Here is a 230686-nt window from a genome sequence, read left to right on the forward strand (position 1 = left end):
TATTATTGGAGCAGGAATGATTATCCCGATTGGCGCACAGAACTCTTACGTGCTGAGCCAAGCAATCAAAAAGAATTTTCATTTTACCGCAGCAACCATTTGTATATTGTGTGATTTCCTATTGATGTCGCTTGGTGTATTTGGTGGCGGCGCGTTAGTCAACAGTAACGAGTATTTATATTACGGTATTACGTGGGGCGGTATCTTATTTTTATCAGTTTATGGGGCCTTATTCTTTCGAGATTTTATCCGTTCAGCCACAGGAAAAATGACGGACCTAGCCAAGCCTAGCACCAGAAGGCTTGTCATTTTTACAACGCTAGCTGTTACTTTGTTGAATCCTCACGTTTATCTGGATACGGTGGTGATAATTGGCAGTATTAGTAGTCAGTACAGTGATGATCAAAAGCTATTATTTCTCTTGGGTACGGCACTGGCTTCATTGACTTGGTTTTATGCACTGTCATCGGCAGCGGCAAAAATGTCACCCTGGTTGAGCAAGCCGAACGTGCAACGTGGTATCAACTTATTTGTCGCGTTAATTATGTGGTCGATAGCAATATCGCTACTCGTGCAGGTCATATAAATGAGTGCAGCGCGCATACGTATCAATGTATAGACATGGATAAAAAAGCCCCATTTAGGGGCTTTCATCTTTCCAATGTAAGCAGATTTTATTTATAACGATGCGCGAATAATGCGCTTGCTACGTTCCAGCGTAACCGCTTGCCTTTCACCCATTGCTGTTTGATTGTGGCGCTCTAATTGTGCGACTAGCGCGTCAACGACTTCTTCATTTAAGTTATAGTCAGCAAATCGTGTTTTCATGCCAACGGCGTGGAAAAAAGATTCAGTTTTCTCAATGGCTTGATCAATTTTTTTGTCTATATCGCCCTCTGTAATTCCCCAAATTCGTGCTGCGTATTGCACTAATTTATCTTGTTTTTCTTTACGCATTTCAGACATCATTCTTGGCAAAATAATCGCGAGGGTTTGTGCATGGTCTAATCCATAGAGCGCCGTGATTTCATGACCAATACCATGAGTTGACCAATCTTGCGGAACGCCTGCGCCAATTAAACCATTTAACGCCATTGTTGCGCTCCACATGACATTAGCACGCACTTCATCGTCATTAGCACTAAATACCTTAGGGCCTTCCTCAATAAGTGTCAGTAATAGCCCTTCCGCGAAACGGTCTTGTACTTTGGCGTTAACACTATAGGTTAGGTATTGTTCCATAATGTGTACGAAGGCATCGACAATACCATTGGTCAGCTGTCTGTCTGGTAATGACTTCATGACGTCAGGGTCAAGCACTGCGAACAACGGGTGGACGTATGGAGAACCAAATGCAAATTTGTCTTTTGTTGATAATTTAGAAACCACCGCGAAGCTATTTGATTCGCTGCCAGTTGCAGGCAGTGTAAGTACCACACCAAGAGGAATGGCAGCATTAACCGGTGCATTCTTGGCTAGAATATCCCATGGTTCGCCGTCAAATTTAGCGGCCGCAGCAATAAACTTACATCCGTCGACAACTGAGCCTCCGCCGACTGCAAGTATGAAGTCGACGTTTTCCTCTTTCACTAACTCAACCGCTTTCATTGTGGTTTCATAGCTTGGGTTGGGCTCAATACCAGAGAATTCAACAATCGCGTGGTCTTTAAGTGCGGTCAGTACTTGTTGGTAGACACCGTTTGACTTAATGCTGCCGCCACCATATGCAAGTAACACTTTGTGTTGCTTATCGATAGACTTAGCAAGTTTCGCTATTTGGCCTTGGCCAAAATGAATAGCGGTTTGATTTTGATAAGAAAAATTCATAGGGAGTAGGTCCTTAACCCGAGATGTGTGCACTGATTACTATATGTGTTTATTCTAGGCAAAGATCAACGGTATGATGTAAATCAATACAAGAAAGTCTCAAACCCAATACGATAAAAATAACAAGGAGTTGTGAGATGAATGAGAAGCAAACAATCCGTGCCCTTAAAATATGTATTGGCATAGGTTTATGTCTATTGTTGCTTGGGCACTATTTGATTAGCTATGCAAACTTACCCGAAACGCTTGGCGTCAAGGGGATGGTGATCAGCGCTGCTTGTATTGCGTTGGGTCTCATATTTAGTTTACCCACAAAGATGTACTTAACGTTTTTGCTAATGACACGTGAAAACAGGCTAGACGCTGAACAAAGACGTGTAAATAGCAAAAATGAACAATAAGGACCTCTGTTTTATGATTTGCGCTTATACTTGTATATGCAAAGTAAAGAGGACGTTGTTGCCGTTGAAATACGTATTTTGTGTTCTTGCAATCTTTATAGCTTTCCCTGCTGCCAGTGAGCGGCTCAATGTTGGTGTGTTCGACGAACATGCTATGTACCTCAAAACCTCCAAGCCCTATCAAGTAGGTTGGCAAGTATTGAACCGTGCAGCAAATAAGGCTGGTTTGGAGATAGTGCCTGTTGAAGAAGCGTGGGCGAGGAGTATTCAAGAACTCAAAAAGGGGAACTTAGACGGTGTCTTTGGTGCAATGCGTTCAGCTGAACGTGAGCAGTGGGCAGAGTTCTCGTTACCCCTTTCCAATGATGCGGTACATGTATTTACTCATAAATCAAACTCCGTCAACAACTTAAGGGAAATAGATTTAAAAGCAGCAACTGTCGGCGTTTCTAAAGATTCGGTTCAACACAAAATGGCAATAGAGTTAGGCTTTAATAATGTGTATGCGATTATTGACCGAAATGCACTCTACAAAATGCTGGTTGCTAATCGTATCGACTATCTCATTTTCTCAGATACTTTTACCCATATTTATTGTCATAAATATAGCGAGGATGCCAATCATCACTGCTTGAAGCCGCTAGAGCCAGCGTTAGCCTCTAATTCTATGCATTTGATGTATAACGCTAACAGCAACACTCGACATGAGGCTTTTGCTCGATTAGATGAGGTGTTAGTGGAGATGAAAAAATCGGGTGAAATCAAAGCTATTTTTAAGCAAATTTACCAAGATAATTCGCATTACAATGTGTGGGCGGCGTTTTTTGACAACTAAGCGTTAGCAAACCACTCGATTCCTTCCATGTTCTTTTGCCTGATACAGGTGCTCATCTGCAGTTTTGATGACATTGTCAAAATTTACTGTGTCATCCACCTGTGCGCAGCCCATACTGACGGTGATTCTTATGTGAGTATTCCCTTTTTCAAATGGCGCTGCTTCGATACCTGCTCTGACTTTTTCTGCAACCATCATGCCTTTGGTAATGTCTACATCACGAAAAATTAGTAAGAACTCCTCGCCGCCTATTCGTGCAACAAGGTCAGACTCTCTTAATACACGGCGGATGGTTGTCGCGACGTGCTTTAACACTAAATCACCAATATCATGGCCATAATTATCATTAACCCGTTTGAAGTGGTCGATATCAAGGATAGCGATAGATAAAGGGAAATGACGTGAAGGGTTACTGATCACGTCCTCGATAAATACTGAATCGACGAATCGCCTATTTGGTAGACCTGTCAATGCGTCAGTATTGGCCTGCTTTTGTTTTTCTATATTGACGTTGGTGAGTTCAGAATGACTTTTAAAACGGAAATACTCGGCTATCAAACACAAGATGACGTTAACAATATATGATGCAAAATAGCGCGATATTTCTTCAATTCGGTAAACCGCAATCGTGAGTTCCGGCGAAAACACTAAAAAGGTAATGCCAGCGAACAAAATGAGGTTAAGTACTAAACCGCGCCAATAACCAAAGAAAATAAAAAGAGTGATTGGGAATGGATAAGTCCAGTAGAGACCTGTATTTTGGTGGCCTCCGGTATACACAATGGCGAGCACCAGAGGGATAATAGAGAGACCCGTCAGGGTGGTGGTTAGCTCGAGCCTTTTGTGGAATCGCAATACAAACAAGTTGATCAAAAATAGCGCAGCAGCACTGAACAAGGTTGTTTTTAATAGGGTAGCTTCGGCGGGGGTTTTGAACCCAAATATTAAGAGAAAAACAGTGCCAATGTACGTGAAAAAGCTAAGGACTAACTTTTTGCGTTTAACGTCGATGTTTTCACTGGAATCGTAATTGGCAAAACGATACCACCAATCTTTTTTCATAGCCTTCCTTTTGCTCTCAAATACAGCGAAAAGGCACTGTTTGAGTACTATAGAGCATAGTCTAGGAATTTACAGATTAGCAAATTTTATATCATTGAATTACCGAAGGTTTCTTAATACCTGATGTCCACTATTGCATACGAATTCATCTTCAGAACCAGTAGCACATTAAATTTTAGGTACAAAATCTGCTCAGTAAACTTGGCAGTCTAGCAGAATGAACCATACTGATATTGGTTGAGCGAAAAATGTGCAGTTTGTCATTGTAATTGCACCAGTTTGTCGCGTAACTGAGGACTTCGCTTAATAAAAGTTTAAAAATTGACCGCTAGTCTATGAATAAACTAGCCAAAGGGAAAAGCTTATGTTGACCAAAAAATACTTTAAAACCAAAAATGAAGCGGAAGTAACATTTGAATTTAGTCGTGACGACGTTGACAGCGTTGAACTATTGGGTGAGTTTACTGACTGGCAACCGGTAGAAATGAAATTCAATAAAAAGTCGAACGTCTTTCGTGCCAAGCTTCGCCTTCCCGTGGGCGAGAGCTTCCATTTCCGTTATTTACTGAATGGTGAAGAATGGGAAAATGACTACAACGCTGACCAATACATGCCAAATGTATATGGCTCAGATAACAGCGTAGTACATACTTACAACTAATAGATGCTATGTAGGGCGTAAAACTATTGTTTTATGCCCTTACACGCCTCTAGCTTATCTCTAAACACTTGTTCATCTTCTGGGTTAGTCAGAGACTTTAATATAGCCTGGTTACACTTTTTCTCCTCATCAGAGAGAAGCGTGCTGCTGCCATATGATATCGTTGCAACCATCGGTTGAAAATTCACTGCGGCATCACAGTACATCTCTTTATATTTTTGATGGTGCCAATATCGGCTTGATTGATTTGAAAGTGCTGAACAAATTTGTGTGAATAAGGATTTCGCTTGTACTGTACACTCAGAGTACTCTGGCGTATTACGATCATGGTTAAAGCAAACCGTATGATCGAGTACGCGCCATTGACTGTGACTAAATGGTATATCGATATCGTGATACTGAATAACCAAAGACGTTTCAGTTAGCGCAAGTCGTTGCTGGCTTTCATCTTGAATACTCTCGCCCAGAGCAGCAAGGTACGCAGTAAGAGCGATGGCCGAAGCTGACATTAATAATCCTTATCCTTTGAAGTAGTCACGTTACAGACACGAATATATCCTACTAAACGCCTGTTTTTCAAACCTAAAGTAATAAAAGTGGATGAATTATTTTTGATTACGGAAGCGATAAGCCATAATTGTAGCCAACGCGATAAGTAGGCTCAGTGGCATGCTTCCTCCGTCATCATCGTGGTCATGAATGTAAACTTCATCGTATTCATTGCTTTCTAACGGGAGTGCATAAAGGCGATCAGTATCATTGCTGCTGTAGGTTGCTACAATACCCGAAAAGCCTACCTCGTAGAGATCTATCAAGACATCATAAGTATCAGGCACATAACCCGTTTCTAGATTACTTAATACTTCCCATGCGTCTTCTGGACTGTCACTGAAAATAATAAAGTCTTCTGTCACGTGAAATAGCTCCCATGGACCACCATTTTGTGACAAGTAAATTTCACCATAAACAAGAGCCTCTGCTTGGGGATCTGCTGAGAGAATGTCGGCATCAAAGGTAACACTGAATGTTTGATAGTAGCCGTCGCCATCAAAATCGTCGAACAGCTGAGCGAACCCCTCGTAAATTGAAAAATCATAAAAAAACTGTTTTGCACTAACTTGCGCTTTGAGCTTACTTGCTTTGGCAGCTTTAATAGCTTTTGAGGCTTGTCGCTCATCACGCGTTTCTTTTGTCGAGTCAATTATCGGTTGATTCAGCACCGAGGAGACAATAGCTTCTTTAGAAGTAACTGCTTTCGTTGGATTAAACTCTAATACACGTTTACTTTTCGTGGTTTCAGCGTTGGCTTTGCTACCAAAAAAGATGGCGAATGCAAAAATCCATGCACACAAAATTATTTTCAGCATGATACGTGTATTGATAATTCGTGAAGCTTTTTTGTTTTTTGTCATCATGGTGACTCCTTTGACAGTTTCCACCATTAAAACGTTTGTAAACTGAATAGATCCTTAACCTGTTGTTAAGCTAAAGTTCACTTTTGAATACTTATCCTACGCTTATGTTAGATAAGACTTTTCATCTGACATCACATTCTTTTACACTAGCGTTAATTCTAAAGTGACTGTGAAGTAATTATGAATAAAGCCATATTGGCCATCATTTTGGGTGTATTGTTGATGCCGGTGACACATCAAGTGTCGGCGTTGCCTTATTACTCGGCTGATAATCATAAGTTTAAACCGTCTAGTAAAAATACGATAAGCGCGCGTCAAGCCGCGAGTATTGTTCAGTCGGCTTATGGTGGAAAAGTACTTAAAGTGCAGTCATCGGGAAAAGGCTACCGTGTAAAGTTGTTAAAGCAGGATGGCCGTATCATTTCCGTTTTTGTCGACGGAAAGTCTGGTCGCATCAAAGGATAAACATATGCGATTACTTCTCGTTGAAGATGATGAACAACTACAAGAAAACCTAAAGCTTGCTCTAGAAAACCAAGGCTACAGTGTTGATACTGCGCCAGATGGCGAAGAGGGCTTGTATCTGGGTTCAGAACACCCGTACGATGCAGCGATTATCGATATCGGTTTGCCCAAAATGGACGGACTCACGCTAATTGGCAAACTAAGAGAAGACAACAAGGCGTTTCCTATCATTGTGTTGACTGCTCGAGATCGCTGGCAAGATAAAGTTGCAGGTTTAGATGCAGGTGCAGACGACTATTTGACTAAGCCTTTTCAAACAGAAGAACTTGTGGCGAGGTTAAACGCTTTGATCAGACGTTCTGCCGGTCAAGCCAGCCCTATACTATCCTCAGGTGTGTTGACCGTTAATACGTCAAGTCACCAGGTATCGGTGGACAATAAAGAGGTAAGCTTGAGTAGCTATGAGTATCGGTTGCTTGTTTATTTGTTGCTTCACCAGGGTAAGGTTATTTCAAAAACAGAACTCACAGAGCATCTCTATGACCAAGACTTTGATTTAGATTCTAATGTTATTGAGGTATTTATCCGTCGATTACGTAAAAAGTTAGATCCAGACAGCCAGCATCAATTTATTGAGACATTGCGCGGGCAGGGCTACAAATTACGTGCTCAGAATTAGTTCTCTTAAAAAACGACTCACGATAAGCGGTATTTTGTTGCTGGTTATCATCATGCCTGCCATCGGTTTTACGCTTAATAGTGCGTTTGAAACTCATTTACTTGCTGCTATAGAGAAAGAGCTAAGCGCAAAGAGTTTCGGTATTCTAGCTGAATCAGATTACATTGATGGCCAGTTCAGCATCAGCTCTGATGTTATGGACAGTGAATTTAATGTGATAGATTCATCTGTTTATGCGTTCGTAGTTCGCGCCAACCCTCCACGGGATATATTATGGCAATCACGATCGGCACTTAATCTTAACCTGCCTGAGCACCTCCCTTTGCCAGAGCAAGGTGAGAGGATGTTTATTCAATTGACAGCTGAGCAACGTTTTTTTGTGAGTAGCTTTGCCGTTAGCTATAGCTCCGTAGACAGTGAACTGCCTGTAATCCTTTATATTATTGAATCACAAGAGGAATTCTTAAAAGCTTTGCATGCTTTTCAACAGCAAATGTTACTGTGGTTGCTTGTTATCATTGCTGCGTTTGCGAGTTTGCTATGGGCATGGCTAGGCTGGACTTTGAAGCCGTTGAGCCGCCTATCAAATGAAATAAAAGCAGTTGAGCTGGGTGAAAGCGAGCAAATAAACAAAACATATCCAGATGAGCTGGTCCTTGTAACCCATCAATTGAATCACCTACTAAAGACAGAGCAACAGCAGCGTTCTCGATATCGAAACGCACTTTCAGATCTTGCGCATAGCCTGAAAACTCCGCTAGCTGGTATCAAGTCGACGCAGGATATAAGTGATGAAATTATTGCAGAGGTCGATAAAATTAATGACATAGTTGAGCACCAGCTTAAACGCGCGCAAAGCGCTGGCCAAACCTCTTGGCGCCTTTCTGTGTCTGTTCTTTCCGTACTCACTAAACTAGAGAGTGCTTTGTTAAAAATATACAGAGATAAAGCGCTGACATTAACAATCTCCTGTGACAAGACAATCAAGTTTAGAGGTGATGAAGCGGATCTAATGGAGCTACTGGGCAATTTGTTAGACAACGCCTGCAAAGCAGCTAATTCAGTCATTAACGTAAATGTCAAAACGGGTGACAGTGGTTTAACTATTAGTGTTGCAGATGATGGTAAAGGTATTAGCTCAGAAGAAGCAGATAGCATCATGCAACGAGGCGTCCGCGCAGATACGTATGAACAAGGCCATGGCATAGGGTTAGCTATTGTTCGTGATTTAGTGAGTAGCTATGAAGGAAGTATCTCAGTAGGAAATGATGAAATACTTGGAGGCGCTCAATTTTCATTGAAATTTCCAGCCAATCGTTAAATTTATCTTTTTGATTATATCTGTTCAGGATTAATTCAGTTTACAGACGATACACTGCAATCAAGACTCTAAAAAGGAGCTACAAGATGAGAGTGTCATTGTCTTCCCTACTAATACCAGTAGCATTGGTATTAAGCTTTCCAGCCTCTGCAGAGGTGAGGTCTGTTACCAAAATAAATCAAAGCCAAGAACAACAGGTTTCTTATTCTGATGCCGAGCTTGCGCAAATGCTCGCGCCTATTGCACTGTATCCTGATAGCTTGCTTACTCACGTGCTTATTGCATCCAGTTACCCGTTAGAGGTTGTTGAGGCCTATCGTTGGCGTAAAGATTATGAACATCTCGATGGCGATCAAATCGTAGAGTTGGCGGAAGACCAAGATTGGGATCTCAGCGTAAAAGCGCTACTACCATTTGAGCGTTTGATGAAGCAAATGAATGAGGATTTAGGCTGGATGCGCAACCTTGGCGATGCTTTTCTTGCTCAGGAAGAGGAAGTACTCGCCACAATACAGTCGTTGCGCAGACAAGCAGACGTGGCAGGGAGTCTCGACAATATGGATAACGCGATTGTAGAGCGAGATGAAGAAAAGATTGTGATCGTAAACGTCGAGCCAGATGTGGTTTATGTCCCATATTATGACTCAAGGGTGGTTTATGGACGTTGGAACTGGCCATATTTCCCGCCGGTACATTGGCACCATCATCATGGCTATCATTACCACAGCCCGATATATTGGCACTCAGGTGTTTATATCGCGAGCAGTTTCTATTTCAGTGCGTTTCATTGGAATCATGGTTATGTAGTTGTTAATCACCACCATCATCATTACAAGCACAGGTATCCGCGTCGTCACCATATTATCAAAAGTGGCTATGCAAAACGGTGGCATCACAAGCCTTATCACAGAAAAAATGTTGCTTATCGTTCTCATTATGCAAAAGACAAATATAAAAAATCGGTGAATCATGGTGTTCGATATAGCCACCAAAAAAACAAGGCAAAGTTGGTCAGGTCAAATGACGTGGTTCGCCATCAAAAAACGAAAACTAAGTTAGCGAATACAACACATTCAGCGAAACACAATAATAAGTCGCGCCCAGTGAAGTCGTCATTCTCAAAAACGCAGACCAGTAAATCGACGGTAATAAAAAACAAAGGAAAATATAATGCGACATATAGTGGTGATAGCAAAGAGCGGGTATACGTAGCAAACAACCGTGGTCATAATGTTATTAATAATAGGTCGTCAAAAAATAAGAACTATTCGGGAAATTCGCTGTCGAAACAATACAATGCAGCGACAACAAACCGTAGTTCGAATTACAAAAGTCAGCCGAGTTATCAGACTAAATCAAGCAACGTGAGTCGTTCTAACTCAACGGCAAAGCGCTATAAAGCAAGTAGCAATAATAAGTCTTATCGCGCATCTTCCTCGCGAAGTGTGAATGCGAAGAGTACGACGAAACGTAGAAATTAATTTTCATTTTCCTGCAAGGCAAAGGACTGCCACCATTTTGATAGCTGCTTTGTGTAACAAGTCGCTATCAAAATGACCCCAAACATAGCGATAAATGCTGAACTCAATGGCGTTATTGCACCAGATAGCAAACCTACCAAAATAAAAAATGAAAACAAAATAGCGACTTCTTTCATGTCTTATCTCCGAGCCAATTTAGCTAAATTCACAGTAGAGCAGTACAGAGAGAAAGTCTGAAAGATGTTGTTTTTATTCGGTTAAACTTTGTAATAATAAAGATTCGTGCAAATTACAGTGAACGATGTGCTAGGCTAAAAATAAACAAACACTAAGCACATACTTTTTATGTTTGAACCCAGCGAAATCGTTTTACAGCCTGCTAAGCGTCTTGAAGAAGTCGATCTTAAACAAGAGTGTGAAGGGAAGAAGGCGTACGAAAAAGCGCTTCAGATATTGCAGAATAAAATGCAGCAGGTGCAACAAGCATATTTTCATCAAGGCATGCGTGCCATTCTTGTTTTTGAGGGGTGGGATGCCGCGGGTAAGGGGGGAGCTATTCGTCGTTTAACTGAGAAGCTTGACCCTAGAGGGTGCAGAGTATATCCCATTGCCGCCCCTAAAGACGAAGAGCAAGGACGCCATTATCTTTATCGTTTTCAAACTAAACTTCCAGAGCCAGGCTGTATAGCGATTTTTGACCGTTCTTATTATGGGCGCGTACTCGTGGAGCGAGTAGAAGGGTTTGCAACTACAGAGGAGTGGCAACGTGCTTATCAAGAGATTAACGAGTTTGAACGCATGTTAACAGATGATGGCGTGAAGATTATCAAACTGTTTTTGCATATAGATAAAAATGAACAGCGTAAGCGATTTAAAGAACGCCTAAATAACCCCTCTAAACGATGGAAACTAACGGAAGAAGACTTGCGTAATCGTGCCAAGTGGAAAGATTATCACCAAGCCATTAACGATATGCTGCAATATACGGCGACTAATCATGCTGATTGGCATGTTATAGCCGGCAATCACAAATGGCATGCACGACTTGCTGTGTTGGAGACAGTTATTGCTGGGCTTGAACATGGCGTAGATATTTCCCCTCCGGCTATTGATAAAAGCTTTGTGAAAGAAGCTGAAGCTATGCTCAAAGCTTAATCTGGTTAGTGCTAACTTTTCTTAGCCGTTTTGTTTTTCTTCAGTCTTCATATACCCAGCTCTTGCTAGGTTATGTAACAAAGGTAGTGCAATGATTGATTAAATGTTAATCGCTTTTTAACAAGCGATAACAGAATTGCATTTTGTGTTAATGCACTATGAGACAAGTTTTTACTCATGGACTACAACACAATGAAATCAAAAATGATTCCGCTCACTAGTGCCTTTTGCGTGCTAGCTCTATTAAGTGCGTGTGACGACAATAATGACAGCACGCCGACATATATTGAAAAACTATCTTTTGATTTAGCGCAACCAGATGCTCTGTGGCAGTCTGGCTTTGCCGACTATCCTGTAGGCGGTGAAACTGAATGGGAACTCGAAGCATCTGCAAATGCCCCCTTCACATTGGCTGACGGTACCACATCGGCAGGCTATAAACTGCATTCTCATAACCGCAGTGACGATACACAAATGTATGTAACTCGAAAGTTTGGTAGCCTAATGCCAAACACTCATTACAACGTAAAGCTTAGTGCATCGTTTGCCAGTAATGTAAACGGGGAATGTGTAGGTATAGGGGGGGCTCCGCATGCGGTTACCGTAAAAGCTGGCTTATCGATAATAGAGCCATCTCGTTACGTTGATGAATTGGTACATTATCGTTTGAACATTGACACGGGCAATCAAACCAATGGCGGACTGGATATGCAGTCGCTATCAAATATCGCAAATAACACCCTTGCAGATTGTGATCCTGGCAGTGACATTTTTGCCGAGCAAAGCGTTAACAATGATGGCGCTCTATTTGAAGTCACTACCGACGATTCAGGTGAACTTTGGGTGACATTGCTCACTGATTCTGGATTTGAAGGGCCAACCACGCTGTACTTTACAGGGGTTGATATTGAGTTCACACCATCAGAGAAAAATCCAAATAACTTTACTCAATTGGTTGACTTCACGGTTGAACAGCCGAGTGTATCTGCAGTGTTTTTTGATTATCCTGTTGGACGTGAAGGTGAATGGGAACTAACAGCAGAACCTCAGTCAGAGGTAACGTTGATTAGCGGCGAGAGCCAGTCAGGCTATCTGCTTCACTCATATAATCGCAGTGACGATACAGGGATGATGCTTACGTTGCCCGTTAAAGGACTACTGCCAAATAGTACCTATAAGGCGACGTTTAATGCAACAGTAGCAACCAATGTTAACCCTTTCTGTAGTGGTATTGGTGGAGCACCGCATGCGGTTTCTGTAAAAGCAGGCGTTGCGAACACATATCCTCATTTAATTATCGATGACATTGGCCATTATCGTGTCAACTTAGACATAGGTAATAACATGAGTGAAGGGGAAAACGCTGTTCGTCTGGGCGATATTGGTTTAGATGCGTTGGACGACTGTGATCCCTCATCAACGGTTTATGGTTTGAAAACGTTTAATGATATTGAGAAAACGTTAACGTTAAACACAGATGACAATTCTGGTATTTATTTCTATGTGTTTACCGATTCCGGTTTTGAAGGGCCGACAACTATGCTATTTACTGAAGCTAGTTTAACGGTAACAAAGCAATAGCCAATAGGACTATTGCGTAATGTTTTTAAGCGCCTGCCTAAGTGAATTTATGACGTGTGTAGGCGTATTTTTGTTTGCGGCTAAATACACATCTACCTGTTGATCGGGAAGTCTATATACTTCATTGAGCTGATTAGCATCGTAGCCTTGAACCGTTGCCATTACTTTAAGTAATTCAAGGTCAGCAAGCATAACGTCAATCTTTCCTGCATAAAGCCAATCTAACACTGAGCTGATATCACTGGTTAACTGATAATGTTGCCCTTCGATAAAGCCATGTTTGTCCAACATCTGATGTGCGTAATCATTCCGCATTAAGCCAATTTTGTAACCTTTTAGTTGATCTATTGTGTTAGCGACAACAGAGGTGCCTTTTATGTTGATGATACAGATGTTGAAAGTCATTAATTTACCTACCCAGGTAAATTTATCTTCACGCTCTTCGGTGCGTACCATAGGGTAAATAAGCAAATTGTTTTCTTGCTGCGCCATCTGAAAAGCACGAGCCCAAGGGTAAACCTGAAACTTTGCTTCCAAAGATGCTGCTTGAAAAGCTTGTTTTACAATACGTGTTGTTTGGCCATCAATGTCATTACCGTTCATAAATTGCAGTGGTGGTGCAATTTCAGTAACAACGGTATAAGGGGCACTAACATCATTGTCTGCCGCGACTGAAACGTGAATGGCGCATGCCAAACAGCAAATAACTTTTGCTAGGTATTGAATTGCACTATTCATCCGTTAAGTACTGCCTGTAATCACTAATACCGAAATATCGTATCGATTTTTTTTGTTTAACCTTTTTGGCAATTAATGTATCGCCACAATAAATACGCACTATTTGTTTGTCACCATTACTATCGGTGTCATAGCTATGTTGGTCATTGAGTCTGAGGTTGTCGAACTCTGAACGCATGATTAACTTCATTTACTACTCTAGAGTTTATTGATTTCTTGGCTAACCTGAAAACCTTCATCGGTAACAATCTTCTCTAAGACCTGAATACGCTCTTCAAGGGTTGCTACTTTGTTGCGTAACTCAGTATTTTCTTCAGAGTTTTGTTGATTGAATTTCATTGTACGTTCTTTGAATTTTAGGTGTTTTTGATACATATCGTATATAACGCCAAATCCAACCGAGATGAGCACGATCATTACAACCATGGTAGTACCAGACATCATTTACATCCTGTTAGTCGCTAATGCAGGATAAAAGTATAAACAGCTAGGTGGGAAATTCATAGGCAGCAACCTCAGCGATTTAGCTGAGGTTACCACGCTATGTGATGCATTTATTTAGCAATAGATGCTAGCTCTAGGCTAACTTGCGCAACGCCTTGTTGTTGAATCTTGCGAGAAAGCTCGGCTTTTTTGCTTTGAAGAAGAGATATACCCTCTACTACCATGTCATACGCTTTCCACTGACCTGATTTCTTGTGGATACGCATTTTGAACTGTAGCTCTATTTCTGGTGCATTCTTGTCAACTATGCGAGTTGATATAGCGACGACTTTCTTTCCATTTGTTGGCTTTTCTTGTTCATAAATGACTTTCTGATCAGTGTATTTTGTTAATGCATTAGCGTATGTGCGAATCAGATAGTGACGCATTGATTTAACGAAATTTTTGCGCTCTTCCGCCGTTGTCTTTTTGATGTGTTTACCTAGGATCTTGTACGCAGCGTATTGATAGTCAACATGAGGCATAAGCTCTTCTTCAACAATAGTACGCATTAGTTCTGGGAATTTGGCTAGTTCCTGCTGATTTGCCGCAATGCGAGTAAACAGACCTTTGCCTGTATTTTCTAGCACTTTATATGGAGATACGGTTTCCGCCTGCGCGCTGCTCAGTTGAAAAAGTATGGCAGACATGAACAGTATTTTTCTAAACATTTATATTCACCCTAAATAGCAATCCGACCAGTCGGTCTGTTAATTTTTAGATACGATTTTTCACATGAGAATTGAAGAGTTACATGCGAAAAAGAAGTTTTAGTTGCTTAAGCCTTTTTTAATGACTGGATATATAAGCACAGTTCAGCCATTACTGTTTGAAATAAGGTCTTATTTTGCGTTGTCTTACTTAAGCTCGTAGAGCCATGAAACGCTGATACTATGAAGTAAGAGACCTGTGAGTAATCGATATCATTTCGCAGCTGATCGCTCATTCGTCGCAAATTTTCAGCAATCAGCGTATTCAGCTTCTGCTGCATGGCTAGTATTCGCAGGCGGAAACCTTCATCAACACTCGCCATTTCTTGGCTAAGATTATTGAGTGGGCAGCCACAAACGACATCTTCGCAACTCATGTCGTGAGCCATATCGTGGAAAAAATCACAAAGTCCAGCTATTGGGTCTTCTTGTGTGACAGCGGGTTCCCACATTTCTATGAACATAGGTGTAAATATTTCTTCAAATACCGCATAGCCTAATTCATTTTTGTTGGCAAAATGATGATAAAGCGCACCTTTAGAAATGTTGCACTTTGCTAAGATAGTAGACAAACTTGTCGCTTGAAACCCATGTTTTCGGATTTCTTCGCTACTAACCTCTAGTATAAGTTGTCTGGTTTGTTCTGCGTCTCTCATCATCACTTACTTCATTAATTCGTGAATATATTAACCGACCGGTCGGTCTGTGTAAATGTCCAATACGTATAAGCTAGTCAAATTACGACTAACTTGACGGCAAGATAACAGATAAAGGTATTTAATTAAATGTTGGGTTAAGCGCCTTAATGGCTTGCTCTGGTTGATCAGAAAATACGCCATGAACCCCTAAGTGAAATACAAAATGCTGAACCCAACTTTCATAGTTTCCAAACAGTTCCGGGGTGTTTTCAGTACGGAAAGTATATGGATGAATAACAAGCTTATGTGTTAATGCATCACGTAAAAATGCTGTTGCATTGCCCTTAGAGTCTGCAAGCATTGGAAACCAGGGGCCAATCCCGTCCGCGTACGCCGCTATTTCATTTATCCCATTCGCACCAAACATCCAGTCATAGCTGTAGTTTTGCCAGCTTCCATTAACAAATTCTTTTGTTTCCCTCCAACTTGTTTCGGCAACAAGTTGCACCAAATTAAGCTCAATATCTAACTGCGGTTGTAATTTATACTTAATTCTTTTTAACTCATTTGGGTCAAAGCTTTGCACAAAAACGTGATCACCTTTGCGGCTGTAGCCGAACGCTTTCAGCATGGTTAGTACATGGAGTGAGATATCCTTGTTATGCTTTTTATGGAACCAAGGTGATTTAATTTCAGGATATATACCTACATTCCGTCCGGTGGTTCTGTTCAGTGATTGAATAAGCGCAAGTTCTTGTTCTAGCGTATGAAAATGAAAACTAATGTTTTGTACGTTAAAACGTTCTGGGTATTTCAATGTGTTGTCTAGCTTGCGTTCAGTGATCGTTAACGCTTTAAGCTCTTGGAAGGTGAAGTCGATGACATAGAATTTACCATCTGTCCTTTTCCTTGAAGGATAGACATCTTGCACATTGGTCATGTGACCTAGTACAAGATCGTGAAAAACAATTAATACATTATCTTTTGTCATTACGACATCTTGTTCAATGTAGTCTGCCCCCATGCCATAGGCTAACGCTTTACTTGCCAGCGTATGTTCCGGCAAATGCCCACTAGCGCCTCTATGCGCTATAACGATGGGGGAGTTGTTCAGGTTTGTAGGAGAATTCGTTGCTGATACTGGGCTACTGAAAAAGGGAAGAAGAATTAGACAAAGAGTGGAGACTAACTTAAACATCACAAATAATATCACTGACAGGTACTTAAGGTAGCTTATCTTAGTTTTGTGACATTTCTATATTTGGTATGAAATTTTTGTTGCCCGTCTATCACGTTTACTGCGCCCATCTAGGCGTGATTGGTTAATCGTATTCTCTTTACGTCTATCATTGCCGTCGCGTCGTTCAATACCGTCCCAAGAGCCGTTGCTAGGAGCAAGCGCTTTAATTGCTTTTGACGTGCTTGTTGCACTGGCGCTAGCGCTAGGCGTGCGATCCTTAACGGTACTTGAAGTACTATCCACCTTATATCTATTGTTGAGAACAGCAGTAATTAACATGTATCCATTTCATATGTTATTGCTAATACCTTTCATATCGACATAAAAAAGATAAACTTTAGTCAAATCTTGCTCGCTATTTCATCAATCGCAGCAGCGTAAGCTTGAACAAGTTGTTGGTACTTGTCTCTTGCATTGGCAAGTTCTTGGTCATTATCAATAAAAAAAGGTTCGGTTATCACACAGGGGGCCGATGTGTAACGGAGCAAAAAGCCGCCTCTGTCCTCAGCACTTTTCGGTTTTTTCCCGCGATCGTTGTTGTTTAGGGCACTTTGAACATGCGATTGCAGTATCTCTGCCATCAACTCACCATTGGACGACCGGTGGTAGTAAAGCATTTCACAACCTGAAGCTTGTGTATTAAAGGCATTACAGTGAAGGCTGACAATAAAGTCTGGGTTTAACTCATTGATGTCATCGGGCAGTTGTCGGTATGTGCGTCGGTATACGCGTTGGATACTTGCTCCTGAAACCTCTTGCTCTATGTCTTTTGCTAACTGCTCGTTGAAATCAAATTCGCTGAGCCCCTGTGCAGCATTTATTGCACCGGGGTTATCTTTTTTATGACCAATAACTAGTGCACAACGTTTCATACTTCGTCCTTTAAGAATGATGGGGATGAAAATAAGCATAGAACAGCTTTGCAACACCTGCTTACTTGGTATCTATACAACCTTGTACATGTGCTGTCACACGCACTTAGCTATCGCATTAATTTAGGTGTTAACACAATGTTACTCGTTTTTGTTTCCATGTGATGTCATACTGAATTAATTGAAAAATATGAAGTTGTCTTAGGCACTCTAAGAAAAATAACACGGAGCAAATATGCAATACCCTCTCTTTTCATTTAAGTCCGCGTTGGGCTTATTCGCCCTAGTGTTTATTGCTGGCTGTAGCCAAGAAGCAAAAAAAGCTGCGCCAATGCCAGCTCCTCAAGTGTCTGTATTTAATATAGGCATGACTGAAGTTGGCGGTGCTAGAGACTTTGTAGCAAGAACTGAAGCGTCTAAATCAGCAACGATTAAAGCGCGTGTTGAAGGAGAGTTGATTGCTCGCCATTTTAGAGAGGGTAGTATCGTTGAAGCCGATACCTTGCTGTTTGAAATTGATCCTGCCAGTTACATTGCGTCACTCAATCAAGCTAAAGCTGAGTTAGAAAGTAAGGAATCAGCGGCTGAGCGTGCGAAACGCAACTTAAAACGTGGACAAGAAGTCGCTGGAGATGGCTTTATTTCGCAGTCTGATTTGGACAAGTTGATCGCGGAAGATTTACAAGCAAAAGCAGCGGTTAGTTCTGCAGAAGCAGCTCTAGAGCAAGCGGAGCTCAACTTAAGCTATACCAAAATCTCAGCCCCTTTTACCGGTCGAATTGGTAAAGCGGATTATGATGTGGGTAATGTTGTTGGACCAACGTCAGGACAATTAGCGTTATTGCAAGCGACTGACCCGGTTTATGCCATATTCCAAGTCGATGAAAGTTCGTTGGTTTCATTCCGCCAGGCACAGGCGCAAAACAAAGGCTTTGCCGTTAATGATTTCGACATCAGCTTACGCCTTCCTAACAATACCAAGTACAGTGAAAAAGGTAAGTTAGTCTACTCCGACACGCAAATCGAAGCGGGCATGGGAACGGTGGAAATGCGTACCGAATTCCCGAATAAGGAAGGGATTATCCTACCTGGCCTCTTTGTTACTTTGCTTATTGAAAGCTCGGAAAAAGAAGCGAGAGCAATGGTACCACAAGCAGCTGTTCAATCAAATCAACAAGGTAAGTTTGTACTCTTGGTTGATAACGAAAATAAAGTGCGTCAACGGATGATTACATTAGGGCGTCGAATTGACGCTATGTGGGTCGTCGAAAGCGGTCTGGAACAGGATGAACGTGTCATTATTGAAGGGGTTCAAAAAGTAAGAGCGGGTGGTGAAGTAAAGCCGCTTGAAAAAACGGTAGACCCCATTACTGGTACCGTTAGCGACTTGGTGAAATAGAGGCTTTGTATGATAAGTAAAACCTTTATTGAGCGCCCTAAATTTGCTTTCGTCATTTCGATAGTCATTACTATTGCTGGCTTGATCGCAATGAGCGTATTGCCAGTCAATATGTACCCACAAATTACACCTCCGCAAGTAGAAATTAGCGCGACATACCCTGGTGCAAGTGCACAAGTCGTTGAAGAGGCAGTAATAAGGCCGATAGAAGAGCAGGTCAACGGTGTCGAAGACATGATGTATATCGAGTCAACGGCATCTAACAACGGCACTGCGACAATAACTGTTTACTTTGAAGTGGGAACAGACGGGGATATCGCACAAGTCAACGTGCAAAACCGTGTAGCACTTGCCGAAAATATGTTACCTGAAGAAGTTAACCGTCAGGGCGTAAGTGTTAAGAAAAAGTCATCCAACATGTTGATGGCGATCAACTTGTATGGTGAAAACGATAATATTGACCAGCTGTTTCTCAGCAACTATGCCACAAACTATCTTACGGAACCGTTAGCCCGTGTACCTGGGGTTGCAGCAGCAACCGTGATGGGCGAAATGAGCTACAGTATGCGTGCCTGGTTAAAGCCAGATCGCATGGCGTCTCTAGGTGTCACGGTTGCCGAAATACAGCAGTCGCTTAAAGAGCAAAACCTGATTGTTGCTGCGGGTAAATTTGGTGCAAGCCCGGCATTACCTAATCAACAATTCGAATACTCTATTCAAGCGAAAGGTCGTTTGAAAACAGTAGAAGAATTTCAGCAAACGATTATTCGGGCGAATGAAAATGGCAGCTATGTAAGGCTTGCTGATGTGGCTCGTATTGAACTTGGCTCTCAAGATTATGGTATAAACGCCAAGCTTAACGGTCAGCCAACCGCCTTTCTGGTTATCTATCAGCTGCCTGATGCCAATGCAACAGAGGTTGCAATTGGGGTCAAAGAAACAATGAAAGTATTGGCTGAGCGTTTTCCTGACGGACTCGCATATGCCATACCTTATGACACGACAGAGTTTATTCTGCGTTCGATTGAAGAAGTACAAGTAACACTTTATCAAGCCGTTGGTTTGGTAATCTTGGTCGTGTTTTTGTTCTTACAAAACTGGCGAGCGACGATTATTCCATCGATTGCTATTCCGGTATCACTTATTGGTACCTTCGCGTTTATGCAGGTTATGGGGTACTCGATTAACACTATTACCTTATTTGGCTTGGTACTGGCTATCGGTATTGTTGTGGATGATGCAATTGTTGTTATTGAAAATGTCGAACGTCTCATTAAAGAAGAAAAGCTGCCAATTAAAGAAGCGGTGACTAAAGCTATGGAACAGGTCTCAGGACCTGTTATTGCAACAACGCTAGTACTGTTGGCTGTATTTGTGCCCGTAGCCTTTATGCCAGGCATAACTGGTGAGCTCTATAAACAGTTCTCGGTCACTATTTCGTTTGCTGTACTTATTTCCTCTGTCAATGCGCTTACGTTGAGTCCTGCACTTTGTACCGTGCTGCTTAGTGAGAAAAATATGAAGCCGGTTAGTTGGCTGATGCCATTTGAGCGCGGTATCAAAAAACTAACGGGCAGCTACACCAACGCAGTGTCTTATTTATTAAAACGCGCATTACGTATTGGTATTATGGTAGGTACTGTGTTTGTGGCGACGGGCTGGTTAACTACGCAAGTACCGACTGCATTTGTGCCAGCAGAAGACCAAGGCTTTGTTTTCTTAGATGTGCAATTGCCTGACGCGGCCTCAGCAAACCGGACGCAAGCCGTTATTGACCGTATTACTCCGCTAATTAAAAATGACCCGGCTGTAAGCGATATTATTACTGTATCGGGTTTCTCGTTAATGGGCGGTGCGGGTTCAAATAATGGCTTTGGTATTATCATGCTTCATGATTGGGAAGAACGTAACTCTCCAGAGCTTGGATTGAAGCAAGTAATTCCAAGACTAATGGGGCAACTTTGGACAATGCCAGATGCCCAAATTATGATTTTCAACGCGCCACCCATTCCTGGGCTGGGTAACGCTGCTGGCTTCGAGTTTAAGTTGCAAGACAGTGAAGGTAAAGATCCTATCGAGCTGGCTCAAGTCATGAATGGTTTGATATTTGAAGCTAATGCGCGGCCCGAGCTTACCCGTGTGTTTAGTACATATCGCGCCACTGTGCCTCAATACCAATTAGTTGTTGATCGCAATAAAGCCAAAGCACAGGGGGTGGCGCTATCTGATATTTTCACAACTTTGCAAGCACAACTTGGTTCTCTATATATCAATGACTTCAGTCAATTTGGACGCACTTATCGGGTAACGATTCAGGCGGAAAGTGAATATCGTGCCAAACCTGAAGACCTTCACTTTTACTACGTTCGTAACGCCGATGGTGACATGGTGCCGTTAACCACGTTGGCGCGATTAGATCCCATTTTGGGACCGACAACAATTAATCACTTCAACTTATATCGCAGCGCCAGCATAACCGGACAGGGCGCACCTGGATATTCTTCGGGTGAAGCAATTGCGGTAATGGAAGAACTTGCTGCAAACTTACCACAAGGTTATGTATTTGAATGGGCTGGCCAATCTAAACAAGAGATTGAAGCAGGTAATTTAGCCCCAGTTTTGTTTGGTCTCGCCTTGCTGTTTGTTTATTTGTTCTTGGTTGCGCAATATGAAAGTTGGACAATTCCATTTTCTGTAATTGCTGCGGTACCCTTAGCGATATTTGGCGCGATGATAACGCTCTATATGGTTGGGATGCCCAACAACATTTATGCGCAAGTCGGCTTGGTTCTCTTGATAGGTTTATCAACCAAAACAGCAATATTGATTGTTGAGTTTGCAATGGAGCTCCATGCGCAAGGCAAGAGCGTATTTGAAGCTGCTGTGGAGGCCGCACAACTGCGTTTTAGAGCGGTATTAATGACGGCACTTTCGTTTGTGTTAGGGGTTCTGCCTTTAGTATTCGCATCAGGCGCAGGGGCAGGAAGTCGTGTATCTTTGGGTCTAACGGTCCTAGCCGGTATGATGGCAGCGACAATACTCGGTACACTGCTTGTACCATATTTCTACAGTATTATTCAGCAATTACGTAATAAGCTGAAGTCAGCATCATAAATAGGACAGCAAAATGAAAAAAGGGGCGTTAGCCCCTTTTTTATTGGATTTACTCTTAGATAAATCAGTGAGTTAATATCCCCAGGGTGCTTTTGGAGATTCAATAGGTTTGGTTAAGTCAAAGTCAACACGAAACTCAAAACCTTGACGCACTAAACGGTAGCTGAACGTGTCCGGATAGATGAACATTTGCCAAGTATTATCCACAGACTGCGGTATCCCTTGCTTAACAAATAATTCTTTAGAGTACTGGTCTGCTGGGAACGACTGCACACTGTCCCATCCTGCATCGGCAGTATGCCCGCCGTACATGGTTTGTGTGTCGTGACTGCCGTCTTCATGCCTGTGGTCATGTTTTAGTGATAGCCCAGAGCCAGTCTTGGTAATAATCCACGTACGAGAGGCGTTTTTACCTACATGAAAAGGCACTTGTAATTCGTTTTCTGTGCACTTTCTCACATGCATTATTAATGATTTATTTTTGAAATATTCACTATGACTGGTGTCTTTTACTACCTTGCCTGCAAACGATTTATCGCAGTGCTTTGCAATCGCACTGAAAAAATTGTCATGGGTAGGAATAGAGACTAAAGGAGCTGGTTGAACAGTATTGGCAAACGATGCTGTTGATGCGACACACAGTGCCAATGCTACTAACGTTTTTTTCATAAGTTTTCCAGGTATCTCTCTGCCACCTCGGCAGGAGTTTGTCATGTTTTACCTGAAAATAAATACGTATTCAATAAGCACAATAGTGTCGATCGCGCTAAAATAGTGGGTTCTCAACTACAAACCGTCTCACAATTAATGACAGCTAACCCAGAGTCTCAATTGCGCCAGTCACTCAGATTAGCGTGGCCTATCTCATTACAGAATCTACTCGTGACGTTGCTAAGCATGATCGATGTCGTAATGGTTGGGCATTTAGGTGATGCAGCAGTTGCATCAGTTGGGTTAGGGAATCGAATTCAGTTCGTTGTACTTGTTATTGCGACTGGTTTATCGTGGGGCGTTGGCGTCTTGGCTGCACAATATTACGGTGCAGGTAGAACGATCAAAATTAGACAAACGATGCAAATGGCAAGTGTCTTTGCTATTTGTTCACTGACCCCTATTGCAGTAGCCAGCTTTTTCCTTGCTGATAATGTCGTTAGTTGGGCGTCGAATGACCCAGAACTTATTTCATTGGCAGAAACGTATCTATGGATAACCATGCCAAGCCTCGTTTTCGTGGGCATCATACTTATTATTGAGAACGCGTTACGTAGCATTGGCCAGGTTAAATTGCCCATGGTCTTTAGCGTTATTGCCATTGCAATCAATATTGTATTGAACTATTGGCTAATCAATGGTGGCTTTGGGGTACCAGCACTCGGTGTAGAGGGGGCTGCATGGGCAACCCTTATATCCAGAGTTATCCATCTGGCTATCTTGGTGCTTTTCTTAATTTCGGCAAAACACATGTTAGCGCCAAAGTCAGGGGACTTGGCCGAACTGCGCAAGAAAAAAGATTGGTGGAAATTATTTCACTTGGTGTGGCCAATGATGATCAGTTTCGGTATCTGGTCAGTTGGAACGTTTGTTTATCAATTGATTTACGGTCAGTTAGGCACTCAATCACTTGCTGTCATGAGTTTATTGTCACCTGTAGAGGGTATGTTTCTGTCTTTATTTTTTGGACTTGCATCGGCGTGTTCAATCCAGGTCGGGCAAGCACTGGGGGCGGATGATTTTGATAAAGCATGGCGTGTTGCAAAAGCGTTTCTATTAATATGCCCTGCAGTGGCGCTAGTGACCGGCGGGCTGGTATTGTCGTTACAGTCGTTAATTTTAATGCCTTACCAAAATATGGCACCAGAAACCTTATTCATGGCTAAGCAAGTTTTTGTGCTGATCGCGTTGGGAGCATGGCTGAAAGTCACGAATATGACATTAGCTCTAGGCGTATTGCGTGCAGGTGGCGACAATAAATTCTGTATGGTGACAGATATCACAGGCATGTGGGTAGTGAGTATTCCATTGACCTTCGTTGCGGCAACTGTCTGGCAGTTACCGCTAATTTGGGTCGCTTTAGCTGCCTACTCTGAAGAGATTGCCAAAATTGTTTTATTTGGCTGGCGCACGTTCACTAAAAAGTGGATGCAAAATTTGGCTGGCGATGACGAAACGATTATCGAACCTAGTAAAAAAACCGCTCAATAATTGCTAGTCCCCAACAAAAAACAAGTAAAGTAAACGCGATAAAGACACCAGCTGAGCCAAGATCTTTGGCTCTTCCAATTAATTCGTCATGCTCGAGTGTGATTTTATCTGCTAGTGCTTCAATGGCTGAATTAATAATTTCAGCGAACAGCACAAACGCTAAAGTCATCAACAGCACCATCAGCTGGGTCATTGAATTGGCTAGAAAGAATGAAAATGGCGTCAATATCACACACATAACAAGTTCTTGTCTGAATGCAGCTTCATGCTCATATGCCGCTCTAAATCCTTTAAAAGAACAATATGCTGCTTTGATGATGCGTTTTATGCCTGTACCGTTAGGTTTTTCTGAATAGTCCGTTTGCGATGTCATAGTTTCGCGATTTCCTGTCGGATGAATAATAATGCTTGAATGAAAACCGAAAAGTTGAATTTAACACAGTTCAAACACTTATCGAAATTACCCAGTGAATTAAGGCTAGATTCTTGGTTGTATAAGATGGTGTAAAAAGCGAATAATTGGCTTAAATAACTAAATATAGATAGTGTGCACTAGACGCTTTAGAGCTGATTCTTGTTTAAGTTGTTGAAAAATATGCGATAATAATGTTGGCGCGTCATTTGTAATAACATCTGTGTAATAAAGTGAAAGCCAAAATAAAAAGGACTATCCAATGAAAAAGATTTTAGCAGGTGCAAGTATTCTATTAACGTCTTCCGTGTTTGCGCATGATTTTAATACAGACTCGTGCGATGTTGACCTAAATGGCCGCGTTAAGATGACAACTGAAGCATTAGAGTTTGGAGATGATCACAACAACAGTTATAAAATCGTTGGACGTGACACATTATTTGTGAACGGTGAGGAAGTGGCGCTTAATGGTGCGCAAGAAGACTTGGTTGGTGAATACGCAAGCAATGTTCGTGCATTAGTGCCAGAAGTTAAGACTATTGCAATTGAAGGGATTGGCTTAGCGAAAGAAGGTATCGACTTGGCGTTCACTGAATTGTTAGGTTCTGGCAATCAAATTAGTGAAGATTTAAATATTGAACTTGATAAGCTTAGCGAACATGTTAATACGTCATTTTCCATAGAAAATGGCATTGAGTTTAGTGAAGACGGCTTTGTTGGCGATACGTACTTCGGCGAAGATTTTGAAAATCGTTTAGAGGAATCTATCGAAAATGCCGTCCAAAAATCAATGGGCACGCTAATGATCGCAATGGGACGCGAAATGTTATTCTCAGGTGGCGACATGGAAGCATTTGAAGCTCGCATGGAAACGTTTGGAGAAGAAATCGAGCAGCAAATGGAAGCACGTGCTGAAAGTATTGAAGAGAGTGCACATCAACTATGTATGAAACTGGCAGATGTTGACGAAATGGAGAATCAATTACGCGACAACATTCCAGAAATGCCAAATGTAGACATAATTCGTGTGAAAGTATCTCCTAGCGATAAAATCTAGTGAATATGACTTAAAAAACGAGAAAGGCGCCTTTTGGCGCCTTTCTCGTTTTTTAGCCTTGGTATACAAAGTTCGCAACAAACCTGGACACGAGGTAAAATCATTTTCATCACTTGTTGACCGTTTTGAATACCTTGCACGCTGTCCAAAGAATCTATCGATACCGAAAAAGCATCAGCACTAAACCGTTTAATGCACGGGGCAAAAAAGTGCAACGATGTGAGCTTTGCCAAGTCGCGATGCAAAACTGTATTTGTCACTTCCGCAAACAAGCCAAAACGGACGCGGCATTTTTACTGTTAATGCATGATGCTGAAGTACTAAAACCCAGTAATACTGCAAGATTGATAGCTGATGTGGTGGCAGATACTCATTGTTTTTTGTGGTCACGTACAGAGATTAATTCACAGCTTTCAGCGTTATTAGCAGATAAAAAGTATTTTCCTGTGGTTGTATTTCCAGGAGTTTATGCTGGCGAAAACCAGACTGTTTATGAAAACTTCTTGCCTGATAATACTGTTGCAGATCTCACTCCGTTATTTATTTTACTGGACGGTAGTTGGAGAGAAGCAAAGAAGATGTTTAGAAAAAGCCCATATCTAAATGAATTGGCTATTCTAAGTTTCACGGGAGCTGGTATAGAGGCGGACTCTCAACAATACAATCGAAAAGCAGAAGTAGATAACCAGTTCGCGACAGCACAAGTAGCAGCGAGAAGTCTGGCTGCTATGAATGAAAGCAATGCCGCAAAGCATTTATCATTGTGGTTTGAAGTGTTCAATTATCAATATCAACAAAGTGTTTGCCAGGTAAATTTAGGTAGGGCAGACGCGTTAAACGATTACTTAAACCACGTACAAATAATACAGGATTAATAGCGCGTTATGATCTCTTCTGGACGTCTTACAATATCTCCGCTAACACCGAGTGACTGGCCATTTATTTTAGAACTGCTTAATACTGAAGATTTCATTGAGCAAATAGGTGACAAACAAGTATCTGATAAGGCGTCAGCCCTAAAATACATTGCTACTGGACCAGCAAAGTGCCAACAAGAAAATGGCTTTAGTCTGATGGCAATGAGGCTCGATGAAGGCACACCAGTTGGGTTATGTGGATTACTTAAACGCGATACTTTGCCGTTCCCTGATATTGGCTATGCGCTTTTGCCACAATATTACCGTAAAGGATACACCTTTGAAGCATGTGAAGCGGTATTGGCCCATTTCAAAGCACTCAGACCTGTTATGGCGATAACAAGTCATCAGAACACTGCGTCAATCAAGTTGCTTGAAAAACTTGGCTTTGCCGTAGCACCGTCTGAACTAAATAGCGATGACAGTGTGAGTAGCTTTATTCTGTATTAGTAAAATAGGCTTTAAGCACTAAGCAGCGATAATTGCAATGCCGTTAACTAGGTTGCAACGTGTTTTGATTGGTTTCTGCGAGCGCTTTTAAATAATCCCAGACAATGGATACACGTTTAAGTCGCTTAAGCTCAGGGTGTGTTACCAACCAAAAGCTCCTCGTGAGACAAATTGTATCGGGTAATACAGGCGTCAGTTCGGGGTCTGTTTCAGCAAGAAAGCAGGGCAGAATGCCAATGCCTAACCCTGATTTAATTGCTGCAAACTGGCTGTTGACACTTGTGCTTCTGAAACTTGGTACGATGTCAGTTCCAATTTCATCTAAGAAACTTAATTGTTCTGTAAATAGTAAGTTATCGACATAGGTTACCCAGGACATCGCGGATAAGTCACTGATCGAATTGGGCGGACAAGATTTTAGAAGAGATTTTGATCCATAAAGCTTCAGCGTGTAGTCAGTGAGTTTAGTGACGATCATTGATGTGCCTTTGGGCTTTTCAATAGCAATGGCAATATCTGCTTCGTTACGACTTATTTTCACATTGCGTCCAAAGTGCAAAAGATCAATATCTATCTGTGGATGCAGTGCTTTCAGTTCTTTCAGGTTTGGGGCGACAAAGTGATTACCGAATGCTTCGGTAACACCTATTCTTACCACACCCGAGTCGCCTTGATTTTGGTTGGCGATTTGCTCAAACGCCATAGCTGCATTTTGTTCAATTTTTCTGGCGGACTCTACAAGCTTGGTGCCGTCTTCTGTGAGAAAATGTCCAGAGGTTGTTCGTTCGAATAGTTGCGTCGATAAGCTTTCTTCTAATTGATGTAGGCGTCGTGAAACCGTTGAGGGGTCTAGGCTCAAGCGTTTAGCGGCTACAGATAACTTTTCTGTGCGCGAAACTTCTAAAAATATGCGTAAATCGTCCCAATTCATAGACTTATTGTAACGCTAATTACTATGTTTGTAAAAATGCAAAGTACATTGCATAAATGTGTATTGTATGTCTCTAGTATAAGGACTACCTTAGCGGCATTACGACAGGTATAACGCCCATTTAGAGGTAACATATGACGATCAAAGAAATTCCACTGATTATCGGTGGCGAGAAAGTGCAATCAACATCTGACCAATGGTTAGACGTACTTAATCCTGCAACACAAGAAGTTGTTGCTCGTGTGCCAATGGCCACACCGGAAGAAGTTCAAGCCGCGGTATCGTCTGCAAAAGAAGCTTTTAAGACATGGTCAAAAGTTTCGTTAACAAACCGTATGCGCATTATGTTGAAGTTCCAAGAATTGGTGCGTCAACACACAAGTGAAATTGCAGAACTAATTACCGAAGAGCACGGTAAGACACTACCAGATGCAGAGGGTGAAGTAGGGCGAGCGCTAGAAGCGGTTGAAAATGCTTGCTCAATTACACGCCTGCAATTAGGTGAAATGGCGAATAACGCTGCAACAGGTGTTGATACATACACGTTGAACAAACCATTAGGTGTTGGTGTGGGTATTACAGCGTTTAACTTCCCAGTAATGCTTCCTGCATTTATGTTCCCGCCAGCGGTTGCTTGTGGTAACACATTCGTATTAAAGCCGTCAGAGCAAGATCCATCCTCAACTATTCGTTTTGTTGAGTTAGCACTAGAAGCAGGTATTCCGCCGGGCGTTATTAATGTTGTTCATGGTGGGCCAGATGTCGTGAATGCATTGTGTGAACATGATGATGTAAAAGCGGTGTCTTTCATTGGTTCAACAAATGTGGGGACACATGTCTATAACCATGCAAGTAAACACGGCAAGCGTGCACAAGCCATGATGGGCGCAAAAAACCATATGGTTATCATGCCGGATGCCAACAAAGATCGCGCAATTAATGACTTATTAGGTAGTGCTTTTGGTGCTGCAGGTCAGCGTTGTATGGCCAACCCTGTTACTATTTTAGTGGGTGAAGCACGTAACTGGTTACCTGAAATTGCTGAACGCGCGAAGCAAATGAAAGTTGGCCCAGGTACACAACGTGATGCAGACCTAGGTCCGGTAGTTTCTCCGCAAGCCAAACAACGTATTATCCGTATTTTAGACTCGGGTGTGGAGCAAGGTGCAACGCTACTGGTTGATGGTCGCGATTGTGTCGTAGAGGGCTATGAAAAGGGCAACTTTGTTGGCCCAACTATGTTCTCTAACGTAACCACTGATATGGATATCTATACGCAAGAAATCTTTGGTCCTGCGCTATGTGTACTAGAAGCTGAGACGTTGGAAGAAGCAATTGAAATAATCAACGCTAATCCTAACGGTAACGGTACCTCTATTTTCACGTCAAGTGGATGGAATGCACGTAAGTTTGAAAATGATATTGATGTCGGCCAAGTAGGTATCAACGTACCAATTCCGGTGCCTGTTGCATACTTTAGTTTTACGGGCTCTCGTGCATCTAAGCTAGGAGATTTAGGTCCTAATGGTAAGCAAGTAGTTAGCTTCTGGACACAGACTAAATCTGTGACAGCACGTTGGTTTGAACCTGATCATCAAGATGGTTCAGAGGTTCATACGACGATTAGCTTGAAGTAATCATATTTTTGCGCAAAGGGCCGGAAGGCCCTTTTTTTATTGCCTTTAGTTTTTGATGTATTCCAAGGCGGTTTACTCTTATTGCCTTAGGGTGTCATAAAGCTATCGCGTTAAGAATAGAGGCGCTAAAAGTTGAAGGAATGAATTCAAGCTTTGTAGTGTTGTTAGCGGATCAAAATATATAAAGTAGTTAGATTAAAAAAGCCCCTGGCAAGGGGCTTTTTTAATCTAACTCTGTTTATTTAATTCGTTTAAAAGCTGCTCAGCATCTTCTCGACCCGAGAACTGGGTGTCACTCGCTAATGCTTTTTCTAGCTCTATTTTTGCTTCAATGTCACGGCCAAGTTTATGCAAAGTAAAGCCTAGGTGATAGGGAATACTCGGGTTTGATGAATTGAGTGCATATGCATTTCGTAATTTCTTTAATGCTTCGACATGTTCCCCCTGTAAAGAGAGTATCCAACCTTGAGTGTCCATGTAAGATGAGTTATTTGGCGATAAAGTGACAGCTTGCTCAACTAACTCCCGTGCTTTAGATAAATCAGAACTCAAATAAATATTTGCTAAGTTATTGAGTATGTTAGCGTAATTAGATGTTTGATTTTTATCAATTAATTCGTAGTGTTTACGTGCCTTTTCGGGCTGATTGGTATTTAAATAGTAGTCAGCAAGTAAATTGCGCATGTATACATTATTAGCGTTCTTTGTGAGTAGATCTTCCAAACGCTTTTCAAAGGCTTTAGGCTTTACCTGTTGATTAGCCAGCACGTAGAGGCGTGTTACCGCGTCGTTGAAGTTGTTATCTCTTTTGAGAGCAGTCCAATAGTGATTAAAAGCGTCATTAAGTTTTTGCTCTTTTTGTGCCAAATCTCCTTGAAGTAATGCGACATTTGCATTTTCAGGATACTTTTTATTTAGCGCAGATATTTGTGATTTGCTCTCTTTTATGGGGTTTAAGGCAAGAGAAAATTGTGCTTTAGTAAAATGATAAATAGCAATGTTTGGCTGTTTTATTATCGCTTGCTCAATACTTTTATAAGCACCTTCAAGGTCAAATGCTTTGTTTTGTAACAAGCTCAGTTGGTAAAATTCGCCACCGTTTTCAGCTAGCCCTTGCAGTACACCTAATGTCTGCTTAGCTTCTTTATACCGCTTTTGTTTGATAAAAATATTCGCTTTATAAATTAGATGCTTGGGTTCCAAAAACACTTGGTTTTCTAATTTATTTACTAGGTCTAACGCTTTTTGATAGTTGCCCGTTTGATATTCAAGCCCCATCAGTAACTCAATGGCACCCACATGAAATGCGTCTTTATCTAGCACCGCAGTGACTGTTTCTCTCGCTTTGTCTGCTTGCCTTGTGTCACGTTCCAATTTAGCTTTAAGCATCAAAAGCGGTTGCTGTGTACTTCCGTTTGAATGCAGTTTATTTACTATTGATAGTGCCTTGGTAAACTCTCGATTTTTAGCATATGCATTCGCTAAATTGAAACTACTGGTGTAATTGTCTGGCGTTATCGTTAGTACCCGATTAAATTCGTTCGCAGCCTCCAAATATTGACCACTGCGCAAAAGAATGACGCCTTTGAAGTTAATGAAACTTGTGTTGTTTGGGGCAAGTTTGAGCAAATCTTCGGCAATATTTCTTGCTTGGTTGTAGTCACCTTGTTCCATATAAATCAACCCTTTGTTTAGGGCGAAAGTAGCCGTTACTGGTTCAGGTTGGTGGCTATCCAATAACGCTAATGCCTCTTTATAGCGTTTACTTTTAGCCAAATAATTTGCCTGAGCGATGATAATCTGGCTGTTATTCGTAAACGTTTTGGATAAGTCGGCTAAGATGTTTTTCGCTTTATATGTTTTGTTTGTTTGCAGATAAACATTGAAAAGCTTTAATGATAAGCCAAGGTCACGTAGTACTATTTTTTCATTTCTTTCCAGTAACTGTTGAACTTTATCTGGCTGACCTTGCTGAAGATAAATCTCTGTCAACATATTCAGACCAGATAAGTCATTAGGGTTACTGTTGACATAAGTTACCAATTCTTTCTGGGCTAATTCTAGGTTTCCCTGCATAAAGGCTGCAGCACCAGCAACATAGGCTAGCGATGCGTTACTGTTCTTCTGAGCGTCTGTCAGCAATGAAAGTTTTGCACTGATGTCTTCAAGGATCTGTTGGGCTTCATCGAGTTGGTTATTCTGAGTCAGCAGTTGGCTTTTCAGTAATCTCGCATAAGGGTCGTTTGGCGTTCTCTCAATAATTGTATTGACGAGTTCTAGTGCTTTTTCATGCTTACGAAAATTTGTGTATTGGTGAGCCAACGCGCGCATGATGACAGGGTCATCAGGATCAAAATCATGTGCTTTTGTTAACGCTTCAAGTGCGTCTTTCTCCATACCCTGTGCAGTGTAAAAGTCCGCATAGAGATTCCAGACTTTGCTGTTTTGCGGTGTAAACTCGATCAGATTTTTTATGTAGTTCTCTGCGATTTTGAATTGTCGAATAGTGATGTAGTAGTTGGCCAATGAGCTCAGAACACTGGCGTCTTTCGGCGCTAAATTTTTAGCTCTAACTAAAGGCTCAAGTGCTTGCTCTGTTTTGTCCATTGCCATCAACGCATTGCTTTTGACAAGCAGTGTTTTTACTTCAACTTTTTCATTGAGGGCTCTATGTTTGAGTAAGTCAATGATGTCTTGGTAGCGACCAATTAGCATCATGGCGCGCACTTGCTCATAAATAAATTGGTTTGCGTCCGCCCCCATTAACAGCGCATCGTTAAATTCTTGAATACCGTCTCTATACAATCCTTTGGCAACTAGCACGTGACCCATCAATACTTTAGCGGGTAGGTTGTCTTCATCTTCTTGTAATGCGTTTTTAAGGTAGATATAAGCAGTATCAACATCGTTTGCTTGATATGCAGCTACGGCTTTCTCTAAGTTGTCAGAAGCGAGAGAGAGAGTGGAGATAAGGAGACAAAAAATAAATAAAAATGTTTTCATATAGACAAATCAAGTAGACGACTTACTTCTTCTTATAGTAGCAATTAATAGACATAAAAAAAGATGGCATAAGCCATCTTTTTCAGCGCTTTATTGCCTACTGTTGTTTTCTTGTTCGTACAAGTAAACCAAGGGCAACCGCCATAATAGCAAACGGAGTAGGCTCAGGAATTGTGGTTGTTGTTGGCGGTGTTACCGTAAATTGCACACCAGCTAGCTTGAAACCATCATTACCTTCCATGTTCGAATTACCACCGAACATACTGTTGTACGCACTCACTACCCATAGCGATGATGAGCTGTTTACGTTCACATCTGCATAGTAGCTTGATATGTTGCCACCGTTAAACATTTGGGAGTAACCGTAACCAGAAGCGCCGCTTTGCAAGTCTGCAAAGGTATCTCCTGTAAGGTCGTTACCGTAACTCGAATCTAATGCAATGAAAGTTACTTGGTTATCAGATGTGTTACCAAGTCGCCAACTGAATGCCGCTTGATCGAGCTGTACATCAACACCGTTGAAATCAAGCAAGAAAAAGTCGTAGTCACCGTAGCCATTCGTACCACACTGGTTGATTGAGTTGTCAGCAGAGTGATGATAACCACAGGCACCATTTGCTTCATCAACGTTCACCATAGACCAACCGTTTCCATTACGGTCTAAGTCAACAGCACGTTCAATGTATGCATCTCTGTTGTAGTTGTTGTTACTCATCCCGTTAGGTACTGAGCTTCCAGCTGTATCAGACCAGCCCGAAACATCAATTGTAATACCATTGCCTGCATCTATAGAGAATGTGTTGAAGTTTGAGCCAGGTTCCCCATTAGCATAAGTGTTTCCATTAACCTCAATAGTTTGAAATGAAGTTGACGTAACACTAGCAAGTGCACTTGAAGACGCTAAAACTAAACCCGCAGCAATCCATTTTTTTGGATTTAACATCATTTTGTACCTCAGTGATTTAGATGTACTTAACTTTATATATTATATCAACCGAAGCAAAATACGTGCCTTGGTTTTATGGTTTTGATTTTTAAGGATTTATTTTGTTTTTGAACGATTTTTTTTATGTCGTTGTAAAGTATCTCGACAAACAACGCTCATTTAGTGTAAACCTAACTTTGTACGGCTAGGTTGATGAGCGCTAGACGAAGCAGCTTAATCGCTACCACCAATTATAACACTCCGCCTAAAATCTCTCTTAGATAACAGAGTAACGTTGTCACTCTATTCATTGAATGTGGTGGAGCCGGGGGGAGTTGAACCCCCGTCCAAAAAACCTACATCCTCGGTCCTACATGCTTAGTCGATCTTTTATTTAACCAGTCAGCCGCCGAACGACAGGCTGCTTTCTGGTGAGTCTGATACTGTTTCGCGGTTCACCCTCAGACAGAGTTCCCTCGCTAGTCCATTTGATATGACCATCGCTTCTCACGCCAATGAACCAAGCGTCGAGAGGATGGCTAGCATTAAGCTGCTAGTGCGAACGTTTCGTCGTTTGCAACTATAGTTTTGCGGCTTTTTACCAGGCCAACCGCCCCTGGGCATGCACCTTGGGTTTCGCGAATCTTGTCGAATCCTAAATCGGCCCCAAAGTATTTGATGCACCTAAGTGCAATTAAGAGCATTTTACCTTGCTCTCTCACGTTAAACAACGTGATATTTTTTAGACAGTTACTTGCCCAAATTTTTGTTTTTCATGATACGCCCTTTATCAATGCTCCATTCACGGTCCTTGATATCAGCGCGTTTATCATGCGACTTTTTACCCTTACCTAGATAAAACTCGAGCTTTACCCAACATTGCTTCCAGTACATAGCGGTTGCTATTAATGAATAGCCATCACGTTCTACTGCACCAATCAGTCTATCTAGCTCTCGGCGGTTAAGGAGTAATTTTCGGTCTCGTGTTGGATCGCATACAACGTGTGAAGAGGCTGCATTGAGTGGCAAAATCTCGCTACCAACTAAATACGCTTCCCCGTCTTTTACCATGACAAAACAGTCAGAGATGTTGACTTTACCGGTGCGTATACTTTTCACTTCCCACCCTTGAAGACTCATACCACCTTCAAACTTATCGGTAAGATTGTAGTTGTGGCGTGCTTTTTTATTTAAGGCGATGGTGTTGCTGTTTGATTGTTTAGATTTCTTCTTTGCCATTGTATTTCCAACGTTAACGGCGCACATTATACGGAGAAATTAGCGGTTTTAAATCGTATAACAAAAATAATTTGATTTTTTATACCTTAGGGTGAGCTTTGTGATTGCTTTTGCTATCATTGCGCCGTCTTACTAGGAGGATAAATGCCGTCAATACATAGAAGTGCGTTGGTTATGCACAGTGTCGAACAAATGTACCGACTTATTAATGATGTTCTTGCGTATCCGCAATTCTTGCCTGACTGTACCGACAGCAAAATAATTTCTCATGACGAAGCGTCGATGACAGCCGCGTTAAAAGTATCTAAAGCAGGTATCAACAAATGGTTCACAACGAAGAATACATTAGTTGAAAATCAACAAGTCACACTAGACTTGGTTGATGGGCCGTTTTCAAAATTAAAAGGCGTATGGGAATTGACGGCATTATCTGACGAAGCCTGTAAAATTACCTTGAACCTAGACTATGAGTTTTCCAATAAAATGTTCGATTTAGCATTCGGCAAAGTGTTTAACCATATAGCGAACAATATGGTTCAAGCGTTTACTATGCGTGCGAAAAAGGTGTATGGCTAATGAGTGGACAAATTCATATTGAAGTTGTTTATGGCACGCCAAACAAACAAGAGTTGATTGCGTTACCCGTATTGCCGGGTACAACCGTCGAGCAGGCAATTATCGAGTCTGGCATCATGGCTTTATTTGAAGATATCGACTTGAAAGTAAACAAAGTAGGTATTTGGAACAGAGCGGTCAAGCTCTCTGAAGAAGTACAAGACCTAGATCGCATAGAAATCTATCGCCCGTTGATTGCTGACCCTAAAGAAGTGCGTAAGCGTCGCGCTGAAAAAGCGAAAGAAGAAGGTCGTGCTGACAAAGTTACCGGCGGCCGCGTAAACCCTCTGCGCGGTAATTAATTCCTCGTCCGTAACTCACTGCTATCGATCCACATCTTAAAAATCATCTACTAATAAAATAGCGAGTATAAATAAAGGTTATATTCGCTATTTAGTTTGTAAATTGAACAACTAACGTTTTGATATTTAACTACTAAATGCAAATGTATTATATCTTTTATAAGATATGTTAAGTCATATTGTATGATTAAAATTGCAGCAATTATTTTCTTAATCTAGGCTGATATCGCATCCATGATGAGATATCGCTATGAAGAAAATAACAATAATAATTTCAGGCGTTGCGTTTGTATGTGCAACTTTTGTTTTTTGGTCGAAGTTCTGGCTTCGAGATTCTATTCAGCCGCAAGGCAAAACAATGCTTGCAGAAGAGAGTTTGCATGAAGCAGACGTAGATACTGTAGTCATATCAAAATCCACAGACATTCAAGAAAAATCAATTGATCAGAAGCTGCTTGGACAAGTGGAAAGTCCAAACGCATTAATGTCATTCATCGAGCATACGAAGTACCCTCCGTTTTCACAGCCGATAACTCAACACGCACCACTTGAGAGTTTTCAGCCTAGCTTGGAATCAGTGCAATCTGAAACCCTTTTTTTACTAGAGAGCGATGATAGTGAAGTTAGGTTGGGGATTAGTACTCAAAGGTCGACTTATTTTGAGGAAGAGGTTATCTCAATAAACGCTTTGGCCCATCTAAATGACACACAGGAAATAGATGATGTCACAATTTGGCTAAGCAGTGTTGATGGTGATGAGCTCTATCGACTAGAACCATCGCATCAAGAGTCAAGTTGGCAGTTTGACATTGATACATCTCTAATAAATGCGAGTGATTGGCCGATTGAAGTAGAGGCTCGTCTATTAGTGATGGTAAATGGTGAAGCGTTGTATACGTTCCACCCATTCAGGTATCAGGCACCGGTTGCTGAACTCAATTCTGTCGGCACTGGCTCTGTCCAAGAGCAGTTCTTAAATATTTCCTTGGAGTTTGATGTAGAGCAAAAAGGTTATTTCTTCATTACAGGAAACCTCTATGAGCAACAAACGAACAAACCTTTAATTCACCTGACTGCTGAAGGTGAGATGTCATCGCTAAACAACAAACTATCGTTGAAAGCCCATATTGACGCGCTAAAAGTGTCTGGTCTTGAAGGACCTTACTATTTGGCAGATATCGACATAACACGAAGTGCTGCAATAGGAGAGTCTTTTGATCTGAAAGGGCGAGCACTAGAGTCACGCTATCACATTGACAGAGTCGATTTTTCGACATTTTCGAATATTCCACACCACGATCCGCACGACAAAGAGCGCATACGAGTAATGAAAGCAATTGCAAACATTAGCCAGTAAAAATTTTAGGAGCAGTAACGTAAGGACGCAAAACAATAACAAACCAAAAAGGAAAAGAAATGCCAAAATTATTACAACACATCGCCGTGATATTGTTAGGACTCATTAGCATGAATGCTTCTGCTAAATTAGCTGGGAAAAATGTCATTCTAGTCCACGGCTTTATTTCGACGGATATAAATCAAAACCGCTCTGATAGCCAGTTGCTAAATGGTGCGAAAAGCTACTGGCAAGACTATTGGCGCGGCAAAGTCAGTAACGTCAACAAGCATATTTTATATTGGCCTTCAGCTGAGCGTGTTGAAGGGAAAATTAAAGACAAAATTAGAAGTCAGTTGATCGCATTGGGGAACGACTGCATTAACGGTTGTATTTTTGTCACTCACTCTACTGGAGATTTAGTGACTCGCTACATGTTAAAAAACCTTGGTGCGTGGGGGCTCAGTAATAAAGTAAAAGTTGATGCCGTCATTGACTTTGCAGGTGCCGGTGGTGGTACAAAGCTGGCAGAAATTGCTGTCGCTATTTCTGAAGGTAGTGGCGCAGTGAATAGTGCTCAGCGCTGGGCTGTTCAGCAAGCACTTCAGTTTACACCGCAAAAAGGAAAAATGGGAGTAATGTATGACCTAGTACCTTCTAAATCTAGGTCTATTGCAACTGGTTATGTTGGTGTTCCTCGACTTCGCTATGTGGGAACAGGAACAGAGTTTGCAGGTGCTACTAAGCCATTTTTAACGGGCAAAAGTGATAGTGTTGTTGCGATGCATAGTGCTTGCGGGGCAGCGAACTTTGGTGACTACCAGTCATGTGTCGGCAATGTCGCAAATAATGGTGAGCTTAAATCGGTGCGCGGTGCAGGCTCTTTATGGGCAAATCACTACCCGATATTGATGGGTGAAAAAACAACCCATGGCGGTACGATAAATAATAACAAAGGTAGCGAGTTCACAACTGTTAACAATAATAAAAATTACGGTGGTTTGAATGTTAGCTTTGCAACTAAAACTGAAAGAAAGTGGTGGAGCGGTGGGCGCAACGTTCGGTGGGTTCGTTACAACAACCAATGGGGCTCTAATTATTCCATGTCTAACCTAGTTTACAATGAACTAAACTAGAAAAAGCTTGTTGAAAGATAAGGGCAATAAAAAAGCGACCACTGGTCGCTTTTTCTACAATTAGTTTTCGTAAGGCGTATTAAAGTTTTCCGATAATTCAAAATCACCTTCTGCGGACACCAACTTGTTGTCAGCAAAATTTAATATGAAGTCTTTTCGTGTATTGAACTCTTCGTTGCGTCCTGACTTGAATTGATAAACGTAATGCCAAGTGTCATTTTCAAACGAGTCAATTACGACAGGTGTACCCAAAACAAATTTAACTTGCTCTTTCGTCATGCCCACTTGCAGCTTGTCGATGTCTTTTTGCTCAAGGTAGTTACCTTGCGGAATATCTATACGATATACCCAACTTGAACAAGCGGTGGTGCTTAGCGCTAGTGCCAAAACAATGCTTCTCAACATTTTATAATTCTAATCCTACTACTTTTGACAGGGGATAATACCCAAGGCGTCCCTGACATACAAAACAATTTGTGAAAAATTGGAGAATATTTAGCTTGCTAATAATTCTTCGGCATTTTGCAAACTAGAGTCGGTAATTGTGTTTCCTGCCAATAGTCGTGCAATCTCTTGGACGCGAGAAGCCTCACTTAGTTCCGTTACGGTAGTTTCAGTTTGCTCGCCGTCCGTCAGTTTTGCGACGAAGAGCTGTTGATGCCCCTTACTGGCAACTTGTGGTAAATGTGTTACACAAATAACTTGTGTATTTACGCCTAGTTGTTTGAGTTTGTTACCTACCATGGTAGCGGTTGGTCCACTGATACCCACGTCGACTTCGTCGAAAATAAGTGTTGGTGTAATCACTTTATCAGACAAAATTACTTGCATAGCTAAACTGATTCTTGATAACTCACCACCTGATGCAACTTTATGCATCGCGTCTGGTGCTTGCCCAGGGTTAATACTGACATTAAAACAGACATCATCTATGCCTGATGCATTGAGTGAATCTGTAGACTGTTTCGATATAGATACTTCAAATACACCGTGCTCCATATTCAGTTCACGGATACTATCAGTGATTGCTTCACTCAATTTCTTAGCGGCGGTAGCTCGAGATGAAGAGAGTGTCTCTGCGGCGTCAAGGTAATGTTGCTTGGTGTGTGCGATGTCTAGGTGTAAACTTTCTAAACGGGTCTTGTCAGTCGAAATAGCCGCTAATTCCGCAGCAAGCTCTGCATGACATTCATGTAGTTTTTCGGGGGCCACTTGATGTTTTTTAGCTAGTTGAATGGCAGTAGAGTACCTCTCTTCAAGCAAGCTAAAAGTCTCTGGATCAAGTTCTAGCTTATCATGATAGTGACGCAAATCGTTGTTGGCTTCCTCAAGCTGGACGAGTGATTCATTAATGATGTCGGCTATATTTGACAGCTCTTGATCATAATCTGCTAACGAAGAGAGTGAATCATGACTCTTACGAAGTAAATCTAACGCATTGGCGTGTTCGTCTTGTGACATCCAGTGCAAGCTTTGCAGAGTGTCCGACAATATTTGTTGGCTATGAGAATAACGTTTGTAATCTGCCTCTAGCGTTTCAAATTCATCCGCTTGAATGGCAAACTCATCAAGTTCATTCACTTGGTATTCGATCAGTTGCTGGCGAGCTTCTCGTTCTTGTTGCGATTTAATTAGCGCTTCAAGCTCCGACTTTTGTTGGCGGTACTGTTTATAGTAAAACTTGACGGCATCTAGGTGTTCATGATGGCTGGCGAACTCGTCTAGCATCCGCAATTGCTCGCTTGCTTTGGTTATCAACTGGTGATCGTGCTGACCGTGAATGCTGATAAGTTGTTGGCCAATTTCTTTTAGTTGTGCAAGTGGTACCTGGCTGCCGTTAATATACGCTTTAGAGCGACCTTCAGCGGATACAACTCGGCGCAATATACACTCATTGCCATCATCTAAGTCGTTATTTTCAAGCCAGTGTTTTGCATTAGGTATAGTTGTTAAATCAAATGTCGCGGCTAAATCTGTTTTTTTTGCGCCTGTGCGCACTACATTTGTTGTTGCTCGCTGGCCGAGACATAAGCCTAGTGCATCTATCGCAATAGATTTACCAGCACCTGTTTCACCAGTAATTGTCGTCATGCCTGATTGCCAATCAATATCGAGTGACTTAACAATAGCGAAATTTTGAACGGTTAATTGAAGTAACATGTCGTTTAATGCGTAAATTACCTTTACTGGTAATTTATACAGTAAAAAATGTTTAGGCAAGTATTTTTATTGAGCAATTACTAATAGATTGAAATTAGTAAAGTTTATTACCCCAGCTCAATTTAGTTCGTAGCACATTAAAGTAATTGTGATCCAAAGGATGTATCAACCTCAACGTATACGGGCTTTTCTTGATGATTACTTGGTCGCCTGGCATTACCGCTAATATAACGTGCCCGTCACAGCTTACCTGAAGGTTCTCATAGTTTTCATTCGCCAAAACAAGTTTTATCTCACTATCACCATCGACGACAATTGGCCTACTGGTCAATGTATGTGGAAACATCGGTACGAGTGACAGCGCATTTAGCGTTGGCGTTAATATAGGGCCGCCGGCAGACATTGAGTAGGCTGTTGACCCCGTCGGTGTAGATACGATTAAACCGTCAGAGCGTTGGCTGAACATAAAAGAGTTATCAATATAGACTTCAAACTCAATCATGTTTGCGACTTTACCCGCGTGAAGTACTGCTTCATTGACCGCGGCATTAGAGCTTTTCAGTTTTCCATGTCGATAAACTTCTGCTTCTATAATGAAGCGCTGTTCGCTGCGAGATTCGCCCCGTAAAATAGCTTCTAGCGGAGGAATAACATCTTGTGGCGGTAGGTCAGTCAAGAAGCCTAGGTTGCCTCGGTTCACGCCAATTACACCAATATGATAGCCCGAAAGTACCCGAGCCGCGCCTAGCATGTAACCGTCTCCACCGACGACAATGGCTAACTCTGCCAATTCGCCGATATCAGTAAGGGACTGAATGTTGATATTGTCAAAAGCTAATGATTTGGCTACTGAGCGCTCAACAATCACTTCATAGCCTTCCTGCGTGAGGAATTCGTATAAAGTAGTAATGGTTGAACTGGCACCTTCGTGATTAGGTTTCCCAATTAAACCAATAGTTTGATACAAGCGACCCATTGCTGTTTTAACCTCTGATTGTTTACCAAGGGCAGTGTCTCTCTTTATTTTTCCGTTGTAAAGCCAGTGAAATAAGAAATCTTATGGTTTTTGTGCTTGAAACCTTAATTCTAATCCCCATAATTAGCTCAATTGCGAATTATCAGGAGATTTTCATGACAACAGAGTCAAACGAAAATAAGACGGCAGAAGAGATTGCCGCTGAAGAAATCATTGCTCAAGCTGAAGAGCAAGTTGAAGAGAAACTAGACGCTGCTGCTGAATCAATTAGCGAAGAACAGCAAAAAATTAATGAATTAGAGTTAGCGCTAGCAGCGGCACAAGCAACTGTTGCCGATCAAAAAGACTCTGTAATTCGTGCAAAAGCTGAAGTAGATAACGTTCGCCGCCGCAGTGCGCAAGACGTGGAAAAAGCGCGCAAGTTTGCGTTAGAAAAATTCGCGGGTGATTTGTTACCAGTCGTAGACAACTTAGAGCGCGCTATTGCTAGCTTTGATCGTGAAGACGAAGCACAAAAAGCAATGCTTGAAGGTGTTGAGTTGACATTGCAAAGCTTTCTTTCAACGCTAGAGAAATTCGAGGTTAAAGCGATTGACCCGCAAGACCAACCATTTAACCCTGAATTACATCAAGCAATGTCAATGCAGGAAGTTGAAGGTGTACCAGCAAATACCGTTATTGCAGTGATGCAAAAAGGTTACGAGTTGAATGGCCGCTTGATTCGCCCTGCAATGGTAATGGTATCTAAAGCATCAAGTGTAGATACGACTGCATAAGATAATGTTGATATTATTGAGTGAAAAGCCGAGCAGATGCTCGGCTTTTTTGTGCCTGCGTGTTTGCTTAACTAGCGTTGTACGTAGTTAGGGTATAAATCGTTTTGTCACTTTTTGTACAAAGTGCTCAATGCTTGCGAATTATCAGCAATAATTGTGCTGTGAGCCATGGATAACGCCGTGAATAGTAAATTTCATAAAATTGAAAAACTTTTTACATTTTTTTCGTTTTCGCCATTGAAATGTCATTTCCCACCCCCATAAATCAAGTCAACTAAGTAATAAACGAATGTTTACAAATTTCGGAGATCCTAGCGATGGGCAAAATTATCGGTATTGACCTAGGGACAACTAACTCATGTGTAGCTGTTCTTGATGGTGACAGTGTACGTGTTATTGAAAATGCAGAAGGTGATCGTACAACGCCTTCTATTATCGCTTACACAGAAGAAGGCGAGACGTTAGTTGGCCAACCAGCAAAACGTCAAGCGGTAACCAACCCTAAAAACACTTTATTCGCGATCAAGCGTTTGATTGGTCGTCGTTTCGAAGACAAAGAAGTACAACGTGACATCGACATCATGCCTTTCGGTATTAAGAAAGCAGACAATGGTGATGCATGGGTAGAAGCAAAAGGCGAAAAAATGGCGCCACCACAAGTTTCTGCCGAAGTGCTTAAGAAAATGAAGAAAACTGCAGAAGACTACTTAGGTGAGTCTGTAACTGAAGCAGTTATCACTGTGCCTGCATACTTCAACGATTCACAGCGTCAAGCAACCAAAGATGCTGGTCGTATCGCTGGGTTAGATGTTAAGCGTATTATCAACGAGCCTACAGCTGCTGCCCTTGCTTACGGTATGGATAAGCAAAAAGGTGAAAAAGTTGTAGCGGTATACGACCTTGGTGGTGGTACATTCGATATCTCAATCATTGAGATTGATGAAGTAGAAGGCGAGCACACGTTTGAAGTACTAGCGACAAATGGTGACACGCACTTAGGTGGTGAAGATTTCGATAACCGTCTAATCAACTACTTAGTAGATGAGTTCAAGAAAGACCAAGGTATCGATCTTAAAAACGACGCACTTGCTATGCAACGTGTTAAAGAAGCGGCAGAAAAAGCGAAATGTGAGCTTTCTTCAGCACAGCAAACAGATGTTAACTTACCATACGTAACAGCTGATGCGACTGGTCCTAAGCACATGAACATCAAAGTGACGCGTGCAAAGTTAGAATCATTAGTTGAAGACATGGTTAAAGCAACACTAGAGCCGTTAAAAACTGCTTTAGCTGATGCTGACTTATCAACGTCTGACGTGACTGACGTTATCTTGGTTGGTGGTCAAACACGTATGCCTCTAGTACAGAAAGTTGTTACTGATTTCTTCGGTAAAGAGCCACGTAAAGACGTTAACCCTGACGAAGCGGTAGCATCAGGTGCTGCGGTACAAGCAGGTGTACTTGCTGGTGACGTAACTGACGTTCTTCTTCTAGATGTTACTCCATTATCTCTAGGTATTGAGACAATGGGCGGCGTGATGACAAAAGTTATCGACAAGAACACAACGATACCTACTAAGCAATCGCAAACGTTCTCTACAGCTGAAGACAACCAAGCTGCGGTAACGGTTCATGTATTACAAGGTGAGCGTAAGCAAGCTGGCGCTAACAAATCATTAGGTCAGTTCAACCTAGAAGGTATAGACCCTGCACCACGTGGCATGCCACAAATCGAAGTAACTTTCGATATCGATGCGGATGGTATCTTGCACGTGTCTGCGAAAGACAAGAACACGGGTAAAGAGCAGAAGATCACAATCAAAGCGTCTTCTGGTTTATCAGATGATGAAGTAGAGCAAATGGTACGTGACGCAGAAGCGAATGCTGATGCTGATGCTAAGTTTGAAGAACTAGTGACTGCACGTAACCAAGCTGATGGCATCATCCACGCAACGAAAACTCAAGTAACAGAAGCGGGTGATGATTTACCAGCTGAAGACAAAGAGAAGATTGAAGCAGCAATCGCTGAGTTAGAAGAAGCGATTAAAGGCGATGACAAAGCAGCGATTGAAGCTAAGCAACAAGCATTAATGGAAGCATCTGCGAAATTAATGGAAATTGCTCAAGCGAAAGCGCAAGCGCAAGGTGGTGCGGCTCCTGAAGGTGCAGCTCCTGAAGCAGATGCAGCGCCAGCTGACGACGTAGTTGACGCGGAGTTTGAGGAAGTTAAGGACGACAAGTAAGTCGGACTTGCAAATTGTCGCAGTAAAGCATAATAGCTGCGTTGGAAACGGTTACATAGAAGTCTATGCTCCCTTTTCCCGCCTTGCGCTAATGTCTTACTGCATTAATTTGCTAAGCCCTTAGGCTTGATTTCAAAGTAGAGAAAGCGTCGTTTATCGGCGCTTTCTTATGTTAAAGAATCCAGAAAAATAAGTGTTGAGCGTTAATTTCTTTGGTGGCTTACAAGCCAGTAAACAAATTAATTTTCGAATCATTGAAGTAACTGTAAAGAATTAAAGCTATGTCAAAACGTGATTATTATGAGTTGTTAGGCGTTTCAAAAGATGCGTCAGAACGTGACATTAAAAAGGCTTATAAGCGCCTTGCGATGAAGTATCACCCAGATCGCACGCAAGGTGACAAAGAGAAAGAAGAAACCTTTAAGCAAATAAAAGAAGCTTATGAGGTATTAAACGACGACCAAAAACGTGCAGCTTACGACCAATATGGTCATGCAGCCTTTGAACAAGGTGGCATGGGCGGTGGCGGTTTCGGCGGCGGTGGTGCTGATTTTGGCGATATTTTCGGCGACGTATTCGGCGACATCTTTGGTGGCGGTCGTCGTGGTGGCGGTGGCTCTCGAGCTCGTCGTGGTAGCGACTTACGCTACAACCTTGAAATGTCGCTAGAAGAAGCGGTTAAAGGTAAATCAGTAGAAATCAAAGTACCTACTTACGTTAGTTGTGAGCCATGCGATGGTAGCGGCGCGAAAAAAGGTACGTCAGCTAAAACATGTCCTACATGTCATGGCCATGGCCAGGTTCAAATGCGTCAAGGTTTGTTTGCTGTGCAGCAAACCTGTCCGACATGTGGTGGACAAGGCAAAGTTATTTCGGACCCTTGTAATGCATGTCATGGTCAAGGTCGTGTTCAGAAAACAAAAACCCTAAATGCTAAGATCCCTGCAGGTGTTGATACGGGCGATCGTATTCGTTTGGCCGGCGAAGGTGAAGCAGGCGAGCATGGCGCACCAGCAGGTGATTTGTATGTTCAAGTGAACGTAAAAGAGCACCCAATTTTCGTGCGTGATGAAAATCACCTTTACTGTGAAGTGCCTATTAGCTTTGCAACGGCTGCATTAGGCGGCGATATCGAAGTACCGACGCTTGACGGTAAAGTAAAACTTAAGGTGCCGAAAGAGACGCAAACGGGCAAAATGTTCCGTCTTCGAGGCAAAGGCGTTAAGTCTGTGCGTAGCTCAGGTCCAGGTGACTTGATGTGTAAAGTTGTGGTTGAAACACCGGTTAACTTAACGGGCGATCAAGTTGAATTGCTTCGTCAGTTAGACTCTAAAATGGAAGCAAGCAGCAAGAAACACAGCCCGAAAGAAACAGGTTTCTTCGATGGTGTGAAAAAATTCTTTGACGACTTAAAAAGCTAAAACTTCTACCTAAATTTTTAAGTTTTTAATCACTATTTTTAAATCCCGCTTTTGGCGGGATTTTTGTTTTTACGATAAAAAACATTACAGTAGTAGTGGAGTGTTATATTTTTATTTTTAAAAGGAATGGTTAATTGATTCGAGCTACTTTGATTTTTGCTTCTGGACTCATAGTCGGTGGTGTAGGTGTATTTACGTGGTTAAAAAGTGATTATGCGCCTGTTGATTCGCTTGTCGTGATAAAGCCTATTGAATTAGCCCCTAATGCTTCTGTTGCTGATGACTCCAATGGTGGCACTGCAACGATAATCGTAGAGTCAAATGACAAGGAAAAAATTGCACAACTAGAAGAGGAAGTGTTTCAGTTAAAAATGGAAGTAGTTAAAGCTAAACAACATGCCAACGACGCTATAGCTGAAATGCGAACTGCACAAAATAATCGACTTAAGCAAACCGTTAAAGCCAAGGTGGCGGTTAATTATGATGACTTATTAGGAACAATTTCTGAGCCATTTGCAACAAAGGTTTACGAGTTAAATGGTGGTATGGCCGAAACCTTTATGGATTACTATGAGCAAGAGCAAAATAGTGATTGGGCCTATGATTTAGAATACAAAATCAAAGATGCCATAACCATGCATGAGCAAGGTATTAATGTCAGGCTTGAATCAGTCATCTGTAAAACGTCAATCTGTGAAGTGAGAGGTTTTCAAACTGATGTCTCTGTGTGGATGAAAATAGGTCGCGATATTATGTCAGAATCTTGGTGGCCATTTGTTAACAGTAATTCAACGAACCATTCTGACCCAGAATACGGTGATTATTTTTATGTATTATTGAGTACAGAATAATAATGGTCTTTGAACTAGAATTTACCTGAATAGTAGAAAGATAAGGTTTCAAATGTTTAAAAAGTGTTGTGCGACAGGTCTTGCATTGCTACTGAGCTTTTTTGTTTCTGCGGAAGAGGAAGCACCACCTCCACCTTTAGATCCCGCCTATGAAGGCATACATGGTATGGCATTAATGCAAAAAGGATCTACGGTCTTTGCCTCACATATGCCAATGTATACTAAGCCACACAATGTTCAACTATTGTATAAGCTGGCCGTAAAAGACGTGAATTTACTGCAAGTGGTACGCGATAATCCGTTAGTAACGTTTAAGCCAGAAACCTTTAATTTGCAGCGCCTGATGCGTGGTGAAGAATTAGCTGTCGTCGGTGATGTTTATATTGGTCATTTTGAGCGTCAAGGAATGGCGGTTTATCAAGGAGTCACCTTGACGTTTGATAAACAGCTCTTTTTGCGCGAAATTAATGAGCCGGAAGCATCTAGTCGAATTCAGGAATATTCATCTGTATCTTATAACAGTAAAAACGACCGGCTATACATACATCATATCCAGCAAAAACCAAGTTATGATCACATATTGCATATCGACTTAGATGCGAGTTGTCCAACCAAAATTGCGACGTCTTCTGCAGTACCTAGTCAAGATGAAATTCATCGTCGCTTTATCAATTGCGGTACGATGCGCCCTATGTATTATGAAACCCAAGACTTTGCAAAATAAGTATGCGATTAATACATGTGAGGGTTAACCTGCAGGTTAATCCTCATCGGTAAAGTTGGGTAATACGCCGCTACGACTATGTTCAAATACCAGTGAAGTCTCTACGGTTTGTACTTCATCGCGCGAGGTGATGGCGTCAAAAACAAATTTACGTAAGTGTTCACTATCTTTTACCGACATATGAATAAAGTAGTCATAGCTTCCACCCATATGGTAGAGACTGACTATTTCAGGTAAAAGCAGTAGATCGTCCCGTAATTGATTGACGATCTCTTCTGAGTAGGGCTGAAGGCGGATCGCTGCAATGGCTTCAATATTACCGCCAATGGTTTTGAAGTTGATGTCTACGTATGAGCTTTTTACGACTCCTGCTTGTTTTAATCGCTTTACACGTTCTAAACAGGTTGATGGGGCGATACTGATCTTAGCCGCTAACTCTTTATTCGTGATGTCAGCATCATTAAACAATATCGTTAATATCTTTAAGTCGATCGCGTCAAGTTTCTTCACGTTGTTGCCCAATGCGTATTTGTTATCTAACTTGTATAGGTGAGTGAAGGAAAGTAGCAGAATTCAAACTGTAATTAAATAGAATTTAGCACGACTTTCTGTAATTTTTCCGAATTAATATCCATTACACTAGAATTTAAAGAAAAAATAATAAAGATTATTTGGACGCATAATTTAATTTGACATATTATGTCTAAAATTTTTCATGGAGAAGGCAATGCCAGTCAAAGCCATACAAGACTTTCTAAAACTTGAAGCTGCAAGTGGGATTATTTTAATGTTTGCGGCGGTGATAGCCATAATACTGGCCAACTCACCGTTAAATCAGTACTACGAATTATTGCTCGATGTTCCTGTCGTGATTGCAGTTGGTACGTTTGAGATAGCAAAGCCATTATTACTATGGATAAATGATGGCTTAATGGCGTTGTTTTTCTTTCTGGTGGGGCTAGAGCTTAAGCGAGAATTTCTTGAGGGCGACTTATCACAGCCAGGCCAAATCGCCTTACCAGCGATAGCGGCTATCGGCGGAATGGCAATTCCTGCACTGATATACGCATGGGTGAATTTTGATGACCCAGCGGCCCTGAATGGCTGGGCAATTCCGGCAGCAACAGATATTGCATTCGCATTAGGTATTCTTGCCATTGTGGGTAGTAAAGTGCCACTGCAGCTTAAAATATTCCTAACCTCAGTGGCTATTTTTGATGACTTAGGTGCCATTATCGTTATCGCCTTGTTCTATACAAGTGAACTGTCTGTAACATCGTTAGTTGTTGCAGCAAGCGTTATATTCGGCTTATTCATCATGAGTAAGCGCGGTGTGAAAGATACAGCGCCCTACATTTTCTTAGGTATTATTTTATGGGTGTCGGTATTAAAGTCTGGTGTACATGCGACGTTAGCGGGTGTCGTACTTGCGTTATTTATTCCGATTGAGGGGCGTAAAGGTGAGCCATCGCCACTTAAATCTTTAGAGCACAACCTGCATTCGCTTGTAGCATTTATTATTTTGCCGATATTTGCGTTTGCTAATGCCGGGGTTAACCTTACAGGTGTTGGCATCAGCGACATTGTTGCGCCTGTTCCGTTGGGTATTATTTTGGGCCTAGTGGTGGGTAAACAATTAGGGATATTTGGCTTTTGTTTCCTTGCCATAAAAACGGGACTTGTAAAACTGCCTGAAAATGTAAACTGGACATTATTATATGGTGCAGCACTGCTTTGTGGTGTGGGCTTTACCATGAGTTTATTTATCGGCTCTTTGGCATTTGAGCAATCGGGTGACAATCTGATTTATCAGGACCGTTTGGGCATCATCGTTGGCTCAATTATTTCCGGAACACTAGGCTACTTAGTTATAAAAGCAGGGGTAAAGAAACTCAAACCAGAGTAACTTACAATTTATATATAAAAACGGCGGTGCAACAATCGCCGTTTTTCGTTAAAATCCCCGCCAGTTTTATTCGCGCTACTCTCAACATAAGTGGTATGCACAACATTCAAGATATCATCTCTATTTTTGATTCGACTTTTTATCAGGCTTATAACACGCGCTTGATAAAGGGGGATGATGAGCCTATTTATCTACCCGCTGACCAAACGTGTGATTTTCACCGTATCGTATTCGCACACGGCTTTTATGCCAGCGCATTACATGAAATTGCGCATTGGTGCATCGCTGGACCTGAACGTCGCCTGCTAGAAGATTTTGGTTATTGGTATGTGCCCGATGGACGAAATGATGAACAACAAAAGGCATTTGAGCAGGTAGAAGTTAAGCCGCAAGCGGTAGAGTGGGCGCTTTGCGCCGCGGCAAACAAACGTTTTAATATCTCGGCAGATAACTTAGATGGCGCAGAGCCAGATATCGAAGGTTTCAAAGCTAAGGTCTTTGAACAAGTAAAAAGCTATTTACATAATGGCTTTCCAGCGCGAGCACAAATGTTGATGGCATCGCTTGTTAAATTTTACGGCACATCCATGCCAAATAGCGTCGACGATTTTATAGAGGTAACTGGTTGATGAGCAAGTTTAAGCTTGGGTTAATTATCAATCCGATTGCGGGTATTGGTGGAAGTGTCGCATTAAAGGGGAGTGATGGCGAAGGTATTGCCGAAAAAGCCATAGCCTTGGGAGCGACTGCTAAATCGAATGAACGAGCAGCTAATGCGTTGTCAGTGCTATTGCCTTACCGTGATGACATAGACGTGTTTACGGTAAGTGGAGAAATGGGACAGCAATGTGCACAAAGCCTTGGGTTTTCCACACAAGTTGTCATGAAAGCTAGTAGCCCAACATCATTTGAAGATACAGAAAACGCAGTTAATGCCTTGCTTGCTGCTGAAGTTGATTTGATTTTATTTGCTGGCGGTGATGGTACTGCGAGAAACATCAGTAATCAGGTGGCTGATCGGGTGCCCGTACTGGGCATTCCGGCAGGATGTAAAATTCACTCTGGCGTTTATGCGGTAACACCTAAAGCCGCTGGTCGCATTGTCGAGATGATGGTGACTAATCAGATGGTCACGCTTGGTGAAGCAGACGTGATGGATATCGATGAGTCTCTGTTCAGAGAAGGTGTTGTCAAAGCGAAACGGTACGGCGAAATGCAAATTCCAATGGAGCTTCGCTACGTACAGGCAGTAAAGGCTGGTGGGAAAGAGTCTGATGAGCTGGTACTTCAAGATATAGCTGCCCATATTATTGATGAAATTGACGAAGAACTTGTCGTCATGGGATCAGGGTCAACTACCGCCTTTATTATGGAAGAAATGTCGCTAGAAAATACATTGTTAGGCGTGGATTTGGTGCAGCATCAAGGGCTTGTTGGCACTGATGTAACAGAACCGCAGCTTTGGAATGCAATAAGCGAACAGCCGGGAAATGTTAAACTTGTGATCACATTGATTGGTGGGCAGGGGCATATTTTTGGCCGCGGCAATCAGCAGCTTAGCCCAAGAATCATTCGCGCCATTGGAAAAGAAAATATCATGGTTGTTGCGACAAAAACGAAACTCGCAGCACTAAATAATAAGCCTTTAATTGCTGATACGGGCGACGAGGCACTGGATCAAGAGTTGTCGGGCTTCTTAACCGTGACAACCGGATATAAAGACCAAGTGCTTTATCCGGTGGCAAGCCCACAGTAGGAGAACATTTTGAAATTTGAAAACCTAACAGCCTTATATGAATATTTTGATAACTTAGTCATGGAAGACGCTGATGCTGATACATTATTTGCATCAAGCTACCTTCGCGGTTTTATCGCGCTAGCGGCTAGTGAAACAGGTACTGAGCAACAAGCATTATCGTCATCATTAGCTGAAAAAGTATCTGAACAAGTTCGTGACGCAAAAAGTGAACTGTCGCCACAAGACCAGTTAATTGTTCACAACTATTGGCAATCACTATTACCTGCCTTCACAGCATAGCCAAACCTCTATTAGCAAGATTCTTAGTTTGCAAATGCTCTACAGTTACTGCGATTGAGTTTTGTGCTTGCCTTTAATGATGTCTTTTAAGATGAAGCGGTTTGGCGCAAGGTTAAATCGCATTTTACTGTCTACTGGATAGGGTAAATTACACAGGTCAGCAACTAATATGTCGCTAACAAGCGGTGCTGAACATAGCCCTCGAGCGCCCAGTCCACTCATTACATACAAGTTATCGTAGTAGGGGGCTGGTTCATTGATTTTCCAGTTTTTGTCCTGTGCCAACTTACCAAAAATAGCGGGATACAGTTCTGTTTTGGGCATGGGGCCGGCGATAGGTAAATGATCAGGAGTCATGGCACGCAACCTCGCTTTGCTGTTTACAATGCGCTCCTTTGGAATGCTCGCTATCTCTGGTAATGTCTCAGCCAATACTTCTCGATTGTAATCATTATCAACATCACGAGTGTTGATATCACGATCTTGCTTGTCAAAGGTTGCACCTATGCAAAAATTACCGTTGTTGGCAGGCGTTAAATAGCCCTTGTGACATATAACAGTGGTTACAGCGTCACCGGTATCCGCGACTTCTGAAACTTGTCCTCGTACAGGGTATTGAGGCAGCTCATCGATGGGCGTCAATAGATCAGAATCCGCGCCAGCGCATACTACTACCGTGGAAGCATTTATCTTACCTTTGCTCGTGGTAAGCAACCAGTTGCCACTGTCTAGTTGGGTCAATTCGGTGACTTGAGTATTTGTTTTTACTTTAAAAATTCCTTGATCGCTTGCAGCTTGAACTAGTGCACTTACTAATTGTTTTGGGGCTATCCAGCCCGCTTTAGGAATAAACATCCCACCACTATGAAGAGAAGCACCAGAAAGTTTTGATGCTTTATCTGCATTTACAGAGTGAATGACATCTTTCGGCCAACAGGGGGATTGCTCAAATTTCTTCTGGCGCACTTGTAAGGACTCTTTGTAGGAAACCTCCAGCAATCCGCACCAGTCATGCGCGAATTGATATCCATCACTGAGCAAGGTGTCGTAAAATGCTCGCGAACGGTGAAGAGCGTCTACATAGAATTGACTGATCTCATCTTGAACAAGATGAATTAGCGGATACAAAGCGCCAATAGCGTTACTAGATGCCCCTTCTGCTATGGTTTCGTCTTTACACAGTAGGGTGACTTTAACTCCTTGTTTCGTCAGTTGGTAGCTTAAACATGCCGCCGCGATACCACCGCCAATGATGGTGACGTGCTGTACCTTCGGCTTTTGAGGGCGATTAAGGTAGCTTTTTCCTTTGTTTTTTGGTTGTTGAAATTTAGCGACAAGTGTCTGTTTCTTTTTACCAACCGTATTGCGTTTCGCTACTCTAAAACCAACATTTGTGAGATGTCGCCTGACAAAACCTGCAACAGTGAAAGTGGCTAAGCTAGCATCATCTGACGACAGTCGAGCAATTTGCTCAAACAAAGCCTCACTCCACATGTCTTGGTTATTTGCGGGGGAAAACCCATCTAAATACCATGCGTTTATTTTTTGTTTGTGCTTTAGGTTTAACTGCTTAAAACCTTCGGTAGCATCATCAAATATCAGAACAAGCTTTATTTTCCCGTCCAAACAACTCAGGGTGGTTTTTCCTTCTGGGACATCTGGGTATTGTGTCAATGCATCATCAATTAATGGCTGAAGATCATGCCACATCTGTAGGCTAGTTTTTATCTGCGCCTTGGATAAGGGGAATTTCTCCACCGAATAAAATGTGACGTCAGCAATATTCTCTGCACCATTTTCCTCTATCGCCTGACTTAATTTATGTGCTGTTAGAAAAAAGTTTAGTCCTGTGCCAAATCCTGTTTCGCCAATAATAACAGGGCATTCAGATGACAAAAGTCGAGAGTTGATGTTGTTGCCATTGATGAACACTTGTTCACTTTGTTGGCAGCCAGATTCCGTATCGAAGTAGATATCATCAAATTGCAAAGAATAGGGCGCACCATTGGCTTGGAAACTGATCTGAGTTTTATTTGTCACAGTAACAGGAAATGCAGTTGAATTTACTCTAGGTCTATTTTACCGTGAGTTCCGCTGCAAAGTCATTGGGTTATATTAATAGTGTGAAAAATTCAGTGTACAGATGTACGCTGGACAGACCAGTCTTTAAAGTAAAAGCCGCTATCATATGCCCGTTTTTTAAAACAGATATGGTTGGAATCAATGAAACGTGTCGTGATCACAGGGCTTGGTATTGTATCAAGCATAGGTAATAACGCCGAAGAAGTATTAGCATCGTTAAAAGAAGGTCGCTCAGGTATTTCTCGCTCTGAGAGCTTTGAAGAAGTAGGCTTGCGTAGCCAAGTTTGGGGTAAACCAGACATTGATGTTAAAGAGCATATTGACCGTAAAGCAATGCGTTTTATGGGCGAAGCTTCTGCGTACGCATATATTGCCATGGAACAAGCGATTGAAGACGCAAAGTTAACCGCTGAGCAAGTGTCAAATATTCGTACGGGTATTGTGGCTGGCTCTGGTGGTGCATCGTCTGCAAATATCGTTTCATCAGCAGACACATTGCGCAACAAAGGCGTGAAGCGTGTCGGCCCTTACGCAGTGCCTAAAACAATGTCGAGTACGGTATCAGCATGTTTAGCAACACCGTTTAAAATTTTAGGTGTGAACTACTCAATTAGTTCAGCTTGTGCAACAAGTGCACACTGTATTGGTCACGCCATGGAGCTTATCCAGTTAGGCAAGCAAGACGTGGTTTTTGCCGGTGGTGGTGAAGAAGTTGATTGGTCACTTGCGATGATGTTTGATGGCATGGGAGCTTTATCAACGAAGTACAACGACACGCCAGAAAAAGCGTCAAGAACTTATGATGCAGACCGCGACGGCTTCGTCATCTCTGGCGGTGGCGGTATGGTAGTTGTTGAAGAGCTAGAGCACGCATTAGCTCGTGGCGCTCATATCTACGCAGAAATCGTTGGTTACGGCGCTACTTCTGACGGTTTTGACATGGTTGCTCCAAGCGGTGAAGGCGCTATTCGTTGTATGCAAATGGCAATGAACGGTGTCGAAGGTGACATTGATTACCTAAATACTCACGGTACATCAACACCTGTTGGTGATGTGAAAGAGCTAGGTGCAATTCGTGAAGTATTCGCAAATAAGTCTCCAGCAATCAGTGCAACAAAAGCGATGACTGGCCATGCACTTGGTGCGGCTGGTGTGCATGAAGCTATCTATTCAATGCTAATGATGGAGCATGGTTTTGTTGCTCCTTCAGTAAATGTAGAGACAGTAGATGAGCAAGCTGAAGGCTTGGATATTGTTAAAGAAGCGCGCCCTGCAGACCTTAACTTAGTTATGTCAAATAGCTTTGGTTTTGGTGGAACGAACGCAACATTAGTCATGAAAAAATTTAACGACTAACTCTGTAACGACAACATTGCATGTTAAAGCCAGCATTATGCTGGCTTTTTTGTTTTTGGCGAGTCAGTTACAATACTTCATCTTTCGATGACTCTTTTTCACTGCTTCGATGAACATTTACTTTGATGAAAACATGCCTTTTGCTCGCGAATTCTTCCAAGAGCTAAATGGCAAGGCTAATACGCTTATCCCTTTTAATGGCCGACAGCTTGAAGCTAACGAACTTATTGATGCTGATGTGTTGTTAGTGCGCTCAATCACCAAAGTAACCAAAGCGCTTCTCAACAACTCACCCAATGTTCGTTTTGTAGGCACCGCTACGATTGGTGTCGATCACATAAACCGAGCAGACTTGTCTGATTTGGGGGTTTACTTCACATCGGCACCAGGTTGTAACGCAATCTCGGTAGCAGAATATGTGATAAGTAGTCTTGTTGTTCTTGCTGAGCGATATCAATTTGCGATCAAAGAAAAGTCGGTTGGTATTATAGGTGCAGGAAATACAGGTTCGAGGCTGAGTGAGAAATTGACAGCGCTGGGTATCGAACATGTGCTATGTGACCCTATCCTTGAAAAGGGGGACGATACCCGTGCTTTTGTTGATGTTGAAACTGCGTTAGCCTGCGATGTTATTTCTCTTCATGTGCCACTAACCATTGATGGAGAGTGTCCAACCTATCATTTACTCTCTGAGCAGCGCATAAAAGCGTTGAGGGAAGATCAAATTGTTATAAACGCTTGCCGCGGAGAAGTGGCAGACAATCATGCATTTTTAGCGCGGAAAAAAAGTGGTTCCGCGTTAAAACTCGTCTTGGATGTCTGGGAAAATGAACCCAATGTACTTCAAGAACTGATTCCGTTTACTGAAATAGCGTCGGCGCATATTGCAGGTTATAGCTTAGAAGGAAAAGCTCGTGGCACGGAAATGCTCTATTTGGCACTATGTCATCAGTTAGGTATTTCTGCTGAAAAACAGCTATCAGACTTCTTGCCGAAGCCCGCTATTTCTGAAGTGAAAATAAATAACGAAATTGACGATATTTTACTAAACCAACTCGTAAAAATGGTATACGATGTTCGACGTGACGATGCCATCTTTCGTCAACAATTGAATCAAATCGGCTTTGACCAAATTCGTAAAACGTACCCAGCTCGCAGGGAGTTTTCATCGTTGTCTATTGCCGGAGAAAGTCCGATGTTGGGTACGCTGTCTCGACTCGGTTTTAAGTAAGTGTGCGAAGAGAGGAAGAACAAAAACATGGCACAGAAATTTGACGTGTGTGTATTGGGCGCAACAGGTCTTGTAGGCAAAACAATCATTGAGTTACTGGAGCAACGTGACTTTCCAGTGAACAATCTCTACCCGTTAGCAAGTGCGCGCTCTGCTGGAGAGTTTATTGAATTTAACGGTAAAAGCGTAGAAGTGTTAGATGCTGACAACTTCGACTGGAGCCAAGCACAGATTGGTTTCTTCTCAGCTGGCGGCTCAATTTCTGCTAAATATGCACCAATGGCTGGTGATGCCGGTTGTGTAGTTATTGATAACACGTCTGAGTTTCGCTACGAGCCTGACGTACCATTAGTTGTGCCTGAAGTGAACCCTCATGCGCTAGCTGATTACCGCAATCGTAATATTATTGCGAACCCAAACTGTTCGACTATCCAAATGTTGGTTGCGTTGAAGCCTATTTACGATGCTGTTGGCATTGACCGTATCAACGTTTGTACATACCAATCGGTGTCTGGCGCAGGTAAAGAAGCGATGGATGAGTTGGCGAAGCAATGTGCGGATTTGCTCAGTGGTAAGCCTGTAGAGTCAAAAAGCTTTTCTCGTCAAATAGCATTTAATGTCATTCCTCAAATTGATGTGTTCCAAGATAACGGTTACACCAAAGAAGAAATGAAAATGGTATGGGAAACGCAAAAGATTTTTGGTGACGATACTATTCGCGTTAACCCGACTGCAGTTCGTGTTCCAGTATTCTTCGGTCATGCGGAAGCAATTCATATTGAAACAGGCGCGCCAATCTCGGCTGAAGCTGTTAAAGATTTGCTAAAAGATGCACCAGGTGTCGAGCTTTGTGAAAAAGATGAAGACTTTCCTACGCAAATTGGCGAAGCAAGTGGAATGGACGCGACCTTTGTTGGACGTATTCGTGAAGATATTAGCCATAATCAAGGCATTAACTTATGGGTTGTGGCAGACAATGTGCGCAAAGGCGCGGCAACAAACAGTATTCAAATTGCCGAATTGTTGATTAGTGAGTATTTATCGTAATCGCTATTTGATTCATTTTTAAAGAAATTTTAAAAGCGGCCGCTATATAGTTAGGCCGCTTTTTTGTGCCTGATAGATCTATTATTCAAACTAATAACTGCTCAATGTTTCCTTATAATTTAGGTGTATTTGATTGGTTTTTAATGGTATTTGTTTTACGGTTGGAATAAACTTTGCTTTGAAATTCTGTGGAACAGAAAGCCAATTTTTTGGCAGATAAAGATAATAACTAGGAAATCCTTAATGCTACGACTGTTTACCCTGTGTATTTGTCAGGTTCTAATAGCCAGTGTCATCATTGCTTGTACGCCTACTGTAACGGCGCAAGAAGCAGGTGTTCGCATTCGTGGTCCCAAAACAACAGACGTTTATCCATATGAACGTTATGGTCCTATTACAAACAACGATACGCTTTGGAAAATAGCATTAACGGTAAGACCTGCGCCGACGGTGACGGTTTACCAAGTCATGCAGGCGCTATATCAATTGAATCCGCAAGCGTTTGTTGACCAAAACCGTAACCATCTTGTTAATGGTCAGTACCTGAATATTCCTTCAATCAGTGAGATAAATGCTGTAGACCCATTTTTAGCGAAGCGCATGGCGCAACAGGATGACAGAAGCTGGCAGAGGAAGGTTGCTAAAAAAGACGAGAAAGTTGAGGTCAAACCTGAAGAGCTTTCGGTTAAGAAAAAAGATTTGGAGCTTGCCAAATCTGAAATTAATGAACAACTAAAAACACAAAATACCGAACAAACCAAGCGTTTGGAAACGATCCAAAACGACGTTTTAGATTCTATTGATGGTTTACAAGCTATCTTGCAAGAAAACGAATCGCTTAAGGGGCGTTTAACTAATTTCAATGAGCAACTTGACGTATTGCAAGGGGAAGTAGCCAAGGGGCAGGAAGTTAAGCAACAAATGGACAGTATGTTGCAACTTCAAAAAGAGCTGCTAGCTAAAGCGGAAGAGCGCGAGCGTCAATTATTATTGGAAAAACAACAAGCAGAGTTAGAAAAGCAAAACTGGATGTCTAGCCTGTGGTTTAAAGTGCTGATGGGCACATTACCGGCGTTATTGATTGCAAGTGCTATCGCATTCTTCGTTATACGCAAGAAAAAGCAGCAACAAGAGCCCACCACGGAAACGGTCGCTAAAGAAGCAGCGCCAGTAGATACGTTAGAAGAAACTGTAGCTGATGATACATCGAGTGAGCTAGATGGTACTCTCGACAACGAATTAGAGTTAGATGGAGAGCTGTCTTTAGATGATGAACTATCCATTGATCTTACCGAGTCGGAAGATGACTCTGAAGACTTGTTCGGTGACGATTTAGATGATTTGGATGACGAGCTACTGAATGAAGAATTTAGTGATGATGTCATTCATTTAGATGATGATTTAGATGAACTAGACGATCTTGAAGATATTTCTCTTGATGACGACTTAGATGCGCCAATTGAAGAAAGTGAACCATTGGAAGGTGGTGAGCTTGCACAAGACGACCTTAATGATCTGTTGTCTGGTGTAGATGATGACAAGGAAGATGAGCCTCTAGAGGGCGGTGAGCTCGATCAAGGTGACCTAGATAACTTGTTATCAGGCTTAGATGATAGTGATGAGAGTGAGCCATTAGATGGTGGCGAGCTAGGACAAGATGATTTAGATGCACTACTGTCAGGTGCAGCTGAAGGCGCCTCTGACGATGAGGGACCTGATGTTGATGACATTCTTGGTGAAATCGCGGATGAAAACGAAGCTGCAGAAGCAGACCCTCGAAATAAAGTAGATGCCATTGAAGATGGCGCCGATGTTACAGACCCTGACGATATCGACGCTTTGTTGAATAGCGTAAATGCAGAGCCAGAAGAAAGTGCTGCACAAGACATTCCAGATGGCGCCGATGTCACAGACCCTGACGATATCGATGCTTTGTTGAATAGCGTAAATGCAGAGCCAGAAGAAAGTGCTGCACAAGACATTCCAGATGGCGCCGATGTCACAGATCCTGACGATATCGACGCCCTGTTGAATAGTGTGAGCGCTGAGCCAGAGACGAGTGCTGCGCAAGACATCCCAGATGACGCCGATGTTACAGACCCTAACGATATCGATGCTCTATTAAATAGTGTAAATGCAGAGTCAGAAGAAAGTGCGGCACAAGATATTCCTGATGATGCTGATGTTACAGATCCTGATGATATTGATGCATTGTTAAACAGTGTAAACGCTGAACCCGAAACAACGGTTGCAGACGATATTCCTGATGGCGCAGACGTTACAGATCCCGATGATATCGACGCGTTATTAGACAGCATTGGGACAGAGCCTGAAGCAGCTGTTGCGGACAATATTCCTGACGGTGCAGATGTCACAGATCCCGACGACATTGATGCACTACTAGATAGTATAGGTACCGATCCAGCCGCAGAATTAGGACCAGAAGACAACCTGGCTGAAAACATCCCAGACGGTGCAGATGTTACAGACCCAGATGATATTGATGCTTTACTTGATAGTATCGGTGGCGGCGATACTACAGATATTGTTGCAGATGAATTGAATGAAACAGAAGAAGTGACAGATCCCGATGATATCGACGCGTTGATTGATAGCATGGGGGTTGAAGTTGCAGAAGAGCCATTAGCGGAGTCGTTGTCGACTAATATCGATGAATCGAATGAAACGGATTCAGAGCAAGCCGAACACCAGGCGCAGATTGACAGCTTTACTGAAGAATATGTGGCTCCTTTCTTGTCAGCTGATTTTAGTGACATTATTGAATCAGGCGAGAGTGAACAGGAGGACGACGCTGATAACTCCCCGCCAGCTATTGATGATGAAATAACGGCGAATGATGTTGATATTGACGATCTGATTGAGCAAGTTTCGAAAGAACAATCAGATGGTAGCGAGGACGATTTTGACTTAGGCAGTGATTTGCCAGAAGCGTCTAATGTTGATAGTACAGATAGCATTGATGAAGATAAAACAGTCGATATTGCGAGTACGGATGAGCAACCAGCCACTGACTTAGGTGATGTGTTGTTACCTGAAGATGAGGCTAATGATGTACCAGAGCCTTTGGCACAAGACTCCGTTATTGAAGAGTTGAGTGATGACCTAGATATCGACGCGCTGATTGCTGACAGCCAGCAAGAACAGAGTTCCACAGATGAAATTGACATTGGAGATGATTTACTCGGTGGATTTGACTTGGGTGAAGATGCTTCCGTTGAAGAAGACGTTGTTTCTGACATTGAGCAAGCGGTAAATAGTGAATTTGATGAATCGACCCTGTCAGAATTGTTAACTGAAGAAAAAGAAGCAACCACTCCAGTTGAACTGTCACCCGACTTTACCGACAGTAATGTGCTAGCTGATTTGCTCGCTGAAGAGCAATCAACCAAAGATGAAGTGTCGGAAGCCAGTGAAATTGATGATATTCAAGAGCTTGATAGCTTAGATTTTGATGAGCTTCTTGCCAACATTGAAGAAGAGTCTACGACAACCTCATCAGAGGGAGACTTTGATTTAACGGATGGTTTAGATATCGGAGATGATATCAGCGATATGCCGACAGAAGCGCCTGAGCCAAAACCTAAACCGGTTGAGAATGATGACTTTGTCTCAGTAGACTCTTTGCTTTCTGACAGCTTAGAACCCTCTGTAGATGAACCTTATAACAAAACTAATATTGATGTGGGCTTAGGTGAATTCCCTGAATTTACGGGCGGAGGCGGTGAGTTTGATTCCGACGAAGACGATAACGGAATTGCTGCTAAGTTAGATTTAGCAAAAGTTTACATCGAGATTGGTGATGCCGAGAATGCTGAAATAATCTTACAAGATGTGGTTGAGCTTGGAGATCCACAACAGCAATTTGAAGCCCAGCAATTGCTTGATAACCTATAAATAAAAAACGCCGCTTTAGCGGCGTTTTTTATATCTCTACAAACACTTGAACGTAGAATTCAATAGCAAAATCGACGATAATGCGCGCCGAATTTGTAGGAGAAAAGTATGCGTTACGCATTAGGTATTGAGTACGACGGCAAAAATTATTGTGGGTGGCAAAAGCAAAACCATTCACCAAGTGTCCAAGAGACATTGGAAAAAGCACTGTCTAAAATAGCCGATGAACCCATAGAGATTGTTTGTGCTGGTCGTACAGACACCGGTGTAAATGCAACTAATCAGGTTATTCATTTTAATACGACAAAGTGTAGAAAGGATGTGGCTTGGACGTTAGGCGTTAATACTAACCTTCCAAAAGATATTGCAGTGCGTTGGGTGAAAGAGGTCGGCGAAGATTTCCATGCCCGTTTTAGTGCGACATCTCGTCGATATCGATACATCATCAATAACTCGCCTTTTCGCCCTGCCATTCTCTCAAGTGGGGTTACTTTTTGTCATCATCCACTAAATGAAGAAGATATGCATGAAGCTGCGCAAGTATTAGTTGGCGAGAATGACTTTACATCATTTCGTACAGTACATTGTCAAGCTAACTCACCAATTAGAACGCTTCACCATTGCAATGTTACGCGAACAGGAAACTTTCTTGTCTTGGATGTAAAAGGCAATGCATTTTTACATCATATGATTCGCAATATAGCTGGCAGCTTGATACGAGTGGGGCGAGGGTTAGAAACAATTGAATGGATTGCCGAAGTCTTGGCTGCGAGGAATCGCTGTGTAGCCGGTATGACAGCACCAGCAGGTGGATTGTATTTTGTCGATGTAGACTACCCTGAAGAGTTCTGTATCCCTAAACCGCCTCTTGGCCCTCTTTTTTTACCGGACTAAGACCGCACACTTACGAACAACACAGACCAGTTTTTTGTAACATTCCAACCCTAAACTATGGTTTAATTCGCCGTTATATTTGATTTGAATACTAATTTACCGTAGGTTGATGCAAAACTAACCATCAGTCTGCGTCAATTTTTGCAATAGGCATTATTAATTTATGAGCTGGATAGAAAAAATTCTCCCTAAAGCTAAAAGCACCCAAAAAAGAAATATTCCAGAAGGTGTTTGGCTCAAGTGTGGTGCATGTAATGCGATGCTCTACAAAGTCGAAGTAGAGCGACAAAACTTCGTATGTCCAAAATGTGATCACCATATGCGTATATCTGCTCGCAAGCGCATAGAAAGCTTCCTTGATCAGTCAGAGCGCGTTGAGCTAGGTGAAGAGCTTGAGCCGCAAGATATTCTAAAGTTCAAAGATTCTAAGCGTTATAAAGACCGTATCTCAGCGGCGCAAAAAGCAACTGGTGAAAAAGATGCACTTGTTGTTATGCGTGGTGAACTTCATGGAATGCCAGTTGTTGCCGCTGCATTTGAATTCTCCTTCCTTGGCGGTTCTATGGCATCTGTAGTGGGCGCTCGCTTTGTTAAGGCGGTGGAATATTGTTTAGAGCATAACACACCGTTAATTTGTTTCTCTGCAAGTGGTGGTGCGCGTATGCAGGAAGCGTTGTTCTCGTTAATGCAAATGGCAAAAACAAGCGCTGCATTGGCAAAAATGAGTGAAAAAGGTTTACCTTACGTATCAGTGCTGACAGATCCTACTATGGGTGGCGTATCAGCAAGTTTGGCTATGCTTGGCGATATTAACGTTGCTGAACCCAAAGCGCTTATCGGCTTTGCTGGTCCTCGTGTTATCGAACAAACGGTACGTGAAAAGCTTCCTGAAGGCTTCCAGCGAAGCGAGTTCTTGCTCGAGAAAGGGGCAATCGATTTAATTGTTGACCGCCGTGAAATGCGAGATACACTAGCGCGCTTATTGTCTAAGTTTATGGGGCAGCCAAGTCTGGCACAGTAAATGACAACCGCTTTTGATAAAAGCCATTGTGACAATTGGTCGTTGTCACAATGGCTTTGTTATTTAGAGACCATTCACACCAAAGAAATTGATTTAGGACTTGCACGTATTTCGCAAGTATCCAATCGCCTAGGTATCAATCTTAAGAACAGTAAAGTTATTACTGTAGCTGGCACCAATGGGAAAGGCACTACTTGTGCTTTCCTGGAAAACTATTTGCGCCAAATTGGGCACTCTGTTGCTGTCTATTCATCTCCTCATATTGAAAAGTTTAATGAACGCTTGCGACTCGACGGTGTTGACGTCGAAGATGTGTCTTGGGTGGAGGCATTGCGCAAAATTGAGATAGTGCGAGAAGAAATTAGCCTGACCTATTACGAGTTCACTACACTCGCAGCATTGTTGATTTTGCAAAGAATTACGCCTGACTTTGTCATTTTGGAAGTGGGTTTAGGTGGCAGATTAGATGCAACCAATATTATCGATGCTGACTGCAGTGTGCTGACGACAGTCGATTTAGATCACCAAGCGTTTCTTGGAAATGACAGAGAAACTATAGGTTTCGAAAAAGCGGGAATATTTAGAGCCGGTAAGCCGGCTATTATTGGCGATGTTTGTCCGCCCAACTCTGTAATTCGCTTTGCGACAGAGATAAAAGCGAATTGCATTGTTCGCAATAAATCGTTCAGTGTTGAGCATGGCGATTCTGGCTGGTCATGGACTTGTGGCGACACAACATTAGACACATTACCGTGGCCTCATATTCCGTTGGATAATGTCGCGACGGCATTGGCATCACTTCTATCACTCAATGTGAACCTTGAACGAGAACTTACCCAAAAAGTTATCGAGAAAACAAAAGTTGCGGGCCGCACTGAGTTATTCAACGACAATTGTGAGGTTATGCTTGACGTAGGCCATAACCCCCAGGCTGCAAGATATTTAGCAGAAGTGGTTTCATCGAGACGGTATTCGGCGGTTCATGCCGTACTAGGCATGATGAAAGACAAAGACATTTCTAGCACGATTAATATTATGAAAGACGTTGTAGATAGCTGGTATTTTGCTACGCTTACGGGCGATCGTGCGGCAAAATCTCTAGATATCAGCGAATTAGCACAAGACATGTCAATCAGTGGGAATTGCTTTGACAATGTCGTTGAGGCTTATACAATGGCTCAAAAAAATGCGCGTTCTGACGAATTGGTGTTAGTGTTTGGTTCGTTTTTCACGGTAGCTGAAATTCGCCCTATGCTGCTTGAACGCACGTAATAACTTTACGAGGAAGTTAGCTTGTCTACGCCGTTTCAAAATAGATTAGTAGGTACCGTCATTGTTGCTGCGGCGGTGATCATCTTCTTACCCGATATTCTTGATGGTGAAAAAGAAACGTATCAAGCAGACTTTGAAGCCATTCCAGAAGCGCCAGCATTTCAAGGCGCACAAGAACACAAAGCATTTCCTGAAGAAAAGCTTAACGCCATTCCAACTGAGCAGTTAAGTGATGAAGAAGCACAAGATGACTTGTTAGCGATTGAACAAGCAACAGATGACTCGGCGGGTGAACCCAATACTTCCGACAACCAAACAACTCAGGTTGTAGCAGTGAAAAAGGAGCCCGTAATTGCTGAGACAGCAAGTAAAGTTGTTGAGACGACAAGCAAGCCTCCTAAGCCACTGCCGCCCGTGGCTAAAGAGCAGAATGCATGGGTTATTCATTTAGGTAGTTTTAAACATCAAAAAAACGTTGATGATCTAATGCGCAAGCTTAAAGCAGGCGGTTATACGGCATTCACTCAGCCAATTAAAACGCAGAAAGGGACGTTGACTAAGGTCATCGTTGGCCCAAGCCTGAATAAAGCAGAACTGCAAAAGAATATTCCGGAATTGAAGAAACTGACCAAAGTGCAAGGGCGCTTGGCTAAATTCAAAGTAACAAAATAATAAAAACGTTAGTAGAGCGGTCGCGCATCTGTTAGAATGCGCGCCACTAATTTCTTGAGATTGCTCATTTATGGTTTGGATCGATTATGCCATTCTGGTTGTTATTGGCATATCAACCTTGGTTAGTCTGATACGCGGATTTGTGAAAGAAGCAGTATCCCTCGTTATCTGGATCGGCGCGTTTTTTATCGCCAGTACCTTTTATCCAAACTTAGCAGCCCTCCTTACTAATATCTCTGATCATTTCCTTCGAAATGCGGCAGCCATTGCCATTCTCTTTATTGCAACATTAATTCTAGGTGCCTTAGTTAATTACCTGATTGGTCAATTAGTGCAAAAAACAGGGCTGTCTGGAACGGATCGCGTATTAGGGTTAGCGTTTGGCGGCTTACGAGGTGTACTTATTGTTAGCGCTCTGTTGTTCTTTATGGATGCTTTTTCTTCAGCGTCTTCTACAACGTGGTGGCAAGCATCTACACTTATTCCAGAGTTCAAGTTAGTGATTGAGTGGTTCTTTGAATATCTCAAACAAAGTTCAAGCTTTTTAACGTAAACACATTCTGCGGAGAATTGGTTCATGTGTGGTATTGTTGGCATTGTAGGTAATTCACCTGTCGCCCAAGCTTTATACGATGGTTTAACGGTGTTACAGCACCGAGGTCAAGACGCTGCTGGTATTGTTACCATCAACGACAATATGTTCAGGTTGCGTAAAGCAAACGGCTTGGTGAAGGATGTGTTTCACACTCGCCATATGCACCGTTTACAAGGCAATATTGGTATTGGACACATTCGTTACCCAACAGCGGGTACGTCTAGTAGCTCTGAAGCTCAGCCTTTCTACGCTAATTCGCCATTTGGCATTGCGCTAGCACACAATGGCAACCTAACGAACTTTGACGAACTAAAAGAGTGGTTATTCAATACCGCACGTCGCCATGTAAATACAACATCTGACTCTGAATTGTTGTTAAATATTTTGGGTCATGAACTGGCACAAACAGAACACCTTAATCTAACACCTGACGATGTATTTACTGCTGTTAGCAATGTACACAGCCGTATTCGAGGCGCGTACGCTACAGTAGCATTGATCATTGGCCACGGTATGGTAGCGTTTCGTGACCCGAACGGTATTCGTCCATTAGTATTTGGCAAGCGTGAAACCGAAACTGGTACTGAGTATATGGTTGCGTCAGAGTCAGTTGCACTAGATGCATGTGACTTCGAGTTTGTTCGTGATGTAGCGCCTGGTGAAGCAATTTACTTCACTGAAGATGGTAAACTATATAGCCAACAGTGTGCTGAAAATCCAAATTACAGTCCGTGTATTTTTGAGTTTGTATACTTTGCTCGCCCTGATTCAACGATCGACAAAATGTCTGTTTACGGTACTCGCGTTGAAATGGGCAAAAAGTTGGGTGAGAAGATTGCGCGTGAGTGGGAGGACCTCGATATAGATGTGGTTATTCCAATTCCAGAAACATCTTGCGATATCGCTCTGCAAATTGCTAATGAATTAGATTTACCTTATCGCCAAGGTTTTGTGAAAAATCGCTACATTGGCCGTACCTTTATCATGCCTGGTCAAGAAGAGCGTAAGAAGTCAGTTCGCCGCAAGCTAAATGCTATCAATGCTGAATTCGTTGGCAAAAACGTTTTGCTTGTTGATGATTCCGTAGTTCGTGGAACTACATCTGAGCAGATCATTGAAATGGCTCGTGCAGCAGGTGCCAAAAAGGTTTACTTTGCTTCTGCAGCACCGGAGATTCGTTTCCCAAATGTATACGGTATTGATATGCCGAGTGCGAATGAATTGATTGCACATGGCCGCGACGTTGAAGATATCTGTGAACTTATTGGTGCAGACCAACTAATTTTCCAATCGATTGACGACTTAACAGATGCAGTTCGCACTTATAATAGTGAAATTAAGCGTTTTGAAACGTCGGTGTTCGACGGAAAATATATTACAAATGATATCGATCAGAGCTACCTAGAAAAGCTAGATGCCGCTCGTAATAATGAAACGAAAGAACAAAGTGACAAAAACGCAGATTCAATTATCGACCTTCATAACGAAGGTGCGTAATTAAAGACACGTTAAGGACACAAAAAAGCACCCTAAAGGGTGCTTTTTTATTAATGAACCAGTCTAGAGCTATCTAGTCAGCTAATTAGGCTACGTACTCTGGTCCAAAACCCATGCTCCATAAAATAGCAGTGGCTGCCATAATACTGACGAGTAGCACCAAGCCACAGGTTACCACTGAACTTGAATAGATGAAGCCTTTTTCTTCAGGGATGTTCATCATGATAGGAACGCCTGAATAGAGTAAATATACCGAATACGCTATCGCAGCAAGTCCAGCACAAACAACAAACCAAAGCACTGGAAACAGGGCAGTTATGCCAACCATTAATAGTGGTGTCGAAGTATAAGCAGCCAGCTCTAACGACTGAGTAAAGTTTGGCGATGAATCAAATGTTTTTGCCATCCAGTGGATTAAATAGGCCAAGGCAAATACACCGCATATCATCGCACCATACATACCTACCGACATAAACATTGCGCTTTGCTCTGTTAAGCGTATTGGATCTCCTGCGCCAATGGACCAGCCGATATGGGCTGCCGCATAATAGCCGCAAATTGATGGTATTAATGCAATAGTTAAGATGTGCACCAAGCTGTACATTAAGCTCTCATGGCGCTTTTCGATGGTTTGCCACTCTTCTCGTGGGTGAGCGTATAGCCCCCAAATATGATTTAGTATCATAACTTTGTCCTCTCGCAGTCCCCGATTATATGTACGGTATTGTTATTTTTGTGTTCCGCACTTCTTTATCGTCGATTATGTATTTTTTTAATCCCGACTATTTATTTATGTAATATGGCTAAGCATTCGTCAAGAACTGATCGAAAAACAAGCAAAAAAGATGCGTCAAATCAAGAAAGTGATTAAAAAATAATCGTTACGCTATTTTGATGCGAACAATATTCATGACTTCAATGTCAATTCCTGCAACATTTTCAGTTGTTGGGTAATAGGTAATATTTACTCGGTTGCCTTTGAGTGATCTGTACAGCCTTTTACGTTTATATTTGAATGGTGTTGATATCCCCTCAAGCATAATTGTATTAACGTACCAGTCTTCTTGCTCACGTTGCACATGTGATTCAACCTTTATGTCGTTGGTATGCGTTAACTGGTTGTGAGAGTTAAGTAATTTATTGACGTCTGAATTCACGAAATGTTTGCGCTAGGTAAAGTTTCCGTTAGTTTAAAAATAAAATTGCTAGAATCCAATCTTTAGTCCTTTTAAAATACCGCCGTTTTCTCATATTGAAGTAACCGAGTAATACTATGAACTACGAGCAACTGTTGGCACCGATTAAGTCGTTCTTGCAAACGGATACCCCAGATGAATGGGTTGAAGTGGCAAAGCAACCAGAGAGCCTACAAGTTTTGCTTACCGATCACCTTATTTGTGAATTGAAAGCGGCGCAAACAGCGATGTGGCTCATCCGTAAATATGCGGTGGATAAAAAAAGTGGTGAAGAACTACTTAACTGGTTACAGCCCTACGAAAAATTTGTATATCGCAAAGAGGGAACCTTAGATTCCTTGGCAGAAAAGCTTAAGTTCTCAAAAGCGATCGTGCCCAAAAGCTCTTCGCCGATAGGGCAGGATCTCATTGATAAAATGGTCTTGCTAATTAAAGAGGAACTGCACCATTTTTATCAAGTGTTGGAAATTATGGAAGCGCGTAATATTCCCTACGATAATATAACGGCAGGGCGATATGCAAAGGGCATGATGACAAACGTGCGAACGCATGAACCGGCTATTTTGATTGATAAACTCATTTGTGGTGCTTACATAGAAGCTCGTTCATGTGAACGTTTTGCAAAACTTGCACCGCACTTGGATGATGAATTATGTAAATTCTACGTGTCTCTGCTTCGTTCTGAGGCTCGCCATTATCAAGATTACTTAACATTAGCGGAGCAAGTTGCGGGCGGAGATATTTCAGATCGGATTAAATTTTTTGGAGAAGTAGAAGCTGAGCTTATTGCCTCTCCTGATGATGATTTTAAGTTCCACTCAGGACTACCTGCTTAAAAATTATATGAATTAACAGGTTACAAATTTTGACCTTCCAGTGTTGGACTAACTTAGCTATTATCAGGAGCAATTAGAACAAGAACACAGGACGTCAAATGCGTACTTTATTCTCTGCACTTTGTGCCATAGCGGCACTAAGTGCTTGCCAACCAAGCGAATCCGCTAAACAAAATACCTCACAAGCTTCTCAAACAGAGGCGTCTCAACAAGTCATTGAGCAATCAACCATGACTGAAGCAGAAAAGCTTAATAAATGGTTCGATGAAAAGTACGAAGAAAACCTGCAAATGAGCCCATTGATGATGACGTTTTTGGGGCGCAAGGACAAATACGACGAATTCAACCTAATGTCGCGTGAAGAACAGAAGCAGCAACTAGCGTGGCAAGGTGCAGCAGTCGAAGAAATGAAACGTAGCTTTGATTACGACAAATTAGATCAGGAGGCTAAAACGTCATACGACCTTGCAATTTACCAGTATGAAGAAGCCAAGGAGAGCGATGCTTTTCCTTATAATGGCTATGTATTTACTCAAATGAGTGGAATGCAGGCTTTCTTGACGCAGTTTATGATTAATTTTCACAAGGTCGATGACTTGTCAGATATGGAAGCATATAACAAACGCATCGATGGGCTTTCAGTTGCACTTAATAACTTGTTAGTGCAAGCAAAGGAGAATGCAGATTACGGTGTTAGGCCTCCTAAGTTTGCGTATGAAGGTGTGATTGAACAAGCTAAAAATGTTGTTACTGGCCAGCCATTTACTGAATCAGAGACGGATGCGCCGCTTTGGGCTGATGCAAAAGCGAAAGTGGTTAAGCTAGTTGAAGATGGCAAGGTTAATCAAGAAAAAGCAGATGCTTTATTGGCAGAAACTAAGAGAGCACTCGAGACGTCATACCTTCCGTCTTACCAAGCGTTAATTGATTGGTTTGAACAAGATATTGTTAACACCGATGAAATAGCGACGGGTGTTGCGAAACATAAAAATGGTGTCGACTTTTACAACATGCGCTTGAAGCACTCGACAACAACTGGATTAACCGCTGAAGAAATCCATGAAATTGGCTTGAGTGAAGTTGATCGTATCACCAAAGAGATGGTCGCTATAAAAGAGAAAGTTGGATTTGAAGGCAGTTTGCAAGACTTCTTTACTTTTATCAAAACTGATGATCAGTTCTTCTATCCAAATACAGACGAGGGACGTCAGGGATATATCACGGATACAGAAGTCTTTTTAGATTTCATCAATAAAAAGCTACCTGATTACTTTGGCATTTTGCCCAAAGCTCCCCTAGTTGTTAAGCGAGTAGAACCTTTCCGTGAGCAGGACGGCGCGGCGCAACATTACTTCCCAGGTACGCCTGATGGTTCAAGGCCAGGTGTTTACTACGCGCACCTTTCTGATATGAGTTCAATGCCAAAGAATGAGATGGAAGGTATTGCCTACCATGAGGGAAATCCAGGCCATCACATGCAAATCTCTATTGCACAAGAGCTAACGTCTGTGCCTAAGTTTCGTACTCAAGCTAACTTTACTGCCTACAGTGAAGGGTGGGGCTTGTATTCAGAGCTGTTGGCAAAGGAAATGGGGGGTTATCAGGATGACTACTCTGACTTTGGCCGCTTAGTGAATGAAATTTGGCGTGCTGTACGATTAGTTGTTGATACAGGTATTCATGCCAAGGGATGGACGGAGGAACAAGCATTTGAATACTTCAAATCAAAAGCGCCAGTCGCAGAAGATGCCATTCGTTCTGAAGTGCGTCGATACATTGTATGGCCAGGCCAAGCAACCGCTTATAAAATAGGTATGTTAGAAATTTTGGATATGCGTGCAAAGGCAAAAGCAGCATTGGGTGATAAGTTCGATATTCGAGGCTTCCACGACACTGTGCTTGGTGGTGGTGCCATGCCATTGCCTCTATTGAAAAAGCGTGTTGAAGACTGGGTAGTTAGCGAAAAGAAAAAGGCAGTATAACCCATACATATTGTGCTAATAAAAAAGCCGCTATCGAAGCGGCTTTTTTTATATCATTGCAATTTTGCGCTAACGCTGAAATGGTTCACTCAGTAACTCAAAACCTTGTGGAGTAAACTTAAGCCAAGCGCCTTGCTCGTACCAGTCGCCTAGTACAACGCGAGTATATTCTTTATTGTTAGCTTTGAAGGTGTGAACGTTCGGACGATGTGTATGCCCATGAATCATCAACTGACACTGGTTGTTGACTAACGTTGTTTCAACTTCTTCCTGCGTAACATCCATAATGTCTTGTGACTTCATTGCCGTCGCGTCAGCACTTTGTTTGCGATAATTCTCGGCAATACGTTTACGAAGCGCGAGCGGTAAATTCTTCACGATAGCTTGCCACCACCAACTGCGAGATTTTTTTCGAAACGCTTGGTAACCTTCATCCCTTGTACACAACGTATCTCCATGCAAAATCACGAGTTCTTTATCGTACAACGTGATTTTTTCGACATCATCAAGCAACGTCATACCGCATTTTAGGGCATATCGCTTGCCCAACAGGAAATCTCGATTACCTTGTATAAAGAAAATTTCAGTGTTATTGCTCAGCGCCTTTAACGCCTCTGCAATTTTGAGCACAAAAGGGTTATCGTCATCATCACCTACCCAGTATTCAAACAAGTCACCTAAAATAAATAGCTTATCTGCTTCAGGGGCTTGGTGTTTGAGAAACGATAAAAAACAGGCCGTAATATCCGGCCTGTTTTCAGCAAGGTGCAAATCTGCAATAAAGTAACTGACGCTTGCAGATTCAGATAACGTCATCTTATGCCGCGTCTACTTCAGCCGACTCAACAATGATTTCGTCTTTAGGCACATCATCGTGGAAACCAAAACGACCAGTTTCTACTAAAGTCATTTTGTCAACGACGTCCATACCTTCAACAACTTCACCAAATACACAGTAACCCCAACCCTGTACAGATTCGTTTTTAAAATCTAAGAAGTCGTTATCGGTTAAGTTAATGAAAAACTGTGCAGATGCAGAATGAGGGTCTTGCGTGCGGGCCATTGCTAATGTACCACGTTTGTTTGCTAAGCCGTTATTTGCTTCGTTTTTAATAGGCTCACGCGTTACTTTTTCATCCATACCAGAAGCAAAGCCGCCGCCTTGTGCCATAAATCCTTTGATCACACGGTGGAAAATAGTACCGTTGTAAAAGCCTTCTTCCACGTATTGTTGGAAGTTTTTCGCGGTAATAGGCGCGTTGTCAAAATCTAATTTAATTTTGATATCACCTAGATTTGTTTTGAAAGTGATCATATTTTTCTTCCTACAGAAATAAAGTCGGCAAATTGTAACGCAAATAATCGCATTTTTCTCGCCTCAATGGCACTATTCAGATGAATCCACTATTTGGTTGCGTTACAATGCGCGCCAGGCCATTTTCAGAAAGATATTTGGCGAATTAGAAAACTTAACAGAAGGAAAATAAACGACAATGTTGCAGATATACAACACGCTAACACGCGCTAAAGAAACTTTTACCCCTATCGAAGACGGTAAAGTAGGTTTGTATGTTTGTGGTGTAACTGTTTATGACCTATGTCACATCGGCCATGCAAGAACCTATATTGGTTTTGATAATATTGTGCGCTACCTGAGGTTTTCAGGTTACGACGTTACTTATGTGCGCAATATTACTGATGTTGAAGACAAAATCATTAATCGTGCAAATGAAAACGGTGAAGAGCCAATGGCGTTGGTTGAGCGCAATATCGATGAAATGTATCGTGACTTCGATGCATTAAATCTTTTGCGTCCAGATATCGAGCCGCGCGTAACCACACATATGACCGAAATCATTGAGATGATTGAAACCTTGGTTGAGAAGCAGCACGCCTATGTAACGGGCAATGGCGATGTGTGGTTTGATGTGGCCAGTTACGAAAATTATGGCAAGCTGAGTGGTCAAAATTTAGAACAACTGCAAGCTGGATCTCGCGTTGAAATAGACGAAACGAAAAAGAGCCCGTTAGATTTTGCCTTATGGAAATCAGCTAAACCTGGAGAGCCTTACTGGGAGTCTCCATGGGGTAATGGTCGTCCAGGTTGGCATATAGAATGTTCTGCAATGAACAAAAAAGAACTTGGCCAGCATTTTGATATTCATGGTGGTGGTTCGGATTTATCGTTTCCGCATCATGAGAATGAAGTTGCGCAAAGCTGCTGTGCATCTGACACGCCTTATGTAAATTACTGGATTCACACAGGTATGGTTCAAGTTGACCAAGAGAAAATGTCTAAATCATTAGGTAATTTCTTTACTATTCGTGAAGTGCTAGAAAAGTATGATGCGGAAACAACGCGCTTTTTCTTAACGTCTGGTCAATATCGTAGTCAGTTAAATTACTCGACGGAAAACTTAGATCAAGCACGAGCCTCGGTTGAACGTATCTACACTGCTTTACGAGATGTAGAAGTAGGTGCAGAGTTTGCTCTTAATAAACAAAATGAATACGTCCAGCAATTTGTGAAGGCAATGGATGATGATTTCAATACGCCGGAAGCCATTGCAGTGTTGTTTGAACTAGCAAAACAATTGAATGTTGCTAAACAAAACAATGCAGACAATGTTCAAGAGTTAGCTGGCACGCTCAAATCATTAGGTGGTCTATTAGGTTTACTTCAACTAGACCCTGCTGCCTTTCTTCAAGGTGGCGGTGATGATGATGAAGTAGCTGTTATTGAAGCATTGATTGCCCAGCGAAACCAAGCTCGCGCTGATAAAAATTGGGCTTTAGCTGATGATGCGCGTGATAAGTTGAAAGCAATGAATATCGTCCTTGAAGACAGTGCTGGTAAGACAACGTGGCGTAAAGGTTAGTTAAACCTTTACCTCGCAAAAGGTATTACGTACAAAAAAGGCTCCGTTGGGAGCCTTTTTATTTTGCGCATCTGTAATTTTATTCTTTACCGAACTGCTCGCATGCAATCAGGGTATTCTCGATTAAGCTTGCAACGGTCATAGGACCAACACCACCCGGAACAGGTGTAATGAATGCAGCTTTGTCTTTTGCCACATCAAATTCAACGTCACCCACTAATTGACCCGAGTCTAAACGGTTAATACCGACGTCTATCACTATTGCGCCTTCTTTAATCCAGTCACCAGGAATAAAGGCTGGTTTACCCACAGCGACAACGATTAAGTCTGCGTTTCGTACTTTTGTTTCTAAATCACGTGTAAAGCGATGTGTGGTGGTAACAGTGCAGCCAGCTAATAATAATTCTAACGTCATTGGACGACCGACAATATTGGAAGCGCCAACAACTAATGCTTCTAGACCATGAGGTTTAACACCTGTTGACTCAATTAAGGTTACAATCCCTTTTGGGGTGCACGGGCGAAGGCCTGGTTGACGTAAGGCTAACTTACCAACATTTGATGGGTGGAAACCATCTACATCTTTTTGCGGGTTTATATGTTCAATCACCAAGTTAGGGTCCAAACCCTCAGGTAATGGCAATTGAACTAAGATGCCATCAACAGAGTCATCGTTATTCAACTCTTCAATTAAGCCCAACAATTCTTGCTCTGTTGTACTGGCCGGCAAATCGTATGAGCGGGAAACAAAGCCCACTTCTTCACATGCTTTGCGTTTACTGCCTACATATACTTGCGAAGCTGGATCACTGCCAACAAGTATCACTGCTAATCCTGGCGCACGTTTACCTGCACTGAGTCGAGCTGCCACTTTTTCTTTTACAGAAGTTCTTAGGTTTTGCGCAATCGCTTTACCATCAATTAATTGTGCCGTCATAGTTTTATGAATTGTCGAAGTTAGAAGATAAATAACACGATTATTTTCGCACAAAAGGGCAGACGGTTGTAGCGCATACCTTAATAAAGTGCGAAAAAAGGTGATCTCTTTAACCGGCTAAAACATATAGTTATTTTGCATTTTATAGGCAATCGAACGGTTTTTTAATCAAGGTGGCGCAAAAGTAACCGAACGCGCTAAAATATTTAAAAAAGTGTTTGACGAGCAAAGGGCAACTCGGTAATATCCGCACCCGTTGAAAGCGACACTGCTTTTAACGACAAATGTCGGTGATTAGCGCAGCTTGGTAGCGCACTTGGTTTGGGTCCAAGGGGTCGTAGGTTCAAATCCTACATCACCGACCACTTTCTCTTTTCATGAGAAAGACGCACTTGTAGGTAATGTGCGCCCTTAGCTCAGCTGGATAGAGCAACGGCCTTCTAAGCCGTGGGTCGCAGGTTCAAATCCTGCAGGGCGTGCCATTCAGTGGTGGCTATAGCTCAGTTGGTAGAGCCCCGGATTGTGATTCCGGTTGTCGTGGGTTCAAGTCCCATTAGCCACCCCATCTTCGTCGGTGATTAGCGCAGCTTGGTAGCGCACTTGGTTTGGGTCCAAGGGGTCGTAGGTTCAAATCCTACATCACCGACCACTCTATTCTTCATACCTTACATTTTATGTCGTGTTTTACGATTTTTTAGTAAGATCAATAGATTAATAACCTGTCTGTTGAAACCGCACAAAACCTCAATTAACTTATTGTTTTTTATATAAAATCAAAATATTTCGGCGATTAACTCGACTCTTGTAAAATCCATGGCTATAATTGCGCGTCATTATTTTTAATCTGAACATCTTTTATTCAGGTTTTTCCAAGCGCAGAACTTGATTTTTCTGGGCTTAACGCAAAATCAATTTTTGATTTCGCTTGGATAGATAGATGGAAAATAAAGAGCGTAAAAAGACGCTAGTTTGAGGTATATAAATGCAAGTTTCTGTTGAGACTACACAAGGTTTGGAACGTCGTTTAACTATTTCTGTTCCTGCTGAAAAAGTAGATGTTGAAGTTAAAAATCGTCTTCGTCAGTTAGCTAAGACACAACGCATCAATGGTTTCCGTCCAGGTAAAGTTCCACCATCAGTTATTCAAAAGCGTTACGGTAAAGCAGTACGTGAAGAAATTACTGGTGAGCTAATGCAACGCAACTTTGTTGAAGCAATTGTTGCTGAGAAGATTAACCCTGCAGGCCGCCCTAACTTCGTAGCAAAAAGCAATGAAGATGGCCAGCCATTCGAATTCGAAGCAACTTTTGAAGTATACCCAGAAGTTGAAGTAAAGGATTTAGAGAAAATCGCTGTTGAGCGTCCAGTTGCAGAAGTGACAGACAAAGATATTGATGAAATGTTCGTAACACTTCAAAACCAGCACAAAACGTGGAAAGAAAACAAGCGTAAGACGAAGAAAGGCGACAAGCTAACTATCGACTTCCTTGGTCGCGTTGACGGTGAAGAGTTTGAAGGCGGTAAAGCTGAGAACTTTGAACTTGAACTAGGTGCTGGCCGCATGATCCCAGGTTTCGAAAAAGAAATCACTGGCATGAAAGTAGGCGAAGAAAAAACGATTAACGTAACGTTCCCAGAAGACTACCACGCTGAAAACCTAAAAGGTAAAGACGCTGAGTTTGATATCAAAGTGAACAAAACTGAAGGCCCAGTGCTTCCAGAAGTAGACGAAGAGTTTGCTAAACTATTTGGTGTTGAAGAAGGTGGTGTTGACGCACTTCGTGAAGAAGTAGCTAAAAACATGGGCCGTGAATTGACACAAGCAATCAAGGCTAAAACGAAAGAGCAAGTTATCGAAGGTTTACTAGAAAGCCATGAAGTAGAATTGCCAGCTGCACTAGTTGCACAAGAAGTTGACGTATTACGCCAACAAGCACTTCAACGCTTTGGTGGTCAAATGGACCCTAAAAACATGCCTCAGCTTCCAGCTGAAATGTTCGAAGAACAAGCTAAACGTCGCGTTAAAGTAGGTTTATTACTTGGTGAAGTAATCAAGCTAAACGAGCTGAAAGTAGATGAAGCTAAAGTCAATGAGCTAATCGAATCTGCAGCTTCAGCATACGAAGACCCAGCTGAAGTAATCGAATACTACAAAACAAACAAAGAAATGAACCAACAGATGCAAAATGTTGCGCTTGAAGAGCAAGCAGTTGAGTTCGTTTTAGACAAAGCGAAAGTAAAAGACAAAAAAGCTAGCTTCAAGGACATCATGAACCCTGAAGCAAAATAAGCTTTTTCGTTGACAATACGCTAAGCAATAGCTTAAATGGCTTGTATGGAATCATATGAGCCATTTTTTTTATACTAAGGAAAATCTGTTGTTTAATTCTCATCTAAACTCTTCCGATTCAGGCAACATCATCGAAAACGCTTTAGTCCCTATGGTAGTAGAACAAACTGCTAAGGGTGAGCGTTCTTACGATATCTATTCTCGTCTGTTAAAAGAGCGCGTTATTTTCCTGTGTGGTCAAGTAGAAGATCACATGGCAAACCTTATTGTTGCTCAAATGTTATTTCTTGAATCAGAGAGCCCAGAAAAAGATATCTTCTTATACATCAACTCTCCGGGCGGCTCTGTAACAGCAGGTCTAGCAATTTATGACACGATGCAGTTTATCAAGCCTAACATTAGTACTGTATGTATTGGTCAAGCCGCGAGTATGGGCGCATTTTTGTTATCTGGTGGTGAAAAAGGTAAGCGCTACTGTTTGCCAAATTCACGTGTGATGATTCATCAACCATTGGGTGGTTTCCAAGGCCAAGCGTCTGATTTCGAAATTCACGCAAAAGAAATATTGTACATAAAAGAAAAACTAAACCGTTTAATGGCTGATCATACAGGCCAACCGTACGACCAAGTAGCGCAAGATACAGACCGCGATAACTTCCTAAGTGCAGAACAAGCGGTTGAATATGGATTAGTTGACGCCATATTAAATCAAAGAGCGGACAAATAAGATTGTTATCCGCTTAATTTGTGAAATACTTATTTGTATACCGTATAAAAGAATTCAAGATTAGAGGTACCGTATGACCGATATTAAAAAAGGTGACGGTGATAGCGGCAAGTTACTGTATTGCTCGTTTTGTGGCAAAAGCCAACACGAAGTACGCAAGTTAATAGCAGGCCCATCAGTTTTTATTTGTGATGAGTGTGTTGAGCTTTGTAACGATATTATCCGCGAAGAAATTAAAGAGATTGCGCCGAAACAGGATAAAGAAGCACTGCCTTCACCTGTCGATATTCGAGCGAGTCTAGATGACTACGTTATTGGTCAAGAGCACGCGAAAAAAGTGTTGGCTGTTGCTGTTTATAATCATTACAAGCGTTTGCGTAATGGTGACTCTCACAATGGTGTAGAGTTGAGCAAAAGTAACATCTTGCTTATTGGTCCTACAGGTAGTGGTAAAACATTACTAGCAGAGACGCTAGCACGCCTATTGGATGTGCCATTTACTATGGCCGATGCAACAACGTTAACTGAAGCTGGTTACGTTGGTGAAGATGTAGAAAATATAATTCAGAAGCTTCTACAAAAGTGTGACTATGACGTAGAAAAAGCACAACGTGGTATTGTTTATATCGACGAAATTGACAAAATTTCTCGTAAGTCAGATAACCCGTCAATTACTCGCGATGTTTCTGGTGAAGGTGTGCAACAAGCACTGTTGAAGTTAATCGAAGGTACGATTGCTTCAGTACCGCCGCAAGGTGGTCGTAAGCATCCGCAACAGGAATTTTTACAAGTAGATACGTCTAAGATTTTGTTTATTTGTGGTGGGGCTTTTGCTGGCCTTGATAAAGTCATTGAACAACGTTGTGAGACAGGTACGGGCATTGGCTTTGGTGCTGAAGTGCGAAGTAAAGACGAAGATAAGTCGTTAACCGAGCGTTTCCAAGAAGTCGAGCCTGAAGATCTGGTTAAATATGGTTTAATTCCTGAGTTCATTGGTCGACTGCCAGTGGTGGCGACATTAAGTGAGCTTGATGAAGATGCATTAATACAAATTCTCCAAGAACCAAAGAATGCTTTAACGAAACAGTTCATGGCATTGTTTGATATGGAAGAGGTTGAGCTAGAATTCCGTGAAGATGCCCTTAAAGCCATCGCAAATAAAGCTATGGTTCGAAAAACAGGTGCACGTGGTCTTCGCTCAATTGTTGAGGGGGTGTTGCTTGATACTATGTACGAGCTCCCTTCGATGGAAAATGCTGCAAAGGTTGTTGTCGATGAAACTGTCATTACAGGTGAATCAAAACCGATAATTATTTATGAGTCTCAGCAAGACCAAGCAGCTTCTGATAGCTAAATAAAAAAAGAGCCGAAAGGCTCTTTTTTTATTTCCTCCGTTGAAAGTTATTTGAATATCCCCATATACTTTTTAACAAAAGCATTTAACCTGTGAAAAGTAGGGCGAGTTCTCATTATTTTCGCCACTGTTCTTCTTATTTTTCAAGAGAGTAATCTATGACCGATGAATTAACTGGTGTAGTAGAAGTTCCAGTATTAGCGTTGCGCGATGTTGTGGTGTACCCACAAATGGTAATCCCTTTGTTTGTTGGTCGAGAGAAGTCTATCCGCAGCTTAGACATTGCGATGGAAAGCGATAAGCAAGTATTTTTGGTTGCGCAAAAAGATGCCGCTGTAGACGACCCAACAGAAAACGACGTGTATAAAACAGGGACGGTAGCATCAATTCTGCAAATGTTAAAACTGCCTGATGGCACAGTGAAGGTATTGGTTGAAGGTGTTAAACGTGCTTCTATCAAACAATTCGTCAATACAGAAGAGTACTTTACCGCAGATATCGAATATATCGCTTCGGAGCAGGTTGATAATGACAGTAGCGATGTACTTGTTCGTTCTGCCATCTCACAGTTTGAAGGTTATGTAAAATTAAACAAAAAAATTCCACCAGAGGTACTTACCTCTCTATCAGGTATCGAGGACCCAGAACAGCTCGCTGATACCATGGCTGCGCATATGCCGCTTAAACTTAATGATAAGCAAAAAGTATTAGAGACTAACAATATTGCTGAACGTCTTGAGTACTTAATGGCATTGATGGAAGGTGAAATTGACTTACTGCAAGTCGAGAAAAAAATTCGTACGCGCGTTAAAAAACAAATGGAAAAAAGCCAGCGCGAATACTATTTGAATGAGCAAATGAAAGCTATTCAAAAAGAGCTGGGTGAAATGGATGATGTGCCAGATGAAGCGGAGCAAACCCTCAAGCGCATCGAAGAAGCACAAATGCCGAAAGAAGCCAAAGATAAAACGATGGCTGAATTCCAAAAGCTGAAAATGATGTCGAGTATGTCTGCAGAAGCTACTGTTGTGCGCAGCTACATTGACTGGATGTGTAATGTTCCTTGGAAAAAACGCAGCAAGCTTAAAAAGAATCTAGCGCTTGCAGAAGAGGTACTTGAGAAAGATCATTACGGGTTAGACAAGGTCAAAGAGCGCATCTTAGAGTACTTAGCGGTTCAACAACGTGTCAGCAAACTTAAAGGTCCTATTCTTTGTTTAGTTGGTCCTCCTGGGGTTGGTAAAACGTCACTTGGTCAATCGATAGCTAAAGCAACGGGTCGTAAATATGTGCGTATGGCATTAGGTGGTGTACGTGACGAAGCTGAGATTCGCGGGCATCGTCGTACGTATATTGGTAGCTTGCCAGGTAAACTCATCCAGAAAATCGCAAAAGTTGGTGTAAAAAACCCGTTGTTCTTGCTTGATGAAATCGACAAGATGGCTTCTGACATGCGCGGTGATCCAGCGTCAGCGTTGCTTGAAGTATTAGACCCTGAGCAAAATACAAGTTTCAACGACCATTACCTTGAAGTGGATTACGACTTATCTGATGTAATGTTCGTTGCAACGTCGAACAGTATGGACATTCCTGGCCCACTATTGGACCGAATGGAAGTTATTCGCTTATCCGGTTATACCGAAGATGAAAAGCTCAATATTGCGAAGCGTCATTTAGTACCAAAGCAAATTGAACGAAATGGCTTAAAAGCGAAAGAGATTGATATCCAAGATAGCGCCATTGTCGGCATTATCCGCTATTACACGAGGGAAGCTGGTGTTCGTAGCTTAGAACGAGAAGTGTCAAAGCTGTGTCGAAAAGTCGTGAAAGAAATTCTATTGAATAAAGGCACCAATCAGGTCGTTATTTCTGATGAGAACCTAAGTGAGTTTTTAGGTGTACAACGTTTTGACTATGGTAAGGCTGACGATCAAAATCGAATAGGTTTAGTTACTGGTTTGGCATGGACACAAGTCGGCGGTGATTTGCTGACAATAGAAACGGCGTCAAATGTTGGTAAAGGTAAGTTAACTTATACCGGCTCGTTAGGCGATGTGATGCAAGAATCTATTCAAGCGGCAATGACTGTTGTAAGAAGTCGTGCAGAAAAGTTACGTATCAACGAAGACTTCTACGAGAAGCGTGACATTCATGTGCACGTGCCTGAAGGTGCAACACCAAAAGATGGCCCGAGTGCCGGTATAGGTATGTGTACCGCTTTAGTGTCGAGCTTAACAGGTAATCCAGTTAAAGCCGATGTTGCTATGACGGGCGAAATCACGCTACGCGGTGAAGTGTTGGCGATAGGTGGATTAAAAGAGAAGCTACTAGCTGCGCATCGCGGTGGCATTAAGACTGTTGTTATTCCAAAAGATAACGAACGTGACTTGAAAGAAATCCCAGATAATGTGAAACAGGACCTATCAATTCACCCTGTGAAGTGGATTGATGAGGTGCTTGAATTAGCGTTGGAACACCCAGTCGAAAAGTGGCAAGTTGGTGAAAAATAGAGCGTTGTAGCTGTTTTCATAGGCTGGAAAGCGAAAAAAGTGCAAAAAAATAGGAAAAAATTGCAAATATCGCTTTTCAAACGCTGAAAACGTGGTAAGTTAAAGACGCTGATAGCGCTAGACCTCAATATTGACGGGGTCTTAGTGGAAGATAATAAGAAAATTATCTAAACATTTTTTCTTTAACTCAGTGCTTGATGTTCAAAAAGAAGCTTGTTATAAAAGTCTCTGCAGGACGCTAAAAACAAAAGATAGCGCTGAATAATAACAATTGAAGGGGAAGACACTGTGAATAAGTCTCAACTAATCGAGAAAATTGCTGCTGGTGCAGACATCTCTAAAGCTGCTGCAGGCCGTGCATTAGATTCATTTATCGAAGCGGTTACTGAAGAATTAAAATCTGGTGAGCAAGTTGCTCTTGTAGGTTTTGGTACTTTCTCAGTTCGTGACCGTGCTGCTCGTACTGGCCGTAACCCACAAACTGGCGCAACTATCGAAATCGCTGCGGCTAAAATTCCTTCTTTCAAAGCTGGTAAAGCTTTAAAAGACGCATGTAACTAATCACAGTTCCATTCGTAGAATTTCAAAGACCACCTTATGGTGGTCTTTTTGTTTCTACGGTTCTGTTTTTGTCTATTCCTAAGACATATTTGTCGCAAATTCCGTTGATGTTACTTCAAGCATAGCGTCGCTTCTGATAGAATCGCGCAAGCAAAAAATACACTGAAGTGTTGAAGAGAAAAAGATGTTAGAGAATATTAGAGAGAACTCTCAAGGACTTGTGGCTAAGATCATTCTTGGCTTCATTATTTTGACTTTCGCCGTTGCAGGTATTGGCAGTTACACAAATTCTGTAGATACCTCTGTCGCTGAAGTTAATGGCCAAAAAATTAGCCAGCAGGCATTCGACCAAGCATACCAGGCTCAGCGTAACCGTATGGTTCAGCAGTTTGGTGAGATGTTTGATACCTTAGCGTCAGACCCAGCTTACATGGCGAATTTCCGCAAAGGTGTGTTAGATAATTTAGTCAATGAAATCTTAATTGATCAAAGCGCGCGTGATTTAGCTATTCGCGTGTCAGATGAGCAAATTAAAGAAACTATACGCACAATGCCGGAATTCCAAGTAGATGGTAATTTTGATAACAACCGTTACTTAGCAGTAATTAATCAGGCGGGTTTCTTCCAGTCTTCAGATTTTCGTGATTACTTGCGCACTGAAATGTCTCGTCGCCAGTTAAGCCAGGCGCTTGTTACTACTGAATTCAGCCTTCCATACCAAACAGAGCAACTTTCAGCGTTACAAAACCAAACGCGTGATATTAGTGTTGCTACCGTTAGCGCTGAGCAATTTAAAGCGACCGTTGAAGTAACCGACGAAGAAATTAATACGTATTACATGGGCAACCAAGCACGCTTTGAGAACCCAGAACAAGTTAAAGTTGAATATGTTGCGCTTGATGTTGATAAATTGTCTCAAGGCATTGAAGCAACAGATGAAGAAGCTGAAAGCTACTACAACGAAAATATTAGTGATTTCCAGCAACAAGAACAGCGCCGTGTATCTCACATCTTAATAGAGTTTGGTGACGACGAAGCAGCTGCAGAGGCACAAGCGAGTGAATTATTAGCTAAAGTTAATGCTGGTGAGGACTTTGCCGAGCTAGCAAAGGCACATTCTGCAGATGCGTTTAGTGGAGAAAATGGTGGCGACTTAGAGTGGGTAGAACGTGGTGTTATGGGCGAAGCGTTTGATGATGCTGCATTTGCGTTAGCTTCGGCTGGTGATGTCTCAAAACTCGTGAAGTCTGATTTTGGTTTCCACATTATTAAATTGACAGAATTAAAGCCAACACAAACAACGCCGTTCGTGGAAGTTAAAGAAGAAATTCTCGCGCGTATTAAAAATGACAGAGCTCAAGAGCAATTCTTTGAACTTCAACAAGAACTTGCGCGCGTTAGTTTCGAGTTTCCGGATTCATTGGATGACGCGGCGGGCGCTGTAGATGGTGAAGTACAAACGTCTAGTTGGTTAACACGTGGTGGCAACCCAGCTCCATTTAACGTACCAGCTGTGATTGATGCTGCATTCTCTGACATTGTGCTTACTGAGAACTTGAATTCAGATATTATTGAAGTGTCAGATACTTTGGTAATGGTTGTACGTGTTGCAGAGCACAAGCCTGCGGCTGTAAAACCGCTAACAGAAGTAGAGGCGCAAATTAAAACACAGCTTGTAAATGAGAAAGCCTCTTCGGAAGCTCAAACGCTAGCAAATGAAATGGTTGCTAAGCTGCAAAGCGGTGAATCTGTTGACTCTCAACTTGCGGAATTGGGCGCAGAGTTCACTGACCATGCTAATACGGCGCGTTTCGGTTCTACACTTGATCAAGCAGTGGTTCGCAAGGCATTTGTTATGCCACATCCTGAAGGAGCTCCAACAGTGGACAGTGCAGAGCTTGCCAATGGTGATTTAGCGATTATTACGGTGAAAGCGGTAACTGCGGGTGAAGCTGCTGTAAATCCAAACTTAGCAGAGCAAAAAGCAAGTCAACTGGCTCAATCTGCGTATCAAGGCTATGTTGATACATTAAGAGCGAGTGCTGAAATCAAGCAACGCCAAACGGTACAAGAAAGTAACGTCTTCTAAGTTACTTGCTTTGACATAAAAAAAGCGCCTACAAGGCGCTTTTTTTATGTATGAACGTTGTGTTTTTTCGTCAAACTATCAGCAAAATAAGGTTTGCTTGCCAATCTCTCTATTGAAAGTGCATTAATTAATTCAGTTTTTGGGTCATTTGCAGTTTCTGATTCATGATCAATTTTTTAGTGTACTTATGTTTTGGATTTTTTAAGACACTACTGGTACTGCCATATTCGACGACTTTCCCGTCAGATAACACCATTACTTCATCGCTAAAGTGACGAACGATACCTAAGTTGTGCGAAATCAAAATAAACGCCAAGCCCATTTGTTGTTGTAGGTCGAGTAGCAAATTTATCATTTGAGAACGCAGAGAGGGGTCCAGAGCGGCTAAAGCTTCATCTAGTATAACTACTTGAGGCGAAAGAATGATCGCTCTTGCCAGCGCTATACGTTGCTTCTGACCACCAGAGAACATATGCGGATAAAAGTTCATATGTTCGGCTAAAAGGCCTACTTTGAGTAATGTAACTTTAATGAGCTGTTCTCGTTCTGCTTCATCCAAGTTTGTATTAATTTTCAATGGCTCATCCAGCAACTGACCTATGGTTAAACTAGGATTAAGCGTTGTTGCAGAATCTTGAAAAATCATACGAATATGTTGGCAACGTTGCTTAAAATTGCCAGGCTCGAGATGTTGACCGTTTAATTTTATTTTGCCTGTTGTGGGATGCTCTGCGCCAACAAGCAGTTTGGCTAAAGTTGACTTACCACTGCCCATTTCACCGACAATGGCGAGTGTTCGTTGCGCTTCTAGTTCAAATGATAAAGCTGAAAGGGCAGGGATATCCTTTTTTTTGAACCAATCCTCCTTGACGCGATAGGTCTTACTTAACTCTTGGACTTCCAGTAAAACAGACATTAGTAAGTATCCTTTAACGAAAAGTGGCAACTGACTTGGTGGCCATGATAGCTTTTCACTTTTGGCGCTTTTACACAGGCTTGCTGCGCGCGAGGGCACCTGGGTCCTAAACGACAGCCAATAGGCAAGTGCTGCAGGATTGGAATACTTCCTGGTAACGCCATCAAGCGCGATTTTGCGGGCAAGTTGCTATTTGCATTCAAGCTACTATCCAGAAGAGCTTGTGTGTATGGGTGGAGCGGTTTGTTAAAGATTTGATCGGTAGTACCCGCCTCTACAAATTGCCCTGAATACATCACGGTTATGGTGTTTGTCCAGTGAGTAATATTTTCCAAATCATGGCTAATTAGCAAAATAGACATGTTTTTTAGCTGATTTAAGCTAGCGAGTAATCTAAAAATTTGCCCTTGGTTGGTACTTTCCATTGATGCCGTTGGTTCGTCAGCAATGAGCAGCTTAGGTTGACGAGCAAGGGCCATCGCTATCATTACCCGTTGACATACTGCCTCGGTTAATTGGTGAGGGTAACTTTTATTACATATGGTGTGTTGCTTAATACCAACCTTATGAAGCAACTTTATTGCTTCTTCCTTTCTTTGTTTTCTGCGTTGCCAAAAGTAGCCACTTAAACCCTCGGTACCGATAGCTTCTTCAAGTTGTTCACCAATAGGAGTTGTCGGATCAAGACATGACATGGGCTCCTGAAAAATCATCGCCACGTCTTTCGTGATGATTGCTTTTCTTTCCTCTATTGGCAGATGTAAAAGCTCTTTGCCCTGCCAATGAAAACGATCTGCACTTACTTTCCAGCGCTCATCATCTAAAACCCCCACAATTGCTTGAGCAAGTAATGACTTTCCGGAACCAGACTCTCCAACTAGGCCACGTACTTCGCCTTCTTTCATCGATAGACTTACTCTATCGACAGCAAGCGTATTTTCGTGCTTGCCAATGAGCTCAATAGAGAGGTTTCGTATATCGAGCAAATTCATTAGCTGAGTTTCCTTTGCTTGATTGCATGGCGAACACCTTCACCGACTAAGTTAGTCGCAACTACTGCAAATAATATTGCTAGCCCCGGCAGATACACCGTCCAAGGGGCGAGATAAAATAAGTCAAACCCGCTTGCCAACATAGCGCCCCATTCTGGAAGAGGAATAGGGGCACCTAAGCCCAGAAAGCCCAGGGCAGCTATATCCAAAATAGCAGCTGATTGCGCAAATGTGGCTTGGCTAATAATACGCTCAATGATATTTGGCAATACAGTGTGATTCAGAAGTCTTATCGATGAAGCACCATCGAGCTTTGCTGCGAGAACGTAGTCTTTTTCAAACTCTTCTTTTACTGCGTTTCGGGTAATGTGTACAAACTGAGGAATGAGTACCATCACGATCGCCCACAATGTATTTTCAAGACCTGGGCCCAAAATCGCAACAATAACGATGGCGAGCAAAAGAGATGGAATAGAAAGAATTACATCGAGAAAATGATTAAGAAAACTAGAACGTACACCTTTGGTTAGTGCAGCAAGGGAGCCAATAAGAACGCCAATTGTCATGGCAATGATAACAACAATAAAACTTAAACCAAAGGTTAGTGAAGTACCGTGCATTAGACGAGAAAGCATGTCTCGGCCTAGATCATCAGTCCCCAGTAAGAACGACACATTTCCAGCATCATCCCAAGCAGGTGGTAGCATCGCCATGGCGACGTCGCTTTCGACAGAGGAGTGTGGTGCAAATACCGGGGAGAATATGGCGATAAAAATAAGAAAGGCATAGGCGCCTAAACCTATCATAATGCTAGGAGTTTCTCTAAAGACAAGCCAAAGTTGGACGAGTGGTGAGGGAAACTCTTCTTCTAAGTATATTTTATCGCGAGCCATATTTTGCTCCTCGCGCTAATGGATTCAATGCTGCGTATGTATAGTCAGTAATGATATGAACAATAAAGATAAAGGTTGAAAGCACCAATAAACCACTTTGAATAGCGGTATAATCGCGTTGATAAATACTTTCTATTAACCAGCGTCCAATTCCGGGCCAATTAAAAATAACTTCTGTAATCATTGCAAGAGTGATTAGGTTCGCAAATTGAAGTCCAATATGTTGCACAACCTTTATTAACGCGTTGCGAATAGCATGTCGAAAGATGATTTGTGCAAAGCTTAACCCCTTTGCTCTTGTCGCTTTGATGTAACTTGTCTCTAATACCTCTAGCATCGCACTGCGTGCTAGGCGAATAAAAATGGTGGCAGGCGCAATAGCTATGACGGCAGCTGGCAAGATAATGTGTGCAAATGCATTCTGTAAAGCTTGCCATTTGTAAGGTGTGTCACTCAAGAGTACATCGACTAACATCAAGCCGGTGACGTGCTCAATTTCATACAGAAGACTTATTTGTCCGCCAGAAGGTAGCCACCCAAGTTGAATAGAAAATGTAAGAATGGCAAGTAGTCCGAGCCAAAATACAGGGATTGAATAACCCACCATGGCAACGGATAAAATGACATGATCGACAATTTTGTTGTGGCGGATAGCAGCGACAAAGCCGATGGGTATACCCACTATTGTCGCAATTAAAAAGGCAAATAGGCTCAGCTCAATGGTCGCTGGTAGCAATCTCAGTATTTCATCTGCAATAGAGGATTGAGTCGCCATAGAAATACCCAAATCACCGGAAAATATATGAGATAGGTAACTAAAAAACTGTACTACGATGTTGCTTTCTTGCTGGTAGTCTTGCGCTAATATCGCGAGCTGTTCTGGAGTTGCATTCAACTGACCTGTTAGGTTGATCAGCTGTTCACCTGGGAACATATAGGAAAGACTAAAGCTGAGAATACTAAGCAGTAAAATCGTAAAAATAAAAAGGTTTAGACGCCTCAAGGTAAACATTAACATTACTGCTTACTTACCTCCGCAAAACTAATGCCGCCGAAAGAGCTTAAAAGTCGACCTTTTACATCTTTATGTCGCGCTTGATAACGTTTTGAGTGAGCAAGCGGCAATATCGGCAATTCTTCGTGAAGAATATTCTGTGCTTGCCTATAAAGACTTGTTCGCTGACTAACATTTGTCGTTTGCAATGCCAGCTCAATCAAACTGTCAAACTCTTGATTACACCACAACGCTCGGTTACTGCCTGTTGCGACGGAGCTACAGCTGAGCAGTGGACTAAAAAAGTTGTCAGGATCTGGATGATCGGCTGACCAACCGAGTAAGACACTTTGATGTTCTCCCTCACTCACTCGTCTTAAAAATGTCGCCCATTCATAAGTAACAATATCGACATTGACACCAATTTGGCTTAAATCAGCTTGAATGATTTTTGCCATGGTTAAAGCGTTTGGATTGTACGCGCGCTGGACTGGCATTGCCCAAATATCGAAGCTTAGTTCTTCATCGTAACCTGCTTCAACCAATAACTGTCTCGCTTTAATTGGAGAGTATTCAATATCTGTAATGGTATCGTCATGCGCCCAAGAATTTTTAGGGAGAATTGATTTGGCAACTTCGGCTTGGCCTGCGTATATTGCCTCAATAATAGCTTCTTTGTTAATTGCATGAGCTATAGCTCTTCGTACTAGAGGGTCATCAAATGGCGGCTTTTCTGTGTTAAAACCCAAATAGCCGATATTGAACGAGGTCACTTCCTCCAACAACAAGTTTGGATTTTCGGTAATTTTATGTTGTGCGATAGGGTAGGCGATAACATCACATTCGTTAGTCAGCAGCTTGGTTAAACGGCCCGTGTCACTTGAGGTAATGTCGAAAACTAACTGCTTAATTTTAGCTGGGCTATTCCAGTATTGATCGTGTCGATAAAAGCGTAGTAGCGAGCCCGCTTGATATTCTTTCAATTTGAAGGGCCCTGTGCCTATAGGTAAGAGGTCTATATCTGATGCTTTATCTTCAGCGAGTAAATTATCTGCATATTCTTTCGATAAAATAACCGCGTAGTCCGTTGCCAGGTTTGCGAGAAAAGAGCTGTTTGCTTGTCGAAGTTTAAACCGAACGGTGTACTCATTAATTTTTTCTACTTCTTCAATACTGTTGGAAAACTGTACGTTTTGAAAAAATGGGTAACGACCACCTGATACCTGATGATAGGGGTTTTCTTTGTCTAGGATTCGTCTGAAGCTAAATACTACGTCATCGGCATTGAGGTTACGAGAAGGCCAAAAGTAGTCTGTTGTATGGAATGCTACGTCTTTTCTTAAGTAAAATGTGATCATTTTACCATCGCGAGTAACATGCCATGATTTGGCTAGTGCCGGAGCGATGCTGTTGTCACCTGCGTTAAAGGTAATAAGTCTGTCGTAGATTTGGTTCGCCACGGCATCAATAGTTGTGCCTGAAGTCACGGTTTGTGGGTTAAAAGAGACAGGTGAGCCTTCAGCACAGTACACTATGCTGTTTTGCGCAATTTCTTGATTTTCAACTTCACAGCCAGTCAGTAACACGCAAGCTGTGAGTATGCTACCAAATGAAATGCGTTGACTAAGCTTCATCTAATCCATTTCCATCTAATAGGTTGTACTTTTTCAAATAGCCTCTTAATTGATGGTACGTCAGTTCTAGTGCTTCAGCTGTTTTCTTTTGATTAAATTGACATGATGCTAACGCTGATTTCAATAACTTTATTTCATAATCTTGCGATAAATTCTTCAACGACACGGGGAATTCTGGAGCAGCTTCTTGAATTGGTGCCATTTTCAACGGTGTATCTGCCACAGGTGCACTGGTTGTATGCGTGTCTGCTTGCTCAGGTGTTCGCTCGATAACACGGTCTTGTGTTTTAACTCGCTGGGTGGGGCGGTAAGGAGACTCAAACGGATCAACAACAAGTTCATGAACAGGTAAGTGTGGGTTGTTACAGCGATATACGCTACGTTCTACCACGTTCTTTAATTCACGAATATTACCAGGCCAATGATACTCGAGCATCGCGCGCTTGGCTTTCTCCGTAAAACCGCTGAATAATTCGAATTCGAGTTCACGAGCCATATTGATGGCGAAGTGTTCAGCAAGAATGAGGATATCTTCAACTCGCTCTCTCAATGGTGGCAAAGTAATTACATCAAAGGCTAAACGATCCAATAAGTCTGCTCTAAATTCGCCTTTGTCAGCCAATGTAGGCAAATCTTCATTGGTCGCAGCAACCAGGCGAGCATCTGTTTTTATTGTGCGGGAGCCACCTACACGCTCAAACTCTCCGTATTCAACAACACGGAGTAATTTTTCTTGAATCAGCCCGGAAGTATTCGCTATTTCATCAAGAAATAAGGTCCCTTTGTCTGCGCGCTCAAAGCGTCCCTCGTGGCGTTTGTTGGCGCCAGTAAAGGCACCACTTTCGTAACCAAATAGTTCGCTCTCTAATAAGTTTTCATTTAAAGCAGCACAATTCAGCTTTAAATAATTTTGCTCCCATCGTTTAGAAAGATAGTGTAAACGAGCGGCAACCAGCTCTTTACCGGTGCCTCGCTCACCAATAATTAACACAGGTTTACTCAGTGGCGCTATCTGAGAGATTTGTTCTAAAACTTCCAGAAAACTATTTGATTGTCCTATCAAATTGTCTTGTTGTTTAAATCTCGCCATGCTGATCCTAATTATTAGTTTATTTCGCTAACAAATAGTGTATTTTATTAACGCACTCGATAGAAGTGTTTTTACTAAAATTAATAAAATATATAAAAAACAGTTGTTTAAATGCGTTGTGGCAGGTTGGCGTAGTTCATGAATATAACAACACCAAGACAAACAATACGCTAATTAAATTGAGGTAGATGTTATGGGTATTTTTTCACGGTTTACAGACATCATTAATTCAAACATTAATTCATTACTAGATAAGGCTGAAGATCCAGAAAAGATGGTTCGCCTTATCATTCAAGAAATGGAAGACACGCTTGTTGAAGTGCGCTCAAGCTCAGCAAAAACTCTAGCTGATAAGAAAGAGTTGGCTCGTCAAATAGCGCGTTACCAGAAAGACGCAGAACAGTGGCAGGAAAAAGCAGAGCTAGCATTAAGCAAGGGACGTGAAGATTTAGCACGTGCAGCATTAGTGGAAAGAGGTAAGGCCGCAGACAGTGCAGCAGCACTGGAGGATGAGCTAGCACACGTTGATGAGCATATCGCAAAGCTTCAAGACGAGATTACACAGCTACAAGAAAAATTAGCGGACGCTAAAGCGCGTCAGAAAGCAATCATTATGCGTGAAAAAACGGCGAGCAGTCGTTTAAAAGTGAAGCGCAATGTTGATAGCAATAAAATTGACGATGCGTTGAGCCGATTCGACCGCTACGAGCGTAAAATTGACGATTTAGAAGCGCAGGTGGAAGCGCATGACCTAGGCAGTAAGTCTTTGTCAGACGAAATTGCAGAGTTGGAAAATGATGAAAATATTGATAATGAGTTAGAAGCACTAAAAGCTAAGCTAAACTCAAAAGAAGAAAAATAATTCATCAGCATAACGTCGAAGAAGGAGAGGTATCGTGGAAGAGATTATTGTAGCCCCGTTGATCATTTTTATGCTGATTGTTGCGCCAATATGGTTAATTTTACATTACCGTAGTAAGCGCCAGATTAGCCAGGGCCTGAGCGAAGAGGAATATACGCAACTGTCTGAACTTGCGGAGTTAGCTGACAAAATGTCAGACCGTATTAAAACGTTAGAAGCAATTTTAGATGCGGAATCACCTGATTGGAGAAACAAGGTATGAGTGGCAGACGAAAAGGCGAGTTATATCGCATTCCGAGCCAAGGTAAAATAGCTGGAGTGTGTGCAGGGATTGCAGACTACTTCAGCTGGGAAACTTGGTTGATCCGTATTTTGGTGGTATCTGGTGTTTTGTTTGGCATGCCATGGTTAGTGTTCTTATATGTTGCTGCATGGTTTATCTTGGATAAGAAGCCTGCGACAGCCGCAGAAGCCGAAAGCAAAGAACACGGTTTTACTAGCAAAAAGTCAGAACCGAAAAGTGACGATATCGACTCCGAGCCAATTAAGGTTAAAGCGAGAATTTGGCAGGCAGGAGAACCGCCAAAACAAGCATTCCATGATATTCGACGTAAGTTTACCAATATGGAAAAGCAGCTTCGTACTATGGAAAGATATGTGACATCCCCAGAGTTCACTGTATCTCGGGAAATCAATAAACTATAAAGCGACTCATAGAGTCGCTTTATTTTTCCCATTAAATACTTGTTATCTATCGGTAAAAACCGATACCATCGAAATCAAAATAGCGCCTTTTTGTGTGCACACTATGTCAATTTTAAGCAGTAATACTCTCGACACTATCAAAGCAAAGGCAGGTGACCTGCTCAATCGTACCGTTGATCAACATGTAAACTTGGCTGTTACCGGCTTGAGCAGAAGCGGTAAAACCGCTTTTATTACTTCTCTGGTTAATCAACTGATAAATGAGGGAGCTGATTCACAGCTGAGCTTTTTCAATCCAGTCTCGCAAGGTCGTTTTATAGCCGCTAAACGCGAGGCTCAAAAGAATATAGATATTGCTCGTTTTACATATGAGGAGGGCATGAGCGCTTTCGCGGAAGAACCGCCGAAGTGGCCTGAACCAACGCAAGGAATAAGTGAGCTTAGGTTAGCGATTAAATACAAGCCCAAAGACTCTCTGCTTAAATATGCGACCGATATGGCGACGCTGACTCTAGATATCACTGATTACCCTGGTGAGTGGCTTTTAGACCTTCCTATGTTATCTGTCACTTATGAAGAGTGGTCAGAAAAAATGGTAGCGCTATTACAGCAAGCTCCTAGAAAAGAATTCGCACAACACTGGCTAGATAAGGTTGCTGCTCTCGATCCATTTGCACCAGCAGATGAGGAGCAGATTGCTGAGTTAGCAAAAGAATATGCCGGGTTACTAAAAATATTTCGAGAAAAGTTAGGCTTATCGGTTATACAACCAGGGCGTTTTATTTTACCTGGCGAACTAGCAGGTGCACCGATACTCGAGTTTTTCCCGTTTATTAGTATCGATGAGGTGGATGGCAATGACTATCAAAATGCTGAGGATAGCTCGTTAATTGGCATGCTACGGGCACGTTTTCTGGAGTACAGAGAAAGAGTGGTTAAGCGTTTTTACAAGCAGCATTTTGTTAATTTTGATCGCCAAATTGTGCTGGCGGATTGCTTGACTCCACTAAATAACGGTAAGGAGAGCTTTGAAGATTTAAAAATGGCCATCAATATGATTATGGAAAGTTACCAATATGGCCAATCAACTATCTTGAGCCGCTTGTTTTCCCCTAAAATTGATAAGTTGTTGTTTGCCGCTACGAAAGCTGATCATATCACTGCCGAGCAACATGTGAATTTAACGAGTTTGTTAAATCAGTTAATCCATCAAACGAAACAGAAACTTAATTTTGATGCCATCGATATGAAAACATTGGCCATTGCATCTGTAAAAACTACACAGAATGGCAAGGCAAAGGCCGATGGGCGAGCACTGCCAGTCATTAGCGGTCGTCAAAAAGATACCAATAAAACGGTAACATTGTTTCCCGGTACTGTGCCTGAAAAATTACCCACGGATGCATTTTGGCAGCAACATCAGTTTAATTTTATCGAGTTTTTACCTGCAACCTCGATAGCACGTCATGAAGTATTGCCGCATTTGAGAATGGATCAAGTCTTACAATTTTTACTCGGAGATAAGATGTCATGAGTAAACCAACTGACTTTCAACAGCAAATTTTATTTGAAGAAAAAGAGATTGATGCTGGCGAAAATAAATCTCTACCGATTGAACAGCAGGTCATTGTCGATAACGATGAATGGCAGGCTGAAGAGGTTGCAGATGACTCAGCGTTTGCTGAAGAGTGTACACAGTCTGCACAAAGTAATAACGTCGTTTGGCGCTTGCTCACGTTTATTGTGCTACTTGTCGTTACATTAGAATTAGCAGACTTTTTTGTAACGGGTTTTACAGAGGCCCCAATTACTACCTCACTTTACGCAGGGTTACTGGGTCTAGTTGGTTTTCTTGCTGGTGCCTCACTGGTAAGAGAGTTTGTTGGATTAAAGCAGCTAAAGCAGCGAGATCAAATCAGAGAAGAGCTTGCAAAATTGCTTGAGAGTGATGCACATGGTAACGCAGAAAAGGTAGTGACTAAGTTAACAAAATCATTATCGAATGACTTATCGGCAGCACAACAACAAAAATGGGAAAAATCTTTAGCCGAGCATTTCAGTGACAAAGAGGTCGTAGAGTTATACAGCAGGCAAGTACTGAGTGAGACTGATGAAAAGGCATTAGCAGCAGTCGCCCGGTTTTCCTCTGAATCAGTGGTACTTGTGGCACTGAGTCCAGTCGCTGTATTGGATATGCTTATCATGCTTTGGCGAAATCTTGCTCTCGTTGACAAAATTGCAGGGCTATACGGACTGAAACTCGGTTACTGGAGTCGCATAAAATTAGTGAAGCAAGTTATTTTTAATATGATATTTGCAGGCGCTTCAGAAGTTGTTGCTGACGTTAGTGCTGATATGTTAGGTGCAGATATGCTCGGTAAGCTCTCTGGTCGGTTAGCGCAAGGTTTAGGAGCGGGCATGCTTACGGCTCGTCTTGGTTTGAAAACTATTTATTTGTGCCGTCCTATCCCATTTGATGATAACGCACCTAAGCTTTCGCAGGTTAGACGTGAGATTGTCGGGCAGATAAAGCAGTTAATGAAACCGACAGCTGAAAAGTAGTAAATTGACAATTCCCGTACATAAAATTGTACGGCATTGATATTTGTTTAACTTTTGACCAACCCTTTGTGTCTTTCCTTCGTAAATAACCATCACTTAATATGAGGGCAACTAAAGTGGCTCGCCACGAATAAAGATAAGAAGGTTATTACAAATGGGCAAGGCGACTAAATATGTCTCCAAAGAAGCTGATGCAAGCGGCTTTATCCATTGGACTGAGGAAGAGAACGACACTTGGGCTGCGCTAATTGAGCGTCAGCTTAAATGTATAGAAGGCAAAGCGTGCGACGAATACATGGTGGGGTTAGAAAAACTTAACCTACCGCTAGATCGCGTGCCACAGTTGGAAGAAGTTAGCAAAGTTTTACGCGCAGAGACTGGCTGGGAATGCGCAGCAGTACCGGCGTTGATTGGCTTTGGCGAATTCTTCAGACTGCTTTCAGAAAGGAAATTCCCTGTTGCTACGTTTATTCGCAGCAAAGAGGAATTTGACTATCTGCAAGAGCCGGATATTTTTCACGAAATATTTGGCCATTGCGCCATGCTAACGCACCCTGCATTCGCCAAGTTCACAGAAGCATATGGCAAGCTAGGTCTTGCTGCATCGAAAGAAGATCGGGTTTTCTTAGCGCGCCTATATTGGTTCACTGTTGAGTTTGGCTTGATGAGCACGCCTGACGGCTTAAGAATATACGGTGGCGGTATCCTGTCTTCGCCGGGCGAGACGGCTTATGCCATGCAAGACGGCAACGCAGAGCGACGCTTCCTGACCAATGAAGAGCAAGTTGTAGATGTGCTGCGTACACCATATCGTATCGACATTATGCAGCCGATATACTTCATGATTGAAAAAATGTCTGATCTAGATGCTATTCGTGCGCTAGATTTAATGAGCTTGGTTGAGCAAGCTAAAGCATTAGGTCTTCATGCACCTAAATTTCCACCAAAAGAAAAAATTGCCAGTTAAGGACAAATAATGAGTTCAAATTTAACAGCACAAAAGTGTGAAGCCTGTCACGTTGATGCACCGAAAGTTACTGACGAAGAGTTAGCTGTATTGATCAAGGAAATTCCTGATTGGGTACCAGAAGTACGTGATGGCATCATGATGCTCGAGCGTGTTTACAAGTTTAAAAATTACAAGCTTGCATGGGCATTCGCTAATAAAGTGTCAGAACTTGCAGAAGAAGAGTTCCATCATCCAGCCATTTTACTCGAGTGGGGCAAGGTAACTGTCACTTGGTGGAGTCATTCAATTAAAGGTCTTCATAAAAATGACTTTATTTGCGCAGCGAAAACAGACAAGTTACTAGAAGAATAAGCTGCTCTGCACGAAAAGCTTTATTCTTGTAAAAATTAGTTTACAATAGCCCCCAGCTAAATTCAGTGGGGGCTTTTTTATGCGTTTGGAAATTGTTTGCGAAGACCGTGTAGGTATTGCACAGCAAGTGTTAGGCGTCTTTGTTGAACACAAAATCAATATCAAAGGTATTGATGCAGTGACTGAAACCGGGCATATTTTTGTGCATATTCCGGATTTAGATTTTTCTGAACTACAAAGCTTTATGCCTCAGTTACGTCTTATCGAAGGCGTAGAGGATGTTAAAACAACTCCATTTATGCCATCAGAGCGCGAACGTAATGAATTGGCTACCTTAATTAAAACCTTTCCTGATCCTTTCATTTCAGTGGATACGCGCGGAAACATCCGTGGCGTTAATGATATTGGATGCTCTATTTTGGGCGAGCATATTAAAGAGCTGGTGGGAGAGCCTGCTGGTCAATGGATCAAAGGTTTTAATATTACGCGCTGGCTTGAAGGCGATGATATTCTCGCTCAAACTCGCCGCATAAAATTCAAAGAAGAAGACTTCGTTGCCGACATTCTACCAATTAATGTTTCGGATGAGGAAGGCAACCCTGTTAATGCAGGTGCCGTGCTGATACTGAAGTCAGAGGCTCGCCTTGGCCAGCAAATAAGCGCGTTTAAACAGAACAATGAAAACACTTTTTCTGGTATTCAAACTGCTAGTAGTGCAATGAAAAAAGTGGTTCGTGAGGCTAAACGAATGGCACTTCTGGATTCGTCTATGTTGGTGATTGGTGAAACAGGTGTAGGCAAGGAACTCATTGCGAAAGCGTGTCACGATGCAAGTGACAGGGCAGAGCACCCATTTATGACGCTTAATTGTGCGTCATTGCCGGATGATGTTGCAGAGTCTGAATTGTTCGGCACCGGTGCCCAAGGTAGTAAACCGGCAAAACGCGGATTATTTGAAAGTGCCGACGGCGGTACCATTTTCCTAGATGAAGTGGGGGAAATGTCCTCTAAGCTCCAAATCAAACTATTACGCGTTATTCAAGACGGCAGCTTTAGGCGTGTAGATGATGAGCAAGAAATTAAAGTCAATGTGCGCTTTATTAGCTCCACAAATAAAGATCTACTCAATTTGGTGTCAACGGGTGAATTTCGTGAAGACTTATATTATCGCTTGAATGTGTTGGGATTAAATATCCCTTCCTTGCGAGAGCGTCGCCCTGATATCTTACCTTTGGCTGAGCACTTTATCACTAAAGCTGGTCAAGTGATTGGGAAATACAACCTCACCATGACAGATGATTGTCGTGACTTTATTGAGCACTACCCGTGGCCAGGTAATGTCCGTCAATTAGAAAATGTGCTTATTCGCGCTGTTTCATTGTTGGAAGGTACAAGTATTGAAACGTCGCATCTGCAGCTGCCTTCATACACAAGAGAACATGGATATCTAGAGCAGGAATTCGAAGGTACGCTTGATGGCGCGGTGAAAAAATTTGAAGCTGATTTACTGCGAAAGTTATACCCGGCATATCCAAGCACAAGACAGCTTGCCAAGAAGCTTGGTTTAAGTCATACAGCTATTGCCAATAAGCTTCGAGAGTATGACATCAACAAAAAAACCGTAAAGATTTAATTACGTGATTTATCCAAAACGCCAGTGAAACACACCGTTTACTGGCGTTTTTTCTTTTTCAGCGCTTTATTCTCGCGTGATTACCTTTTGTAAACTAATACTAACGAATTATTGGTGTGCCTGAATTTGGGTAAAGGCTAGTATTTCAATGGCTTTAACGTAAAATCGGCATCAATATTTTATCCTTTCTTCCATTGTTTATTGGAAGCGCATAAGAATTACTAAGGATCACTATGAAATTAGCAACGTTGAAGAACAACACACGTGATGGCCAACTTGTTGTAGTTAGTCGCGACTTATCGAAGGCTGTAGCGGTGACAAATATCGCGAATACGATGCAACAAGCAATTGATGACTGGGCGACAATTTCGCCAAAATTAGAAGCTGTTTATGCACAGTTAAATGATGGTGCTGTTGAAGGTGCTGTTGATTTTGATGAAGCACACTGTGAATCGCCGTTGCCACGTGCTTACCAGTGGGCTGATGGCAGTGCTTACGTAAACCATGTAGAGCTTGTCCGCAAAGCGCGTAATGCAGAAATGCCAGAGACATTTTGGACTGACCCTTTAATGTATCAAGGCGGTTCTGATGCATTTATTGGCCCACGCGATGACATTCCAGTAGCTTCTGAAGACTTTGGTATTGATTTCGAATCTGAAGTTGCTGTGATTACGGACGACGTGCCAATGGGGGCTTCGCCAGAACAAGCAGAGTCACACATTAAATTACTGATGCTAGTTAACGATGTTTCACTGCGTAACTTAATTCCAGGCGAGCTAGCAAAAGGCTTTGGCTTCTTTTCAAGTAAGCCTTCAAGCGCATTTTCTCCTGTGGCCGTAACACCAGATGAGCTTGGTGATGCATGGAACGGTAAAAAAATTCATTTACCATTAACGACGCATTTGAACGACGAGTTGTTTGGTCAGCCAAACTGTGGCGTTGATATGACGTTTGATTTCCCAACAATTGTTGCACATGCAGCGAAAACTCGTCCTTTGTCTGCGGGTGCAATTGTTGGTTCTGGTACTATTTCAAACTATGATCGTTCAGCAGGCTCAAGCTGTTTAGCTGAAAAGCGCATGTTAGAAATCATTGCAGACGGTAAGCCAAGCACTTCATTTATGCAGTTTGGCGACAAGGTTCGTATTGAAATGTTCGATGAAGAAGGCAATACGATTTTCGGCTCAATTGATCAAACTGTTGTTGAGTATAAAGGAGCTTAAGTAGCATGAAGCTATACGGATATTGGCGCTCTTCAGCGGCTTATCGCGTTCGAATCGCCATGCACATCAAGGGCATTAACTTTGAGTCAATTCCTGTGCACCTCGTTAAAGAGGGCGGTGAGCAGCACAAGGCTGATTATGTAGCGATGAACCCTACACACTTAGTACCAACGCTTGTGGATGGTGACTTGGTTCTTAATCAATCAATGGCCATTATCGACTACCTAGAGCAAAAATATCCAAGTCATTCGTTATACCCTGACAACATAGAAGATGCTGCAAGAGTAAGAGCGATGGCACTTGATATAGCGTGTGAAGTGCACCCTCTTAACAACTTGCGCGTTCAACAATATCTCGTTAAAGAGCTAGGTGTTGATGACAAACAAAAGATGCAGTGGGTGCATGATTGGATGCATACAGGGTTTGCCGCTTATGAAAGGCAACTGGAGAAATTTGCAGGAGACTTTTCATTCGGTAATCGTGTTAGTGTTGCTGATTTATGTTTAGTACCACAGGTTTATAACGCCAATAGATTTGATGTTGATATGAGTGCCTATCCACTAATTACTAAAGTGGTTGAAAATTGCCTTGCGCTTTCTGCGTTCGATAAAGCGGTACCTGAAAATCAAGCAGACGCAACGTAATAACAAATTACAAGTCGTTACGAAAAAGAGAAGCATTGCTTCTCTTTTTTTTTCCTAATTTGTTAAACTTTCTAAGAAAATTTGGTCTAAATAAACGAACAATTTCCGTGGGCTAGCTACACTTAAAGGTAGTGCTGTTGTATTCCGATTAGAAAATTAGAAGTAAAATTTATGGAAAATCAAACCTCACCTGGCATTGATGACATTCAAAAGAAAGATAACAAGACTGTGATCTGGGCCGTCGTTGTTATTGTTGTCGCCGCCATCGTCTTGCCTATTTATTACTATTTGAGTGTTGAGAAACCGAAAGAACCAGACGCTGTTGTAGCTCCTGAACCTGTTGTTGTTCCTGAGCCAGTGACAGAACCTGAGCCAGAACCCGAAGTTGCGCCAGAGCCAATTCCGGTTGAATTACCGCCGATAGAGGTAGAGCCTGAGCCCGTTGAGGAAGTGATAAATCCTTTGCCTGAACTTAATGAAAGTGACAGCTGGCTAAAAGAGCAGTTAGTGTCACTAACCTGGCGCAAGGAGCTATTAAAACTCGTGATTGATGACGATATGGTGCGCCGCTTAGTGGTATTTACCGATAACTTTGCTCAAGGCAACTTAGCATATGAATATAGCCCACTCGTTAATCCAAGTATCAAGTTTTCTGCAATCGAAGATCGGCCTGCTGAAGGTGGTCAAGCCACTTGGCTTTGGGATGAATCGCAGACTAAGCGTTTTAGTACCTATGTTGATTTAATGCGCTCTTTTGAGCCAGAGCGCCTAGCGGCTTGGTATGTGGAATTAAAACCGCTGATTAATGAAGCCTATGCTGAGCTTGGTTACCCGGATTCAGATTTTTCTGAGACGCTTCAAGATGCTATCGTCCGTGTACTAGATATGGAAATCCCAAAAGATACGCTAACGTTAGTTAGACCCAGTGTAATGTACAAGTATGAAAACGAAGCATTTGAATCGATGCCGGAAGCAGAAAAGCTATTGCTTCGTATTGGTAAAGATAACTTGTTAATTATTAAATCTTTCTTATTGGAATTCAGTGACGCATTAGCACGTGCTGAAGCCAATGCATCATGATTTCACCGGTTGTTCCCGAGGAAATGGCCACTGAAAATAGGCCTATCCTCGCTAAGATTGGGACCTATATCCTAGAAGTCATGGGTTGGAAAATAACGGGTGAGTTGCCAGCCCACCCTAAAGTTGTTTTTGCGGTAGCGCCACATACATCAAACTGGGACTTCATAATCGCACTCTGTGCGATGCTTCATTTACAGTTGAAAGTATCTTTTATGGGAAAAGCGTCCATTTTTATATTTCCTGTTCGTGGTTTGCTGCTTAAGTTAGGCGGCATACCTATTGACAGGAGTTGTCCACACGGCGTGGTAGAGCAAATGGCAAAAGAGTTTGAACGTAAAGAAAAGCTCGCACTGGGACTTGCGCCAGAAGGTACGCGCAGTAAAACGAAAGAGTGGAAAAAAGGCTTCCTATATATCGCAAAAAAAGCAAACGTCCCCGTTGTTCCTGTCAGTTTTCATTTCGACAAAAAAGAATTGAAGTTTCATAAAGCGATGAACATTTCAGGCGACATAGACGAAGAATTGGTGAGAGTAAAGTCGTATTTTGACACCGCCTGTGCAAAAAATCCCCAAGCGGTATAGAGAATAGCACTAAGTTCTTGCAACCATGCTGTGCTTTAGCGATAATTCGCGCCGTTATCTTGGTAACCCACCGGATAGTTTTATGGTGACCCTTTCGGTCCCCTCGCAATGATACTCTGTAAACCCGGCCAGGCCCGGAAGGGAGCAACCGTAGCAGACGACTCATGTGCCGGGGTGTGGCTGGAAGGGTGACCACCCAACTTTTCTTCCTCACTAGAAAATCTCAACCTTAACCTTTTACTCATTTGTCGTTAGACTGTTCCGGTGAAGTAATAAATTAAGGATGTAAAGAATGTCGTTGTCTGCTGAAAAAGTTGACACTTTCTTCGAGTTAACGCCTGGTAAGGCGATGGATATACAGCTCACGCACCCCGTAAATACACGCTTAAAAGCATTACTCGTTGGCTATGAGATCGGTAAGTATATATTGGTTCGACCGCCAGAAATTACGACAGCAAGCGGCCTCAAAAATATCTTGGTTGAGGGTAATATTGTCATAGTGCGATATATAGTCGAGGGGACCACAGGGAAGTGCTATGCATTTAAAGCGGCTATTAAGCACATCACTAAACATCCTCATACATTACTTTTTCTCGATTATCCGCAAAAAATAGAGTCGCGCGAACTACGCACGCATCAAAGGTTTACTACGCATATTCCAGCCTCTATTTGGTCTACAACGAACAGACAAGAGGGACAGCACCGCATCGAAGGTATAATTAGCGATATATCCGCATCAGGGTGCGGATTCTCGTTTCAAACTGAAAACGAAAAGCTAAAAGTGAATAAAACTGATGTGATGATTAGTCTTGCGCTGCGCGAAGACGAGAAGATAGAAATTCCAGCATTGGTATGCAATAGCCGATTTGAGCAGGGAAAAGTGTTTGTTGGAATAAAGTTTAATGAAGCCGATAAGCAAGTAGAAAAGATTTTAGAGCACCTACTTATCGACCAAGCGTTTTAATCGTCAATAGGAGGCCATTTTATGAGTCTTGATGTGCTTCCATAAATTCCATGCCTTTTTGCACGGCTACTTTCACTTTACTCTCCATTTCAAACCGCTCAGATGCGGGCAAATAGAAAGCCATATCTACTTCGTGACGAATATAGCGAGTAGGTAACTGGTTAAGGACAATACAGGTTAAGTCGGCGATATAGTCGGCGTCATGCTTCTCATCAATATTGAGCTCACTAAAATGCGCAATGACTAGGTTTTCATAATAATTGTGAATGTCGTCGGAAATCTTCATTACTATCCTCATTGATTTTCATTCATGGCTAAAGCGTAACGCGACTTAAGAAAAAAAGCTAACCATTCTGGTGAATTACCGTGTATAAAATTGATGGGGAAACAATCTTTACCGAGAGTATGAAGAAAACAATTAAGCCATGTTACTACGGCGATTATTTACAATTAGAAAAATTCTTAGATAGCCAAAAACCGGTTAGCGGAAATTACGGTGATGAGGCGCATGATGAAACCTTGTTTATTATTGTGCATCAAGCTTACGAGCTATGGTTTAAACAAATATTGCATGAGCTTCATAGTGTGATGCAAGTTTTTGCTAGAGACGATGTCAAAGATGAGCAGTTGACACAGGTAGTTCACCGTCTAAAACGCGTCATTAAAATTCAAGCGTTATTGAACCAACAAATTGAAGTTATGGAAACGATGACGCCACAAGACTTTTTGTCATTCAGGAACTATTTGGTACCAGCTTCGGGTTTTCAAAGCATCCAATTCAAGGTGCTAGAAATATCTTTAGGTCTGAAGTCTAAGTATCGTATCGATTTCGATAAACAATCTTTTTACAACCGCTTAACCGATGACCATAGAGAGTTCCTTGAGGGGCTTGAGCAACAGCCGAGTTTGTTTGACCGTGTAGAGTCTTGGCTGGAAAGAATGCCGTTTTTGGAGTTTGAAGATTTTAAGTTTTGGCAGTTGTACCAAGACGCCACCCACAAAATGCTCGACCAAGAACTTGAGATTATCAACCAAAATGAAATGCTCTCTGAAAAAGAGCTCTCTCAACAACTTAAAGAGCATGCTTCTACGCGAGCTAATTTTGAAGCCTTGTTAGATGAAAAGTTATTTAACGAAGTAAGAAGTGCAGGGCGCTTTAGATTGACACAAAGGGCAACACTGTCGGCTCTCTTTATCAGCATGTATCGCGATAAGCCTATGTTTAATTTACCGTTTCAGTTTATAACTTGTTTAACGGAAATTGACGAACAGTTAACACTATGGCGTTATAAACACATGATGATGGTTCAACGAATGCTTGGTAGTAAAATAGGTACTGGTGGCTCATCAGGGCATGACTATTTAAAGCGTACAACAGAAAGTAACCGTATCTACAAAGACTTTTTTAACCTGGCGACTTTTCTGTTACCAACTGATGCTTTACCTGAACTACCTGACAATGTTCATCAAGCATTAGGTTATTATTTTAATAAACGTTAACTGACTCGATGAGCGATCTTGCTATGAAGGTCGCTTCTCCGCCATTTCAATATCCCGTTCGATCGTCGAAATGGCTTTTCTACATCGTCCCAACCTTTGGTGAAGTGCTAGTATCTCGGCACTTAATTGGGCTGCTTTCTCTTGTTTTGCTTTTGCACGTTCGTATTCGCGCTCTGTGATCATTAAAGCTAGGCGACGCTCAAATTCGTGGTGCTCAGCAAGCTTCGCATATAGTGCGTGAGTAGGAAGCATCACTTTTTGTGCAATTTTTTTATATTTATTCTGCTTAAAGCTGGGTGTCGCCGCCCTTATTTTCTTTTGTCGGGTTTGATGGCTTGCTATTGCAGTCACCAAAGCCCCGCACTGGTTTTCAATTTGTTCCGCGAGAGTTGCAGCATAAGTCATTTGTTGCTTGTTTAAGCATTGTTCAAGCTGCTTTAGCTTGTTTTCAGTCTCTGAAATATAGTCAAGGTACTCATAGCTTCTGGTAGCAAATATATTGTTTTCGATAATGTAGCGTTCGGAATAACTATTACTGCTTTTTGTCTTTTGTAGGCTCATTGCATCATTCTTTATCTGTGCAATAAGCTCAGCAAGTTTCGATAGTAACTTTGAATTAGTTCTCATAAGTTTTTAGATTAAAACCAAGCGTTATAAGCTAGGTTTAAAGAGAGAATAACAACGACAAGCGTGAAGACCGGTCGAATAAACTTGCTACCAAATTTAATGGCAGAGTGCGCGCCAACCCATGCTCCAAGCATGAGAAAAATCCCCATGGATAAACCCAAAAGAATATTGACGTGCCCCAAGTAAATAAAGGTAACTAGTGAGCATATGTTACTCACAAAATTGCATGAACGGGCTAATCCACTACTCAGTAGTAAATTTACTTTGTACAAAATGCTACTGGAGGTAACCCAAAAAGCGCCAGTGCCTGGACCTGCAACACCATCATACAAACCAAGAACGATGCCTTGAATGGCTTGTTTTGTCTTCAGCCAAGCCATGTTTGAAGGTAAATCAACATTATCCGTTGCTACATTCTTCGCTAGCAGCGTATAGATAGCCGTTGCCATAATAAGAATAGGTAGCCCTTTTTCGAGTAGCTCAGTGTCAATGTAACTGACAATAACTGTGCCTAGAATACTGCCAATGGCGGTATAAATCAGTGCATAACGCCAAAATGACGGACTAAATAGCTTTTTGCGATAAAAGGTATAAGAAGCGATCGATGAACCAAAGGTAGACGCTAACTTATTTGTGCCTAATGTAACGTGAGGGGGAAGTCCAGACGCAAGTAAAGTCGGCACAGTTAGCATACCTCCACCACCTGCAACAGCATCAATGAAACCAGCGATAAAGCCTACGCTCAATATGGTTACCCACATTGTGGCGTCTAACATTGGTTCCATGTATTAATCCCTCCAGAAAACGAAAGGCTAATACTAGCATAACCGGTTTAGAACCATTGATTTATTTAACGTTATTATCAAGATAAATCTGTATTTGATGAGGGCTTAGAGCAAAAAATGCTTGGAGTCTATATATTCTCCGGTGTGTTACAATTTTGTCATCGAGGTATATCTCGTAAAACGTTCAAATTTCTTTACGTCGGGTTGGCGTCGAAAATTCATGCTGTCGATGAACTCTTAACAGATATTTTCAATACAAAACTCAAATGTTAAAATTTTGTAAAAATGTTTTATTACAATGAGTTACGTTGTTCTTTTTACGTGCTGTCGAGTGATGGAAAATGTCTGGTCTGATTAGTGCTATTGGCGACTATTTGTCTGATAAAACAGTTTTGGGTGATGGATATTTGAGCAGTGCTAAATGTTAAAATATGTAACCCATCGTAACTTATCGTTATATTTGTAACCCATTAGTTATAAATGGTGTTGACGCTGTAAACGGAATGCGTTTAATATCATTGGCGACAGATCAGGTCCTAGACCGACATAAAAATCAACAAGGCAACATAGCCTTGAACTCAAAAACTAAAATCACGAAAGTGATCCAGGGAGTATACAATGTATCAAAGTAATAAGCTTACACGAGCTGTAAGACTTGCTATTGCGGCTGGTGCTGCGACTACAGCAATGGCAATGCCTGCTTCAGTTGCATTCGCTGAAGAAGCTGCAGAAGGCGAAAGCGTAGAGCGCATCCAGGTAACTGGTTCTCGTATCAAGCGTCAAGAATTAACGGCTGTAACGCCTATCATCGAAGTAGACGCACAAGAATTCGCAATCTCAGGTAACTTAAACGTTGAGCAAAAGCTAGCTGAGTTACCATCAACTCTTCCTTCTTTCGGTCCAAGCTCAAACAACCCAGGTGACGGTACTGCACGTGTTGATTTACGTGGTTTAGGCGATTCTCGTACACTAGTTATGGTTAACGGCCGTCGTTGGGTTCCAGCAAGCCAAGCGGGTGTTGTTGACTTAAACACTATCCCTGCATCTCTAATCGAGAACGTTGAAATCATCACTGGTGGTGCTTCTGCTGTATACGGTTCAGACGCGTTAGGTGGTGTTGTTAACTTCAACATGAAAGATGATTTCGAAGGCGTTGAATTCTCAACTCTTTACGATATCACAGAAGAAGGCGATGCAGAGAAATTCAACCTAGATATGACTTTAGGTGGCAACTTTGCTGACGACCGTGGTAACGCAGTAATCTACTTAGGTTACTCTAAGCGTGAAGAATTATTCCAAGGTGAGCGTGACTTCTCAAGCGTTGCGTTAACTGAAAGCGGTGACGAGCTAGTTCCAGGTGGTTCATCTGGTGTACCAGGTACTCGTATTTTCGCTGGCGATGTTGTATTAGCTGACGGTACTGTTGTAGGTACTTTCGACGAAAACGGTGGTGGTTTACCATGGGTTGAGCCTTCTTCACGTTTCAACTACGCACCTGATAACTACTTACAGTTACCACAAGAGCGTTACTCAGCAAGTGCATTTGCTCACTTCTACATCAACGATGAAACTCGCATTTACTCAGAGCTTTCTTTCATCCGTAACGAAGTTCCACAACAGTTAGCGCCAACTCCAGCGTTCACTACTATCGAAGTTAACCCTAACAGTGCTTTCTTCACGCCAGAAACACAACAAGCATTCCTTAACAGCGGTAGCTTGAACGAAAACGGTAACTACGATGTGTTCATCGGTCGCCGTATGGTTGAGAATGGTCCTCGTCAAGCAATTGATACTCGTGATGCATTCCGTATCTTAGTAGGTATTGACGGTTACATTAATGACGATTGGTCATACGATGTATACTACAGCCGCGCAATGCTTGACCAAACTAACCTTCTAAACAATGACGTTTCAGCGTCTCGCTTCAAGCAAGCAGTTTTAGTTACTGACGATGGTACAGCGTGTCAAGATACTTCTGGCGGCTGTGTTCCTATGAACATCTTCGGTGCTGGTAACATCTCTCAAGAAGCTGTTGATTTCGTAAACGTTGGTGCTGCTAACGTAACTAACATTACGCAAGAAGTATTCATGGCGAACGTTGCTGGTACTACTCCTTGGACACTACCGGGCGCTCAAGAGCCAATTGGTGTTGTATTCGGTTACGAGAAGCGTCAAGACGAATCATCTTTCCGTCCAGATGAGTTCTTATCTGCAGGTGACGTACTAGGTTTCAACGCTGGTAACGCAACAGTAGGTCAATACTCTTCTGATGAATTCTTCACAGAGATTTCAATTCCAGTTCTAGCGGGTAAAACATTCGCTGAAGACTTAAGCCTATGGGGTGCTGCGCGTTTCGCAGATTACTCTAACATCGGTAACGTTGAATCTTTCGCAACAGCTATTAACTGGGCGCCAACTGAGTGGGTTTCTGCTCGTTTCGGTTACCAACAAGCGGTACGTGCTCCTAACGTAACTGAGTTATTCTTAGGTGCTTCTAACGGCTTCCCAGGTGCAACAGATCCATGTGCATCAAACGGTTTCCAACCTGGTGTTACTGACGTAGCGCTTTGTGAAGCTACAGGTGTTCCAGCTGGTATGGTGGGTAACTTCGAACAAGCTAACTCACAAATTGAAGGTTCATTCGGTGGTAACGAAAACCTTTCTGAAGAAACTTCAGATACATACACTGTAGGTTTAGTTGTTCAACCAATGGACGGCCTTGACTTCACTATCGATTACTTCTCAATCGAAATTGAAGACGCAATCGCATCTTTCGGTGTAAACAACACGCTTAACGTATGTTACAACGTTGTTCAAGATATCAATGACGTAACGTGTCAAAACATTACTCGTCGTGCAGACGGTAACGTTTCACTTGTTAAGTCTCTTAACGAAAACATCGGTCTAATTGAAACTTCAGGTGTTGACTTCAACATCACTTACAACACTGAGTTCGACTTCGGTTTCTTCGGTAACGGTTCTAGCTTAAACGTTCAATTCCGTTCAACGTTCCTAGACAAGTTCGAAATCACTCCGATTGCTTCGTTACCAGACCAAGTTAACAAGTGTGACGGTTACTTCGGTAACACATGTGGTACGCCACGCCCAGAGTTCCAATCTAATACTCGTATTAACTGGACAACTGGTGATCTAACGCTTTCAGCATTAGTTCGTTACATCGGTGAAACTGAAGATGACCAATTAATGGTTGACCCAGACCTATCTGCTTCTGACTTAGTTGTTTCAGAACTAGATTCTAAAGTTTACGTTGACCTTTCAGCTAGCTACATCATCAGCGACGCTATGAAAGTTAACTTCGGTGTTAAGAACGCATTCGACGAAGAGCCACAAGCACTTGGTGATTCTCAAGAACAAGCGAACACATTCCCAGAGCTTTACGACGTAATGGGTCCTCGCTTCTTCATCAGCGGTACTTACACTTTTAACTAATCATTAGTTAAATAGAGTTATTAAATGGCCAACATTAGTTGGCCATTTTTTTTGCCCATAATTAAGTGTGGAAAAGCATAGGTTTTTCTTTAGAATAAAGGCAGTTTGAGCAAGTCATTTGTCGTATGCAATATCATCAAAATCAGTCGTTAGCCACTGCGCTACAATCGCTTCAGCAAAAGTTACAGTCGAAGAAATTTCATGATGTCATTAGAATCCTCCCTGAGCTTTTAACAACGTTTCCAAAGCAGGCCGATATTTTGCATTTAGGGGCATTGGCATATAAAAATTATGGCGACTCAACACAAGCAAAAGACTATTTCCAGAAGGCTATTGATGCTGATAGTAATCAGGCTGTCATTTTTAATAATTATGCAAATTTGCAAAAATCGTTAGGCGAACTTCCTGAAGCAGTAGAGAACTATAAGAAGGCCTTGTTACTCGATAAAAACTACGTTGATGCGTTGAAAAACTTGGCAATTGCGCTGCTAGAGGAAAAAGACTTCAGTGGCGCTTCAAAATATATTGAAAATGCTATCAGACTATCCCCAAGTTCGTTTTCTCTTCATACCGTTCAAGGCAATGTTTTGATGGCCGAGGACAGGCTCTTAGAAGCTATAGCATCATATAAAACGGCACTTCAGCATAACCCTCGTTATGTTAATGCGCTGAATAACTTGGGGCTTTGCTATAAATTAACCGAGCAACATGAACTTGCACTTCAGTGTTTCCAACAAGCGAGACAGCATGCACCAAATCTTGCTGAAATAGAATTTAATATCGCAAATACACTTTTTGAAAAAGGAAACTATCAGCATGCAGAGCAGTTTTACTGGAGCGCGTTAAATAAAAAGCCCACAGATGTAAATTACCATAACACGCTAAATGAGTTTTACTGGCAATTAAATCGAAAAGACCAATTTGGTAGTAGTTACAAGCTAGCGCTAGAGCATATGCCTGATGATTTGTCGCTACAGCAAGGTTATGGAGAACTGCTATTTTCCTCAAATCAATTCGACTTTGCACGTAAAATTGCAGAGAAAGGCCTGAAAGCGGGTAAAACCAGTGGTCTTCATCACCTTCTTGGAAAAGTGTATGCAAGGGATAAGGAATATCAAAGCGCGTCAAGTGAATTCGAAGCTGGTTTAGCTATCAAGTTTGATATGGACCTTGCACTTGATGCTATTAATGTAGCGATTGTCAGCTGTGACTATGAAAGAGCGCTTAGTCTTATAGAAAAAGCCGAATTAGTTTCTCCTTACCATCAGTTGCTACTCGCCTATAAAGGAACAGTATGGCGGCTAATTGGCGACGAACGTCATGAATGGCTAAATAATTACGCTGATTTTGTTCGTCCATACCAATTACCTGTTCCAAACGGGTACAACACAATTGGTGAGTACTTAGAAGAATTAGAGAGTGTATTGGTATCAATGCACAATATGAAAAATGCGCCGCTCAAACAAACGTTGAAACTAGGATCTCAGACACCTGGTCGACTGCTGCACAAAAGAAACCCTGTTATTAGTCAGTTTAAAGCAGGTTTACAGGAAGTGGTTTCTGATTATGTCTCGTCAATGCGAACCGATAACTCTCATCCGTTATTAAGTAGAAAATCTACTCGCTTTGAATTTTCAGGTTCTTGGTCAGTAAAATTACAACCTAACGGCTTTCATGTGAACCACGTGCACCCTGCAGGTTGGATAAGTTCAGCCTTCTATGTCAATGTGCCGAATTTTTCACAGTTTGAACAAGAACACGATAATGCGGGTGCGATTAAATTTGGTGAAACGTCAATGCAATTGGGGGAAAGGGAAGAAATAGCGAAGATTGTCTCACCAAGCCCTGGCATGTTAGTGCTCTTCCCATCTTATACGTGGCATGGAACAGTGCCATTTAATGCAGATGTAGACACTTTTAGACTTACTGCTCCTTTTGATGTAGTGCCCGCGAAATGACAATGCAAACAAACCAAGGCGCTTGGTCAACCTACTGGCAAACGCAAAAAACTCACAGTTTCATGGCAAATGAAGCAGATCAAACATTACTTGATAACCTATGGCAATCTTGGATGGAGAACATTCACTCTGAAGGGCGCATACTAGATTTAGCGACAGGAAATGGTGCCGCAATCGCGAGTATGTTACCTAAGGTGAAAGATCATAAGTTTGTTGGGGTAGACTATGCAGACATTGATTTGCCAACTCATGAGTCGATAGAGTTTTCAGGAAATACTGATATAACAGCTTTACCTTTTGCAGACGATTCTTTTCAAGGGATCACTAGTCAATTTGGTTTTGAGTACGCCGATAAAGTAAAAGCATTTGAGGAATTAGTTCGAGTGCTGGTCGCTGGTGGGCACTTTCAGTTGGTAGTGCACCACGCAGGTAGTGCAATATTAGAAAGTAATATGATGCGTCTTGAAGAGATTAGCTCGCTGGTTGATAAAAATGGTTTACTCAGTGTGTTGACCAATTATGTTGATCAGCGAATCACAATAGAAGAGCTTGAAGCGGCGGGCCAAACGCTAATCTCTAATAGGCAAGGAAGGCTGACTAAATCTATTACCGGAGATGTATTTGCAACTATTAACTATATAGTGTCTTTTGTAGCAAAAGAACGTTTTCAAGAAGCTTCTGAGCACGTAAATGGATTATTTGGCAAGTTAACTGCGGAGCAGTCTCGTTTGAAACAATTACAAAACGTCGCTCTAGATGAAGCTGCGTTGAGTTGCTTAGTAAATGCAATAGGAAAGTATCCTGTAACTGTGTCAAGTGAACCACTGTATTCTTCTGATAATCTCTTACTTGCTTGGGTAATAAAAGGGCGCAAATGTGACAGATCTTAAACATATTGACGCGCTTTTTAATGATGGGAAAAATGATGCAGGCTTTAGGGCATTACAAGCTTATACAGCGGAAAATCAGCATGACTTATCTCAGCTTTATCGGTTCGCTGTTCTTGCTGAACAGTTGGGCACAAAAGTTGAAGCAAGTAACGCGTGGGATACTTGCTTAAAGCACCTTGACGCCAATGTCTTAGTTTACTTATATGCTGGCTGTTTTTTCTTCAAGGTGGGCGACACCCCAAAGGCGACAGCTATTTTGTCATTAGGACAAGATAAAGACCCGCGTTTGATACACTTTTATCGGGATGAAAAGCTTGAATCGCAGACGCGAGAACGCTCGTACAGAGCTAACCAAATATTACGCAAACATTTCAGTGAACTTCACCGAATAACGGTGGGAGAGGAGCCCAGTAGACACTCTATATACAAGGCTATTTGGCCCCAAACTCACGATGAAGTGTTTCATTATCAACATAAGCAGCAATTGCCAAACGTGCTGTATATTCCGCATTTGAAAGCTCAACCGTATTGGTCTGCAGAAGCGTTTGGAGGCGAATATGTCGAGCAAAATTTTGACGTCATAAGGAGAGAGTTTCTGTCGTTGACAGAGCGTGATTACCTATCAGGTGAGCCTTATTTAGAGTCTGGTTTCACGTCCCGTAACTTTGAAAAGCTAGCGGGAAGCTTGAATTGGACGGCGTTGCACCTTTTTAAAAATGGGATTGAGAACAAGGTGTTAACTTCCAAATTTGAAAAGACAATAGGGATTTTGAAACGATTGCCTTTGTATGGCTTAAATGAAAATCCTTACGAAGTTTTTTTGTCTGTCCTTAAGCCGGGACAGCACATTGCGCCTCATTACGGACCATCAAACCATAGCCTAACTATTCATTTACCCTTAGTTATTCCAGGAGAAGGGTATCTTAGAGTGGGTGAAGAGAAAAAAACATGGAAAGAAGGCAAGCTTGTCGCCTTTGACGATTCCTTTGAACACGAGGCGATAAACCAATCGTCAAAGGATAGGGTGGTGCTTATTTTTTCTATATGGCACCCTGAGTTGTCTAGTGAGGAACGTAAAGCAATTCAAGAAACCTTTAACGCGAGGCTTTTGTGGCTTGAAGGTCGACAAGGCTACCTTTGTAACCTTTGATATTCCTGTTCAAACTCGACTAATTGCTTTTTGTATTTCGCTGCAAAATTTATTTTTTTACGGTTAATTGGTTGCCTTACTTGAACTTCACTAAACGTAAAGCTAGATACCGATTGCTTGTAAAAGTCGAGAAACTTATCTGACCATGTAAAGCCTAAAAATGAAAATATTTGTTGGCAGACTTTTTGTGGGTTACTCACTAGTTCTTCGTAATCAACGTCTAGTACGTTAGATTCAAACTTCTTTGACCAAACATCCATTAATTTATTGGCATTCCAAATAGCGTGCGCTATGTGCTTTAGGTCTGTTGAGTAAGCATGATAATGATTAAATTGTTGACTAAATATCGATAGCGCCAAGTCGCTTGGCTGTCTTCTCATTTGAATCACTTTTGCATCATCGAAACTTGATAAGATACCACCCACGAATCTGAAGTTATGAGGCATTTTGTCTATGATGATTTCGTCTTTAGCATTTACGTAACGTCTGTATCCATTCACATATTCCTCTTTTCGGCTAAGGAGATGTTCAATGGCAATCTCTACCGTGTAATTGCCAGAGAAAAGATTATGGAAACAACTCGCTATGCCATTACTTTCATTAACACTGCGACTATCAGGCAATTGGCTCAATAGCCTATTAACTAAAGTTGTACCTGAGCGGGGCATACCTACAATAAAAACGTTATTTGTGTGTTCACTTCGTCGACCAGTACTCGGGGAAGTTATTGCCATGATTTTCTTTAATTGGCGCTCTTCTTCCGGAGGTGAATATGTAACACCTTGCAGAGAAAATAGCTGCTGTTGCGATGCATTTGCTGACTTGAAACGAGAAAATGCTTCATCAAAACGCTCATTTTTCTCTAGTGCTTTTGCGAGAGTGTATAAATTTTGCTGCCTCTCGAAATCAGTTGTCGTAGCAGAGGCCACAAGGGCGGGAAGTTTTGCTCGTAATTGTGCTAGTTGAACTGAGTCACCGAGCTCTCCAATGACCTGCCAAGCGAATGAGCAATCATTCCGCATTTTTATTAATAGGTTAGCGATGCGAATCGCGTCTGCCTTATTGTTTGACAGTCTCGCTAACTTACATTTTAGTGTTAATACAGCTTCAGTCCCTTGGTCGCTTATTTGTTCTAAATAAAGTGTCGCTTTTGGAATATCTTGGGCCAGTAATGCCAGGTCAGCAGCTCGAATTAAGTCATTCTCTGATGTGTTTATAGATAGATAACGTTCGAAGTATGCTAATGCAGTGTCAAAATTTAATGTACTTGCAAAGCTTTGTGAAAGCCCATCTAAAATTTGCGGATTGTTAGGTAATTGTTTATCCAGTCTTTGCCAGTTTGATATCGCTTCTTGCCAAAGGTTTAGTCTCATACTGGCCTGAGCAACGCAGAATATGAAGTGAGGATCTGTACAACGTGAATGTTTACTCAATTGAATTACCCAATCAAATGCTGAAAGCGATATGGCAAGTTGAGCATACGGCACAATCATAGGGTCAGACTTTGCTACGTTTTCAGAAAGCTCGTAGAGCCTTTCTGAAGCGTCTTGAAATTTGTTGCTGGCTCTCAAACATAAAAGGTAATTAAAGTTAATGTCTAGCGCATTGCGTTCGATTGCGAGGGCATTTTCGAAAAAGGCTTCAGCTTTGGCAAGCTCGTTCTGCTGCATGTGAATAGTGGCTAACCCAAACCAGGCATCTGCCGTTTGCGATTGATTATTGGCTTGTAAATAGAGGTCTACTGCAGTGTCCAATTGCCCATCTCTATGAGCCTTTTCTGCTTGCTCAATTAACCCTTGTACAGCCATAGTATTTCTTTTAATCGTATCTATTCTATTTTGATGAAAGGGGATGATACTATAAGCCGCATATTAATTTAACGCCTCAATCTAATAACATGTCTTCTAGAAAAACATTGGCGTTGGGCTGGCAAAATCCACCTACAGCTTTAATAGACGCATTTCAAACAGACGGTTACGTTAAGGTTCCACAAGCACTGCACTGTGAAACCGCTACAATAATCAAAGAAGCTATTGATAATCAGCATTCGTGGAACTTAGTATTTAACCATCAGGGTAGTCATCAAGACTTAAACGCTCTGCAAGTAGCTGATTGGACAGAGCAGCAGAAAAAAGATCTTGTTAATATAGTGAATGCTCAGGCGAGCGATGGATTTCAGTATTTTTATGAAAACATTCCTTTATACGACATCTACTATGACAACCTTCTTCCTGAACACTTCTTTAATACTATTTATGAGTTTTTAAACAGTAAAGAAACACTCACGTTTTTTAGAGAGTTATTAAATGAGCCTGCAATTTCTTTTGTCGACGCGCAAATTACACGATTTGGCCCAGGACATTTTCTTAACGTGCACAACGACGCTGTAGCTAATAAAAATAGGATTGCAGCATACGTGATTAATCTAACACACGATTGGCGCCCGGATTGGGGAGGGGCACTACACCTTCTTGACAGTGAGCAAAATATCCATAAAAGTTTCTTACCGTCATTCAATGAAATAAACATTTTTAAGATACCCGTAGATCACTATGTAGGCTATGTAAGTCCTTTTGCTTCTAATAAAAGAATTTCTATAACAGGCTGGTTGCGTAGTGGCGAAAACCCTAAAGAGAAAAGGTAAATACTTTGATTCAATTTGAACAACACAATGATGCTTTGCCATCATTACATGATACGTTTGCAGCTCACGGCGTTGTCCGCATTAATAACTTTCTAGACGCAGATGTTGCCCAAAGTTTAGCGAATGATGCAGACTCGGTATCGTTTAAAAATGCATTTTTTCTAGACGGAAAAAACCAGGAATTGTCAGATGATGACATTCGAGCAATGCCTGCTGACAAAGTTCGAAACCTCTATCGTAATTTATACAAATTGGCATCGACAGGTGTTGGCTTTCTGTATGGCAGACATAAGTTATCAGAGGGTGAAACAGGGAACTTTGATCAAGTAATCCAGTCTTTAAATAGCGAGCGTTGTTTGTCGTTAATAAATGCTATTACTAATAAGCAAAACTTGAAAAGCGCAGATGGACAGGTTACTCGCTATAGAGTTGGAGATTATTTGACTAGACACATCGATAATATCCAAGGAGAGACGAGAGAGATTGCTTATGTGCTTGGCTTAAGCCCAGAGTGGCACCCAGATTGGGGAGGCTTGTTACAATTTTTTGAGTTAAATGGTACACCAACAAATTCATATATGCCTGAATTTAACTCTCTGACAATATTCGATGTCAACAAAGTCCATTCTGTCACGTCTATAGCGCCGTTTTCGCCAAAGAATAGATACTCAGTAACTGGCTGGTTTCGCTCGTAGTTAACATTAATTTAACGACATAAACTGTACGAATTGTAAGCGTTTATGTAATTAGATTTGACTTAGTACGAATGAATTAGTAAAACATCAGTCTGCGAAATTTTATATTGAGAAGGATTAGGAGTACGTTAGCTGCATATTTATGTGAATTGTTAATTAAAATTTATTGAGTTTAATAAATTGTTTTAGGCTTGTAGCGACGCTATTTTAAAGCAAAACAGTTTAGTAAATTTATAAATTATTTGGTTCATAATTATGTGTTCTAGGTTGACACTTTAGCTGTCGTCTGGGAATATTGGCTGGTTGTATTCTAGATAAATAATCCTTATTAAATGGCAGATTTTAAATTCACCGCTTTGGTGAGTTGAAATTTTTGTTATCTAAATTAAATAGCAATTGGTTGGGAACTATGTCCAAAATAAGTAAAAAAAGCCTTATCGCATCGACGATAGCAGGTGTTTTAGCGTTAGCGGGTAGCAATATTGCTGCAGCTGATGCTTTAACAGATTTACAAAAAGCTGAAGCGCAAATTTTCAAAGCATCAGCTAAATCTCAAAGCAAGATCGATAGCATCTATGAGCAAACACAAGATTTGCTAGCTGACTACCGTACAACAGTTGACGAAGCTGACGTACTAAGAGGCTACAACGATCACGTTCAACGCATGGTTGATGACCAAAAAGCAAACATCGACTCTTTACAACGTCAAATCGACGGTATCGACAAGATTAAGCAAGGTGTTGTTCCTTTAATGTACAAAATGATTGATACATTAGAGAAGTTTATTGAACTTGATGTTCCAATGAACCTTGAAAGCCGTAAAGAGCGCATCGCAACTCTACGTGACGTTATGAATGATTCAAACGTTACAACGTCTGAGCAATTCCGTCTTGTACTTGAAGCTTACGAAATTGAAGCAAGCTACGGTACAGTATTTGACGCTTACCAAGGCGAATTGGACCTAGGCGACCGTGTTATCACGGCTGACTTCGTTCACATGGGCCGCGTAGCGTTAGTTGCTCAGTCTCTTGACTACAAACAAGCATGGGTATGGAACAACGCTACTCGTTCTTGGGAAGAAATTGGTGAAGAGTACGCTAAGACTATCACTGACACTATCCGTATGGCGCGTAAGCAGCTTTCATTGGATATGACTAAACTTCCAGTATTTGCAGCAGGAGCTCAATAATGAAAAAAGTAATTAACTTCGTATTGCTTGCTGCTTCATTATCAGCAGGTTTCGCAACTACAGCTAACGCAAATGACTTAGACAAGTTACTAGAGCAAGTAAAAGCTGATCGTATTTCTGAAGCTAAGCTTGACAAAAAGCGTGAAGCTGAGTTCTTAGCTGCACGTGCTGACAAGCAAGCTTTATTGAACAAAGCAAAAGCTGAGCTTAAAGCACAGCAAGACCGCAACGCTCGTTTAACTAAAGAGTACGCTGCTAACGAAATCACACTTGCTCAAAAAGAGCAGGAGCTTGATAACGCTAAAGGTACACTAGGTGAAATGTTCGGTGTGAGCCGTTCAGCTGCTGCAGATGCATACGGTATGATTTCAACATCAATCGTAAGTGCTCAATACCCAGGTCGTGGTGAAGCGTTAAACCGCATCGCAAACTCTAAAGAAATCCCAGGTCTTCCTGATTTAGAAGAGTTATGGTTTGCACTTCAAACAGAAATGACTGAGTCAGGTAAAGTTGCTCAATTCCAAACTGAAGTAACTAACTTAGACGGTACTAAGTCACAAGAAACAGTAACGCGTATCGGTACTTTTAACTTAGTATCTTCAAACGGTTACCTAACTTACAATGATGAACTAGGTCAAGTTCAGCCTCTAGCTAAGCAACCAGCTGGCTACATTTCTGGTACAGCTAGTGAGTTCTTCACTACTTCATCAGGTTACACAGGCGTATACCTAGATCCTTCACGTGGTGCAATCCTAGCACTAGAAACTCGTAAGCGTACGCTTATGGAATTCTACCACCAAGGTGCTGAAGTAGGTTACGCAATCACGGTACTACTTATCATTGGTTTACTTATCGCTCTTGAGCGCATGGTTGTTCTTACTGCTATTGGTTCTAAGATCAAAGCACAAACTAAGAACATGGATAAGCCAAACAGCAACAACCCTCTAGGTCGTCTACTTAAAGTGTACCAAGAGAACAAAGATACTGACGCTGAAACGCTTGAGCTGAAGCTTGACGAGCAAATTTTACGTGAAACTCCAGTAGTTGACCGTGGTATCAATATCATCAAGATGTTCGCTGCTATTGCACCTCTAATGGGTCTATTAGGTACGGTTATCGGTATGATCATGACGTTCCAAACAATCACATTGTTCGGTACGGGTGACCCGAAACTTATGGCTGGTAACATCTCTCTAGCCCTAGTAACTACTGCATTAGGTCTAATTGCTGCACTTCCGTTAATCCTTGTTCACAGCATTGTAGCGGGTAAAGCAAAATCTGTACTTCACAAATTGGACGAGCAAGCTGCTGGTTTAATTGCTGAAATCGCAGAGAAGGAGTCTAAATAATGCTATTCCTGATGGAGCTTATTGAATCTGTCAGGAGCTTTATTGCAACCGGCGGTAATGTACTTTACTTTGTCGCCGTTGCTCTCTTATTGATGTGGATCTTAATGATCGAAAGATATTGGTTCCTTCAAGCAAACTACCCAAAAATGCGTGATGGTATTATCAAGCGTTGGGATGCTAGAGCGGATACTACATCTTGGTATGCACATCGTATCAGAGATACATGGATCTCCGAAGCGACAGAACAACTAGAGCGTAATATGCTCACCATTAAAACCTTAGTGGCAATGTGTCCACTGATAGGATTACTAGGTACCGTAACTGGTATGATTTCGGTATTCGAAACGATGGCCCAACAGGGTACAGGTAATCCGCGTCTAATGGCTGCTGGTATTTCGATGGCAACTATCCCGACAATGGCGGGTATGGTTGCGGCACTTTCGGGTGTATTTTTCAGTTCGCGCTTAGACGCCAAAGTTAAACTAGCAAAGGCTAAACTGGTTGACAGTTTGCCTCATCACTAGAGAGAGTTTCGAATGGCACGTAATCGTATTCGTGAAGAAGAAGAAGCTGCAATTGATATGACGCCAATGCTAGACATTGTCTTTATCATGCTTATCTTCTTCATCGTTACTACTTCTTTTGTTAAAGAAGCGGGTATCGAAGTAAACAAACCTCAAGCGGCCAATCAAACTAAACAGAAGTCTGCGAACATCTTTATTGCTGTTCGTGACTCTGGTGAAATTTGGTTAGATAAACGTCGTGTAGATATCGAACGTGTTTCAGCAAATATTGAAAAATTATTAGCTGAACAACCTACTGACTTTGTGATCATCCAAGCTGACCGCGACGCCAAACACGGTGTTGTGACAAAAGTTATGGATGCGATCAAAGAAGCGGGTATCGATCGAATCTCTATTGCAGCAGCTAAGTAAGGGGTAATATATGGTTCGCTTTTTAGTATCAATATTACTAGGCGCTGCAGTAACTTTTGGTCTGTTTTCTTTTATGGCTTTCCTTATCGCTAGTGGCGATAGAGCACAGGAAGAGCAACAAGAAAACATTGTGGTTGAAGTAAATACTACGCCACCAAAGTCTGCAGCAGAAACTAGACGTCGTGTGCCGCCACCGCCGCCACCGCCGCCTAAAACACCGCCTAAGCCTCAAGCTCCAGAGCCTGAGACAAATAACGCTCAAGGTGGTATCGAGTTTAACATGCCAGGTGTCCAGCTAGCTGGCGCTAACACTGGTTTGTCAGCTCCTGGTGCTGGTTTTGGTAGAGACGGTGAAGCTACACCAATTGTTCGAATTGAGCCTAAATACCCAATTCAAGCAGCACGTGACGGTAAAGAAGGTTGGGTTCGACTTTCATTTACTATCAACGAAATTGGTGGTGTAGAAGACGTTCAGGTTATTGAAGCACAACCTAAGCGTATCTTCGACAAAGAAGCTAAGCGTGCTCTGCGTAAGTGGAAGTACAAACCAAAAGTTGTTGATGGCAAACCTCAGAAACAACTTGGCTTAACGGTTCAACTTGACTTTAAAATGGATGGAGGTAAGTAATGTTTAAAAAACTTGCAACAGCCGTAGTTATTGCATCAGCAGTAACGGCCGTACAACTACCTCTTTCTTTCGATGTTCAAGCTGCAGAAGCTAAACAAGAGAAAAAGAAAAAGCGCCCAACGCAATTAGTTGGCCCTTCAGTTGGTAAGAAAGTACAAAAAGCGTTTGAGCTTTACAGTATGGACGACATCGACGGTGCTCTTGTTTTACTTCTAGATATCGAAGCAAAGAAAGATTACGACAAAGCATACGTTGCTCGCTTCATCGCGGTTATGTACGCAACTAAAGGTAATCAAGAAGAGAAAGCGATAAGCTATCTAAAGCAAGCGGTAGAGCCTGACATTCTTAATGAAGTCGACCATGGCGAATCTCTGAAGCTACTTGCTGATTTGCAAATGCAAACCAAAAAGTACAAAGAAGCATTGGCTAACTACTACGCTTGGATGGATTTCACCGGTCAAGAAGACTCGGCGACTTACGTAAAGATTGCTCAAGCTTATTACGAGCTCCGTCGTTTAGACAAAATGATTGAGCCGGCTGACAAAGCAATTGCGTTATTTGGTGACAAGCCAAATCAAAACCCATACATCTTGAAACTTACTTCTTACTATGAACGTAAGATGTACCGCGATGGTGTAAAGGTTCTTGAAACTGTATTGCAATTATTCCCAGAGAATAAGCAATGGTGGACGCAGCTTGGTATGTTCTACCTATTGGTAGAAGATTACCCGAAAGCATTGGCAACGCTAGATATGGCGTACAAGCAAGGTTTCTTAGCGAAAGAATCTGAGCTAAAAACTTTAGCGAGTTTATACCAGTCTAATGGTATGCCATACAAAGCAGCGGTTTTACTTGAGAAGCATATTGGCTCTGGCGACATCAAGCGTGATGACCAAACGCTATCTTCTCTTGCTAACGCATATCATGCTGCACAGCATGTAGGCACTGCAGCGGATTACTATGCTGAAGTTGCTAAGTTAACAAATGAAGCTCAACATTTCCGTAAAGCAGGTATGCTTCTTAAACAAGACGAACAGTTTAAGAAAGCTATTGTTACGTTGAATAAAGCCATTCAAATGGGTGTTAAAGACAAGGGCCGTATTTATATGAGTCTTGCTGAAGCACACTTTTACCTTGGCCAGTACAAGCAGGCACACGTTGAAATCAAACGTGCAATGGAAGACCCTAAGTCTCGTAAAGCTGCGAGAAGTTGGAAGTCATTCATTGAAGATACTGCGCGTCGTAAGAACGTAGCAATTTAAAAGCTAACGCTTAATATAAAAAAAACCAGCAGTAATGCTGGTTTTTTTATATCTTAAATATTTTCAAAGATGTAGATTTATTGCCTTTAGTATTTGGTTTTTCGATTCTAGTGTTTTGATTTCATTAAATAAATGTTGAGACTCGGGGTAAGTGACCTTTAGGTATCGATACCATTGTTTCAGCCGGCTAGAAAAATAGAATTCTTTAAATGAACCATCATCTAGTAGAAGCCAGTGTTTTATACAAAGACATGTTTGTAGCCAATTGAACGGTGTATCATTACGCTTGATTACGTTACATAGATTAGGTGTTGCAAGGGCGCCTCTACCTAGCATAATGTGATCACTCCCTGAACGGTCCATGCACGTCTGTGCATCCTGAAGTGTCCATATTTCTCCATTAGCAACCACTGGAATATCTAATTTAGCATTAATTGTTTTAATGTACTCCCAGTAGGCAGGAGGCTTATAGCCTTGCTTTTTTGTCCTTGCATGAACAGTTAGCATATCTGGAGAAGCTTGAGATACAGCATCGATAATTTCATCTAGCAGGGTAACATCGTCGAATCCAAGCCTAATTTTTGCTGATACTTCTTGATTTAGTGGCTTTAATGCCGCCACAACTTGAGAAATTACCTGATACATGAGTTCAGGGTCTTTTAATAGTACTGCGCCACCGCGACTTTTGTTGACCGTTTTCGCCGGACAGCCAAAATTCAGGTCAACACCGTGGCTGCCTAATTCAATAGCGCGTATGGCATTTTCTGCTAACCACTGTGGATGCTGACCTAATAACTGTACTCTTACTTTAGTGCCAGATTTTGTCTTGCTGTCATGCCTCAATTCAGGGGCTATTTTAAAGAACGTTGCCTTTGGTACTTTTCCTTTCACAACGCGAACGAATTCCGTGATACATATATCATAATCGTTAAGCTCGGTAAGGAGCTCGCGCATTATATGGTCGACAACCCCCTCCATAGGGGCTAGCAGTATTTTTCTCGCTTTCACAGTTGCAGAAGTATCGATAAAAGGAGGCGCATTTTATATGAAGCGAAGAGCAAAAAACATACGTAGTTAAAATGATGTAAATATTTTGAAATTTATTTATTCGCTTGATGGTCTAGGTAAATACACTTATAACTATATAAGTTAGCTAAAATATTTATATAAAAGGAAAACATGATGAACTTAATTAAAAAATCAACTTTAGCTGCAGTAATGGGCTTATTTTCTTTAGGCTTGTTAGTTTCTGCGCCGGCAAAGGCGGATGTTAACCCTTTTGCTGTTGAAGATGTAGTAACAGTCTCAGTAGCTGCTGGTGGTGACAAGTGTGGCGAAGGCAAGTGCGGCGAAGGCAAAAAAGCTAAAGGTAAATGTGGCGAAGGCAAATGCGGTGAAGGCAAAGCCAAAGGTAAATGTGGCGAAGGCAAATGCGGTGAAGGTAAAGCCAAAGGTAAATGTGGCGAAGGCAAATGCGGTGAAGGCAAAGCCAAAGGTAAATGTGGCGAAGGCAAATGCGGCGAAGGCAAAGCCAAAGGTAAATGTGGCGAAGGCAAATGCGGCGAAGGCAAAAAGAAAGCCAAAGGTAAGTGTGGCGAAGGTAAATGTGGTGGCTAACACTTAACTAAATAAAAAGTCGGCGTTAGCCGACTTTTTTTTGCTTAAAATTTATCGTACACACTCTATTAACGCCGCTGCAACAAAACGCTACCCAATGGTTATAGATAAAACTTGATCTAGATCAAATTAATCTGTTCTTTGATCCTGAGTTGCTCTATAATTCGCCGCGATTTTAATTTTGTGTAGGAAGTAAAAGATGTCTCACAACGAAAACTTCAAAGAATCTGCGTCAAAACGTCATTTATTTTTAGCGGTAGTTGCGTTAGTGTCTATGCCTTTATTACCAATGTTAATGGGCTGGTACACGTACCTAGCATAATCTTTATGAAAATATTAGTGGTTGATGATAAATCAACAGTATTAAATCAGGTCTCTTCAATACTGTCAGAACAGCATCAAATCGTTACTGCATGTAATGGACTCGATGGGTATGAGAAGTATCAGAAAGAAGCGTTTGATTTGCTGATTATCGATCACTTGATGCCGTTGATGAATGGCGTACAATTGCTCAAGAACATTAAGCAGCAAGAGCAAGCTACGCCAATTATCTTTATGACGACACAAGGCAAAGATTCAGTTGCCGAATTGATAGAACAGTCACTGTGTGATTGGATTATTGAAAAACCGCTTAATGAAGCAGAATTCCTAGCATTAATAGAACAGTTCGACAAGCAAAATACTCACCTCGCTTCTCTGTAAAAACGTCGAGAATTCATTTATTCTTACCATCTAATTGGTAAACATAAATGAAAATATGACAGACTCGGAAATTCAGATCCTAAAAGATGCCGTTCACACGATAAAAGACTATCCCAAAGAAGGCATTTTGTTCCGCGATGTTACAGGCATCTTAGAAAATACTGACGCATTCGCGTTAACTATCGAAAAACTTAAAGAAAAGTTTGAAAACAAAGGGTTCACCAAAGTTGTTGGTACTGAAGCGCGTGGTTTCTTGTTTGGTGCGCCACTAGCACTTGCTTTAGGTGTAGGTTTTGTTCCGGTTCGTAAGCCTGGCAAATTACCGCGAGAAACGTATGCGCAAGACTACGAACTAGAGTACGGCACAGATACGTTAGAAATCCATCAAGACGCATTAACAGCTGATGACAATGTACTTATTGTTGATGATTTGTTAGCAACAGGCGGCACAATTGAAGCGACAACTAAGCTAATCCGTCGAGTTGGTGCTACTACATCAGAAGCGGCTTTTATTATTTCATTACCTGATTTAGGTGGTGAAAAACGTTTAGCTGACTTGGATTTAAACGTCACAACGCTTATTCAATACGAAGGTGAATAGCAAAATATGAGTTACCAAGTGCTGGCGCGAAAATGGCGTCCAAAAACGTTCAGTGAGTTAATGGGGCAGGAACATGTAGTTTCTGTCTTAGTTAATGCTATTACGCAACAGCGCTTGCATCACGCCTATTTATTTACTGGTACGCGGGGCGTTGGTAAAACTACGATTGCACGTATCTTCGCAAAAAGCTTGAATTGTGAAGAAGGTGTTAGTGCTGAACCCTGTGGAAAATGCGACACCTGCTTGGACATCGATCAGGGGCGATTTGTCGATTTACTTGAAATCGATGCGGCATCTAGAACCAAAGTAGATGACACACGAGAAATATTGGACAATGTCCAATATGCACCGACTAGAGGTCGCTACAAAGTGTACCTTATTGATGAAGTGCATATGCTTTCTCGTAGCAGTTTTAATGCCTTACTCAAAACACTTGAAGAACCGCCAGAACATGTAAAGTTTATTTTGGCGACAACTGATCCTCAGAAACTACCTGTGACGGTGTTATCTCGTTGTCTTCAGTTTCATCTTAAAGCGCTCTCCGTGACACAAATTGCACAGCAACTTGAAAAAATTCTTGATGCAGAGCAGGTGACCTTTGAGCCAGAGTGCCTCAATGTGCTGGCTAAGGCAGCCCGTGGCAGTATGCGAGACTCTCTTAGCCTTACTGACCAAGCGGTTGCGCAAGGGCAAGGTCATATTAGTGTTGCCAATTTGCAAAGCATGCTAGGCGGCATTGACCAGCATTGGCCGTATAAAATTTTAATGTCGCTGTTAAAACGTGATTCGATACAGTTAATGGAATTGAGTCGAGAAATAGCGAGCTATGCGCCTAATTATCATCGCCTGTATGCTGAACTCATTCAGCTACTTCATCATGTTGCTATGTATCAAATTGTTGAACAGCATTTTGATGTGTCACCTGAACATGCGGTATTGATTAAAAAGTTTAGCCAGTCTATGTCTGCTCAAGACATTCAGCTTTATTACCAACTAGCGTTGAATGGACGAAAAGATTTAGCTTATGTTGGTGACGAGCAAGCTGCCTTTGATATGACGTTACTACGTTTATTAGCATTCAAACCGATGGAAGCTAATGAAGCGACAACGCACCAGCAGTCGGCAACAGCAAATGAAAGTACAGTAGATTTTGACGATATAGAGCTTCCAGCGTCTAGCGTTCAAGAGGCAGTGACTCCAATATCTTCTGAAGAATCTGCTTTAAAGCCATTAAATACTGTTGAATCTACGGTGCAAGAAAGCGATGGTAGGCTAGCTGAGCCAACAACTGGTTCTCGACATGATTCAGACACTGGCTTTATTGATGAAAGTGAGGCACCTGAAGCTTTGCATCAAGAAATGTTTGCCATTGAAGAGCAAGCATTCGAGCAAAAAGCAACCCAACAACACGCGGCTACATATCAACCAGATGTGCAGAAAGTAGCCAATACAGAAGCGCCATCGACGATAACTGAGAGTGTTACAGAAGAAAGCGTAACTTTAAGTTCTGAGCAAGATATAGATTCGAGTGATGATGCTGAAACTATCGAAGAGCCGACGCAAACATTACCTGAAGGTGGCGGTACTAATGAACAATTACATGCTTCATTTGAATCTCCTGCAATTCAAAGTCAACCTGCTCTAGATACCACTTCAATAGATGAACCAGTTAATAGTGACCAACAGGTGGTGCAGAGCGACACAGGAACAGAACGTCCATCGCTATTGGCTCAGATTCAATCATCTAAAGCTGAATCAGGCAACACGGTACAACCTGATGACAGGGATGCATCAGAAGAAGAGTCTCCAGAAACAAACAATGCATTACCTGAAGGGGTATTGAGCTCTTCTGTAGAGTCGGTATTAGCGACTCGAAATATGCTGCGAAGTCGCAAGAAGAAGCTGGAGAAAGACGCAAAAAAGTCTAGTGGCGCCGACGCGCCAGCCTTAGATCCTGTCGCACAGGCGAAACAAGCACAAACGATTGAAGTACCTGATATGGAAACCTTGCCAGAGCAAGGTTTTACCATCGAGGATGTTAATCCGGCAGAAGTAAAAAAAGCAAACCAAGTTGATAAATGGGCAAATATGATCGACTCAATGGCGCTGAATGGACGTTTACGTCAGCTAGCGTTACGAGCGACTATTGCGCCAGAAAGCAACGATCAAACCTTGATCCTTAATTTGAATCAAGCAACTAAGCATTTAAAGACCGATGCAGCAATGGAACAGTTGCATCAATTTGTCTCTGATTATTTCAATCAGCAAATGCAGGTTGAAGTAAATATTGTTGATGAAACGGTCGACGACCCGTTTCAAATTCAAGGACAAATAAACGAGAAGCGCTACGATTATGCAAAAGAGTTGTTAGCACAAGACACCATTGTTTTGGCTTTACAACAAGATTTTCAGGCGACCGTAGACGAAACAACCATAGTCGCGTTATAGATACTCTTGAAATCTCACCAGATAGTCACTATCTTTGCGGCATAGACTTATTGGAGAAATATTATGATGAAAGGTGGCATGGGCAACTTAATGAAGCAAGCCCAACAAATGCAAGCAAAAATGCAAAAGGCACAAGAAGAAATTGCCAATATGGAAGTCACAGGTGAGTCTGGCGCAGGCATGGTTAAAGTTACCATGACAGGTTCACATAGCGTTCGTCGTGTAGAAATTGACGAAAGCCTAATGGAAGACGACAAAGACATGGTTGAAGATCTTGTAGCAGCAGCTTTTAACGATGCAGTTCGTCGTGTTGAAGAAGCGAACAAAGAGAAAATGGGCGCATTAACGGGCGGTATGCAAATGCCTCCTGGGTTCAAAATGCCTTTCTAGCAAAGCATTGAGTTTTATAATGGCGCCTATAGGCGCCATTTTTGATTTACACTAGGTATAAACGACAACATAAAGAATTTCGATATGACCGACATTTTAATCTATGGGGAAAACGGCACGCCTTTGCATGTACTTAATGAATCTGAGTACAGCGACTGGGTGGCAAGCCAAGAAACTTTCACGCAAAACTGGCTGACAACGTCTGGCTTCAAAGGCAAGGGCTGGACTTCAGTTCCTGCCAGTACTGGAGAGCTTGCCCTGGTTGTTGCTGTTGTTAGCAGCGCTTCAGAATTTTTTGCATGTGGTGATTTAGCTAAGCAGCTTCCTGCAGGGACTTATTCATTGAAAACGAATGCTGAAAATCAGCAAGCTGTAGCGTTTGGATGGGCAGTAGGTAGTTATCGATTTGATCGTTACGTTGACGATAAATCTGACGTAGCAACGCTGGCGATAAACGACCAAGCCATTGTCGATGAGGCGCTAAAACAAATGTATGCAACTGCGCTTGTACGCGACCTAGTCAACACACCCGCGGGCGATATGATGCCGCAACATTTAGCTGAAGTGACAAAGGATTTAGCGGAAGAGTTTGGTGGCAGTTTCTCAGAAATTGTCGGCGATGAATTGTTAGAGCAGAATTACCCAACTATTCACGCCGTTGGCCGTGCTAGTTGTCACGCGCCGCGCTTATTGGACCTGCGTTGGGGCAATGCTGACGCTCCTAAAGTGACACTTGTCGGTAAAGGTGTTTGCTTTGACAGTGGCGGTTTAGATGTCAAACCGGCAGCCGGTATGCGCTACATGAAGAAAGATATGGGCGGTGCTGCACACGTATTAGGTCTAGCAAGACTTATTATGGCGTTTGATTTGCCAGTAAACCTTCGGATGCTGATCCCTGCCGTTGAAAATGCAATATCAGACAATGCACTGCGTCCTGGTGATGTCGTCACCACACGCAAAGGCATTACTGTTGAGATTGATAATACCGACGCAGAAGGGCGCTTAGTGCTTTGTGATGCTATTGATGAAGCGGTGCAAGAAAAGCCTGAAATGCTAATCGATTTTGCAACGTTAACCGGTGCAATGCGTGTTGCGCTTGGCACAGAGTTGCCGGGTTTCTTCGCAACGAATGATGAAACCGCGCAAGGTATTACTAATGCAGGTTTGCCAATTCAAGATCCTGTTTGGCGTATGCCGCTATATCAGCCATATGCAGATATGTTGAAAAGCGACATTGCAGATATGACCAATTGTGCAGCTGGCCCATTCGGTGGTGCTATTACTGCAGGGTTATATTTACAAAAGTTTGTACCTGAAGGTATCGACTGGTGTCACTTCGATATTATGGCGTTCAACATTCGTCAATTACCGGGTCGTCCGAAAGGTGGCGAAGCGTTTGGTGTTCGCGCGGTGTTTGCTTACCTGCAAGAAAAATACGGTAGTAAGTAAAAATTTAGTGGTAATCGCAAATTAAAAAGGGAGCATATAGCTCCCTTTTTTAATACTAGTGGCAATGTCGCCATTAAAGTCCTAGCGCACTAAGGGCAATTTGGTAGATATTTCCACGTCCATTTTCAATGCGTGTGAAAAATAAATACTGTCCATCGGGTGAAACAATCGGCGTGAACTCGTGGTCAGCGGTATTGACCTTATCACCCAAAGTTGTCGCTACAGTCCATTTACCATCAACCAATTTTGACACGTATAAGTCACCTTTACCTAGGCTATCTGCGCGTCTCATGCTGTAAATAATGGTTTTACCGTCTCGTAATACAACCGTATCACCAATTAATCCACCTTCACCGAACATCTCTGCTGGTAGCGCTTGTGGCTTTTCAAAACCATTAGCAGTTGCTTTTGCAACATACATTAAGCGCTTTTCGTTTCTAAACGATGGGAAATACAAATCATCGTTGTTAGTGACTGATGGGTAGAGATCGTTAGCATCTGAACTAAGCTCTGGCATGTATTCAGGTTCTTGCCATTGACCATCAACCATTTTAGTTTTCCATAAATTGACCGACTCTGTTGCCGTTAAAGAACCATCAATTGGGCGCTTTGATACAAAATATAGCGTTGAATAATCTGCGCTGTAATAAGGGTCAGCCTCTAAATAACCACCTGAAAATGGCAGGGCAGTAGGCATTTGCCATTGGCCATTTTCGTAATCAGATGACATCATTTGGCAGGTCGAGAAATCATCGGCGCAACGGGCGAATAAAACGTTGTCTCCAGCTTCATTAAATACCGCGTTAATTTCAAAACGTTCTGTTGAAATTATGCCTTTGCCAAATTCAACGGCTTTATTATTGGCTTCTTCAGAATAATAAGGCAGCTGTGCTGCTACAGCATTGGCAGTTGCTAAACCAATAGCTAGCGAAGCGATTGTTTTTAAGAATAATTTCATGGATATTTGATGCTCTAATTAATGTATCTGTTTAGTAATAGCGCATATTTTACCCAAATTTAAATGAAAAGTGAATCCGTATTCACATAATGTAATTCTATTGCTTACAGAAAAAGTAATATCCGCCGCTCAATTGAGCAGCGGATAACGTTTTTACCAAGCCATTTCACCCGTGTGAACTTTACTACCGATATCAAGGGCAATTAACAATCCTAGATCTGGATACAGCGTTTTCATGCGTTGTTGTAATTCATTACTATTTGCTGCCTTTGACTTTTCTTGTTTAAACGCCAAGAGGTAGTGTTTAGTGAAGTCAATGCTGCTTGGACTTAATTGCGTGTCAGCTTGCATATGGCCAGGAATCACTTTCTGGGGCTGTAATGCCATCATGTCGTCAAGCTGCTTTATCCAAGCATCAATTGCTTCATCTGTTTGTGTATCGGCAGTCCAGACGTGAAGGTTGCCGAACACACCTATTGTGCCAAGAATCGTCTTTGTTTCTTCAATCCAAAGATATGGGCGATGTGAAAGTTTACCTTTTGCTCCCAAAACATTAATACGGATACCATCTATGCTGAAATGGCTTTTAGCCAGTACTTGAGGCACGTTTGGCTGTTCAGGCGCATTAAGGCCCATTTTAGGTCCCCAAAAAGCAACTTTTTGGTCAATGTTTTTGCGTATTTTTTTCGCGACTGGTGCTGAAGTTACAATGGCAACATCAGGAAAAATGGTCGCTAATGTTGATGCGCCAAAGTAAAAGTCAGGATCGGCTTGGCTTATAAAAATGGTGGTCAGCTTTTTTCCAGAGTCTTTCAGCTTTGCCGCTATGCGCAGAGCATCAGCTTGGGTAAAGCCGGTGTCGATGATCGCGGCTTCAGTTGCTCCCGATACCACAGTTGCGTTCACGTGAAAACTCGATTCATGAGCGTTGTAAACATCAAATGTTAACGGGGTATTAGTTGCCCATACTGTACTTGTAACAACAATTGACAACATCAGTGATAGAAATCGTTTCATAGATTCACCTTTTATAGCGGGTTATTTTTAATGTGAGTGAGTGTTGAGCGCTATATTAGAGATTTGATATGCTCGGATAAATATCAAATAATGTGTATTATTGTTTCTTAAAACGAGCTAATTATGGATAGACTAGTCGCCGCTAAAGTGTTTTTAGATGTCAGCAAAACAGGGAGCTTTACTGCATCTGCAGACAGACTAAACATGTCTAGACCTATGGTGACGAGGTATGTCGAATCAATGGAGTCCTGGTTAAACGCGCGCTTGTTTCATCGTACAACGCGAAAAGTAACACTGACCCATGTTGGTGAAAGCTGTCTTGAACAAGTTGAGGCATGGGTAAGCCAAGCTGAAGCACTATCGGTAATCTCGCAAATTGATACTGAGTTATCTGGGAATATTAAAATTACGGCAGCGACATCGTTGGCAACAAGCCAACTGATACCTGCATTTGCCAGCTTTATGCAACGTCACCCTAAAGTATCGATAGAGCTTGATGCGCAAGACGTGACTGCTGATCTTATTCATGATCAAATTGACATTGCCGTTAGAATTTCATCGTCACCATCAGGATCTTTAATTGGTAAGCCAATCGCGAGCTGCTTATCTGCATTAGTCGCTTCTCCTGACTATATCGATAGGAAAGACGCGATAAAGTCGGCAAGCGACTTAACAGCACATCAGGCGCTTGGTTACAAAAACTTTGGCGAGCAAATATGGCACCTTAGCAAGGGCGAAAGCATCGAGTCTATTAAGGCAAATTGTATGTTTACCACGAACGAAGTGTTGTCACTCAAACAAGCGGTATTGTCAGGAATGGGTATCGCGATGCTGCCTACTTATCTCGTTAACGACGACATTAAGCGAAACGCTTTGACTCAAGTACTTCCTGAATGGACTTTGCCGACTATGCAGATATACGTGCTTTATTCATCCCGCAAGTTTCAATCGCCAGCTGTTCGCGCGCTTATTGATTTCTTGTCAGATTACTTCAAAGATAATCCTTGGGATTAATTAGCCACCTCGTCTTCTTGCGGCATCACTTTACGCGGCATATAGCGTGGGAAGTAATTCTGCAAATAACCTATAACCGCTAGGTACGCTTCCTCTTTATGCAGATCCGTTATTTCACCTTCGAGGCGGAAGCTAAAGGAAAATATCTGATTACCAATCAGTCTGGCAATGTTGAACACGTCAACTTTCTCTGGCATTGCAGGTAATTCAAACAAGTCGTTGAGTAACTCAAATGAGCGCTGTCGACCTGACGAAAATCTTGCGGCTTTGGTTTCAGCAAGTACATGAGAACCGGATACACCAAGCAACAATTTACTGGTATAGCTACAGTGATTGTGATGGTGTTGGATAGCGTCGAACCACAGCCTCAAAAGCTCACGCCAAGAATTAAATGTCCCGTTAATCGCTATGCTTTTCATTAGCTCATAGATGATGTCACCAGACTGCTCCGTAAGACCAGCCAACAGTTCATCAACACTCGGGTAGATGTGATACAAAGACGACGGAGGAATTTCTGCCTTTTCTGCCACGTCATAAAGTGAAAGCTCATGAATATCAGTCACTTTAAGCAGCTCAATAGCCGCGTCTTTTATCAGCTTTTCACGCTCTAGTCGTCGTTGTTGAACTTTACGAGGCTTTCCCGTTTTTGTCAGTGTTGTCTTCATAATAACTCTTTGAATTATGGCTAAAACAATACAGGTTAGGTATTACGCCTATCACCCTTTCAAGCACTTTTGAGGGTTAACTTGTTAGGACTATTCCGCTGTGCGATACATTCTCCAATTCCAAGCACAACAGTCAAGCCAATAATCATCACAGCAAGGTTATCCATGTCTACGCCACCTGGAGGGTAGATAAAAAATGCGATAGCTTGTGTGATAAACAGCATTGGTGGCACAACAAGCAAAAAGCGTTTATGTCCGGATATGTTGTTCGTTTTATTCAGGGTTAAATAAGCTGGGAATAATGCTAAATATGGCATTAAGAACAGCAAGTTAGCAAACGAGAATAGTGACCAATACAGACTTTCTGCATTCGATGCCATCAACCCGTAGACTAAGATAGCACTAGTTGATACCACACCGGTTAATACACTTGCGCCAATTGGTGTACCGTATTTCGGGTGGTCATGACTAAATACTTCGGGTAGTTCACCTTCATGTGCTGCTTCACTTGCTGCACGGTTAGCTCCCATACCCCATGTAACCAAGTTAGCGATGAAGCTGAAAATCGCCATAAAACCAACCAAATAAATAACATATTCGCCAAAGGGAAGGGGCGATAACATCCGTTTAAAGGTTTCCATCATGCCTGTTACTAAACCAATATCTTCAACGGGAATCGCAATCAAAATTCCTAGTACGGCAAACAGATAAAGTACAGTAATAACAAAACCAGCAATGATAAGGGAAATTGACAAATCACGCTTAGGGTTTTCCATTTGATCGCCCGAGCAGCAAATTAAATCAAAGCCCATAAGAGAGAAGATAATGACTGGGAAGAATTGCAGTCCAGCCCCCCAGCTCGGTGTTAGCGTTGAGAAGTTTATCGGGTTGGCAATACCATGGGTATAAGCCATAAATGCGCCGCCAATACCCAGTAATAAAACGACAATCATTTTGCACCAAGCACCAATCATTGGGATCCAACGTCCTGTATCAGGTGAAACAACACATACATATACCGATATCCAAGTAGCAACTAACGCTATTGCAATTTGCACTGACAACGGCATAGTGGGCCAGAATAACTCGGCAGCAAAGCCTGCTAACATGATAAACGCAGCTGGCATCCATAACGCAACGTTTATCCAGTAAAGCCAGCCGACACGGCTCGTCCACTTTTTCCCAAAAGCCAAATCAACCCAATGGATTAATCCACCTTTTGAAGGAAATTTTGTGCCCAAATCAGCACTAACTAGACAGTAAGGAATGGCAAAGCAAAGGAAAGAAAGAATCCACCAAGTTAGTGACTGAACACCAATGGCTGCAGCGGCAGCTATGCCATCAATGGTAAGAATTGCGCTTATGGTAAAAAGCGTGATTTCCTTTTTTGTTAATTTAGCAACCATGGTAATACTCTCTTGCTCAATGTTTGAAGGAAAGTGGCTTCCAAGAAAGCCACTTGAGACTAGCGGCTAGTGCGCTGACGGAACTTGTTGTGTAATGCAGTGGATGTTGCCACCGCCAAGCAATATTTCACGTGCATTTACACCGACCACTTCATGCTCGGGAAACACGTGTTGCAAGACTGCTTTTGCATCGTCATCGCGCTTGGGATCAAGCAAGGGAAGAATCACGCGATTGTTAGTGATCAGAAAGTTAGCGTAAGAACCTGCCAAACGTTCACCTGCTTCGCGCTCCATACCGTCACAACTGTCAATACCAGCGGCTTCTTCTGCACTGATATACAAAGGACCAGGAATATGGACTTTGTGCACCTTAATTTGACGACCTTTGGCGTCACGTTCGTTGCTTAACACTTCATACGCATCGCGAGAAATTTGATACTGAGGATCATTCTCGTCATCACACCAAGACAATACGACTTCACCAGGACGTGCCACGTGAATTAAGTTATCGACATGGCCATTGGTTTCATCGTTGTATAAGCCGTTTTTAATCCAAATTACTTTTTCGATACCAAGGTGCTCTTTTAGCACTTGCTCGATATCTTCGCGGGTTAAATCAGGGTTACGGCTTGGGTGCAGCAAGCACTCTTCAGTGGTGTAAAGCGTGCCTTCACCATCGACATGAATTGAACCACCTTCCAATACGATTGGCGCTCTATAACGTGCATCACCACGCAGGTTACAGATTTTACTCGCTACTTGGTCGTCTTTATCCCAAGGAAAGTAAAGGCCATCAACCAGGCCGCCCCAAGCATTAAATTCCCAATCAACACCTCGGCGCTCACCGTCTTTGTTGACTACGTAGCTTGGTGCAATGTCGCGCATCCAAGAATCATTCGTGGTCATTTCAACAACCCGAATGTGTTCAGGTAAACGAGAACGTGCGTTGTCATATTGGTCAGCAGACACCGTCATGGTGACCGGTGTTACTTCAGCAATTGCCTTTGCTACGTCAATAAACACCTGTTGCGCTGGTTTTGCTCCGTTGCGCCAGTTGTCTGTGCGCTCTGGCCAAGCAATCCAAATTTCATCTTGTGGCTCTTGTTCACCTGGCATGAAGAAACCATCGTTTACTGGGGTAGTGTGTAATAAAGTACTCATAATATTGACTCCAAATTAGTTACCACCAGCAGGGCACTTAGCCCCACTGGCTAAATGCATTAGTGTTGTTTAATACTTCTTAAGCGTTTCATTGCACCGGCTAGTAGCACTTCACCTATCAAGACGGTGACAACAATGCCGATAGCAACAGGAATGGTGTAGTTCCAATCGATAACGCCAACAAAGATTTCTGGGAAGATGAACAGCAGTACTGCTTGTGCGATAAAGAAAGTACAAATTGCACAGATAATGTATTGCGTTGTTAAGCCGCCAGGCACTTTAAATGGACGTTCACGCTCAGGGTCTTGAAGACGAAGCTTCACGTGCGCAGGGAACATCAATAGGTATGGCAGTAAGAAAATACATGAAGAGAATGCAAATACTGACCAAAACAGTTCGTCACTTTCACCTGAAGATAAACCGTAAAGCACAATAACAACTGCTGAGATAATGCCCGTGATATTATTCGCACCAACAGGGGTTTTGTGTACCGGATCTTCTTTTGCAACCGCTTCTGGTAGCTCACCTTGTTGAGCAGCTTCCATCGCAGCGCGACTAGCACCCATTGTCCACGTCACCATGTTAGCGACGAAGGTGATAAGCGCTAAGATACCGACGATATACACCATAGCGGTGCCAAATGTGCCTTCACCAAATAGTGTTTTAAGCGTTGAGATGATGCCTGAAACAAGGCCAACTTCTTCTACTGGCAGCGCAAGTAAAATGCCTAATGTACCGAAGATATATAAGCCGGTAACAGTAGCAGCAGACAAGAAGATAGATTTTGGAATATCTTTACGTGGGTTTTTGATTTCATCGCCCATACAAGCAATAAGCTCAAAACCTAGCAAGTTGAAAATAATGACTGGCAAAAAGCCTAAAGCAGAATCAAAACTTGGCGTCATTGAAGCCAGCGTAAATTCATTTGCCACACCGTGTTCAAACGCGTAAAGGAAGCCGCCTATACCTAGCACACCAATGACTGCAACTTTTGCTATTGCGCCTAAATTAGTGACCCAGACACCAGCATCTACCGATACATTACAGATATAGATAGTGATAGCAGTAAGTCCGACACACATTGCTATTTGCCACCAAAGTGAAAGACCTGGCACAAACATTTCAGCGAACATACCAGCAAACATGATGTATACCGCAGGCATCCACAGCGCCACGTTTATCCAGTAATACCAAGTGGTTCTTACCGCCCACTTGGTGCCAAATGCGCGTTTAACCCAGTCATAAATACCGCCTTCACCAGGGTAGGTAGTACCTAGTTCTGACGAAATTAAGCCATAAGGGATAACAAATATTGCTAAGGTAATAAGCCACCAAGTAATAGCTGATGGCCCCAAAGATGCAGACGCAGTTAAGGTGTCAATAACTAACACTGCACAGACATTGAAAAGGGTAAGGCTTGCGAGGCCCATTTTCCCATTCGTTTCTTGTGACATAACACAACTCCTTATAAAAGGGTAAAGTCCAAAGGAACTCACCTTTCATTGACTGCCATTGTGTGCTGCATGTATTGAGCGACTCACCTAGCTAAAAGGTGTTTTCCTAACTGGCGCTTATTTTATGATCAGACCTCATTCCCAATATTTGTTCTAGATCAAATAATTCGATATAAATCGATAAAAATTGATTTTGACTCGCCTGTGTAAAAATTAATTAAAAGCTAATAGCTATCTTTTGAATCTTGTGTTTACGTGCTACTAAATGCTTTATATGGTTGTGATATAAAGTTTATTGTGTGGTTTCTAGTGTTTTATGGATTGGTTTTTTGGCATGTAAAACTTGAAAATAACCGATTTATATCCGGATAAATATCGAAATATGATCTAGATCAAAGTTCTTTTTTAGATACGGGTCTATCATGCGTCTCGAATTCGGAAGCAGAGATTGATTGACGAAATCGTTTTTATTTTTTGAACGCTTGTAAGCCCGTATCTGGATTGAGGGCTGTGACAAGCAAACACTCAATTTAGGAGTACACATTATGAAATTACCATCATCAACAGCGACAAACTTAAACAAATCAGGTCTACGTCATTTCCTTAAGACTCAAGATTTCACTCGTGCAGAGTTAACGGAAATTCTCGATTTAATGAAGATGTTAAAAGATGCACGTCGCGTAAATGCGGTTCCACCATTATTTGCAGGTAAAACCGTAGGTATGATTTTCGAGCAGCCTTCAACACGTACACGTGTCTCTTTTGAAGCAGCGGCAACCATATTAGGCGGACACGCACAGTTCTTATCACCAAATGATATTCACTTAGGCTCTAAAGAAAGCCTGGAAGATACAGGTCGTGTGCTTTCACGCATGGTCGATGTCATCATGGCACGCGTTGACGTACATGAAACAGTTGCAGGCTTAGCGAAAGAGGCAAGTGTGCCAGTAATCAACGGCTTATGTGACTGGTTACACCCAACGCAAATGATGGCAGACATCTTCACTATGCAAGAGCACTTGCCAGAAGGGAAACAGCTAGACGACTTAAAAGTAGCCTTTATTGGTGACGCAACCAATGTATCAAATGAACTGGCAATGATTTGCACCAAGTTCGGTATGGAATACGCCCACGTAGGTCCTAAGAAATACCATATGACAGAAGAAATCGTCGGTATGGTGGAAGATAACTGTAAAGAATATGGCGGCTCATTTGTGATGACAGACGACATCAATGCAGTGAAAGGTTTCGACATATTAGTGGCAGACAGCTTCTACTGGTTTGGTCAAGAAGACGAGAAAGAAGAGCGCTTGGCAACCTTTATGCCTGAGTACATTGTCGACCAACGCCTGATGGACATAGCAGGCCCACAAGCGATGTTCATGCATTGTTTGCCAGCAAATGACAAGCGTGAAACTACTCGTGAAGTGATGGACGGCGATAGCTCACTTATCTTCGACGAAGCGGAAAACCGCTTAACGGCACAAATGGCGCTACTTGTGTACTTCACACATCAGCACACTAAGCCAGCTTCAGAAGATGTGGCAGCTAGTCACAAAGCGAAAATAGATGACTTCCTAAATGCCTTATAGGCATCACGTATAGCCAAGTACTCTGCTGAGTACTTGGCGTCATTATCTTATTCAAATTTAGGAGCTTATTATGAGAATCGTTGTTGCTCTAGGCGGAAATGCTTTATTAAAGCGTGGCGAACCAATGACCGCCGAAAATCAATTGAAGAATGTAAAAATTGCGGCAAGTACATTAGCGGAACTGGCAAAAGAACATGAATTGGTCATTGCGCATGGTAATGGCCCACAAGTTGGGTTGCTGGCTTTACAAGCGGCAAATTATGGCAGCGTAGAACCTTACCCATTAGATGTGTTGGGTGCTGAAAGCGTCGGTCAAATTGGCTACATGATTGAACAGCAAATGGGGAATATTCTCCCGTTCAGTCAAAAGTTTGCGACCTTATTAACGCAAGTAGAAGTCGATAAAGACGATCCTGCGTTTAATGAACCAACCAAATTTATTGGCCCTGTTTACTCAAAAGAGCAGGCCGCCAAAATTCAAGAAACACGTGATTTTACGTTTAAGGCTGATGGCGAGTATTACCGCCGCGTAGTGCCTTCGCCGTTGCCAAAGCGTATCTTCGAAATCGAAGTGATTGAAATGCTAATTAAGGCTGGCGTTATTGTCACCTGCGCTGGCGGTGGTGGTATTCCTACTATGTACCAAGAAGATGGCTCGCTTATAGGTGTTGAGGCGGTTATTGATAAAGACCGCACCGCGTCATTACTTGCTCAAGAAATTAAAGCAGACGCCTTACTGGTACTAACAGACGTTGACTCTGTCTATGTTGAGTGGGGAACGGCTAACCAAAAAGCGATTCGCTCAGCATCGCCAGACACGTTAGGAAAGCTAGATTTTCCTGATGGTTCAATGGGACCAAAAGTGGAAGCTGCGATGGAGTTTGCCAATGCAACTGGCGGAAGGGCGTGTATTGGTTCACTCGATAACGCGGTGGCTATGTTGTCAGGTAAAGCAGGCACAACCGTGTCTACCGAAGTTTCTCAAATTACTTACGAGTAAATAAATCATTAACTCGCTGGCGCTGAGCTGGCGAGTTTGGAGTATATGATGAATAAATTATTAACACTTATTGCAGCGTCGAGCGTTTTACTCGCTGCAACTGCACAGGCGGCAGATGTGTCGACCACTATTTCCGGCGTCAGCGATTACCGCTTCAGAGGTATTTCTCAATCCGCAGGGGATCCAGCTTTGCAGGGTAGCGTCGACATTGAATTCGAGAACGGTTTTTACAGTGGTATTTTTGCCAGCAATATCGATTTTGGTGTTGATGGTGACCACGAAGTCGATTACTACATCGGCTACTACACCGACATTACCGAAGACTTAGGCATTGATTTCTCGATTAATCGTTATACCTATCCAGGTCTTGATTACAGCAGCGACTACAACGAGATGATCACCAAGATTTTCTACGGTGCGTTTAATATCGAAATTGCCTACAGTGACGATTATGCCAACACCGATGAAACGGGTACATATGTCGCCATTAATTACGAAAAGCTGATTCGTGAAAACCTTGGCTTACTAGAGAACGTGACCTTAACCTTGCATGCAGGTCATAGCTCGGGGGACTACTGGGACGAATACGACATTGGCTCATATTCCGACTATTCAATTGGCGTTAGCGCAGATGTTAAAGGCTTCAACGTATCACTCGCTTACTTATTTAACGATGTTGATAGCGAATACGAAGTCGATGACGGTGAATTTAGAAATGACGACGTGTTAATGCTGAGTGTGTCGAAGTCATTCGAACTCGGACAATTCTGATAAGTCGTTGAAATTAAATTGTTATATTATAACAATTGTATCGGGCGGCATTGTTGTCGCTCGTTTTGTTCTCTTTTATTTACAAATTACCCTTTGTCATTTCGTCGCTAAAACCTTATTTTCTATCGAATATTTGCAGTATCGGTTAAATATATTAGCTATATTGAAATGACTAATATGGAACAGCCAAGCGCACTCAGCACATAAGCTGTTAGCAAAAAATAATAACAAGCCGCCATATAACGTTGGTAGGTAATGAGAACGTTGGCGTGTAATGCAAAATGCCTCAGGTGTATTAAGGAATAAAGATTGAATAATGTGAATAAGCAATGCGTTCTAGCGCTAATAAGCGACTCAGTGCGTGAGCTTCACATGGCTACAACACGTCCTTTATATTCTCTTCGCCATTTCTTGTTATTTGCCTGTACCGTGTGCAACCAAATTAAGGTTGCGGCGCTTGTCGGCAATGCAAAACAACGGTTTGCTGAATTACGTTCTACACTTAACAACATAATTTCAACCGACATAGCGTTATATATGAGCCTAGGGCAGATTCACCATCTGGGCGACCAGTCAGTTGTTGTAATAAATAGTGGCAGTTGATAGTTTTGTCAGCAGCCATTTTTCTAATAATAATCAAGGTATTATTTTTGATATGAAAAAATCATTAACCTCACTCTTGGTATCTGCCGCACTCTTTACAACTGGTGCACAGGCAAGCATTGATACCAGCCTTTTATCAGGCATTAAAGCACGAAATATCGGCCCTGCTGCCACCAGTGGCCGTATTTCAGACGTTGAAGCCGTTATTTCAAATCCAAATATTATCTACGCAACTGCGGCATCAGGCGGCGTGTGGAAGTCAGAAAATGCGGGCTTGAATTGGACGCCAATTTTTGACGAGCAAGACTACGCATCAACAGGTGCATTAGCAATTAACCAGCAAATTCCAGACATTATTTGGGTTGGTACTGGTGAAGGTAACGTGCGTAACTCTGTGTCAATTGGCGGCGGTATCTACAAATCAGTAGATGGCGGTAAAAGCTGGAAAAATATGGGGTTAAAGAATTCTGAGCACATTAACCAAATTGCGCTTCACCCAACAAATCCTGATATCGCATACGTTGCTGCGCTAGGTACACTGTGGTCAGAAAACGAAGAGCGCGGTATTTTCAAAACAACCGACGGTGGTAAAACGTGGAAGAATATTCTTTACGTTGATAAGAAAACTGGCGGTACAGACATTAAAATGGATCCAACCAATCCAAACAAATTGTACGCGTCAATGTGGCAGTTCCGCCGCTGGCCAGACAAATTTGAATCAGGTGGTCCAGGTTCGGGTTTATTTGTATCAACCGATGGCGGTGAAACGTGGCAAGAGAAAACTGTTGCAGACGGTTTACCGTCAGGTGACTTAGGCCGTATCACGTTAGATATTGCTGAAAGCCAACCAAACACGGTTTACGCCTTGGTTGAAGCTGAAAAAAGTGCGCTATTGCGTTCAGACGATGGCGGTGACAACTGGCGCACGGTTAACAGCGAATACAATGTTGCTGACCGTCCATTCTACTACTCAAAAATTGAAGTAGATCCAAACAACCCTGATATCATCTACAACATTGCAACCTTTATCCGTCGTTCAATTGATGGCGGTAAAACGTTTAGCAAAATCGACAAAGTTGATTGTTGTGCGGCGGGTAACACCATTCATATCGACAACCACTCGCTATGGATTAACCCAGAAGACTCTGAGCATATCATCCTAGGCAACGACGGTGGTTTAGCAATTACACAAGACAAAGGCGACAGCTGGCGCTTTGTGCAAAACCTTGCATTGTCGCAGTTCTACCACATCCGTGTAGACGACGCGACGCCTTACAACATTTACGGTGGTCTTCAAGACAACGGTTCATGGCGTGGTCCTTCAGAAGTATTCCATACAGCGGGTATTCGTAACTTGCACTGGCAAGAAGTAGGTTTTGGTGACGGTTTCGACACCATGCCATTCCCAGATGACCCAACAAAAGGTTATGTGCAATCACAAGGTGGTTACTTAAACCGTTACGACCTTAATACTGGTGAGCAGCACTTAATCCGTCCTGCACCAGCAGATCATGATTCTGAACTGCGTTTCAACTGGAATGCTGGCCTTGCGCAAGACCCGTTCGATGCAAACACCATTTACTATGGAAGCCAATATGTTCATAAATCAACGGACCGAGGTGAAACGTGGGAAATCATCTCTGGTGATTTATCAACAAACAACCCAGATTGGCAGCGTTACAAAGAATCAGGTGGTTTGACGCCAGACGTAACGGCGGCAGAAAACCACACCGCTATCATCACCATTGCGCCAAGCCCAATTAAACAAGGTGTGATTTGGGTAGGTACTGACGATGGCCGTATTCACGTCACACAAGATGGCGGTAAAACATGGAAGAGCGTTGAAAAGAAAGCACGCAAAGCGCCTAAAAACGCATTTGTACCGCACATTCAACCGTCACTTCATAAAGCGGACGAAGCCTTCATCGTATTCGACAACCACCGTCGTGGTGACATGAAGCCATACATCTTCAAAGCGTCTAAGTACGGTAGCAAGTTCACTAACCTAACCACCAAGAACATCAAAGGTTACTCACTGTCGGTTGTGCAAGACCACGTTGACGAAGACTTATTATTCTTGGGTACAGAGCTAGGCTTATACGCAACCACTGATGGCGGTGATTCTTGGTTCAAATACAAGAACGGCGTACCGACAGTTTCTGTAATGGATATGGCGATTCAACAACGTGAAAACGACTTAGTACTTGGTACACACGGTCGTTCAGTCATTGTTGTTGACGATTACAGCCCACTGCGTGGATTAAATGAAAAATCATTCGATGAGTCATTCAAGCTATTAAGTGTAGGTGACGGTCAGCAGTACGTGTCTAGCCGTGCACCATCAACACGCTTCTGGGGTGACGCTGACTACGTAGGTGAAAACGAAGTTTACGGTGTTACGCTAAATGTGATGGCATCAGGCGATCACTTGAAGCACCCTGATGCAGAGAAAGAAAAAGCGCGTCAATTAGCAAAAGCCGAGAAAGCCAAAGCTGACAAAGCAAGCAAAGACAAGAAAGACGACAAAAAGCCACTTTCTGACAAAGCGCGCGTTACCGTGAAAAACAGCGATGGCGAAGTGGTACGTACATTCGTGACTAAGCTTCACCAAGGTGTAAACCGTATCGTTTGGGGTATGGAGTCTGACGGTACTGGTCACATGCCAGGTCAAGAGCCGAAAGAAGACAAAGACATCTTAAACGGTGGCCCAGAAGTGGTACCAGGTACTTACACATTCCACGTAAAGTACAACGACCAAGAATTTGAAACAACAGCTAAGGTATTAAAAGACCCACGCTTCAACGTTTCAGACGAAGATCTGATGGCCGGTTACAAGCTTCAGCACAAAGCAGTTGGCTTGTACGACACGCTAATCAAAGCGGTACACGTATTAACTGACAGCAAAAAAGATATCGAGCTTGTAAAAGCAGCAGCTGACAAAGCAACTGCTGATATGACTGAAGGTAAAGACGAGCACCCAGCCACTAAGCTAAGCAAAACAGCTGATGACTTATTGAAGAAAATTGGTGAGTTCGACAAGAACCTTCGCTCATTGCCAAAAACAACGGGGATTGTTGATGAAAGCTACAAAGCAACATCACATATCTTTATGGCATGGGGTTATGTTGGCAGCCGTTACGGCAAGCCATCACCAACGGCTGAAATCTATCTAGACAAAGCAAAAGTTGAAATGCAGAAGCACGTTAATGACATTAATAGCTTCTTAAACGACGACTTAGCGAAGTTTAACCAAGCCTTTAACGAAGCTGGTTTAAGCCTGTTCTCAGGCGCACAACCAATCGCGTTAAACTAACAATAATAAAACACTCAAGCCCGGCAACTGTCGGGCTTTTTACTTTTTTAAAGTATTAGGAAAGCACACATGAAACTACTACCAACCCTACTTGCTGCGTCAATCGCCATGGGTATTTCAGGCTCAGCTATTGCGGCTAAGTCAGACAAAAAAGTAGATGCGTCAATCTACAGCAGTTTAAAACTTCGTAACATGGGGCCTGCCGTAACAGGTGGTCGTATTAGCGACTTCGCGTTCAACCCAAATAACCCAGCTGAATACTACGTTGCGACAGCCTCAGGCGGTATGTGGAAAACCACAAACGCCGGTGTAACTTGGTCAGCAATTGCCGATGGCGAAGCAAGTTACTCTTACGGCGATGTAACCATGGATCCGAACAATACAAACGTGATTTGGGCGGGTACCGGTGAAAACAACTCTCAGCGCTCAGTAGCCTACGGTGACGGTGTTTACAAGTCAGTAGACGGCGGTAAAAGCTGGAACAATGTTGGTCTGAAAAATTCAGAGCATATTGGCGAAATCCTTATCGACCCACGTAACTCAGATGTTGTGTATGTTGCGTCGCAAGGTCCACTTTGGAGCAAAGGCGGCGACCGTGGTTTATTCAAAACCACAGACGGCGGTAAAACATGGGACAACGTACTGGAAATTTCTGAGCACACAGGTGTTAGTGACATCGCGTTCGACCCACAAAACCCTGATGTTATTTATGCAACGTCTTATCAACGTCGTCGTCACGTTTGGACACTTATCAACGGTGGTCCAGAGTCAACTATCTACAAGTCGACAGATGCCGGTAAAACGTGGAAGAAAATCAATAAAGGTTTACCAAGTGTTGACCTAGGTCGTATTGGTATTGATGTAGCGCCAAGCAACGGCAACATCATTTACGCCATTGTTGAAGCGGCTGATGGCAAGTCAGGCTTCTACCAATCAACCGACGGCGGTGAAAGCTGGAACAAGCAAAGCAGCTACGTTTCAGGCAGCCCGCAGTACTACCAAGAAATTGTCGTAGACCCGAAAAACCCTTACCGCGTGTACTCGCTTGATACCTACATGATGGTAACGGAAGACGGCGGTAAAACATTTACCCGTGCAGGTGAAGACCACAAACACGTAGACAACCACGCGCTTTGGATCGACCCGAACAACACAAACCACTTAATCATTGGTAGTGATGGCGGTATTTACGAATCTTGGGATCGCGCAAAGAACTGGACGTTTAAAGACAACATGTCGCTAACACAGTTCTACAAAGTGACTGTTGACAATGACTACCCGTTCTATAACGTATTTGGTGGTACACAAGATAACGCATCTCTAGGTGCACCTCACCGTACAACTACTAACTCGGGTATCCAAAACGCTGACTGGTTGTACACGCAATTTGGTGACGGCTTCAAAACGGTTATCGACCCAACCGATCCAAACATCATCTACTCGCAGTACCAATACGGCGGCCTAGCACGTTACGACAAACAGTCAGGTGAACGTGTACAAATGCAACCAGTATCGCCAGACGCTAATGTAGCGCAGCGCTTTAACTGGAACTCACCATTGTTGATTAGCCCACATAACAACGAACGTATTTACTACGGTTCACAAACCTTGTTCCAATCAGATAACCGCGGTGATGACTGGCGCGCAATTAGTGGTGATTTGTCACGCAATATCGACCGCAACAAGTTAGAAGTGATGGATACAGTTTGGGGCGTTGATTCAGTGGCGAAGAACACATCTACGTCGTTCTACGGTTCATTAATCGCGTTAACTGAATCGCCATTGCAAGAAGGTTTGCTATACACAGGTAGTGACGACGGCGTAATGCACGTGACTAAAAACGGCGGTCAAGAATGGGACAAGTTAGATTGGCCATCAAAAGTACCAGACAACTCTTACGTCAGCGATATGGAAGCATCGTTGTTCGACAAGAACACCGTATTCGCAACGTTTGACAACCACAAGCGTGGTGACTTCAAACCATACGTATACCGCAGTGACAACAACGGTCGCAGCTGGAAAAACATCACCGGTGATTTACCTGTACGCGGTTCAACATACGCAATTGCGCAAGACCACGAAAACAAAAACTTACTTTTCGTAGGTACGGAATTCGGTGTGTTCTTCACGCAAAACGGCGGTAAAAACTGGGTACAGTTAAAGTCTGGTATGCCGACTATCGCGGTACGTGACGTAGTAATTCAACGTCGTGAAAGTGACTTAGCGCTAGCGACCTTTGGTCGTGGTTTCTACATCCTAGATGACTACTCACCAATGCGTGAAAGTGCAACAGACGTGAAAAAGCAAGACGCTACGCTATTCCCTGTGCGTCGTGCGTTCCAGTTTATTGAGCATGATCCATTAGGTTTACCGGGCAAAGCCATGCGTGGTGCTGACTTCTACTTTGCTGACAACCCAGAGTACGGCGCGGCATTTAGCTTTTACGTGAATGAAGACTTCAAATCACTAAAAGCCAAACGCCAAGCGAAAGAAGCAGAACTTCGTAAAGAGAAAGAGCCAGTATTCTATCCAAGCTGGGAAGCGTTAAAAGAAGAAGACTTTGAACAAAAATCTTCATTAATTTTAACTGTACGTGATGACGAAGGTAACTTGGTTCGTCGCATTAAAGCACCAGCGAAGAAAGGCTTTAACCGTATTCATTGGGACCTACGTTACCCAGGCTTTGAGCCAATCAAAGCAAGTGGTGACATGGACGCAGGCTGGTTAGTCGTGCCGGGCAAATACACAGTGTCACTATCAAAAGTAGTGAACGGTGTTGAAACGGCGTACGACCAATCGCAAACGTTTGAAGTGGTGTCTATTGATAACCGCACATTCCCAAGCACAGACCGCAAAGCCGACCTAGCATTTGATATGAAAGCAGGGCGTTTATACGCAGCTATTGCTGGTGCGCGTAAGTACCTTGGTGAACTAGAGTCGCGTATCAACCACATTAGTGCAGCAACCACAGAAACGTTAGCACTTGACCAGAAAACTATTGAGCTAGCGCATCAAATGACGCGTGATTTAAAAGAAATCAAGCTCGACCTAAATGGTAACTCTGTAGTCTCTAAGCGTGCTGAGCCAACAGCTACATCCGTTTACGGCTACATCAGCTACTTATTGTGGTCACGCAGTGAAAGCACATCGCCTGTAAACGGTCAGCAAAAACTGCGCTTTACTCGCGCAAGTGAAGGCTACAACGATGTTTACCAACGCATTGTGCAGCTAGCTGAATCGGTGAAATTAACCGAAGACGCTATCGCCAAAGCTGGTGGTAACTGGTTACCGGGTACATTACCTTCAAACGGTAAGTAAGGCGGTTACTAAAGCGTAAGCTTTAAGGCTAAAAAGAACGATAAGTTCTCGAAAATAGAAAGCGCCTTTTGGCGCTTTTTTTCGTAATAGCTATTTGATGTGTATGCGAAAGGCAATAATTATCTGCATACCATGCAAACGCATCTACAATAACAATAAAGAATTCAAACACAGCAGTTATGTGTTTTAAGCGGAGAATACCACCATGTTTCTGACTCGTATTATTTATGCCAGCAAGGCAACAGATGCATTTAAACCAGAAGATATCGACGACATTCTAACAACGGCAAGAGACTACAACCAAAAACAAGAAATTACCGGCATGCTGTGCTTTAGCCGCAAGTTCTTTCTGCAGTGTTTAGAAGGTTCACGCAGTAGCGTAAACAAGCTTTATCACCAAATACTCAACGATAAACGCCATAACGATATTGTGTTGCTGGAATACAGTGAAATTACCGAACGCGAGTTTTCACAGTGGTCAATGGCGTACGTGCCAGAATCTAGCCTAACCGCGCCACTTAACTTGAAGTTCTCTGGCAGCAGTATTTTTGATCCTTATCAAATGCGAGGGGAGAGCGCCCATAAAATGATGTTGGAATTAAAGGAAGTGCTGACGAATGTTACGTAGGCATCTTGCTATTGAAGGAGTGAGATTATACGCCTCAATATGAGGCGAATTAAGCTTGGCTAAAATTAGCGAAGAACGAGTGCCAGCCAAGTTATAGACGTACCATCCATAATTGACTTACTAGGTGCCCTCTAAGCTTAAAACTACAAAACCTTACCTATAGCTATATTTAGCCCTACAATAGATAGGTAAAATTCAACACCTGAACTGAGCTGGTTAATACAAGGTTCATCGGGGTAGAACTCAAGATTCACGGTAACAATATCACCGTCAAAGTATTCTCGTTCGCCGGGAAATTTAATTAAGCAGGCTACATTATTAAATGTACTTGTTTCAATTCTTACCCAGCAACCATTACCAAAATATCGATACATATGTGGTGGCCTAGGGATATTCAATAAGTTGATTTCAGCCCTAATACTCAATGACTTCTCCTGTAAACCTGACGCCCCAATAATTGGCTGATAAATACTTGGCTAAACTTGTGTATAGGAGCTGAATTGAGCCAAGCGTTAGCTGTGCCGCATATAATTGGCTTGTTAGAGAGAGCTTCTATCAAAACTACATGCATTTGATAACTTCTCCAGCAATAACAAATCCTTTTTAGGCTTACCTTGTAGGTGCCAGTGTAATTTATAACAAGCAGCATTAACCAAAACAGGGTAATTATCATTTTTACGAATTAGGTGTTCAATTGTGCGTTTAACGCCCATTACATCCAAGCATGGAACTAACCAAAAACCAATTGTACTAACATCACAGTTTTCCAAAGCATAATTGAGCAATTCATAGATAAAATCATTTTCCTGAACGGAACGAGACACCAGCCTGCAACCAGCCAACTGCGTTAAGTTATCCTTGGACTTAAGCACTTCCCACAAAAAAGGATATCTCTCATTCGTAGGTAAAGACCTTAAATATTTTGCACATTCTTTTTCACGATTTTCGTCGCGACTATTAAGGATTATATCTGATGGTGAGAATTCCATGCTCTCTAATGCCTCTCGAGGGTATTATTCCTCGGGGTCAAATGTGTAGTCTTCGTAATAACGCAATATTTTATAAAGTTTGGGAACTCCATTTATAGTTTGGACTTCCATATCTACTACATAAGCCAATTCATGCCACTGTTTATTAAAATTGTTATGCCCATGTAACATAGCTTCTTTAACAGCATTATTTTCAAAAATTACTTTTGTAGGATTTTTTCTGATATCTTCAACAATTGCTTTGTCGCCTGTTTCTGAATTGGTGTCAAACTTCGTTTGATACCATACAAGTACTTTCTTTGAATGAATATGATCAGCTGGCTCATCCATGTTGGCAATTTTTCGGTTAATAAAGTTTTGAGCTGCATTAGCTTGCTCAGAACTTACAACTAATTGATTAATAACGGTGGCATTGTCACTAGCAGAAATAACTAATTGAGAACCTGCATCTTTTGCTACAGGCTCAATAATGTTTTTCCATTGCTGTAGATCTTTTTTAGTTAAATCCTGCGGTGGGTTTTTAACTTTACCTAGAAACCAATCAATAATATTGGAAGACGTTGATACCCATTGATAAAGCGATCCGCCTTGCCACAATAGTGGAACAAGAGGTGCAGCTTTAGTGACTAATTCAACAATTATTGAACCAGAACGCACTTCTTTAATTAAAAGCTCACTTGAAATGTCATAGTCTTCTGAAGACTCACGCTCAACAAACCTTTGAAATTGCGAACTAAGATCTAGTAAGGACACAGTTAAATCAGTCAAGTTAACTGGTCTTTCATTATTAATCTTAATTTCTAGTTTTTTATCAAAATCGATTTCGATAGTATTCATTGGCTCCATGCCTATCCTTAATACCCTAACAGCTTAATAGAACGAAAAGTCCCACTTTGTCTGTGAGGTGACTTTTGCCTGTAGTTCCAATTCAATCACTCCGTAAATTATCTTCTTTTGTTAATTTTTTCAATGAAGTAAGTTCGATGGGTACGCGTTTTTGTTTTGGCTGATTAGGTCATATTTAGAAAAATATTGTTGAAAGGCAGATTTCAGTCAATCCGACTCTTTATATGGTGTGTAGATAAAGAGTATTTCTTCTACAGAACGCGTAATCCATTAAATCTGTACTCATCCTATTTATGAATAAAGCTCATTGTTTAATGAAATAAAGTCAATTTTATTCATGTAATGGTCGAGGTATAAATACCACATTGCTTTAATCCTTAGCTTTTGACGCAGCCATTTGGTCGAAGCTAAACAGTGTGGATTTATCTTTCAGAATTGGATAACGGATCATGACTACCAAAGACTTTACCTTTGCCATTAAGAACATTTGCTTTGATGAGAACTATCACCCATCAGACAACACGCGTATCACTACAAACTTTGCTAACTTGGCGCGTGGTGAAAGCCGTCAGTCAAATTTACGTAATGCATTGAAAATGATTGATAACCGCTTTAATGCGCTAGCCCATTGGGATAACCCGAATGGCGATCGTTACACAGTGGAGTTAGACATAATTTCGGTGGACATGGGTATTGAGGGCAGTGCAGAGGCGTTTCCGTCAATCGAAATTTTAAAAACCAACATTCTTGATCGCAAAACCAATAAGCGAACAGAAGGTATTGTCGGTAATAACTTTTCGTCGTACGTGCGTGACTATGACTTTAGTGTGGTATTGCTTGACCATAACAAAGACCAGCCGCAGTTTAGTATTCCTGAAGACTTTGGTGATTTGCATGGTAAGTTGTTTAAGCACTTTGTCAGTTCAGACACCTACAAGCAGAACTTCGAGAAGCCGCCGGTTATCTGCTTAAGTGTGTCGGACAACAAAACCTATCATCGTACCGAGAACGAACACCCTGTACTGGGTGTGGAGTACTTGCCGAATGAGTCGTCGCTAACCGAGCAATATTTCAGAAAAATGGGCTTAGAGGTGCGCTACTTTATGCCGCCAAACAGCGTTGCACCGCTGGCGTTCTTCTTCTTTGGTGACTTACTCACGGATTACACCAACCTTGAGCTAATCAGCACCATTAGCACTATGGAGACGTTCCAGAAGATTTATCGCCCAGAAATTTATAACGCCAATGCTACGGCTGGTAAGCGTTATAAGCCAAACTTGAAGAACCTTGACCACTCGTTAACACAAATTGTGTACGACCGTGAAGAGCGCGGCCGTTTGGCAAAAGAGCAGGGTAAGTTTGCTGAAGAGCATTTTATAAAGCCTTACCAAAATGTGCTTCAACAATGGTCGGCAAACTATGCCTAGTAGCACCTTACAGATAGTGCCTAAGAACGAATTCAGATAGATTTCAGATAGAGAGTGCAACAGTACCTATGAAAACATTATTACCTACGTCTACTGCGGGCAGTTTGCCTAAGCCGTCATGGTTGGCAGAACCTGAAAAACTGTGGTCGCCGTGGAAGCTAGAGGGCGATGCCTTGGTTGACGGTAAGCACGACGCGTTGAAAGTGTCGCTGCAAGAACAAAATACCTCAGGCATTGATATTGTCAGTGACGGCGAGCAAACTCGCCAACACTTTGTGACCACGTTTATTGAACACCTTGATGGTGTGGATTTTGAAAACCGCAAAACGGTGAAAATTCGCAATCGCTACGATGCAAGCGTGCCAACCGTGTTTGGCCCTGTTAGTCGCCAAAAGCCTGTGTTTGTTGAAGACGCTACCTTCCTGCGTAAACAAACAGACAAGCCAATAAAGTGGGCGCTTCCTGGGCCAATGACTATGGTAGATACGCTTTATGATGACCACTATAAAAGTCGTGAAAAGCTGGCCTGGGAGTTTGCCAAAATACTGAACCAAGAAGCGAAAGAACTAGAAGCGGCTGGCGTTGACATTATTCAGTTTGACGAGCCTGCGTTTAACGTGTTTTTTGACGAGGTGAATGCGTGGGGTATTGCCTGTTTAGAGCGAGCGATTGAAGGCTTGAAATGTGAAACCGCGGTGCATATTTGTTATGGCTACGGCATAAAAGCGAATACCGATTGGAAGAAAACATTGGGGTCAGAATGGCGTCAGTACGAAGAAACGTTTCCAAAGTTGCAGCAATCAAATATCGATATCATTTCGCTGGAATGTCACAACGGCCGTGTACCGCTTGAAGTATTGGAGTTAGTGCGCGGTAAGAAAGTGATGGTGGGGGCGATTGACGTTGCTCGTGACGAGATAGAAACACCGGAAGAAGTCGCTGATACGCTCCGCAAAGCACTGCAGTATGTTGAGGCTGACAAGCTTTACCCATGCACTAACTGCGGCATGGCGCCGCTTTCACGCACCGTTGCTAGAGGTAAATTAAGCGCTTTAAGCGCTGGCGCAGAGATTGTGAGACAAGAATTGATTGCTTCTAACTACTAACTTCTCTCTTCTCATTTCTAGCAGCGTTTAACTAAAAACTACCAAGCGAATTGAGCGAATACATTTATTCGCTCAATTCGCTTCATTTGCCTGAACCGCTTATAGATTAAACCGCTTGTAGATTGAACCGCTTGGTAGCCAATATTTTTCTGGCAGAGAATTACTTTGCTAGATGATGACTTCTTCAGACCAAATACGTTTCCATACTTTGTCTAACACACTAAGGTCACGTTCTGGGTTCAGCTGTTCCACTTCAATAAGTGTTGGAGCCGCTGTTGGCGTATCACCACTTTCATTTACCTCAGCCACTGCAAACTGAAAGACATAGCTTGGCTCTAATCCCATTCTTAAATCGCTGATTACCACTTTGTTATCGCGCAACTTAACGTTGTAAAACCCTTTGCTAAACCATTGCAGGCGAGAGACTGACCAGTCACTTTCAATGCTAGTGAGTAAGTCTTCTTCGCTTGTAAAAAATGGGTTGTTTGTTGGCAACTGTGTATCGAGTAGTGAGTAATACACTTCATAATAGCCCGTTTCTGTTTTGGCAATACCGCGCCACAGCAAGGTATTAAACGGAGCAGGGGTACTAAATAACGAATAGTTAGTGACACCTTGTGCTTCTAGCCCTTTGTGGATTTGGTCATCCACGTAAATTTTTGCGCCAACGGTCCAGCATAAATACGCAGAACTAATGCCAAGTCCCCACAAATTCCATCGCTCAGTGCCCATGGTTCGTTTTATCAAAATTGCGAACAAGCCGATGAGCAGCGGCACAGTATAGAGCGGGTCGATGATAAAAATAGTCGACCACGATATGGGGGTTGATGATATCGGCCAGAATATTTGTGTGCCGTATGCTGTGAAGCTATCTAGCAGCACATGCGTAGCAAACACCAGATAGACCATTACCCACCAGCGTTGCTTCATTCCTTCTGGCTGTTTGTGTATTTTCATGGCGAGCCATGCAACCAATGGCGTAAGTAGTGCCAATACGAATAACGAGTGGCTGAACGAGCGGTGGTAGGTAAAGTCGGCTACCGCGTTCCCCATGGGAATGAACACATCAAGGTCGGGAATTGTGCCGCAAATGCCGCCCCATAACATAGCCTTGTTGCCAATTTTCTTGCCGAGTACCGCTTCGCCAACCGCTGCACCCAGCGTAAATTGTGTAAGACTATCCATAAAACTCCATGCGCTTTTTGCTAAACATAAACTGTATAAAGAGGTTTTGATTGAGTGACTCAGTTGATAATCATTTGATACTGAGTCAGCCCAATACAAAGATCAGTCATACTTTTAATGCATGGCGTTTTAATTACAAGTGCTTTTACGCTTTGCTGACTAAAAATGTGTAACTTGTGATATGTGTAGCGTGTATAAGTGCTTAGCTGGTATTAAATAAATGACTGGGCAAGCATGCGCAAACCTGTGAACAGCAACACAAAGGCAAAAACCTTTTTCAGTTTATCTGCATCTAACTTTGCCGTTAACGATGCACCAACCGGGGCGAATAATACAGTAAGTGGCACAATACAGATAAACCCAATAAGGTTAACCAGCCCAAACGTGCCAGCGGGTGCGTCTTGTGGTGTTGTGCCTAACGCCAACATGGTAAGCGCGCCAGGCAATGAGATAATCAACCCAATAGCTGCAGCAGTGCCTACTGCCTTATGTGCAGGGTAGTTATACAGCGTTAATAACGGCACTGAAATTGTACCGCCGCCAATACCAACCATAGCGCTGAAAAAGCCCGTTGAAGCCCCCATCACTGATTGACCCGCGTGATGCGGCAGTTGGTTAAATAGTGCTGATTTGCCCGTTCGAAATAGCATGTTGAGAGCAGATAGCGTGGCGATAATACCAAACATGATCGTGAGAATAGTGCCGTCTACACGGGTAACCAACCAACTGCCTACAAGCACACCGACAAAGATAAACAACGCCCAACGTTTGAGTAGTTCGAAATCAACATTTCCCTTTTTATGGTGAGACCGTATCGAGCTAATTGACGTGGGAATAATGGTTGCCAGTGATGTGGCGGTAGCAACAACCATGGCTGTTTCTGGCGATACGCCGAAGTTTTGAAATAAAAAGAACAACACTGGCACAATAACAATGCCACCGCCCACGCCCAGTAAACCTGCCAAAATGCCTGCAAAAACGCCTGTAGCTGCAAGTGCAAAGATAGTGGGTAAGTTCGGTGTGATAGCGTCAATAATGTTCATGGTTAGGTACTTCTTTTTACTGCTTATGTGATATTGCGAGCCGGTTTTTAGCGCGTAGCCGGGTATATTTTAGATATCCATATTCATTGTAAAGCCCCTTGTTTGATGAATAAAAGTGATATATTTTCATTATCCAATGAACAGTATTCATCATTTTATAAGGTTGAGTCTAACGCATGTTAGAGCGAATTCATTTAGAAATACTGACGGCAATTAAAGAGCACGGCACTTTAACCAAAGCGGCTGATTCGCTCTATTTATCGCAATCGGCATTAAGTCATAGCATTAAAAAGCTTGAAGGGCAGGTGCGTACGCCCATTTGGCAAAAGGAAGGCAGAAATTTGCGATTAACCGAAGCTGGCGAGCGTATTCAAAAGCTCGCTAATCGGGTGCTACCTCAGTTTGCACATACTGAATTGATGTTGAGCCAAATTGCCAAAGGGGAAATGGGCGCGCTGCGCATTGGGATGGAGTGCCACCCTTGTTATCAATGGTTGCTTAGAGTAATTCACCCGTATTTAGAGCATTGGCCTGATATTGATATTGACGTTCGACAAGAGTTCCAGTTTGGCGCATTGGGCGCATTGCTTAGTTACGAAATAGACGTGCTTATTACACCTGATCCGCTCTTTAAACCGCGTATTGAATACATTCCCGTGTTTGATTACGAGCACAGGCTTGTGGTGTCATCAGCGCATGAATTGGCGAAACAAGACTTTGTAATGCCTGAACAGTTGAGCGACGAAGTGCTATTTAGTTACCCAGTTGAGCCTATGCGACTCGATATTTTTAGTCAGTTCCTCAACCCCGCTAAGTGCTCGGTTAAGAAGCATAAAATCATTGAGACCACAGAGATAATGCTGCAAATGGTGGCTGCTGGTCGCGGCGTATGTGCATTGCCTGGTTGGCTAGTCGATGAGTTTGCGAAAACAATGCCGATCAAAAGCCTACGTTTTGGCGAGCAGGGCATTAGCAAACAAATATTTGTCGGCGTTCGGAAAGACGAACAACACATAGATTACCTGAGCGACTTTATTCGCCAAGCACAAGCGACGAAATAAGTTAACAGTCGTTAACAAGGCTTTGATTGCTCTGCTGTTCGTTACATGCTATTAGTTTATAAAACAACCACTTGTATGGTTGATATCGAGTAGTAGATCTTTTCATTATGCGTGAAAGATATAGGGAGCGTCACTATTACAACACCGACCAAGCCAACGGCAGCAAAAGTAATTCATCACGAATTTAACATGGTGCGCGCGTGCGCATGTCTCTCCATTGTTTTCCTACATAGTATGTTCTTTTTACCTAATACCGTGCCAGAGGGATCGCGCGACTATTTTGATCTCGTGCGTGTATTACTATGCTTTGCAACACCTGCCTTTGTTATGTTGTCTGAGGCTCTCATTGCACGGAGTTATTCTGAAAAGCTACCAGAAAAGTTCTTAAGCAAGCGATTGAAGTTTATATTGGCGCCGTTTATTGCGTTCGCGTTTATTTCTGAATTGGTGAAAGTAGTTGTCGTTGGCGAACCCTTTGACCCAGAACGTTTAAAACGTTACTTGATGGGCGAATACCACGGTTGGTTTGTGGTGGTGATTGTGCAGTTCTACATTCTGCATATGGTGATTGTGAAATTAAAGCTAAGCCAGCTCAGCATTATTTTACTGTCTTTAGCTATCTGCTACGTTCACTACAAATATATTACCCCTCACGTTGACCACCGCGACTTTAAATTCTATGTGTCGACATGGGCGGCGTTCTTTTGTTGTGGCTATTTTATTGGTCGACACTACAAACATGTCATCCAATTTATTCGAGACAATAAAGCGCTTACCCATGGTGTAGTGCTTGTTGGGGTAGGTATATCGGCAATCAACTTTTTCTACGATGGTAAGGAAGTGCATTCGAAGCTATTTGAGAATATTCCATTGACCATCAGCCTGTTCTGCATGTTCTTGCTGTACGGTCTTCGTTTTGGTGATTACTGGTGGGTGCAAACAGTTAGCCGTTCGTCCTATGGTGTGTACTTAGCCCACTGGCCGATAATCATTATCTACACAACGTATCTGCCTATCGATAATCTGGTGTATTGGCAGTCAGTGCCCTTGTTGTTTTTGATGACGATTGTGACGTCACTGGTGTTTATTCGCGTATTTAACAAAGTACCGTTTGGTGACTATATTGTCGGTAAAGACAATTACCGAGCACCCAAAAAGCAAACTGCTCAGCTAGCTCAACTAGCTAAATAGGGGCTAGCTATTACTTGATTGTAATTTTTTCCAATCGTCAGTTAACATGCCCGCATAGCCCCAGTCTTCCTCTTCTATTTCTTGTAGGACGACATGAGTGTGTTCGGGCTTTTTGCCTAAAACGCGCTGTAAAGAATTAGTGATATCAGCAACAATTTCTGCTTTTTGAGCGCGTGTGGCGCCTTTTGTAATTTGAACATTAACGTATGGCATAACGACCTTTAAATCCCTTTTGTTTTGTTGTCAGTGATTCTTGTATCAGCTGGGTTCTATGTTACAGGGCTTACTTGTTGGTTTAGTTTGCGAAGCGCAAATAAAGCCAATGCGCTACCTAAGACTTCCAGAGTCAAAAATAAATACATATATAAATTTCCTGAGCTTTCGACAAAAAAGCCGAGCGTGCGGGTAAACGCCATACTTATTAAAACCAATGCGACGATAAAGAGGCTCGCATTGGTTTGTCCAATACCGTTCAGATAAAAAATCGCCAATCCTAAGGCGAGTTGCAAGCCTCCATAAGTTGCTCGGAAGTCGATAGACGCTGAACCTTCAGGCGGTGTTGAACCTGTCACCAGCAGTGACATGGTGTCTGGCATAATGCTGAAGGCTAACCCGTAAAGTAGGAAAAAGCTTCCCGCTAAATAAATGACAAATTTTCCTAAATTCATATTCTTAGTTTTTACTATTGTTTAGTTGGTTGAAAGCGTCTTGAGTCCGTTTCAATACTTCTGGAGAGGTACCTTTAGAAAAGGCAAAGCAATGCTGTGCTTGTTCTAAATTGAGCTTGTAAACAGGGACGACAATATGATTTGGAAGACTACGTTTTTTTAATCTCGTCTCGATAGACTCTTGGCTTTCTATGAATAAATCGACTTTTCTATTGAGTACATGGTCTAAGCTGCTTTCATCTTCAGCGGAGATGTAGAGGTTTTTGCCTTCTTTAAATCCAATATTGTTGAGATAAATATGCTCAACTTCATTACGAGAAACGGCAACAGAGAAGTGGGTGAGTTCTTCATCGCTTTTAATTGAAATTGTCCTTTCGCTCAGTGCGTAGGCAAAGAAATCACTTTTTGGTGACAGCGGACAAAACCAATGAAATAACGTCTCTCGTTCTTTTGTTCTGTAAATAGAGTAAATGAGAGTATTGGGTTGGCTAATAGCGGCGTTATATGCTCTAGCCCAGGGTAACAAATTGATGGAGTAATTAACGTTGGCTAACTGAAGTATGCGCTTCACTCTAGCTGTTGCAGTACCTACAACTTTCCCTTCACCATCTAGGTAGTTGTATGGCGGCCAATCTTCAGTGACCACATTGAGTGTTGGTAGGTCTTTTGCGAGGGCATGCGTAAAACAGATGTTTACTGCTATACACATTACCAACGTTGTTAAGAAACGGCACACATCTACTTCCCTAAGCTAACCAATCATCCAAATTATTATATCGTTAAAGTATTACGTGACATTGATTGACGCAAGTATTGCATTTTTCGATGTCATTAGCGTCTGCGCCTTAATAGCCCTCCCGCTCTTGCGCCACTGTTTGCGCGTCGCTGCTGAAAGCGTTGGCTGCCTTGTGTTCTTGAACGCGCATCTCTATTTAATTGTTGCGTTGTCGTTCTGTTGGCATTGGTTGTCGCGTTGTTGGTTGTGCGCGATGTTGAGTTCTGAGCCCGTTTTGTAGCGTCGGTAGAACGTTGTTGCGTTGTTGTAGCAGTGCCATTGTTTCTGCTTGAACGCGTTGATTCAGATTGTTGCCAATTACCAGAGTCAGGGTCGTATTTTTGCCAGCCGTCATCTGTTTTTTTGTACACTTCACCATTGTGACCAGCGAAGACGTCACCTTGGTCATTCTTGCCGATCGTTTTGCGCTCGCCATCTTTAGAAATTGATTTTATTTCGCCGCCTGTTGAAGACTCGCCATGATAAACGCTATCACGACCATCTCGTGTACTGGTTGATTCGTAAGTTTTACCGTCTTTATTGGTAAATTCACCGCTTCGAGTGACCGTATCTCCATTCTTCTCACGAGTAATAGTGCCGCCACCACCATCAGAACCATTAATGGTTGTGGTGCCTTCACCGTCTTTATAGTTACCGGTAACTGTCGCTGTTCTGCCATCGGCAGATTCGATAGTGCCTGAGCTTTTCAGGTTGCCGTCATCATCCCATTCTCGTTGCATTTCAACACTGCCGCCACGGCTGTTTTCTCGTTTTGATTCAGACCATTGGTCATCGATATCGACAGTGCGCTCAACATCAATTTCATTGCGCTTTCCTTCAATTTCGCGTTCAAATTCGTAGCGTTCTGAATCTTCGTCATAGTAGCGGCTAGTGCGTGTTTCAATACCCGTACGAGGGTTATACATTTCACCATAGCTCGCCCATTCGTCGCCGTCCCACCACGTTTCGCGATAGCCCATTCGGCCTGTTTTCGGATTATAGCCTTCACCATAGCTGTAACCGCCATAAGGGCCATACCATGAAGAGCGCCAACCGTATGCACCAGTATTGGGGTTATAGTATCGACCGTAGCCATAAGCAGGATAGTAGTACCAATAGTATGCGCCATAGTATGGCCAGTAGTAGTAACCAGTTGAATAAACAGGGACGCCATAATAAACGTATGTGTTGGAGTCATAACCTGCTGTGTGAACGTAAGTGACTTGATTGCCGGATGACTCGGCTACTTTAACGTCGGTGGCACTGTAACTTGGCGAGTCGGCAGGAATATCATAAATAGCATCAGGCACGTTGTCGGTAACTTTCCAAGGGCCGTCAGGGCCTGCACCAAGGTACCAAACTGCTTCGTAAACAAGGTAGTAATTTCCATTAACGATAAATACATCTTGTGGACTGTTTGTCGCTCGTTTTACTGAGGTGCCAGGAATGGTTTCAAAAGTGGGTTCGCCGTCATATAGCACCTTGATATCAGGCTGGTTGTCTCTTTCCACTGTTTTGGTGCGCGGCAGCATTAACTCTAGTATGGCGAGCCTTGCTTCAACGGTTCCTTTGATGGATGCACGTACAAAACTCATTTTATGATCAGCAGGGATGTTAGTGAATTCGTCAGGCAGTGGGTTAACGAAAAGCCAAGGACCATTGTTTAAGTCATTGGTTTTAAACCATCGGCCTGCACTTAAAAAGTACCAAGTGTTCTCTAGCTTGAATAGCGGTGACTCCGTATTGCTAAGGTAGCTAAGATCTCCTGTGATCTTTTCTAAGGTGGGCGTTCCAGCCGTTACAATTAACTCTATTGGAGAGCTATGGTACAGAACAATGGGTACGTCACTACTGTTCTGCTTAGCAGGAATGGATTCGGCAATAATACTGTGAGTTTTGTTGCCCGCTAGCTGCGATATTTCTTGAGGTAGTTGAGCCGCCTTACGCCATTCGCTAGCGAGGTTTGAGGCGGTTAGCCATTGCTTGTTAACCAATAAGTACCAGCTGTCTTTTAGCTTTAGAAGTGGCCAATTTGCATTTTGTGCGACCTGCCAGTCTGTGCCGTCGATAGCTTTCAAATAAGGTTTGCCGGGAACAATAAGAGCAATGGTATCTTGCACCATCACTTTGATAATAGGCGGTGCAGTGTTAAAGCCTTTTTCGCCTTCGTCATCGAGTACAGTATCTGACAGTGCGGTAAGAAAAATATCAAGTGGCATTGCTAACGACTTACTGCGAATCAATGTTTGCACATCATCAACCATGTCGGGCGCTTTTTTACCATTTCTATATACAGAAGTTATGGCGGCGTTTTTAATAGTGACCAGCCGATTATCTAGATCGATTTCTGTATCACCGCCAACGCGAGCATTTAACATCGTTGCAGGTTTATCTTGGCCTTGTTCAAAATATTCGATGGCAACTAGCGCGTCTAACGTTTTAAACTCTGGCCATGCTTGAATTTGGGGCGCATGCACAATCGCTGGTTGGCTATTAAGCTCTCTAGGTTGTGGATATTCCCAAGCAACTGCACCTTTTTTTGTGTTCACTGGTTTTGCACTGGCGCCTTTTGACGAAGTCGCGGTGTTTGACGTCGGTGTTTGCGGCCTGCTATCACAGCCCAATGAAACCGACATCATCGCAATGCCTGCTATTAACGCTACAACTTTTATCATTCAACCTACCTCACACCTAATTCCGTCTCAAGCCAGTACATTGTTTTTAAACACCTTTTAGTATGGCAGCTATTTTGTAATTGGGTGTAAAGATTGTTGGTGAAAATATAACCGTAGTTTTTAATCAGTCGTTGTAAATGCTTCAATCGTTTACCCCGTTTAACCAAATCAGTTAGACTAGCCAGCAATAGAATAAATTGGATGGTTTAATGAAGTTTAGCCCTTTAGTACAAGAGCTTATTGAGTCGTTTCGTTGTTTACCCGGTGTAGGTGCTAAAACGGCACAACGTATGGCGTTTCACCTTTTAGAACGTAATAGAAATGGTGGTGCCAAATTAGCCGAAACACTTAGCGAAGCAATGGAAAATGTTGGCCACTGTAAGCAGTGTCGTAATTTTACAGAGCAAGAACTTTGCGATATTTGTGAGTCGCCACGTAGACAGCAATCAGAGTTGTTATGTGTTGTAGAGAGTCCTGCAGACGTCATTGCGATTGAACAAACGGGTGAATTCCAAGGTCGTTACTTTGTCTTGATGGGACATTTATCACCCATTGATGGTATTGGCCCCTCGGATTTAGGTTTGGATATTCTGGCTAAGCAATTAGAAAGTGGCAACATTAAAGAAGTTATTTTGGCGACAAACCCGACAGTTGAAGGCGAGGCTACGGCACATTACATCGCTGAAATGTCTAAGTCTTATGACGTCAATTTGTCACGCATCGCACACGGTGTACCTGTTGGTGGTGAACTTGAGTATGTTGACGGCAATACGCTTTCTCATGCGTTATCTGGTCGTAAAAACTACCAAGCGTAATTTGCTGTGCTGGAGAAGGATAATATGAATAAGCCTATGGACACCAATTGTCGATTATTTGTATATGGTACGCTAGCACCAGGTAGGCCTAATGAACATATTTTGGCACCATTAGGTGGTAGTTGGCAGGCAGCGACTATTAATGGCAAGTTATATGAAAAAGGTTGGGGTGCAGCGCTTGGCTATCCTGGCATCGTATTAGATGCCACGGATGATAATGTTGATGGCTTTTTATTTGAGTCTGAGCACTTGAAGGCATTTTGGCCTGAACTTGATGCGTTTGAAGGTGAAGGTTATGAGCGTGTAATGGTAGAGGCTCGGCTTAATGACGGCACTGCGGTTGAATGTAATGTCTACGCGCTTGTCACCTAAACAATAATTAATCTACTTCAAAAATAATAAAAAAGGCGCAAAGCTATGGATATAAAAGCGCAGTATCAAGAGCAAGGATTTGTGCGCTTGGCAAACTTCTTTTCCGCGAACGAGCTAAATGTCATTAAGCCTGTCGTGAAAAGGTTTCATCAATCTTGGACTGCAGCGAACCAATCGTTTTATCAAGCGAGAGCAATAAATTCTGCCTATTTGACCGGCAACAAACACTTGACTGAAGCACAACGAAATACATTCTTTCAGTGGCTCTCATCGAAAAAACTATCGAGTATTGTCAGCGACATTCTGGGTGAAAAGGCATGTTTTTTAAATACTCAGCTTTTTTTTAATCCGGTTAATCCCGAGCAGAAAAACTATTGGCACCGTGACCCGCAATATCATTTATCATTGGAAGAACAAAAACTCGCCTTGTCTGGCCCTGATGTGGTGCACATTCGTATTCCTCTTGCCGACGAACCAGGTATTGAACTTGTTCCTAAAAGTCACAGAAAATGGGATACGCAAAGACAACTTGATGTCAGGTTAAGTCAAAACGGTGCAACGCCCTCAGATGAATTGGATGAAGGGCAAACCATTGCACTAAACACAGGCGATGTGCTGGTATTTTCAGGTTTAATGATTCACCGTGGGTTATACGGCAAACAACGGTTAGCACTAGATGTGCTTTATTGTGATGAAGCGCCGGATATCGTTATGCATTGCGAGCAAGACTGCCTGCCAAGTAACGCGCAATTAGCGATAATGCAGGAACCTTTCCCTTTTGCTAATACATTAGCAATTAAGTCAATGGGTTGTTGAACTGAACAATTGTTGTACAAAATGCTCTAGCTTGGCGCAAATGCATTGATTTGCTTTGTTTTGGTGCGCTAACCGTCTCTACACATTGAAACAGATAAATCACCAACCGGATGTCATATATCTGTAATATTATGAAAAATATAGTATTTACAGTGTCATAATTGTTTTTCTTCTATGACTTTCTTGTCTGGTACAAGGTTTGCTCAAGTTACTGCATCGTTGTTGTAGTAGTAAACGAGGAGCAAGATACATGGAGCAAAATCTTGGCTCAACATCGGCGCTTGATCTGACAAGTCCTTTTAAAGATTGGCGTCTATTGTTGGTCGCACAATTAGTGCTAGTGGGGGCAGTATTCTCTGCACTCAATAGTCTTTTATTCTTATCACTTGCCTTAGTGTTGTTAGGTTTACTGATAACAACGTCTTATATTTATTTCTTCAAGCAAAGCATCAACGAAGTGAATCGAGTATTCTCCGGCTTACATCAGGCCTCTTTTGACTATCGACAGCTCGAGCGCCAATGTCCGCACTTTGGACAGCAGTATCCGAGCGCAATTAGCTTATTTAAACAACTCAATCGTGAAATAATTCGCTACAAAGAACGTATTGATGAAGTGGAATTTGCTTCCGCTCAAGTGATTGATACGGCGAATAAAGTGGCGATAAACGTTAAGCACCAATCTGATTCTACCCACTCCACCGCAGCAGCAATTAATGAAATGAGCCACTCGCTAGAGGAAGTTAGTGGAGAGATTATCAAGGTACACGACACCGCGCAGTCGGCGAATCAGTTATCAAACAAAGGGCGTGAGCATTTGCATCAGCTGCATTTACAAATTTCTGAAATGACAAAGTTCTCAGCGCAAACTGAGCAGCTAATGTTAAGCCTAGACAGTGCCAGCGAAGCAGCTCTTCAGCGCTCAGAGGCTATTCGCGGCATTTCTGAGCAGACCAATTTGCTTGCATTAAATGCGTCAATAGAAGCTGCAAGAGCGGGCGAGCAGGGAAGAGGCTTCTCTGTTGTTGCTGATGAAGTTCGCATGCTCGCACAACACAGTAATCAAATTGTCAGTGAAATTATCGACCACATAGGTAAAGTGCGCACCCAAAGCCATGACATTGTTGAGAGCATGGCAGCTGTTGTTTCTAGTGCTAATCAATGCGAGCAGCATGCGACGAGTGTTGACCAACAATTTGAGTCGATTACTGAACAAACTGACGATGTTCAGCTGCAAGTAAGTATCGTATCGACTAATGCAGAACAGCAAAAGGTGGCAACTGATGAGATTTCACAGCATGTTGAACTGGTTGTTGAGAGTGCTAGGGCTAACGCGGACATAGCGCAGCAAGCAGAAAGATTAGCAAACCATTTGAAAAATTTAACGAACGCCGCTTAATCAGGAATAAGGAGATACTATGCTTCAGGGCATTCTGTTTACCATAGTTGTGCTATTTATCGCTTTTCTTTCATTTCTGTTTTGGCGCGCTAAGCGTATCGCACTGTATGAATTGCAAGAGCGAGGGCTAGCTAAAATATCGTCGGTTAAATTACTGATAGGCTTGTTGCAAAAACATCGTGGCTTAAGTGCTGCCAAGTGCCAGGGTGATCAATCAGTGGGTGGCGATCTCAGTGTTATTAAACAGCAGGTTGCTAAGTTGATGAGCAGTAAAAGCTTAATCCATGAGGACAGCGAACGTTGGCAGAGCTTTCATGATCATTGGCAACGTTTAGCAAATGACAAAACAACAGTGACTGCAGAAAATAGCTTCCAACAGCACACGCAGTTGATAAGTAATCTTATTTATCTACTAGAAGATGTTGCGCAGCTTCATAAGCTGAGTGCCCATTACCTGCCCGAATTTGCTTACATAGACTTTGTATGGCGCGAGCTCGTTAACGTAACAGAGAGTGTGGGCCAGTCTCGGGCGGTTGGCACAGCATCTGTGACTATGGGGCATTGTGACAGCGTACAGTTGATTCGCCTCAAATTTTTGACAAAGCATATCAATACCATTTCAGCACAGGTGCTGTCTAAAATTACTAGTAAGAATCGTCGAACGAAAACCATGCTAGAAGCTGGGCTCTCTAAAACGCGTTCTCTTACCAGTGTTATTGAACAAGAGATTATCGATCGTGAGCGCATTGCTATCAGTCGCGATGAATATTTCTCACAGGCTACAGAGACGATGACCTCGTTGAATACTATTTTTGATGCGCAAGTAGAAGAGATTAAGAAAAGTATTGCTGCATAACGTAGATTGGCCCAGAGGTAGCTTATTCACTTGTTGTGGTAAAGGTGAGTTGAAGTAATTTATAAACAATACAATTATTTACTGATTTTCAAAAAGCGGACTATGCTCAAAGTAATCACTTAGTCGTTTACGAAAAGCTATGAAGCACCTTTGGCTATTGATGTTACTGTTTTCAGCGATCATCAATGCACAAGAAAAAGTCGTTTTGCAATTGAAATGGTTTCATCAATTTCAATTTGCAGGCTTTTATGCCGCGAAAGAGCAAGGGTATTTCGCGCAGGCTGGGTTTGATGTTGAAATTCGCGCTCGTGATATCAAAACTAGCGCTATTGCTGACGTTTACGAAGGGCGTGCAGATTTCGGCGTCTCTGATTCGTCAATTGTTGTTGAGCGCCTCAATGGTAAACCTCTAGTCATTGTCAGTACCATCTTTCAAACCAGCCCACTTGTTTTTTTATCACTCAAAGACGCAGAAATAAATAGCCCTTACGAACTAAAGGGTAAGCGGCTGATGTTTCAGCGAAATGTTGACGATGCGTCATTGCAAGCCTTACTTCAATTGTTTGGTATAGGCGAGCAAGACTATCGTTTTATTCAACACAATTTTAATGACTGGGCGGTAGCGGAAAATACGGCTGATGTGATGTCGGCATACCGTTCTGATCAACCCTATAAATATGAAGCGAAAGGCATCCCAATTAATATAATCGATCCATCAAGCTATGGCATTGATTTTTATGGTGATCTGGTTTTTACCACGGAAGAAAGAATTCAGAATGACATTGATGGCGTAAGGCGATTTGCGGAGGCGGCACGAAAGGGCTGGGAGTATGCTTTAGATAACCAAAAAGAAGTCGCCCAACTTATTATCGATAAATACAATTCGGATGTTTCGTATGAGGCGCTGCTAAACGAGGCAAAAGTCACTGAGAGTCTTATTAAGCCTAAACTTACGCCGATTGGTAACGTGTTTCCTGAGCGTTTTGAACGTATCGCGAAGACTTATCAAGCGCTGCAAATGGTGCCACAAGATGGTGATATCAAGGGCTTGTTACTGCAAGATTACATGGAAAAGCCATACATGCTCGACACCCGCATTGTCTATAGCCTTGTCGGGGTCATTCTTATTTTTGTTCTGTATTCTGTTTTCCAGATGCGATTTAACGCAAGGCTCCAACAAACGGTGAATGAACAAACCCATGAACTTGAAGCAACGAATGACAAGTTGAAGCGACATATCCAATTACTGAGCGTGCAAAAATCTGAGCTTGAAGAAGCGAGACGTAATGCTGAACATGCGAATAAATCCAAGTCACTCTTTTTGGCAAATATGAGCCATGAGATAAGAACGCCAATGAATGGTGTTTTGGGGACTATTCAGTTGCTTCAACAAATGACTCAAGGTGAAGAAGCGAGGGATTTACTGAAAAAAGCGATGTACTCGTCGAAAATGTTGCTCGCTATCCTGAACGATATATTAGATTTTTCAAAAATTGAAGCGAACAAACTTACCCTGGAAGATAACCCTTTTGATTTAGATGATGTTATCGAGTCGGTTTATGCATCACTAAAACCAGAAGCGGAAGTGAAAAATATCTACTTGGTCGTTAGAAAAGCCGAGAACTACCATAAAGGTTGGTTGGGAGATAGCGTAAGAGTAAAGCAGATTTTGCTCAATATTAGCTCAAATGCCGTTAAGTTTACCGAAAAAGGGCAAGTTGAAGTATCTGCATGCATAGGTGATGGAGACGAGTTGATATTGACTGTAACAGATACGGGAATAGGCATGTCGGAAGAGGGGTTGTCACGCTTGTTCGACAGGTTTGAACAGGCAGATAAATCAACTACGCGAGTTTTTGGCGGTACTGGGCTAGGGATGGCAATCTCTAAGAGTTTGGTAGACTTAATGGGCGGACATATTAGTGTATCGAGCCAAGTTAATGTTGGTTCTAAGTTCGTTGTTACTTTGCCTCTTCAACAAGTACAAGTTATCGATAGCAAATCAGATTCTAGTTCAGTATCAACGCCAAATTTAGCAGGCAATACAATTTTATTGGCGGAGGATAACCGCATTAATCAAACCATTTTTCAGTCAATGATGAAGCCTACAAATGCAATTGTAGTTGTCGTTGATAATGGACAAGAGGCGATTGACGCGGTTGGCGAGCAAACATTTGACCTTATTTTTATGGACATTCAAATGCCAGTCATGGACGGTGTAAAAGCTTGTGAGGCTATCAGGTCAATGCACCCCGATATACCTATTGTTGCATTAACAGCAAACGTAATGGAAAGTGACAAACAAAAATACATGGAAGCAGGGTTTCAACAGCATGTTGGCAAGCCGATAGATCTCAAAGAAATATATAGCTGTTGTAGCCGGTATCTATTGTAAATACCGGCTCAGGTTAAACATTTTGAGTAAAGCGACTTCAGTGATATCCGCAGAAGCTATAGGGTAGCGTGCGGGCCAAACACCTCGTAATGAATTCGCTCTTCAGAAACGCCTAAAGTGGCTAAGTTATCTTTTGCAAACTTCATAAAACCAACGGGGCCACACAAGTAAAAGTCTCCATCAGTGAGAGGCAATTCAATTTTTGTAAAGTCGATAAGTCCACCAAACGTGTTCTGGTTGTTACCTTGTTCATTGTTATACCACGTAAAGTGCTGCCAATTTTGTGTATTACAAATACTAGCTGTGTGGTTATCAAATGAATGTTGTGCTTTGTTTTCACAGGCATGAATATAGGTAACGGGCAGCTCGTAACGTCTTTCAGCTAAGGTATCTAATATGGCTTGCATCGGCGTGATACCAACACCAGCTGAAATTAGCACCACGGGCTTTTGTTTGTCCTTAAAGTAGAAGTCACCGGTTGGCGCATGCAGATCGACAATATCGCCAACATTGAGATGATCGTGCAGGTAATTAGACATAACGCCCTTGTACTCACCTAATTCTCGTTTTACTGAAATGCGGTAAGTGTTGCCATTAGGCGCTGTTGATAAGGAGTACTGGCGAATCTCAATGTGATCAGATGTTGATGGTTTTAGCTCAATACCTAAATATTGGCCAGGTTGAAAATCCATGACAGGCTGCTGATCAACAGGTTCAAAAATAAAGCTGGTTACTAGTTCTGATTCCTTTGTTTTCTCTACTAAGATAAAGGCGCGTTTACCACGCCAACCACCCGCTGATGATTCTCTTTGGGTATACAACTCTTCTTCGCGACCAATAAACAAGTTAGCTAAAACACCATATGCTGATGTCCAGGCCTCTTCAACGGCTTGCGTGAATTGTGTAGTAAGTAGCTCTCGCATAGTTTCAATCAAATGGTGCCCAACAATTTGATAGTCATCAGGCTTGATGTGAAAGCTCACATGCTTGTTCGCAATGCGCTCTACGGCATGCTTGAGCACCGCAACGTTATCTAGATTTTTAGCATATGCCAGAATCGCTTCAAACAACGCGACTTTCTGGCGGCCAGTATGTTGGTTGCTTAAATTGAAAATATCTTTTAACTCAGGGTTATGCGAGAACATGCGCTGGTAAAAGTGATCAGTAACAACGGTTCCTGCTTGCTCAATGAGGGGCACTGTTGATTGGACAATCTTAATGTCTTGTGAAGATAACATGAATACTCCGAAATGTTATTGGCGTGGCGCTGAGAGCACTGGCCAGTATGTGAAAAAGAAAATTGAGAATGAAATAACCCATAGCGATGCACTAGCAATCCATGCTTCAAAAGGGTGACCAGCGATTGATAGCCCGAATCTCAGGACGGTAGCGGCTATCATCAATAAAAATGCGATAACAATTTGCGGTTTAACCTGTAGTAAACGACCAGTATGACCGAGTGAGACTCGACTCATCATTGAGATAATCATTAGGCCAATCGCACCAAGGGTAATAATGTGAAGGGCTGTACTAAACGTTAATGCGTCTATGCTGTAACTCAAGCCAAGTGCGATAAGTCCTAAACCCATAAATGCATAAGATAGATGCAATGACCATAGTAAAGGTACGTTTAGCGTATGAATGCTTGACCAGGTTGTCATTCTTATCAGGTGTAAACTGCCAGCAAGTATCATAAAAACAGCAGGCGTAATAGGGAGTGGAACAAACTGCCCTGCAATAAAAATACTGATGCCAATGAATGAAGTCGGGAGTAGTATTTTTTCTAGCCAGTTTAACGGCTCTTGAGGTTCAACGTGTGCGCCTCGCACCGTGAAAAATGGAATTACTCGGCCACCAACAACGGCCATAATCATCGTAAATAGAAGTACAGCTGACCGCGCTATGTGCAGTGCAACATCCTGAAATCCCGCGATAGCTAGCGCAAGTGTTGAGACGTTCAAAATGCCCAGCATACTCAGTAATGGTACAAAAAGGTAATTGCGTTTGTTGTTAGCTGACCAAACAATCCTTGCGTATATCGTAACAACGGTGCACCACCAGCCTAGAAGCAACGCTAAAGCAACCAAAGCGGTGACTTGCAAATTAATAAAGAGCAATACTCGAACGAGTATCCAAGTAATAAGCAACAAGAAAACAGGAAGCCCAGTAATGCTAGGGGTGCCGGTCCAGGTTTGCACAGCGGTTAGAATAAAGCCAACGGCGATCAGCGCTGCAAACCCGAAAATCATTTCATGAGCATGCCAGATTACACTCGGTAGCACCTCCTGAGATAAGTTGATAAAGCCACTTAGGGATAAAAGCCACAACCCTACGCTCAACGCTGAGTACAAACCTCCTGCGAGAAAAAAAGATCGAAAGGCGAGTTGCCATAGTGGGTGATTAAACCCTGTTTGGGCGCTTGGCTTAGTTTGCGGTTCAGATATTTGCATATTAAAAAATTTTAAAACCTAGGCCGTGAATACCAACACATCGCAACACGTAGCCAATCTTAAAAAAGCCCGCGAATATTATGGTTGCTATATGCGCACTGACCTGCACGGGGATTGAAAAATACTGGTCAAACTGAAACGTCAGCATTAAGCACATTGCGGTGATAGAAAATGACACCATCATGGTCCAGTTGCCTGCGATTATGCATTTCTGAAAGTTTAGTTGCGTATCATCAAATTGGTGGCTGGTAGCGAGTGCAAAATTTGAGTACATAAGTATTCCAAGCTATTTCATGTATATGCTTGTCTCTTTATCAAGAGTAGTGCCAAAACTTCAACCTTCTGTAATTTAAAGGTATTATTGTTTTGTGAAGAGTTTTGTAGTCAAAATGACATGGTTGCTGGGTGTGTCAATATGACTATAATGAGTCTAAATGCATTCGGTGATACTAACCCATATGAATAATCTCAGTAATAACCAGTTACTTGAATTGTCGATAGCCCTTGCTCAAGGGGTCGCCAGTGAGCAACGCTTTGATGAATTGCTTACCGCCATTCGAAAAGTCATTACTTGCGACGCAATTGTTCTGCTGGCATTTAAAGGTGACTACTTGCAACCTCTTGCGCTGCAAGGGTTAGGTCATGAAACAATGGGGCGTCGTTTTATCATTAGTGAACATCCACGGTTTTCGGCTATTTGTCAGTCATCTAAAGCTGTGAGGTTTCCGGCTGAATCTGAGTTACCTGACCCTTATGATGGATTACTGACAGCGATGGATGGCGACTTACCCGTGCATGCATGCATGGGAATACCGCTATATTTCGCACGCAACCTTATCGGCGTATTGACGCTGGACAGTTTAACGCCAGGTGTTTTTGAATCGTTGTCTGAGCGGTCCTTAGCACTTATCGCGTCGATGGCATCCGTGAGTTTACACACTGCGCTGTCAGTTGATGCGTTAGAAGCTAATGTTAATCACTCAAAAGAAGTCATGCGTGCGTTGAGTGAGCCTGGTGTGTCTGGCAACTACGTGGAAATTGTTGGCCACAGCCACAGTATTGAAAAGCTTAAACATGAGATATCCTTGGTTGCGCCGTCGAATTATTCGGTATTGATTGAGGGGGAAAGTGGCACAGGTAAGGAACTTGTTGCACACAGTGTTCATCAACAATCAAGCCGCTCAGAGCATGCTTTAATCTATGTGAATTGCGCAGCATTGCCGGAAAATTTGGTAGAAAGCGAACTGTTTGGTCATGTAAAGGGGGCGTTTACGGGGGCAGATAGCAAAAGAGCTGGTAAGTTCTTGATAGCTGATGGTGGGACTATCTTCCTAGATGAAGTCGGGGAATTGCCGTTAGCAGCACAAAGTAAGTTGCTGCGAGCTTTGCAAAGCAATGAAATTCAGCCTGTTGGCCAGGATGACATTGTGAAAGTTGACGTGCGTGTGATCGCTGCGACTAATCGTGATCTAAAAGAGGAAGTCGAGAACGGTCGTTTTCGAGCAGACTTGTATCACCGATTAAATGTCTATCCGTTAAAAGTGCCTGCCTTAAGAGAGCGTCATGGTGATGTGGCATTGCTTGCAGGTTTCTTTATCGAGCGTGCAAAAAGGAAGTTGGGGGTCAATCAACTGAAGTTGTCGAAGGAATTGGTTGTGCAATTGGATAATTATGCTTGGCCTGGCAATGTGCGTGAATTGGAACATTTGCTGAACCGAGCGTCGCTTAAAGCATGTGCCAAAGTACCTGCGCACAATCGACACAAGCAAATAGTGACAATTCATGCATCCGATAGTGACGAGCTAGCCTCGTCTCAACTCAAATATGATAATCCACACAAATCATCAAATGATATATCCTCGTCTGTTCAGGCGCCAGCAAATGAAGCGCAGCGAAGTGAGATCACAACGCTGACTTATGCAGAAATAGAGCAACCGATAAATTTAAGGAATGTACTTGACGATTACCAACGGCGCCTGGTTAAACAAGCACTTGTATTGCATCAAGGGAATTGGAGCAGGGCGGCCAAACATTTGAGTGTTGACCGCGCTAACTTGATTAGGTTGGCAAAAAGACTAGACATCCGTGTCGAAAAGGTCGTCCATTAGTTACGCAAGGAATCAATCTGTAATTAATTTGCTATTTGAACGTGTTCGCTTAGCTTGGCTAGGCGTCCACCCTGCCTTTGGTTGCTCGATAGTTGATGTATCGAGGGTCGCCGATATAGCACTGTCTGACACCGGGTAAAGCTTGCTGGCGAGTTTGAGCACTGAGAAACCCACAATGGCTGAAATAAATGACGCCACTAAGATGCCCAGTCGCTCATCGACAATGATATTGCTACCCGTCGTTTCAAATGCCAACGAACCGATGAATAGACTCATGGTAAAGCCAATACCACACAGCAAAGATACACCGAATATGTGGAGCCAATTCACGCCGGCCGGAAGTCTTGCTAACTTGGTTTTTACTGCCAAAAAGCAAATACCAAATATGCCTAAAGGCTTACCGATTAAGAGGCCTAACGCAATACCCAGTGTTATTGGGTGACTAATGGCGTCGATGGTAAGTTCCCTAAAATCAATTCCGGCGTTAGCAAATGCGAACAGAGGCAGAACAAAAAATGCGACGGTGCTGTGCAAACTTTTCTCTAGGTGCTTGACCGGAGAAAAGTCTTTATCACGCTTGTCGCGCATCGGAATATAGAACGCCAACAGCACACCAGCTAAGGTTGCATGAACACCTGACTTCAATACCGCTACCCAGAGAATACCACCAACAAACATGTACGGGGGAATATCGGTTACACCGCGTTTGTTCAATATAGTAAGTACAATCAGACATGCGGCGCTTATCAGTAACGGAGTCATCTCAAGCTGTTCTGTATAAAACAGTGCAATGATGACAATAGCACCTATATCGTCAATGATGGCAAGAGTCACTAAAAATACTTTCAGTGCTGTGGGCACTTGTTTACCAACAAGCATTAAAATACCGAGTGCAAACGCAATGTCCGTTGCTGCGGGGATTGCCCAACCAATGCGATTGATTTCATCGTGGTAGTTAAATGATAGGTAAATAAGCGCAGGTACAACCATGCCTCCTATTGCACCTATGATTGGCAAGGTAACATTTTGCGGCTGCGATAAATGACCCTCTAAAATTTCTCGTTTGAGTTCCAATCCAACAAGAAAGAAAAATGCAGCCATTAAGCCATCATTCACCCATAGCAATATTGGCTTATCGATAGCTAAGTCGCCAATGTGGATACCCGCGGGAATTGAAATCAGCATCTCGTAGTATACCGAGAGCCCACTGTTGGCAACCATAAGGGCAGCAAAGGTGGCAAAAATAAGAATAATACCTGCAGCAGCTTCGAGCTCTAAAAATTTTTTAATTGCTGTCATATGATCTCCTTTATCACTGCTAGAAAAAATGAGCGGCGCTAAAAGCGCCGCTCTACGGGGATGCTAGCGCAGGGGGCAACTAGCAACTGTACTTTCGAGCAAGGATGTCAGTAACGACTGCCACATTAGTGGTTTGGCTGTATTTTGGCGCATTCGCGATAATGACAGATTTGAAATCTTGATAACTGATGTTGTCTAGCATACAGACTGTATCTAGTCCGTATTTTCGTGCTTTTACGATATCGTAATTGCTTGTTGATGTACGCGTAGTGTAGGCGCGATCAACAAGGCTGTTATCTTTCTGCGGCATCAGCAAAGCTTCTTTTTTACTGAGGAGTCCATAGAAAAAGCCTTGGCAACTTGCTTGTTTTTGCATGCTTAAATCATCTGAAAGACATTGGTCGATCATTTTGTTGGCAGAAAATGTCGAAGCGTTTACCTGCGTCATCAGTCCGAGTAAAAGTAACGTTGATAGAGTAGTTAAAGTACGCATAGGTGACCTCGTCAAATAATAAGGGTGCGCAAATATTGCGCACCGCATTTGCACTTTATCTAAATCGACACTAAGGTAAAATCTGTTTTAAACTGAAAATAACTTCGAAAAAAGCGAAATGTTATGCAAGTCAATTTTAATCATTTGTATTATTTCTGGGTCGTTGCCTCTGAAGGTGGCATATCAAAAGCTGCAAACAAATTACATCTCACTCCACAAACTGTTAGTGCACAGCTTAACTCGCTTGAAGAACGCTTAGAGCGGAGACTGTTCGTGAAGGAGGGGCGTTCGATTAAGTTGACCGAGTTTGGCGTGTTAACTAAATCCTATGCGGATGAAATTTTTCTTAAGGCGCAAGAGTGGGCTCATACCGCAGCGTCAGGACAGCTGAATACAGCAACAACGTGTACAATTGGAGTGACGGACGGACTGCCAAAATCTTTGATCAGTAAATGGTTGTCGCCGGTATTAGAAGTTGAACAAAACGTGGTGCTCGATTGTCAGGACGGTAAGTTAGAAGACTTACTTGCACAGATGGCGCTGCACAAACTTGATTTTATTCTCACTGATTTACCATTGTTGCCAGATTTTGAGCCCGCGGCGTATTGCCAAAGTATCGGCCATAGCAGTATTGGTTTTTTTGCGCCCAGAAAACTTTATGAGACATACCAGCCAGACTTTCCCAAGTCACTGCATCAAGCCAAGTTGGTTATGCCTGGAGCGACTAGCGGACTAAGTCGGAGTTTGGCGCAATGGTTTGAGCTTTACGATATTGAGCCACATGTCACTGTATATGCTAACGATATTGCCTTGATGAAGTCATTAGGGCGCGATGGCTTTGGACTCTTTCCCGCGCCGCTGATCGTTGAGGAGGAAATCAGTAACAATTTTAATGTGAGTTGCGTAGGCATGGCCGAGAAAATTAAACAGGAATACTACATAATCACACCTCAGCGTACTATCGTTCACCCGGTCACATCTGCAATCGTAAACCGTGCGTTATCGCTTAATATTAGCGACTAACGTACTGCTTTTTTGCTGGTTAACATTTTTTTCTTGAATTCAAAAACACTATCCCCATATCTCCTTGTAAGTAAAAAGTAGCATGGCTAATGTGTCATTGCTGTAACGGTTAAATTGATTTCAGATAGGAGATGTTTCAGATGTCTGAGACAGGTCAAAAAGAAGTTCATGGTTTTCAAACGGAAGTAAAACAATTACTTCAGTTAATGATTCACTCACTGTATTCAAACAAAGAGATTTTCCTTCGTGAGTTGGTATCAAACGCGGCAGACGCGTCAGACAAATTACGTTTTAAAGCACTACAAGACGCCAACCTTTATGAAGGTGATGGCGAATTGCGCGTACGTGTATCTGCAGACAAAGACAACAACACGGTAACGATATCTGATAACGGTATTGGTATGACACATGACCAAATCGTTGAGCACTTAGGTACTATTGCGAAGTCAGGTACGGCAGAGTTCTTCTCAAAGCTTTCTGGTGATCAAGCTGCTGATTCACAACTTATTGGTCAGTTCGGTGTTGGCTTTTACTCAGCATTTATCGTTGCTGACAAGGTGACTGTGCGTTCACGCGCAGCGGGCGTTGATGCATCTGAAGGTGTTGAATGGCAAAGTGAAGGCGAAGGCGAATTCACTACCCGTAAAATTGAAAAATCAAACCGTGGTACTGATATCATTCTTCACTTGAAAGAAGAAGAAAATGAATTCCTAGACGATTGGCGTTTGAAGTCTATCGTAACGAAATACTCAGATCACATCTCTGTTTCTGTCGAGATGTTAACGCCAGAAATTCCTGCGGTTGAAGCGCAAGAAGAACAGAAAGATGACGAAGGCAATGTGATCAGCCCTGCTGTTGAAGCGCGCGACGCTGTACCACCAACATGGGAAGCTGTGAATAAGGCAACAGCGCTTTGGACTCGTGAGAAAGCCGACGTTACTGAAGACGAATACAAAGAATTCTACAAGCATGTATCACATGACTATGCAGATCCTTTGCTTTGGGAACATAACAAAGTTGAAGGAACAACCGAGTACACGTCACTGCTATACATTCCTAGCAAAGCGCCATTTGACATGTACAACCGTGAAAAACAACACGGTTTAAAACTATACGTTCAACGTGTATTCATTATGGATGACGCTGAGCAATTCATGCCAACGTACTTACGTTTTGTGAAAGGTCTATTAGACTCAAACGACTTACCATTGAACGTGTCGCGTGAAATTTTACAAGACAACAAAGTCACGCAAGCTATCCGTAAGGGTTGTACTAAGCGTGTGCTGAAAATGCTAGAAAAGCTGGGTAAGAAAGACCAAGAACAATACCAGTCATTCTGGAATGAGTTCGGCCAGGTACTTAAAGAGGGCCCGGCGGAAGACATGGCGAACAAAGAACAGATTGGCAAGCTTCTTCGCTTTGCATCTACGCATGAAGACTCAAGTGTTCAAAACGTATCATTGCCTGACTACGTAGAGCGCATGAAAGAAGGCCAAGACAAGATTTTCTACGTGGTTGCTGACAGCTTCGAAGCGGCGAAAAATAGCCCGCATTTAGAAGTATTCCGCAAGAAGGGTATCGAGGTATTGTTGCTTTCAGACCGTATCGACGAGTGGTTGGTGAGCCACTTAACAGAGTTCGATGGTAAGCAGCTTCAGTCTGTTGCACGTGGTGGCGTAGACTTAAGCAGTATGGAAGATGAAGAGTCAAAAGAAGCACAAGAAAAGCTTGAGCAAGAATTTGATTCAGTCGCTAAGCGTATGAAAGAAACATTAGGCGACAAGGTGAAAGATGTTAAGATTTCTAACCGCTTAACAGATTCACCAGCGGTTATTGTTACTGCAGAAGATGACATGAGTATTCAAATGCAGAAGCTTATGGCGTCGGTAGGTCAAGAAGTACCAGAAACACAGCCTATCTTTGAGATTAACGCTGAACATGAGCTTGTTAAACACGTTGCTGATGAGCAAAACGATGAAAAGTTTGCGCAATGGGTAGACGTATTGTTTGAACAAGCGACATTGGCAGAGCGCGGTAGTTTGAAAGATCCAGCGTCTTTCGTTGCTAAGCTAAACAAGTTAATGATGAACTTAACTAAGTAATTAGCACCGTTTATATCTTATGAAAGGGCGCCTATTGGCGCCTTTTTTGTTCTGAGTACGCGTATATGTTTTCAACAACTAAATATCGCTTGCGTGAATGTTTAACGTACGAATTTTATCGCATTAGACATTAGTCGAAAAAAGGCGTATTTATGCGTCTTTTTTGATCGCATCGATGAAATGTTACTTGTTTGGCAAACAGTGAAAATGTATAGTGTGACACTTTAATTAAACAGCGAATTTTCATACTCATTTGCTTGGTTAATTTTGTTTACAACACTAATAATTAGACAAGCAAATTAGTATATAACTCACAGGGCAATTTTTATGCGCATTATCTTGTTAGGTGCTCCGGGCGCGGGTAAAGGCACACAAGCACAATTTTTAATGGCTAAGTACGGCATTCCTCAAATCTCAACGGGTGACATGCTTCGCGCAGCGATTAAAGCAGGTACTGAGCTTGGCAAAAAAGCGAAGGAAGTGATGGATGCAGGTCAACTCGTTTCAGATGACCTAATCATTGGCTTAGTAAAAGAGCGTATTGCCCAAGATGACTGTAAAGCAGGCTTCTTACTTGATGGTTTCCCTCGCACTATCCCTCAAGCGGATGCGATGAAAGAAAACGGCGTTGACGTTGATAGCGTTATTGAATTTGACGTTGCTGATGAAGTGATTGTAGAGCGTATGGGCGGCCGTCGTGTACACCCTGGTTCAGGTCGTGTTTACCATATCGTTTACAACCCGCCAAAAGCAGAAGGTAAAGACGATGAGACGGGTGAAGACTTAGTCATTCGTCCAGACGATGAAGAAGCAACAGTGCGTAAGCGTTTAGCAATTTACCACGAGCAAACTAAGCCGCTTGTTGATTACTACCAAAAAGAAGCTGATGCAGGTAACTGTAAGTACCTTACGATTGACGGTACACAACCAGTTGAGCAAGTAAGCAATATTCTTGCAGAGCAACTTGGTTAATCAAATCGTTGATTGACGAAGTAAAATGTAAAGCCCGCTAATTAGCGGGCTTTTTTGTGTCTAATGCGCAAGGTTCAAATGCCAGTTCTAATCCTGGTTGAACTATCGGTGAAATGTAATTAGCTTTGGTGGCTCTGTGAGTGATACATACTCGTTAGATGTCTGCTAACTAAACACAGGTAAAAAAGTATCAGGGTGAGGGCGAACGCGATAATTATCTGTCTCGTCGCCAAACGTCACGATGCCTTTTTCATCGAGTGTTATCACTGTAGCCATGACAGTATCTTCAGGGTATGCCGACATGCCTGCAGGTGTACCTCCAATATCAGCTATGCCTAACGCTTTTGCAGATGTTAGGTCGTCGTCTTGCAAAATTTCGAAGTGAGCAGGTAGCGATAAGTTTTCAGTGAGTTGCTTAGACAGCTCTATACCTTGGTTTGATATGAATTTAACTTGCACACCTAGACGGCTTAATAACTCCGCACGTGCCAGAACTTCTTTCAACTGGTTCATACAGAATGGACACCAATTTGCTCTAAAGAAAACCAATAAGGTTTTTGAACCGTTAAAAGATAAAGAAGATGCCTTACTGTTATCTAGTCGAGTAAATTGCAATTCAGCTAGGGGTTGCCCTTTCACAATAGCTTTGCTTTTTTCACGGCCATAGCTTGAGTAACTCCAAATAAACCATTGAATGAAAATGGCACCAAAAATAGCCAGCAGTAATGCGACGTATAGGCTTGATTCAACTAGTTCTTGCGCGTGATAAACACTACGCCCAACAAGGATAACCCCGCATATACTTAATAAGTGAATGATAGGTAAACGAGCGGACGTACGAGCAATACCAAATACATTAGTCAACACTATAAGTAAAAATGGTAGTGGTAATGTGGTTAATAATGTACCTAACCAAAGTAGCTCACCATTTGACAGCCAAAGCATAATAGCTGATCCAATGCCGCCAATCATATTCAGTAAAATTAGCGGTAAAATTAACTTTTTCATCTTACTAACTCTCTTATTTGAATTTAGGGGATAACCCCCGGTAACTGTGGATAGCAGCATTGCATAGCAAGGCTGCTGGTTCTGAAGTGTTGATTTTCACTATTCGGCTTTATTAGTGAGCTGGTCTAATATTGGAAATAGATCACTTGGCTCTGGACGTTGCGTGTAGTCAGGATTTACTTCTGCATAAGCAACTTTACCATTGATATCAATGATATAACGTGCAGGCATGGGTAAGTGCCACTCTCCATCACCATGTATATTCGGAAGTACCACGTTGAACATCTTTTTGAACTCGATAACGTAATCTTGTACTTTCCAACGAATCCCAAGTTTGTTTGCTAATTCACCGGCTTTATCGGTCAAAATAGGAAAACTGAGTTTGTTCTCTCTTTTCGATTTTCGACTATCAGCAGCGCCCTGCATTGACACAGCAACGAGTGTTGCGCCTCTCGCTTTTATATCGTGATGAGCAGCTTCTAGTGCTTTTAATTCGATGTTGCAATATGGGCACCAAACACCGCGATAAAAGCTCATAACAACAGGGCCTTTGTCGAGTAAATCTTTTAGTGTTACAGCGTTTCCGTCAACATCGGTTAAGGTAAATTCAGGTACTGTAGCGCCAACACCTAGCGCACGCTCTGCTTGACCTGTCGCAATTAAGTCTTGTGTGGATTGCGCAAAGGCATTGAATGCCGCTTCTGGTGCTTGCTTTCTGAACTGTTCTTTAAACGCGTTGAGTTGAGTTTGTAGTGTCATTGTTCAAATCCTCTAATGTCATTTTTAAAAGTAAAAATTTATTGAGTTAAGTCAGACGTTCTAACGCTCAGAAAGAAATGACTGCCTCAAACCAATGAGTGCAGTTTATTGATTGAATAAAAGTTGATAAACATGGTAATTTGAAACTTATAGTATCAAATATGGAAACAATTAATGTTTCAACAAGCACTATTGAATGAAATTGTTGCGTTTATCGCGGTTGCTGAATTTGGTAGTTTTACGCTCGCAGCTGAGCAACTAAATTCGACCAAATCTAGCACAGGAAAAGCGGTCAAAAAGCTTGAGTCAGAACTTGGGCTTAATCTGTTTAATAGAACGACCCGTTCAGTGCGACTAACAGAAGAAGGACAAATATTTCTAGATGCGGCTAAACATGCAGTCGACACGATCAATGAAGCTAAGCTTCTATTAGATGCGAGGAAAGATGAGCCAGCAGGCCATTTAAGAGTCAATTTACCTATCGGTATAGGGCGCAATATTGCTAATACGCTAAAAGACTTCACGCAAAACTATCCCAAAGTCACAGTTGAACTTTCGCTTTCAGACCGTTTTGAAGATGCGATAAAAGGGGAGTGGGATATTGTCGTGCGAATAGGTGAATTGAGTGACAGCAGCTTTATTGCAAAAAGGCTATGTCATGTCTCGCCTGTACTCTGCGCTTCTCCTGAATACTTGTCACGTAGAGGCACACCAAGGAACCTTCATGAGTTAAGAGAGCACGATGCCGTTATGTTTAGAATGCCGACAGGGAAACGGAGGCCATGGATATTTCACGAGACTAACGGAAGCACTATTGAGATGTCACCCAATCCTTTAGCGTTGTTTAATGACGGCCGCACATTGGTTGATGCGGTAGTCTCTGGCCTGGGAATAGGTCAGCTGTATGATAAAGCGCTCGGTTCATTGCTAAAAACAGGTGAGCTTATTGAACTCTTTCCTGAGAGTGCCGTTAAGGGGCCGCCAATTAACGCATTGATTCCTAGTGGTCGTGTTATGCCTGCAAAAACCAAGGTGTTTATTGAATTTTTGAAGAACCATTTTAATTGAGCGAATGTGCTTAAGAGAGTACAGCAGAAGCTCAGCTCATCTCGCGTGGTAGTGTGATAAGTAATTAAAGCCCTATAGTGTCATTTTACTTTTCAGACTTTATTGATTGCAGCTAATTGTGGTTGATAGTTAGTGTGTCTTTTTATTGTATAAAGTCATCTTCACTGATATCACACTGGGTGACAGGTTTTGGCTTATTGTTTCTGTCGGTTAACCAGCACTCCTCGTAGATTGAGCAATAGCAAATTTCAATGTTTACTGTACCATCTTTTTTGAGGATGAAATCTCTCAACGCGTCTGCGCTGTTTTGACTATCGATTTTTATGGGCGTGATAGTTCGTTGTGGTGGAATGATTCGACCGTTGATTTGAGATTGAATAAATGGAATTTTTAACGCTTTGTGAATGCCTAGTTCACTCCAGCGTTTAATATACTTGCCGTCTTCCGATATTTTTACTGAATTAATAATAGCAGGGCCAGTACCACTGTTGTCTACGCCATATTCAAATTTACCTGCTAAATCTGAGTAAGAACGGTATATTTCCAGTCTTGGCCAAACAGATGCTCTGGCGTAGGTGCGGTCAACATAGGCTGAATAGATAGCGACAAAAACGGCCACTAAACTCACGGCCAAGGCCGATAAGCCGACAATCATTTCCGGTGATTTATACCAAGATTTATTATCCATAATCAGTTGGTTACATAGAATTTTCTGTTAATGTAACCAACTGCGCGTATTAAACCAAGCGAAGACTTAACTTACTTTAAGTTTCTTATCGAGTGATAAGTAACCGCCACCTAAAATCATCAGTGCCAGTAACCCTAAACCCCACACAATGTGCATGTTTAGCGAAGCAACCGAAATATCAACATAAGCAATAACCGCGACAATGTTAATAACTGTGATACCAGAGGCCGCAAAACGAGTGCCTAAACCAACAAACAGCAATATAGGAAGCACGAGTTCACCAATCGTGGCCAAATAAGCAGCTGACTCAAAAGACAGCACTGGTACCATATATTCGTACTCAAATAGCATGAGAGTTGATTCCCAATCGTCAATTTTCGTTAAGCCAGACTTAAAGAAAACCCAACCAATGTATAGCCTTGCGAATAACAGTGCAGGGGCTTTCAAATAGTCGAATAGGCCAAACGTCAGGTTGTAATAATCCCTTAGCGGGTAAAGTTTGCTAATCATAATGTCCTCGATGTAATTCGTTTGAATATGTGTTGTTAAATGGTTGTCTTAAAGCTATTAAAGGGGATAGAGCTAAGGTCTCCGAACTAACGCTGCTGGGCCTTTTTCAACAAGGCGATGCCACTGTATCTATGCGGTATAAGGCCTGTTTACTTATGGCATTTGCTAGCCATGTCGATAACTCAAATTTGGTGTCAGTTAAACGTGTTAACGCGTCGTCGATTGAAGCTGCCTCTGTAAACACTTGATAGGCGATATATTCATCGTAACTAAGCTGCTCAATATGGGCTCTAAAACCGATTCGATATACTGCAAGCAATTCATTTGATTGCTCTTGGCTCAATGTCTCTCGTTCAATGTCTTCTGCAACTTGCGTTGTTACCTCAAGTTTTTCTGTATCGAATGTGTCTAAATCGAAGCTTTCAGATTCGATTAGGTGTTGATACAGCGCGTAAATAGGAGCTCTAAATACCAACAGCGTAAACCCAGGGGCAAATTCCATCTTCAGTTGACTACTGTCTTCAGACTCCAACAAGGTTAATGTCGCCAAGTCATGAGGTATGTCTTTCGTGCGTTCAGACTTTGACATTGCTAGCTCCAAAGAAGCCAATTCAGCGACAAATGGCATGTCGGCTAAGGCCGCTTCTTGATGCAGATAAGTTGGAAATTCTTCTCCTACTTCTGCCCAATCCGCTTGCTTACGAACAGCATTAGCTAAAAAATGATTTACCGCGACGTTGAAGTTTTCTCCCAACAGTTTCTGGGTTTGTGGAAAAACAATACCCAGAGAGCGTTTCGCACTAGCAACGTAATTATTGCGATATATTTGAAGCCCTACATCATCAAATGCTTCGTTTGTTGGCGAAAAAGCGGGTTGCTGAATCGCTGACAATAGCGCATTTTGGTATGCTTTTAATGACATTCGAACACCTCTTTAGCTACAGCTTTTGCGGTGTCAGCTTGTGCGCATAATGCTTCCCAAGAAGGTAAATCCATATCCCACTCAATCAATGTTGGAACAGGGCCAAACCTTGATAGTGCCGCGCTATAAAGCGCCCACACTTCGTCTGATACAGGCTGACTATGATCGTCAATCATGACACCTGTTTCGCCGATTGGACTACAGCCCGCTAAATGAATTTCACCCACGGCCGATGCTGGAATTTCCTCTAACCATTGCAAGGCGGTCGCCAGTGGTTCAGCAGCCTTTGAGTTTACGGCATTCACCATTAGGTTATTTAAATCTAATAGCAGTTGATTACCGGTTGCTTCATGCAAACGCTTCAAAAATCCCATTTCTGATAGGGTGGAATTTGGCGGCGTAAGATAAGCCGATAAGTTTTCTATCAACACCTTTCTGCCAATCGCGTTTTCGATACGCGATGTATTTAACTGCATAAGCGCAATGCTTTCGTCATTAAACGGTACCGGCAATAAATCACCTGCATGCACTGTCACATCATTAATTTGTCCCCAACTAAAGCAGGCGTGGTCAGACACCAAAATAGGGTTGATTTGATCTACTAATGACTTAAATCGTTCAAGGTGACTTGCTGGCACTGGTTCAATTGAACCCAGCCCCAATGACGTTGCATGCAGGCTTACCGAGAACTTATCGATAATGTCTGCCAGCAGTGCTTGTGTAATACCGCCTGGCGCGAAAAAGTTCTCCGCATGTATTTCGACAAAGTCGACAGAAAAAGAGGAAGTAAGCGCGTCTTGATAATGCGCATCTCTTAACCCCACACCAACCAGTGGCAATGTGTGTTGTGTTTGCTGGTTATCAATTGACATCGCTTTACTTCCTAACATGATGAACGTTTCTGTAGAGTATATTTACTAGCTTTGCGATGCTTTGAACTTCGCTTTAGCTTCTTTGCGTAACATGCCGCCCAATGATTCGCATGAGCCTTTGTTTACTAAGCGCCACTCGCCTGGGTCGTTATCAATAGTCGATTGCCCTGCACACGAATGGGTGCCAGCTAAGTTACCGCAGTCATTATGTCCCGCTGGTGTAATGCCGTAGCAGCGCTCTTTTGCGACTTTTTTACGGCTTTTCTCTGCAGCTTCTGCGGTATCAATAACCCCCATAGAAACTACTGATGCTAATGCTGCTGATAGTAATAGTTGGTTTTTCATCTCTCTTCCCCAAATTCGATTAATTTACTAACTGTTGAAGCTCGTTGGCAGTTAATAGACCTGAGCTTTGCTGTTTGACATCACCACCCTCAATCACAACGATGGTGGGAATAGTGCGAACACCAAATTTTTGCGCCAGTGCTGGCAGTTCATCTACATTCACTTTTACTGCGGTTGTAGGGCTTTGTTGCTCGCTCATGACTTGTTCAAAGACAGGCATCATGGCATTGCATGGGGCACACCAGGGGGCCCAAAAGTCGATAACAAGCTTTTCTTGAGAGCTTGATAGCTGAGCAAATTGCTCAATGCTATCAATTGCCTGTACTGCCATTATTCTGCCTCCGATAACTCAGCTACGGTTTTGTTTTTAATATCAAACCAGTTGCTGTCTGATTGTTCGATGTAGGCAGTAGTGTCTTGTGCCCAGCGCTTCTGAACGTCTTTATTCAAGTTTAAGTAAAGTTTGTCTGCGATAATTTTCCAAGCGTTTGGATCAGTATCGAATTTTTTCTCCATCGCTACACCAAATGCACAGTAACCACCGTATTGCGGCGCATATTTGGCTGGATTAGCGCGGAACATGTCGCGGTGTGATTCGCTGCTAAATTGGTAAATCGCACCTTTGTATGTCGCTGTATAGTCTGGTGAACCATTGACGGCTTTATCCATGGTGAAATAAGCAACTGGGTCGAAACCTTTAATTGCTAAATCATTTGCATCCGCGTTCATGTCTATGTCTGCCGCAAATGCGAAGCTTGACGCTGAAAGAAGTAAACCGGCTGCAATTGATTTCAATGTGAACGTTTTCATTTTGTATATCCTCTGTAAAACATGATTTCTGAACTCGGGAGAAATAGTACTGACGAATTGACATGCCATGCGCTACAATCGTCCAAACAATCGCGCAAATCGTCCAAACGTTGAAAAATGGATAAACTTTCAGAAATAATTCAGCAGTTTACTATTCACGCAGGTGTGTTTTTCACCGGTCAGTTATGTGGGTTGTCACCGTTTGAGGACACACATATCGCCGAAGGCCATGTGCACATTTTGCGAAGTGGTGAGCTAAAAATAGAAAAACAGGGTGAGCCAGCAATAGTCTTGGATGAACCTGCTATTGTGTTTTTTCCTCGCCCCAAAGCGCATCGTTTAGTGACATCTGAAACCGATGGCGCTCATTTGATTTGTGCGACTGTCAGTTATGGTATAGGTCTTAACAACCCGCTCACTAATGCGCTGCCTGATGTCATGGTACTGCCGCTTAGCCAAGCAAATGCGCTAGAACAAAACATTGCGTGGATTCTTCAAGAAGCGACGGGGGAAGCGTTGGGTAGGCAGACGATTCTTAATCGCTTGATGGAAGTCTTTATTGTTTGCTTGTTAAGGCATCTTATTAATGAAGATAAGATAGAGCAGGGTATGCTGGCAGGTCTAGCAAACCCGCAATTAGCTAAAGTGTTAAACAGTATTCACCAGCAGCCTGAAAAGGCTTGGTCACTTGATGAGATGGCTGAAGTTGCGTTGATGTCTCGTTCAAAGTTTTCGCCGTTGTTTAAAGACATAACCGGAATTACACCTAATGAATATTTAACCCAATGGCGAGTGTCTGTTGCGCAAACGCATTTGTTAGCCGGTAAAGGTGTCGAAATAGCGGCTAACAGTGTTGGTTATGATAGCCCTGCGTCTTTAAACCGAGCATTTCAAAAAGTGATAGGTACGTCACCCAGTGCATGGCTTAGCGATGTGCAATCGATTTAACGTAAGCCGTTAAAGGCTGTTCTATATCTCGACGCGCATCGACACAAGGCTTTTTTTAAAGCCGGACTTCTCATAAGCCCGAATAGCCTGCACATTTTTATCGTAAACTTCTAAAATAACCTCTATTACGCCTTGAGATTTTCCCCAGTGACATAGTTCGTCGATAATTGTCTTACTCAGCCCCCGTCCTCTGTAATCTGGGTCAACGTACATAAAACCGATATAACCATGATTATCGTACTTATGATGCTTAGGCGAGGGGAGTATTTTCATATATCCGCTGCCCACCGGTTTTCCATTACTTTCGACGATAATGAGATGACTATTGTTTTGCTCTATGAGCGCAGGTAAATCGTAGTACGTTATATCGCCACTTCTTAGGTTGTCAGCAAGTGGACGCTCGGCAGAAATAACGCCCTGTTCAAAAGCAAGAAGTGTGGGTAAATCGTCAAAAGTCGCTAATCGAGTGGTAATTGTACTCATTCGTGAATCCTTTTCGCTTGTCCTTGTTTTTTTAAGCGTTAATGCCCTTTTGCTCGGGCAGTGTTGTGAAGAATCCTAATGATATCGCGCATAGTGATAATGCCAACGGGAGAATTGTTATCATCTATGACAGGTAAGCAGGATACTTGAGAATCAAAAAAAGTTTCAACCGCGGTGGAGAGGGAATCTGATTCTTTAACGGTTACAGGCTTGCGCGACGCCACCATATGAGCACGTTTATTTAATGTAGCAATGTCTTTTGTCGTTTCAGATGCTTTACCTAGATTTGGACTTAACGCTTTTAACAAGTCCCTGTCAGAGAGCACACCCATTAATTTATTGTGGCTATCTACCATCAATAAATGGTGAAACTTGTGAAGGTCGAAAAGATAGCGAACATGCTGGAGCCTGTCGTCCATATTGATGGTAATAGCGCCGGGTGTCATTATGTCTGTAACTCTTAACATGAGAATCTCCCTTGATTTCAAACATTTGTGCGCATTGTTAGTGAATTGTTACGCGCAACCAGCAATTGTTAATTATCCTCTCTACGATATTAACTCACTGTTTTCATTTACGTAAATGCTGTTTCTGACAATTACACCTTGGTTACACCTACAGAGCAAGTCCTTGGTTAAAATTTAATCCAATACTGTTATGCAGAGGTGTCAACATGATGTGGTCGATATTTAGCGCTAAAAAACAACACGTTCTTACCTTGGTACTGGCTGCAACGCTGGGTTTCTTTACTGCCTCTGCGATGAGTAAACCGCTGGAAGTGCATTTTTCACCGAACTGGTCACCGTTAAATATGGATGATGAGGCGGGAAAGCTCATTGGCATAAATATCGACTTTGCAGAGCTAATCTCTCAAAAAGCAGGGCACCAAATAAAGTTAATCAATAATCCGCTGTGGGTAGACGTGCTCGACAACTTTGAAAATGGTCGGGTAGACATGACGCTTGGTGCGAGCAATGAGTCGGAAGAGTGGAGTGAAATTGCGCTATTTTCAAAACCGTATGCTTCATTCCCTGTCGCTGTTGCTACACAAACACATCGCCCATTTGTCTCTGATTTTAGCTACTTGCAAGGCAAAAAAATCGCAGTTGGTATTAACTACAATGCATATCACATTCTACAGGAGCAATACCCAAACTTTCATTTTGTTGAGGTAGACACTACTTACGAGGGCCTTGAGTTACTTGCGGCAGGTGAAGTGTATGCCGTTGCTGATATCCTGCCAGTGCTCACCCAACGTTTGATTGATTATGGTTATACTAATTTAAAAATAGGTGGTGTTAGTGAGCATGTGTCTGAGCTAAGGGTCATGATCAACAAGAATAGACCCGATATTCTAGCTGACGTAAATGAAGCAATAGACCGCATTACCCCTAAAGAGCAAAGCAAAATATTAGCTAAGTGGTTGAATGTGCATGTGCCAGACGACAAAGTTAACCCTTGGTTGGTCTATGGTTTAAGCACTACGGCATTTGTGCTTTTGGTTACTGGTGCAATGCTCATTCGCCTCAAGCGCAAGCACGCTCGGCTTTCTCATGCCTATATTCGCGACAAACTTACTGAAACGTATACACGTGAATACGCAGAAGAAGAGCTTTACAAGCAGCAAACCTTGTTCAGCAGAACGCAACAAGATTGCAGTGTTGTTTTACTCGATATTGATCGATTTAAGCAAGTTAATGACAATTTTGGTCACGCTGTTGGCGATAAGGTACTGATACAGTTTGCGCAAGTGATCAGCAAGCGCTTAAGAGGCAGTGATGTGCTTGCCCGCTGGGGCGGAGAAGAGTTCATGCTTATTCTCCCGAATACAGGGATAGGTGGCGCGGAAAAGCTGATGTTAAAACTGAAAGACAGTATCAAACATACCCAGTTTACAGGCGTGAAAAGAGTGAGTTTTACTGCAGGTATCGCTGCGTTCGACGGTACAACATTGGTGTCTGATATTGTCAAAAAAGCCGATGTTGCGCTGTATCACGGTAAAAATAATGGTCGCAATCAAATCGTGATCGACGGCACCATACAACCAGAGCAAACGCTTTCGGTAAATGCTGCATAGTGAATATTGGGCTGATTCAAGAGGGTTTGATTGGCGCGTGAATAAACACGTGAAATTCAAATGGCTTGTTCAGCCCCATCTAAAAAACGATACAATTAACTTACAAATGTCGGCTACCAGATAGAGTAAAACCTCATCCTACCAGTTAACTAATTGAAAATAATATTCTTTACGATTGAAACAAAGTGATAACACACTCTTGATTACATCTCGTTACAATATCCGCCTCATAAATAGATAAGTCACCACTGTTTTTTAGGGATTGGAGAGTAAGTCATGGGACAGTTAGATAAGTCGTTTGCTGTCATGCAGTTTGAACAAGATATCGCAGTGGAAGTTGCGTCTATCTTCAGTGAAGATACCTCAGAATTATTGGCGGAGTTACGGCAATACGTTTCTCGAAACAACACCATTGAAGTACGTGAACTGTTGCACAAACTCAAGGGCAGTGTCAGCTATATCGGTGTAGAAGAAGATTTTCGGTGCGTAGAAAATGCACACGCAAAGATTAAGCACTCTGGTGTCGATAAGGCGTCAAAAGAGCTGGCGATATTAGAAAAGCGTATGATGCATCTTATCGGCGTGCTAAACCACGAGCTATTACAGTTCAATGAACAAGATGAAATCGAACTACCTGAAAATAGCTTTCTGTTAGATGTATAAAAGGGCGCATCAGCGCCCTTTTATATTGTTGAAGAAGGTTATTTAAGCGGCAGCTTGTTCTTCTGCTATATCGTCTATTTGGCGAATTAAGTAATCAAACGCCCCTAAGCTAGCATTAGCACCATCACCCATCGCAATGATGATTTGCTTATAGGGTGAGTCCGTCACATCACCCGCTGCAAATACACCAGGCATAGACGTTTCACCACTCTTGCTTGTGATAATCTCGCCACGATTAGTTAAATCAATAGTGCCATCTACCCATTCGCTGTTTGGTACTAAGCCAATCTGTACGAATACACCTGCCAACTCAACTTGGTGGTTTTCATTGGTGACGCGATCAGTGTAGTTCAGTGCCGTTACCTTGTTACCGTCGCCAACCACCTCTGTAGTTTGTGCATTGACGATGATATCGACATTACTCAATGAACGTGCCTTTCTCTGCAACACCTCATCAGCACGAAGTTTGCTGTCGAATTCAAGCACAGTTACGTGGTCAACAATGCCTGCTAAGTCGATTGCAGCTTCGATCCCCGAGTTACCACCGCCAATAACAGCTACTTTTTTGCCTTTAAACAGTGGACCGTCACAATGAGGACAGTAAGCAACACCGCTGCCTTTGTATTGTTCTTCGCCAGGTACATTCATTTGTCTCCAGCGAGCACCAGTTGCCAAAATGACACTCTTGCTTGATAGCGTTGCACCGTTGTCTAGTTCAACTTCAATCAGGCCATTTTTGTCTAAATTAACGGCTTTCGTACTGGTCATAATATCTACGTCGTAATCACGAACGTGTTCTTCCAAGCTGGCAACAAGCTTTGGACCTTCTGTTTTCTTAACCGATATAAAGTTCTCGATACCAACAGTGTCCATCACTTGACCGCCAAATCGATCTGCGACTAAACCTGTGCGAATGCCTTTACGTGCGGCATAAATAGCTGCAGATGCACCTGCTGGGCCACCACCAACAACTAACACGTCGAACGCTTCTTTTTCACTCATTTGCGCGGCTTGGCGAGCGCCCGCATTGGTGTCTACTTTCTTCAAAATATCGGCAAGTGTCATGCGGCCTTGGCCGAAGCTTTCGCCATTAAGATACACACTAGGTACAGCCATGATGTTGCGATCAGACACTTCTTGTTCGAATAGCGCGCCGTCAATCATAGTGTTTTTAATGTTTGGGTTAATTGCTGCCATCATGTTCAAAGCTTGAACCACGTCAGGACAGTTTTGGCAGCTCAGTGATACATAAGTTTCAAAGTTGAAAGTGCCTTCAAGTGATTTAACTTGCTCAATTTCTTGTTCTGTTACCTTTATTGGGTGCCCGCCAGTGTGGAGTAATGCCAACACTAGTGAGGTGAATTCATGGCCTAAAGGGATACCAGCGAAGCTGATATGTGTGCCTTGCTCGTTTGTAACAACCATTGAAGGTACACGAGCTGATGCATCGTCATTTTTACGCACGGTAATATGAGCCGAAAGTGCGCCAATTTGGTCAGCTAATGTTGCTAATTCTTTTGATTTTGGGCTGTCATCAACGGCGATTAATAATGAAATCGGCTTTGTTAAGTTGGCCAAATAAGTTTTTAATTGTGTCTGTAATTGTTGCTCTAACATGCGAAACTCCTGAGGCCACATCACCGAGATGTAGCAAAACTAAAGTAAAAAAAAGCTTGGCGCATGCTGTAGATGCTAGAAGAGAGCGCCAAGCCTAAGCGGAACAAATCAGAAACCGGGAGTATGGGTGAGCAAGCCCACCCGTTGGTTCTTACCCGTTGTTGTTCACATAAATCAACGGGTGTGTAGGTGTGATTTAGTTGATTAAATCTTGCCTACTAGGTCTAATGAAGGAGCTAATGTCTCTTCACCTGGTGTCCAAGCTGCAGGACATACTTCGCCGTCGTGTTCTGCAACATATTGTGCTGCTTGAATCTTGCGAACGAGTTCTGATGCTGAACGGCCAATACCTAAGTCGTGAACTTCACTTACTTTAATTTCACCTTCAGGGTTGATGACGAAAGTACCACGTAATGCTAAACCGTCTTCTTCAATCATCACGCCAAAGTTACGTGAAATGCGGCCTGTCGGATCACCAATCATTGGAAACTGAATCTTGTTGATTGTGTCTGACGCGTCATGCCATGCTTTGTGTGTGAAGTGTGTATCAGTTGATACTGAGTAAACTTCAACGCCCATTTCTTGCAGTTTCGCGTAGTGGTCAGCCATGTCACCTAGCTCTGTTGGACACACGAACGTGAAGTCTGCAGGGTAGAAGAATACAACAGACCATTTGCCTAGTAGGTCTTTCTCAGATACGTCAACGAAATCGCCTTTGTGGAAAGCTGTTGCGTTGAATGGCTGAATAGTTGTGTTAATCAGTGATTGAGTCATTTTCTTTTCTCCAATGATGTTTCCGTTTGAAACAGTGTTATTTGCTTACGGGAGAAATAATAATTGAGCTCTCTTAATTATTAAAATTGAATGAATAGATTATTGTAATCGATAAAAGCGATTAGAGGGCGAGATACACTCAATTTGCTAATAACTCTCGCTTTACTACACTGATATAAAAGGCTTTTGTGGAGACGTGGCTAGACTTATGTACAAAGTATTAGCCCAAAACATCGCTATATGGTTCGCAATATTATGCTTGTACTTTAGTCATCAAGTGCGTGCCGAGGATGTTATTGTTGGCGTAAACCGCTCAACCAGTAACCAGTTTTACTATGAAGACGGCAAGTTAAGAGGTCTCGTAGGTGAGAAAATGCAATGTGTGCTTGAACGCAGTGGTTTGTCTTTTCAATTTACGGTGCAATCAATCACGCGCTTGTTGAAAAGCCTTGAGACAGGCTCGGTAGATATTGGTGCAGGGCTTGCCAGAACGGAAGGGCGTGATAATTTTGCTGATTACACAGAATCCATTGTGTTTGTCAGTTATGTGTTCGCATACTCTGACCCGGATTTCGATGACGAAGAGGCGCTTGTCGGTAGAGAAGTGGCAGTTATGCGAGATTCAAATATGGTGGACATGGTGAAAGAGCTCAACGCTATCCCTCGCCAAGTCGATTCTTACGATCAGATCTTACGTATGATAGTGGCAAAGCGCGTAGTTGGCGCAGTTATCCCTGAAAACCTATTGTCAGAAGCGCCGGAGTCGGTGCAACAAGTTTTGCAAAGTTATGTCGTCGACACCACACTTGTTGGCTTTTACGTGGCGAAGGCGAGTAAAAAGCATAAATATATTATTGATACACTGAATCAATATAGCCACGTGTGCCAAAACTAAATATTTTTATCTACGATATCAGAGAATAAACCTTGCGCGTAAGCCAAAAATAACTTGGCTACTTTCGTTGGTTAACGCACCATCTTTTACAAACTGTACATCTGGGATCAGTTGTATAAAGTCGTTCACTATTGCTTTGTAATAAATCTGGCTAATGTACTGGCTGTTATCTGTGCCGAAGGCTTCTTTATTTACTTTGCCCCAGTTAAATGCAACGCCCAGGATGTCGCCCTCAGTAAACAAACCATAATAACCCGTACCTACTGAAATTGACTTTTCAAGCATGGGGACTGGCCCATTGGCAATACCGCCACGAATAAAGGGCATCCATTTACCAAGCATATAGCTGGCAGAAAAGTTTACGCCTTCGCTGTCATCGCCAGATGCGTTGTTGTCGTGCCTTGTGCCACCATCTTGCTGCCAATAGGTAACATGGGTATTGTTCAAATACACTTGGCCTTTGCCAGCGCCGGTGTGACCGAGTTCTATCGATTTGTGGTGTTTACTGTCATTCCAGAACTTATCGATATTGTCCGTAAACTCGTTTGTATCAGAAAAGCCTGAGGCGTCGGTAATGCCTCCTAACAGATAGACACTGTCAGATAACATAGTGCCTGCAGCTACACCAAAGGCGGCATCATCAGGCAGCGCCATGGTATTGCTACCTGTCGAAAAGACAAGGTTGCTAAAGTCTGTCCAAGGGCTGGCTTGCGCGTAGGCGTCGATATAGTCGGTGATATCCATCCAACCAACCCATACGACTGTGTTGTTGTCATCAAAGTTTTGCCGCCAATACATATTGGTTACGCGACCACCTTGATCGTTAAATGCAGCTCCAGCGAGCGATGCCATACCCACATTCGTAATACCATACAGTTTTGGCGGTTCGTCGGAATAGGCGTGTCGGTGTTCTATTTTGAAGTTGAAACTGCCATTTTCAGTGGCTTGCCACTTTCCCATAAAACGAAACACACCAGACGATACTGATTCATCTGTACCCGGGAAAACATCGTCTGAGGTCAAAGCGTAGGCATTGTAATCGGCGGTAATGGAAAAGTTATATTCTTGCTCAAGATATTGTTTTAGCGGCAGTGGCTTCTTTTTCTTATTATCTTTGATGGTTTGTCCAACTGATGTAGGCGAGGTAATAGCTTCCTCTGCTATAGCAGAGTTGCTCATCACTATTAATGTGCTTAAAGCTAGCGGCGCAATTTTCCTGAGCGTCATAACTAATCCTGTTCAAATACGTCAAAAACTCAATTGAGCCTTGTGTCCAAACTGAGGCTCGAAATTAAGGGAAGCGTTAGCCAGTTATACAGCTTCACTTCTCTACATAATAGTTTAATTTTTAATATGTTATCGTCCGTTTTTTGTTCTTTTGATTTTAAAATCTTCAAGCGTGTGCTATTCGTATTGGAACAATAAACAATAATTAAAATAGCGATATCTTGCTTAGAGTGAAGCTCCTATCCTGAGTGAGTTGGCTGTTAAGTATTTACACGTATTCAAAGACGAAGTTTGTCTATTAAAGGAAATAATATGAACAAATCAGTGTTATCTAAGCTCTCGATTGCGCTTTTTACGGCGGCAAGTGTTGTATCGTGTGGCAGCACAACAACAGATACCAGCAAAAGTGCTAATGTGGCCAAGAATACGCAAAAGCAAATTCCGCGTGTAGCATTTCCTGAACAAAGGCCATACGACCTAACTGCGATGAAATGGCGACATATTGGCCCTATGACAGGCTTACGTGGTTCTGATGTAAAAGGGCACCCGACCAACAAAAATGTTTTTTATCATGCAGCTAACTCTGGCCTTTGGGTGACTACTGATGCGGGCGACACGTGGGAGCCATTGGGTGATGGTCAATTTGGCGCTGGTTCAATGGGGTCACTGGCAATTAGTCAAACAAACCCAGATGTGATGTACGCAGGTACTGGTGAACCGCAAATGCGTAACAATGTATCCTGGGGAGATGGTGTTTATAAAACTACTGATGCAGGTAAAACGTGGACGCACATCGGCTTAAAAAATACCAAGCATATCTCACAAGTATTAATTCACCCTGATGACGATAACACGGTTTATGTTAGCGGCTTTGGTTCTGCATTTGGGCCGACTAAAGATGGTGGTGTATTTAAAACCACGGATGGCGGTAAGAATTGGGAGCAAGTGTTATATAAAAGCGAAACGACAGGTGTTATCGATTTAGTATTGAATCCATCTAACCCTAATGAATTATTTGCTTCTGTGTGGGAATTCGAGCGCAAAGCGTGGGGACCTAAAACAGGTGGTCCAGGAAGTGCCTTGATGCACTCAACCGATGGTGGCAAAACATGGAACGATATCTCTAGAAATCCAGGTTTACCTGAAGGTCAATATGGTCGTATTGGTATTACCATGTCGGCAGCTAACCCAAACCGTGTTTATATTTTAGCTGATAATGAAACCAAAGGTGGTGTTTACGTCTCAGAGGACAACGGCGCAAACTGGGAATTCCGCTCAGATTTCTTCCAAGTTATCGGTCGTCCGTTCTATTACAGCCATATCATTGCCAACCCAGGTAACGCTGATGAAATATGGTCGCCAAACAACCGTACATTCTCGTCTCAAGATGCGGGTAAAACGTGGCGTGTTGAGCCAGGTATTAAAGATGATTTCCACGATGTTTGGATTGATCCAGAAGACGCCAATCGTATGATCCGCACCAGTGATGGCGGTGTTGGTGTGACATTAAATGGCGGTATGACGTGGTCTACTCAATACACACAAAAGAATGTGCAATTCTATCGTGTAAACACAGACAACGAGTTTCCGTATAACGTTTATGCAAGCTCGCAAGATAGCTTAGTATTTAAAATACCTAGTGCTCACCGATTGGGTGGTATTCCACAAGATGTAGGTCTGGTGCTAGGAAACGGAGAAACTTCATCGGCAATTCCAGATCCAGATGATAACAACAGTGTGTTTTTGATCTCATCAGGCCAACCAACCGGTGGTGGTTCTCCTTTCACAAAACACAATATTAAAACCAGTCAAACGGAATTAAGAAGTGTTTTACCCGACCCTATTTTTGGGCGTGGTGCCGCTGAGATGGAAACACGACACCAATGGGATACCTCTTGGTTTATTTCAGAACATGATCATGATGCGATTTACCTTGGGGCCAACGTTGTTTTCAAATCAATGGATGAAGGCCAAACATGGACACAAATTAGTGGCGATTTAACAAACGATTATGAAGACAAGCAGCAAATCACAGGTACACCTTGGCTTCCTGAATACTTTGGTCAAGAAGTATATTCGACCATTGCGCGTATAGCTGAATCACCGCTCAATAAAGGTATGATTTGGACAGGCTCTGACGATGGATTAATTTATATTACTCAGAATGATGGCGAAGACTGGAAAAATGTCACCATTCCAGGCTTACCGAAGTATTCACATGTTCGAGAAATTGAGCCGTCGCATTACGACCCTGGCACCGCGTATGTGGCATTGTCTAACTACAACACAACAAACGACTACAAACCTTATTTATACAAAACGACTGATTACGGCGAAACGTGGACTAATTTAAGTGCTAATTTTCCGCAAGATCAAACCATTCGTACGGTTCGCGAAGACACCAAAGTTAAAGGTTTGCTATACGCGGGCACTGAAACAGGCGTCTATGTGTCAATGGATGATGGTCAAAGCTGGAAAGACTTAGGATTAACCTTACCTGCAACACCAGTGATGGATCTTGAAGTAAAAGGCAATGATCTGGTAATTGCCACAAATGGTCGTGGTTTCTTTATTATGGACGATATCACACCACTGAGAAATGACGCTTTACGAGGAACTAAACCAGCTACTTTATTTGATGTGCAAGACCATACTCGCTTTGGTTATACGTGGTGGCTGGATTATGCACCCGGTGGCGATCCTGCTGGTATGAAAAAGTACTTTGTAAAAAACCAATACGGTAATATGCAGTATTACGAGCTTGGCGATATCAATGGTGAAAAACAACGTGAATGGATCACAACTGGTGAAGCTAAACCTCGCGGTGTAAAGATTTACTTTGAACTGGCCAAAGAGCCAAAAGATATTAGCCTGACTATTTTAAATGATGAAGGCAAGGTTGTGCGTACCTACAGCAAAGAGGATATGAAACTGAAGGTGCGAAGTGCTAATGACAACTCGTTTAACAATGGCTTAAACAAATTCATTTGGGATATGCGTTGGACGCAGGCGCCGTTGTTGAAAGTTGCGCCTATTGCAAAACCTGGAGTTTACACCGCGAAACTGGAAGTGGATGGTGATGTGCAAACCAGTGATTTTACGCTGAACATCAACCCAAATGAGACCTACACGCAAGAGCAAATTGATGCTAAATACGATTACTGGATGGAGATGTATGATGTATCTAATCAGTATTCGAATAAAATTTTAGCGGCAATGGCTCAGCAAAAAGAAGTGAATGCGGCAGCAGAGAAAAATTCAAACCTAAAAGCAAAAGCTGATGCAGTCAATGCAGCGTTTGAAGAATACAAAGCGGTTTATATTCCGTTTGGTCGCACACTTGCTGAAATTATTAACCAGCCTGCGAAGTTGTTCTCAAAGATCACTTGGTTGCACAATATGGCTGAGTCTTCTGAAGGTCCACCAAACAACACCAGTCTGAAACAGTTTGAGTCGATAGAAAAACTATTGGCTGAAGCAGATAAAAAAGAGGGACAAGCATTCAGGGATGCAGTTGCTGCTTTTAACAAAGCAGCTAAATAGGACGTAAAAACTAACGAAAAAAACGGCTGCAATAGCCGTTTTTTTGTAACTATTGATCTCTCAATCGCCGGAGGCTGTATGAACAGATAGCGCAGGGAACCTGCTTTATTTGATGAAAAGGTGATGATGATGAAACTGTTTAATGCCGCCCTTATTTCAGCGATATTGTCGTTTGTGTTGGTTTCAGATATGGCTGTTGCAGCAGGGCCCGCAAATAACGCGAAGTTTGAATACACGCCAAACGCTAAAGAGCGATTAATACGCGAACAAGGACTCACCACGTTAGTTCAGGTTATTCATGCCGCAGGTATGGTTGATGCGCTCAGAACTGATGGACCATACACTCTATTTGCACCGAATAACGAAGCATTTGCTAAGTTGCCAGCAGGTACACTGGACCATTTATTAAAGCCTGAAAATAAAGAGCAGCTCGTGGCGTTATTGTCGCGCCATGTCGTCGAAGGTGAGGTGATGGCGAATGAGGTTGTGACTTTGGGGACAGCGCAGTCACTCAGTGGTAAAACACTGGATATAGCGGTAAATGGCAATAACGTGATGGTTGGTAACGCAACTGTCGTTAAGACAGATATCGTTGCTTCAAATGGCGTTGTACATGTTATCGATACTGTCTTAGTATCAAATTAATCATAAAAAAAGCAGCCCGAAGGCTGCTGATCTTTAGCGCTTGCTGATAGCACGTAAAGGGGTTACCAGATTTTGACGCGCTGCTCTGGTGGCAGATACATTTTGTCGCCTTCTTTGACATCAAATGCGTCGTAAAACTCATCCATATTTGACAGAGAGCCAATAGCACGAAACTCTGACGGAGAATGTGGGTCCGTCGCTACGCGATTACGTAGGGCTTTTTCCACATATTTTGCACGCCATATTTGGGCAAATCCGATAAAGAAACGTTGATCACCGGTAAGCCCCTCAATGACAGGAGCTTCTTTGCCATTAAGTGATGCTTTATAGGCTTTGTAGGCAATCGTTAAGCCTGACAAGTCACCAATATTTTCACCCAGCGTAAGCTGACCATTCACACTTAGGTCGTCAAAAACTTTGTAATTGTCATACTGAGCCACTAGATTGGCAGCACGCTTTTTAAATTCCGCCAAATCTTGCTCAGTCCACCAATTACGCAGGTTACCATCAGCGTCGTAGCGACTACCCTGGTCATCAAAACCGTGACCCATTTCATGGCCGATTACTGCGCCTATACCGCCATAATTAACCGCATCATCAGCTGCCATATTGAAAAATGGAGGTTGTAAAATAGCAGCAGGAAAAACGATTTCGTTTACAGTTGGGTTGTAATAGGCGTTAACCGTTTGAGGTGTCATACCCCATTCCCACTTTCGAATAGGTCCACCAAGTTTGGCGACTTCCTTCTGATGAGCGACTTTGCCAGAGCGTATAAGATTGCCCACTAAGTCGTTACGATTAATGTCTAAACTTGAGTAATCTTCCCATTTATCTGGATAGCCAATTTTGGGGGTAAACGCCGCGAGTTTTACATGAGCGGCTTTCTTGGTATCAGCAGACATCCACTCAAGTTCATCTATTGAATGCCCGTATGCGTTGCGTAGGTTTTCAACTAACTCACGCATACGTGCTTTTGCTTCAGGCTTGAAGTAACGGGCAACATACACCTTACCAATCACTTCACCTAAATGACTGTTAACTATGTTAACACCGCGTTTCCACTGAGGGCGCTGCTCTTGCAGGCCGTTTAGTTGTTTTGAGAAGAACGCAAAATTTTCGGCATCTAGTTCGCTAGTCAAATAGCTAGAATATGCGCTAAGTGTATGGAAAGTTATATACTGCTTCCATTGTGTTAATGGGGTGTCAGCGACAACCTTGCCCAGTGCTTCAACAAAGTCGGGTTGGTTAACAATCAAGTCAGACTGTTGCTCGACCCCTTGAGCAGTTAAGTAGCTTTTCCAATCAATGCCCGCTGAAAGCACTGGTAGATTTGCCACTTTGAATTTATTGTATCGTTTCGCGCTGTCTCGAGATTCAACACGTGTCCAGTGTTTATCAGCCATTGCCGTTTCAATGGCTAGAATATTTTTCGCTGCTTTTTTTCCACTTTCAATACCGACGAGTGAAAACATTTTTTCAATGTGCGCAAGGTAGCGTGCACGAATGTCTACAAAGCGTTTGTCTTGATTCAAATAGTAGTCTTTGTCTGGCAAACCTAAGCCACCTTGCCAGACATGTGTGGCATAACGACTAGAATCTTTAGCATCAACACTGATGTATAAATACATTGGGCTGGTAATACCGATAGATTGGTATTTTCCAAAAAACGCCATTAATTCAGATTTTGTATTAATCGTTTCAATTTCAGCCAGTATTGGCTTGATAGGTGTTATACCTAATTGGTCACGTGTTTTTGTGTCCATGAATGAACGAAACAAATCAGCAACTTTCTGCTCATCACTTCCTACAATAAGGTTTGGCGTTTCAGCTAACTCTTCTATGATGGCGCGTACTTGCCTGTCAGCGTCATCCCGTAAGTCGTAAAAAGAGCCTATTGTGGTTTTATCTGAAGGGATTTCGTTTGTTTTTAACCACCCACCGTTAACGTAACGGTAAAAATTATCTTGTGGTCTAACGGTCAAATCCATATTGGATACATCGATACCAGAAGCGAGTTTAGTCTTTTGCATGTTGGTATTAGCTGTAGACTTCTCACGCTGTGCGTCTAGCTGTGATGTTTCAGTTGTTGATTGACAGGCGCTAAGCAGCAGCGAAGTGCATATGGCGGCATATAGAGAATATTTCATGAAGTGCTCTATTGAATTTCTATGGCTAGATAGTAAACCCAATATGCTCTTGATACTATCAATGTTAACAAAATATTAACATTTGCTTGCGCATTTATGTAAGACAAGCATTACGGAGCAGAATTTTTACGCAGTTTTTTCGGCATTTAAAAATAAGTTGACCGCACATTCACACATTTCTTCAACACTTGATGCGTCGGCGTAAATGCCATCAATTAAAAGGCGAGCTATGCCATGCATGGTGCCCCACGTTACTTGCGCTAATCGCAACGTGTTTTCTGAACGAGGCAGAATGCCGTTTTCTTGCCATGCCTTTGTCATATCAACTTGATGTTGAAAAGCAGGGTAAGCAACGTCTCGTAGGTTTTTATTCGACTTGCCGTCTTTCCACAAGGTAGAGCCAAACATTAAGTCATATAATGCAGGGTTTTTTGCAGCAAACTCAATATATTGGAAGACAAACTTTCGATAACGCTCGTGTGTTGATAGCGAGCAGTCGTTAAATATTGCTTGTTCAATATCTTGCCAGTTAGCAAAGCCTTGGGCTGCTACTGCACATAACAAGTCATGCTTATCTTTGAAGTGATGATAGGTTGCTGTGCGAGAAACGCCTACTTTCTCTGCCAGCTTTCTCAGCGACAACGCTTCTACGCCACCTTCATTAACCATTTCAGTTGCGGCGATAAGCAAAGTAGGGCGAAGGTCACCATGGTGATAGCTTGTTTTAGTTTTTGTTGTCATTGTTCAGTGATTAACAGTTACAAGGTTTTCCGAGAGCGTACAGCGACGTTGGCAAAAATTAACCCCGCAACTAACGACATAAAGATTAAAAATGTTTGAGAACCTATATCGGTTGCGTTTAGCATATTCTGGCCTGAGACTGCGGTATTTAAACCTATGTAAACCTTACTGCCTGGTACCAATACAACCAATCCAAGCAGCAAAACAATACTACTTGGCAGATTCATTACACGAGAGAATAAATTACTATATACGCCTAATGCAAATGCACCTGCAAATGCGCCGAGCGCAACACCCAAATAAGGCGTTGCTAACAAGGTTGCCCCGTATGCGACATAACCTGAAATGACACCCCAAGGCGCATCTTTCTTACGGACTTGGAATAAAATAACTAGGCTAATCGATAAAATGGTTACTGCCGCCCATGATGTCCACTGAGGAGTTGTCTCTGGTTGTTCGAACGTGCCAATTCCCCAAAACAAAGTGCCAAGTGCAATGCCTAGCGCAGCACCAAAGTACAGTTTAAATAGCACCATAATAGCGTCCATCACGCGCGCTGTTCCTGACACTAAGTGCCTTGCTGCGAGCTCGGATAAGCCTAGAGTCAATGACAAACCGGGGATAAAGACAATAATGGCGGAAAGGATGACAATCGGCATGTTGATGTGATGGTCATAATTTGTGATTGCAGAAGCGAGCAACGCACACACCAAGGCTGCTAGTGGCTCTAGCATTTCAGTGACACGTTTGGAACGGCCAGCCCAAAATACGAATATTGCCACAACAAAGCCGAGCAAGGTTGCCCAAAATACATCATTCCAGCTAGTGTGCATAAGCATGGCAAAAGCCCCACTTGATGCGCCAAATGCAAAAAATGAGATGAGTTTGCCATAAGGATTCGGCTTGTCGTAGATTTCTTCTAGACGCTCGGTAGCTTCTTCAAGTGTTCGTTGACCGGAGCTAAGTTCATCAACCAGTTCGTCGGTGCGCGCCAAGGAACCAAGATCTAGATCACCTGGCTTTACGCGCACCATGTAATTGTGCTCGTTTAACTCTTCATCGATCAAAATGAAGGTTAACGCCGTAGGAGTGATAATAAATGATGCTTTTATATCGAGAAATTGAGCGACACTTTGCAAATGGGCTTCCGACCGAAAAGAGTTTGTACCAAATTTATGTAATGCTTTGCCTAAGCTTATGATAAAACGTCTTTTTTGTTTGAATTCATCGCTTTGCATCATTGGCAATATTTCCTAACCATTTGCACTTTGACTATGGTAAACAATTATTGGTATTTTTACAGAAAAATGTTGATTAAATTGAACAAAAGCCTACTTTTTTGGCAGTCGCAGGAGTAACTTTATGGCCTTGCTGGTAATTTTAGCGTGCGTATTTCTTGGGATCGGTTTGATGGTGTTTTTTGGTGAGAAGTATGGCAAGCCATTAACGTCAGAAGAACAGGGGAAATACAGTAAAATTATTATCTTTTTAGTGATGGGGTCATTGGTCATTGCCATCATCAATCAACTTGTGGGCTAAAAGGGTAGCGGGTGACTTCTAAACGCTAACTACAGAAGCCTGTCACCTTGTAGCCATGAAAATTCAACAGTATTTACAAGCTCAGCATTGGCATTATAGTTGGCTTCTGTGACGTTAATTTTTCCTCTCTTATCCCTCGTTACAATGCAGCTCGACCGCGTACCGTACTCTTCGCCAAGAATAAATATACTGCTTAGTCGTCTCTCCCAATCTATCGGAACACCGGTACTGGGTAGGAGTTCATCGGGGGCTTGTCTGGTGTCTTTTAACAAGTTGAGCAGCGCACTGTGGTTAATGTCAGGTTGCTCACAAATATAGGACTCTAGTGCCTTTTTCCCTTTTGCCATTTTGGGCCATTCGTCGTCAAGCGCACCATTACAAACACTATGAATACCGTCAGTAAACTTAATAAACTGGTTTTGACGACTGTTGAAACATGTAAAGGCATTGTCTTTTGAGTAGATTAAATTAAAGCCTTGATAGTGATGTCGATTTGACGTTAGGTCAGTTGCCAGTGCACTGGCTGAAAGCTTGTTTACTTTTAGCACGAGTTCGCCACGACTTCGCAATGTATTGTCAGCTTTTTGCGGCTCCCGAATATTAGTGAGGGCTGCTATATCGCCGTCAGGGGTAACTGTTAGCCAACTGCCACCTGCTTGCATGTCTTTGCCAGCAAGCAGGTTCTTATTTGACCACCAATGCATTTGTTGAGTTTTTCTTGCACGAAATTCGTCACGATTTGCGCAAAGAATCAATGGGTATTCAGGGTGTTGATTCAACGCAATAAATAAAATGCACATAGCGGTAAAATAAGCTTATTAAAAACTATAATAACTTAGCCTATTCAACTCTTTAACTAAAGGGCGCCGTGCGATAAAGTGGCGCTACGCATTTCATGGAACGTTTCTATGTTTGAATTACCCAAATTAAATCTAAAAGATAAAGTCTCTGAAGCAGAGTGGCAAACGAGAGTTGACCTCGCTGCATGTTATCGCCTCGCTTACCTGCATGGCTGGGATGACTTAATTTACACTCATATTTCCGCACGCATACCCGATACCGATGAGTTCTTGATCAACGCATTTGGTTTGGCATTTGACGAAATTACCGCGTCCAATCTCGTTAAGATTGACCTTGAAGGGAATATCTTAGATCAAGACTGCCCGTTCGAGATTAACCCTGCCGGCTTTACGATTCATAGTGCTGTTCACGAAGCAAGGCATGATGCAATGTGTGTTATGCATTTACACACGAACGAACTTATTTCAGTGGCAACATTAAAAGAAGGGCTTTTGCCGCTTAGCCAATACTCTGCTTTTGCGTTGGCTTCAATGAGCTATCACGGTTACGAGGGGCTTGCAGTTAATGAAGATGAAAAAGCGCGCCTTCAATCTGATTTAGGTAATGCTAACTTTATGTTATTGCGAAATCATGGTGGACTAACCTGTGGTAAAACGATTGGTGACGCCTTTATGCATATGTATGACTTGACGAGAGCCTGTCAGGTCCAACTCCAAGTACAAGCAACTGGTGCAGAGATTATAGAGGTTGAACAATCTATTGTTGATGGCATTAAAGCACAAGCAAATGTTGTTCATACAGGATTAACAGGTGGCCAAAAATCTTGGCCTGCTATGTTGCGTCGTATTTATCGTTTAGATCCTACATTCGCTGAATAATTTGTAGCGAATGTAGCGTAAAAATTAAGAGAAAGACTATGAAAATTACTCACGTCGAAATATTTGATATTCACTGTCCAGAACGCCCACCATGGAACCCTGTTTTCGTGCGTATACATACTGATGAAGGCATTCATGGGGTCGGTGAAGCTGGTCTAGCCTATGATTGGGGACACAGCGCAGCGGCTGCAATGGTGAAAGAAATCGCTGAGGCTGTTCTTATTGGTTTTGACCCGTTCAAAACTGAACTTCTTTGGTCACGAATGTTACGTGAAAGCTTCTGGGGGTTAGGTGGCGGACCAGTACTTTATGCTGCGATGAGCGCTATTGATACGGCGTTGTGGGATATCAAAGGTAAAGCATTAGGCTTGCCTGTATATCAGCTGTTGGGTGGTAAAACTAACGAAAAACTTCGCACCTATGCGAGCCAGTTGCAGTTTGACTGGGACAAAGAATGTAAAAAGCTGATTGAGCCTCAAGAATACGCTGAAGCAGCATTAAAGGCTGTTGCAGAAGGTTATGATGCGGTGAAAGTGGATCCAATCGTCTATGACGCTAATGGTGAATCTTCATTCGATCGAACCAAGTTATTTACACGTCCTCAAATGCGTTTGTTTGGCGATCGTTTGCGCGCGATTCGTGACGCTGTTGGGCCAGATGTCGATATTATCTTTGAATCACACTCTTTAATGGGCGCAGCATCTGCCATTCAGATGGGCAAAGTTATCGAGGAAGTCGATTGCATGATGTACGAAGAGCCGGTGAATTACTTGAATTCAAAGGTACACAAAAAAGTGTCTGATCGTGTTGATGTACCTATTGCTGGTGGCGAGCGTTTGTATCATCGCTGGGATGTTCGTGAGTACTTTGAAGATCAAAGTATTGATGTCTTGCAGCCTGATGTGGGCTTGTGTGGCGGCTTCACTGAAGCGAAAAAAGTGTGTGATTATGCAGATGTATACGACATTCGCGTTCAAGCTCACGTATGCGGTGGCCCTGTAGCTACAGCAGCTTCTTTGCATCTTGAAACGGCCATTCCTAACTTTTTAATTCATGAGCATCATACTTATGCAATAAAAGCATGGAATCGTGAGCTATGTATTCAAGACCCACAACCGGTTAATGGTACATTTGAAGTGTCAGAATCGCCGGGTATTGGTATTGAATTAAATGATGAGGTAGTGAAACGTTCTCCACATGTGACGGTTAAATAAACCATGAATCTAATTTTCGAAAATGCCTACGCAGAGGTGATGAAAGCACCTTTGGGTGAAGCGTTAGAGCAATTAGACATTGCTCACCACAATTGCAAAGCGCGGCTCAGCCTATACGGCGGCCATGTGCTGAGCTGGCAACCCTTAAATGAGGATGAAGTCTTCTGGTTATCTAGCGAGACTGCTTATCAAGAAGGCAAGGCTATTCGTGGCGGAGTTCCTTTGTGCTGGCCATGGTTTGGTCCATACAAAGACGCCGGTAACCATGGGTTTGCAAGGCAAAGTCAGTGGCATTTAGATGAAATATCTGCAGACGAGTTAGGCGTTAACGTTGAACTGTCTTGGCAAGGGGAAAATGTGCATCCACACTGGCCTTACAAGGCTAAAGTGGTTCAGCAATTATTCTTTGGTAAACAGTTCTCACAACGCTTAATTGTCAAAAACCTAGGTAAAGACTCGTTCGAATATACTGGCGCGCTACATAGCTATTTTGCAACAGGGCACCCAAGCCAGGTGACGGTTGCAACACTTGATAATGTGCCTTTTGACTGCAAGTTGAGCAGGCAAAAACAACAGCAAGATGTCTTGAAGAATTGTGTTGGCCCTATTGATCGCGTTTATCATTCCAAGGATGAAATGGTGATTTCGGACAAGGCATATAAACGCCAAATTGTATTGACGCCTGAACATGTCAACCAATGGGTGCTTTGGAATCCTGGTAAAGAAATTGCCGCGACAATGCAGGATATCCACTTAGGTGGTGAAAATGAGTATGTTTGTTTAGAAGCCGCTAACACGGAGTGGCAACAGGTGGAAGCTGGGAAAACAGTGACGTTTGGTCAAACTGTCTCAATAAAGGCGCTTTCAGCTATCTAATTAGCTTTCGTTGTAGCGAATAACCTGATTTCGCCCTTTAGATTTTGCTTGATACAGCGCGTAGTCTGCTCGCTGTATCACATCATTTAGAGATTCTTCTGACAAGTTCCCCATTGCTACACCAAAACTTACGGTAACATTGAGTACATCACTTGCACTGGTTAACTCAATATCTTGTTGCTCAATAGATTGGCGTATTCGCTCCGTAATAGCGCAGGCATGCTCGCATTCGGTATCAGGTAGAATCATAATAAATTCTTCGCCTCCCCAACGTGCGACCACATCGATTTTTCTTAGCGAGTCGGCCAAGTTTTTAGCGATAACTTTTAACACTTCGTCACCGACCAAATGGCCATACTTGTCGTTAATTGCTTTGAACTTGTCGATATCGGCTATGACAACGGCAACAGCGTCGTGCTTATTACGGAGCTCTTCAATTTTCCAGTTCAAGTAGCTGCGATTTGGCAGTTGCGTCAAAAAGTCAGTCTCAGAGTCCTTCACTAGATTCGACTTAAATAAATTGATGGTGTAATCAAACGCGAAGTAGAGTGCAAAAGAAACAAGCAAGATGATGAGGGCTTTACTAGCAAATTGCTGCCAATAAGCGCTTTGCTGATAATTAGGCGGCGCGACTAAAAAGAGGTTCCAATTCAATTCCGGAATTGCCACTTTGCTAACGATATATTGATTACCAGTGGTATCGGTGACTTGACTGACATGTTCTTCATTACTGCTATTTTGGTATGAGTCAAACCAAGGCAGCGCGCTCAAATTCACTATTTCGTCACGACGGTGGTGACTGCCCGTTTTCATTAAAGCGTGTGAGGTCAGGGTGATATCATTATTACTGTCAGCAACAAACAACTCATATCCATATCGGTCTTTGAACTTCCTAAAACGTTCAGCAAAGTCGTCTAAATCCACAGCAACCCCAATAAAGCCCAGAAACTCGTTCTCTTCGTCGGTTAATTTTATATCGAAATAAAGGTGTGGGTTATCTGCATTACCAATGTCAGCAAATTGATTGCCCTCAAGTTCCTTGAGGCGGTGAAACCATTCGGCTTTCTTGTCTGACAGCAACGTTTGTTTACCGTCAGAATCTATCATCAGGTTTTGCTTTTCTATCGCGATAAATGCGAGTAAATCGTATGCTGCTGCTACGCTTTCAAGATAATAGACAAGTTGTTTTTTGTCTGCTGTTGGAGCGTTAGCTATTTCTTTAATAAAGTAGTTATTCGCCATGTGATGTGAAATTGTAAGCGGCCTCACAATTTCGTGCGTAACAAGGGTTAGTAGCGGCACTATGGCCTGTTGTTGATGATTGATATGTTCACGAATGACTTTATTGAACGTAAAGTACGACGTCGCCATAATCACAATGATGGTTGCAATAAAAACTATAGTGACATGTCGGTCAAACCGTTTCGTTAACTTCAACTCGCGTTGTCCGGCAAAAAGCGTTGCTACTCTGTAACTATATGAGGGTTAGACATCGGTTGCAATGCCAAGTTAGCCGACGCGTAAATGTCGGTTGATTAGCATATGAGTAAATGGAATTTTTAAGTAAAAACCTCTTGGCAGTGTTTTAAACGGTTTGCCATGTTTATCAAAGGCATTTGTCAGTGCTTTGCTGTTAGCAGCTTTCGGTCTTAACTGCATGACTTGACCATGCTTACCGCTAATGTTCTCAACGTCGCCAAGCACTATCATATCTGTAAGTTCTTGCCAGTCGTTTGCTAAAAGCTGCTCTTCATCAGGGGAGGGAGTCCATAAAAATGGTGTCGCGACGATACGTTCAGGTATGGGAATTGAACGTTCTGCAACGATTGGAACCCACAATACTTTTGAAAGTTTATGTTTTACGTGGCTCGTTTGCCAATTCACCCCTGTAAGCCCAACAAGAGGCGCAACGCAGACGAACGTGGTTTCTAGCGGTTTGCCTAGAGCATTAATTGGGATGGTTTTTAATTCAACACCTAACTCCGGGAAATCAGGCTCTGGCTTAGAACCTGCGGTTGCACCAAGTACATATTCCAGTAACAGACCAGGCCATCCTTTGTCTCTATTTAAATTAGCCGGCACTTCAATGTTTGCCTGTTTCGCTATTTCTCCCAAGGATTGGCCTGCTAGTGCGTGCGCTTTTTCAATAAGCTCATCTTCTGTGGCTGGAATATTTTCTGTAGGGGTGATCATAAAATTAACAAATTTATCGATGTGAGCGAATTCTAACCCACGAAAAGCAAAGCTAAAAATAATCTTACGATTTATTTGCTCGCTCCCCAAGTTTATGGAAGAATCATTTGCATATTGAGAAAAATTACTGGGAGTTCCTGTGATAGATGCCGATGGCTATAGAGCCAACGTCGGCATAGTAATAATCAACGACAGGGGACAAGTATTTTGGGCAAGAAGGTTTGGTCAACATTCATGGCAATTTCCACAAGGAGGAATTGACGAAGGCGAATCAGCGGAGAAAACACTTTATCGTGAGCTATACGAAGAAGTGGGTTTAAAACCTGAGCACGTTAAGATTGTTGCTACTACCAAGCATTGGCTGAGGTACAAATTACCGAAAAGATTTATTAGACACGACAGTAAACCGGTGTGTATTGGTCAAAAACAAAAATGGTTTTTACTAAAGCTGGTTGCAGAAGAGTCTGCTGTTAATTTACTTCATTCGTCTCATCCTGAATTTGATGATTGGCGATGGGTAAGCTACTGGTATCCGGTTCGACAAGTCGTATCTTTTAAGAAAGACGTTTATCGTAAAGTGATGAAAGAATTTGCTTCCGTAGCAATGCCATTTCATCGCAATGACCGTAAAAAACGCAGAAACTGATTATTATTATGTTGCCAAATCGCTTACCTTTTCGGTGAGCGATTTTGTTTAATGCAAGGCAGTTAACCTCTACACAGTTTCATACTGTTTTCGTAAAAAGGGATTGCATGCTTACCACCTTACGCCGCATTGTGTTGGAGTTTAGCCAAGAGCCAGAGCTAGACACTGCACTGAAAAAACTCGTTACACAAGTCAAACACGCGATGTCTACCGATTGTTGCTCTGTGTATCTAGCAGATTATCAGCACCAACATTTCCTGCTAATGGCGTCAGATGGTTTAGCGACAGATTCATTAGGTCAAACTCGTATAGGCTTCAATGAAGGCTTAGTTGGCCTAGTTGGTCAACGAGAAGAGCCACTCAACGTTGCCGACGCTAAGTTACACCCTCACTTTAAACATACCCCCGAAGTTCGAGAAGATGCATTAAATGCTTTTTTAGGTACACCTATTATTCATCAGCGCAAAGTGATAGGTATTTTGTCTATCCAGCAAAAAGAAGGGCGCAACTTTAGCGAAAACGAAGAAGCCTTTTTAGTAACACTTGCTGCGCAGTTAGCTACTGTACTTGCTACCGCTGAAAAACACATGGGCGAAAGCAGCGACGCGGTTCCTTTTAAACAACTCAAAGGAATTGCAGGTTCGCCAGGGGTGGCGATGGCACCTATGATTGTCATTCAACCAAGAGCCGATTTGAATAAACTGCCATTACAGAAAGTATACGCAAGTACGGAACAGTCAAGTCGCTTCCGTAAAGCGGTTGTGCAAACACGTACTGACTTTGAAGCGATGAGCATGAAACTTTCGGGTATTGTTGCGCAAGACAGTCTCGATATATTCGAGATTTATAAACAACTGCTTGATAGTGCAAATATTGGTAAAGATGTTGAAGAAAAAATTAAAGCAGGGTGGTGCGCTGAAAGTGCCTTAAAGCTGGTAATAGACCATTATGCAGGTCAGTTTGAGGCGCTAGAAGAGCAATATTTGCGCGAGCGAGCAAGTGATATTCGTGACCTAGGTAATCGTGTATTGTTTAACTTGCAACAAACCTCACTTGCAAACGAGAAACTCCCCGAAGAGTTTATACTTGTCGCGAACGATGTGACCGCATCAATGATTGCGGAATATCAACATAACGGGTTAAAAGGTATAGTGTCACTGAGTGGTTCTAATAACTCTCATGCCGCTATTCTCGCCAGAGCGATGGGCCTTCCTGCAACCATGGGCGTTGCCTCGCTGCCATTACATCAACTCGATCATCAACAGGCCATTTTGGATGGTTACAGCGGTGATTTATTTATTTCACCTGACACTACGCTTGTACAAGAATATCAGCACTTAATTCACGAAGAGACTGCGCTTTCTGAAAAGGTGAAATCGGTAGCGAATCTTCCTGCCATAACACCAGATGGCAGAGCGATAGAGTTGGTCTTGAATGCGGGACTTAGTGCTGGCTTTGAGCACTCACAGAAAGTGGGGGCGGTTGGTATTGGGCTGTATCGTACTGAAATACCGTTTATGAATCGCAGTTGTTTTCCATCAGAACATGAACAAATGCTCTGGTATAAAGAGGTCTTGGCTGCCTTTCCGACGCAAGCAGTTACCATGCGTACTTTAGATGTTGGCGGTGACAAAGCATTGCCTTATTTTCCTATTCAAGAAGATAACCCATTTTTGGGATGGCGCGGAATTCGGATTACGTTAGATCACCCAGAAATATTCTTGCTGCAAGTGCGCGCAATGATGCAAGCGAACATTGGGCACAATAATCTTGAAATCATGCTACCTATGATATCCAGTGTGACCGAGGTTGATGATGCAGTGCGTTTGATAAACCAAGCTTACCATGAGCTCTGTACAGAGCATGACGAAAAAATAGCGAAGCCTCGTATCGGGATTATGCTGGAAGTGCCGGGTGTTCTTTACCAATTAAAAGAATTGGCACAACGTGTAGATTTTTTCTCAGTAGGTAGCAACGATTTAACCCAGTATTTACTAGCAGTTGATCGCAACAACGCGCGCGTCTCTGAACTATACGACTTCTACCACCCAGCTGTGCTTCGCGCTTTAAACTGGATCGCACAAGAGTCGGCTAACTATCTGGTTCCATTAAGCTTATGTGGTGAATTAGCAAGTGAACCTGCTGGTGCTCTGCTATTATTAGCTATGGGATACGATAAATTGAGTATGAACTCATACAATATCGCTCGCATAAAGTGGGTGATAAGGCATGTTGAAATGCAACGTGCCAAAGTAATGTTATCTCACACATTAACACTTACTACTGCAAAACAAGTACACAATTATTTAAACGAACAGCTAGAACAGTTAGGCCTAGGCGGATTTGTTCGCGCTGGTATGTAGTTTTACTGAACGTATTACATGCTTTTTACTTTCTTTGTCGCTTGCCTCATTTTAGGGGCGCTTGTAGGTTTTCTTGCCGGCCTCTTGGGGATCGGTGGTGGGCTTGTTATTGTCCCTGCACTCGTCTACCTATTACCACAAATGGGGATTGCGACAGAAGTCGCGATGCCAATAGCTCTAGGGACATCTTTAGCCACGATTGTCGTAACATCGATAACAGCGGTACGTGCACATCATAAAAATCGCAATATTCCGTGGCAACTTACTCGGCAAATTATGATTGTTGTTGCGTGCGGTGCTATCGCCGGCGCGAATATAGCGGACCAATTATCAAGTGCTATGTTGACTTATATCTTTGCTATGTCTGTCTCAGTGCTTGCTGCGTATATGCTTATTTCTATTCGCTTCGATAAAACGGGCAGCATGCCGTCTTTACCCGTTTTTCAGGGGGTGGGCTTTTTCACAGGCGTTATGGCAAGCCTGATGGGAATTGCAGGAGGAGCGATTCTGATCCCTATCTTAAGCTATTTCGGCGTACAAATGCGGCAAAGCATCGGTATTGCAACAGCATGTGGCTTAATCATCGCGTTTTTTGGCTCATTAGGGTATATCTTAACGGGCCTCGATCAAAAAGAGTTGCCTCCGTGGAGCCTGGGTTATGTGTATCTACCTGCGCTGCTTGGTATTAGCCTCACTAGTTCTCTTTTTGCTCGATTAGGCGTAAAACTGTCGGCCAAACTACCCGTAAAAACGCTGAAAAAATGCTTTGCTGTGTTTTTGATTCTCGTTGCTGTACGAATGGTGCTTTGAAAAAATTTATAGATCATAAATGTTATAAATTGCCACAAATAATCGTTAGTAATCCCGCACTTTATTCGGCATAATTTAGGCAAAACTTAACAACGAATTACGCTAGTGCAAAGCTGGCGCTACTTGATTAATGACATCTCAATTTATTCAATTTCCGGAAATAGACCCTATCATCTTTAGCATTGGGCCAGTAGCTGTGCGCTGGTACGGCTTAATGTATCTTATTGGTTTTATTGCTGCGCTATACATTGCAAACCGCGTCGCTGACAATAGCAAAGGTGAGTGGACTCGCGAACAAGTCAGTGACTTACTTTTTTATGGTTTTTTGGGCGTTATCCTCGGTGGCCGTGTTGGCTATGTGTTGTTCTATCAGTTTGAATACTTGCTAGCAGAACCCTTGTATTTATTCAAAATCTGGGAAGGTGGAATGTCTTTCCACGGCGGTTTGCTAGGGGTTATCACGGCTATCTATTTGTTTGCGCGTAAAACGAATAAACAGTTTTTAGCGGTAGGCGACTTCGTTGCACCACTTGTGCCTATAGGGCTCGGTATGGGACGCATTGGTAATTTCATTAATGCTGAACTTTGGGGCAGAGAAACTGACGTACCATGGGCTGTCATCTTTCCCAATGACCCATTAGCATTACCTCGCCATCCGTCACAGTTATACGAATTCGCACTAGAGGGCGTCGTGTTATTTGCCATATTGTATTGGATCATGAGAAAGCCTAGAACGCTAGGTTTAGCATCGGGTGCTTTCTTGATTGGCTATGGCGTATTTAGGATATTCATCGAGTTTTTCCGGGAGCCAGACGCACACCTTGGATTTATTTTTGCGCACATTACGCAAGGAATGATTTTAAGTGTACCTATGGTGTTGGCAGGTATTGCCATTATTGTTATTGGTCACAATTTACAAGCTCGAGCAGCCATTAATGGAGCAACAAAATGAGACAGTATTTAGATCTTTGCCAACGCATCGTTGATGAGGGCGTTTGGGTAGATAATAAGCGCACAGGTAAGCGCTGCTTAACCGTGATTGATGCCGAGTTGCGTTATGACGTAGCGAATAATGAATTTCCGTTAATAACCACACGTAAAAGCTTCTGGAAGGCTGCTATTGCTGAATTGTTAGGTTATTTGCGTGGTTATGACAACGCGGCTGATTTTCGCGCTATTGGCTGCAACACTTGGAATGCCAATGCCAATGACAATGACGCTTGGTTAAACAATCCTCACCGTAAAGGTGAAGATGATATGGGCAGAGTTTACGGTGTCCAAGGCCGTGGCTGGACAAAACCTGATGGTGGCTCTGTCGACCAACTACGCAAGCTTGTTGATGATTTAAAAAATGGCATTGATGACCGTGGTGAAATCTTGTCGTTCTACAACCCTGGTGAATTTCACATGGGGTGCTTACGACCTTGCATGCACACGCACAACTTCTCGTTGTTGGGTGATACTTTGTATCTGACCAGTTACCAGCGTTCATGTGACGTACCGCTGGGGTTGAACTTTAATCAAATTCAAGTATTTGTGCTGTTGGCGTTAGTCGCTCAAATTACAGGTCATAAAGCGGGGATGGCATATCACAAGATAGTTAACGCCCATATTTATGAAGATCAATTGGATTTAATGAAAAACGTGCAGCTTAAAAGAGAGCCGTTTCCTGCACCAAAATTAATCATCAACCCGGATATCAAAACATTAGAAGATTTGGAAACATGGGTAACCATGGATGACTTCAACGTTGAGGGGTATCAACACCATGACCCCATAGCATACCCATTCTCAGTATAAGAAAATAAAGCCGGCTCCTGTCGGCTTTTTTGTTCTTAAATAACGACGTTTATAGCCTATTTCTGTCATATTTCGCTATAGGCATTAACCCGTTCGTTGGGTAAGCTAAGGTAAAAATAATAAGAGGTTTTGAAAATGAACTTTTCCATAGAGATTACAGCACTTTATGCCAGTATTCTGGCTATTTTGTTTGTTGCTTTAGCATTTAATGTGATTCGCTTTCGCTTTAAATATAAAGTAGGGCTTGGTGCGGGCGAGCACAGTGAATTGGATAAGGCTATTCGTATTCACGGTAACTTTGCTGAATACATGCCGCTAGCGATGCTGTTAATGGCTGGAGCAGAATTAAGTAATGTTGATGATGCTTGGTTGCATATCGCAGGTATTACTTTTGTAGTAGGGCGATTGCTGCATACCGTTGGTTTAACGAAAACAAAGGGTACGTCTATGCCGCGCTTTATTGGCATGATTTCTACCTTTATCTGTATGTTGGTATTAGCAATCGTAAATATTATTCAGTTTTTTGCGGGTTAACGGCTAGTGTAAGCCTCAGATAAGAGCATACCGATATGTGGAATGTCATCTTCTAGGTACATATCGGTAACTTGTTTGAAACCATGTGTTTGGTAAAACTTAGCAAGGTGCTCTTGCGCAGAAATTTTTATGTCGTTTTCACGAAACTGCTCTTGGCACGCTTTAACTCCATGAGCAATTAGGTTGTGGCCCAGCCCTGCTCCTCTTAGCGCATCACTCACAATCACTCTGCCGATAGAATTATATTCTTGGTATGTCGTACCTTTAGGCAGTATGCGTAAATAGCCTACTATTTTATCATCTTGATAACCAAATACGTGCAGTGTACCTGGGTGTCTGTCTAAATCGTCTAAATCAGGGTAATAGCAAGTTTGTTCGACAACAAATACATCGATGCGCAGCTTTAAGATGTCATAGAGCTCATCAAGTGTGAGTTCGTTAAATGCTTTTATTTGCCAGTTCATAGAGAGATATGCGGGTTGAATAACGAAAGGTTATTCAACCACTTCAACTCATTACACGCAACAAACTATTATAACGATTTGTTAAATAATGATTAACTCGCTTGCTGCAAGACGTTTAGGTAGCCTTGATAACTTTTGCTTTGCAAATAGCTAATTATATCGAGTTTATATTCTTCAACATTAAGATCAGGAAACTCTGCTGAAAGTACACTGCTCAGCTCACTTGGCGTCAGAAAAAGCATGTAAGCCAACGGCAAAAATTCTGGATTGAAATCTTTTTGGTAAACAGTAGAGCGGATTTGATGTGCGTTATAATAAGGCAGTTTGCCGTAACGTTTTTCTAAAGTCGGTAAAAAGCAGGTACCGTATCTTTTAATAGACCAATATCTAAACATTGCCATTCCTTAGCGATTAGTGATTATCTTGTCCATTGAGTACAGGGACGGAAGTATACAGAATTGCAACATTTTTGCAATGGAAATTGGCTTAAAAACCCGCTGTGTATGGCTAATTACTTGATGTTTCATTTAAAATTTTGATTTCATCTCTAGGTAGGAAAAAGCGTGCTTGTTGATACGCGGCAACTATTTTTTTCTGTGCGCGAAGCTGCTTCAATCCTCTTTGAATAGCATGAAAGGCTATTTCACCATAGGGATGTTTCTTACTGATGACAAAGTGGCGGCTGTCATATAGTGCAATGGCAACATTGGGCACCGGCACCAACTTAATGCTCTCCAAGGTAAAACTTCTGTCTGCCGTTGAATGAAAGGGCATCAACATAAAATCAACCCATTGCATGTTCACCATGCGTGCCATGCTGAGCCATTCATCTTCTCGGACAAGCTCTTTGATAGGGAGGTTGGATAATGTCAGCCAGTCAGTCCGCCATTTGGGTGTTGATACAGCAGAAAATGCTGACAAATCTTCTAATTTACTGATACTCAATACGTCTTTGTTTTTCGGCGTAGTGTAAATTCCCGCAATATACTCGCCTTGTCTGATAACGGCATCTGAAACGTATAGGTGTTCGCGCATTGCATTAGCATCGTTAAGCCAATAGGAATCGAAACTAATGAGAAGCTGACCAAGTTCAAGCATTTTGGTATTGCGGAAATTTACTTTTCCGGGGGCGTAGCTAAACGAGTGTTCGAAGCCTCCTAGCGTTAAGGCTTGCTGTGCGATGATCATATCTACCACGTCACGACGGATCGTTTTCCCTGAAAAGTCACTAATGCTCAATACATCACGTCCATTGAGAAAAGATACATAGTCGTCATAGACATCATCACGTATATAGATAACGATACTTTCCGCTAAAGCCTGTGAAAATATGACTAAAGAAAGCGCCAGCGCGAGAACAAACTTCATGCCTTACAACAAGTTTGATGGTGGTAAATAAAAGTGTAGAGCGTGACTGGCCTAAAACAAACTAGACCAGCCAACCTTATAAGGGAAGAGGGTTACTTGCCGTGACGTTGTTGCAACACTGCCATTACTTCTGAAAGCTCAATGTTCTTGTCTTGAAGCAAGACGAGAGTGTGATAAAACAAGTCTGCACATTCGCCCAGTAAGTCTTCTTTCGTTTCGGCAACGGCTGCTAGGGCAACTTCCACACCTTCTTCCCCCACTTTTTGGGCAACCTTGGTTGTACCTTTTGCAAGTAAACGAGCGGTATAGCTTTCTTCAACAGGATCGTTTTTGCGTGTTGAAATATAACGTTCTAGGTGCGATAGGAAATTCTGTTGTGTCAGTTCCTCTTCTGGGAAACACGATCTAAATCCTAAGTGGCAAGTAGGTCCATGCGGGACTGCTGAAATTAAGATCGAGTCTTTGTCACAATCAGACAGTACCTGTTTGACAGCGAGCACATTGCCAGAGCTTTCACCTTTCATCCATAACCGCTGTTTCGAGCGACTGAAGAATGTTGCATTACCTGATTCAAGCGTCGCAAGCAGTGACTCTTGGTTCATAAAGCCCTGCATTAATACTGCGCCAGTAGCGCTATCTTGAATAATCGCTGGGAGTAGGTTGTCCATTTTTTCCCAAGCTAATTCGCTTGCATTCTCTTTTGTTACAATCATGATTAAATCCTTATTTCGACACCAGCAGCTCTTAACGTTTGCTTTAACTCGCTCATATCGATAATACCTTTGTGAAATACGCTGGCTGCAAGTGCTCCGTCAACATCGGCTTGTTTGAATACGTCGGTAAAGTGAATAATTTCGCCTGCACCGCCAGAAGCAATGAGTGGGATATTGGCGACATCGCGCGCACGTTTAAGTTGCTCAATGTCATAGCCCTGACGGACGCCATCTTGATTCATGCAGTTAAGCACAATTTCACCAGCGCCTAGTTGCTGAACTTTTTCAATCCAGTCAAACGTTTGCCAACTTGTTTTTTGCGTGCGACTCTCATCACCAGTGAATTGATAAACCTGGTAAGCGCCAGTTTCTTTGTCAAAGTAACTATCAATGCCAACAACAACACATTGCACGCCAAAATGATCGGCTAAGCGTTCAATCAATGTTGGATCCTGCAGGGCGGGCGAGTTAATACTAATTTTGTCTGCACCCATCATCAAAATGTCTTTGGCGTCTTGCTCTGACTTTATTCCACCGGCTACACAAAAAGGAATATCGATGACTTCGGCAATACGGCTAACCCAGCTTTTGTCCACTACTCGGCCATCAGAACTGGCAGTAATATCATAAAATACGAGTTCGTCAGCACCTGCTTCTGCGTATTTTTGAGCGAGTGGGACAATGTCACCGATGATTTCGTGGTTGCGGAATTTTACCCCTTTCACCACCTTGCCATCACGCACGTCTAAACAAGGAATAATTCGCTTAGCTAACATTATTTAGCTCCCTCTGTACTCGCTGAAGAAGCGACTGAAACAAAGTTATTTGGCCATAATGCGATAGCTTCTTCTAAGGTAAATTTACCTTCAAGCAGCGATCTGCCAAGAATTACACCACTTACCCCAGTTGTTTTTAATGCCTCGATATCATCAAGTGAACCGATACCTCCTGAAGCTTGCCATTTTATGCTTGGGTATTCGCTACATAACTCGCGGTACATGCCTACGTTACTGCCTGATAACGTGCCATCTTTACTGATATCGGTACAAAGCACGTGAATAAGACCCGCGGCAATGTAGTCGTCCAATAACTCTTCAAGGTTTACACCACTGTCTTCAATCCAACCATGTGTAGGTAGCGTTTTATTGCCGTTTTCGTCGATTTTGACGTCTAAAGCCAGCACAATCTTCTCGCCACCAAATTCTTCTATCCAAGCGCGCACGAGTTCGGGCTGCTTAATTGCAAGGCTGCCAATCACAACGCGATCAGCGCCTAATGCTAACAAATCTTCCACATCAGATTTGCTGCGCACACCGCCGCCTACCTGAATCGTCATACTTGGGTGGTTCACTAGTGTTTTTAATAGCGTTAGCTGGCGTTTGCTGCTGTCTTTTGCACCATCTAGATCAACGAAATGCATAACTTGTGCACCCGCCTCAAAATATAAGGCTTGTCGCTGTGCGGCAGAGGTTTCATAACTGGTTTTTTGTGCGTAGTCGCCTTGGTATAAACGGACAACTTCACCATTAATTAAATCAATTGCAGGGATTAACACCTTACATCTCCAAAAAGTTTTTAATAATCTTGCTACCATTTTCACCTGAGCGCTCAGGATGGAACTGGCAGCCGATAAAGTTGTCTTTCACGATAGCTGCTGAAAACTCATTGCCGTATTCACAACTTGCCGCGGTATATTCGCTTACAGGCGCTGCAAAGCTATGAACAAAATAAAAATAATCACCTACGCTAACACCCTTAAATACGGGGTGTTCAATGACACTTGTCAACGTATTCCAGCCCATATGAGGCAACCTTAATTCTTTTGCTTCAAGTGGTTTTACTGAGGTAGGCACAACATTCAAACAATCAATAAGGTCTGTGTTGTTGCCAACAGAGCTTTCTAAAGAGTCTCGACACATTAGCTGCATGCCTAGGCAAAAGCCAAGCACGGGCTGAGTAAGCGATTGAATGCACTCAACGAGTCCTTTTTCTTGGATGTTTTGCATTGCATGCTTAGCATTGCCGACACCCGGTAGTATCACCTTGTCTGCTGCTTTGATGCGTGCAATATCATCGGTAATATCTGCTTCAAAGCCGAGTCGTTTTATAGCGAACTTAACGGACGATAGGTTGGCACAACCTGTATCTACAATTACATTAGCCATTAAAGTGCACCTTTCGAGCTAGGTAAATCATTGCCTTGCACGGCAATCGCTTGACGAAGTGCACGGCCGAATACTTTGAAGAGACTTTCTACTTGGTGGTGGCAGTTGCCTTCGGTTGTCGACAAGTGCAGGGTGATAGCCATGCTGTCGGCAAGTGAGCGGAAAAAGTGCGAGACCATTTGTGTCGACATGGTACCAACGCGGCTGTCGGTAAAATTGGCATCGAATTCAAGCCAAGGTCGACCTGATAAATCTATCGCGCATTCTGCGCGACACTCGTCCATCGGCAGCACAAAACCAAAACGTCCGATACCACGCTTATCACCAAGCGCTTGTTTTAGGGCACTCCCTAAGGCTAGTGCGGTATCTTCAACACTGTGGTGCTCATCAATGTGGTAATCACCCTCTACGCTCACGTTCAGTGAAAAACCGCCGTGTGTAGATATCTGTTCAAGCATGTGATCAAAAAAGCCCAAACCTGTGTTGATGCTACTACCTGTTTTATCAAGGTTTACATCAATGGTGATGTCTGTTTCTTTTGTTGTTCTTGTAACTGATGCAGTACGAGGGTTTGTCAGTAACTGCTCAGCAATATTGTTCCAGTTCTTGTCTTCACGGTTATACTTGATGCCTTGAATGCCCATATTGGCAGCGAGCTGCATGTCTGTTTCTCGATCGCCAATGACATAAGAATTAGCAAAGTTCACTTTGCCTTGCTGCAAGTAGTCTGATACCAAGCCAAGCTTTGGTTTGCGGCAGCTACAATTGTCTTCTTCAAAGTGTGGACACAAAAGTACTTCATCAAAAGTTATACCTTGCGACGTAAACAAGTCCATCATTTTGTTGTGTGGCAAATCAAAATCAGCTTGAGGGTAGCTGTCTGTGCCCAAGCCGTCCTGGTTAGATACCATCACAAGACGATATCCTTTTTCTTGAAACGCCAATAAAACGGGAATGACATTAGGTTCAAATACCAACTTTTCCAGCGTATCTACTTGATAGTCAACAGGCGGTTCTTCAATTAATGTACCGTCGCGGTCAATAAATAATATATTCTGTGCTGTCATTAGTTGGCTTCTCCTACTACTGTGTTATTTGTATTGCCACTTCTTAATGTTGTTACTAAACCCGTTATAGACGTTTTTAACGTTTCCATCTCACTTTGATTGCCGATACTTACTCTAAGGCAGTTGTTGAGTTGTAACTGTTTAGACTGGTCACGAATTAAAATACCTTGTTGTTTTAATCCATCAAAAATTTCATTCTTTAATGTTGTTCTAAACAACACAAAGTTGGCATCCGTTGCATAGACGTCTTCTACCCAATCTTGCTCATTGAGCCAGTCAATGAATTGCGCTCGCAGTGCATTTGTTTCTTTTACACGTGCTTTCATAATGTTTAAGTTATCACCGGTTAACGCTTGACTCGCAATTTCTGCAACAGGGGCTGAGATAGGGTAAGGCGCAATGACTTTACTTAGCAGTGTAATGATTTCACTCGATGCCAGCGTAAAGCCGCAACGTAAACCGGCAAGCGCAAATGCTTTGGACAAGGTGCGTAGCACCACTAAATTCGGGTAGTCGCCTAACCAACTTTGTACGGAGTCTTGTGGTGAAAATTCGATGTATGCTTCATCAACAACCACAACTGCCTTATCTTGCGCAGCATCGAGTACCGCTTTAATTTGTGCTTTCGGAAGTAAATTCCCAGTTGGGTTACCAGGAGAACACAAAAAGACGACATTGACTTGGTCAAGCTCTGAAACAATACCATCAACGTCTAGCGTGTTATTTATTAGCGGTACTTTTACAATACCCGCGCCATGGTTTTCGGCGCTAATGGCATACATGCCATAGGTTGGTGGGCAAATTAAGATGCTGTCACGATACGCTTTACAAAAGGTGCGGATGATAAGTTCTATACCCTCATCAGCACCGCGAGTTGCCAATAGTTGTTCTGTTGGTAAACCCGTATATTCACTGTATGCGCTTAGCAGGTTGTCAGGCTGAAAGTCAGGATAGCGGTTGATGCAATCGGCACTGAGGTTATATTCGCCTTGGCCTGATGCTTCATTAGCGTTTAACCAAATTTTGTCATTAAATGCACTTTGTCCACTTGCATCACCATCTGCTTTTTGAAGGCGTCTAGCGGACTGATAAGGCACCATGTCGATAAGCTCTTCGCGAGCAATGTTATTGATAGACGCAGACATTATGCATCGCCTCCATTTTTTGTACCTGAATCTGCCAATCGAATAGTAACTGCTTTCTGGTGAGCCATCAGGCCCTCTGCGTCAGTCAATTCGATAATAGCTGGCGCTAGATTGGTTAAACCTTGCTTTGTTATTTGCTGCACGGTGTATCGGCGCGAAAAGTCGGCCAGAGATAAGCTACTGACGACTTTTGAGTAGCCGTATGTTGGTAACACGTGGTTGGTGCCGCTCGCATAATCACCAGCAGATTCTGGTGTGTAGGCACCAAGGAAAATAGAACCCGCGTTACGAAGTTGGCCTACTAATGAATTAGGGTTCTCTGTTTGGACTATCAGGTGTTCCGGGCCATATTGGTTTGATACATCAACCGCCATAGTAATGTCGTCGGTGAGAATTAAACGACTTTTTGATAGTGCTGCTCGCGCAATATCGGCACGAGGTAACGCTTCTAGTTGTTTTTCCAAAGCGACGCGTACGTTATCTATCAACGCGCTCGAATCAGAGAGTAAAACAACCTGACTGTCTTCACCGTGCTCAGCTTGCGAAAGCAAATCGGCAGCAACAAAGTCGGCATTGGCGTCGATGTCAGCAATAACAAGGACTTCAGAAGGACCTGCTGGCATGTCGATAGCAAAGCCTGGGATCTTTTGGGAAAGTTGCTTTTTAGCCTCTGTCACAAAGCGATTGCCTGGACCAAACACCTTGTTCACTGGTGCAATTGTCTCGGTACCAACGGCAAGCGCTGCAACTGCCTGAGCGCCACCAACAGCATAAATTTCGTCGATACCACATAGTTTGGCTGCGGCAAGCACTTCTGGCGCAATATCACCGTTTTTGTCTGGTGGAGATACCAACACTTTGCGAGGGCAATTCGCGATTTCAGCTGGAACACCCAGCATCAGTACCGTTGACGGCAATGGTGCTGTGCCTGCAGGGATGTAAAGCCCTACCGCTTCAATTGCTTCTGTTTTCAAAATACAGGTGACGCCAGGGCTCGTTTCAACGACAACATCGTTTTGTACTTGAGCTTCGTGGAATCGCTTAATTTGTCCATAAGCCGTTTCAAGGGCTGCTAAACGTGTCGATGACAAACTGTTAATGGCTGCCTCGACTTGCGCCTCAGTGACGCGCAATGAGGCTAATCGAATGCCATCAAAACGCTCTGTAAGATTAATCAGTGCAGCATCACCTTGTTCAACCACTTGATTGATAATGTTGTCTACCTGCGTTTCCAATAAACCACTTTCTGCAATCGCTGGACGTGCTAGCGCATTTAGTTGCTCTTGCTCTGAAAGTGCTGACCAAGTAGTTGTAGGTAATAAACTACGTGCCTGGTTGGATGTATTCATGTCGTTTTGCTCTCTATCTTTAGACATTGCTTGTGCGCATTAACCCATCATTTTTTCTATCGGCATGACAAGAATAGAGTCACAACCGAGTGCCTTTAGTTTTTCCATGGTTTCCCAGAAAAACGTTTCGGTAGCCACGACATGAACGGCTACTAAATCATCTCGACCTGCTAAGGGGAGCACTGTAGGGGTTTCTTTACCCGGCATAAGGTTACTGACTTCAGCCAATTTGTCTTTTGGTGCGTGCAGCATGATGTACTTACTTTCTTTTGCTTTCATGACACCCTGGATACGAGGCAGTAGCGTATCCAAAATCGCTTGTTTCTCAGGCGCAAGTTCCACACCTTGAATTAACGACGCCTTTGAACGGTAGATAACTTCAACTTCTTTAAGACCATTGGCTTCTAGGGTGGCACCTGTTGAGACAAGATCACAAATACCGTCGGCTAATCCAACGCGAGGTGCAACTTCTACCGACCCCTTCAAGAGACAGAAGTCAACATTGATACCGTTTTCTTGTGCAAAACGCTTTAAAAGTTGTGGGTAGGTGGTAGCAAAACGCAAGCCATTCAATGAATCTAAACCGGTGTATTCAAATTCTTCTGGCATAGCAAGTGATAAACGACAGCCGCCAAAATTGAGACCTGTTGTTTTTTCGTAAGCAGAGTTTTGGCCAAGGAGTTCGCGCTCCAACGCAGTCTCTTCTAGGGTATTGTCACCCACAATACCTAAATCACATACGCCATCCATGACAAGGCCGGGAATGTCACTCGAACGAACTCGCATAATGTCAATTGGCATGTTGGTAACATGCGCGAGTAAACGCCTATCAGCAACGTTCAGTTTTAAACCGCAACGCTTTAGCAGTGATTGCGTTTCATCGCTAAGGCGACCTGACTTTTGCATAGCGATGCGTAAGCGAGTTTCTGTAGTCATTTTCCCATTTCCTATGTGTATAAATTTAAGCGTGTAAATTAAATTGTTAAAAATAAAACTCTTAAACGTAAAAAACCCCGAGAGAGTTTGACTCTTTCGGGGTTTTTAGGAATTTTGTTCTAATTCGCTTACCGCTGAAAGAGCCATAGCCCCTCAGCGAATAAACCTGAGCGGCTAATCCGTATGATGATGGTGATGGATAGTGCTCAAGTTAAAACACATTTACGTTTGTCCTAATAATCAATTCTGTTCAAGTTTTGCTGACGCCAACGTTTCTTTCTGTTGTTTTTGTTTGTACGTCAATTGCTAATTACCATACTGGCTAAATAATGTTAGCGCAACCCTTAAATATGATTCTTTTATGACAAAAAATAGTTTTATATGACAATTAACGCTAAGCCAGTCAAATTAAACTTATAACGTGGTGTGCCGATATAAAGAAAATAGTGTTGCGCTATACTTATCATAGATGCACCAAGTTCTGGCATTAAGGCTCAAACAGTTTATTTGTTCTCGTTCGATTTAATTGAAAGGGCAAATGATGAGAGGTAAACATGGATATTTTTACAACGCAGCTCACGAGGGTCGTACCGAATAAGGTAGAACCGAGTAAGTTAAAGGTAAAAAATGTAACTAAAGAATCTTCGCTTAAGGCGATGGATGAAGAACATGAGCACCTTGATGAGCATGAAAAAAATACCGTTACCCATCAACATGCCGAAAAGCAGTATCAACAACATAATGCGCCTGACAGTACCAAAGAAGAAGATATTGAAGAGCAACTAGAACAAGTTAATCGAAGTATGGAAGGCGAAGAAGAAATACCCAAAAAACACCTGGATATTTTTGTTTAATCTTCATTGCTAATCGCTATAATACGTGGCTCGAAACGACAGCAGCTCACGTATGACATCTACACACAACGCCTTTTCATCAAATGGGATTTTAGCACAAGCCATTGATGGTTTCTCGCCGCGTCAGGCTCAGTTAGATATGGCGATGGCGGTTGAAAGTGCGATTGAAAAGCAAGAGACGTTAATTGTTGAAGCGGGCACAGGGACGGGTAAAACCTTCGCGTATTTAATTCCTGCATTACTTTCGGAAAAGAAAGTGATAATTTCAACGGGTACCAAAACGCTGCAAGAGCAGTTGTTTCATAAAGATTTACCTTTGATCAAGAAAGCGCTCAAAACAAGTGCCCAAATGGCGCTGTTAAAAGGGCGAGCCAATTACCTTTGTCTATATCGACTCGAGCAGTTTCAACATACTCGGGGTGTATTGGATGCCCAAGGTCTAGCAGACTTTGTTAACGTTAGAAAGTGGGCAAACGCGACTCAAGCGGGCGACATTGGCGAACTAGATACTATTCCAGAAGACTCAACTGTTTTCCCGCATATTACCAGTACAGTGGACAACTGTCTGGCTCGCGACTGTCCTCACATTGAGGATTGCTACTTAGTAAAAGCGAGACAGCGAGCAATTGACGCGGATGTTGTTGTTGTCAATCATCATTTGTTTTTTGCGGATATGGCACTCAAAGATACTGGCTTTGGCGAGTTGATACCTAAAGCGGATGTGGTTGTCTTTGACGAAGCTCACCAAATTTCGGATATTGCGAGTGAATATTTCGGTGATTCATTTTCAACGCGGCAAGTGTTAGAACTTTGCAGTGATGTTATTCAAGCCTACAAAACAACCGTGACTGATGTGAAGCAACTTGGCAAGGCTGCTGAAAAACTTGAACGTACTTGCCAAGACTTTCGGTTGCTTTTTGCTCATGATCCTGAGCGTGGTAACTGGCGAGAGAAAGTTTCATTGCCACGTATCAAGCAAGCGTTTGAGCATATTAAAACGGACTTAGATTTTTTATATCAAGTTTTAAAACTCAATGTTTCTCGTAATGAATTGGTAGATAACTGCTTTGAACGTGCGGTTAGTTTGCTTGGAAAATATGACATTGTTGCCAACGTAGAGGCATACGAAGTCAGTCTTTGGTATGAAACGACCAGACGCCATATTGTGCTTCATCAAACGCCTTTATCAATTGCAGATAAATTTAGTCAGGTGGTTCAAGACTCCGGTGCTGGTTGGATATTTACCAGTGCGACACTTGCCGTAAACAATGGCTTTGAGCACTTTGCCCGACCTTTAGGGTTAAACACAGAGCATACGTTGATGTTAGATAGTCCTTTTGATTATCTCACGCAGTCTCAACTTATTGTACCGCGTTATTTGCCTGAAGCTAATGATGCAAAGCGCCCACAGGCACTGGCTGACTTAGCCATTCCTCTGATCAAAGCGTCAGGCGGTGCTTGTTTTATGTTGTTTACCAGCTATCGTGTCATGAACCTAGTCGCGGAACTCCTAGAGGATGCCATTCCAAACCGTCTACTAGTTCAGGGGCAGATGGCGAAGCGTAATTTATTGCAAGCCTTTGTTGAGGAGCCAGAAGCGGTGCTATTAGCAACATCAAGTTTTTGGGAAGGAGTTGATGTTAGGGGAGATAAGCTAACGTGTGTTATTATCGATAAGCTACCTTTTGCGTCACCCGATGATCCGTTGTTACAAGCACGGAGCGAGGACGCAAGGCGCCAAGGAAAAGATCCATTTGCTGATATCCAACTTCCACAGGCAGTCATTGCCTTGAAACAAGGGGTTGGGCGGTTGATACGTGATGTCCAAGACAAAGGTGTGTTGGTTATCTGTGACAATCGTTTAGTAAATCGCCCTTATGGGCAAGTGTTTTTGAAAAGTTTGCCAGATATGCGTCGCAGCAGAGATACAGACTCAGCGACCCAGTTTTTGGCGCACTTACACAGTGAGACGAAGTAGTAGTGAAATTATTAGCCATTGATGCCTCAACAGAAGCATGTTCTGTTGCGATCCAACTCGATAACGAAATTTTCAGTGACTTTCAATTGTGCCCGCAGTCGCATAGTGTGGTATTGCTGCCAATGGTCGACAAATTACTGCATCAAGCGGACTGCAAGTTAACGGATTTTGATGTACTAGTTTATGGCAGGGGACCTGGCAGTTTTACAGGGGTTCGTATTGGTATAGGTGTCGCTCAAGGATTAGCATTTGCTGCAGATTTACCAACAGTAGGTATATCAACAATGCAGGCTATGGCGCAGCAAGCGTTTGAAGTTGAACATCAGCACGATGTTAGTGTCGCTATCGATGCCCGCATGTCAGAAGTCTACTGCGCAAATTACGAGCTAGCAGAGTCGGGTATTATGACGTTGCGAGGTGAGGAACGTGTTATGCCGCCGCAAGCATTTGCTGAGCATCTAGGCGAGGGCACCAATGTTTACGGTGCTGGTACTGGCTGGCAGTCATACCAAGAGCAACTCGCTGGGTTGGCAAGTAATAGTGAGGACATTACTATTTTATATCCTCATGCTAAGTATATGCTCGGGTGTGCTCGACGCCATGTGGCAGATGGTGATACTCAACCTGCAGAACTGGCACAGCCTGTTTACGTGCGAGATACTGTGTCGTGGAAAAAGCTGCCGGGCCGAGAATAGCTAGGTACACAAATATTTGCTAGATTAATAAGATGCAAGTTAATAACAGCAACCTGTCGACTCAGGTCATTTCAAATCAGCAGCAGGTTACTCCGCAACAGCAAAATCAGCAAGTTGCGGAGCGCGAACGTCTGCAAAATGATCAACAAAACAGTCGAGAACAGCAACGTGTTAACCGCATATCAATAGATCAAAATGCTATTGCAGTGCTTGATCGCGATAGAGAAGCACAACAACGCAATAACACGACCTATGACGCACCTTCACAACGAAATAGTCGCGCTATTGGTGCATATCAAACTGTCGACAACCTTGAGCGAAAAGATAGTGTCCAGCAACTGCTAGGTGTCGACATTTACGCTTAACACGCATCTTAAAAGGATTTTCATGACAGTCACTAGGTCACCATCCTTTTGGAATAAACACCAATTTTGGCTCGTTCTTTTAGCTGCCGCCATCATCAGAGAAGTTCCGTTTTTGTCGCTTCCATTTAACTGGTTTGAAAGCTTTTTCCACGAAATAAGCCACGGCTTTGCTGCCATTCTCACTGGCGGGAAAATTATTCGCATAGAGTTGATGTTAAATGGTGCTGGTTTGTGTACGACATTAGGTGGTATCCGTTTTTTTACAGCATTTGCTGGATATGCCGGGGCAGCACTCTGGGGGTACCTTATTTTCCAGTTGGCATCATACAACGCTAAGCTGACCAAAACAGTTATTGCGCTATTACTTGTCCTGATAACGGTTTGTTTAGTTTTATGGACTCGTGATTTATTTACTCTCGTTATTTTACTCGTATTGGCAACGGTATTACTCGCCAAGTTGAGGTTTGCGACTAGTCGATGGTTAAATAGATTAGTGCAATTGCTGGGGTTGACGATATTGCTGAATGCTGTGATTAGCCCGCTATATCTCGTTGATGGTCATGCTCGAGGAGATGGAGCGACTCTGGCCAACTTAACTCTAATCCCCGAACTTGCTTGGGTTGCTATTTGGATGGCGATCGGATTACTCTTCCTGTACGCGTTAGCTAAACAACATTCCCGATATTAGCATGCTACAAGTAGACGAAATTTGTTATGAAATTGGTGACTTAACACTGCATGGAGTAGCCTGCGGCGACCCACATTTACCACCTGTGTTGCTGTTGCATGGGTGGCTAGATAATGCCGCAAGTTTCTTACCGTTACTACCTGAACTCAAGCCTGGTCGATATATTGCGATAGACTGGCCAGGACATGGTTTTTCCTCACATCGTAGTAGTGATGCTCATTATCACTTTATTGATTGGGTATATGATTTACTGAAACTGTTCGAGCACAATCAGTGGCAGCAGATTGACATTATTGGCCATTCTATGGGGGGAATGATTGCGTCGGCATTTGCTGCTGCATTTCCTGAAAAAGTGCGCTCTCTTGCGTTGATAGACTCAATTGGCTTAGTGGCAGGTGAGGCAGAAAGTACGACAACACAGCTCAGAAAAGGCTTACTTAGTCGTATCAGTAACCAAAGCAAACAAAAAAACCGGCACCCTAACTTGGCGTCTGCAATCAAAGCCCGTGTCGCTGTATCAGATCTAACCTTGGAGGCTGCGACATTGATAGTAAAGCGAGGCATTATGCAGCAGGGCTCTGATTTTATCTGGCGATCTGATAGTCGGCTCAGAAACACGTCACCTTACCGTCTTACATTAGCTCAGGCAAAGCAGTTAATGGCTGACGTGACGAGTCCTGTTTGTGTAATTCGTGGTGAAAAAGGTTATGACATGGTGAAGCAAGGCATCGATGTATTTTCTAGCGTGATAACCGACATAACTATTCACGAATTGCCAGGCGGTCATCACCTACATATGGAGCATCCGGGCGCTGTCGCGGCGAAAATCCACGACTTTTGGTTAAGCCTTAACCGTTAGTGCAACAAAACACTAGGATTTTTATTCAAAATATGAAACTATGCGGAACTTTCGAGTAAAAGCTCGGAGGTCTGACATCTAGTGTTTTGACCCGATTTAACAGTGGCGTTATCAATTGAGGTTGATAATACTATTAAAATTACAATAGCCACGAGTGTCACGTTTAGAAAGAGGAGAGGATGGTGGAAAAAATTTGGCTTGAGAAAAGTTACCCTCCAGGAGTTCCACACGACATTGACCCCGATAAGTACGCATCTATTGATCAGATGTTCGATAAATACGTAAAGGTTTATGCTGACCGCACCGCATTTATCAATATGGGGGCTGAAATCAGCTACCGAGAACTGGAATCTCAGGCAACTGCATTTGCTGCCTATCTTCAAAAGGACCTAGGGCTTAAAAAGGGCGATAAGTTCGCTATTATGGTGCCAAATACATTGCAATACCCTATTGCTTTATTTGGTGCACTGAAAGCAGGTTTAACAGTGGTTAATGTTAACCCACTATATACCGCTCGCGAGTTGGAACATCAGTTAAATGACTCTGGCACAAAAGCGATGTTGATTGTCGAAAATTTCGCACATACGTTGCAAGAGGTTGTTGCTAACACCCCGGTTGAAAATGTCATTTTGACTAGTCTGGGTGATCAGCTTGGCGGAGTAAAAGGGGCGTTAGTCAACTTTGTTGTTAAGTACATCAAAAAAATGGTACCTAGCTTTCAGTTGGCAAATACTATTAAATTCAATCAAGTGCTTTCAAAGGGTGCTAGTTTGACGTTTGACCCTGTCGAAATTAAAGGCGAAGACTTAGCGTTCTTACAATACACCGGTGGTACAACCGGCGTATCAAAAGGTGCCATGCTGACTCATCGCAATATGGTAGCAAACCTTGAACAAGCAAAAGCTGCTATTCGCCCAATGTTGAACGAAGGTGAAGAGTTAGTGGTAACAGCGTTACCGCTTTATCATATCTTTGCGTTAACAGCGAATTGCCTAACGTTCATGACGCTGGGCGGAACAAACCTACTTATTACCAACCCGCGCGATATGCCAAATTTTGTCAAGGAGTTAGCAAAGTATCCTTTCACGGCGATTACTGGTGTAAACACATTGTTCAATGGTTTATTGAACACGCCAGGTTTTGCCAACTTGGACTTCTCTACGCTTAAATTAACGCTAGGTGGCGGTATGGCGGTTCAACAGCCAGTTGCTGAGCGTTGGCAAGACTTGACGAAAACGCGTCTTTTAGAAGGTTATGGCCTAACTGAGTGTTCGCCAATGGTATCAATGAGTCCATATAACCTCGACGGTTATGACGGTACTATTGGTGTTCCAGCTGCGTCAACGAATGTGAAAATTATTCGTGAAGATGGCAGCCAAGCAGATATTGGTGAAGCGGGGGAAATGTGTGTTAAAGGCCCACAGGTCATGAAAGGCTACTACAACCGCCAAGAAGCGACTGACGAGATATTAAAAGATGGTTGGCTTGCTACGGGTGACATTGCCGAAATGGATGAACGTGGTTTCTTCAAAATTGTTGATCGTAAGAAAGACATGATTATCGTCTCAGGGTTTAATGTATTCCCTAACGAAATTGAAGAAGTAGCGATGATGCATGAAGGCATTGTTGAGGCAGCTGCTGTAGGTGTACCGCACGAAGTTAGCGGAGAAATTATCAAGCTATTCGTTGTTAAAAAAGATGATTCGTTAACGCAGAAGAATATCATTGAGCATTGTGGGAAGCATTTAACTAACTACAAAGTACCAAAACTTATCGAATTCAGAGACGAGTTGCCGAAGACTAACGTCGGTAAAATATTACGTCGAGAGCTTAGATAAGCTCGAACGAAGTAAGATAAAAAAGCCAGCGATTAGTCGCTGGCTTTTTTGTTATTGAAAGAGTGCTTTTAATGGCTATTTTCGTTGCGGTTGCGCTTTTATAGTTTGTCCATTGATCTCTTTACTATCGTCAGACATCAAATAGACATATAACGGCATTATCTGCTCAGGTGTTGCAACAGTTGCAGGGTCTTCTGCTGGGT

General features: G+C 42.5%; 219 protein-coding genes, 4 tRNA genes and 2 other RNA genes (2 of these 225 cut by a window edge). 133 read left to right on the top strand and 92 right to left on the bottom strand.

Annotation, left to right across the window (positions count from 1 at the left end; translation table 11 throughout):
* A protein-coding gene (locus ACFSJY_RS07940) for a LysE/ArgO family amino acid transporter (protein ID WP_386033034.1) crosses the window boundary here: on the top strand, positions 1-586 show its 3' portion. Its footprint begins 23 nt before the window's first position; only the last 586 of its 609 coding nucleotides appear in the window; its start codon lies off the left edge, out of view; it ends in the stop codon at positions 584-586.
* A 92-nt stretch (positions 587-678) separates the two neighbouring features.
* On the opposite strand, the gene ACFSJY_RS07945 is transcribed toward ACFSJY_RS07940, so the two are convergent.
* The gene (locus ACFSJY_RS07945) at positions 679-1827 is read right to left on the bottom strand and encodes an iron-containing alcohol dehydrogenase (RefSeq protein ID WP_386033035.1); all 1149 of its coding nucleotides are present in this window, start codon (positions 1825-1827) and stop codon (positions 679-681) included.
* 137 nt (positions 1828-1964) lie between these two features.
* Here ACFSJY_RS07945 and ACFSJY_RS07950 point away from each other — a divergent pair, with 137 nt between their 5' ends.
* Both ACFSJY_RS07950 and ACFSJY_RS07955 read left to right on the top strand, forming a co-directional pair.
* On the top strand, positions 1965-2228 hold the full coding sequence (locus tag ACFSJY_RS07950) for a hypothetical protein (protein WP_386033037.1): 264 nt from the start codon (positions 1965-1967) through the stop codon (positions 2226-2228).
* A 64-nt stretch (positions 2229-2292) separates the two neighbouring features.
* Complete coding sequence (locus tag ACFSJY_RS07955; protein ID WP_386033039.1) at positions 2293-3063, top strand: substrate-binding periplasmic protein; 771 nt, start codon at positions 2293-2295, stop codon at positions 3061-3063.
* Positions 3064-3066: 3 nt separating this feature from the next.
* On the opposite strand, the gene ACFSJY_RS07960 is transcribed toward ACFSJY_RS07955, so the two are convergent.
* A complete protein-coding gene (locus ACFSJY_RS07960) occupies positions 3067-4125 on the bottom strand; it encodes a GGDEF domain-containing protein (RefSeq protein ID WP_386033041.1) in 1059 nt (352 codons plus the stop codon).
* A 364-nt stretch (positions 4126-4489) separates the two neighbouring features.
* Between ACFSJY_RS07960 and ACFSJY_RS07965 the strand changes: the two genes are divergently transcribed.
* Positions 4490-4786: an isoamylase early set domain-containing protein gene (locus ACFSJY_RS07965; RefSeq protein ID WP_386033043.1), complete on the top strand. Its 297-nt coding sequence runs from the start codon at positions 4490-4492 to the stop codon at positions 4784-4786.
* A gap of 23 nt (positions 4787-4809) precedes the next feature.
* On the opposite strand, the gene ACFSJY_RS07970 is transcribed toward ACFSJY_RS07965, so the two are convergent.
* Together ACFSJY_RS07970 and ACFSJY_RS07975 are read right to left on the bottom strand one after the other, a co-directional pair.
* A complete protein-coding gene (locus tag ACFSJY_RS07970) occupies positions 4810-5295 on the bottom strand; it encodes a hypothetical protein (RefSeq protein WP_386033045.1) in 486 nt (161 codons plus the stop codon).
* A 96-nt stretch (positions 5296-5391) separates the two neighbouring features.
* The gene (locus ACFSJY_RS07975; RefSeq protein WP_386033047.1) at positions 5392-6201 is read right to left on the bottom strand and encodes a choice-of-anchor H family protein; all 810 of its coding nucleotides are present in this window, start codon (positions 6199-6201) and stop codon (positions 5392-5394) included.
* Between the two features lie 180 nt (positions 6202-6381).
* On the opposite strand from ACFSJY_RS07975, the gene ACFSJY_RS07980 reads away from it, so the two are divergent.
* The 4 genes from ACFSJY_RS07980 to ACFSJY_RS07995 all read left to right on the top strand — a co-directional run bounded on the left by ACFSJY_RS07980 (position 6382) and on the right by ACFSJY_RS07995 (position 10147).
* Positions 6382-6666 carry a PepSY domain-containing protein gene (locus tag ACFSJY_RS07980; protein ID WP_386033049.1) on the top strand — a complete coding sequence of 95 codons (285 nt, stop codon included), beginning with the start codon at positions 6382-6384 and terminating at the stop codon, positions 6664-6666.
* Between the two features lie 4 nt (positions 6667-6670).
* Complete coding sequence (locus ACFSJY_RS07985) at positions 6671-7345, top strand: response regulator transcription factor (protein WP_386033051.1); 675 nt, start codon at positions 6671-6673, stop codon at positions 7343-7345.
* Positions 7332-8666: an ATP-binding protein gene (locus ACFSJY_RS07990; RefSeq protein WP_386033052.1), complete on the top strand. Its 1335-nt coding sequence runs from the start codon at positions 7332-7334 to the stop codon at positions 8664-8666. Before ACFSJY_RS07985 ends, ACFSJY_RS07990 begins: the two co-directional genes overlap by 14 nt.
* 86 nt (positions 8667-8752) lie before the next feature.
* Entirely contained in the window at positions 8753-10147 is a 1395-nt protein-coding gene (locus ACFSJY_RS07995; protein ID WP_386033054.1) for a DUF3300 domain-containing protein, read from the top strand.
* Here ACFSJY_RS07995 and ACFSJY_RS08000 read toward each other — a convergent pair.
* A complete protein-coding gene (locus ACFSJY_RS08000) occupies positions 10144-10323 on the bottom strand; it encodes a hypothetical protein (protein ID WP_386033056.1) in 180 nt (59 codons plus the stop codon). The genes ACFSJY_RS07995 and ACFSJY_RS08000 overlap by 4 nt on opposite strands.
* A 169-nt stretch (positions 10324-10492) precedes the next feature.
* Here ACFSJY_RS08000 and ACFSJY_RS08005 point away from each other — a divergent pair, with 169 nt between their 5' ends.
* Together ACFSJY_RS08005 and ACFSJY_RS08010 are read left to right on the top strand one after the other, a co-directional pair.
* The gene (locus ACFSJY_RS08005) at positions 10493-11302 is read left to right on the top strand and encodes a polyphosphate kinase 2 family protein (RefSeq protein WP_386033058.1); all 810 of its coding nucleotides are present in this window, start codon (positions 10493-10495) and stop codon (positions 11300-11302) included.
* Positions 11303-11494: 192 nt separating this feature from the next.
* Complete coding sequence (locus tag ACFSJY_RS08010) at positions 11495-12883, top strand: hypothetical protein (RefSeq protein WP_386033060.1); 1389 nt, start codon at positions 11495-11497, stop codon at positions 12881-12883.
* Between the two features lie 9 nt (positions 12884-12892).
* On the opposite strand, the gene ACFSJY_RS08015 is transcribed toward ACFSJY_RS08010, so the two are convergent.
* From ACFSJY_RS08015 to ACFSJY_RS08050, 8 genes are all read right to left on the bottom strand, one after another.
* A complete protein-coding gene (locus ACFSJY_RS08015; protein WP_386033062.1) occupies positions 12893-13621 on the bottom strand; it encodes a substrate-binding periplasmic protein in 729 nt (242 codons plus the stop codon).
* Positions 13614-13811 (bottom strand): hypothetical protein, encoded by a 198-nt coding sequence (locus tag ACFSJY_RS08020; RefSeq protein ID WP_386033064.1) that lies wholly within the window; start codon positions 13809-13811, stop codon positions 13614-13616. Before ACFSJY_RS08020 ends, ACFSJY_RS08015 begins: the two co-directional genes overlap by 8 nt.
* Positions 13812-13819: 8 nt before the next feature.
* The gene (locus ACFSJY_RS08025) at positions 13820-14062 is read right to left on the bottom strand and encodes a hypothetical protein (RefSeq protein WP_386034985.1); all 243 of its coding nucleotides are present in this window, start codon (positions 14060-14062) and stop codon (positions 13820-13822) included.
* Between the two features lie 113 nt (positions 14063-14175).
* Positions 14176-14775, bottom strand: a complete 600-nt coding sequence (locus ACFSJY_RS08030; protein ID WP_386033066.1) for an MlaC/ttg2D family ABC transporter substrate-binding protein — start codon at positions 14773-14775, stop codon at positions 14176-14178.
* A gap of 107 nt (positions 14776-14882) precedes the next feature.
* Positions 14883-15473 carry a TetR/AcrR family transcriptional regulator gene (locus ACFSJY_RS08035; protein WP_386033068.1) on the bottom strand — a complete coding sequence of 197 codons (591 nt, stop codon included), beginning with the start codon at positions 15471-15473 and terminating at the stop codon, positions 14883-14885.
* Positions 15474-15591: 118 nt separating this feature from the next.
* Entirely contained in the window at positions 15592-16650 is a 1059-nt protein-coding gene (glpQ, locus tag ACFSJY_RS08040) for a glycerophosphodiester phosphodiesterase (protein ID WP_386034987.1), read from the bottom strand.
* Positions 16651-16707: 57 nt separating this feature from the next.
* Positions 16708-16935: a hypothetical protein gene (locus ACFSJY_RS08045; protein WP_386033070.1), complete on the bottom strand. Its 228-nt coding sequence runs from the start codon at positions 16933-16935 to the stop codon at positions 16708-16710.
* A gap of 98 nt (positions 16936-17033) precedes the next feature.
* On the bottom strand, positions 17034-17564 hold the full coding sequence (locus ACFSJY_RS08050; protein WP_386033072.1) for an N-acetylmuramoyl-L-alanine amidase: 531 nt from the start codon (positions 17562-17564) through the stop codon (positions 17034-17036).
* A 235-nt stretch (positions 17565-17799) separates the two neighbouring features.
* Between ACFSJY_RS08050 and ACFSJY_RS08055 the strand changes: the two genes are divergently transcribed.
* Together ACFSJY_RS08055 and ACFSJY_RS08060 are read left to right on the top strand one after the other, a co-directional pair.
* Positions 17800-18963, top strand: a complete 1164-nt coding sequence (locus tag ACFSJY_RS08055) for an efflux RND transporter periplasmic adaptor subunit (RefSeq protein WP_386033074.1) — start codon at positions 17800-17802, stop codon at positions 18961-18963.
* 9 nt (positions 18964-18972) lie between these two features.
* Positions 18973-22077, top strand: coding sequence for an efflux RND transporter permease subunit (locus tag ACFSJY_RS08060; RefSeq protein WP_386033076.1), 3105 nt, complete (start codon positions 18973-18975; stop codon positions 22075-22077).
* Positions 22078-22149: 72 nt separating this feature from the next.
* On the opposite strand, the gene ACFSJY_RS08065 is transcribed toward ACFSJY_RS08060, so the two are convergent.
* Positions 22150-22746 (bottom strand): hypothetical protein, encoded by a 597-nt coding sequence (locus ACFSJY_RS08065; RefSeq protein WP_386033078.1) that lies wholly within the window; start codon positions 22744-22746, stop codon positions 22150-22152.
* 105 nt (positions 22747-22851) lie between these two features.
* Here ACFSJY_RS08065 and ACFSJY_RS08070 point away from each other — a divergent pair, with 105 nt between their 5' ends.
* On the top strand, positions 22852-24279 hold the full coding sequence (locus ACFSJY_RS08070; protein WP_386033080.1) for an MATE family efflux transporter: 1428 nt from the start codon (positions 22852-22854) through the stop codon (positions 24277-24279).
* Here the strand turns inward: ACFSJY_RS08070 and ACFSJY_RS08075 are convergent.
* Positions 24257-24652: a diacylglycerol kinase gene (locus ACFSJY_RS08075; RefSeq protein ID WP_386033082.1), complete on the bottom strand. Its 396-nt coding sequence runs from the start codon at positions 24650-24652 to the stop codon at positions 24257-24259. The genes ACFSJY_RS08070 and ACFSJY_RS08075 overlap by 23 nt on opposite strands.
* Positions 24653-24953: 301 nt before the next feature.
* On the opposite strand from ACFSJY_RS08075, the gene ACFSJY_RS08080 reads away from it, so the two are divergent.
* From ACFSJY_RS08080 to ACFSJY_RS08090, 3 genes are all read left to right on the top strand, one after another.
* Entirely contained in the window at positions 24954-25748 is a 795-nt protein-coding gene (locus tag ACFSJY_RS08080) for a DUF2884 family protein (protein ID WP_386033084.1), read from the top strand.
* 209 nt (positions 25749-25957) lie between these two features.
* Positions 25958-26623: a tRNA-uridine aminocarboxypropyltransferase gene (locus ACFSJY_RS08085; RefSeq protein ID WP_386033086.1), complete on the top strand. Its 666-nt coding sequence runs from the start codon at positions 25958-25960 to the stop codon at positions 26621-26623.
* Positions 26624-26632: 9 nt separating this feature from the next.
* Positions 26633-27115, top strand: coding sequence for a GNAT family N-acetyltransferase (locus ACFSJY_RS08090; protein ID WP_386033088.1), 483 nt, complete (start codon positions 26633-26635; stop codon positions 27113-27115).
* 43 nt (positions 27116-27158) lie between these two features.
* Here the strand turns inward: ACFSJY_RS08090 and ACFSJY_RS08095 are convergent, their stop codons facing one another.
* The gene (locus tag ACFSJY_RS08095; protein ID WP_386033090.1) at positions 27159-28046 is read right to left on the bottom strand and encodes a LysR family transcriptional regulator; all 888 of its coding nucleotides are present in this window, start codon (positions 28044-28046) and stop codon (positions 27159-27161) included.
* Positions 28047-28180: 134 nt separating this feature from the next.
* On the opposite strand from ACFSJY_RS08095, the gene ACFSJY_RS08100 reads away from it, so the two are divergent.
* Entirely contained in the window at positions 28181-29683 is a 1503-nt protein-coding gene (locus ACFSJY_RS08100; RefSeq protein WP_386033092.1) for a CoA-acylating methylmalonate-semialdehyde dehydrogenase, read from the top strand.
* A gap of 228 nt (positions 29684-29911) precedes the next feature.
* On the opposite strand, the gene prsT is transcribed toward ACFSJY_RS08100, so the two are convergent.
* The 4 genes from prsT to smpB form a co-directional block, all read right to left on the bottom strand.
* On the bottom strand, positions 29912-32686 hold the full coding sequence (prsT, locus tag ACFSJY_RS08105; RefSeq protein WP_386033094.1) for an XrtA/PEP-CTERM system TPR-repeat protein PrsT: 2775 nt from the start codon (positions 32684-32686) through the stop codon (positions 29912-29914).
* 97 nt (positions 32687-32783) lie between these two features.
* On the bottom strand, positions 32784-33632 hold the full coding sequence (gene xdp1 / locus ACFSJY_RS08110; protein WP_386033096.1) for an exosortase-dependent surface protein XDP1: 849 nt from the start codon (positions 33630-33632) through the stop codon (positions 32784-32786).
* A gap of 296 nt (positions 33633-33928) precedes the next feature.
* Positions 33929-34279, bottom strand: a transfer-messenger RNA (tmRNA) gene (gene ssrA / locus ACFSJY_RS08115).
* Between the two features lie 82 nt (positions 34280-34361).
* Positions 34362-34850 (bottom strand): SsrA-binding protein SmpB, encoded by a 489-nt coding sequence (gene smpB / locus ACFSJY_RS08120; RefSeq protein WP_386033099.1) that lies wholly within the window; start codon positions 34848-34850, stop codon positions 34362-34364.
* A gap of 144 nt (positions 34851-34994) precedes the next feature.
* On the opposite strand from smpB, the gene ACFSJY_RS08125 reads away from it, so the two are divergent.
* From ACFSJY_RS08125 to ACFSJY_RS08140, 4 genes are all read left to right on the top strand, one after another.
* Entirely contained in the window at positions 34995-35426 is a 432-nt protein-coding gene (locus ACFSJY_RS08125; protein WP_386033101.1) for an SRPBCC family protein, read from the top strand.
* Positions 35426-35767, top strand: coding sequence for an RnfH family protein (locus tag ACFSJY_RS08130; RefSeq protein ID WP_386033103.1), 342 nt, complete (start codon positions 35426-35428; stop codon positions 35765-35767). Before ACFSJY_RS08125 ends, ACFSJY_RS08130 begins: the two co-directional genes overlap by 1 nt.
* Before the next feature lie 250 nt (positions 35768-36017).
* The gene (locus ACFSJY_RS08135; RefSeq protein WP_386033105.1) at positions 36018-37124 is read left to right on the top strand and encodes a hypothetical protein; all 1107 of its coding nucleotides are present in this window, start codon (positions 36018-36020) and stop codon (positions 37122-37124) included.
* Positions 37125-37183: 59 nt separating this feature from the next.
* Positions 37184-38239 (top strand): lipase family protein, encoded by a 1056-nt coding sequence (locus ACFSJY_RS08140; RefSeq protein WP_386033107.1) that lies wholly within the window; start codon positions 37184-37186, stop codon positions 38237-38239.
* A gap of 60 nt (positions 38240-38299) precedes the next feature.
* Here the strand turns inward: ACFSJY_RS08140 and ACFSJY_RS08145 are convergent, their stop codons facing one another.
* The 3 genes from ACFSJY_RS08145 to nadK form a co-directional block, all read right to left on the bottom strand.
* Positions 38300-38644, bottom strand: a complete 345-nt coding sequence (locus ACFSJY_RS08145; protein ID WP_386033109.1) for an outer membrane protein assembly factor BamE — start codon at positions 38642-38644, stop codon at positions 38300-38302.
* A gap of 90 nt (positions 38645-38734) precedes the next feature.
* Complete coding sequence (gene recN / locus ACFSJY_RS08150; RefSeq protein WP_386033111.1) at positions 38735-40399, bottom strand: DNA repair protein RecN; 1665 nt, start codon at positions 40397-40399, stop codon at positions 38735-38737.
* 94 nt (positions 40400-40493) lie between these two features.
* Positions 40494-41375, bottom strand: a complete 882-nt coding sequence (nadK, locus tag ACFSJY_RS08155) for an NAD(+) kinase (RefSeq protein WP_386033113.1) — start codon at positions 41373-41375, stop codon at positions 40494-40496.
* A gap of 155 nt (positions 41376-41530) precedes the next feature.
* Between nadK and grpE the strand changes: the two genes are divergently transcribed.
* From grpE to ACFSJY_RS08180, 5 genes are all read left to right on the top strand, one after another.
* Positions 41531-42151 carry a nucleotide exchange factor GrpE gene (gene grpE / locus ACFSJY_RS08160; RefSeq protein WP_386033115.1) on the top strand — a complete coding sequence of 207 codons (621 nt, stop codon included), beginning with the start codon at positions 41531-41533 and terminating at the stop codon, positions 42149-42151.
* Between the two features lie 317 nt (positions 42152-42468).
* The gene (gene dnaK / locus ACFSJY_RS08165) at positions 42469-44394 is read left to right on the top strand and encodes a molecular chaperone DnaK (RefSeq protein WP_386033118.1); all 1926 of its coding nucleotides are present in this window, start codon (positions 42469-42471) and stop codon (positions 44392-44394) included.
* Between the two features lie 281 nt (positions 44395-44675).
* Positions 44676-45815, top strand: a complete 1140-nt coding sequence (dnaJ, locus tag ACFSJY_RS08170) for a molecular chaperone DnaJ (protein WP_386033120.1) — start codon at positions 44676-44678, stop codon at positions 45813-45815.
* 134 nt (positions 45816-45949) lie between these two features.
* A complete protein-coding gene (locus ACFSJY_RS08175) occupies positions 45950-46666 on the top strand; it encodes a hypothetical protein (RefSeq protein WP_386033122.1) in 717 nt (238 codons plus the stop codon).
* Between the two features lie 52 nt (positions 46667-46718).
* Entirely contained in the window at positions 46719-47390 is a 672-nt protein-coding gene (locus tag ACFSJY_RS08180) for a hypothetical protein (RefSeq protein WP_386033124.1), read from the top strand.
* A gap of 36 nt (positions 47391-47426) precedes the next feature.
* Here the strand turns inward: ACFSJY_RS08180 and ACFSJY_RS08185 are convergent, their stop codons facing one another.
* Positions 47427-47900: an Lrp/AsnC family transcriptional regulator gene (locus ACFSJY_RS08185; protein WP_386033126.1), complete on the bottom strand. Its 474-nt coding sequence runs from the start codon at positions 47898-47900 to the stop codon at positions 47427-47429.
* A 217-nt stretch (positions 47901-48117) separates the two neighbouring features.
* Here ACFSJY_RS08185 and nhaA (ACFSJY_RS08190) point away from each other — a divergent pair, with 217 nt between their 5' ends.
* The 4 genes from nhaA (ACFSJY_RS08190) to ACFSJY_RS08205 all read left to right on the top strand — a co-directional run bounded on the left by nhaA (ACFSJY_RS08190) (position 48118) and on the right by ACFSJY_RS08205 (position 51334).
* Positions 48118-49296, top strand: a complete 1179-nt coding sequence (gene nhaA / locus ACFSJY_RS08190) for a Na+/H+ antiporter NhaA (RefSeq protein WP_386033128.1) — start codon at positions 48118-48120, stop codon at positions 49294-49296.
* A gap of 95 nt (positions 49297-49391) precedes the next feature.
* Positions 49392-49925 carry an elongation factor P hydroxylase gene (locus tag ACFSJY_RS08195; protein WP_386033130.1) on the top strand — a complete coding sequence of 178 codons (534 nt, stop codon included), beginning with the start codon at positions 49392-49394 and terminating at the stop codon, positions 49923-49925.
* Positions 49925-51052: an ATP-NAD kinase family protein gene (locus tag ACFSJY_RS08200; RefSeq protein ID WP_386033132.1), complete on the top strand. Its 1128-nt coding sequence runs from the start codon at positions 49925-49927 to the stop codon at positions 51050-51052. Before ACFSJY_RS08195 ends, ACFSJY_RS08200 begins: the two co-directional genes overlap by 1 nt.
* 9 nt (positions 51053-51061) lie before the next feature.
* Positions 51062-51334: a YfcL family protein gene (locus ACFSJY_RS08205; RefSeq protein WP_386033134.1), complete on the top strand. Its 273-nt coding sequence runs from the start codon at positions 51062-51064 to the stop codon at positions 51332-51334.
* A 45-nt stretch (positions 51335-51379) separates the two neighbouring features.
* Here the strand turns inward: ACFSJY_RS08205 and mnmC are convergent, their stop codons facing one another.
* A complete protein-coding gene (mnmC, locus tag ACFSJY_RS08210) occupies positions 51380-53374 on the bottom strand; it encodes a bifunctional tRNA (5-methylaminomethyl-2-thiouridine)(34)-methyltransferase MnmC2/FAD-dependent 5-carboxymethylaminomethyl-2-thiouridine(34) oxidoreductase MnmC1 (RefSeq protein ID WP_386033136.1) in 1995 nt (664 codons plus the stop codon).
* Positions 53375-53557: 183 nt separating this feature from the next.
* Here mnmC and fabB point away from each other — a divergent pair, with 183 nt between their 5' ends.
* The 10 genes from fabB (at position 53558) to purF (ending at position 66916) form a co-directional block, all read left to right on the top strand.
* Positions 53558-54772, top strand: a complete 1215-nt coding sequence (gene fabB / locus ACFSJY_RS08215; protein ID WP_386033138.1) for a beta-ketoacyl-ACP synthase I — start codon at positions 53558-53560, stop codon at positions 54770-54772.
* Between the two features lie 109 nt (positions 54773-54881).
* Positions 54882-56003 (top strand): 4-phosphoerythronate dehydrogenase, encoded by a 1122-nt coding sequence (locus tag ACFSJY_RS08220; protein WP_386033140.1) that lies wholly within the window; start codon positions 54882-54884, stop codon positions 56001-56003.
* Positions 56004-56030: 27 nt separating this feature from the next.
* Entirely contained in the window at positions 56031-57050 is a 1020-nt protein-coding gene (locus ACFSJY_RS08225) for an aspartate-semialdehyde dehydrogenase (RefSeq protein WP_386033142.1), read from the top strand.
* Between the two features lie 243 nt (positions 57051-57293).
* Positions 57294-60965 carry a FimV/HubP family polar landmark protein gene (locus ACFSJY_RS08230; protein WP_386033144.1) on the top strand — a complete coding sequence of 1224 codons (3672 nt, stop codon included), beginning with the start codon at positions 57294-57296 and terminating at the stop codon, positions 60963-60965.
* A gap of 108 nt (positions 60966-61073) precedes the next feature.
* A complete protein-coding gene (gene truA / locus ACFSJY_RS08235) occupies positions 61074-61859 on the top strand; it encodes a tRNA pseudouridine(38-40) synthase TruA (protein ID WP_386033146.1) in 786 nt (261 codons plus the stop codon).
* Between the two features lie 163 nt (positions 61860-62022).
* Positions 62023-62880 carry an acetyl-CoA carboxylase, carboxyltransferase subunit beta gene (accD, locus tag ACFSJY_RS08240; RefSeq protein ID WP_386033148.1) on the top strand — a complete coding sequence of 286 codons (858 nt, stop codon included), beginning with the start codon at positions 62023-62025 and terminating at the stop codon, positions 62878-62880.
* A complete protein-coding gene (gene folC / locus ACFSJY_RS08245) occupies positions 62881-64152 on the top strand; it encodes a bifunctional tetrahydrofolate synthase/dihydrofolate synthase (RefSeq protein ID WP_386033150.1) in 1272 nt (423 codons plus the stop codon).
* A gap of 21 nt (positions 64153-64173) precedes the next feature.
* Positions 64174-64824, top strand: a complete 651-nt coding sequence (locus ACFSJY_RS08250; RefSeq protein WP_386033152.1) for an SPOR domain-containing protein — start codon at positions 64174-64176, stop codon at positions 64822-64824.
* Positions 64825-64894: 70 nt separating this feature from the next.
* The gene (locus ACFSJY_RS08255) at positions 64895-65377 is read left to right on the top strand and encodes a CvpA family protein (RefSeq protein ID WP_386033154.1); all 483 of its coding nucleotides are present in this window, start codon (positions 64895-64897) and stop codon (positions 65375-65377) included.
* Between the two features lie 24 nt (positions 65378-65401).
* Positions 65402-66916: an amidophosphoribosyltransferase gene (gene purF / locus ACFSJY_RS08260; protein WP_386033156.1), complete on the top strand. Its 1515-nt coding sequence runs from the start codon at positions 65402-65404 to the stop codon at positions 66914-66916.
* Positions 66917-67001: 85 nt separating this feature from the next.
* Here purF and ACFSJY_RS08265 read toward each other — a convergent pair whose 3' ends face one another.
* Positions 67002-67601: a Yip1 family protein gene (locus ACFSJY_RS08265; RefSeq protein ID WP_386033158.1), complete on the bottom strand. Its 600-nt coding sequence runs from the start codon at positions 67599-67601 to the stop codon at positions 67002-67004.
* Positions 67602-67797: 196 nt separating this feature from the next.
* Positions 67798-68073, bottom strand: a complete 276-nt coding sequence (locus ACFSJY_RS08270; protein ID WP_386033160.1) for a hypothetical protein — start codon at positions 68071-68073, stop codon at positions 67798-67800.
* 116 nt (positions 68074-68189) lie between these two features.
* Between ACFSJY_RS08270 and miaE the strand changes: the two genes are divergently transcribed.
* Both miaE and ACFSJY_RS08280 read left to right on the top strand, forming a co-directional pair.
* Complete coding sequence (miaE, locus tag ACFSJY_RS08275) at positions 68190-68948, top strand: tRNA isopentenyl-2-thiomethyl-A-37 hydroxylase MiaE (protein ID WP_386033162.1); 759 nt, start codon at positions 68190-68192, stop codon at positions 68946-68948.
* 98 nt (positions 68949-69046) lie between these two features.
* Positions 69047-70930, top strand: coding sequence for a DUF885 domain-containing protein (locus ACFSJY_RS08280; protein ID WP_386033164.1), 1884 nt, complete (start codon positions 69047-69049; stop codon positions 70928-70930).
* Between the two features lie 69 nt (positions 70931-70999).
* On the opposite strand, the gene ACFSJY_RS08285 is transcribed toward ACFSJY_RS08280, so the two are convergent.
* The gene (locus ACFSJY_RS08285; protein WP_386033166.1) at positions 71000-71746 is read right to left on the bottom strand and encodes a UDP-2,3-diacylglucosamine diphosphatase; all 747 of its coding nucleotides are present in this window, start codon (positions 71744-71746) and stop codon (positions 71000-71002) included.
* A gap of 1 nt (position 71747) precedes the next feature.
* Positions 71748-72245 (bottom strand): peptidylprolyl isomerase, encoded by a 498-nt coding sequence (locus tag ACFSJY_RS08290; protein ID WP_386033168.1) that lies wholly within the window; start codon positions 72243-72245, stop codon positions 71748-71750.
* A 178-nt stretch (positions 72246-72423) separates the two neighbouring features.
* Here ACFSJY_RS08290 and cysS point away from each other — a divergent pair, with 178 nt between their 5' ends.
* Positions 72424-73809, top strand: a complete 1386-nt coding sequence (gene cysS, locus ACFSJY_RS08295; RefSeq protein ID WP_386033170.1) for a cysteine--tRNA ligase — start codon at positions 72424-72426, stop codon at positions 73807-73809.
* A gap of 79 nt (positions 73810-73888) precedes the next feature.
* Here cysS and folD read toward each other — a convergent pair whose 3' ends face one another.
* Positions 73889-74746, bottom strand: coding sequence for a bifunctional methylenetetrahydrofolate dehydrogenase/methenyltetrahydrofolate cyclohydrolase FolD (gene folD, locus ACFSJY_RS08300; protein ID WP_386033172.1), 858 nt, complete (start codon positions 74744-74746; stop codon positions 73889-73891).
* A 288-nt stretch (positions 74747-75034) separates the two neighbouring features.
* Here folD and ACFSJY_RS08305 point away from each other — a divergent pair.
* The 10 genes from ACFSJY_RS08305 to ACFSJY_RS08350 all read left to right on the top strand — a co-directional run bounded on the left by ACFSJY_RS08305 (position 75035) and on the right by ACFSJY_RS08350 (position 84277).
* Positions 75035-75111, top strand: a tRNA-Pro gene (locus ACFSJY_RS08305).
* A 40-nt stretch (positions 75112-75151) separates the two neighbouring features.
* Positions 75152-75228, top strand: a tRNA-Arg gene (locus ACFSJY_RS08310).
* A 7-nt stretch (positions 75229-75235) separates the two neighbouring features.
* Positions 75236-75311, top strand: a tRNA-His gene (locus ACFSJY_RS08315).
* Positions 75312-75318: 7 nt separating this feature from the next.
* Positions 75319-75395 (top strand) — tRNA-Pro (locus ACFSJY_RS08320).
* A gap of 333 nt (positions 75396-75728) precedes the next feature.
* On the top strand, positions 75729-77036 hold the full coding sequence (gene tig, locus ACFSJY_RS08325) for a trigger factor (RefSeq protein WP_386033174.1): 1308 nt from the start codon (positions 75729-75731) through the stop codon (positions 77034-77036).
* Positions 77037-77124: 88 nt separating this feature from the next.
* Positions 77125-77763 (top strand): ATP-dependent Clp endopeptidase proteolytic subunit ClpP, encoded by a 639-nt coding sequence (clpP, locus tag ACFSJY_RS08330; RefSeq protein ID WP_386033176.1) that lies wholly within the window; start codon positions 77125-77127, stop codon positions 77761-77763.
* A 73-nt stretch (positions 77764-77836) separates the two neighbouring features.
* Positions 77837-79117, top strand: coding sequence for an ATP-dependent protease ATP-binding subunit ClpX (clpX, locus tag ACFSJY_RS08335; RefSeq protein WP_386033179.1), 1281 nt, complete (start codon positions 77837-77839; stop codon positions 79115-79117).
* 158 nt (positions 79118-79275) lie between these two features.
* Positions 79276-81627: an endopeptidase La gene (lon, locus tag ACFSJY_RS08340; RefSeq protein WP_386033181.1), complete on the top strand. Its 2352-nt coding sequence runs from the start codon at positions 79276-79278 to the stop codon at positions 81625-81627.
* Positions 81628-81915: 288 nt separating this feature from the next.
* A complete protein-coding gene (hupB, locus tag ACFSJY_RS08345) occupies positions 81916-82188 on the top strand; it encodes a nucleoid-associated protein HU-beta (protein ID WP_074499445.1) in 273 nt (90 codons plus the stop codon).
* 184 nt (positions 82189-82372) lie between these two features.
* Positions 82373-84277, top strand: coding sequence for a SurA N-terminal domain-containing protein (locus ACFSJY_RS08350; protein WP_386033183.1), 1905 nt, complete (start codon positions 82373-82375; stop codon positions 84275-84277).
* Between the two features lie 127 nt (positions 84278-84404).
* Here the strand turns inward: ACFSJY_RS08350 and ACFSJY_RS08355 are convergent, their stop codons facing one another.
* Genes ACFSJY_RS08355 through pspF form a run of 6 tightly spaced genes read right to left on the bottom strand, consistent with a single transcriptional unit; the run spans position 84405 to position 90796 of the window.
* Positions 84405-85193 (bottom strand): peptide ABC transporter ATP-binding protein, encoded by a 789-nt coding sequence (locus ACFSJY_RS08355; RefSeq protein ID WP_386033185.1) that lies wholly within the window; start codon positions 85191-85193, stop codon positions 84405-84407.
* Positions 85193-86185 carry a peptide ABC transporter ATP-binding protein gene (locus tag ACFSJY_RS08360; protein ID WP_386033187.1) on the bottom strand — a complete coding sequence of 331 codons (993 nt, stop codon included), beginning with the start codon at positions 86183-86185 and terminating at the stop codon, positions 85193-85195. Before ACFSJY_RS08360 ends, ACFSJY_RS08355 begins: the two co-directional genes overlap by 1 nt.
* A complete protein-coding gene (locus ACFSJY_RS08365; protein WP_386033189.1) occupies positions 86185-87078 on the bottom strand; it encodes an ABC transporter permease subunit in 894 nt (297 codons plus the stop codon). The genes ACFSJY_RS08360 and ACFSJY_RS08365 overlap by 1 nt, the downstream gene beginning before the upstream one ends.
* A complete protein-coding gene (locus ACFSJY_RS08370) occupies positions 87065-88096 on the bottom strand; it encodes an ABC transporter permease subunit (RefSeq protein WP_386033191.1) in 1032 nt (343 codons plus the stop codon). Before ACFSJY_RS08370 ends, ACFSJY_RS08365 begins: the two co-directional genes overlap by 14 nt.
* The gene (sapA, locus tag ACFSJY_RS08375) at positions 88096-89706 is read right to left on the bottom strand and encodes an ABC transporter substrate-binding protein SapA (RefSeq protein ID WP_386033193.1); all 1611 of its coding nucleotides are present in this window, start codon (positions 89704-89706) and stop codon (positions 88096-88098) included. Before sapA ends, ACFSJY_RS08370 begins: the two co-directional genes overlap by 1 nt.
* Complete coding sequence (pspF, locus tag ACFSJY_RS08380; protein ID WP_386033195.1) at positions 89696-90796, bottom strand: phage shock protein operon transcriptional activator; 1101 nt, start codon at positions 90794-90796, stop codon at positions 89696-89698. The genes sapA and pspF overlap by 11 nt, the downstream gene beginning before the upstream one ends.
* 193 nt (positions 90797-90989) lie before the next feature.
* On the opposite strand from pspF, the gene pspA reads away from it, so the two are divergent.
* From pspA to ACFSJY_RS08450, 14 genes are all read left to right on the top strand, one after another.
* Positions 90990-91658 (top strand): phage shock protein PspA, encoded by a 669-nt coding sequence (gene pspA / locus ACFSJY_RS08385; protein ID WP_386033197.1) that lies wholly within the window; start codon positions 90990-90992, stop codon positions 91656-91658.
* 34 nt (positions 91659-91692) lie between these two features.
* Positions 91693-91920: an envelope stress response membrane protein PspB gene (gene pspB, locus ACFSJY_RS08390; protein WP_386033199.1), complete on the top strand. Its 228-nt coding sequence runs from the start codon at positions 91693-91695 to the stop codon at positions 91918-91920.
* Complete coding sequence (gene pspC, locus ACFSJY_RS08395; protein ID WP_386033201.1) at positions 91917-92363, top strand: envelope stress response membrane protein PspC; 447 nt, start codon at positions 91917-91919, stop codon at positions 92361-92363. The genes pspB and pspC overlap by 4 nt, the downstream gene beginning before the upstream one ends.
* 103 nt (positions 92364-92466) lie before the next feature.
* Complete coding sequence (locus ACFSJY_RS08400; RefSeq protein WP_386033203.1) at positions 92467-93897, top strand: YcjX family GTP-binding protein; 1431 nt, start codon at positions 92467-92469, stop codon at positions 93895-93897.
* Positions 93894-94925: a YcjF family protein gene (locus ACFSJY_RS08405; protein WP_386033205.1), complete on the top strand. Its 1032-nt coding sequence runs from the start codon at positions 93894-93896 to the stop codon at positions 94923-94925. The genes ACFSJY_RS08400 and ACFSJY_RS08405 overlap by 4 nt, the downstream gene beginning before the upstream one ends.
* A gap of 154 nt (positions 94926-95079) precedes the next feature.
* The gene (gene phhA / locus ACFSJY_RS08410) at positions 95080-95892 is read left to right on the top strand and encodes a phenylalanine 4-monooxygenase (RefSeq protein ID WP_386033207.1); all 813 of its coding nucleotides are present in this window, start codon (positions 95080-95082) and stop codon (positions 95890-95892) included.
* A gap of 9 nt (positions 95893-95901) precedes the next feature.
* Entirely contained in the window at positions 95902-96246 is a 345-nt protein-coding gene (locus ACFSJY_RS08415) for a 4a-hydroxytetrahydrobiopterin dehydratase (RefSeq protein WP_386033209.1), read from the top strand.
* A 79-nt stretch (positions 96247-96325) separates the two neighbouring features.
* Positions 96326-97879 carry a transcriptional regulator TyrR gene (gene tyrR, locus ACFSJY_RS08420; RefSeq protein ID WP_386033211.1) on the top strand — a complete coding sequence of 518 codons (1554 nt, stop codon included), beginning with the start codon at positions 96326-96328 and terminating at the stop codon, positions 97877-97879.
* A gap of 233 nt (positions 97880-98112) precedes the next feature.
* Entirely contained in the window at positions 98113-99102 is a 990-nt protein-coding gene (locus tag ACFSJY_RS08425; protein WP_386033213.1) for a fumarylacetoacetate hydrolase family protein, read from the top strand.
* A gap of 5 nt (positions 99103-99107) precedes the next feature.
* Positions 99108-99746, top strand: a complete 639-nt coding sequence (maiA, locus tag ACFSJY_RS08430) for a maleylacetoacetate isomerase (RefSeq protein WP_386033215.1) — start codon at positions 99108-99110, stop codon at positions 99744-99746.
* Positions 99747-99917: 171 nt separating this feature from the next.
* Positions 99918-100826: a DUF3014 domain-containing protein gene (locus ACFSJY_RS08435; RefSeq protein ID WP_386033217.1), complete on the top strand. Its 909-nt coding sequence runs from the start codon at positions 99918-99920 to the stop codon at positions 100824-100826.
* On the top strand, positions 100823-101407 hold the full coding sequence (locus ACFSJY_RS08440; RefSeq protein WP_386033219.1) for a 1-acyl-sn-glycerol-3-phosphate acyltransferase: 585 nt from the start codon (positions 100823-100825) through the stop codon (positions 101405-101407). Before ACFSJY_RS08435 ends, ACFSJY_RS08440 begins: the two co-directional genes overlap by 4 nt.
* A gap of 92 nt (positions 101408-101499) precedes the next feature.
* Positions 101500-101596, top strand: an RNA gene (gene ffs / locus ACFSJY_RS08445) — signal recognition particle sRNA small type.
* Between the two features lie 103 nt (positions 101597-101699).
* Complete coding sequence (locus ACFSJY_RS08450; RefSeq protein ID WP_386033221.1) at positions 101700-102371, top strand: flagellar brake protein; 672 nt, start codon at positions 101700-101702, stop codon at positions 102369-102371.
* A 19-nt stretch (positions 102372-102390) separates the two neighbouring features.
* Here ACFSJY_RS08450 and ACFSJY_RS08455 read toward each other — a convergent pair whose 3' ends face one another.
* Complete coding sequence (locus tag ACFSJY_RS08455) at positions 102391-102657, bottom strand: late competence development ComFB family protein (protein WP_386033223.1); 267 nt, start codon at positions 102655-102657, stop codon at positions 102391-102393.
* A 119-nt stretch (positions 102658-102776) separates the two neighbouring features.
* On the opposite strand from ACFSJY_RS08455, the gene ACFSJY_RS08460 reads away from it, so the two are divergent.
* The gene (locus ACFSJY_RS08460) at positions 102777-103871 is read left to right on the top strand and encodes a tryptophan 2,3-dioxygenase family protein (protein ID WP_386034989.1); all 1095 of its coding nucleotides are present in this window, start codon (positions 102777-102779) and stop codon (positions 103869-103871) included.
* Positions 103872-103892: 21 nt separating this feature from the next.
* Here ACFSJY_RS08460 and priC read toward each other — a convergent pair whose 3' ends face one another.
* A complete protein-coding gene (gene priC, locus ACFSJY_RS08465) occupies positions 103893-104498 on the bottom strand; it encodes a primosomal replication protein PriC (RefSeq protein WP_386033225.1) in 606 nt (201 codons plus the stop codon).
* An 11-nt stretch (positions 104499-104509) separates the two neighbouring features.
* Positions 104510-105283 (bottom strand): TSUP family transporter, encoded by a 774-nt coding sequence (locus ACFSJY_RS08470; RefSeq protein ID WP_386033227.1) that lies wholly within the window; start codon positions 105281-105283, stop codon positions 104510-104512.
* Positions 105284-105901: 618 nt separating this feature from the next.
* Between ACFSJY_RS08470 and ACFSJY_RS08475 the strand changes: the two genes are divergently transcribed.
* The 4 genes from ACFSJY_RS08475 (at position 105902) to ACFSJY_RS08490 (ending at position 112731) form a co-directional block, all read left to right on the top strand.
* Complete coding sequence (locus ACFSJY_RS08475; RefSeq protein ID WP_386033229.1) at positions 105902-108733, top strand: TonB-dependent receptor domain-containing protein; 2832 nt, start codon at positions 105902-105904, stop codon at positions 108731-108733.
* Between the two features lie 125 nt (positions 108734-108858).
* A complete protein-coding gene (locus ACFSJY_RS08480) occupies positions 108859-110691 on the top strand; it encodes a tetratricopeptide repeat protein (RefSeq protein ID WP_386033231.1) in 1833 nt (610 codons plus the stop codon).
* Between the two features lie 2 nt (positions 110692-110693).
* Positions 110694-111581, top strand: a complete 888-nt coding sequence (locus ACFSJY_RS08485; protein WP_386033233.1) for a class I SAM-dependent methyltransferase — start codon at positions 110694-110696, stop codon at positions 111579-111581.
* Positions 111568-112731: an aspartyl/asparaginyl beta-hydroxylase domain-containing protein gene (locus tag ACFSJY_RS08490; protein ID WP_386033235.1), complete on the top strand. Its 1164-nt coding sequence runs from the start codon at positions 111568-111570 to the stop codon at positions 112729-112731. The genes ACFSJY_RS08485 and ACFSJY_RS08490 overlap by 14 nt, the downstream gene beginning before the upstream one ends.
* Here the strand turns inward: ACFSJY_RS08490 and ACFSJY_RS08495 are convergent.
* Positions 112713-114539 carry a tetratricopeptide repeat-containing sulfotransferase family protein gene (locus tag ACFSJY_RS08495; RefSeq protein ID WP_386033237.1) on the bottom strand — a complete coding sequence of 609 codons (1827 nt, stop codon included), beginning with the start codon at positions 114537-114539 and terminating at the stop codon, positions 112713-112715. The genes ACFSJY_RS08490 and ACFSJY_RS08495 overlap by 19 nt on opposite strands.
* Positions 114540-114628: 89 nt before the next feature.
* Between ACFSJY_RS08495 and ACFSJY_RS08500 the strand changes: the two genes are divergently transcribed.
* The 8 genes from ACFSJY_RS08500 to ACFSJY_RS08535 all read left to right on the top strand — a co-directional run bounded on the left by ACFSJY_RS08500 (position 114629) and on the right by ACFSJY_RS08535 (position 121433).
* The gene (locus ACFSJY_RS08500; RefSeq protein ID WP_386033239.1) at positions 114629-115375 is read left to right on the top strand and encodes a 2OG-Fe(II) oxygenase; all 747 of its coding nucleotides are present in this window, start codon (positions 114629-114631) and stop codon (positions 115373-115375) included.
* Positions 115376-115380: 5 nt separating this feature from the next.
* Positions 115381-116070, top strand: coding sequence for a 2OG-Fe(II) oxygenase (locus tag ACFSJY_RS08505; RefSeq protein WP_386033241.1), 690 nt, complete (start codon positions 115381-115383; stop codon positions 116068-116070).
* A 409-nt stretch (positions 116071-116479) separates the two neighbouring features.
* Positions 116480-117259, top strand: a complete 780-nt coding sequence (locus ACFSJY_RS08510; protein WP_386033243.1) for a DUF3450 domain-containing protein — start codon at positions 116480-116482, stop codon at positions 117257-117259.
* Positions 117259-118608 carry a MotA/TolQ/ExbB proton channel family protein gene (locus tag ACFSJY_RS08515; RefSeq protein WP_386033245.1) on the top strand — a complete coding sequence of 450 codons (1350 nt, stop codon included), beginning with the start codon at positions 117259-117261 and terminating at the stop codon, positions 118606-118608. Before ACFSJY_RS08510 ends, ACFSJY_RS08515 begins: the two co-directional genes overlap by 1 nt.
* Positions 118608-119132 (top strand): MotA/TolQ/ExbB proton channel family protein, encoded by a 525-nt coding sequence (locus ACFSJY_RS08520; protein ID WP_386033247.1) that lies wholly within the window; start codon positions 118608-118610, stop codon positions 119130-119132. Before ACFSJY_RS08515 ends, ACFSJY_RS08520 begins: the two co-directional genes overlap by 1 nt.
* Positions 119133-119144: 12 nt before the next feature.
* Positions 119145-119543, top strand: coding sequence for an ExbD/TolR family protein (locus ACFSJY_RS08525; protein WP_386033249.1), 399 nt, complete (start codon positions 119145-119147; stop codon positions 119541-119543).
* A gap of 10 nt (positions 119544-119553) precedes the next feature.
* Positions 119554-120171, top strand: a complete 618-nt coding sequence (locus ACFSJY_RS08530; RefSeq protein WP_386033251.1) for an energy transducer TonB — start codon at positions 119554-119556, stop codon at positions 120169-120171.
* Positions 120171-121433, top strand: a complete 1263-nt coding sequence (locus ACFSJY_RS08535; RefSeq protein WP_386033253.1) for a tetratricopeptide repeat protein — start codon at positions 120171-120173, stop codon at positions 121431-121433. The genes ACFSJY_RS08530 and ACFSJY_RS08535 overlap by 1 nt, the downstream gene beginning before the upstream one ends.
* A 63-nt stretch (positions 121434-121496) precedes the next feature.
* Here ACFSJY_RS08535 and ACFSJY_RS08540 read toward each other — a convergent pair whose 3' ends face one another.
* The gene (locus ACFSJY_RS08540) at positions 121497-122411 is read right to left on the bottom strand and encodes a tRNA-dihydrouridine synthase (protein ID WP_386034991.1); all 915 of its coding nucleotides are present in this window, start codon (positions 122409-122411) and stop codon (positions 121497-121499) included.
* Between the two features lie 201 nt (positions 122412-122612).
* Between ACFSJY_RS08540 and ACFSJY_RS08545 the strand changes: the two genes are divergently transcribed.
* The 7 genes from ACFSJY_RS08545 (at position 122613) to ACFSJY_RS08575 (ending at position 128640) form a co-directional block, all read left to right on the top strand.
* Positions 122613-123050, top strand: a complete 438-nt coding sequence (locus ACFSJY_RS08545; RefSeq protein ID WP_386033255.1) for an HvfA family oxazolone/thioamide-modified RiPP metallophore — start codon at positions 122613-122615, stop codon at positions 123048-123050.
* A gap of 199 nt (positions 123051-123249) precedes the next feature.
* Positions 123250-123372: a hypothetical protein gene (locus ACFSJY_RS08550; RefSeq protein WP_386033257.1), complete on the top strand. Its 123-nt coding sequence runs from the start codon at positions 123250-123252 to the stop codon at positions 123370-123372.
* A gap of 5 nt (positions 123373-123377) precedes the next feature.
* Entirely contained in the window at positions 123378-123752 is a 375-nt protein-coding gene (locus ACFSJY_RS08555) for a response regulator (RefSeq protein ID WP_386033259.1), read from the top strand.
* 55 nt (positions 123753-123807) lie between these two features.
* Positions 123808-124353, top strand: a complete 546-nt coding sequence (gene apt / locus ACFSJY_RS08560) for an adenine phosphoribosyltransferase (RefSeq protein WP_386033261.1) — start codon at positions 123808-123810, stop codon at positions 124351-124353.
* Between the two features lie 6 nt (positions 124354-124359).
* Positions 124360-126801, top strand: coding sequence for a DNA polymerase III subunit gamma/tau (gene dnaX, locus ACFSJY_RS08565; protein WP_386033263.1), 2442 nt, complete (start codon positions 124360-124362; stop codon positions 126799-126801).
* Positions 126802-126861: 60 nt separating this feature from the next.
* Positions 126862-127191: a YbaB/EbfC family nucleoid-associated protein gene (locus ACFSJY_RS08570; protein ID WP_386034993.1), complete on the top strand. Its 330-nt coding sequence runs from the start codon at positions 126862-126864 to the stop codon at positions 127189-127191.
* Positions 127192-127275: 84 nt separating this feature from the next.
* Positions 127276-128640: a leucyl aminopeptidase family protein gene (locus ACFSJY_RS08575; protein WP_386033265.1), complete on the top strand. Its 1365-nt coding sequence runs from the start codon at positions 127276-127278 to the stop codon at positions 128638-128640.
* 73 nt (positions 128641-128713) lie between these two features.
* Here the strand turns inward: ACFSJY_RS08575 and ACFSJY_RS08580 are convergent, their stop codons facing one another.
* Both ACFSJY_RS08580 and ACFSJY_RS08585 read right to left on the bottom strand, forming a co-directional pair.
* Positions 128714-129598: a TolB family protein gene (locus ACFSJY_RS08580; protein ID WP_386033267.1), complete on the bottom strand. Its 885-nt coding sequence runs from the start codon at positions 129596-129598 to the stop codon at positions 128714-128716.
* A gap of 153 nt (positions 129599-129751) precedes the next feature.
* Complete coding sequence (locus ACFSJY_RS08585) at positions 129752-130615, bottom strand: MBL fold metallo-hydrolase (protein ID WP_386033269.1); 864 nt, start codon at positions 130613-130615, stop codon at positions 129752-129754.
* Positions 130616-130738: 123 nt separating this feature from the next.
* Between ACFSJY_RS08585 and ACFSJY_RS08590 the strand changes: the two genes are divergently transcribed.
* Entirely contained in the window at positions 130739-131629 is an 891-nt protein-coding gene (locus ACFSJY_RS08590) for a LysR family transcriptional regulator (protein ID WP_386033271.1), read from the top strand.
* Here ACFSJY_RS08590 and ACFSJY_RS08595 read toward each other — a convergent pair.
* The 4 genes from ACFSJY_RS08595 to ACFSJY_RS08610 form a co-directional block, all read right to left on the bottom strand.
* Entirely contained in the window at positions 131626-132294 is a 669-nt protein-coding gene (locus tag ACFSJY_RS08595) for a TetR/AcrR family transcriptional regulator (protein ID WP_386033274.1), read from the bottom strand. The genes ACFSJY_RS08590 and ACFSJY_RS08595 overlap by 4 nt on opposite strands.
* Before the next feature lie 59 nt (positions 132295-132353).
* Positions 132354-133700: an APC family permease gene (locus ACFSJY_RS08600; protein WP_386033276.1), complete on the bottom strand. Its 1347-nt coding sequence runs from the start codon at positions 133698-133700 to the stop codon at positions 132354-132356.
* Between the two features lie 66 nt (positions 133701-133766).
* Positions 133767-134861, bottom strand: coding sequence for an agmatine deiminase (gene aguA / locus ACFSJY_RS08605; protein WP_386033278.1), 1095 nt, complete (start codon positions 134859-134861; stop codon positions 133767-133769).
* A gap of 59 nt (positions 134862-134920) precedes the next feature.
* Positions 134921-136315, bottom strand: a complete 1395-nt coding sequence (locus tag ACFSJY_RS08610; RefSeq protein ID WP_386033280.1) for an APC family permease — start codon at positions 136313-136315, stop codon at positions 134921-134923.
* 545 nt (positions 136316-136860) lie between these two features.
* Here ACFSJY_RS08610 and argF point away from each other — a divergent pair.
* From argF to ACFSJY_RS08645, 7 genes are all read left to right on the top strand, one after another.
* A complete protein-coding gene (gene argF, locus ACFSJY_RS08615) occupies positions 136861-137907 on the top strand; it encodes an ornithine carbamoyltransferase (protein WP_386033282.1) in 1047 nt (348 codons plus the stop codon).
* Between the two features lie 70 nt (positions 137908-137977).
* Positions 137978-138907, top strand: a complete 930-nt coding sequence (arcC, locus tag ACFSJY_RS08620) for a carbamate kinase (protein WP_386033284.1) — start codon at positions 137978-137980, stop codon at positions 138905-138907.
* Between the two features lie 48 nt (positions 138908-138955).
* Positions 138956-139678, top strand: coding sequence for a TorF family putative porin (locus ACFSJY_RS08625; protein WP_386033286.1), 723 nt, complete (start codon positions 138956-138958; stop codon positions 139676-139678).
* A gap of 372 nt (positions 139679-140050) precedes the next feature.
* Positions 140051-140281 (top strand): hypothetical protein, encoded by a 231-nt coding sequence (locus ACFSJY_RS08630; protein ID WP_386033288.1) that lies wholly within the window; start codon positions 140051-140053, stop codon positions 140279-140281.
* A 52-nt stretch (positions 140282-140333) separates the two neighbouring features.
* Positions 140334-143594, top strand: coding sequence for a VPS10 domain-containing protein (locus tag ACFSJY_RS08635; protein WP_386033290.1), 3261 nt, complete (start codon positions 140334-140336; stop codon positions 143592-143594).
* A gap of 69 nt (positions 143595-143663) precedes the next feature.
* Positions 143664-146912 carry a VPS10 domain-containing protein gene (locus ACFSJY_RS08640; RefSeq protein WP_386033292.1) on the top strand — a complete coding sequence of 1083 codons (3249 nt, stop codon included), beginning with the start codon at positions 143664-143666 and terminating at the stop codon, positions 146910-146912.
* Between the two features lie 205 nt (positions 146913-147117).
* Positions 147118-147540 carry a BLUF domain-containing protein gene (locus ACFSJY_RS08645; protein WP_386033294.1) on the top strand — a complete coding sequence of 141 codons (423 nt, stop codon included), beginning with the start codon at positions 147118-147120 and terminating at the stop codon, positions 147538-147540.
* A 143-nt stretch (positions 147541-147683) separates the two neighbouring features.
* Here ACFSJY_RS08645 and ACFSJY_RS08650 read toward each other — a convergent pair whose 3' ends face one another.
* The 3 genes from ACFSJY_RS08650 to ACFSJY_RS08660 all read right to left on the bottom strand — a co-directional run bounded on the left by ACFSJY_RS08650 (position 147684) and on the right by ACFSJY_RS08660 (position 149366).
* Entirely contained in the window at positions 147684-147965 is a 282-nt protein-coding gene (locus ACFSJY_RS08650) for a hypothetical protein (protein WP_386033296.1), read from the bottom strand.
* A 114-nt stretch (positions 147966-148079) separates the two neighbouring features.
* Positions 148080-148529: a hypothetical protein gene (locus ACFSJY_RS08655; RefSeq protein ID WP_386033298.1), complete on the bottom strand. Its 450-nt coding sequence runs from the start codon at positions 148527-148529 to the stop codon at positions 148080-148082.
* A gap of 24 nt (positions 148530-148553) precedes the next feature.
* Complete coding sequence (locus ACFSJY_RS08660) at positions 148554-149366, bottom strand: hypothetical protein (RefSeq protein ID WP_386033300.1); 813 nt, start codon at positions 149364-149366, stop codon at positions 148554-148556.
* A gap of 458 nt (positions 149367-149824) precedes the next feature.
* Here ACFSJY_RS08660 and ACFSJY_RS08665 point away from each other — a divergent pair, with 458 nt between their 5' ends.
* Complete coding sequence (locus ACFSJY_RS08665; protein ID WP_386033302.1) at positions 149825-150802, top strand: DUF1852 domain-containing protein; 978 nt, start codon at positions 149825-149827, stop codon at positions 150800-150802.
* A 68-nt stretch (positions 150803-150870) separates the two neighbouring features.
* On the top strand, positions 150871-151908 hold the full coding sequence (locus ACFSJY_RS08670; RefSeq protein WP_386033304.1) for a methionine synthase: 1038 nt from the start codon (positions 150871-150873) through the stop codon (positions 151906-151908).
* A gap of 168 nt (positions 151909-152076) precedes the next feature.
* On the opposite strand, the gene ACFSJY_RS08675 is transcribed toward ACFSJY_RS08670, so the two are convergent.
* Both ACFSJY_RS08675 and ACFSJY_RS08680 read right to left on the bottom strand, forming a co-directional pair.
* The gene (locus tag ACFSJY_RS08675) at positions 152077-153093 is read right to left on the bottom strand and encodes a metal-dependent hydrolase (RefSeq protein WP_386033306.1); all 1017 of its coding nucleotides are present in this window, start codon (positions 153091-153093) and stop codon (positions 152077-152079) included.
* A 212-nt stretch (positions 153094-153305) separates the two neighbouring features.
* The gene (locus ACFSJY_RS08680; protein WP_386033308.1) at positions 153306-154136 is read right to left on the bottom strand and encodes a sulfite exporter TauE/SafE family protein; all 831 of its coding nucleotides are present in this window, start codon (positions 154134-154136) and stop codon (positions 153306-153308) included.
* Between the two features lie 176 nt (positions 154137-154312).
* Here ACFSJY_RS08680 and ACFSJY_RS08685 point away from each other — a divergent pair, with 176 nt between their 5' ends.
* Positions 154313-155197: a LysR family transcriptional regulator gene (locus tag ACFSJY_RS08685; RefSeq protein WP_386033310.1), complete on the top strand. Its 885-nt coding sequence runs from the start codon at positions 154313-154315 to the stop codon at positions 155195-155197.
* Between the two features lie 111 nt (positions 155198-155308).
* A complete protein-coding gene (locus tag ACFSJY_RS08690; RefSeq protein WP_386033312.1) occupies positions 155309-156388 on the top strand; it encodes an acyltransferase family protein in 1080 nt (359 codons plus the stop codon).
* Between the two features lie 3 nt (positions 156389-156391).
* Here the strand turns inward: ACFSJY_RS08690 and ACFSJY_RS08695 are convergent, their stop codons facing one another.
* The 4 genes from ACFSJY_RS08695 to ACFSJY_RS08710 form a co-directional block, all read right to left on the bottom strand.
* Positions 156392-156601 carry a tautomerase family protein gene (locus tag ACFSJY_RS08695; RefSeq protein ID WP_386033314.1) on the bottom strand — a complete coding sequence of 70 codons (210 nt, stop codon included), beginning with the start codon at positions 156599-156601 and terminating at the stop codon, positions 156392-156394.
* Between the two features lie 56 nt (positions 156602-156657).
* Positions 156658-157056 carry a DUF4345 family protein gene (locus ACFSJY_RS08700; protein WP_386033316.1) on the bottom strand — a complete coding sequence of 133 codons (399 nt, stop codon included), beginning with the start codon at positions 157054-157056 and terminating at the stop codon, positions 156658-156660.
* A 4-nt stretch (positions 157057-157060) separates the two neighbouring features.
* The gene (locus ACFSJY_RS08705; protein WP_386033318.1) at positions 157061-157792 is read right to left on the bottom strand and encodes a transporter substrate-binding domain-containing protein; all 732 of its coding nucleotides are present in this window, start codon (positions 157790-157792) and stop codon (positions 157061-157063) included.
* 95 nt (positions 157793-157887) lie between these two features.
* Entirely contained in the window at positions 157888-160506 is a 2619-nt protein-coding gene (locus tag ACFSJY_RS08710; RefSeq protein WP_386033320.1) for a hypothetical protein, read from the bottom strand.
* Positions 160507-160715: 209 nt separating this feature from the next.
* Between ACFSJY_RS08710 and recR the strand changes: the two genes are divergently transcribed.
* The 6 genes from recR (at position 160716) to ACFSJY_RS08740 (ending at position 167156) form a co-directional block, all read left to right on the top strand.
* Positions 160716-161321, top strand: coding sequence for a recombination mediator RecR (recR, locus tag ACFSJY_RS08715; protein ID WP_386033322.1), 606 nt, complete (start codon positions 160716-160718; stop codon positions 161319-161321).
* 24 nt (positions 161322-161345) lie between these two features.
* Entirely contained in the window at positions 161346-161693 is a 348-nt protein-coding gene (locus ACFSJY_RS08720) for a gamma-glutamylcyclotransferase family protein (RefSeq protein WP_386033324.1), read from the top strand.
* Positions 161694-161738: 45 nt separating this feature from the next.
* A complete protein-coding gene (locus tag ACFSJY_RS08725) occupies positions 161739-162509 on the top strand; it encodes a phytanoyl-CoA dioxygenase family protein (RefSeq protein WP_386033326.1) in 771 nt (256 codons plus the stop codon).
* Between the two features lie 250 nt (positions 162510-162759).
* Positions 162760-163905, top strand: a complete 1146-nt coding sequence (locus ACFSJY_RS08730; protein ID WP_386033328.1) for a methyl-accepting chemotaxis protein — start codon at positions 162760-162762, stop codon at positions 163903-163905.
* 19 nt (positions 163906-163924) lie between these two features.
* Complete coding sequence (locus ACFSJY_RS08735; protein WP_386033330.1) at positions 163925-164761, top strand: nitrate- and nitrite sensing domain-containing protein; 837 nt, start codon at positions 163925-163927, stop codon at positions 164759-164761.
* 139 nt (positions 164762-164900) lie between these two features.
* Positions 164901-167156 (top strand): ABC transporter substrate-binding protein, encoded by a 2256-nt coding sequence (locus ACFSJY_RS08740; protein ID WP_386033332.1) that lies wholly within the window; start codon positions 164901-164903, stop codon positions 167154-167156.
* A 56-nt stretch (positions 167157-167212) separates the two neighbouring features.
* Here the strand turns inward: ACFSJY_RS08740 and hmpA are convergent, their stop codons facing one another.
* Positions 167213-168394, bottom strand: a complete 1182-nt coding sequence (hmpA, locus tag ACFSJY_RS08745) for an NO-inducible flavohemoprotein (protein WP_386033334.1) — start codon at positions 168392-168394, stop codon at positions 167213-167215.
* Between the two features lie 15 nt (positions 168395-168409).
* Positions 168410-169606, bottom strand: coding sequence for an NnrS family protein (locus ACFSJY_RS08750; RefSeq protein ID WP_386033336.1), 1197 nt, complete (start codon positions 169604-169606; stop codon positions 168410-168412).
* A gap of 458 nt (positions 169607-170064) precedes the next feature.
* On the opposite strand from ACFSJY_RS08750, the gene norR reads away from it, so the two are divergent.
* Complete coding sequence (gene norR / locus ACFSJY_RS08755) at positions 170065-171714, top strand: nitric oxide reductase transcriptional regulator NorR (RefSeq protein WP_386033338.1); 1650 nt, start codon at positions 170065-170067, stop codon at positions 171712-171714.
* Between the two features lie 12 nt (positions 171715-171726).
* On the opposite strand, the gene nhaA (ACFSJY_RS08760) is transcribed toward norR, so the two are convergent.
* Positions 171727-173013, bottom strand: a complete 1287-nt coding sequence (nhaA, locus tag ACFSJY_RS08760; RefSeq protein ID WP_386033340.1) for a Na+/H+ antiporter NhaA — start codon at positions 173011-173013, stop codon at positions 171727-171729.
* 79 nt (positions 173014-173092) lie between these two features.
* Positions 173093-173506, bottom strand: coding sequence for a hypothetical protein (locus tag ACFSJY_RS08765; RefSeq protein WP_386033342.1), 414 nt, complete (start codon positions 173504-173506; stop codon positions 173093-173095).
* Between the two features lie 123 nt (positions 173507-173629).
* Here ACFSJY_RS08765 and nhaR point away from each other — a divergent pair, with 123 nt between their 5' ends.
* The 3 genes from nhaR (at position 173630) to adk (ending at position 177603) form a co-directional block, all read left to right on the top strand.
* Positions 173630-174529, top strand: coding sequence for a transcriptional activator NhaR (gene nhaR, locus ACFSJY_RS08770; RefSeq protein ID WP_386033344.1), 900 nt, complete (start codon positions 173630-173632; stop codon positions 174527-174529).
* Between the two features lie 140 nt (positions 174530-174669).
* A complete protein-coding gene (htpG, locus tag ACFSJY_RS08775; RefSeq protein ID WP_386033346.1) occupies positions 174670-176631 on the top strand; it encodes a molecular chaperone HtpG in 1962 nt (653 codons plus the stop codon).
* Between the two features lie 327 nt (positions 176632-176958).
* On the top strand, positions 176959-177603 hold the full coding sequence (adk, locus tag ACFSJY_RS08780) for an adenylate kinase (RefSeq protein ID WP_386033348.1): 645 nt from the start codon (positions 176959-176961) through the stop codon (positions 177601-177603).
* Positions 177604-177768: 165 nt separating this feature from the next.
* Here the strand turns inward: adk and ACFSJY_RS08785 are convergent, their stop codons facing one another.
* Together ACFSJY_RS08785 and ACFSJY_RS08790 are read right to left on the bottom strand one after the other, a co-directional pair.
* Positions 177769-178611 carry a peroxiredoxin family protein gene (locus ACFSJY_RS08785; RefSeq protein WP_386033350.1) on the bottom strand — a complete coding sequence of 281 codons (843 nt, stop codon included), beginning with the start codon at positions 178609-178611 and terminating at the stop codon, positions 177769-177771.
* Between the two features lie 99 nt (positions 178612-178710).
* The gene (locus tag ACFSJY_RS08790; protein WP_386033352.1) at positions 178711-179370 is read right to left on the bottom strand and encodes a peroxiredoxin-like family protein; all 660 of its coding nucleotides are present in this window, start codon (positions 179368-179370) and stop codon (positions 178711-178713) included.
* A gap of 174 nt (positions 179371-179544) precedes the next feature.
* Here ACFSJY_RS08790 and ACFSJY_RS08795 point away from each other — a divergent pair, with 174 nt between their 5' ends.
* Positions 179545-180438 carry a LysR family transcriptional regulator gene (locus ACFSJY_RS08795; RefSeq protein WP_386033354.1) on the top strand — a complete coding sequence of 298 codons (894 nt, stop codon included), beginning with the start codon at positions 179545-179547 and terminating at the stop codon, positions 180436-180438.
* 142 nt (positions 180439-180580) lie between these two features.
* On the opposite strand, the gene ACFSJY_RS08800 is transcribed toward ACFSJY_RS08795, so the two are convergent.
* From ACFSJY_RS08800 to ACFSJY_RS08830, 7 genes are all read right to left on the bottom strand, one after another.
* Complete coding sequence (locus tag ACFSJY_RS08800; RefSeq protein WP_386033356.1) at positions 180581-181126, bottom strand: hypothetical protein; 546 nt, start codon at positions 181124-181126, stop codon at positions 180581-180583.
* Positions 181127-181192: 66 nt separating this feature from the next.
* Positions 181193-181636: a DoxX family protein gene (locus ACFSJY_RS08805; protein ID WP_386033358.1), complete on the bottom strand. Its 444-nt coding sequence runs from the start codon at positions 181634-181636 to the stop codon at positions 181193-181195.
* Positions 181637-181742: 106 nt separating this feature from the next.
* Entirely contained in the window at positions 181743-182558 is an 816-nt protein-coding gene (locus ACFSJY_RS08810) for an HvfC/BufC family peptide modification chaperone (RefSeq protein WP_386033360.1), read from the bottom strand.
* The gene (locus ACFSJY_RS08815) at positions 182549-183430 is read right to left on the bottom strand and encodes an MbnB/TglH/ChrH family RiPP precursor modification enzyme (protein ID WP_386033363.1); all 882 of its coding nucleotides are present in this window, start codon (positions 183428-183430) and stop codon (positions 182549-182551) included. Before ACFSJY_RS08815 ends, ACFSJY_RS08810 begins: the two co-directional genes overlap by 10 nt.
* Positions 183431-183475: 45 nt before the next feature.
* Positions 183476-183775 carry a BufA1 family periplasmic bufferin-type metallophore gene (locus ACFSJY_RS08820; RefSeq protein WP_386033365.1) on the bottom strand — a complete coding sequence of 100 codons (300 nt, stop codon included), beginning with the start codon at positions 183773-183775 and terminating at the stop codon, positions 183476-183478.
* 19 nt (positions 183776-183794) lie between these two features.
* Positions 183795-184106: a thioredoxin gene (trxA, locus tag ACFSJY_RS08825; RefSeq protein WP_386033367.1), complete on the bottom strand. Its 312-nt coding sequence runs from the start codon at positions 184104-184106 to the stop codon at positions 183795-183797.
* On the bottom strand, positions 184106-184585 hold the full coding sequence (locus ACFSJY_RS08830) for a YHS domain-containing (seleno)protein (protein ID WP_386033369.1): 480 nt from the start codon (positions 184583-184585) through the stop codon (positions 184106-184108). Before ACFSJY_RS08830 ends, trxA begins: the two co-directional genes overlap by 1 nt.
* Positions 184586-184702: 117 nt before the next feature.
* On the opposite strand from ACFSJY_RS08830, the gene ACFSJY_RS08835 reads away from it, so the two are divergent.
* Positions 184703-185533: an AraC family transcriptional regulator gene (locus ACFSJY_RS08835; RefSeq protein WP_386033371.1), complete on the top strand. Its 831-nt coding sequence runs from the start codon at positions 184703-184705 to the stop codon at positions 185531-185533.
* 21 nt (positions 185534-185554) lie between these two features.
* Here the strand turns inward: ACFSJY_RS08835 and ACFSJY_RS08840 are convergent, their stop codons facing one another.
* Both ACFSJY_RS08840 and ACFSJY_RS08845 read right to left on the bottom strand, forming a co-directional pair.
* The gene (locus tag ACFSJY_RS08840; RefSeq protein ID WP_386033373.1) at positions 185555-186016 is read right to left on the bottom strand and encodes a GNAT family N-acetyltransferase; all 462 of its coding nucleotides are present in this window, start codon (positions 186014-186016) and stop codon (positions 185555-185557) included.
* A gap of 38 nt (positions 186017-186054) precedes the next feature.
* Complete coding sequence (locus ACFSJY_RS08845) at positions 186055-186483, bottom strand: CBS domain-containing protein (protein WP_386033375.1); 429 nt, start codon at positions 186481-186483, stop codon at positions 186055-186057.
* 206 nt (positions 186484-186689) lie between these two features.
* Between ACFSJY_RS08845 and ACFSJY_RS08850 the strand changes: the two genes are divergently transcribed.
* Positions 186690-188093, top strand: coding sequence for a transporter substrate-binding domain-containing diguanylate cyclase (locus tag ACFSJY_RS08850; RefSeq protein WP_386033377.1), 1404 nt, complete (start codon positions 186690-186692; stop codon positions 188091-188093).
* A gap of 276 nt (positions 188094-188369) precedes the next feature.
* Positions 188370-188756, top strand: coding sequence for an Hpt domain-containing protein (locus ACFSJY_RS08855; RefSeq protein ID WP_386033379.1), 387 nt, complete (start codon positions 188370-188372; stop codon positions 188754-188756).
* A 42-nt stretch (positions 188757-188798) separates the two neighbouring features.
* On the opposite strand, the gene ahpF is transcribed toward ACFSJY_RS08855, so the two are convergent.
* Both ahpF and ahpC read right to left on the bottom strand, forming a co-directional pair.
* The gene (gene ahpF / locus ACFSJY_RS08860; protein WP_386033381.1) at positions 188799-190373 is read right to left on the bottom strand and encodes an alkyl hydroperoxide reductase subunit F; all 1575 of its coding nucleotides are present in this window, start codon (positions 190371-190373) and stop codon (positions 188799-188801) included.
* 204 nt (positions 190374-190577) lie between these two features.
* Positions 190578-191147, bottom strand: a complete 570-nt coding sequence (ahpC, locus tag ACFSJY_RS08865) for an alkyl hydroperoxide reductase subunit C (protein ID WP_386033383.1) — start codon at positions 191145-191147, stop codon at positions 190578-190580.
* 208 nt (positions 191148-191355) lie between these two features.
* Here ahpC and ACFSJY_RS08870 point away from each other — a divergent pair, with 208 nt between their 5' ends.
* Positions 191356-192042 (top strand): transporter substrate-binding domain-containing protein, encoded by a 687-nt coding sequence (locus tag ACFSJY_RS08870; RefSeq protein WP_386033385.1) that lies wholly within the window; start codon positions 191356-191358, stop codon positions 192040-192042.
* A gap of 18 nt (positions 192043-192060) precedes the next feature.
* On the opposite strand, the gene ACFSJY_RS08875 is transcribed toward ACFSJY_RS08870, so the two are convergent.
* Positions 192061-193269 carry a carbohydrate porin gene (locus ACFSJY_RS08875; protein WP_386033387.1) on the bottom strand — a complete coding sequence of 403 codons (1209 nt, stop codon included), beginning with the start codon at positions 193267-193269 and terminating at the stop codon, positions 192061-192063.
* A gap of 312 nt (positions 193270-193581) precedes the next feature.
* Between ACFSJY_RS08875 and ACFSJY_RS08880 the strand changes: the two genes are divergently transcribed.
* Positions 193582-196812 carry a hypothetical protein gene (locus tag ACFSJY_RS08880; protein ID WP_386033389.1) on the top strand — a complete coding sequence of 1077 codons (3231 nt, stop codon included), beginning with the start codon at positions 193582-193584 and terminating at the stop codon, positions 196810-196812.
* 129 nt (positions 196813-196941) lie between these two features.
* Positions 196942-197457, top strand: coding sequence for a fasciclin domain-containing protein (locus tag ACFSJY_RS08885; protein WP_386033391.1), 516 nt, complete (start codon positions 196942-196944; stop codon positions 197455-197457).
* A 62-nt stretch (positions 197458-197519) separates the two neighbouring features.
* Here ACFSJY_RS08885 and ACFSJY_RS08890 read toward each other — a convergent pair whose 3' ends face one another.
* From ACFSJY_RS08890 to ACFSJY_RS08900, 3 genes are all read right to left on the bottom strand, one after another.
* Entirely contained in the window at positions 197520-199604 is a 2085-nt protein-coding gene (locus ACFSJY_RS08890) for a M13 family metallopeptidase (protein ID WP_386033393.1), read from the bottom strand.
* A gap of 126 nt (positions 199605-199730) precedes the next feature.
* On the bottom strand, positions 199731-200345 hold the full coding sequence (locus ACFSJY_RS08895; RefSeq protein ID WP_386033395.1) for a TetR/AcrR family transcriptional regulator: 615 nt from the start codon (positions 200343-200345) through the stop codon (positions 199731-199733).
* A 17-nt stretch (positions 200346-200362) separates the two neighbouring features.
* A complete protein-coding gene (locus tag ACFSJY_RS08900; protein ID WP_386034995.1) occupies positions 200363-201583 on the bottom strand; it encodes a threonine/serine exporter family protein in 1221 nt (406 codons plus the stop codon).
* Positions 201584-201707: 124 nt separating this feature from the next.
* On the opposite strand from ACFSJY_RS08900, the gene ACFSJY_RS08905 reads away from it, so the two are divergent.
* Complete coding sequence (locus ACFSJY_RS08905; RefSeq protein WP_386033397.1) at positions 201708-201884, top strand: hypothetical protein; 177 nt, start codon at positions 201708-201710, stop codon at positions 201882-201884.
* A 29-nt stretch (positions 201885-201913) separates the two neighbouring features.
* Here the strand turns inward: ACFSJY_RS08905 and ACFSJY_RS08910 are convergent, their stop codons facing one another.
* Positions 201914-202684, bottom strand: a complete 771-nt coding sequence (locus ACFSJY_RS08910) for an NRDE family protein (protein ID WP_386033399.1) — start codon at positions 202682-202684, stop codon at positions 201914-201916.
* 108 nt (positions 202685-202792) lie between these two features.
* Between ACFSJY_RS08910 and ACFSJY_RS08915 the strand changes: the two genes are divergently transcribed.
* The 3 genes from ACFSJY_RS08915 to ACFSJY_RS08925 are packed head-to-tail and all read left to right on the top strand — an operon-like array spanning position 202793 to position 205653.
* Positions 202793-203563, top strand: a complete 771-nt coding sequence (locus tag ACFSJY_RS08915) for a class II aldolase/adducin family protein (RefSeq protein WP_386033401.1) — start codon at positions 202793-202795, stop codon at positions 203561-203563.
* A 38-nt stretch (positions 203564-203601) separates the two neighbouring features.
* On the top strand, positions 203602-204777 hold the full coding sequence (locus ACFSJY_RS08920; RefSeq protein ID WP_386033403.1) for a mandelate racemase/muconate lactonizing enzyme family protein: 1176 nt from the start codon (positions 203602-203604) through the stop codon (positions 204775-204777).
* Positions 204778-204780: 3 nt separating this feature from the next.
* Positions 204781-205653 (top strand): D-hexose-6-phosphate mutarotase, encoded by an 873-nt coding sequence (locus tag ACFSJY_RS08925; RefSeq protein WP_386033405.1) that lies wholly within the window; start codon positions 204781-204783, stop codon positions 205651-205653.
* On the opposite strand, the gene ACFSJY_RS08930 is transcribed toward ACFSJY_RS08925, so the two are convergent.
* Complete coding sequence (locus tag ACFSJY_RS08930) at positions 205654-207090, bottom strand: sensor domain-containing diguanylate cyclase (protein ID WP_386033407.1); 1437 nt, start codon at positions 207088-207090, stop codon at positions 205654-205656.
* Positions 207091-207162: 72 nt separating this feature from the next.
* Entirely contained in the window at positions 207163-207846 is a 684-nt protein-coding gene (gene mutH, locus ACFSJY_RS08935) for a DNA mismatch repair endonuclease MutH (protein ID WP_386033409.1), read from the bottom strand.
* A 139-nt stretch (positions 207847-207985) separates the two neighbouring features.
* On the opposite strand from mutH, the gene rppH reads away from it, so the two are divergent.
* The 6 genes from rppH to ACFSJY_RS08965 all read left to right on the top strand — a co-directional run bounded on the left by rppH (position 207986) and on the right by ACFSJY_RS08965 (position 213999).
* Entirely contained in the window at positions 207986-208492 is a 507-nt protein-coding gene (gene rppH / locus ACFSJY_RS08940; protein WP_386033411.1) for an RNA pyrophosphohydrolase, read from the top strand.
* 107 nt (positions 208493-208599) lie between these two features.
* Complete coding sequence (gene ptsP, locus ACFSJY_RS08945; RefSeq protein ID WP_386033413.1) at positions 208600-210855, top strand: phosphoenolpyruvate--protein phosphotransferase; 2256 nt, start codon at positions 208600-208602, stop codon at positions 210853-210855.
* Between the two features lie 18 nt (positions 210856-210873).
* Complete coding sequence (locus ACFSJY_RS08950) at positions 210874-211665, top strand: sulfite exporter TauE/SafE family protein (RefSeq protein ID WP_386033415.1); 792 nt, start codon at positions 210874-210876, stop codon at positions 211663-211665.
* A 130-nt stretch (positions 211666-211795) separates the two neighbouring features.
* On the top strand, positions 211796-212617 hold the full coding sequence (gene lgt, locus ACFSJY_RS08955; protein ID WP_386033417.1) for a prolipoprotein diacylglyceryl transferase: 822 nt from the start codon (positions 211796-211798) through the stop codon (positions 212615-212617).
* On the top strand, positions 212614-213465 hold the full coding sequence (locus tag ACFSJY_RS08960) for a thymidylate synthase (protein ID WP_386033419.1): 852 nt from the start codon (positions 212614-212616) through the stop codon (positions 213463-213465). Before lgt ends, ACFSJY_RS08960 begins: the two co-directional genes overlap by 4 nt.
* 135 nt (positions 213466-213600) lie before the next feature.
* Entirely contained in the window at positions 213601-213999 is a 399-nt protein-coding gene (locus ACFSJY_RS08965) for an MAPEG family protein (protein ID WP_386033421.1), read from the top strand.
* On the opposite strand, the gene ACFSJY_RS08970 is transcribed toward ACFSJY_RS08965, so the two are convergent.
* The 11 genes from ACFSJY_RS08970 to hisG form a co-directional block, all read right to left on the bottom strand.
* Positions 213996-214463 (bottom strand): GNAT family N-acetyltransferase, encoded by a 468-nt coding sequence (locus tag ACFSJY_RS08970; RefSeq protein WP_386033423.1) that lies wholly within the window; start codon positions 214461-214463, stop codon positions 213996-213998. The two genes, ACFSJY_RS08965 and ACFSJY_RS08970, sit on opposite strands and share 4 nt — an antisense overlap.
* A gap of 92 nt (positions 214464-214555) precedes the next feature.
* On the bottom strand, positions 214556-214858 hold the full coding sequence (locus ACFSJY_RS08975; RefSeq protein WP_386033425.1) for a hypothetical protein: 303 nt from the start codon (positions 214856-214858) through the stop codon (positions 214556-214558).
* Positions 214859-214970: 112 nt separating this feature from the next.
* On the bottom strand, positions 214971-215831 hold the full coding sequence (locus tag ACFSJY_RS08980) for a hypothetical protein (RefSeq protein ID WP_386033427.1): 861 nt from the start codon (positions 215829-215831) through the stop codon (positions 214971-214973).
* A 92-nt stretch (positions 215832-215923) separates the two neighbouring features.
* A complete protein-coding gene (gene hisIE / locus ACFSJY_RS08985) occupies positions 215924-216544 on the bottom strand; it encodes a bifunctional phosphoribosyl-AMP cyclohydrolase/phosphoribosyl-ATP diphosphatase HisIE (RefSeq protein WP_386033429.1) in 621 nt (206 codons plus the stop codon).
* 2 nt (positions 216545-216546) lie between these two features.
* Positions 216547-217320, bottom strand: coding sequence for an imidazole glycerol phosphate synthase subunit HisF (gene hisF / locus ACFSJY_RS08990; RefSeq protein WP_386033431.1), 774 nt, complete (start codon positions 217318-217320; stop codon positions 216547-216549).
* Positions 217320-218099 carry a 1-(5-phosphoribosyl)-5-[(5-phosphoribosylamino)methylideneamino]imidazole-4-carboxamide isomerase gene (hisA, locus tag ACFSJY_RS08995; protein WP_386033433.1) on the bottom strand — a complete coding sequence of 260 codons (780 nt, stop codon included), beginning with the start codon at positions 218097-218099 and terminating at the stop codon, positions 217320-217322. Before hisA ends, hisF begins: the two co-directional genes overlap by 1 nt.
* Before the next feature lies 1 nt (position 218100).
* A complete protein-coding gene (gene hisH, locus ACFSJY_RS09000) occupies positions 218101-218709 on the bottom strand; it encodes an imidazole glycerol phosphate synthase subunit HisH (protein WP_386033435.1) in 609 nt (202 codons plus the stop codon).
* Positions 218709-219776, bottom strand: coding sequence for a bifunctional histidinol-phosphatase/imidazoleglycerol-phosphate dehydratase HisB (gene hisB / locus ACFSJY_RS09005; RefSeq protein ID WP_386033437.1), 1068 nt, complete (start codon positions 219774-219776; stop codon positions 218709-218711). The genes hisH and hisB overlap by 1 nt, the downstream gene beginning before the upstream one ends.
* A complete protein-coding gene (hisC, locus tag ACFSJY_RS09010; RefSeq protein WP_386033439.1) occupies positions 219776-220921 on the bottom strand; it encodes a histidinol-phosphate transaminase in 1146 nt (381 codons plus the stop codon). The genes hisB and hisC overlap by 1 nt, the downstream gene beginning before the upstream one ends.
* Complete coding sequence (gene hisD / locus ACFSJY_RS09015) at positions 220921-222270, bottom strand: histidinol dehydrogenase (RefSeq protein ID WP_386033441.1); 1350 nt, start codon at positions 222268-222270, stop codon at positions 220921-220923. The genes hisC and hisD overlap by 1 nt, the downstream gene beginning before the upstream one ends.
* 39 nt (positions 222271-222309) lie before the next feature.
* Complete coding sequence (gene hisG / locus ACFSJY_RS09020; RefSeq protein ID WP_386033443.1) at positions 222310-223206, bottom strand: ATP phosphoribosyltransferase; 897 nt, start codon at positions 223204-223206, stop codon at positions 222310-222312.
* A gap of 554 nt (positions 223207-223760) precedes the next feature.
* Here hisG and ACFSJY_RS09025 point away from each other — a divergent pair.
* The 7 genes from ACFSJY_RS09025 to fadD all read left to right on the top strand — a co-directional run bounded on the left by ACFSJY_RS09025 (position 223761) and on the right by fadD (position 230483).
* Positions 223761-224060 (top strand): hypothetical protein, encoded by a 300-nt coding sequence (locus ACFSJY_RS09025; protein WP_386033445.1) that lies wholly within the window; start codon positions 223761-223763, stop codon positions 224058-224060.
* 52 nt (positions 224061-224112) lie between these two features.
* Positions 224113-226038 (top strand): ATP-dependent DNA helicase, encoded by a 1926-nt coding sequence (locus tag ACFSJY_RS09030; protein WP_386033447.1) that lies wholly within the window; start codon positions 224113-224115, stop codon positions 226036-226038.
* Between the two features lie 2 nt (positions 226039-226040).
* Positions 226041-226733 (top strand): tRNA (adenosine(37)-N6)-threonylcarbamoyltransferase complex dimerization subunit type 1 TsaB, encoded by a 693-nt coding sequence (tsaB, locus tag ACFSJY_RS09035; RefSeq protein ID WP_386033449.1) that lies wholly within the window; start codon positions 226041-226043, stop codon positions 226731-226733.
* Positions 226734-226765: 32 nt separating this feature from the next.
* Positions 226766-227098 carry a hypothetical protein gene (locus ACFSJY_RS09040; protein WP_386033451.1) on the top strand — a complete coding sequence of 111 codons (333 nt, stop codon included), beginning with the start codon at positions 226766-226768 and terminating at the stop codon, positions 227096-227098.
* A 22-nt stretch (positions 227099-227120) separates the two neighbouring features.
* Positions 227121-227786 (top strand): M50 family metallopeptidase, encoded by a 666-nt coding sequence (locus ACFSJY_RS09045; protein WP_386033453.1) that lies wholly within the window; start codon positions 227121-227123, stop codon positions 227784-227786.
* Position 227787: 1 nt separating this feature from the next.
* The gene (locus ACFSJY_RS09050; RefSeq protein WP_386033455.1) at positions 227788-228645 is read left to right on the top strand and encodes an alpha/beta fold hydrolase; all 858 of its coding nucleotides are present in this window, start codon (positions 227788-227790) and stop codon (positions 228643-228645) included.
* A gap of 182 nt (positions 228646-228827) precedes the next feature.
* The gene (fadD, locus tag ACFSJY_RS09055) at positions 228828-230483 is read left to right on the top strand and encodes a long-chain-fatty-acid--CoA ligase FadD (protein WP_386033457.1); all 1656 of its coding nucleotides are present in this window, start codon (positions 228828-228830) and stop codon (positions 230481-230483) included.
* A 75-nt stretch (positions 230484-230558) separates the two neighbouring features.
* Here fadD and ACFSJY_RS09060 read toward each other — a convergent pair whose 3' ends face one another.
* Positions 230559-230686, bottom strand: partial view of a YciK family oxidoreductase gene (locus tag ACFSJY_RS09060; RefSeq protein ID WP_386033459.1) — the 3' end only. The gene runs 619 nt beyond the window's last position; the window shows 128 of its 747 coding nt (coding positions 620-747); its start codon lies off the right edge, out of view; the stop codon is at positions 230559-230561.

The organism is Thalassotalea euphylliae (assembly GCF_042682785.1).
GTDB classification, from domain to species: domain Bacteria; phylum Pseudomonadota; class Gammaproteobacteria; order Enterobacterales; family Alteromonadaceae; genus Thalassotalea_F; species Thalassotalea_F euphylliae.

Coding starts and splice junctions, on each gene's coding strand:
- ACFSJY_RS07975 (WP_386033047.1), bottom strand. CDS start 6,201: ATGATGACAAAAAACAAAAAAGCTTCACGAATTATCAATACACGTATC.
- ACFSJY_RS08455 (WP_386033223.1), bottom strand. CDS start 102,657: ATGAAGATTTCCGACGACATTCACAATTATTATGAAAACCTAGTCATT.
- ACFSJY_RS08585 (WP_386033269.1), bottom strand. CDS start 130,615: ATGAAACGATTTCTATCACTGATGTTGTCAATTGTTGTTACAAGTACA.
- ACFSJY_RS08850 (WP_386033377.1), top strand. CDS start 186,690: ATGATGTGGTCGATATTTAGCGCTAAAAAACAACACGTTCTTACCTTG.
- ACFSJY_RS08415 (WP_386033209.1), top strand. CDS start 95,902: ATGAGTTCAAATTTAACAGCACAAAAGTGTGAAGCCTGTCACGTTGAT.
- ACFSJY_RS09045 (WP_386033453.1), top strand. CDS start 227,121: ATGACAGTCACTAGGTCACCATCCTTTTGGAATAAACACCAATTTTGG.
- adk (WP_386033348.1), top strand. CDS start 176,959: ATGCGCATTATCTTGTTAGGTGCTCCGGGCGCGGGTAAAGGCACACAA.
- pspF (WP_386033195.1), bottom strand. CDS start 90,796: ATGGCGAGATTTAAACAACAAGACAATTTGATAGGACAATCAAATAGT.
- ACFSJY_RS08660 (WP_386033300.1), bottom strand. CDS start 149,366: ATGAATACTATCGAAATCGATTTTGATAAAAAACTAGAAATTAAGATT.
- ACFSJY_RS08795 (WP_386033354.1), top strand. CDS start 179,545: ATGTTTCAACAAGCACTATTGAATGAAATTGTTGCGTTTATCGCGGTT.
- hisF (WP_386033431.1), bottom strand. CDS start 217,320: ATGTTAGCTAAGCGAATTATTCCTTGTTTAGACGTGCGTGATGGCAAG.
- ACFSJY_RS08835 (WP_386033371.1), top strand. CDS start 184,703: ATGGATAAACTTTCAGAAATAATTCAGCAGTTTACTATTCACGCAGGT.
- aguA (WP_386033278.1), bottom strand. CDS start 134,861: ATGAGTACTTTATTACACACTACCCCAGTAAACGATGGTTTCTTCATG.
- accD (WP_386033148.1), top strand. CDS start 62,023: ATGAGCTGGATAGAAAAAATTCTCCCTAAAGCTAAAAGCACCCAAAAA.
- htpG (WP_386033346.1), top strand. CDS start 174,670: ATGTCTGAGACAGGTCAAAAAGAAGTTCATGGTTTTCAAACGGAAGTA.
- dnaX (WP_386033263.1), top strand. CDS start 124,360: ATGAGTTACCAAGTGCTGGCGCGAAAATGGCGTCCAAAAACGTTCAGT.
- ACFSJY_RS07965 (WP_386033043.1), top strand. CDS start 4,490: ATGTTGACCAAAAAATACTTTAAAACCAAAAATGAAGCGGAAGTAACA.
- ACFSJY_RS08855 (WP_386033379.1), top strand. CDS start 188,370: ATGGGACAGTTAGATAAGTCGTTTGCTGTCATGCAGTTTGAACAAGAT.
- ACFSJY_RS08905 (WP_386033397.1), top strand. CDS start 201,708: ATGGCCTTGCTGGTAATTTTAGCGTGCGTATTTCTTGGGATCGGTTTG.
- ahpF (WP_386033381.1), bottom strand. CDS start 190,373: ATGTTAGAGCAACAATTACAGACACAATTAAAAACTTATTTGGCCAAC.
- ACFSJY_RS08830 (WP_386033369.1), bottom strand. CDS start 184,585: ATGAAAACGTTCACATTGAAATCAATTGCAGCCGGTTTACTTCTTTCA.
- prsT (WP_386033094.1), bottom strand. CDS start 32,686: ATGAAAACATTTTTATTTATTTTTTGTCTCCTTATCTCCACTCTCTCT.
- ACFSJY_RS08790 (WP_386033352.1), bottom strand. CDS start 179,370: ATGACACTACAAACTCAACTCAACGCGTTTAAAGAACAGTTCAGAAAG.
- clpX (WP_386033179.1), top strand. CDS start 77,837: ATGACCGATATTAAAAAAGGTGACGGTGATAGCGGCAAGTTACTGTAT.
- ACFSJY_RS08520 (WP_386033247.1), top strand. CDS start 118,608: ATGCTATTCCTGATGGAGCTTATTGAATCTGTCAGGAGCTTTATTGCA.
- ACFSJY_RS07950 (WP_386033037.1), top strand. CDS start 1,965: ATGAATGAGAAGCAAACAATCCGTGCCCTTAAAATATGTATTGGCATA.
- smpB (WP_386033099.1), bottom strand. CDS start 34,850: ATGGCAAAGAAGAAATCTAAACAATCAAACAGCAACACCATCGCCTTA.
- ACFSJY_RS07970 (WP_386033045.1), bottom strand. CDS start 5,295: ATGTCAGCTTCGGCCATCGCTCTTACTGCGTACCTTGCTGCTCTGGGC.
- ACFSJY_RS08950 (WP_386033415.1), top strand. CDS start 210,874: ATGCTTTTTACTTTCTTTGTCGCTTGCCTCATTTTAGGGGCGCTTGTA.
- ACFSJY_RS08600 (WP_386033276.1), bottom strand. CDS start 133,700: ATGGTTGCTAAATTAACAAAAAAGGAAATCACGCTTTTTACCATAAGC.
- ACFSJY_RS08020 (WP_386033064.1), bottom strand. CDS start 13,811: ATGAAGTTAATCATGCGTTCAGAGTTCGACAACCTCAGACTCAATGAC.
- ACFSJY_RS07980 (WP_386033049.1), top strand. CDS start 6,382: ATGAATAAAGCCATATTGGCCATCATTTTGGGTGTATTGTTGATGCCG.
- ACFSJY_RS08645 (WP_386033294.1), top strand. CDS start 147,118: ATGTTTCTGACTCGTATTATTTATGCCAGCAAGGCAACAGATGCATTT.
- ACFSJY_RS08635 (WP_386033290.1), top strand. CDS start 140,334: ATGAAAAAATCATTAACCTCACTCTTGGTATCTGCCGCACTCTTTACA.
- priC (WP_386033225.1), bottom strand. CDS start 104,498: ATGAGAACTAATTCAAAGTTACTATCGAAACTTGCTGAGCTTATTGCA.
- ptsP (WP_386033413.1), top strand. CDS start 208,600: ATGCTTACCACCTTACGCCGCATTGTGTTGGAGTTTAGCCAAGAGCCA.
- dnaJ (WP_386033120.1), top strand. CDS start 44,676: ATGTCAAAACGTGATTATTATGAGTTGTTAGGCGTTTCAAAAGATGCG.
- hisB (WP_386033437.1), bottom strand. CDS start 219,776: ATGACAGCACAGAATATATTATTTATTGACCGCGACGGTACATTAATT.
- ACFSJY_RS07995 (WP_386033054.1), top strand. CDS start 8,753: ATGAGAGTGTCATTGTCTTCCCTACTAATACCAGTAGCATTGGTATTA.
- ACFSJY_RS08550 (WP_386033257.1), top strand. CDS start 123,250: ATGTCTCACAACGAAAACTTCAAAGAATCTGCGTCAAAACGTCATTTA.
- ACFSJY_RS08900 (WP_386034995.1), bottom strand. CDS start 201,583: ATGCAAAGCGATGAATTCAAACAAAAAAGACGTTTTATCATAAGCTTA.
- ACFSJY_RS08125 (WP_386033101.1), top strand. CDS start 34,995: ATGCCGTCAATACATAGAAGTGCGTTGGTTATGCACAGTGTCGAACAA.
- folD (WP_386033172.1), bottom strand. CDS start 74,746: ATGACGGCACAATTAATTGATGGTAAAGCGATTGCGCAAAACCTAAGA.
- ACFSJY_RS08050 (WP_386033072.1), bottom strand. CDS start 17,564: ATGAAACGTTGTGCACTAGTTATTGGTCATAAAAAAGATAACCCCGGT.
- hisD (WP_386033441.1), bottom strand. CDS start 222,270: ATGAATACATCCAACCAGGCACGTAGTTTATTACCTACAACTACTTGG.
- ACFSJY_RS08640 (WP_386033292.1), top strand. CDS start 143,664: ATGAAACTACTACCAACCCTACTTGCTGCGTCAATCGCCATGGGTATT.
- ACFSJY_RS08525 (WP_386033249.1), top strand. CDS start 119,145: ATGGCACGTAATCGTATTCGTGAAGAAGAAGAAGCTGCAATTGATATG.
- purF (WP_386033156.1), top strand. CDS start 65,402: ATGTGTGGTATTGTTGGCATTGTAGGTAATTCACCTGTCGCCCAAGCT.
- ACFSJY_RS09050 (WP_386033455.1), top strand. CDS start 227,788: ATGCTACAAGTAGACGAAATTTGTTATGAAATTGGTGACTTAACACTG.
- ACFSJY_RS08700 (WP_386033316.1), bottom strand. CDS start 157,056: ATGAATTTAGGAAAATTTGTCATTTATTTAGCGGGAAGCTTTTTCCTA.
- sapA (WP_386033193.1), bottom strand. CDS start 89,706: ATGAAGCTTAGTCAACGCATTTCATTTGGTAGCATACTCACAGCTTGC.
- miaE (WP_386033162.1), top strand. CDS start 68,190: ATGAACTACGAGCAACTGTTGGCACCGATTAAGTCGTTCTTGCAAACG.
- hmpA (WP_386033334.1), bottom strand. CDS start 168,394: ATGTTATCTTCACAAGACATTAAGATTGTCCAATCAACAGTGCCCCTC.
- mutH (WP_386033409.1), bottom strand. CDS start 207,846: ATGATCACCCCTACAGAAAATATTCCAGCCACAGAAGATGAGCTTATT.
- ACFSJY_RS08815 (WP_386033363.1), bottom strand. CDS start 183,430: ATGTCAATTGATAACCAGCAAACACAACACACATTGCCACTGGTTGGT.
- ACFSJY_RS08725 (WP_386033326.1), top strand. CDS start 161,739: ATGGATATAAAAGCGCAGTATCAAGAGCAAGGATTTGTGCGCTTGGCA.
- ACFSJY_RS08595 (WP_386033274.1), bottom strand. CDS start 132,294: ATGAAGACAACACTGACAAAAACGGGAAAGCCTCGTAAAGTTCAACAA.
- ACFSJY_RS08100 (WP_386033092.1), top strand. CDS start 28,181: ATGACGATCAAAGAAATTCCACTGATTATCGGTGGCGAGAAAGTGCAA.
- ACFSJY_RS08540 (WP_386034991.1), bottom strand. CDS start 122,411: ATGGAGGGGGTTGTCGACCATATAATGCGCGAGCTCCTTACCGAGCTT.
- ACFSJY_RS08180 (WP_386033124.1), top strand. CDS start 46,719: ATGTTTAAAAAGTGTTGTGCGACAGGTCTTGCATTGCTACTGAGCTTT.
- ACFSJY_RS08015 (WP_386033062.1), bottom strand. CDS start 13,621: ATGAATAGTGCAATTCAATACCTAGCAAAAGTTATTTGCTGTTTGGCA.
- ACFSJY_RS08710 (WP_386033320.1), bottom strand. CDS start 160,506: ATGATAAAAGTTGTAGCGTTAATAGCAGGCATTGCGATGATGTCGGTT.
- ACFSJY_RS08675 (WP_386033306.1), bottom strand. CDS start 153,093: ATGGATAGTCTTACACAATTTACGCTGGGTGCAGCGGTTGGCGAAGCG.
- ACFSJY_RS08515 (WP_386033245.1), top strand. CDS start 117,259: ATGAAAAAAGTAATTAACTTCGTATTGCTTGCTGCTTCATTATCAGCA.
- phhA (WP_386033207.1), top strand. CDS start 95,080: ATGGGCAAGGCGACTAAATATGTCTCCAAAGAAGCTGATGCAAGCGGC.
- ACFSJY_RS08030 (WP_386033066.1), bottom strand. CDS start 14,775: ATGTTTAGAAAAATACTGTTCATGTCTGCCATACTTTTTCAACTGAGC.
- hisC (WP_386033439.1), bottom strand. CDS start 220,921: ATGTCTGCGTCTATCAATAACATTGCTCGCGAAGAGCTTATCGACATG.
- ACFSJY_RS08350 (WP_386033183.1), top strand. CDS start 82,373: ATGTTAGAGAATATTAGAGAGAACTCTCAAGGACTTGTGGCTAAGATC.
- ACFSJY_RS08225 (WP_386033142.1), top strand. CDS start 56,031: ATGGCACAGAAATTTGACGTGTGTGTATTGGGCGCAACAGGTCTTGTA.
- nhaR (WP_386033344.1), top strand. CDS start 173,630: ATGCAAGTCAATTTTAATCATTTGTATTATTTCTGGGTCGTTGCCTCT.
- pspA (WP_386033197.1), top strand. CDS start 90,990: ATGGGTATTTTTTCACGGTTTACAGACATCATTAATTCAAACATTAAT.
- ACFSJY_RS09030 (WP_386033447.1), top strand. CDS start 224,113: ATGACATCTACACACAACGCCTTTTCATCAAATGGGATTTTAGCACAA.
- ACFSJY_RS08055 (WP_386033074.1), top strand. CDS start 17,800: ATGCAATACCCTCTCTTTTCATTTAAGTCCGCGTTGGGCTTATTCGCC.
- ACFSJY_RS08970 (WP_386033423.1), bottom strand. CDS start 214,463: ATGAACTGGCAAATAAAAGCATTTAACGAACTCACACTTGATGAGCTC.
- ACFSJY_RS08805 (WP_386033358.1), bottom strand. CDS start 181,636: ATGATTAGCAAACTTTACCCGCTAAGGGATTATTACAACCTGACGTTT.
- xdp1 (WP_386033096.1), bottom strand. CDS start 33,632: ATGATGTTAAATCCAAAAAAATGGATTGCTGCGGGTTTAGTTTTAGCG.
- ACFSJY_RS08010 (WP_386033060.1), top strand. CDS start 11,495: ATGAAATCAAAAATGATTCCGCTCACTAGTGCCTTTTGCGTGCTAGCT.
- ACFSJY_RS08195 (WP_386033130.1), top strand. CDS start 49,392: ATGCACAACATTCAAGATATCATCTCTATTTTTGATTCGACTTTTTAT.
- ACFSJY_RS08220 (WP_386033140.1), top strand. CDS start 54,882: ATGAACATTTACTTTGATGAAAACATGCCTTTTGCTCGCGAATTCTTC.
- ACFSJY_RS08685 (WP_386033310.1), top strand. CDS start 154,313: ATGTTAGAGCGAATTCATTTAGAAATACTGACGGCAATTAAAGAGCAC.
- ACFSJY_RS08590 (WP_386033271.1), top strand. CDS start 130,739: ATGGATAGACTAGTCGCCGCTAAAGTGTTTTTAGATGTCAGCAAAACA.
- ACFSJY_RS08500 (WP_386033239.1), top strand. CDS start 114,629: ATGTCTTCTAGAAAAACATTGGCGTTGGGCTGGCAAAATCCACCTACA.
- ACFSJY_RS08695 (WP_386033314.1), bottom strand. CDS start 156,601: ATGCCATACGTTAATGTTCAAATTACAAAAGGCGCCACACGCGCTCAA.
- hisG (WP_386033443.1), bottom strand. CDS start 223,206: ATGACTACAGAAACTCGCTTACGCATCGCTATGCAAAAGTCAGGTCGC.
- ACFSJY_RS08535 (WP_386033253.1), top strand. CDS start 120,171: ATGTTTAAAAAACTTGCAACAGCCGTAGTTATTGCATCAGCAGTAACG.
- nhaA (WP_386033340.1), bottom strand. CDS start 173,013: ATGACAGCAATTAAAAAATTTTTAGAGCTCGAAGCTGCTGCAGGTATT.
- ACFSJY_RS08750 (WP_386033336.1), bottom strand. CDS start 169,606: ATGCAAATATCTGAACCGCAAACTAAGCCAAGCGCCCAAACAGGGTTT.
- lon (WP_386033181.1), top strand. CDS start 79,276: ATGACCGATGAATTAACTGGTGTAGTAGAAGTTCCAGTATTAGCGTTG.
- ACFSJY_RS08135 (WP_386033105.1), top strand. CDS start 36,018: ATGAAGAAAATAACAATAATAATTTCAGGCGTTGCGTTTGTATGTGCA.
- folC (WP_386033150.1), top strand. CDS start 62,881: ATGACAACCGCTTTTGATAAAAGCCATTGTGACAATTGGTCGTTGTCA.
- ACFSJY_RS08060 (WP_386033076.1), top strand. CDS start 18,973: ATGATAAGTAAAACCTTTATTGAGCGCCCTAAATTTGCTTTCGTCATT.
- grpE (WP_386033115.1), top strand. CDS start 41,531: ATGACAACAGAGTCAAACGAAAATAAGACGGCAGAAGAGATTGCCGCT.
- ACFSJY_RS08630 (WP_386033288.1), top strand. CDS start 140,051: ATGGCTACAACACGTCCTTTATATTCTCTTCGCCATTTCTTGTTATTT.
- ACFSJY_RS08895 (WP_386033395.1), bottom strand. CDS start 200,345: ATGACAACAAAAACTAAAACAAGCTATCACCATGGTGACCTTCGCCCT.
- ACFSJY_RS08075 (WP_386033082.1), bottom strand. CDS start 24,652: ATGACATCGCAAACGGACTATTCAGAAAAACCTAACGGTACAGGCATA.
- hisH (WP_386033435.1), bottom strand. CDS start 218,709: ATGGCTAATGTAATTGTAGATACAGGTTGTGCCAACCTATCGTCCGTT.
- ACFSJY_RS08670 (WP_386033304.1), top strand. CDS start 150,871: ATGAAAACATTATTACCTACGTCTACTGCGGGCAGTTTGCCTAAGCCG.
- tig (WP_386033174.1), top strand. CDS start 75,729: ATGCAAGTTTCTGTTGAGACTACACAAGGTTTGGAACGTCGTTTAACT.
- maiA (WP_386033215.1), top strand. CDS start 99,108: ATGAAGCTATACGGATATTGGCGCTCTTCAGCGGCTTATCGCGTTCGA.
- ACFSJY_RS08840 (WP_386033373.1), bottom strand. CDS start 186,016: ATGAGTACAATTACCACTCGATTAGCGACTTTTGACGATTTACCCACA.
- ACFSJY_RS08065 (WP_386033078.1), bottom strand. CDS start 22,746: ATGAAAAAAACGTTAGTAGCATTGGCACTGTGTGTCGCATCAACAGCA.
- ACFSJY_RS08870 (WP_386033385.1), top strand. CDS start 191,356: ATGTACAAAGTATTAGCCCAAAACATCGCTATATGGTTCGCAATATTA.
- ACFSJY_RS08265 (WP_386033158.1), bottom strand. CDS start 67,601: ATGATACTAAATCATATTTGGGGGCTATACGCTCACCCACGAGAAGAG.
- norR (WP_386033338.1), top strand. CDS start 170,065: ATGAATAATCTCAGTAATAACCAGTTACTTGAATTGTCGATAGCCCTT.
- ahpC (WP_386033383.1), bottom strand. CDS start 191,147: ATGACTCAATCACTGATTAACACAACTATTCAGCCATTCAACGCAACA.
- cysS (WP_386033170.1), top strand. CDS start 72,424: ATGTTGCAGATATACAACACGCTAACACGCGCTAAAGAAACTTTTACC.
- ACFSJY_RS08885 (WP_386033391.1), top strand. CDS start 196,942: ATGAAACTGTTTAATGCCGCCCTTATTTCAGCGATATTGTCGTTTGTG.
- ACFSJY_RS08920 (WP_386033403.1), top strand. CDS start 203,602: ATGAAAATTACTCACGTCGAAATATTTGATATTCACTGTCCAGAACGC.
- ACFSJY_RS08460 (WP_386034989.1), top strand. CDS start 102,777: ATGAAGAAAACAATTAAGCCATGTTACTACGGCGATTATTTACAATTA.
- ACFSJY_RS08890 (WP_386033393.1), bottom strand. CDS start 199,604: ATGAAATATTCTCTATATGCCGCCATATGCACTTCGCTGCTGCTTAGC.
- ACFSJY_RS08025 (WP_386034985.1), bottom strand. CDS start 14,062: ATGTCTGGTACTACCATGGTTGTAATGATCGTGCTCATCTCGGTTGGA.
- fabB (WP_386033138.1), top strand. CDS start 53,558: ATGAAACGTGTCGTGATCACAGGGCTTGGTATTGTATCAAGCATAGGT.
- ACFSJY_RS07960 (WP_386033041.1), bottom strand. CDS start 4,125: ATGAAAAAAGATTGGTGGTATCGTTTTGCCAATTACGATTCCAGTGAA.
- glpQ (WP_386034987.1), bottom strand. CDS start 16,650: ATGTTTAAGTTAGTCTCCACTCTTTGTCTAATTCTTCTTCCCTTTTTC.
- ACFSJY_RS08230 (WP_386033144.1), top strand. CDS start 57,294: ATGCTACGACTGTTTACCCTGTGTATTTGTCAGGTTCTAATAGCCAGT.
- ACFSJY_RS08740 (WP_386033332.1), top strand. CDS start 164,901: ATGAAGCACCTTTGGCTATTGATGTTACTGTTTTCAGCGATCATCAAT.
- ACFSJY_RS08720 (WP_386033324.1), top strand. CDS start 161,346: ATGAATAAGCCTATGGACACCAATTGTCGATTATTTGTATATGGTACG.
- ACFSJY_RS08280 (WP_386033164.1), top strand. CDS start 69,047: ATGCGTACTTTATTCTCTGCACTTTGTGCCATAGCGGCACTAAGTGCT.
- ACFSJY_RS08440 (WP_386033219.1), top strand. CDS start 100,823: ATGATTTCACCGGTTGTTCCCGAGGAAATGGCCACTGAAAATAGGCCT.
- ACFSJY_RS08365 (WP_386033189.1), bottom strand. CDS start 87,078: ATGGCTCGCGATAAAATATACTTAGAAGAAGAGTTTCCCTCACCACTC.
- ACFSJY_RS08145 (WP_386033109.1), bottom strand. CDS start 38,644: ATGTTGAGAAGCATTGTTTTGGCACTAGCGCTAAGCACCACCGCTTGT.
- ACFSJY_RS08735 (WP_386033330.1), top strand. CDS start 163,925: ATGCTTCAGGGCATTCTGTTTACCATAGTTGTGCTATTTATCGCTTTT.
- ACFSJY_RS08880 (WP_386033389.1), top strand. CDS start 193,582: ATGAACAAATCAGTGTTATCTAAGCTCTCGATTGCGCTTTTTACGGCG.
- ACFSJY_RS08665 (WP_386033302.1), top strand. CDS start 149,825: ATGACTACCAAAGACTTTACCTTTGCCATTAAGAACATTTGCTTTGAT.
- truA (WP_386033146.1), top strand. CDS start 61,074: ATGCGTTACGCATTAGGTATTGAGTACGACGGCAAAAATTATTGTGGG.
- ACFSJY_RS09040 (WP_386033451.1), top strand. CDS start 226,766: ATGCAAGTTAATAACAGCAACCTGTCGACTCAGGTCATTTCAAATCAG.
- ACFSJY_RS08925 (WP_386033405.1), top strand. CDS start 204,781: ATGAATCTAATTTTCGAAAATGCCTACGCAGAGGTGATGAAAGCACCT.
- ACFSJY_RS08140 (WP_386033107.1), top strand. CDS start 37,184: ATGCCAAAATTATTACAACACATCGCCGTGATATTGTTAGGACTCATT.
- ACFSJY_RS08290 (WP_386033168.1), bottom strand. CDS start 72,245: ATGATCACTTTCAAAACAAATCTAGGTGATATCAAAATTAAATTAGAT.
- tyrR (WP_386033211.1), top strand. CDS start 96,326: ATGCGTTTGGAAATTGTTTGCGAAGACCGTGTAGGTATTGCACAGCAA.
- ACFSJY_RS08425 (WP_386033213.1), top strand. CDS start 98,113: ATGAAATTAGCAACGTTGAAGAACAACACACGTGATGGCCAACTTGTT.
- ACFSJY_RS07985 (WP_386033051.1), top strand. CDS start 6,671: ATGCGATTACTTCTCGTTGAAGATGATGAACAACTACAAGAAAACCTA.
- ACFSJY_RS09025 (WP_386033445.1), top strand. CDS start 223,761: ATGGATATTTTTACAACGCAGCTCACGAGGGTCGTACCGAATAAGGTA.
- ACFSJY_RS08655 (WP_386033298.1), bottom strand. CDS start 148,529: ATGGAATTCTCACCATCAGATATAATCCTTAATAGTCGCGACGAAAAT.
- ACFSJY_RS08090 (WP_386033088.1), top strand. CDS start 26,633: ATGATCTCTTCTGGACGTCTTACAATATCTCCGCTAACACCGAGTGAC.
- lgt (WP_386033417.1), top strand. CDS start 211,796: ATGACATCTCAATTTATTCAATTTCCGGAAATAGACCCTATCATCTTT.
- ACFSJY_RS08360 (WP_386033187.1), bottom strand. CDS start 86,185: ATGAATTTGCTCGATATACGAAACCTCTCTATTGAGCTCATTGGCAAG.
- ACFSJY_RS08450 (WP_386033221.1), top strand. CDS start 101,700: ATGTCGTTGTCTGCTGAAAAAGTTGACACTTTCTTCGAGTTAACGCCT.
- ACFSJY_RS08820 (WP_386033365.1), bottom strand. CDS start 183,775: ATGAAAAACCAACTATTACTATCAGCAGCATTAGCATCAGTAGTTTCT.
- ACFSJY_RS08035 (WP_386033068.1), bottom strand. CDS start 15,473: ATGATGAGAGACGCAGAACAAACCAGACAACTTATACTAGAGGTTAGT.
- recN (WP_386033111.1), bottom strand. CDS start 40,399: ATGTTACTTCAATTAACCGTTCAAAATTTCGCTATTGTTAAGTCACTC.
- ACFSJY_RS08730 (WP_386033328.1), top strand. CDS start 162,760: ATGGAGCAAAATCTTGGCTCAACATCGGCGCTTGATCTGACAAGTCCT.
- ACFSJY_RS08255 (WP_386033154.1), top strand. CDS start 64,895: ATGGTTTGGATCGATTATGCCATTCTGGTTGTTATTGGCATATCAACC.
- ACFSJY_RS08495 (WP_386033237.1), bottom strand. CDS start 114,539: ATGGCTGTACAAGGGTTAATTGAGCAAGCAGAAAAGGCTCATAGAGAT.
- ACFSJY_RS08875 (WP_386033387.1), bottom strand. CDS start 193,269: ATGACGCTCAGGAAAATTGCGCCGCTAGCTTTAAGCACATTAATAGTG.
- arcC (WP_386033284.1), top strand. CDS start 137,978: ATGAGAATCGTTGTTGCTCTAGGCGGAAATGCTTTATTAAAGCGTGGC.
- trxA (WP_386033367.1), bottom strand. CDS start 184,106: ATGGCAGTACAGGCAATTGATAGCATTGAGCAATTTGCTCAGCTATCA.
- ACFSJY_RS08130 (WP_386033103.1), top strand. CDS start 35,426: ATGAGTGGACAAATTCATATTGAAGTTGTTTATGGCACGCCAAACAAA.
- ACFSJY_RS08765 (WP_386033342.1), bottom strand. CDS start 173,506: ATGCGTACTTTAACTACTCTATCAACGTTACTTTTACTCGGACTGATG.
- nadK (WP_386033113.1), bottom strand. CDS start 41,375: ATGGGTCGCTTGTATCAAACTATTGGTTTAATTGGGAAACCTAATCAC.
- ACFSJY_RS08405 (WP_386033205.1), top strand. CDS start 93,894: ATGAGTAAACCAACTGACTTTCAACAGCAAATTTTATTTGAAGAAAAA.
- ACFSJY_RS08555 (WP_386033259.1), top strand. CDS start 123,378: ATGAAAATATTAGTGGTTGATGATAAATCAACAGTATTAAATCAGGTC.
- nhaA (WP_386033128.1), top strand. CDS start 48,118: ATGCCAGTCAAAGCCATACAAGACTTTCTAAAACTTGAAGCTGCAAGT.
- ACFSJY_RS08470 (WP_386033227.1), bottom strand. CDS start 105,283: ATGGAACCAATGTTAGACGCCACAATGTGGGTAACCATATTGAGCGTA.
- ACFSJY_RS08680 (WP_386033308.1), bottom strand. CDS start 154,136: ATGAACATTATTGACGCTATCACACCGAACTTACCCACTATCTTTGCA.
- ACFSJY_RS08810 (WP_386033360.1), bottom strand. CDS start 182,558: ATGTCATTAAAAGCATACCAAAATGCGCTATTGTCAGCGATTCAGCAA.
- ACFSJY_RS08510 (WP_386033243.1), top strand. CDS start 116,480: ATGTCCAAAATAAGTAAAAAAAGCCTTATCGCATCGACGATAGCAGGT.
- ACFSJY_RS08980 (WP_386033427.1), bottom strand. CDS start 215,831: ATGAAGTTTGTTCTCGCGCTGGCGCTTTCTTTAGTCATATTTTCACAG.
- ACFSJY_RS08785 (WP_386033350.1), bottom strand. CDS start 178,611: ATGAAAAAGTTAATTTTACCGCTAATTTTACTGAATATGATTGGCGGC.
- dnaK (WP_386033118.1), top strand. CDS start 42,469: ATGGGCAAAATTATCGGTATTGACCTAGGGACAACTAACTCATGTGTA.
- ACFSJY_RS08005 (WP_386033058.1), top strand. CDS start 10,493: ATGTTTGAACCCAGCGAAATCGTTTTACAGCCTGCTAAGCGTCTTGAA.
- ACFSJY_RS08000 (WP_386033056.1), bottom strand. CDS start 10,323: ATGAAAGAAGTCGCTATTTTGTTTTCATTTTTTATTTTGGTAGGTTTG.
- ACFSJY_RS08475 (WP_386033229.1), top strand. CDS start 105,902: ATGTATCAAAGTAATAAGCTTACACGAGCTGTAAGACTTGCTATTGCG.
- ACFSJY_RS08080 (WP_386033084.1), top strand. CDS start 24,954: ATGAAAAAGATTTTAGCAGGTGCAAGTATTCTATTAACGTCTTCCGTG.
- ACFSJY_RS08625 (WP_386033286.1), top strand. CDS start 138,956: ATGAATAAATTATTAACACTTATTGCAGCGTCGAGCGTTTTACTCGCT.
- ACFSJY_RS08965 (WP_386033421.1), top strand. CDS start 213,601: ATGAACTTTTCCATAGAGATTACAGCACTTTATGCCAGTATTCTGGCT.
- ACFSJY_RS08485 (WP_386033233.1), top strand. CDS start 110,694: ATGCAAACAAACCAAGGCGCTTGGTCAACCTACTGGCAAACGCAAAAA.
- ACFSJY_RS08480 (WP_386033231.1), top strand. CDS start 108,859: ATGCAATATCATCAAAATCAGTCGTTAGCCACTGCGCTACAATCGCTT.
- ACFSJY_RS08845 (WP_386033375.1), bottom strand. CDS start 186,483: ATGTTAAGAGTTACAGACATAATGACACCCGGCGCTATTACCATCAAT.
- ACFSJY_RS08960 (WP_386033419.1), top strand. CDS start 212,614: ATGAGACAGTATTTAGATCTTTGCCAACGCATCGTTGATGAGGGCGTT.
- ACFSJY_RS08200 (WP_386033132.1), top strand. CDS start 49,925: ATGAGCAAGTTTAAGCTTGGGTTAATTATCAATCCGATTGCGGGTATT.
- ACFSJY_RS08580 (WP_386033267.1), bottom strand. CDS start 129,598: ATGAAATTATTCTTAAAAACAATCGCTTCGCTAGCTATTGGTTTAGCA.
- ACFSJY_RS08095 (WP_386033090.1), bottom strand. CDS start 28,046: ATGAATTGGGACGATTTACGCATATTTTTAGAAGTTTCGCGCACAGAA.
- recR (WP_386033322.1), top strand. CDS start 160,716: ATGAAGTTTAGCCCTTTAGTACAAGAGCTTATTGAGTCGTTTCGTTGT.
- ACFSJY_RS08435 (WP_386033217.1), top strand. CDS start 99,918: ATGGAAAATCAAACCTCACCTGGCATTGATGACATTCAAAAGAAAGAT.
- ACFSJY_RS08910 (WP_386033399.1), bottom strand. CDS start 202,684: ATGTGCATTTTATTTATTGCGTTGAATCAACACCCTGAATACCCATTG.
- ACFSJY_RS08370 (WP_386033191.1), bottom strand. CDS start 88,096: ATGTTAATGTTTACCTTGAGGCGTCTAAACCTTTTTATTTTTACGATT.
- ACFSJY_RS08545 (WP_386033255.1), top strand. CDS start 122,613: ATGATGAACTTAATTAAAAAATCAACTTTAGCTGCAGTAATGGGCTTA.
- ACFSJY_RS08610 (WP_386033280.1), bottom strand. CDS start 136,315: ATGTCACAAGAAACGAATGGGAAAATGGGCCTCGCAAGCCTTACCCTT.
- ACFSJY_RS07945 (WP_386033035.1), bottom strand. CDS start 1,827: ATGAATTTTTCTTATCAAAATCAAACCGCTATTCATTTTGGCCAAGGC.
- apt (WP_386033261.1), top strand. CDS start 123,808: ATGACAGACTCGGAAATTCAGATCCTAAAAGATGCCGTTCACACGATA.
- pspC (WP_386033201.1), top strand. CDS start 91,917: ATGAGTGGCAGACGAAAAGGCGAGTTATATCGCATTCCGAGCCAAGGT.
- ACFSJY_RS08575 (WP_386033265.1), top strand. CDS start 127,276: ATGACCGACATTTTAATCTATGGGGAAAACGGCACGCCTTTGCATGTA.
- ACFSJY_RS08915 (WP_386033401.1), top strand. CDS start 202,793: ATGTTTGAATTACCCAAATTAAATCTAAAAGATAAAGTCTCTGAAGCA.
- ACFSJY_RS08530 (WP_386033251.1), top strand. CDS start 119,554: ATGGTTCGCTTTTTAGTATCAATATTACTAGGCGCTGCAGTAACTTTT.
- ACFSJY_RS08975 (WP_386033425.1), bottom strand. CDS start 214,858: ATGTTTAGATATTGGTCTATTAAAAGATACGGTACCTGCTTTTTACCG.
- argF (WP_386033282.1), top strand. CDS start 136,861: ATGAAATTACCATCATCAACAGCGACAAACTTAAACAAATCAGGTCTA.
- hisIE (WP_386033429.1), bottom strand. CDS start 216,544: ATGATTGTAACAAAAGAGAATGCAAGCGAATTAGCTTGGGAAAAAATG.
- ACFSJY_RS08285 (WP_386033166.1), bottom strand. CDS start 71,746: ATGACGTTATCTGAATCTGCAAGCGTCAGTTACTTTATTGCAGATTTG.
- ACFSJY_RS08400 (WP_386033203.1), top strand. CDS start 92,467: ATGTCAATTTTAAGCAGTAATACTCTCGACACTATCAAAGCAAAGGCA.
- ACFSJY_RS08355 (WP_386033185.1), bottom strand. CDS start 85,193: ATGTCTGTTTTACTGGAAGTCCAAGAGTTAAGTAAGACCTATCGCGTC.
- ACFSJY_RS08800 (WP_386033356.1), bottom strand. CDS start 181,126: ATGGATAATAAATCTTGGTATAAATCACCGGAAATGATTGTCGGCTTA.